The organism is Prolixibacteraceae bacterium (assembly GCA_019720755.1).
Taxonomy (GTDB): domain Bacteria; phylum Bacteroidota; class Bacteroidia; order Bacteroidales; family Prolixibacteraceae; genus Halosquirtibacter; species Halosquirtibacter laminarini.
On the sequence record CP081303.1, the window covers coordinates 288,358 to 519,043 of the forward strand.

A 230,686-nucleotide genomic window follows, 5' to 3' on the forward strand; every position below is an offset into this window, starting at 1 on the left:
AGAAGTAATATTGCATTTTAATAATCGAAGATATTTTAAAGCAAAGGACTACTGTCTTTTGCTTTTTTATTTAATTAAAATATGGGATTTGCAGATAAATATCTAAAGAAGACAAATAATGAGACTCAAACATTATTTTGTGTAGACGATCTCCCTGAGACTTCTTTAATAACCATCATTCCTGCTTTTGACGAACCTGAGATTCTAACGTGCTTGAAAAGCTTGGCTGAATGTATTGACCCTGGTAATGACGTTCTCGTGTTGGTGCTATTCAATGCTGGAGAGTATGCTACAGAAAAGTCAATAGAACAAAATAGAATCGGACATGATGAGGTTGTTTGTTTTTCCAAGTCTGATAACTGCCCAAAGTGGTTAACTATCAGGTCAGGGATCGTCGAGAATATTCGAAAAAAGAAAGCAGGTGTGGGGTATGCTCGGAAGACTTTAATGGATACTGCTGTGTGGCTCGCTAATAAATGGGAGCACCCGAACCTATTGATCTCCTCTCTAGATGCCGACTGTTTGGTCTCTTTGAACTATTTTATCGAACTAAATAGGTTTGCAAAAAGAGATAATAAGGCATTTTATACTCACTATTTTGAGCATAGCATCGATTCAGATGTTACCTTGGATGGTCAGATTGTAGATTATGAACTACATCTACGTTATTATTCTGAGGCATTGCGTTCTGTAGGTTTTCCATTCGCTTTTCATACTGTAGGTTCTGCGTTTTCTGTGAGAGCTTTTGCCTATGTGAAACAAGGAGGAATGAACGATAGAAAGGCTGGAGAGGATTTCTATTTTCTTCATAAACTTACTCCATTAGAGTCTTGTGGTAAAATCGATTCGATCGTTGTGTATCCTGGTGTTCGTCTCTCTGATAGAGTCCCTTTTGGAACTGGACCAATGTTAAAAAAAGGGGTAGACGGAGACGAGGACTTATCTCTAAGTTACCCTTACTGCTCTTTTGATATTATAAAAGAACTCTTTGATCAAATCGATATCTTTTATATAGAGCATTCCATGAAGACCGTAATTACATCGCCTGTTTTAATCGATTTTATGTGTTCAAGAGGTGATTTTGATAAACTTGCTGAATTAAAAAAGAATTGTAGCTCTTTAGTGGTCTTTCGTAAGCGCTTTTTTCATCTTTTTGATGCGTTTTGGATCTTGAAATGTTTAAACTTTCAACAATCTAATGGGAATATCAAATCGAGTACAATGAATGAGTTATCTAAGATGGGCTTAATCCCTTACAAATCTTCTACATTAGAAGCACTCCAAATACTGAGAGATAGAGAGAAACTACAAAATAAATAGTTACTTTTGCCCAAAATTTATAATTATGTTTGTTTTAAAAGTCGTACTAATCTCGATCGTTTTGGTTGCAATTTGTGTTGCTGGTTTGGCAACTCAGATTTTATTAAAGAAAAATGGACAATTCCCTCATACCCACGTTGGTGGTAACAGGGAGATGAAAAAACGAGGTTTGATTTGTGCAAAAAGCTATGATGCTTTAGAGCAGAAAAGGGCTTACAGTAAGGTTAATTTTAAGTCATTAAAGATTGCAAAGTAATTTTTAACGATTAAAAGTATAATAAGAGATGACTTTGTCTTATTTTAGTAGCATGAATACTAAATTATAATTTGATATGGCTACTCTTAAGATGTTTTTAATCGTACTATTCTTTATGGCTGTAGTTTTTGGCTTGCTCTCTGCAAAGTTCTTTCGCGAAAATGCCGTTCGTAAAAGTGCATGTTCGATGGGAGAGGGGAGCTGTGGAAATTGCTCGTCTAAATAAGAAATAAGAGCCTCTTGTGTATCAAGAGGCTCTTTTCATTATTATTTATATGTCTGGGATATATACGATAGATCCATCGTTCATTTGATATGCTGATCCCACGCGTTTTCCTTTATTCGCTTCGTCATTTCCTTGGGATGAACCTTTATACCGTTCTATATTTTCCCCTTTTCTTGTAATGATTTCCATATTGTCTTTCCCTGGATTCTTAACCATTGTAAAGTCTTCTTTTGAGAAAACTTCAGTCATATTATATCTCCCTACAAGAGCTACCATCAATGCCAAAGCGAATACCATCGCTACATCAAAAAGATTTGAAACTGTTGCCATGGGATCGAAATCATCATTTTCGTTAAATCGTTGTCTTCTTCTCATGGTTGTGACTGTTTGAGTAGTTCTATAACAAATTCAAGATAGCTGATGTCGGATGCATACCAACGTTTTTTTATTTGCATAATGATAAATCCTAATGCCCCAGTTAATAGTCCTATTACAGTGGTTGCAAATGCAATTTGCATGTTTAATGCCATAGACTCGATGTCTCCTGCAGCCAAACCAACAAGGGCTGGTCCCATGGGGATAAGAGTTCCCATGAGCCCTAGTATAGGACCTATTTTTGCAATAATCTGACTTTTTGATAGATCTTTCTGACATTCATTTTCAAAATCATCTAGTACTTTGTTATAGTATAGGGGCATGGGTTCGACCAATGTTAGTTTTTGAATATATATAGGCAACAAAAGTTTTGAGTTTTTGTCAATCGAAGATATTTCTTGTCGTATGTTGTCTTTATTAAAAAGAGAAATCTCTTTATGGTGAGATTTGTAAAACTTCATTTTATTGATATAGGTTCCATAGAATGCTCCAATCATAAATATTGATCGGATAAAGAAGATCAATAATAGTATGGTTACCGGTATAAGGAGTCCTGTTGAGATCCAATAGAGAAGGTTTGTTATTTCATTCATCATTGTATTTTTTTATTAGTTTTTTCATATTTATTTGATGCATATATTTTCCAATGATAATTCCCACTCCTGTTAATATCAATACAGACATAAATGGGGCGATTTCCAATGATTTATCTGCCTGTTTGATAGGGAGTGCATATAGTTGTATAGATAGGATGACACTTAAAATCCCTTGCAGAAGATGAAGTGTCATCTTGGTCTCTAGCATAATCTCATCTGTTCTAGATATCTTTTTAAGTATGATTCCAATAGCCCATATGCTTAGAGGAATTATCCCCATCAATATATACGCAAAGGTGTCAAAATCATATCCTGGAAATTGAAGATATGATAGTGTGACAAGGACAAATAGAGATGGGATTATCATCATATTTGGTATATACTTTACATTTCGATACCATGGTTTCCCCTTTGAGGTCATCTGGTATCTAAAGAACATCATGCCCCATACACAGAACAGAATAGTTTCTCCCATCTGAATAGAAAGTAATAGAGATGTGAGATTATTATTATTTAGCATTGCCTCCAAAGACAGATAGCTTTGTTGAATGCATTTCGAATATAATAACCATATTAGTATTGCAGGTATGCATAAATAGATACATTGATGTCTTCTATTTTTCAATGCACTTATCTGAATAGCATAGACAAGTAATGATATTGAGAATAGCAAAATAAATAGTAGTTGCATAGTTAAAAAGTTTAAGGATCATCTTTATGATTGTCTTCTTCTGAATGCCAATATTGAGAGAATAAGTAGAATAGTTGCAATTGCTATGACAATCCTTTTCAATGGTATGGAGTGAGAAACTTTTGACTTTTTATATTCACGTTGTTGGTGCTGTTTCTCTTTTTTAAGAACAATATTTTGTCTCCTATTTTCTTGTGATAACTTGCGTATTCTCTCTATGTTTTGACTGTATTGAGATGCATCCTTTTTTGAAAGGTTTTTTTGTATAAAAGTCTTCAATTTTGGATTATTACAAACAAACTCGCTGCAAGCAGCTTTATGTGATTTAACAAGCTCTGCATGTAGTTTTGTCATTGTCTCAATTTGCTTCACAGATGCATTCCACATTCCTTTTCTTACTGTCTCTAACATAACTGCAGTAATCTCTTGGAGTGCATAAGGATTCTCTTTTTCGAAGAACTGGTGTATTCCAAGGTGTTTTTTATCTTGAACATATACATCGTAAAGTTCGTCCCATAAGTGTTTGTCAATAACCGAGGGTTTCATCACATTCCATCCATATGTATTTCTGAATGTTTCAGCAAAGTTCTCTGCTGAAGAAGCTCCTCCTTTCATATAGGATTGGATATATTTTGGGTTGAGAAGTGTCGTTCTACTCTCCACCCATATCGCTTCTTTTAGATTTTGAATACGAGGATTTGAGGTGTTACGAAAGTCATTGAAATAAGCTTCAGGTTCTTTCCCCGTAACTTCTTTGACTGCTAGATTGATTCCTCCCATAAACTCATAAACGTGGTCTAGACTTAGTGCTCCCCATGTGTTACTTTGGCGAGGTTGGATCACCACATCTGTGTTCTGTAGCGCAGAACGAAATGCTTCTTTTTTAAATGCACCCCACTCTTCTTGGTTTCCATAACTTGCCCCCATATTATTGATATATGTGTTTGCGATCTGTTTTCTATCGTTCCATTGATCTCCTCTCTCTACCATATCCATAATACCTGTTGTATAGTTTCCGTTGACACCTCCAAAGATTCGTTGTTGGGCTATGGCTTTAGCTTCAACAGGAGAAAGACCTTGCTTTACGAGCTCATCTTCTGCTTTTTTGACTCCTTGACTTACAAAGTTGTTTTCTGAAGGAGGAAGAGAGGCAATCAAATGGATGGCTTTTTGAATCAAGAATAGTCTAGATGCTGCAAGATCTCTTAATTGTCCAGATGTTTGTATAACGACATCTATGTGTGGTCTTTGTAGTCTCTCTATTGGAATTATTTCGATTGAGGAAACTCTTCCAAATGGATCCCAAATAGGTTCAACCCCTAAAATGTAAAGGATCTGGGCAATGGTTGCACCTTCTGTTTCAATGAAACTAGACGACCAAAGGGTAAAACTGACCTTTTTAGGATATTGATTCTCATGACTATTCTGATACTTTATCAACATTTGTGAGGCAAGTTTTTTACCAATCTCCCATGCCTCTTTTGATGGAGCATATTCTGCGCTAATAGAGTACATATTCCTTCCTGTAGGGATCGTTTGGGGATTTGTAACAGGATCTCCTCCTGGAGAGGGAGGGGTATAGCCTCCATTGAGTGTGTTGAGGATTGCTTTCATTTCATACTCAGGGCTTTCTTTTAACTGTTTTCTTTTCTTGACAATGCTAAAAAGCGTTTTCTCTACTTCGTGTACTGCGTTGTAGAATTGTTGTTCTTTATTCGATCTTTTCTGTAACTCTTTTTTTGTAAATGATATGCGAGAGTCTAAGTTGTCTTTCAAAAAGGAGGTTATCTCCTTAGTAGAGGATTGTTTATTCTTATCTAATAGTTGAGAGAGCTCTTTTTTATGGGATCTACATATTAATAGATCATGATAAGCTGAGTCTAAAATTGTTAAAGAAGAAGATGAAATAACTTTTTGATCCCATTTTAACAAGTAAGAGAATGTGCCATTTTCAATTTTATGTAGAAGTGCTTCTGAATGTTTTATATGTTCTTTTTTAACCTCTTCTAATAAGCCATTATCTTTGGTGTATTTCAACACTAAAGTATACCATTGTTCTTGCTGCATCCATTGTAGCAGTTTACGAACAGAAGAGTTATTAGCAACTTCGACAGCTTTTTTCATTTCAGGGATAAACTTTGACATTTGTCGAATCATTGCACTCTTTTTGGGGTCAATCAATTTTAAGGCTCTTTCAAACTCTTTTTGTGACTCCATCTTTAGTATGAAATCTCTTTTTGCTGGTTCAGACATTATTTCTAATACAAACTTTCGAATCTTTAAGCTGTCTGAAAGTGAAGTGTCTTTTTTAGAGTTATTATCATGAACACTGTCCATAACAAGTCTACTCTTTTCCTCTGATCTCAGCTTCCATGCATTTGCTCTTTCAATATCGTCTGTATTAACCAGTGATTTGAAAACATCTAAAGGGGTGAAGTGATTAAGTACCTGCTTCATTGCTTTATTTGCTGTCGATACATATTGTTTATAATAATTACGTTTCGATCTAGTTGAGGTTTTACTTATTTTACGTTTTTCAATGTCTATATTCATCAATGCATTGGATAAAGCATCTTGGTACATCAAAAGAATCGTTTGATTAACTTCTTTATCAGTGTAAGGAACTCCCATGGTATAAAGTCCTTGGGTTATTTTTTCATGATCTATCTCTTCAAAATAGTTATCTATCCTCATCATCTCTTCTGATGAATATGGAGAAGTGATCAAACTATCCAACCCAAGTTCATTGTGAATACCTCGTGCGACCATTAGCTTCTTTACAGACAAAGCATAACTACTTTTAAGAGCTCCTGTGGCTTGGGTGTATTTGTGTAGTTTTTGCCTTATCTCTTCTTCTTCTTTGGCAGCTTTTGCCTCTGAAAAAGGTGGCGTTAAGTAGGTCTGAAGTACACCATAACTTCGTCTTTTTGCGATAACTCCTTCTCCAACATTACTAATTGTATAGATATAGATATGAGGGGTGGTTCCGATTAGTGGATCGGTCCAATCATAAGAAGAAAGGGCGATTTGCTTACCTGGCGTGAATTCTAGACTCCCATGTGTTCCAAAGTGACATATTGCATCTGCTTTAAACCCTTTTTGAATCCAAAGGTATGGGGCAATATACGCATGTGGAGGGGGTGTTTTTGCACCATGTATCAATTGAAACTGTTTTTTTCCTAATCCAGGAAGAGGCTGTGGTAGTAACACAACATTCCCAAATTGAACCCTTGAGATAGCCAAGTACTCTTTGCCATTTTTTAAAACGGACATATAGCTGCCTGGAGCTTTCCCATATTTATCTACCACTTCTTGGTATAGTGTTTGGGGAAAGGTTTGTCGACACCATTGCTCGTATGTTTTAGAAGATATTAGTTCAGGATCCCCGTTCTTTAAGTATTTTGAGAATGCTCCTTTTGCATAGGGTCCAAGGATGGGACCTTTGGTAAGAACTTCTTTTTCAAATTCTTTATAATCAGATGGAAGTTGTCCTAAGTTATATCCTTCTTTTTTTAAACGACATAGAAGATTAAATATAGAAGGAAGGACTTCCATATTGGATGCAACAAGTGCATTTTTTCCTGGCCCCTTAAAATAAACTATAGCTAGTTTCTTATCGCTTTTTTTTTTATTTCGAAGTTGAAGATAATTGTGGACGATTTGACCAAATTTCTTTAAACGTCCAGGAATTTCATCAAAAATCAAGTAACCATGATTGTCCTTAAATTGTGCAAATACCGCATATGGAACGATACCACCATCAAACTCGGGCATGGTTACAGATTGACTTAAAAGCCCTCCAAACATGCCTTGTTTGTCTTTTAACCATTTTTCGTATGTAGTAAATACTGTGATTGGGCATAACACTGGGACATTTTGTTTTTTAAGATAGGCCAAAATATCTGAGGAAGATCCTCCACCCATAGACAGTCTACCGTGGGGTAGATAGATAATTAGATCGGGATCTATCTGTTTCATATAATCTAATCGACCTGAGAATCCGGAAATTGGATATACATTTACATGATTACTAGAAAGCAGATCTACTATATCATCAATATGATCTCTGTTCGCATTGAAAGGACCAGGAACACTCGTGAAAAGTATAATCTTTTTTTGGCCTTTTTTATGGATGTGATTTTTAATACAGTACTTCTCAAAGTCAGAAACTTTCTCGAATGCAACCTTGGGATCTTTATGAAATAAAACATTAGAGGCTATCTTCTTAGGAGGGATAATTGAGTCTACAAAAAGCCATTTACAATCAATCTTTTTCCTTATATAATTGGTCATTTGTCGATAGTTCTTATTTCCTCCAAAAGATAGGTAGTCCGTAATTTTATCAAAAGGGTCTCCTTTAATGTTTGTGAGTTTTAGTGAGGGATTCGTAGAAGATTGTAAAAACACTTTACTCCCTTTTGTGGAAGCCATATTTATTTGATTCACATCTTCTTGAGAAAGACGTATTCCCATTCCAAAAATGAGTAACATGTCATATTGATCAAGGTTATTTAGAGATGCTTTATCTATGGAGGTTATCGTAACAAATGTATTATCATTTGATTTAGCGATCTTAGTATATAAGAAGTTGGGGTAATTAATCAAACCAATCTTTGTTCTGCTTACTTTTGTAATATAAAAGGTAAGTAGTGCCGAGACTAGGATAATGGAACCTGCTATTTTGAGTATTCTTTTTTTCATCTTGATTGAAATTTGTAGAGAGTGTATCACTTCTAGTTGCCTTTGCGGTTAGATTACTTCCTTCGTCTTTTTTTACGTTTTCTTGTTAAGATGTATTCTATTGTACCAGAGATTAGCATAAAGCAACTTAGTAGTCCTAAAAGAGGGACAATAAGAATATAAAAAGGTCCTATAATAGATCTAAATATTCGACCATTATGTATTTCAAAAAGAAAATTCCATAAGGGTAGTTTGACATCCGCCTTAACAATATCTGGCATTGGGAAGACCTTTGACAGAGTTTTACCATCAGTATCACAAAGTCCTTTATAGTGTCCAAATATGTAGTTCTTTCCATCGGGAAGTTTTACATAAGAAGTTACAAATGTGGAGGCAGGCCTTCCTGGTTTCTTTTGCTTAGGAACTTTTAATATAGGTTTTGTGCGATTGCTTATCGGGTTCCATTCCCATAAACCAGAAAAAGAGCCTACAAGCCAATTACCATTGTCTTTTTGTGTGAAAACGGTGGTTCCCATTCCAAAGATTGGGATAGGAATATCGAATTTTTCAAATGGACTTTTATGATCCTTGGGATTCCCATACCATACACCATCTTTACAATCCAATAGAAGCTTTTCATTTTTATTATCGAAGTATCCATTTCTAATTTGATCGTGCCAAGGATTCTCTTTCTTTAACAGATGAAACGTATTACCATGAAGATCTATATGAATAATAAGCATCATAAAGATTGGAGTCAAAAACATCCCAGTGATCGTGATGATAATAGAGAGAGGTAAAGAATACCAACCTATTTTTTTATGGTACTTTAAATAAAATGATCTCGCCTTTTTTTCACCATCTAATTTCTTCTTTTTCTTTCTATTTCGTTTCCATTTCTTTGGATAGTACCAAATGTAGAATGCTGAAATAGACAAAAAGAATAAAATAATACTAGCTATATCCCATACTATTCTTCCTGTCATTCCCCAAATACTTCCATCGTGAAGTTCAAAGAAAAGAGAGATTAAGGAGTAGTTTGCTTGTTGACTTTTTTTTAATAAAGTAATCTTCTTAAAATTAAGTGTATTGCTTTGATAATTAGATTGGTATATATGTGATTTGGTTAATGTGTATATGTGTTGTTTACTTTTAGTAATTCGAATTATCTCATTATCATGAGTAGGTAATTTTATGGAATTCCATTGGTTGTTGTCATATTTGAATAGACCTTGATTTGTCGCAGATATTAATATATCTTTTTCAGGAATATAGAGTATGTCATTACATCGTTTGCCCCAAGCAGATGTAGGATAGTCTCCAGCCATATAAGGCTGTAACTTCTTGTTTGACTTATTGTAGTGAAATACTCCTTGTCTCCCATATATAATCCATTTTAAAGAATCTGTTTGGATCGCTCCTTTTAAGCTTGAACGATTCCAATTATTGGGAATATATGTGTCGGGTATTAATTCTTTGGGAACCGAAATATTCTCAATATTTTGAGGGTGATTTAGTAAAATACCTGTGATACTCATGATTCCAAAAAATAGGATGAGAATGATTCCAAGGTATTTATGTGTGTACCTGCTTATCTTTAGAATTTTCTTCTTCATTAGAGTGTACTAGATTCCGTTAGAAATTGTTTAAAATATAATAGTGGTGTAGATAAACCAATGTAGATCTCTATGATAGTAGGTTCTATTGAGTCTTATCAAAGTAGAGAAGTGAGTTTTTAGTACTACTTGTTCGCTGCGGTATATGCCATAGAGATCATGATTGATTTATATGATTTATTATTTTGGTGTTGATTTATTATTTTGGTGTTGATTTATTATTTTGGTGTTGATTTATTATTTTGGTGTTGATTTCTTATATGCAGTCATCTCTTCTTCGTAACGACTCATTCGTGTGGGATCGATTTTCTGTCTCGGCGTAGAGGTCGTCACTGACATTACATTGAATGCAATAAAGATTTCAAATTCATCGGTGTCGGGATAAAAGTATCCTGTGGCACTCGCTCCGCCAAGGCCATCCTTTGTTGGGTCTAGAGTTGTCGTTGCATTATTACAATAGAGTCTCGTTCTTTTCTCTCCATTTTTTATCTCTGTTCCCATAATTTGCAGATTTGCTCTGAAGTCAATCGCAAATGGCATATTTCCATACTTGAATTGATGGAATTCTAATACTATTTTTTTAGGCTTACTTTTATCATATTTAAAATAAAACTTTAGAGGAAGTCCATCCCCATGAGTTCTTGGTTCGCCTCCAATGAATGCTGCCGTGGTAAATAGTTCCGTTTGGTTAAAAAACTTTTCATACTTGGCAGTTTGATCGACTGCGACAACATCCTCTTCTTTTTTGGAACAAGAACAAAAGAGAATTGATATAAGAAATAAAGAGTATAGTAGTTGTTTCATTTTATTTTTGATGTTAACTGAATTGTCAGGTAAAATCAAAATAGACCTTACCTGACAGCTCAAGCGAAAAAAATGTATACTAATTGTTATTGTATTCTGTTAAATACGATGTCTGCTTTAATGGTTTTCCAAAGAACATTGCCTGTTGAATGTATTTCAAAATAGAGTTTGTTGTTTTGTACATGCCCACTATAAGCTGCATCAAATCTAAATGTGAAAATACCCATATTCATCACTACCGCTTTTTTATAATTTCCGGCAAATACTTTTTCCCCATTTTGATTGGTAGTGTAATCAGCATCTTTTATATCAATAGAAACAGACCCAGGCATTCTTCCAACTTTGAAGCCATCAAGTTCTATATCCAACTTGTTATTGTCTTTCCAAGTAACTTTGAATGTCTTTTGAACGTTGTTGTATTTGTCACCATTCATTGTTGGCTCAAGTACTCCTGTGAAATGATTCATGTTAGGATCTATTGCATCGGTATGAAGTTTAAAAGATTTCTTGTTGTCTACGATTTCGACGCTAAGTACATCTTTATTGTTCTCAAGAAACTTTTTTCCTTCTTTCGTTTCACTAATTGTTTTGTCTATACTAATGGACCTTTTCTCTCCATTGGCATCTTTTTTGATCTTGGTTGGCAAAGTAAGTTTACAATTAGATAGGCCAGTTAATTTGAATACCATACTTGGCTGCCATTCAATAAGATTCTTCAAATTGAGACTTTTAAGTTTTGGTAGGTTCTCAAAGATTACTGCATTGAATGATAATTCATCAATCTTCTTCATAACAATCTCCTCTAAGTCTTCACAGCCTGAGATTGCCAATCCTGCAAAAGGTATCTCAATTCCCTTAATTCCTAGTTTATTAGACTTTGATAGGTCTATCTTTTTAATGCCCGGACACTGTCCCATGATCCAACTAAATAGATTTTCGATATTCGAAAAATCGATCTCAGCATCCGTGAAATCAACATTGTTTATCATTACAGCACTTACACTAGGGTTGAATTTCAGGTAGCTAATCTTAGCTTGGTTTGCAAGATTTATATTTATAGCTCCTGTAACTTTACGAATCACATATTGAATACCTTCAAGTGTTGTGATTTCTTCTGGGAATGGCATAAATAAATTACCAAGGTTAAATTCACCAGCCTCTTGTATTGTCAGCTCTTTCGATATATCAATCTGGTCAGAGTCTGTAAATAGACTTGCATATTGAGTTTTTAAGAAACTTCTTAATTGTATGTCTGGAATTGTTCTTAGTGTGGTATATTTAATCATTTTATCGACATTCATAATTTTCATGTCGATATCTTTGTGCTTAAGATAGAATTTTAGCACTTCATCATCATTATACTTGGCTGTTTCTGGAAGATACAGTTTGTTGATTTGGTTTGATTGAAGTAGGTTACTGAATGAGTATAGCTTATTGCCTTGCAACTCCACTTTTGTTACCGTGGTAGGAAGTTTATTAAAATCAAATTCGGTAAAAAGATTGTCAGATAGATTGATTTCTTCTAAAGATGGAAATATATCTAAGCCCTTGTAGCTGCTTAATTGTTTTCCTGATAAATTTAGAGTCTTTGTATTCTGGGCTTTGTCGTTCATCACCAGTTTATTGTTGGCATCGAATGAATAGCCCATCTCTTTTAAGATGGTTTGTAATTCACTGTTTTCAATTTTTTTCCCTATTGGGAGTGTGTCCTCATCTTTTTTACATGAGGTGAAACTCATTAGTATTGCAAGTGTTAAGACTAAGCTTATTTTAATTGTACTCATAGTGTTTAAATATTGAGACTTAATATGATAATTTATCGCATTTAAAACTGATAAGACCTCCTCTTTCCCCGATCTTCTTATACTGACTATACCAGCTAATAATCATGAGTTTATAGTATTCTTTTCCATCTGCAGAACGTACGATGTAAACATGATTAGACGTTATATAAGCAGGAGGTGGTCCCTTAAAACGTAGGGCATTACCCAGAAGAGCATTGGCTGTCGATTTCATCTGTTTGGGCCCTTCATTTGGATCGAACCACGGTTCATTATTTTGTTTGTAGAAATATGTATTCCACATTTGCTCACTCATTGTTATTTGATATTCTGTATCTTCTGTAAATTGTGCATCTGTGGGGATCTGATTGACTTTCATTATACTTTCATAGGGAATCTTCCCCATGTCGAATGCCCCAGCATTTCCATGACCACTTAAACCACTATTGGTTCGTATATTGTACCTATTGAATGCGATATCCCAATCCACTCGGTCTTTCTGTTCTCCCTCTATTAAAGTTGCTCCAATATCGACCAATGTGTCACTAGAACTAGTTGGATTTAGGTAAGTATCGCTTGCCAAATTATAGTAGAGCCAATCATTTCCATAGGCTGTCTTTCTTGGAAGTGTTTTCCCTTCGAATGGTAATGCATCATATTTGACACAGCATGGAAGTAATGTGATGCAAAAAAGAATTTGGATATATAAGTTTTTCATTATTTGTTACTTAATAAGTGGTCAATCTTGTCCATTTGTAATTCCAATTGTACAAAGCCTCGTCTTCCAGCAGTAGCTGGGACGTTGAACATGGTAACCCCAGACCCTAAAGTCTCAGGGGTATAGTTTAAGAAATTATCTACCCCAACAGTAAGATTGAGACATTTCCTGAATTTTTGTGTAATAGAGAAATTACAGAGACAATATGTTGGAATTTCGACATCAAAGAAGGCATCGTAGGTCTTGTTATTATGAACAATCCTATCTTGGATACTAAAGTCTTTCTGCCCTGTTATCGCTACACTCATATTGCTTGTGAGAGAGTAGTTTCTCTTATCATACTTGTATGAGAGGCGAATACTCCCTGTGTGAGGAGAAGAGGTGTTCAGTTGTACGCCATCTATCTTTTCAACATCGACATAGGAGTAGGAGACATTGAGTATACATGGATCGAATAATTTGATACGCCCCATAATTTCTGCCCCCTTAATATTTGATTGAGAGAGGTTTCTATATTCAAAATTGTATTGAAAGTCGTAAACTCTCCATACTCCCTCTATCTTATTTTTAAAATTATTTGCATATAGATTGGCTGATAGAAAAAGATCACGATTCTCAAACTGACCAGATAAAGAGAAGTAGTTGTTCTTTTCTGGATTTAGAAATTCATCCCCAATGATTTGAAACATTCCCAAATGGTCCCAGTTAAAGTAGAGCTCTTTAATTGAGGGAGATCGATATCCTGAAGCATAATTAAATCGAAAGGTAAATTGGTCTGTAGGATTAAATTTTAATGCCAATTTGGGTGCAATGTTTGTACCATAATTCTCATTATAGCTTGCTCTAAACCCTCCTGTTAAGGTAAATCTCTGTCCTATGTTTAGTTCGTCTTGAAGGAAATATTCGAGATCTTGCTTTTTTTGTGTTGAAAGTTGATTGTTTTTAAACCGATCACTTGTTAAGACATCCTCATAGTATTCAATCCCACCCATTATTAAGTTATTTTTGATAATGTCTGAAGTAAAAAATAACCTAGGCTGATATATTTGTGAATCATAAACAACTTCTCGAGTATCAACTCTTTCTTGTCTTTTATATCTTTTATATTTATCCGTATGTAAACTGATCGTAGTGTTTAATGCTTTCCCTAACTGAATATTTGATTTAAACCCCATTGTAAGATCTTCTGCCTGATCAAATTGAAGGTCTTGAACCATATCGTATGTATTCAATAAAAATCCGGAACCATACAGTTGTAGTGAGATGTTTTTTGTGGGTTCAAAGTATAGTTTTTGTGAAACATTCAGGTGTTCTGATCCTTCGATACCTAAAGGGGGACGTGGAAGCCAAGAGGTGATAATGGTATCCTTCAATAGTCCAATAGATGGATTCGCAGGAAAGTATTTCTTGTCTTTCTGAGATTGGAAGAGATAGTAAGCATCTGATGTGCTATACCACATATCTGTTTGCAATGTAAATTTACCAATTTTAGAGCCTAATGATAGCCATGTCTGCATATTGGGTTTATCTACATTTTTTTCATACATATATAAAAAATCAGATTTTGAAGGGTCTTCATAATTTACTTGATTCATCTGTCCATATCTAACACCGCCTTTTGCTTCAAATTTTTTATTGGTCTTTTTGGTTATTAAATTAATTACTGCCCCTGCTGCTCTTGATCCATATAACGTGGACGATGCTCCTTTTACAATCTCAATACGATCGATGGCGTGAAGGTTAAAACGCTGATAGTCGATATTTCCTGCCATCTCTCCTGTTAATCTTTCTCCATCAATAAGAAAAAGTACGTGTCTTGCATCAAGTCCTGATACATTGATATCAGTACCAAATCCAACTTTTTGAAAGTTTAATCCTGGTATTTCTTGCATCAAAGCATTTTGAATTCCAACATATCCTGATTCTGCAAGTTGATCTGAAGCGATCACTTGTGTGATAACAGGGGAGAGTTTTATAGGTCGAGGAGCCTTGCTTCCAGTGACCACTACCTGATTTAGTCCATAATTAATAGGCTTTACATATATCGTGGTATCTCTCTTATTTTTATAATGAATAAACCCTTCGGTTGTTTGATATCCCATTAGCGAAATCTTGTAATTAAAATCTTCGGTTAGAGGATTTTTTATTACTCCATCTGCATCTGAAATGCCTCCCGTTACTTTGCTCGTATTATTCTTCAAAATAAAGATGAATTGTGCACTGAAAACGGGCTCACCGGAGTCACTATCTCTAATAATGATGTGCTTTTGTGCCCATACTGGACATGAAAAGAAAAGTAAAACTAGTGTTATATATAGTACTGTATTTTTATAGTAATTGAGCCGATGCATTTGTGTAGTTTTGCATTGTTTATAATTGTTACCACAAAACTATGACTCTTTCTAGATGCAGTCAATCCTAATAAATTATGATTATGAGCAACTCTGTTTTATACAGATGTATTTATTTGTTTCTGTTGTCATTAATATGATATCTAGTGTGTTGAGTTGTTTTCGTGGTTTGTGTGTGCTGTCATACAATACCCAAATAGTGATTGTGCTATTATATGTAATCATTATTAATTATTATTATTCTATAAATGTTTACTCTAGAATTTGACATCTTCAGGTTCAATAATCTCATTCATGATTGCATATACAGTCAATCCTGAAATGGTTTTTATCCCAAGCTTATCTGTGATGTTTTTACGGTGAGAAATGACTGTGTTTGGACTGATGAATAGTTTGGATGATATCTCTTTGTTGGATCTTCCTATTGCTACCTCTTTTAGTATTTCTATTTCTCTTTCACTGAGTATCTCTTGGTTTTCCGGATGAGATAACTTGCTTTTCTTAGAAGGGATAAAAAACTTTTGAAATTTATTGATGATCTCTTCATGATTAATGTCTCCTGAGATAACATTACTGTTGTTGTAATTATGAATACAGCTTTCACTAATAACCATAATTTTACACAGTGGAAACCTCCTTTGTAAACAGCAGTAGGTGTTGATCTCTGGTTTTGGAAGCACCTGTTCACTAACGATAATGTGGTAGCATTGATTTATTTTTAACAATTCATCTAAATCTTCGATAGTATCTGTTTCGATAATGTGTGGGTCATTGCCGATTACAGACAAAATTGTTTTAATACCAAGTCTATATAGGTATTGTTTTGCTACTATTACGACCTCTATACTTAATTTATTTTGAACCATTGTTTTGTTGAATTACTTGTTCTAGAATCTGTACTTTTGGGATTAAGACTTTCTCTTCAATGTGACGGTGGTTCTCTAAGTCAATCTCAAGTCTTATAAGTTGTATTAGCAATTGTTGGCATGTTTCTTGGTCAGTATTTGAAGGAATATACTTTACTATTAGATTCTTTAAATCACTTACTTTTACCCCTAGGTTTTCATGCTTTTCACTATAAAAAATAGAGGAGTTAAGCAGGACTGGGTCTTTATATGTAAGGTTTTCTTTTTTCTCTATTAGATCGTAGATATAAGGAAAAAACATATGATCTTCTTGGTAAAGATGTTTGATCAGCTCTTCTTTATATTGAAAGAAAAACCTACTAATAAGTTGGATACTTTGCCAATTTGTTTGTGTTGCTACTCGTTGCATGCGAGAGATACAGCTTTCTAGCTTTGGAATCTCCTTGTGAAGGTAGTATTGGTGGGTCTTCATTAAGTATTCAATAATCAATTTTAAGTCGAATTCTAATAATTCTTTTTTAGGAAAATAGTTAGGAATACTAAATGAATTTATAACAATGAGAAAAAAGTGAAGATTAATACCATGTTGTTGGCAAACTTCTTTGATCGTTTTATTGCCAAAACCTAACGGTATGTCAAAGTGATTAATGACAGAAAGATGCAAGTGTGAGTTCATAATTACATCCGCTAACTGTGTGTCTTGTTGATATAAATTACTGCTACTCTTTGGAAAATGGTTAAGTTTCATTTTTAATTCTTTACAGTTAAAAATAATCTATTGTATTTTGATCGAGTTTTTTGCTTTAAATACTGTTTAGAAGCCCATTATTCTTAATGGGTGACTCCATGAGTTTATCTACAAAATACATCCTGCAAATTAATGTCAAGTATTGTTAAAATAAATCATTATTAATGGTGGTTTTAGGCTATCATTATCGCTATAAGTAATGACATGATTTTGTCCGTTTTCATATAAGACCAATAATATAAGTGAGCTTGTTTATCCTTCGTTGTGGATATGTTTTAAATGGTGTGAACCGATTTCATGAATCAATTTATTGGATGTGACTAGATTTAAGTGTCGCTACGAAGTTGCTTGTAACTAGACCTACTCCCCCTTTAGGAGATATAGTAAATGTAATTTGAAATATACTTCAAGACAACTTACACACTTTGGGGGATAGTGCCATTTGCAGTAATTGATGCTATTTGCTAGTGGATTGATCCGTACTTTGTCCATGGTTTGTTCATGGTTTGTTCATGGTTTGTTCATCGATTCTCCATCGATTCGGTGGAAAATCGGTGGACAAACTATGCATGAGATATGAGTAGACCATGATTAAAGGAGCCTACAAATAGGGGTTATATAGTTGTTTGGAGTACTATTTGACAGGTTTTAGGAACTATTCATCGAAGTGAGAAGGTTTTTATTTTTGAAGAGAGTCATTAATTTTAGTGACTATTTTTTTTGAAATTCAATACGACGATATGTTTCTATATACCCTCCATGGATTTATATGCAGCCACCTCTCATTTGTTTTATTTGCGTTCTTTCGTTTATGTAAAATACTGTATTGTGTTTAATTTAGATTCATTAGATGTAGCATATATAATTGCGGAACTGTTCTATTGTTAGGGGATTATATTAACAAAAAAATAGAATGATTTTATTATATTTGAGTAGATCAACTTATTCATTGGGTTGATCAACGAATGCTTAACATGACTTCTCAATAAAACCATTTTGTTATGAGAAACTTTTTAGTTCTGTACCTTATATTGGGGACCTTCATCATTTCATGTCGTCCTTTTAATCAATCTGACGAAACGCAATATGTTGCAACGATTGGTAAATATAAGTTAAAACAGTCTGACATTTCGAAGTTATTGCCGACAGGTTTAGATAGCTTAGACAGTGTACGTTTTGTTGATAATTTTAAACAACAATGGTTAAGGCAGAAATTATTGGTGATCAGAGCAGAAAAAACTCTTACATTAGATGAAATGGATATGAGGAAAAAGCTGGAAGAGTATCGTGAGAATTTGTTAATTTATCGTCTTGAAAAGAGGTATATAGAACAAAATCTTGATACATTGATTCCGAGTGATTTATCATTGAAATACTATGAGTCTCATAAGGCGAAATTTAAGTTGTCGAAGCCAATCGTAAAAGCTGTTATTGTTCAAGTTCCAAGTTATGCTGCAGATCCTGATGAGATAATGAGACTTTTAATGTCTAAGGATTCAAATGATTTTCTATCTTTAGAGTCTTATTGTTTTCGATATGCAACAAAATATGATGATTTTAATAATGACTGGGTCTCGTTTGATGTGATAGAACGCTTCTTTAAAGACGACTTCCTTCAGCCCAAAAAGTTCTTTCAAAGAAATCGTTATTATCAACAATTAGATTCAACTAATTTTAGATGTGTATATTTGAATCAATTTATGGATGTGGGAGATAATGCTCCATATGAATATTCCAAGAAAAATGTTTCTGCTCTGATTCTTAATGAGAGGAAACAGAAACTTCTTCGTAAGTTAGATAGCCTAACTTATGATAGTGCGGTTAAGAATGGTGAATTAAAACAAGAATAAAAATAAGAACAAGAATCGTATAATATGTATATAAAGAATTTACGTACTTTTTTACTCTCTTTTTGTCTGTGTTGTTCGTTTGTAGCAATGTCACAAGACAAGGTAGTTGACGAGATTGTGGCTGTAGTAGGAAATAATATTATTCTTAAGTCTGATATTGAACAACAGTATTTGCAGATGCAGGTTCAGGGCTATACCACAGATGGAGACATGAAATGTGAAATTTTAGAACAGTTTCTTGAGTCGAAATTGTTGATGGCTGAAGCTGCATTGGATACAACCATTGAGGTGACTGATGGACAAGTAAACGGGGAGATGGAACGCCGTTTACAGATGTATCGTGAACGTATTGGTTCTGATAAAGACATTGAGAAATTCTTTAAACAGAGCATGTCTGATATCAAAAGTAGTTTGGATGATAATATTCGTCAGCAAATTATTACCCAGCAAATGAGAAGTAAAATAACAGAAGGGGTAACTTCTACTCCTGCTGAAGTTCGTAGATATGTAAAAGATACTAAGTCTTCTAAGCTTCCTAAAGTTCCTGGACAACTTGAGTATGAGCAAATTCTTGTTACTCCTGTCGTGTCAGAAGAAGCGGTGTTGCAAGTAAAGAATAGGTTGCGTCAGATTAAGAAAAGAGTGGAGGATGGTTCTAGTTTTGCAACCATGGCAGTGCTCTATTCGCAAGGACCATCTGCAGCCAATGGTGGTGAGCTTGGTTTTATGGGGAAAGGCCAGCTGGATCCAGCCTATGCAGAAGCGGCATTTAATCTAGAAAAAGGAGTGGTTTCCAATGTAGTAAAGAGTGACTTTGGATATCACATTATCCAGATGATTGAGAAAAAAGGTGGAAAAGCCAATACTCGTCATATTCTAATGCGTCCTAAAGTAGGAGCAGAAGCGAAGACTACTGCAAAATCACGTATTGATTCGATTGTTGATCTAATTAATGCCAACAAGTTAACTTGGAAAGTGGCTGCATTTAAGTACTCAAATGACAAGGATTCTAAGAATAATAGCGGATTGGTTATTAATCAAGCCAATATGTCTTCTAAATTTAATATCTCAGAACTTCCTCCTCAAGATAGTAAGGTGTTGGCGAATATGAATGTAGGTGAAATATCTAAACCATATTGGGCGGAAGATCCTCGTAAAGGTGGTGGTTCTTATAAGATCATTCGATTGGTGACCAAAACAAAAGAACATATTGCAAATCCTCAAGAGGATTATCAAGTACTTTATGACCAATTCTTAGCACAGAAGAAAGAGGATGTATATAAAGTTTGGATCAAAGAACATATGGGTAAAACATATGTAAGAATTGACCAATCATATGCAAATTGTAATTTTAACAATACTTGGGCCAAGTAGTTTTGAAAAAAATAAAAGCTATCTGAAGTAAATAACATTTTGAGATTGTTACTTATTTTAGATAGCTTTTTTGTATTATATAAAGGATAAGGTTTTGATTATTAGTCTAATCATGAGACATCGTTTAAGACTTTTGTGTCTGTTCGTATCGTTGACTCTTTTTACGAATGTGGATGCGCAAAAGCGTCGTGTTTATATTGATCACAGTGATAGTTTGGTCAGTAATGTTGGAGTTGCTCATAATGCAGATCGATTGATTGGAAATGTTATAGTGCGACACCAAGGAGCTATCATGCATTGTGATAGTGCTTATTTCTATTCTAAAGAAAATAGAGTGGATGCTTTTGGACGTATCCATATTACCCAAGGAGATACTTTGAACCTAAAAGGAAACTCTTTAGCATATGATGGGAATACTTCATTGGCTATTATTCGTGGGGATGTAAAACTGAAAGATCCTAGTCTGGAGTTAACCACAGATTTGTTAGAGTATAACCTTGAAAATGGGGTTGCATTTTATACCACAGGAGGAACCATCGTGGATAGTCTGAATACTTTAAAAAGTAAGATCGGTAGATACTATTCAAATGATAAAATGTTGTTCTTTAAAGATAGTGTGGAGCTGGATAATAAGGATTTTTTGATGTTTTCTGATACGTTGAAATATAATACAGAGATAAAGACTGTTTATATTTCAGGGCCAACAACAATTAATAGTGATTCGGGATATCTTTATTCTGAGTCGGGGTGGTATTCGACAATTACCCAAAATGCAGAGTTGTATAAGAACTCGAAGATGGGGAATAAGAAACAGGAACTTCGTTGTGATACTTTGCTATATGATAAGCTGAAAGGAAGAGGTATTGCACATCACCATGTAGAGATTGAAGACTTCAAAAGTCGTCTAGTGATCAAAGGAGAGTATGGAAAATATCATGAGTTCAGTAAGAAAGGGATGGTTACGAAATCAGCACTTCTTCTACAATATGATAAAAAGGATACCCTTTATCTCCATGCTGATACTTTACGTACCCAATCGGTTGCCGATTCGATCCCTGATAAAAAGATATTTTTGGCATATAACAGAGTTCGATTTTATCGAAGAGATATGCAAGGTGTGTGTGATTCCCTTACTTATAGTGCACAAGATTCTGTAATGCGCATGTACTTTGATCCTATTGTTTGGGCTATGAAAAATCAAATGACTGCGGATTCGATCACTTATGCAAATAATAATAAAGGGGCTGGTCTTCTGAATCTTTATGGGAAGTCATTTATGGTTTCGCTAGATACTTTAGTGCTTTATAACCAAATTAGTGGTAAAAATATGATTGGTTATATTGTGAATAATAAATTAGATCGTTTAGATGTGAATGGAAATGGTCAAACTGTTTATTATGTGAAAGATAAAGAGGGGATGGTTGGTGTTAATAAAGCGATCTGTTCAGATATTCGTATAAAGTTGAAAAATAATAAAATCGATCGAATTTCATTTATTGAATCCCCAAAGATGGATTTCTTTCCCCCAGGAGATTTTGGTCGAGGAGATCTAAAACTACCCATGTTTAGATGGGAAGAAGCACTTAGGCCCAAGAATCCTCTAGATGTATTTAACTTTGATTCTTACAAGAAAGAGGAAGAGATTATAAGAAATATTGGGGAATCAGATGAGCAGAAAAATGTCTTTGAAAAGGTTCGAAAGTCTCTTCGAAATGTGAAATAGAGATACTTATTTTTTAAGATATTATAAAACCAAAACAAAAGGTCCAGTTCATTTGGACCTTTTGTTTTCTTCGAACTATTTTGATTTAAGGATATTCTCTTGTATAAATTTTAATGTCATTTTCTCTACACGAACCCAGCTGTGCGATTGAAGTCCATTGGCTATCACATGTGTGTCTGCATTAGGAAAAAGAATAAGCTCTTTCTTCTCTGATCCTAAAAGAGGAATCATCTCTTTAATAGCCTTTACGCTAACTGTGTTGTCCTCGTGTTTCTCATCTTTATAGTAGGCTCCTACAAATGTTGGGCAAGTCACTTTTGAAAATGTCTCTTTATTCATGGTTTGATCTAGTAGCTGTTGAAGATAGACCATGCCTTCTACTCTATATTTCTGATACCAATATTGCGCAATTTTACCTGTATCATGAAATGTTCTAAAATTTCCTCCCATTGCCATCTTTGCGATGTCTAGTCCCCAAGGTTTTGAGAGAAGTCTTGCTTCGGCTTGTTTAATCACAATATTAGGGGAGTATAATATTAAACCATCTACAAGTTCGGGGAAGTCCGCTGCTAGTTTTAAAGACAATGTTCCTCCAGTAGAAGTGCTCATGATAATCACTTTTTTTCCTAGTTGGTGGGCTATCATCAAAGCTTCTTTTGCTGAGTCATATAGCAGATTCGGTTTCATATCTAATAGAGGGTTATCCTCCACCAATCCATGGTCATGAAGACGTGCAAAGAATGCATTGGCTTTCATGTCGTTTGCAATATTCATGTTTATTGGAGCACCTTCGTACCATGATGCGGAGAATCCATGAAGATAAAGTAAAACGTAATCTGTGGCTTCTTTAGTGTTCGGATTATTCCAAATAATACGAGCTTCGTTGTCATCTTTTATATTTACTTTACTCTCTCTTTGTTGTATCCATTCTTCTAATTCTTTTCCACTTTTATCCACATTGGGTAGCTCAAGCGATAGGTCATATTGTTCCATTTTCGGTCCGACGAAGTACCCAACTATTAGAAAAATAATACAAACTATCAGTACCTTAATCTTTTTCATATATCTTATGTTTTACTTCAAAACTACTATTTATGGCTTTTGTTTTACTAAAATTAATCACTTTTTGATCATTATGCTCAAATGTTCTATTTTTAGATAAAAACAATCGTACTTGTAATATGTTGATATCTAATCATATAAAGTGAAGTGGTATGTGGTAATTTAATTCTCCTGATATAAAATTAACAATAATTAACTTTATCGCATTGTGATTACTCTTAAATTTGATTCAATTTGTCAGGATAACAAAGACTGCTATATCTATTTGTTCGTATTCATTGATACATTTAGCTTTAAGAAAGATCTTTGGGAAAAGAAAGAATAAAATGTTAGATTGTTTACTACCCCCATCTCGAATAATTGATAAGAATGAATCCCTATTCATTCGTTCTGCTATTCACATCTAATGTTGCTACCCCCCGTTAAGGATTTATAATAAATTGAAACCATCACTCTGAAAAAATATATTTTAATGAAAGATAATAGAATACATTACAAGAGATTCAACGAACGCGATCAGAGGTTTAATGAAAGATTTGATGATGCTTACTTTGAACGTCAACATGCCAAAGGGAAATTGACTGCCATCGAACGTATCGATATTTTGTTAGATGAAGACTCTTTTGTTGAGATTGATGCTTTTGCATTGCCTTTAGATTATAAAGGAGATAACCCTAAAGCATTGGGAGATGGCGTGATTTGTGGATATGGAAAGATAAATCAACGTGATGTCTTGGTATATGCACAAGATTTTAACTATCAAGGTGGTTCTCTTGGAACTATCCATGCCGAGAAGATACAAAAGGTGCAAGACCTTGGTCTTCGTATGGGACACCCTGTAATCGGTTTGATTGATTCTGGAGGTGCTCGTATCCAAGAAGGAATTGCTAGTTTGGCTGGTTATGCTGGGATTTTTATGAACAACGTAAAGTCTTCTGGTGTAATTCCTCAAATTTCTGTTATATTAGGTCCTGCAGCAGGTGGTGCGGTATATTCGCCAGCATTAACGGATTTCATCTTTATGACTCGTAAAACAGCTTATATGTTTGTGACGGGGCCAAATGTGGTGAAAGAGGTGCTTAATGAAGATACCACAAGTGAAAAATTAGGTGGTGCTGATGTACATAGTACAAAAAGTGGTGTTGCCGATTTTATATACGATGACGAAGAGCATACTTTATTAGGGGTTCGAAAACTGTTAAGTTATCTACCTTCTAATAATGTGGAACATCCTCCAGTGGCAAAAAATGCAAATATTTTGCCTGATGGAATGGAAAATATCTCGAAGATTATTCCTGATGATTCAAATAAACCTTATGATGTGATAGAGATTATTAATCGTCTGGTGGATAAAGGCTCTTTCTTCGAAACAGCGGAAGGATATGCGCAAAGTATCGTTACAGGTTTAGCTCGTTTGAATAACCAAGTGATTGGTATTGTTGCAAATCAACCAAAACACTTGGCTGGTACTCTAGATATTGATTCTTCAAGAAAAGCTGCAAGGTTTGTTCGTTTTTGTGATGCATTCCATATTCCAATTTTGGTCTTGGAAGATGTGCCTGGTTTCTTACCTGGTATTGAACAGGAGCATGCTGCAATTATTAAGCATGGAGCAAAACTTCTTTTCGCTTTTGCAGAAGCATCTGTTCCTAAAATTACTGTAATCCTACGTAAAGCCTATGGTGGTGCTTATATTGTGATGAATAGTAATAAGATGGGAGGAGACTTCAATTTTGCATGGCCGACAGCGGAAATTGCTGTGATGGGACCTGAAGGAGCGGTGAAAATATTAAATCGTAGAGAGATTGAGGCTTCAGACGATCCTGAAGCACTTCGTCGTTCATTGATTCTTAAGTATAAAGAAGAGGTTGCCAATCCATATATTGCAGATCAAAAAGGATATATTGATGAGGTAATTCTACCAGAATCTACTCGTGAAAAATTGATTAAGGCATTTTCTCTATTAGAAAATAAATTCGAAGAGAAGAGTTCTAAGAAGCACGGTAACATTCCACTTTAAAAAAGTACAAACTGTATGAAAAAAATATCATCTATACTTATCGCCAATAGAGGGGAGATTGCTATTCGTATAGCAAATACTGCTCATAAAATGGGAATAGAAGTTTATGGTCTAATGACACATTATGAGCCAAATGCTGTTTATTTAATGCATATGGATCATGTGGTGGATGTCACAGGTCATTCTCATGAAAATATATTCATGAACCCTGATAAAATAGCTGAGATTGCTAAAGAAAATGGTGTCTCTTCGGTGCATCCAGGTTATGGATTCTTGTCTGAGAGTAGAGAGTTAGCTGAAGCATGCGATAAAGAGGGTGTTATCCTTATTGGCCCTTCCGCTCAAGCGATTGAAGATATGGGGGACAAAGGGGTTGCTCGTAAGATGGCTAAAGCCGCTGGTGTACCAATTCTTGAGGGAAGTAAAGATATTGTTGAGAATATAGAAGATGCTAAAGTTTTAGCAGATAATATCGGATACCCTGTGATCATTAAAGCCGTTGCTGGTGGTGGTGGTAAAGGAATGCGTGTTGCCCGCAACTCAGAAGAACTAGAGATGATGTTTAAGATGGCCCGTCGTGAAGCAGAAGGTATCTTTAACAACTCAGATGTTTTTATTGAGAAATATGTGGAAGATCCTCATCATATCGAGTTCCAGATTCTTGCTGATATGCATGGAAATGTAGTACACCTTTTTGAAAGAGAGTGTAGTATTCAACGTAAGCACCAAAAGCTTGTCGAAGAGGCACCATCTCCTGCTCTAAATGATCAATTGAGAGCAAAGATGGGGGAAGCAGCTGTAAATATCACTAAATATGCAAACTATTATAGTGCTGGAACAGTTGAGTTCTTGGTGGATAGCGAGAAGAATTTCTATTTTCTTGAGATGAATACTAGAATCCAAGTGGAGCACCCTATTACTGAGGCGATCACTGGAGTGGATTTGATTGAGCAGATGATCCGTATCGCTGAAGGAGAAAATCTCTCTTTCAAGCAAGAGGATATCAAGATAAATGGTGCTTGTGTGGAATATCGTTTAAATGCTGAAGATGTACAATCTAATTTTGCTCCTGCTTTTGGAATTATTGAGCAATATGATTTTCCTACGCATCCAAATTTGAGATTGGATACAGGGTACAAAAATGGTATCGTAGTTCCTCCATATTTTGATTCTATGGTGGCTAAAGTGATTGTTTCTGCAGAAAGTCGTGATAAGGTTTTAGAGATATCAAAAGATATTTTTGAAGATATTAAGATAAAAGGAATCAAAACAACTTTACCATTCTTTAAGAAAGTATTAGATACTCCTTCTTTTGTTAAAGGAAGCTATACTACTTCGTTCTTACTTAAAGACGTTGATCAAGTATATCTTCAGAAACCCAATGAGGAGATGGTTGCTGCTTACGTCGCAATGCAACTGTATTTAAATAATAAGAGTGATATTGAAACAGGAGATTTAGAGCAAAAGTTTACTTCTCCATGGTTACAAAGTAAGTACTTAAAAAACTTTTAATCATGATTACACGTAAAAGAAGAACCAATAACTTCTATGTTGGCGGTGAAAACGAATATAAATTTGTTGAAGAGTTAGGAGAGTTGAAATCTTTGAATGGCGAGAAAATAAGTATTGGTACTGATTTCTCTAATGAAGAGATCGTTTTAACTCTTGATGGTACAGAGCATAAAGCACAAATTGTCTCTATTAAAAAGAACAAGTGTACTGTGCTCGTGAATGGTAATAGCTATAATTTTGTTATCGATACAGAGATCTCTAAAAGAAGAAAAGAGATTTTAGCTCGTGATGAGGATGAGAAAGAACAAGAGGTACTGGCCCCTATTCCAGGAAAAATTGTGGATGTTTTTGTAGCAAAAGGGCAAAATGTCGAAGCTGGACAGATTATTCTAACTCTTGAGGCTATGAAGATGCAAAATGAAATTCTTGCTCCAATTTCTGGTGTAGTTACAGAACTAAATATTAAACCAGAACAGGTGGTTGTTGCTGGTCATAAAATGGCGATAATTGAGGTCATGTAATTTTGAGTCTTCTTTATGAAGAGTTAAATTATAAAAATCACTTTTTATATTATAATGCAAAAAGAGAGTAGTGTTTTAATGCTACTCTCTTTTTTTGAATATATTAGAATACCCCACCATTTTTATATACTAATTCATAGTATCCATAATCGTATTGATCACTGGCTGTATTAAATCGAAGTGTCTTGACAAATGCAATTGCACTATCGATGGTTTTCTGGCTGGTGATTGTGGTTGAACCCTCTTCAACAGTAACTTTAGATACATGACCTGAAGGGTTTACTGTTAAAAGAAGATGAATTTTACCCGCTTCGCTTCCTAAATAGGTAGGCTTTTCAGCACCAGTGATAAAGACTCTATTCTTTACACTAAGTCCTCTATGTTTTGAGGATTTAGTCGTTGTCTTTTGACTATCAGACTTATTCGTTGTTGCGTTTGTTTTTGTCGGCTGATTGCTATTCTCAGTAATTTGTTGGAACATTTGGTTCATCTCAGCTTGTTGCTTTTGAATGATCTTTTCTTGTACCTTACGGATGCTATCTTGCTTTCTTTTCTCTATTTTTCGTTTGATATTCTCAACACGTTGCCTCTCGACTTCTTCTCTTTGTTTTTTCTCCTCTTCGGCTTTTTTGACGGAGTTAATATCAGTCGTTTTCGAGTTGTTTACTTTTGGGTTCTCCTTCTTTTCCCCTTCATTAGACTTGTTTTTATAGGATTTGCCTTGTTTTGGGACAGGAGTAGATTTGTGAATCTTCTCTATTTTCTTCTGTTTCTTCTGCGCCTGCGCCTGAGAAGCAGTTGCAATTTTGTCATTCTTTTGAGGAGGATTTTTATGTTTAGGTCTTGCCTGAGCCACTCTATCTACTCCACTATTATCGACCAAAACTACATATTCTTCTCCAGCACCTCCATCACTTCCCTCAAGAGGTATAAAGTATAACAGAAGTAGAATAATAATATGCCCTACTATAGAGAAAATTACACCATGAATTCTAGTATCATCGTTTTGATTAACCATGTTAGTTCATTTGTTAGGCCTATTTTTTATTTGTTGTGCCAAGTAATAGAGTATAGTTCAACTCTCTTGCTAAGCTCATAACTTTCACTACTTCCTCTACTGGAACTGATTTTTCTGCTTGTAACATGACTACTGGTCTTGGTTGTCCTTTCTTAATCTCTCCTTGTGGAAACGTTGTTTGTAATGCAGGAGAAAGGTCACTGAAGTTACAGCTAATTGCATCATCTGTTCCGTTGGAGTAACTATATTTTACATTACTGTTGATATATATCGTGAATATAGATTTATTACTTTTTCCTTGTGAACTCTCTGGAAGGGCTATTTTAAGGCTTGGTGGCCCTATCATAGTAGATGCTATCATGAAAAACACCAACAAAAGGAATACAATATCAGTCATTGATGACATACTAAAAGTAGCATCAACTTTGCTTCTTCTTTTTAACGACATGCTTGTTTATTTTTTTGTTGGTTCGTGTAATATATCCATAAATTCTGTTGAAGTATGCTCCATAATTGCAACAGTTTTGTCTACGCGCGCAACCAAAATATTATATGCAAAGTAAGCAAGGATACCAACTAGTAGACCTCCTGCAGTTGTAGACATCGCAGTATAGATACCTCCTGCAAGGTTTGATATATCTACATTTTTAGCACTTGACATTTCATAAAAGGCTTGAATCATTCCCATTACTGTTCCCAAAAATCCAATCATTGGAGCTCCACCAGAAACACTGGCAAGTACAGGAAGTCCTTTTTCTAGTTTCGAGATCTCAAGGTTTCCTACATTTTCGATAGCAGTCTGTACGTCACTCAAAGGACGTCCCATTCTACGTATTCCTTTTGCAATCATTCGCCCCATAGGAGTATTGGAAGTTTCACAAATAAGTAGTGCATCATTGAATTCTTGTGCTTTGATCTTTTGTTTGATCTCATTCATCATGTTATTGTCAAACTTTCTTGCCCTTGCAATAGCAAAATAACGTTCTCCGAAAATATATAGAGCAATGATTGATAAAATCACTAGTGGATACATCATTACTCCACCCTTTTCGAAAATGTCAGCAGGAGTAAGACTAGTGCTTACCTGCGTATTTAAATTTTTTGCTGTTTCTGTCGCTGCTTGTGCTGCAGTGTTAAGTAAAATAGATAGGGTATGCATGTCTTTGAATTATTTCAATTTTAAATTATGATACAAAGTTAACCAAAGGTCTTGCAAAATAATTATTTTATAATACAAATATATTTTGATTTCGAACTTTTATTAAAGATAATTTCTTTATTAGTAATTTATTCACCCGTAACGTTTGAATCCTGTTTTTTTCTCTTTTGTTTCTTTAACATTTTCTTTCTTTCTCTTTTTTCTTGACGCATTATGCGTTTTTCTCTATATCTTTTGAACAGTTCTTCAAAGCTATTAAAGTTCTCCTTAAAGCTTATACCTAGCCCCTGAGTGTATGGTGCGGTATCATATAATTCATCGTTAGATCTGTTGTACACTTTCAGTTGTAGTTTGCCGTTTGGAGTAAGCTTTACATAAACTTCAACTTCTCCAACAATTTCGTTCGCATTATTCGATTGCAAACTACCATTGTTTCCTATATTTCCATTAATAAGAACACGATTATTAAGTAACTGGGTACTCAATGCGACTTCAATTTGACGATTGCTGACATTATCCCCTGGACGATAATTGAATCCAATGTCAAAATCACTAGAAATTTGAGAAAGCCAACTAGAGAACTGGTTTGATAAAAGCTCGGAGGCTGTGGCACTAATAATATCAGCATTGTTCGTTTGTGTATCTCCACTTTTTAAGTAATCAGGAGTCGTAAATTTACCAATAAGAAGGATGGAGATCATCTGCCTAGTAATCTCTTCTTTCGTAGAAAGATACTGTGCTATTTCGTCTTTTGTTCTTTCGTCTGCTGTCGGTAGTTCTATTGCAAAATCAACTCTTGGATTAGACAATTCATTGGTTAATTTAATAATACAATCTACCTTAATACGTTTTGTATAATCACTAGATGAGCTATTACTTTCGCCAAGAAGTTCATAAAGTGATGCTTTAGTAGAATATACTGCTTCTAAATCTAGCCTTGCTTTGTATGGATCACCTTCCCAAGAGATCTCACTATTCTCTTTTACTTTAAAATGTTTACTGATAAATCCCTGGCGTGTAAAGTTGTAATTACCTTTTGCAATGGTGTAATTTCCAAACATTTTTAAGTTTTGTTCTTTGTCGTAGATTATTCTTAGATCACCACTACCTGAACCTTCTATTAAGTCTGAGGAAGAACGGTCAAATATAATTCGAAACTTTGCATCTGGTGTCATGGTTAAATCTAGGTTGAAAGTGAAGAATTCATCTATTTCACTTTGCTGTAGAGAGACATGTTCTTTGTAGAATTTAACAGGTTTCTTAAATCGAACAAAACTATTCTCTGCCGCATTGGACGGACCTTCCATCGGGATACTAATATTGGTTCCCATACCAGTTTTCACATTGGCATCTAATACTAGGTCATCGAAATTTCCTGTAAGTTTGACATTCCCCGAAGCATTTGCAGTTCCATAAAAATCTTCGTTGTCATCTATGGTTGTATTTAGAACAGAAAGGTAATCGGTATTGATATTTAGGTTAAACAAGAAGTTTGAAAAGAAATCATGTTTAATATAGCCATCAAACCTTCCTTCATTGTTATCCAAATCTTTAATGATAATATTTTGAAATAACATGGTGTCAGGCACAAATCGGATAGTATCGGTTAGTCTATAGGTTGTTTTGGTAAAGTCTATTCCTATCAGCCCTTTGTCAAGCATTACATCTCCTGTTAGATAAGGATGGGATATTTTTCCTTGAACTTTAACATCACCAGAGATGTCACCACCTATTTCGAAAGCAAAGCTCTTTAAGAATGGCATAAGACTGACAAACGGGACTTTATCTAGTATCGCATTGTAATCCATCTCATTGGTAGATGGGGTGAATGTTCCATGAGCATCAAGGATGTTTTTATCCTCTTTTCGTAATAAAAGTTGGGAGAATAGTTTTTTCTCTAGGCTATTCCAATCTGATTTTAACAGAATGTCTCCCAGTGGTTTATCACTAAATGAGAAGTCTTTAATCTTTAGATCTCCTAAGAATATTCTATTCTTATAAAAGTCTTTCATGGTAAGCACTCCATTGATAATACCACTTAGTCCCGTGTCCCACGCAAAGACCTTATCCATTTTTCCAATAGATACATTGTTAAATGAAACGTTTAGAGAATCTGATGGGTCATGAGAAACCTTTCCATTGATAGCTAAAACGTGTTTGTTGTTTTCTATACTGAAATTAGAAATCTCAATAGCAGTACTATCTAATTTTACTTTTGAATCTGATATTTTGAACTTATAGTCTGAGACATATATATAAGATGGACGAATCAAGAATTCGAATATAGGTACTTTTCTTTGTTCATTATCTCTACTAATAACCGTCTCGATGGGAATATTCCCGGAATATGTGATGGAGTCAGAGTTACTCCAGGAGAAAAGTGATGCTATCGTATCATTCTTAGCATAAGAGTGAAGTGCTAAATTATCTAGTGTGATATTATTACTCAATGTAATTTTGGAAGTTCTGAGTTTTGCATTTAAAATCCCTTGATTCTCATAAAGATTGATATTAAATTTTTTGACAAGATTCTTATTATAGTACAACTCAGGAATGCTAATATTTAATTTAGCAGAGTGAATTGAATCTGTCAAGTTTCCCCCTATTGTAATAGGAAACTTAACAGCAGTATTAGGAATAAAGTAATTAATTAGCCCTTTGTCGCTAGTAATCTTTCCTGTCACTTCGATATCATTGGGTGATGTAAGGGTTGATACTGTTGATAAACTTGGAAGGTTGGATGAAATGATGTTCTGTATGGAATGAAACAATGACTTGTATGTATAATGTCCTTCAATATTTACATTTAGAAAGTCACTATCAATATTAAATATACGGCAATCTTTGCTTTTGTTTGTTGTGAGCTTTACATCTTTTACAAAGCAACGTTTTGTGTCATTAGAGATACTAAAATTATTCAGATTGATGAGTCCTCTAAAGTTGTCAATATTATTTCCTGTGAAATTTGCTTTGAGTCCAAAGTTTAGCGTATCAATTCTGCTTGGTTCTCCAATCTTAAGATAAGCAGGAATGAAATTTTGTACACTTAGATCAAAATCATAACTTGGAATATCAGACAGGTAATCTGCTTTACCGTTAAAAACTAGATCTAAAAATGGGTCTCTAATCGTGACACCTCCTTTGAATCCTCCTGTATATGCATTTCCATTAAGATGGATTGAATGGATAATATAATTTTCAATTTGAATATCATCGATGGTACCGATAATATTCAAATTGTAATCACTTTTCTTTGTGTAGTAACCAGTAATATTGGACCTTAAAGTAAGTTTCGTCTCTTTTTCTGCATTTAGAAGACTTCCGATAAGAAAATCTTTGGTATTAAATTTACCGCTGACATTGATCCTTCCTTTATTGTCTGGGCGGATTGCGATATCAGTGTCAAGTTCACCAAGCATTCCTCTCATTGTTCCAAAACAGACAAAGTCTGAAGGGAATCCCGTAAATTCTCCTGAATATGTAATAATATTCTTATTGTGAATATCTGTTGGTAGGTCTAGAAACTTATTTTTTAACGAGATAGGAAGTTTGACCTTATTTAACTCTCTAAAATCGAAAGATGCTTTCTCTAATTTGGCAAAAATAAATGTGTTATGAAAGTTGGGTAGTCCAGAAAAACTAACATCTCCGTTTACTTTTGTATAATCTTTTAGTTTAAGCTCTAGATCTTTTAGTTTAAGGTTCGCAATAGGACCTTTTACATTACCTGAAAACTGAATCTTTTCGTCCATTCCTTTTATGCTAGGAACAAAGAAAGATATATCCTTTAGTGAGATTGAAGATTTGTTAATTTTAAATTTAAAAGGATGTTTATCCAAAGCCAAAATAGAAGTATCTTTTTTTGTTTTCATCATAAAATCACTTGCATCAATCTTAGAAAGAGCTGTTTCAAGAGAAAAGTGATTAAATGCAATATGTTCAGAAGTCAATTCAACATCAATATTAAATTTGCTTATTTTAATTGAATGATCTTCTTTCAGCTTTAGTTCATGGACCTTTAAATATAAACTGGAATCCTTTTTTTCTGTTTCGAGATCAACGGTTATATCTTTAAAATTAAGATGATTAATGTCGAAGGCCTCCTCTATAACTTTTGTGTTGTCATCATTATTCCTTATTTGTGCATTTTCAATACGTACATGATCTAATCTAAATTGCCATGGTGATTGAGTTGATGTCGTATCGCTGCTTTTTAATGAATCTAATAAAAACTGATAGTTGTAATTTGAAGCATCTTTATATCTACGCGAATTCACAAGAGTAGATTCAAGAAGTATTTTGTTTGAATAGAGTTGTTGTTTGGCAAAATCGATAGAATCAATTTTAACTACCAACGCTTTTGCATAGATCAGCGTATCCTGTTTTTGATCTTTGATTAGAAAATCTTTTAATACAAGAGAGCTTAGTGGTCTAATGTCCACTTTTGAAATAGAGATCTCTGTACCTAATTCTTGAGATAGGTCATCAGTGATCGATTGGACTATTAGAGTTTGAACACGACTACTTAATAATGCAATGTAACATCCACATAAAGTGATTATTAGCATCAAGAAGACTAGTAGTACTATTTTACCTATTTTTTTAATAACTTTGAGTTTTTAAAAAGAAAACAATTCATAACGGGGATACCATTAACAAAAATCGTAATTTTTTGCACACGTTCATAAAAAGATGCAAAAAAAATAGCATGAAATAAGGTTTTCTTTCGTTTGTTGTCGAATATAGAAGTCAGTATGGAAAAGGATATTATAATTTTAGGTATTGAATCGTCTTGTGACGATACATCTGCTGCGGTAGTAAAGAATGGCGTGATTCAAAGTAATGAAGTTGCTGGACAGAAATGTCATGAGTTATATGGAGGGGTTGTTCCAGAGTTAGCTTCTAGAGCACATCAACAAAATATTATCCCTGTGGTAGACCTTGCTTTAAAAAATGCAGGTATTACAGTGGACCAGCTCTCGGCAATAGCATTTACTAGAGGTCCAGGTCTATTAGGTTCATTATTAGTTGGAACTTCTTTTGCTAAAGGGCTCTCCTTGTCCGCAAATGTTCCATTGATTGACGTAAACCATCTTCAGGGACATGTTCTTGCACATTTTATTCAAGAAGAGGTGGGGGATAAGAAGATGCCCACTTTCCCTTTTCTATGCCTATTAGTTTCTGGTGGAAACTCTCAGATTATTAGAGTCGATGACTATTTATCGATGGAAGTCCTTGGACAAACCATTGATGATGCTGCAGGTGAGGCTTTTGACAAATGTGCCAAAGTTATGGGTTTACCTTATCCAGGTGGTCCTCTAGTTGATAAGTATGCAGCGTTGGGAAATCCAGAAGCTTTTAAATTTTCGAAACCAAGGGTAAAAGAGTATGATTATTCCTTCTCAGGACTAAAGACTAGTTTCTTATATTTCCTAAGAGATAGAGTGAAAGAGGATCCTGATTTTATTGAAAATAATCGAAATGATATCTGTGCCTCTCTTCAAAAAACAATTATTGATATTTTATTAGATAAGCTTAGAAAAGCAGCAAAAGACACTGGTATTAATGATGTTTCCATTGCTGGAGGTGTGTCGGCTAACAAGGGCCTTCGTGCTGCTTTAACCAATGATGCAGAGAGATATGGATGGAACCTTTTTATTCCACCTTTCTCCTTTACCACTGACAACGCTGCAATGATCGCGATCACTGGCTACTATAAGTTCTTAAATAAGGATTTTATCGGTCATGATGCCGCTCCTTATTCGAGAGTTACATTTGACAAGTAGTTACAAAAATATAAATTGATTTGGAAGGGAGTTTTGTAAGATGATGTTTACGAAACTCCTTTTTTATTTTTATAAGATATAAAATGAACATAAAAGTTGAAATAAAATCAATTTTCTCTAAATTTGTAATACTTTAAACAATATATCGTAGATGAACAGTGTAAAGAATAAAATAATAAGTTGTTTTCTATTGCTTGTCTCTCTGATGAGTACTTTAGGAGTCAACATGTTCTTTCATCACTGTTATGAACACGATCATTCTGATTTTGCACTAATTTCTCCATCCAATTGGCATAGCAGTACTGAATGCCTTCGCTTTTATGACTCTCAAGAACAATCATCTTGTCTTAGTGATAAATGCCAATGTGTAGCGCATAAAAGGATCATTCATATTCCTGGGGAAGACCTGTCCAATCATTGTATGGATAAACACTTGTATCTTAAACATAGTGTTATTGATATTACATACTCTCAAATAAGAATCAAAGCACCTGTTTTTGAAGTTTTTCAAAAGGTGGCTATTAAAGTTGAAATGATTAGAGATCTGCTATATAGTTTGGTCTCCAACTTCGAAGATAATGATTTTTTTATCCCTTCAAATGATATATTTAGGGATAATTCTGCGCCCTTGTTTGTAGTACTACAGAACATTAAATACGCCTGTATTAGTTGTTAAATAGTTGAAAGTTAATATTGTATAGAGATGAAATGAATCTCTCTGCATTGTTATGTTGTATTAATAATTATTTTATCAATTAAACTAGAAAATATATGTTTCGTTTGTTTTTGAGTGCATGGCTCTTATTGCTATGTTGTGTCTCTTTTGCAAAAGGTTATAAAGGCAAAGTATTTGAAGTTGCCGATAATGGAGAAAAACTTCCAGTACCAGGTGTTAATGTTGTGGTGAAAGGAACCCAAATTGGTACTGTAACTGGGGCTAATGGCCAATTTATATTAGATACTGATGTAAAGAATGTTATGCTAGTGTTTAGTTATGTTGGTTATCACAAAGTAGAGGTCACTCCTAATGATCCTAATAATATCACTGTTCAGATGGTGCAAGGAGAAACTCTTGATGGAGTAACTATTTCGAAAAGAAGAAAGTCAACAAGTTTTTCTCGTGTTAACCCTATCCAATCTCAGAAAGTATCTGGTGCTGAATTAACAAAATGTGCATGTTGTAATCTGTCAGAGAGTTTTGAGACAAATGCGTCTGTGGATGTCTCTTTTGCTGATGCTGTATCAGGTGCGAAAACGATTAAAATGTTGGGGCTATCAGGTAAGTATTCTCAGATGATGGTTGAGAATATCCCTGCACTTCGTGGTGCTCAAAATAGTTATGGACTGGAATATATACCGGGGACATGGATGCAGTCTATACAGATATCAAAAGGAACTGCCGCTGTTAAGAGTGGTGCTGAATCTATCACTGGTCAGATCAATGTCGAACTAAAAGAGCCAGATGGGGAAGAGAAAGGTTCCTTTTATATGTACGGTAATCAAGATGGGAAGATGGAATGGAATGCCAATTACGCAATGAAGCTTAGTGAACACTGGAGTACCGCTTTCTTTGCCCATTACGAAGATACCTATCGTGAGATGGACAATAACAAGGATGGCTTCTTAGATAGACCCGTGACCCGACAATCCAACTTCTATAATAAATGGAAGTATAAGTCTGATTTTATAAACTGGAAGGTTGGTTTGAGTTATATGGAAGAGACTAGAAATGGGGGACAAGTTAATTATGACCATTTGTTAGAACCCGATCAACAAGAAGTTTATGGTATTGGGCTTGAGTCACAAAAAATGAATGTATACTCAAAGTTAGGGTTTATATTCGACCGTAAAAATACCAGCTTGGGACTTGTTGCGAAGTATGATTATTATACAAGAGATTCTTTTTATGGACATCAATATTACGATATCGATCAGAGCAATATCTATGGCTCTGTCGTTTTTCAGTCATATCTATTTAATGAAAATCATAATTATACAGTAGGAGCTAACTATGTGAATGATCAGAATAAAAACCAAGTACAATTTTCAAATGATAATAGTTTACAGGATGTCGGGTTTGATGAGGAGGTAATTGGAGCTTACTTAGAATATACTTACGCACCAACAGATGATATTACATTCTTGGCTGGTGCTCGATATGATCATAGTAGTTTACATGGTAGTTATTGGACCCCAAGACTTCATTTGCGATGGGCCTTTAATTCCTCTTCAACCATTAGACTATCGGCAGGAAAAGGATATCGTACACCTCAAGCGATAGCAGAAAATAGTAGATATCTTGCTTCTGCTAAAGTATGGCATTTTGATCAAGCTGATCCTATTCAAGAAGAGGCTTGGAATTTTGGGGCAAGCTTAATCAATAATTGGCATCTTTGGGATAAACCTCTGACTTTATCTCTCGATTTTTATCGTACAGAGTTTAAGAATCAGATGGTCGTTGATTTAAATCAATCTCCTTATGATTTGTATCTATATTCGTTGGATGGTTCAAGCTTCTCCAATAGTTTCCAAATAGAGGCACGGTATGAACCTTTTGAACGTTTCGAATTAACTACAGCATTCCGTGTCAATGATGTAGAGATGACTTTTAAAGAGGTTGGTTTGAAAGAGGTTCCAATGATGGCTAAATACAAAGGTTTGGTATCTGCTTCATATAGCACAAATATGCGTAAATGGCAATTTGACCTTACTGCTCAGTTTAATGGTGCACAACAACTTCCTACTTCAGAAGGAAGAGATCCTGTGTATCAACAACCAAGTGAATCGCCTGCCTACACTGTTCTAATGGCTCAAGTAACAAAGAATTATAGAGCATGGAGTTTCTATGTTGGTGGAGAGAACTTAACAAATTATACACAAGATAACCCAATCATTGCTGCGAATGATCCATTCTCTTCTAAAGATTTTGATGCTGCTCAAGTGTGGGGACCTATCTATGGTCGAATGTTCTATTTTGGAATTAAGTATGCTTTTGATTATTAATCTAATATAACTTTTTGCACGATGAAAACACTAAAATTATTATTGCCTATCTTTTTACTTCTTATCAGTTTGTCTCCTTCTTTTGCTAAAAAAGATAAGAAAATTGCAGATGTAACTTATATCTGTTCTATTGATTGTGACCACTGTAAAAAAACAATTTTGAAGAATATACCTTATGAGAAGGGCGTCAAAAATGTGGAGGTGTCTATCCCTACTAAAGAGGTGAAAGTCACTTTTCGAACAGATAAAACGGACATCAAAAAATTAGAGCTTGCTATCGAGAAATTAGGATATGAAGCGGATGTTAAAAAACAAGAAAAAGAGACGAAAACGAAGGACTGTTGCAGTCATAAAAAATAACAAAGTTTACTAGTATCTATAAAAAAGTTTCTACAGATTTGTAGAAACTTTTTTTATAAAACACTAATAACAATGAACCTGAAGATCACACTATTAGCAGTATTGTACTTTCATGTCTTTGCAGTAATGGCTGCAAGAGTCGATACCATCCAAGTTCGCTCTAAAAAGATGAAAAAAGAGGTTCCTAACCTTGTAATACTACCCGAAAATTACACTTCCAAAAAAGAGTATCCTGTACTGTATCTACTGCATGGTGCGACCGATGATTATACTGGATGGATTACGAAATGTCCAGAACTAAAGAACTATGTTGATCGATATAAGATGATTATTGTTTGTCCTGATGGTGCTAGAACTAGTTGGTATTTCGATAGCCCTGTCGACAAGAAGATGCAGTATGAGTCTTATATTACAAAAGATTTGGTATCTTATATTGATAGTCATTATAGTACTATTGACAATGTAAAAGGACGTGCCATTACTGGACTAAGTATGGGTGGACATGGTGCTTTATATTTGGCTTTTCGTCATCAAGATATATGGGGAGCTGTAGGAAGTATGAGTGGAGGGGTCGACTTTACTCCATTCCCATTAAATTGGGACATCGCAAAACGTCTTGGTTCTTATGCTTCAAACCATGAGGTTTGGGCGAAAAATACGGTTCTTTCACAAGTATATCTTTTGACAAAGAGCTCATTAAAGATCACTTTCGATTGTGGTAAGGATGATTTCTTCTATCCGATGAATGTAAAGTTACACGAAAAACTAGATTATTATAATATTCCTCATGACTTCGCTGTAAGGCCAGGAAGACACAATTGGAAATATTGGTGTAACTCTATTAAATATCACCTTATCTTTATGAACAACTATTTTAATCAATAAAAAAAGAGAGAGCGATAACAAACTGTTATCGCTCTCTCTTTTCTTATATAGTGAAAAAATTAATCTTCTGCTATTACTAAGTCTTCAAGTGAAGTCATAATATCTTTATCAACTAAGATACGTCCACAATACTCACAAACAATAATTTTTTTACGAGATGCGATATCCAAATGTCTTTGAGGTGGGATTTTGTTAAAACAACCACCACATGCATCACGCTGAACTGTAACTACAGCCAACCCGTTACGTGCATTTGATCGGATACGTTTAAACGCAGTAAGTAGACGCTCTTCGATAGGTTCTTCTATCTTAGATGCTTTATTTGCAAGAAGATCTTCTTCAACAGCTGTTTCAGCAGAGATATCTTCTAGCTCTTTTTTCTTATTCTTAAGATCAATACCACGGTCATCAAATCTCACCTTAGCTTCTTTTATCTGCTGTGACTTGATTTTTGCTTCCGCACTAAACTCTTTGATTCTTTTCTCAGCTAACTCAATTTCCAATGTTTGAAACTCTATCTCTTTAGACAATGAGTCGAATTCACGGTTGTTGCGAACATTATTTTGTTGCTCCGTGTATTTTTTAATCAACTCTTGTGACTCTTTGATTGAGTTCTTCTTGTTTGTTACAGAAGTGTCAATGCTCTTAACCTCTTCCTTATATTTAGCGATACGAGTCTCAAGACCTGCTAATTCGTCTTCTAAATCTTGTACTTCAAGAGGAAGTTCTCCACGAAGTGTTTTGATTTTATCAATTTCAGAAACTACAGACTGAAGTTCGTAAAGTGCTTTAAGTTTTTCTTCAACCGTAATTTCCATTTCTCCGGATCTTGTATTTTGCAGATTCATCTCTAAATTATTTATATTGTCCGACCATATACTCCGCTACAAGTATTGTAATGATTGCAGAGAGTCAATGTCTTGATAAAAATTTTTCTAACTTAAATTTTTAATGAATGTTACTATGTTACTTTTCTCCAATAAAGTAATTTATTGCATTTGAAGATATACTTGACATTCGAACTGCAAAGTTAGGGAATTTTTTTGTAAGTATTTCATAAAAAACCTCTTTAGTAAACTGTTCGCTTTCAAAATGACCAATATCAGCAATTATAATCTTATTCTCGGCATTAAAAAAGTCATGATACTTTACATCTCCCGTAATAAAGATATCCGCATTGTGTCGTATCGCATCGTTTAAAAATCCGACACCTGAACCACCACAAACTGCTACTTTCTCAATTTTAGACTTACAAACATGAGAGTGTTTAATTACTGGAATATCAAATGTCTTATTTAGAAGTTGTAAAAATTCATTCGTGTCCATTGGTTCACTTAGTGTTCCTACCATTCCTAATCCAGAAGTTGTCTCTTTTCGTTGAGTTTCAACTAAATCGTATGCCACCTCTTCATAAGGGTGTGACTCCTTCAGAGTGTTAATAAAATGGGTTAACTCACTTTGTCTAACCAAACATTCAAATCGAATTTTTTCTACTGATTCAATTTTATTTTCTGTTCCTATATATGGATTTGCTCCTTTTAGAGGGCGAAATTGTCCTATCCCTTCCGTGGTAAAACTACAACAATCGTATTGACCAATATGACCAAATCCATTTTCTGTAAGAGCATTCGTAACCTCTTTGATATGGGTTCTAGGGATGAATGTTGTGAATTTTAATATCTTGCTGTAATTTGGTCGTAAAATCTCTTGGTTTTGAAGTCCAATCTTATCCGCAATCTTACTATTTACTCCACCAAAAACAGAATCCATATTGGTATGAGAGGCATATAATGCAATGTTGTTTTTAATTGCTTTCATTACACATCTTTCCACCATATTCTTTCCATTAATCTTTTTCAGTCCAGAAAAAATAATAGGGTGATGTGCAATAATAACATTGAACCCATTATCTATAGCTTCATCAATAATCTCTTCCGTCACGTCTAAAGTAAGTAATACGCCAGTTGCTTCCATTTCAGGATCTCCAACGATAAGGCCTGCATTGTCATATGACTCTTGAAGATTAAGAGGGGCTAATACCTCTAATACCTCAATTATGTGTTGTGTTTTGATCATGTACTTTCTCTTTTTTATCCATTTGATCCTTGAGTTGAATCAATTGTTTTCTGATGTCGAGGAGTTTTGTTATTATATGTGCGGTAGGATTTTCCGTCTCCTCTGTCTCTTTTAACTTGATTTGTGCCCCTTTTAATGTAAGTCCTTTTTCTTTGACCAAATGATAGATCAATTTAAAATTTTCTATATCTTTTGTGGTAAAGAGTCTATTGCCTTTCTTATTTTTATGAGGCTTAATTTGTTTAAAAGTGTTTGACCAATATCGAATTAGAGATACATTGACATCAAACATCAGTGCCACTTCACCAATCGTGTAGTATGTTTTGAGGTCTTTCATAAAGGTGAAAATCAATAATTATTCACTGAAATAGTATTCTAAAGATACAAATCAAAGTACAGTAAACTACAAGAATATTAGGAAATATTATTAGTCAAATGACTGTCCCATATTGGTAGAGTACTCAATCATCTTCTCATATTCCTCTGCTGTAAGGTCTTGGAAATAGTAGTTTTGAGGGTTTACAGCTCTCTTGTTTTTGTGTACCTCATAGTGAAGGTGAGGACCAGTAGATTTACCTGTGCTTCCTACATATCCGATTACATCTCCACGGTGTACACGTTGTCCCTTTTTTACATTGAACTTACTCATGTGTGCGTAAAGAGTCTCGTAGCCATATTCATGGTCGACAAGAATGTGAAGGCCATATCCTACCTTACTTCGAATGACTCTCTTCACCACTCCATTCCCTGTCGCAAATATCTCTGTTCCTATCGGAGCAGAGAAGTCCATTCCATAGTGAAATTTAGGAATCTTATAAATTGGATCCACTCGCATTCCCCATCCAGAAGCAGCTCTTTTAAGGTCTTTGTTTGAAATTGGTTGTATCGAAGGAATACATGTCAACATCTTTTCCTTGTTTAAAGCCATATCTAACACCTTATTATAGCTCTTAGATTGAATGTATAACTGCTTGAAAAGAGTGTTAATTTTAAGAGATGTCTCTTTCATCAAATCTTCGTCATTTATATTTGACAACTCAGCAAATTTATTGATGTCGTCAAAATTTGACTCTTTGAGTTTTGATGGTATTGGGTCTGCCTCGAAGATAACACGGTATATGTTATTGTCCCTATATTGAATGTCATTTAGGATCTCAGACATCTGTTTCATGTCTTTATTCATCAGAACAAACTTATTTTTAAGCTTGTCATTCCTTTGAATTAAATCACGTTCTTTTCCTGTTTCGAAAACTTTTGTGGTCACGAAAGAGATGATCAATGCAAAGAGAAAACTAGTACCTAAGAAGTAGAGTGTTTTTTTGAATTTCTCCTTAAAATTAACTTCTACTTTGTCGTAACTTAGTGTTTCCGGGTTAAACCTATAATTATCATTGGCCATGAACGAATGATTTTTATCGTATTCTATTGAGTAATTTTACTGAAATAATCTAAATTTGCAAGCATTGAAGAATATTCCTTATTGTTGACTAACGGACAAATGTAATAAAAAAATATTCTTCGTTGCGTTTCATTCCATGTAAATGGAATATTATTGAAGATAAAAATTAATTATAATAAAAAATACAGTATCGTGAATTCAAAAGAGATTAGGCAAACCTTTTTAGATTTTTTTGCTTCAAAAGGGCATGAAATCGTACCATCTGCTCCGATGGTTGTAAAAAATGATCCTACGTTGATGTTTACCAATGCGGGGATGAATCAGTTTAAAGACATCTTTCTTGGTAATTCCGCCGCCAAATCTTCAAGAGTCACCGACACCCAAAAATGTTTACGTGTTTCAGGAAAACATAATGATTTAGAAGAGGTCGGACACGATACTTATCACCACACGATGTTCGAAATGTTGGGTAATTGGTCTTTTGGCGATTACTTCAAAGAAGATGCGATTAATTGGGCATGGGAACTGTTGGTGGAAAAATTAGGTGTTTCTGAAGATCGTCTATATGTAACTGTGTTCGAAGGGGCAAAAGAGGATCAAGTACCTTTTGATCAAGGTGCGTATGATATCTGGAAAAAACACCTCCCTGTTTCTCGTATTATCAACGGAAATAAAAAAGATAATTTTTGGGAGATGGGTGAGACAGGTCCTTGTGGTCCTTGTTCAGAAGTTCATATTGATATCCGTTCTGATGAAGACCGACAAGCAGTGGATGGTTTAACTTTAGTGAACCAAGATCATCCTCAGGTAATTGAGATATGGAACCTTGTCTTTATGCAGTTTAATCGTAAAGCGGATGGATCTTTGGAACCGCTTCCTAAAACGCATGTCGATACAGGAATGGGATTCGAACGTCTTTGTATGGTACTACAAGGAAAACAATCTAATTATGATACCGATCTATTTACTCCTCTTATTGGTAAACTAGAGCAACTTTCTGGAAAGAAATATAATGAAGACCTGAAGGTGGATATTGCGATGAGAGTGATCAGTGATCATATTCGTACTGTTACTTTTGCTATTGCAGACGCCCAACTACCATCCAACAATAAAGCAGGTTATGTAATTCGTAGAATCTTACGTCGTGCTGTGCGTTATGGCTACACTTTTCTCGGTTTCCGTCGTGCATTTATGTTTGAATTGGTAGATGTGCTTACAGAAGTGATGGGAGAGGCATTCCCTGAAATTGTACTGCAGAAAGAGCTTATTGTTAAAGTTACAAAAGAGGAGGAAGATTCATTCCTTAGAACTCTTGATACTGGTATTCGTCTTTTAGAGCGTATCATGGTTGAATCGGAGAAGAGTGGAAATAAGAAGGTAGAAGGCACTGTTGCTTTTGAACTATATGACACTTATGGTTTCCCTCTAGATTTGACTGAGTTGATCGCTCGCGAGCACAATATGGAAGTAGATATTGAAGGTTTTAACCAAGCTATGGAGGTACAAAAGAGTCGTTCTCGTAATGCTGCTGCACAAGAGCTTTCTGATTGGACTTTTGTTCGTGACGAGATGGATTCTAAGTTTGTGGGTTATGATACTACTAGTACTACATTAAATATATTAAGATATCGACAAGTAAAACAGAAGAAGAAGTCATTCTTCCAAGTGGTATTTGATGTGACTCCTTTCTATGGAGAATCGGGAGGACAGGTTGGAGATATGGGGTATATCGAAGCAGCAGGAAATAAGTACTCTGTTGTGGATACTAAAAAAGAGAATAACTTGACTGTTCATATCCTTGAGACATTGCCTGAGAATGTAGATGCAGAGTTTCTAGGAGTTGTAGATGTGGATAAACGTTTGGATATTACAAACAATCATACTGCTACTCATATTCTAGATTATGCTCTTAGACAAGTGTTGGGATCGCATGTAGAACAAAAAGGTTCATTGGTTACAGCAGACAATCTTCGTTTTGACTTTTCTCACTTTCAGAAAGTGACAGAAGAGGAGTTAATCCAAGTGCAAGAGGTCGCAAACCAAATCATTCGTGCAAACTATAATCAAGAAGAGTTTCGTTCTATCCCAATGAGTGAGGCTGAAGAGATGGGTGCTATTGCTCTTTTTGGAGAGAAATATGGAGATCATGTTCGTGTAATTAAGTTTGGAGATAGTCTTGAACTTTGTGGAGGTACTCATGCAAAAGCAACAGGTCAAATTGGATCTTTTGTGATTGTTTCTGAATCTTCTATCTCTGCTGGGGTACGCCGTATTGAAGCTATCACTGCCAAAAAAGCGGAAGCGTATCATCAGGATCAGGCAAATTTAATGAAAGAGGTTAAGGCTATTCTGAACAATCCAAAAGATATTACTGCTGCTATTCAAAATTTATTGAAAGAGAATGCTGCATCTGCTAAAATTGTTGAGGCATTCCAAAAAGAGGTGGCACAGCAAGTGAAGAAAGATCTTGTAGCTTCCATGAAAGAGGTGAATGGAATGAATCTTGTCGAAGGAGTTGTCTCTGTAGATTCTGCCGGTGCATTAAAAGATATTGCTTTCCAATTAAAAGGTGAGATCGAGAATTTATGTTTTATTGTTGGTGCAAACCTAGGTGGAAAACCAAACTTAACTGTGATGATTTCTGAAAACCTTGTGAAGGAAAAAGGGTTACATGCAGGACAAATTATTCGTGAGGTAGCTAAAAAAATCCAAGGTGGAGGTGGTGGTCAACCATTCTTCGCAACAGCTGGAGGAAAGAATGTAGATGGACTTGCAGAAGCGGTTCAAGATGCAGTCGCTATTGTCTGTAAATAACTTATTTAACTTAAAAGAAGATGGATAAGAAAAGTGCATTTGAAATATTAGATTCACAAAGATATGGTATCCCTTATGAAGCAATTCAGTTTCTTTGTGAGATGGAACTAAATAACGAGATCGAATCTGTAATTATTGAGCGTATTAAGAAAGCTTATAATGAGGATGTGATACTTGGAAATAGTGATACTCAAACATATCATGCTGCTTTATGGTATGCTATTGTCGCGGAGAAACATCTTACGATGGAGCTTGTTGAGTGGATTGCAAAGCTATTTTCGACCGAAGCTATTCCTGATTGGGATATGTTGAATGAGCAGTTACTCTTTCTTGTGGGAGCTGCTTGTGAAAAGTATCCTGAAGCAGTTGATCTATTTTTAGATTCTATCGCAAAAGCAGTGAAACTTGATGATCCGAAGCCTCCTTACATGTACCTTTATGAGTCTGTCTTTTTTATCACCACAGAGAGCCAAAAAGAGAAAGTTAAGGAACTTTTGAAATGCAATATCGATCGTAAATCGCTATTTTCGGTTATGCTTGCAGAGAAGGGATATGATTGGGCGAAAGATCTTATTCAAGATCTTGCAAACAAACATGGAGAGAATCATAAGCAGGGGAGTGAAGCGTTTCATACAGCAGAAGAGTATCGTTATGCTCTTTCTCTGTTCGAAAAGAGTGGAAGACCTCAGTGTTTCTATCTGATGAGAACAGATTGGCAAACTCATTACAAAGGGCTTGAAGCAATGTTCGACGAACAAGAAGCCCCTACTTTAATGGACCTAGCTAATGTTGGTAGAAATGATCCTTGTCCTTGTGGTTCAGGGAAAAAATATAAAAAATGCTGCTTAAGAAATTAAGTATATTCAAATAACTATTGTAGAAGGTGTTCTCTGTTAGAGAACACCTTTCTTGTTTTTTATCCCTTGTATAATATGTTGTAGGGGAGAAGGTGGTTTTCATTGTTCTGTAGGTTGGAATGTTTTTATTTATTTGTCCGTACCTATTTATTTGTTTATTTTAGATGAAAAGTAGTGGTCTACAGAATGATTGAGATAGGGATGAACCGTATCTTCGTTACCCTTTGGTTACCCTTTAGTTACCCTTTAGTTACCCTTTGGTTACTCTAGGGGTAACCAAAGGGTAACGAAGATGTAGGGAATATGTAAATAATATACGGAACAAACTAGGTCTATTTACGACCGGATTACTCTATTGACACTGTGTTGTGATATGCTATAATAGATTGTATTATTTTTTGTAGGAGTGATTGGTCATTCTTTGTGTTTCGTCTATAAGTAAGCTTATGAAACACTCATACATATTGGTCTAAATTTAGGCAGTATAGCTGTTGTACTTTGCTAGAAACAAAAAAAGGCTATCTCACACCGAGTGAGATAGCCCTATAGAATTATGATATTGAAAGAAGAGATTAGAACGATTCCTCAATAAAATGTTGTAATGTCCTTGAGTCTTTAGACATATAATGTGAGAAATCCTCCGAAGTAAATTCCGCTTTTCCTTGCTTAATACGGTTGCACACAGCACTCATTTGTATAATAAGTTGTATAGAGAACTTCTCCTTTACTTTGTCTCTTATAAATTTGATTGCGGAAGGCTTAGTATAAGTAATTTTTTGTCCCATCTGCTTTGAGATCATCTCTGATACGTCGAAAAAGCTATAGGCTTTATCTCCAGTAATCTCCAACTCTTTGTTCTCGAACTTATTATTAGAAAGAGAGCTATGAGCAATCTCTATAACATCTCGGATATCTGTAAAATTCACTTTTCCGCTGCCCGCAGACATACTAAGGGTATGGTTTTTGATTATTTCATTCTGATTTAATCTCGTGATATTCTGCATAAAGAAACCTGAACGAATGATCGTGTATGGGATTCCCGATTCCATAATATATTTTTCCACGCTAAGATGAGGAATCATCTTGCTTTTCTCTACATTGGTTACAGAGAGAAATGTGATGTGTTTAATTCCTTTTTCCTTTGCAATTTTAATCAGAGGAAGGATATACTTTTTCGTGTTTTTTAGCGCAGGAGGTCTAACTAAGATCAGTTTTTGGATTCCATCAAGTGCTTTATCAAAAGTACTAGTATTAAAGAAATCGAATGGACGTGTTTGAAAACAACGAACCACTTCATCTTCTTGTACATTTTTAGGACGTCGTACTCCAGCGATGAAATTAGAATCATTAGAGGATATTTGGTTTACATACGAAAGGAAATGCCTTCCGAAAAACCCTGTGCTGGCTGTTATTAATATATTTTCTTTCACAAGATATTTCTTAGTTGTGACTACTCTTTAATATAGTGATTTTTCAATGAAACAAAATTGTTCAGAGAGATAAAATTATCAATTTTTGAAAATATCTTCAATTACTTGTTTATACTTTTTCGAAATATATCCTCTTTTTAACTTAAGTGTTGAAGAAAGCTCTCCTGTTTCAGGGCTCCACACATCCGAGACTATTTTTATACGTTTAAGGTTTTCATGTTCACTTAAACGTTTATTCAGCCTATTTACCTCTTTTTGAACAATCTTTTGTGCTTGAGGTAAGTCTATCTCTTTTTCGTTAGAGATATTTAATATTGAAGCAATCTCTTCCATATTGGGAATGATGATTGCACTAGCAAATTTTTCTCTGTCCCCAACAACCATCAGTTCATTAATCAAGAGACTTTCTTTCATTATATTCTCAATTGCTTGTGGTGCAATATATTTTCCACCAGACAATTTGAAGATCTCTTTTTTACGATCAGTTATTTTGAGGTATTTTCCTTGAATGAGAGTTCCAATATCTCCTGTATGAAACCAACCATCCTCATCGATAACCTCTCGTGTTAGCTCTGGTGCTTTATAGTATCCTTTCATTAATGAAGGTCCTTTACACAAGATCTCTCCATCTTTTCCAAACATAAATTCTACTCCAGGAAGAATCGGTCCATTGGTTCCTGCCATATATTCGTTGGTCACAGCATTACTTACAGCAATAACAGGAGAGGTTTCCGATAGGCCATATCCTTCTAGTGCAAGTATTTTAGCAGCCCCAAATACTCGTGTAATTCTTGGTTGTAGTGCAGCTCCCCCCGAGATAATAATCTGTATGTTACCCCCGAGAGCATCTCTCCATTTTTTGAAAACGAGTTTGTCAGCAATGGCTAAAGAGAGTCGATAATATATACTTTTCTTCTCGTGAAAATCAAATTTCATTCCTAATGAAACGGCCCAATTAAATATTGCTTTTTGAATGGATCCTAACTGATTTCCTTTTTTTATAATACCGTCAAAGATACGTTCAAGAACACGAGGTACTGTGTTGAACATGTGAGGTCTTACCTCTTTTATCATCGTGCTTATTTTTGCAATATTATCTACTAGGTATATTGCCATTCCTTTGTATTGAAAGTGGTACAGAACACTTCTTTCATAGATATGACATAGAGGAAGAAAAGAGATGACTTTTGTATTTTCTCCTAAAGAGTGGTTTTTGCTATGTTGAACGAAATTGGAAACTAAGTTCTTGTGGGATAGCATGACTCCTTTAGGTTTTCCTGTAGTTCCAGAGGTATATATGATGGTCGCTATATCATCAGGCAATACTTCGTTTTTCAGTCCTTGAACTACTCTTAATTGTTCTTCTGTAGGCGCTTCTTGGTCATTAAAAAAGTCCGTCCATAATGGAATATCTAGAATAGGTAAGAAACTATAAAGACTCTCTTTTACCATCTCAGGTATAATATTTTTTACCCTTCTGTATATTTGGGGGTCAGAAACAAAGAGCATTTTAATCTCAGCATGATCAAAGATATATTTGTACTCCTCTTCAGCTAATGTGGTGTAGACTGATACATTTATCGCCCCTAACATTCCTAATGCCATATCTAAGATACACCATTCAGGTCTATTTGTAGAAACGATACCTATTTTGTCTCCTTTTCTTATTCCTCTGTTATAAAGATGGAAAGCCAAAAGATGAGAGAGGTTGTAATAGTCTTTAGATGATCGACAATTCCATGTTCCATTGTCTTTAATGCATATTGCATTTTCCTTTGACTGATATATTGTGTTATATCTATCTACTAAGTCAAATACTCTTGTTACCTTACCCATTTTCTCCATAATATTTTTGTCTGTTGCAAATTGCTTTTATCCAAACATCTTTGCAATCACAATCTTGTATTTCTCTGCGATAATATCTCTTTTAAGTTTTAAAGTAGCAGAAAGTTCATTTGTTTCACTACTCCATTGATCTGCAGTAATAAAACTTTTTTTGATATGTTCGTGGGGACTCATTCTTTTATTGAAAGAAGAGATCTCCTTATTTATCATTTTAATCACATCAGGATGAAGAACAAGTGCTTCTTTTTCCTCAAATTGAATATGATTATTTTTTGCCCAATCTGCTAATTGATCTAAATTAGGGGATACTACTGCTGCAACAAATTTTTCTTGTTCTCCAACGATCATTAATTGTTCGATATATGGAGACTCTTTCAGTCTATTTTCAATTACTTGAGGTGCTATGTACTTTCCAGAAGAGAGCTTAAAGATAGACTTCTTTCGATCTGTAATTTTCAAGAACTTATTGTCCACAAGGACTCCAATATCACCTGTGTGAAACCATCCATCTTTGTCGACTACTTCATCTGTATATTGAGGATCTTTGTAGTATCCTAGCATTAGGTTTGGTCCTTTACAAAGGATCTCTCCATCCTCAGCAATCTTGCATGATACTCCATCTAGAACTGGCCCTACTGTACCAATCATTCGATTCTCTATCTCAAATTTGTTTACTGCAATTACAGGACCTGTTTCAGATAAACCATATCCCTCTTGAACACTGATCCCAACAGCTGAGAATATTCTTGCCAAACGAGGTTGTAATGCAGCCCCACCAGAGATGACAACTTTAATATTTCCTCCTAATGCAGCTGCCCATTTTGAGAATACTAATTTTCTTGCAATATTTAATTTCAGTTTATAGATCGGATTATTCAGTTTATCATACTCAAACTCTTCTCCAACCTTAATGGCCCAATCAAAAATCTTTGCTTTAGCTCCAGTAAGATTTTTTCTTTTAGACATCACTGCATCATACACTTTCTCCAGAAAGCGAGGAACAGTACTGAATATATCAGCATGTAGTTCTTGTAGATCGGTTGTTACAGTTCCAATATTTCGAGCATAACATATCTCCAACCCTTTATACTGCATGTGGTAATTAAGCATACGCTCATATACGTGATTTAAAGGAAGAAAAGAGATTGTTTTGTGATTATGATTTAGGGGTTGACATGTTGAACTTTCTATTGCATTGGTTACCATGGCTCTATGTGGTACCATTACTCCCTTTGAGGTTCCAGTGGTTCCTGAGGTATAGATAATGGTGAACATATCGTCCTCAGAAATACTCTCTTTGATCTCTTCTATACGATTCTTGAGGGAAGGATAAATTTCTTGACCTCTATCGATTAGTATTTGTAAATTATCAATTCCCTCTATTGGATCTATGGAATAGATGAATTCAATCTCTTGAGTCGTGTTTGGAATCGCTTCTTTTGCTCTATTGTAAAGAGGTTGATTTCCAAATATAACCATTCTACAGTCAGAATGAGATAATAAAAACTGGTACTCTTCAGAACTTAGGTTTGGATATAAGGGCACATGAACAGCACCTACTTGTGCTAAAGCCATGTCTAGAATGTTCCACTCAGGTCGGTTGTTGCATATAGTAACAACTTTATCCTGTTTGTTAATTCCGATCTTTAAAAGAGAAGCACTTAAATAGTTTACTTTGTTGATGTATTCTGTTGTAGTGTAACTATACCAATTTTTGCCATTTTTTCCTGTTAACATTGCTTTTTCAGGGAACTCATTTTTGAGCCTGTCAAGAATGTCAAATGTGCGTGTTACTTTTTGCATAATAAAAGAAAATAGAAGTTTACCATCTTAGCAGGGAGTAAGATGGTAATCTAGCATGTTATATGTTTCAAATTTTGAAACAAATATACAAAACTGTTTTCTTGAATAATTTAGATTCATTCTTTGTTTAGAAAATATATTCTAAACCTCCATCTAGCAAAAAGTGTAATAACGGTTAATACAAGGATTGAGATAAAACAATATATACTGGTGTTTCCTGCCTCCCCTGATCCATAAGAGTGTAATCCAGATAGATAATAGTTTACCCCAAGATAGGTCATGATGATAGCGTAGAAGCCAAATATGGATGCTGCATTAAAAGCGAAGTTTCCTCTAAATGCAGGGATGATACGCATATGCGTGATAAAGGAATATACTAGTATTGTAACTAGGGACCATGTCTCTTTGGGATCCCATCCCCAATATCTTCCCCATGCTTCATTAGCCCATATACCACCTAGAAAAGTTCCAATGGTAAGTAGATAGAGTCCAAGAATCATGCTCGCTTCATTAATGTCCGATAGCTGAGAGATAGTTTGTTCTATTCTAGTCCTATTTTTCTTGTTTGTAAATATCCATAAGATCATGTTTGTTAGTCCAATGAACATCGATATTCCTATAAATCCATATGAAGCAGTAATAATTGCGACATGAAATGTAAGCCAATGTGACTTTAAAACAGGGACAAGAAATGTGATTTCTGGGTTCATCCAACTTAGATGTGCAATAAAAAGTGTGATCCCTGAAAGAAATGCTGCTCCAGATAAGATAATAGGGTTTTTTCTGGCAAAGATGAAACCAGCAAACATCATTGACCAGGCAACATAAAGCATCGATTCATATCCATTACTCCATGGCATATGCCCCGAGACAATTCCACGAAGAACCATTCCTATTGTGTGCAATAGAAAAGGAATAACGAGTATAATGTCTAATGTGATATTAAACCTTTTGCTATACTCTTTATTTCGAAGAATAGAGATGAAACAAGTGAATAATGCAACAAACCCAATAATAAGATAAAGAATAAAAGTATATAGGAATATATTGGAATGGATATACACTCTTTCAAGTTTGTTTTTTCTTTCAGATGGCAAGTCTACTGCATTCTTCTTCTGATATTTATCGATTGCTTCTAAATAGTGAATGGCTTTTTCATAATGCTTTGAATGATATTCATCAAATATCAAATCCCATGATTTCTTGATAAAAAGCTCTTCAGGGGAACTATTGGATACATTTGCTATATCACTTGGTGATATCCAAGTGGATTGCTTCTCCTTCTTGTATGGGAAAGTTTTAAGAATAGATTGATTTTGAATTAGATTAAAGATATTGACCTTTTCGTCTACTTTCATCAAATCTTTGTCTTTTTGATGTCTTAAATTGGGAGCCTTTTGATATGCTTGATTGATCTCCTCAAGGAGTATGTATTTTCGTGTTGCAGGATTAAAGAAGTCTTGGTAGCTAGCATATTTTGAATCTACATGGATTAGTCCTGCAATATATGGTGTAATTTTAATGATCGGTTCTCCACTCCATTTTTGAGGGTTTGTTAGAATTCCCCACATAACCTCCTCTGCACTATTTCCCTTGTAGGATGTCTTCCACATTGACTTGCGTAAGAAGTCATTGGCAATGGTACTCATCGGTTTAACTCGTCCATCATGACTCTGTACCCACACTTTACCAAACTCCTTTATGACATCCTTTTGGGATGTCTTTGCTTGTGCTTGGTTTGGCGAAAGAAGCGATAATAATAGAAACAGGGTTGGGGTAACCGATCTTTTGATTAATTTTTGGAACCTAGTCTTAGGCGCAAAAAGAGCTCCTGTCATTCCTAATATCATGAGGAAGTATCCTAAATAGGTAACTATTGTACCCCAGTAATCATTATTTACGGTCAAAATTGTCCCTTTTTCATCCTGATCATAGGATGTCTGATAAAACCTGTATCTACCTTGGTGTAGTGTGTTATTCATACTTATTTCGACGCTTTTCTCTTTTTGTTGTTGAGTGTTTAACACATCCACTATACTTCGGTACGATGATGGACTATTGGAGTTATTATAACGTTCTAAGATAAATTTCTTTAGGTGTAGGTGAAAGGGTAAGGTAAGTTCTTGTTGTCCAAAGGATAGTGAGATTGTGTTTCCTGCAATATTTAAAGTTTTTTCTGTCAAAGGCAAACCTGTCTGATTAAATATAGTAACTTCTCTCTCTATATGCCCCTTTTCTATGGTGGCTGTCACTGATTCATACTCTCCTTTAGATGACGTTTTTGCTACTAACTTTGCGGACTGTAGCGACTTCATCAAAATGATTTGTACTCCATTTGTTTGGTAAGCATGACGAGTTTTAAAGTCCATAGTCTTCTTTGGTTCACTGACCTGAGAAGCGGCCATCCTTGACATGGTCATCTGTGTAATAGGTGATGAAGATGTAATGAGAAGTTTGTTATTCTTTGAAATAATCGAGATATCACTATCTTTTTGAGAAGAGAATCCAATAGATTGATTGCCGAAATATATCTTCTCTCCCTCCTGCAATATTACATTCTGTGAATGGAAATTTTGGATCACCATAATCTGAATGGTTGGTGTGCCATTCGGTGAGCTCTTTAGCTCTTTTATTACTTTTGGATTGTAGTTCGAAAATTTTACTTTATATCCATCCAAATGAAGGGTATAGCTCGTCCCAGCATAGGCTGAAAATAAGACTTCTTTCTTTTTATGATTGTCGGTGGTTTGAATGGAGATAATCTTATTTGATGACAAGTAACGATTGGTTGTTTCGCCTTCTCTCAAATGTAATAGGCCTTCGTGGCTAAAATATCGGGTGACTCCTCCTCCCAAAATGATGAGAATGAATGAAAGGTGAAACAGAAGTAATGGTAGTTTCTCTTTCCTAAATAATTTAAACTTAAAAATATTTATTGTGAGGTTAATGGTAAATAAAAGATAAACGATTTCTAGCCATGTGGAGTTGTAAATCCATATCTTAGCAGTTGAAGTATCATAAACTGTTTCTACAATGGTTGCCATTCCTAATGATATGGCAATAAGTATAAATAAGAAACCTGTAAATGTGGTCGATCCAAATATCTTTTTTACTTTATTCATTTTGCTACAATCCTTAAATAATATTCGGGTTTAAATATACGAAGCAATAAGAATAATGTAGTTATATAGTATTCTAAATAAAGTTCAAGAATAAAAAAATTAGCATGTAGGGGGCGGCTATGCTAATTTTAAAATATTAATGAGTACTACTCTGTTTATTAGAGTTAATTATATCTCACTAAAAAAAACATGTTTTAATACAACGTTCAACTGATTAGCTGACTAATGCATAGATCATGTTTGCTAGATAGGTAATAACAATCCCTATAAAATAAAAAAATTTACTCATGATTATTGATGCTTTAGATTTGACAACACAAATTAAATCAATTTATGTGTTACATGCATGTAATATATTGTTAATATGTGTTAACGTTGTGTTATGTTTGCTTATCTAATACTTTTAGGTGCAATATTTTAGAAGATTTGGTTTAACTATTTTATTCTATGATTCAAGTAAAATAATTGGATTATATTTGTTGTATACGATAAATATTAAATTACCTAGTTATATGAAATTTTTAAGACTATTTTTTGTGTCTATGATTATCTATTCGATGCCTGTGATGGCACAAAAAGACACTTTAACTCTAGATGAGTGTATTGTTGGTCGGTATACAAATTTGTATCCATCTTATCTGTCTAATATCCAATGGGTAAAAGGCTCTGATCGTCTTTATTCAGTAAAAGAGTCTGGAGCTCAAGTTGTGAAAGACTCTCGTTCTTTAAAAGTGAAGCAGAAGTTTACTTTAGATTTTTTTAAATCATTAGATAATGATTTGTCTAAGATAAAGCAAGTTCCTTCTATTCAATGGATAGATAATGATACATTTAAATTTAGTTATCATGGTACTTATTATTTTGTAAATGATAATAAGTTAGACTATACCATTAATCTACCAAAAGGAATGGATGATAATTTTCTTTCAAAAGATCATCAGAAAATTGCCTGTAGTTTAGGAAATAACGTATGGGTGTTGACAAAAGAAGGGAAAAAACAGGTTACTTCATTCGAAAAGAAAGGAATCGTTTGTGGTAAGACTGTGCATAGAAATGAATTTGGTATCGAGAAAGGTCTTTTTTGGGCACCTAACTCGATGAAGTTAGCTTTCTATAAGAAAGATGAATCGATGGTTGCTGATTATACTTTAGTAGATATGATGAGTGAACCTCAAAAAAGAGTCGACATTAAGTATCCAATGGCTGGACGCAAGAGTCATCACGTAACTGTTGGTGTATATGATATAACCTCAGGTAAAACCATTTACCTTAAAACGGGTGGTGACCCTGAGCATTACCTTACCAATATTACTTGGAGTCCAGATGCTAAATATATCTATATTGCGGAAGTGAATAGAGGACAAAACAAATTGAATTGGAATAGGTATGATGTGACCACTGGTGAGAAGTTAAATACGATTATTAGTGAATCAGATGATCGTTATATTGAGCCACTTCATCCATTGTACTTTATGCCAAAGAGTAGTAATAAGTTTATTCGTTGGACTCGTAAAGATGGGTACTTCCACCTTTATATGTATGATAAGAACGGAAAGCAGTTGACACAATTAACTTCTGGAGAATGGGAAGTTACTGCTTTTTATGGTGTTGATAGGAATGAGAAATATGCTTTTTTCCAAGCAACCAAGGAGAGTCCAATGGCTCGTAATATTTATCGAGTTAATATGAAATCATTGAAAGTGGATAAGCTTGATGATATTCCTATGGGGTGGCATAATGCACTGTTTAATACGAATTACTCTCAATTTATTGATGTTTATGAGCGTCACGATATTCCTAGAAAAGTTGAGATTCTTTCTGTTTCTACACGCAAGCGTACTAAAGTTCTTTTGAAAGCGGAAGATACTCTTGCTAAGAAAGAAATTGGTGAAGAGTCTGTCTTTACTATTAAGTCTGGAGATGGAAATACGGATCTTTATTGTCGTATGATCAAACCGTTGAACTTTGACCCTAATAAAAAGTATCCAGTTATTGTATATGTATATGGTGGTCCTCATGCGCAACTAGTTCAAGACCGTTGGCACTATTCTGCTAGATGGTGGCAGTTTTATATGGCTCAACAGGGGTATATCGCTTTTACATTGGATAATAGAGGTTCTTCTAATAGAGGAAAAGAGTTTGAGCAGGTTATTCATCGAAATTTAGGTATCCATGAAACGGAGGATCAAATGAAAGGTATTGAGTACCTAAAAAGTCTTTCTTACGTGGATGACTCTAGAATCGGAGTTCATGGATGGAGCTTTGGTGGTTTTATGACAATGAATCTAATGTTTAGACATCCTGAGGTATTCAAAGTTGGTGTTTCTGGTGGTGGTGTTGTCGATTGGTCTCTTTATGAAATAATGTATGGAGAACGTTATATGGATCGACCACAAGAAAACCCTGAAGGGTATAAAGAGTGTAATATGGTGAACCACCTAAAAGATCTTAAAGGGGACCTTCTTTTAATTCATGGTGCAATGGATTCAACTGTGGTAATGCAACATAGTTACAAGATGTTGAGAGAGTCGATCAAACAAAGCAGACAGATAGACTATTTTGTCTATCCAACTGCTCCTCATAATGTAAGAGGCTATGATCGTATCCATTTGATGAGAAAAGTTTCAGACTATTTCTTGAAAAATCTTTAGATTTAAGAAAATATCTGAAGTGCTTTTTATTTGAGTGGAAGCACTTCAGGTTTTCGTCCTCTAAAGTCTTTAAAGGTAGCTGTCTTAGTTGAGAGTGCTTTGTATATAAAGTTATTCATGTCGTTTGGAGCTACAGGGAAGTATCCCAGTCTAAGTTCAATTGTGTTGAATACCAGTGACTCATTACGCATTCTTACTCCTAAGCCCACTTCTGTATACATGTCGTATTTATATCTTGCTGCTGGACTTTCGTTTTCAATTGCTCCAAAATCACAAAATATGTAGGACGCAAATCTAAATCCTAATATAGCTCTTTTGTGATAATGAACAGTCTCTAATTGAATGGAGACCTTCTCTTTTCCATATACTTCTTGTGAGTTCATATCTCTTATGTTTTCACTATTGTTTAAGGAGACAAACTCATAAGGTAAACGATTAAATCCTTTTGTGTAATTAAAATTAATGAACTGTCTGAATCGATACCTGCTAATGGTATATAGCTTTGAAAAATAGTTAATATCCATCCCAATCTCAGCTTGTTCAATGCTTTCATTGTTCCAAAACCCACCCACGAATGCATCAAAATAGAGATATGATTTGTCTTTCATCTTGAAGCTCTGAGAGAAAAAGGTGTGTGCATAGAGCCTCTTGTCATTGTAAGGGTTGTCGTATCCCGCAACAAACTCAAAATATCGACCAATAGGAATATCTTCTGTTATCCCATATCCATATATTAGATTTGCACGATAACTTTTCCTTTTCGAAAATGCCAAACTTAAAAGAAGTTGTTGTTTTGTAGGATACAACATATTATAATTTAGATCATCACTTGGATTTTGAAACTGTTCTAAGGAAGAAAATCTTGCTCCAAGAATTAGTTGGTGACTTTTCATCAAAGTTGTCTTAAGATTAATAGATTTTGCAATCCAAGAATCTATATATTCATTCTGTTGATGAACCTGAAGCGTGTCTCCTTGTATAATTTTAATTTCGTTGCTTTTTAGGATTCTTTTATATCGAAATTCAGTTGCAATCTGCTCTTTGGAGGAAACAAAAGGTTTGTATAATTGAATATCATACATGTCCATTTCGTATGAATTGGCATAGTTAACCCCTAAATCGATAAAGCTGCTAAATAAATTACGAGCATTGTATTCTATGTCATATCCAGACTTTTGTTTCTTTTGGGTATTGTAGATATACTTGAGACTGAACTTATGTCCTAACCCAAAAAGATTTTGATTGTATACTTTTGCAGAACCTTCTACAGAAGATGAGATATTAACCATTGCACCATACGAGAAGTTGTCTTGGATATACAATATAACGTCAACGGTTTCAGGCTCATCTTTATTTTCTACACATAGAATATTTACTCTATTAATGTATGGTAGTTCCCTTAAATGTTCTTCACTATTGGCCATTAATATGGGATTTAACGGCTCCCCTTCCTTAAAGAAAATATTTCTTCTTACAGTGCTCTCTTTTGTATTGACATGTGCATCATTGATAAAATCAAGAACTTTGCTTGGTGTTCCATCCTTGTCTTTATTTATAGCGAAAATATCCTTGTATATAATCTGGATATTGCGTATTTGTCGATCCTTAAATTTTAGATAGTATTCAGCACTATTCACATTCAACTTTTTCTTCTTATCAAGAGTATCTTTATCTACAATAAAAAGGTTCGTTAAATGTCTAGTGATAAAATATTTGTCCGATTTAGATTTAACAGAGTCATAAAAACATATTGCTTTATGATCTCTGCGTGCCCAAATAGAATCTATTTTAGCTTGTTTAATGGAATCCTGCTTTATAATACCTTCACTTTTCTCTTTGAGTTTTGTTAATAGTTGCTTGGTTGCTTTTCCTTGCTTTTTATTCTTGTTATCAGGCATAGCAAATGCATTTGATAAGGCTAGGATAAAGCATATCAGTGCAATAATATGTATTTTACTAGATGCAATCGTTTTTTTGAAAAGTGTCATTCGTTATTTAGTCAATTTCATACTCTTTATGTTACGTGGAAGTAGGTTATGATGTTTCTTAAAAGCAGCAGAAAATTTCGAAAGATTCGAATATCCTAACTTATATCCAATCTCTGAAACTGTATTTGTGCCCATTCTTAACAATCTATAGGCCTCTTCCATTCGATAGTCAGAATAGAACGAATATGGCGGTTTTCCAAATACAACTTTAAACAATCTATTTAGTTTGCTGACACTCATCCCAGAATTTTCAGCCAAGAATTCGAGACTAGGAGGATTCGCAAGATCTTTTAGAAGCATCGTTTTTACAGTAAATATTTTTTGAATATCATACTGACTATATTTACCCATATCGCATTTCTGCCTCTCCAAAGATAATAATGTTTCATTTAATAGGAGAAGACTCTTTGCTTTTAATAGTATTAGTTGATCTTCAGCTTTTTCGATAGTATGTTTGTGTTCTTGATATATTGAGCCTAATGCCTCATCCATATCTAAAGACATCACCATCGGGTCTTTCGAATAGAAAAAACCATCAAGGTAAGATCCTTTTCTTAGATTACGTCTTAGTTGCAATGGTTCGTCTATTACGATCTCACTCCATCTTAGTTCTGTGTCTTGTGGAATCTTAAACTCTAAGAAACTGTGTTGGTTATAGAAAAGAATGAAACCAAGAGTGTTAATATGAACGTCATTGGGAGATATAACTTTACCATCTTTATTATTATCAGATAATATGATATGAATATTTCTCAGCTCTGATACATTTGATCTATAGATACAAGGATATTTAACAGTAGCTTTGTAAGAATACAGTGTAAAACCTTCTGTTATATTAAACCTTGTTGTCTCTATTTTTCCATAAGGAGATTCAGACTCAATCTTTCCATTTCTAAGATTTATAGGCTTTGTCTCCATTCTAGCCACTTCTTGGCTTATATCTAATTCATTGTAAAAAATTATCTTCCCCATATCTCTCGTGCTCTAATTCCTTCTTGAATTTTAATATAATTATGGTACTTATATACAATTACTATACGAATATAACATAAAAAAGGTGATAGATTTGTGTTATTAACATTTGTTAATTGCTAAAATGTAACTTAAAACCTATGAGAACATTAAACATCTATAGTATGTTATAATGTTAAATTAGGTTGTTATGATTAAATATGTCCTTTTTATACTGCTATTTTCTACTTTATATGGGTATGGGCAAAGAATGTCTTTATCAAGTGGTGTTACGATCCCAATCCATACAAGTGTAGGAGCTGATTGTGAGATAAATAGTTTGAATAATGGTCAATATCTGAAAGGTGGTACTTCATATTTTTTTAATGAAAGGTCTTCTTTTGTTTTTGATCTCCTTTTTCAAAAAAATAAATTAGAATGGACTACCAAAGGATATATTGGTTCGGAGATTAAGTCTACAAACTACGATGTTTTTGTTTTGATGTGTTCTTATAAGTATAAGTTAGTAGATAATCATAAATTTAATGTTTCTATTTCTTCTGGAGCGGGATTAGTTTTTAATTTTAATGACCGTGACATTGAGATAGGTGGCTCTTTAGACACTTTTAACTTTAAGCGTAAACCTTCATTTTCGATTGGGTCGAATGCATTTGTAGCATATTTCCCCAAACGCTATTTAGGTTTATTCGTTGAAGTCTTTGGGATTTACTCTTACAAAAAGGTCTATTTAGTAGATGATTATAAGTTTAATTTTACATATCTTTCTTTAGGAGTTGGTTTTGGTATTTTATTTGGAGGTTAGCAATAGTTTAGTAATTTCGTTTATTTAAAATCGGAGTGATATGATGAAAAAATTATATGTCAAATTATCTTTCTTGTTAGTGATTCTTATTCTTGGATGCTCACCACTTTCAAAGATGAAAAGTGACGTGAAAGGAATGAGTATCTCTGAGGTTGTTATAATGTATGGCAAACCAGATGCTAAATATCTTGATAAGCAGAATAACTGGGTTTATGTTTATAATAAATTTAAGCGTTTAAAGAGTCAACCAATTACAGGAGGTAATTTTCATGCCACTCAAATCAGTATCCCTTCCACTACAAGAATTGATCATTATAATATCCATTTTAATTCAGACCAGAAAGTCCAAAAGGTGACTGTTGAGTCGGAGTATAATTAGTGTTATGATTTTTTTTAATTGATTTTTTTTGTATGTTTGTACCTTCTAAGTGAGAGGTCTTATTCACTTATTATGCCCAAGTGCTGAAATTGGTAGACAGGCACGGTTGAGGGCCGTGTGTCCTACGGACGTGCGGGTTCAAGTCCCGCCTTGGGTACTGTAAGGTTTCTATTTAATTAATAGAAGCCTTTTTTTTCTTTCTCTATAATCTCATTAAGTCTCTTTCTTCACTTATATATTTTTCACGAGATACAATATCCCATATTTGTAGTTTTTCCTTATTCAAATGGGTGATTCACAATATGTTTATAAATATTTGGTTATAGAGAAAACCTTATATGGTTCTACTCTTAAATATTGAAGTAAATGAAGTCTGTTATGTTTAATTCTTCTTGCTGAGTATTATTTTCCTATCGAGAAACTCTGATACAATATATTTTATCTTATAAAAAAAAAACAGCCATGACTATTTAAGTCGATGGCTGTTTATTTTTGTTATAAAAATATTTTCTTTTAATCCTCTAGTCTCTCTTCCACATCGTTGGCAATTTTAGCAGCAAGTTTGCGGTTTCTTTCTCTCTTTTTAAGACTTTCAATTTTGTTGTAGTCATGATTCAACACTTTATAAAGGTTGTAACACATGATAATAATTACAACAGCAAAAGGGAGTGCCGTTAATAGTGTCGCCGTTTGTAGAGCAGTCAGACCTCCACCAACAAGAAGAACGATCGTTACAATACCTTCTGTGGAAGCCCAAAATACTTTCTGTCCTACAGGTGAGTCTAATTTTCCTCCTGAAGTAAGCATATCTACTACCATAGATCCGCTATCCGAAGAGGTAACAAAGAAACTACCAACCAAAAGAATGGTAAGAACTGATGCTATATTCGTAAATGGGAAATTTTCAAGTAAATGATAGATTGCAGTAGCAACATTCTCATTTACTGCTTCTGAAATACCATGATTTCCTAATAGTTCTTGATGTAGTGCACTACCTCCAAGTACGGTCATCCAAAGGAATGTTACAAGTGTAGGAACAAGAAGTACTCCTAATACGAATTCTCTAATTGTTCTACCTCTAGAGATTCTTGCAATAAAGATACCTACAAATGGAGACCATGAGATCCACCATGCCCAATATGTAATGGTCCATCCACTTTGCCAATGAGATGCCTCACTAATTCCTTTATAGCTCTCCGTAAATGTACTTAGAGTAAGAAGGTTCGATAGATAATATCCAATATTTTGTCCAAAAGATTTTAGGATAAAAAGCGTTGGCCCTACAAGCAAAACAAATATTAATAGTGCTGTTGCCAATCGAATGTTCCATTCGCTAAGTCGACGAATTCCTTTATCAAGTCCTAATACTAATGACATCGTCGCTAGGAAGGTGATAAATACAATTAATCCAATTTGCCAATTATTAGAAAATTCTACACCGAAAACATATGATAAACCAGCATTTGCTTGTTGAACACCTACTCCCAAAGAGGTTGCCAAACCAAACATGGTTGCAGTAACAGAGATGATATCAATAAGATCTCCCCATCGTCCATAGATTCTTTCGCCTAGTATTGGGTAAAAGATCGATCTGATGGTTAGAGGAAGTTTTTTATTAAAAGTGAAATATGCTAATGACAATCCAACGATAGCATATACAGCCCATGCATGTAGTCCCCAGTGAAGGAATGTGACTCCCATTGCTGTTTTTGCCGCCTCAATTTTATCGGCTCCATTATAAAATGGTGTTCCTCCAAAATGCATAATTGGTTCAGCTACACTATAGAAAAGTAGACCAATTCCCATCCCTGCACTGAATAGCATTGCAAACCAAGCCGAGGTACTAAAGTCTGTATTTGCATTTTGTCCACCAATCTTCAGTTTCCCGAACTTTCCTCCTCCAAGGATGATCGCAAAGATAAGGAAGAAATTGATTGCCGTGATAAAGAACCAACCAAAGTTGTTACTCATCCACTTTTGAGTGTCTGCAAACCATTCACTAATAGGCTTTCCAACAATAATTGTAGTTAATAGAAGAGATAGAATGATAATTAGTGATCCAACAAATACGTTTCCATTGGCTTTAATTCCAAAGAAACTCTTCTTATCAGATCTTACATATTTCTTTTTTGATTTCTTGTTTTTATTCCCTGGGAAATCTAAAATAATACTAAAGTCTTTTTTCTTATTTGTCTCTGTTTGTTTTTTATCCATAAAACGTTTTAATTAAAAATAGTATCCGATGTTGATATTAAACCAAGCATGCCAATCCGGATTAACATCACCTTGTGCCATACCATTTGAGCTATTATCTGGGCCATATTCCCCCCATGGTCCAAACCAATCTTGGTTTTTACCAATAGCATAATCAATATATGTATATATTGGTCCTGCGGCCAACATCATTCCTGTTACGTTCATCTGTGAATCATTGAAGCCTTCGAAGGATTTCTTCATATAGCTATAGTCATTATAGACTTGAATATAATCTAGATATTCTGCTTTTACTGGGATTGTATAAGCAACGGCTACTGAGTAAATTGACGCTTCGCTAGCAACATCATAGCTTGAGTTGTAAGCTCCCATGGTCAATTGATGGTCTTCTATATCTTCATAGTTATAGTACATTGCTTCTAGTCTAACATTCAACTGTTTGTTCGATAAGAAGTTTCCGTTAAAATGTGCCTCTGTTGCCCAACTGTTGGTGATATCTGTTGTTGTTGCATTTCGAATTTTTCCGAATTGCCCAGATGCACCTATGGATATATTACCCAATGGTTTTTCAATCTTCGCATTCCACTGACCAATCTCTTCATAGTTACCTACTGGATCGTAAGAGTATCTTTTGGTAGAGTTGCTGTTTCCCTCGGCATTTTTAAAGTATGCTAGGTCGAGAATAAAGTTTTGATTGTTATAAGTCCATTTTATTCCATTATCGTAATCATCTTCAAAACCAGCATAATATTGCATGTTGAAGAAATAACTGTGGGAGGTGTATGGGGTGATTCCGAATGGGACTTGGGTCGTACCTATCACTATTTGTTGTTCAGAATTGATTCTATATCCAACATATCCTTCTTTCAAGAAGCTTCCCCCAAAGTTGGATGGGTAAAAACGATATTCTGCTTTTAAAAAGAACTTGTTGTAGGTCGCATTTGCTTTGATGGCAAACATATCAAAGACGAAGTCTCCTTTTTTATCCTTGAAAGTCTGATCCCATGCTTTATAACGATAATTGAATCGTAAAGCCCCTCCTAAGGAGATGGAATCTTTAAGTGATGCTTTGGTATGGGTTGGAATTAAGGTGATTAGAAATATAAATAGTGATATTTTAAATACTTTGTTAAAAGTTGAAAACATAATATGATGATAGTTTTGGTTTTTGAACAAGCGAATTACTTGAGTGGCCACTTTCTAGCAATTAACAATATTGTGTTCTATACGACAAAACTACAAATGATGTATTGCAAATCAAAATATTATTTCGTATTTAGGCAAAAGTCATATAAATTGTATGTGTGTAACTAGTTGATTATTAATAGTGGTAGTAGCGGTTTTGTTTTTTTGAATAAATATCAAATAAAAATAGTTTCTATGCGATATTTTATCTTTTAGTCCATTTGTGATTCATATGGTTGGTTGCCTAATTATCGCAGTATTAATAGATTCTTCTATGTTATATCATGTTGTTACTACTATTTTTATCAAGATAACTGAACAATACATCTCTAATTATGGAAAATTGGTCTTTTAAAAATATAGTCATAACTACAGTCTTTTCTTATTTAGTTTCTATCGAATTTATTGTTCCCTCTTTTAACGGGGGTTCATTCTATTGGTTTAACAGCTTTGTTATTTAGTATATGTTTGGCTTGCCAAAGCTCGTTGATATTCATCTTTTCTTTTTCGTTAAATTTTATTGATTATAAGAATAACTAGATCTAAAAGGTTAGTTGTATGTATTTTATGTGAATATTTTTGATTGTAACTAGAGCATTCTAAGTGAGTCACAAAAATGTAAAATATTGTTGTGGGGTAATTTACAAGGATGGAAGATTGTCACTAGAATTTTAGAAAAAAAAAGTGCATCTTTTACGATGCACTTTGTGATTATTTTACATTGAAGTACCTAAGTTGTTATCTTCCGAATTCGAAGTCGGTTCGTTAATGATTTCACCTCCTGTTAAAAGAGCTGCACTACTGACATCTTCAATTTCGAGCATTTCAACCAAAGTGGTTAAGGCGTCATCTATCTTTGCAAGATCTGACTCGGACAGATTTTTCAGTTTCTTTGCCAATCGATGTTGCAAAAGATCTGGGGTCTTTTCTAATAGGTCATATCCAATAGAAGTTAATGTCAGCATAGTCACCCTTTTATCTCCCGTTTTTGGCAATTTAGCAAGCATGCCTCTTTTCTCTAATCTTGATATAATCCCCGTGACAGTACTTGAGTTAAGCTTAAGGTGATCTCTAATACTCTTTTGAGAGGCTTGATAATTAGGGCTATCTTTCAAAAACTCAAGACATAGTATTTGGGGAATACTTACGCCGTGATCTTTCTCGATCTTTTTTGATTCGAGGTTGATAGAACGTACAATTCTTCGAATTAAAATAATAACACTCTTGTAATTCATATGGTTATTCTAGATATGTTCTTTTATTCTTTTCTTCCAATGCAAAGATACCTTTTTGATCAAATAAAATTGATTTTTGTTTAAATGATTATGTGAAAAGTGGTTCTAATATATTGGATGATAGTTTGCTCTAATGTTTTAGTACACTTATATAATTATCGATTGAATTTATCGACAATTACCGCACATGCTGCATCACCAGTAATATTTACAGAGGTTCTAACCATATCAAAGACTCTATCCAATGCATAAAGTAGAGGAAGTCCTTCTAATGGAATATTGGCCGCTGCTAATACAGCAACCACTAGAAGTGTTGGTCCAGGAACACCTGCTTGTCCTATTGATCCAACTGTTGCAGTAAGAATAATCGCTACATATTGGGATGTATCTAATGTATGTCCGAACATTTGTGCAAAAAACACTGCAACCAGAGCATAGTAGAGGGCATTCCCTGTCATATTAATGGTTGCACCTAATGGGAGCACAAAACTAGATGTCTGTTTAGAGACTCCAAGTTCTTCTTCACAAACCTCCATATTAACTGGAAGCGTTGCCATAGACGATGCTGTAGAGAATGCTACAATCTGGGGCTTAGTCATTTTTGTAAAGAACTGTTTGATAGAGATCTTAGAGAATAGCTTTAGTGTCAATGGATATAAGATAAAAAGCAATAGGAGTACCCCAACTAGATTCACCATCACTAGTTTTAATACCATTTCCAACATATCAAATCCAAATGTACCCGTTGCGTTTGCCATCAATCCAAACACACCAATTGGAGCAGTATACATTACAATTTTGATCATCCATATTAATGCTTCTGTAATGTAATTTAGTCCGTTCACTACTGGGTCTTTTTTCTGAGATGGAAGTGTTGAAATTGCAATTCCCAAAAATAGACCAAAAAATATTATTTGAAGAATATTTCCACGAACCAAAGACTCGATAGGATTTTGAGGAATCATTCCTAATAGTACATCCCAAAAACCTGGTGTTTGTGCTGCAGCAGTATAGTCTTTCGCAGGGAACATTGATTTCACAAGATCTGTATCCAAACCAACCCCCGGTTTAAATACTTCACCAAGAATCAGTCCTAGTGTTACAGATACAGCGGTGGTAAGCAAAAAATAAAAAATGGTTGATAACCCAACTTTTCCCGCTTTTTTAGTTGCTCCTAAAGACGATGCACCCGAAATAATGGAAACTGTTACTAGTGGGACAACCAACATTTTTATTAATTGAATAAAAACAGTTCCTAATGGAGCAAATACACTTGCACTTTTGCCTATAGCTGCTCCCACACCAATACCCACAACCATTGCAAGAAGGATTTGGAATCCCAAATTGGTTATGATTTTCTTGACTTTTAAATTCATAGATAAAATTTTATACGTTCGGGTTATTTTCTTTTTATTCCCTTCAATTGTTTACTTGGTAGTAACATTAATCATTTTCTATTAATATTCAAATAACATTTATTTACTTTTTATTCCCTTCAATTGTTTACTTGGTAGTAACATTAATCATTTTCTATTAATATTCAAATAACATTTATTTACTTCTGTTATCTAACAGTTAATAGTCATATTTATGTATTCTTTTATTTGTGTTGCAACTATTTGTAATGTAGTGTTTTATGTTTATGGAAATATCTTTGTAATATTTCTTTATTTTTTCTGTAATACTAGTCCTCTATTCTTGTAATGAAAACAGAAAACAAGAGTAATGAAAAGAAAATTAATGATGATTGCATTCTTGGTGTTGATGCAGATATCTCAATCTATTGCAGATACTAAGAAAGGAATTGTAAAAGGAGTAGTGTATGAGATAGTAAACCAACAAAAGGTTGGTTTGGCTTTTGTAAATATTTATATAGAAGGAACATCGATAGGAGCAGTTTCTGATGTGAATGGTAATTTTAACTTACCTCTTGCTCCTGGAACCTATGATTTAGTGTTTAGCTCTATAGGTTATAAGGTGGTAAGACAACCGATAGACGTGGATAATAATGGCGTGGTTGTCATTGATAAGACCCTAGAAGTTAATGGGGATGAATTGGCAGAAGTAAAAGTTGTCGCAAGAGTCGATAGAGAATCAGAACAGATGTTACTAGTCGATCAGAAAAAATCTTCTGTTGCTCAGCAGAGTGTGGGTTCTAAAGAGTTGGCTAGAAAAGCCGTTTCTAATGTAATGGATGGGGTTTCTAAGGTTACTGGAGTATCCAAAGTATCTGCAGGAAATATTACCGTTAGAGGTCTTGGCGATCGATACAATGCGACCACCTTAAATGGTCTACCTATTGCATCCCCTAATCCTGATACCAAAATGGTTCCTTTGGATCTATTTCCAACTAGCATTGTGAAGAATATTGGAGTACAAAAGGTGTTTCAATCTAGTGAGTATGCTGATTTTTCTGGTGGAAACATTGATATTAATACGAAAGATTTCATTGCGAAGCCATTTCTTAATTTGTCATTATCAGTTGGTGGAAATACCAATGTAACTATGAGTAATATTTACTTAGGGGATACAGGTGGAGGTCGTTGGAGTGGTTTTGGCATGAAAAACAGAGAATTACCATCAGAAGTGAAAGCCAATAGTAGTAGGTATCCTACTTATAACTATGACCCATTCAACACTAGTTTTGATGTTGATTCCTATAAGGCAATGCCATCACTCTCATTGGGGATCTCGGGAGGAAAAACATGGGAATTTAGAAATGAGAAGAAACTAGGAGTTCTATTTTCTTTAAAATATGGAAACGATTTCTCTGCACAATCAGGAAGATCCGTAAATCTTGACAATTCGGGGAATCCATATAGTGATTTTAATTACGATCAATATATTTATCGAACGAATTTATCGGGTCTGGGGAGTATTAATTACGCGTTTAATAACAACAACAAGATTTTCTATAACGTGTTAATGATTCATCGTACTCAAGATCAGCTTAGACAGGATGTAGGATACGATTCTGAAAATAACGATGTCCTATCAAACACCTCTCTTTTTCGCGTACATCAGTTATTAAACCAACAACTGATGGGAAATCATCAGTTGAGCGATCAATTTTCTATTGATTGGAAGAGCAGTTACTCTATTGCTAAAAGTAGTGAGCCTGATAGAAAAAACAATGTATATCAAGTTCAAGAAGATGGTACATATACCCTTTTCTCATTAAACCAGCAAGAGACAATGCGCTACTTTGGGGATATGGATGAACATGATATTAGTGGTTCTGTTGAAATGAGCTATCAGCTAAAAAATGACGAAGACGAGAAGAGTGGGGAGTTGAAGTTTGGGGTTGATGCAGTGAATAAATCTAGAGATTTCACCTCTTACAAATACTATTATAACCTAAAAGAAGTAGATGAAGTGCCTGTTGATCCTTATCAATCCAGTTCCATTATCAATGATGAAGCTTTTGCAAATGGGGATATATACTTACAAAATGGAACATTGCCAAGAGATGCATACGATGCAGGTATGTTTGTAGGAGCAAGTTATTTGAACTTTATGTATCAACTTACGGAAGACTTTCTCTTTGATATTGGAGTACGCGCCGAGTCGAGTAGACAATATGTGAATTATTTTACCGACGCAGGAATTCCAGAGAAGAGTGAGATCAAAGGGGTTGATCTTTTCCCTTCATTAAATCTTAAATACTCTCCTAAAGAGAATATAAATTGGAGACTTGGGTTAAGTCGAACTGTTACAAGACCTGATTTTATCGAAATGGCTCCTTTTCAATATCGTGAATCTTATGGCGGAACTACAGTTCGTGGAAACGAAAATATCCAAAATGGTTACAACTACAATCTAGATATGAAATGGGAATATTTCCCAAATAGAGGAGAATTGATCTCATGGACCGTTTATGGAAAATACCTGAACACTCCGATTGAAAGAACACAGTTTTACTCTGCTGGGGTGGGAGAGACCTTTCAAAATGCAGACAAAGCGATTGCTGCTGGTGCCGAATTTGAGATTAAAAAGAAGGTAAGTGATTTTACAATAGGGGTGAATGCATCCTATATATATACCCAAGTATATCTACCAGAAGGTGGTACATACACTCAGGATAATAGGGCACTACAGGGAGCGTCTCCTTATCTTATTAATGCCGATTTATCTTACCCAATTCACTTTAACGAAAAAAATGTATTGCGTCTAAATGCAATCTACAGTGTACAAGGAAAGAGGATACACTCTGTCGGAGTTAATGGCGCAGGAGATATCTATCAGATGCCTGTCAATACTTTAGATTTTCTAGCTCAATTGAAATTAAGTAAACAATTCTCAATGGAGTTCATGGCAAAGAATATTTTAAATCCAAATATCGAATACCAACAAGATCTCCTAAATAGCGAGAATAAAAAAGTAGGGTACGAAACAACCAATAGTTACCCTTTAGGGATAAACTTCTCTTTAGGATTGAAATTTAAATTTTAGTTACATAATAGCATTTTACCATTAATCTAATTACAAAAGATGAAAACAGTTAAGAACTTATTAATCATTGCACTATCTGTGCTTATGTTTGGAGCTTGTACTTCAAATTCTGATTCTGTTGTTCCACAAGAAAAAGTGGGACTAATTGGAAATATTCTATATGGTGGAGATATTAATGAAGACATAATTTTAAAAGAAGGACAAACCTATACGCTTACCAAAGGGGTACACTTGAAGAGTGGACATACATTTACAATAGAGGCGGGAGTGACTTTGGTTGCAAATGCAGATGTCTTGTCTTATATCTTAATAGAAAAGGGTGCTTCTATTCATGCTGTTGGAACGAAATCAGCCCCTATTGTAATGACTAGTAGTCGTGAGATTCCTGGTGCATGGGGTGGACTGATGATCTGTGGAAATGCAACCATCAATGTAGATGGAGGTTCTGGAATATCTGAAGTTGGAAATGCTCCTTATGGAGGGAACAATGATAATGACAACTCTGGAGTTCTAAAATATATACGATTGGAGTATACAGGGTATGCTTTTGATGAAGAACATGAATCTAATGGTGTTGCTTTTTATGGGGTAGGTTCTGGAACACAGGTAGACTATATTCAAGTATATAAGGGCTCTGACGATGGGTTTGAGTTCTTTGGAGGTACTGTAAGTGCAAACTATCTTGTTTCTACTGCTAGTCAAGATGATTCGTTTGATTGGACCGAAGGGTGGAGAGGCCAATGTAATTATTGGGTTGCGGTTCAGAATGGTGATTCTAAAGGAACCGGTTTTGAGTCCGATAACCTTTCAGGAAATACAGATGCAACTCCAAGATCACAACCTGTAATTTCAAACATTACTTTGATTGGTAATGGTACTTCTCAAGCAATGAACCTAAGAAGAGGAACCGGCGCGATATTATCGAATCTATTGATGACCAACTTTACCTCAGGGGTAGGAGTAGAGCAGAGTTCTACAGGGAAGTTGATTGGAACAGAATTAACTATATCTAATTCGATACTAACCAATGCTATTACAGATGCAAACAAGCAGTATTTTACTTATGTAAAAACGACTGAAAGTACTGAGAGAACAGCAGTAGAAGGTTCTAATTTTGGTACAGGAGTCGGTGTTGGGGAGATCGCTCTAACCAACACTTATGTAGGAACAATTAATGGTGCAGGTGCAGTTGCCACAGACAACGACTGGACCGAGGGATGGACAAAATAAACAAAACATTCTCGATATTATTTCTCAACTTTTTGTGAGATGTTTTCGTTGGGCAACTTTCTAATTGAAGGTTGCCTTTTCTAATTATTTAAGATTTCCGATTCATTCAGTTAACCAATAGTTGATATATACTCAAGAACTTTATTTTATCTTTATTGTGATAATAAGAAAGTATATAAAAATATGAATAAGGAAAGAATACTTGTAGTAGATGATGAAGAGGATATTTGCGAAATCATCAAATTCAATCTCGAAAACGAAGGGTATGATGTAAGTGTTGCTTATTCTGCGGAAGAGGCGTTAAAACTAGATCTAAACTCATACAACCTATTGCTCTTAGATGTAATGATGGGGGAAATATCTGGATTTAAGCTAGCAAATACTTTGAAAAATAGCAGTCGTTTTAATAATATCCCTTTAATTTTTATTACTGCGAAAGGAGCTGAAAATGACACATTAACAGGTTTTAGCCTTGGTGCTGATGACTATATACAAAAACCTTTTTCGATCAAAGAGGTGATTGCTCGTGTTAAAGCAGTATTAACTAGGTCTCATGTCGCATTGGAAAGCAATGAAGAGGTGTGGACTTTTCAAGGGTTACAAATCGATGTCGATGGTAAGATCGTTATTGTGGACGGAAACAAAGTATCCCTCTCGAAGAAGGAGTTTGAAATCTTAGCTCTTTTAACCCACAAAGCTGGAAAAGTTTACTCTAGAGAAGACATTATCATGAGAGTTTGGAATGATGAAGACAATGTCTTGGACCGTACTGTTGATGTTAATGTTACTCGTCTACGAAAAAAGATAGGAACTTATGGCAAACGTATTGTTACACGTCAAGGTTATGGATATTGTTTTGATAATGAGTAATTTTACCAGAGTGTAATATGATCACTAAAATATTTTATAGAACTCTATAGATGAAACATAGCTATCGCAAACAACTTTTTTACAATTTCTTTATTCTTTTCTTCTTATTCGTATTAACAGTTATTGTTTTTCAATACCAAAGAGAAGTAAAGTCGAAGAGGGAGTCTCTTGAGAATACTCTAGATAATTATGCCTCTATTGTGGATAATGTGATCCAGAAAAGATGGGCAGGTTCGAATAAAAATATCGATCCCTTAAAGCAGTTTCTTGAGTTTGTACCCGATTCGGAATTAAGGGTCACTGTAATCGATAAAAAGGGGGATGTCTGTTTTGATAACCGTTACACCTCATTCTTTGAAATGGATAACCATAAAGATCGTCCCGAAGTAATTGCTTCGTTAAAGAATGGAAAAGGGTCCTCGATACGTTATTCGAATTCTCTAAATAAAGAGTTCTTTTACTATGCAAGGGCCTTTCCTGATTATATTGTTCGTGCTGCCCTTCCATATGACACTACGACCATCGATATCTTAAAAGTGGATAACCTCTTCTTTTACTCTATGTTATCGCTTTTCTTAATAGTTCTTTTTATTCTATATTTCATCACTGGACAGATGGGTGCTTCCATTTCTCGACTACGTAACTTTGCTGTAGTTGCTTCTTCTAATAAATCGATTGATGGTTTAGATCTTCATTTCCCGTCCAGTGAACTTGGGGATATTTCAAAGAAGATTGTACAGATGTATGGGGTCATTCAGCGTAACAATGAAAAGTTAGAGACTGAAAAAAAGAAGTTATACGACCACCTACATGTCCTCCAATCTGGATTGGCTGTTTTCTCCTTCGACAAGAAAGAGATTCTCTCTAACTCTCATTTTATGTTGTTTGCAGGAATGTTATCTACTAGATCTATAAGGAAAAGTGAGGATATCTTTAAGATTGATGAGGTTAAGCCTATTATTGATTTTATTGACGAAAAACAGAACAGAACTGAAATTTCAGATTTCTCTAGAGAGAAACTTCAGATAGCTAAATTTGGTAAGATATTTAATCTTCAGGCAATTGTATTTGAGGACAATAGTTTCGAGATTACCATTCAAGATGTCTCAGAACAAGAACAATCTCGTAAACTGAAGAGAGAGATTACTGGTAATTTAGCTCATGAGTTAAAAACTCCTGTGACTACAATTCAAGGTTATCTTGAAACGATTCTAGAGAATCGAGATATGGATTCTAGTCAAATGTTTTCCTTCTTAGATAGAGCCTTCAAGCAGACACAACGTCTTGGTGAGCTTATATCCGATATCTCTCTCTTGTCTAAGATAGAAGAGGCTGATCACCTATATCAAAAAGAGGCGCTTCTTCCATATCAAATTATTCATCGTGTAATGAATGATTTAGATTACAATATCAGAGAGAAAGATATCGAGGTGGAGATCTCTGTTAATCATGACTCTACCCTTATTGGAAATCAAGGCTTGGTGTATGCAATCTTCCGTAATTTAATTGAAAATGCGATCAAATATGGTGGCAAAAAGATCACTGTACAGCAGATTAAGGAAGATCAAGATATGTTGATGTATCGTCTCTATGATAATGGGAAAGGGGTAGAAGAGAGTCATCTTACTAGACTTTTTGAGCGTTTCTATAGAGTGGACGAAGGTCGTAATCGTAGAATTGGCGGTACTGGGCTTGGATTAGCTATTGTGAAAAATGCGGTGATAATGCATCATGGTAGTATTAATGTAAAGAATAGGAAAGAGGGAGGTTTAGAATTTATATTCTCCTTTAAAAGATCTTAGTACAAGGTAGATTCGAAGCTCTATGTTTACACTAAACTCTACTCAATAACCCAATTCCTTAATCTATTTTTTGGTATAACAGAAAGCGAGTGAGACAAGTTTTATCAAGCTGTTTTTTGAACATAAAAAAAGGTTGACTCTATCATCAGATATAGAATCAACCTTTTTTATTATATGATTTACAACCTTTCTTAGTCGTTCATAGACATTAAGAACTCATCGTTGTTCTTTGTTTTGGTCATACGATCTTTCGTAAACTGCATTGCCTCTACAGAGTTCATGTCTGTTAGATAGTTACGAAGAATCCATATTTTGTCCATTACTGCTTTTGGAAGAAGAAGGTCTTCACGGCGAGTACTTGATTGGGTAATATCCACAGCAGGGAATACACGACGATTGGCAAGTTTTCTATCCAATTGAAGCTCCATATTACCTGTTCCTTTAAACTCTTCGAAGATAACCTCGTCCATTTTCGACCCCGTATCTGTAAGCGCCGTAGCCAAGATAGTTAATGAACCACCATTCTCGATGTTACGAGCAGCTCCAAAGAATCGTTTTGGCTTATGTAGTGCATTCGCATCCACACCACCAGAAAGAACCTTTCCAGATGCTGGAGCTACGGTATTATAAGCACGAGCTAGACGAGTGATAGAATCAAGTAGAATCACTACGTCGTGACCACACTCTACCATTCTTTTGGCTTTTTCCAAAACCATATTTGCAACACGAACATGGCGATCTGCTGGTTCATCAAAAGTAGATGAAACGACTTCCGCTTTTACGTTTCGAGCCATATCTGTAACCTCTTCAGGACGCTCATCGATAAGAAGAACAATCATATAAACTTCAGGATGATTGTCTGCGATTGCATTTGCAATCTCCTTAAGAAGAACAGTCTTACCTGTCTTTGGTTGTGCTACGATAAGTCCTCTTTGTCCTTTACCAATAGGAGAGAAAAGGTCTACTACACGACATGCAATAGAGTTGTGTCCTTTGCCTGTTACACTAAATTTCTCATCAGGGAAGAGTGGAGTAAGGTGGTCAAATTGAACACGGTCACGGATATAATCAGGAGTACGTCCGTTGATCTCTTTTACTTTGATCAGTGGGAAATATTTCTCTCCCTCTTTAGGTGGACGAATGGTCCCTTTTACATTGTCACCAGTTCTAAGACCAAAAAGCTTAATTTGGCTTTGTGATACATAGATATCATCTGGCGAGTTTAGGTAGTTATAGTCCGAAGATCTAAGGAAACCATATCCATCTTGCATAATCTCAAGAACACCTGAGCTCTCTACAATTCCTTCAAACTCAAAACCTTTGTCGTTATTTTGTTTGGTATATTTGTTTTGACGCTTATTGTCTTTATTATTATCTCTATTTTGGTTGCGATCTTTATTATTCTGTTGTTGAGGTTTTTTCTCAACTTGTTTTTTCTCTTGATCTGCATCTGTTTTTGGCGTTGAAACTTTTTCTGTCTCAACCTTAGGAGCTTCTGTCTTAGGATTTTCATCTTTCGACTGAGGTCTCTCCTCATTTTTATTTAGATGCGTGTTTGCTTTAGGAGCTTGCTTATTCTGCTTGCTCTTGTTTTTATCGTTTCTCGGTTTTTCTACCGATTTATCTTGTTGTATTGTCTCTTGTTTTTCAGGAGTCACATCTGTCTCAACCTTAATATTTTTCTTCTTTTTAGGCTGAAGTTTCTCAGTACCTTCTTTTTTAGGTTCGATGTTCTCTTTTTTTACACCAACAGTCTTTTTAGGCTGAGGCTTAGGATTGTTCTTATTCTTGTTATCTTTTTGCTCTTTATTGCTTTCTACAGCAAGGACCGCTTGTTCGTCAAGAATCTTGTAGATTAAGTCTTGTTTTTTATACGAATCAACACGTTTAACACCTAATCCTTTTGCTATATCCTTAAGGTCTGGAAGTAGCTTTTTGCTTAATTCAATTATATCGTACATTGTATTGAAAATTACGAGATTTGTTTTGAGGGGTTTATTATATGAAAAATATAGAAGTACGTTGAGATGGAAGTGACATCTTCCTTTCAACATTCACAAAGTTAATATTTTCGAACTTAAAACCTAATATCATACTCTTTTTGTTTCTCTGTTGATTGTGTGAATGCCTTTTGTTAAAAACCTATTGAGAGTGGATTAATTTTAATATTTTTGTGGCTCAAAGATTTGATTAATAATTATCATATATTATAAAAAAAAGAAATAATGATTGTTTCACCTTCTATTTTATCTGCCGACTTCTTAAACTTGGGTAAAGATGTTGAGATGCTTAATAACAGCCAAGCTGAATGGATTCATTTCGATGTGATGGATGGAATGTTTGTTCCAAATATTTCATTTGGTATTCCTGTACTCCAGCATGTTAGTAAGATCGCAAAGAAAGTGTTAGATGTACATCTAATGATCGAAGATCCAGACCGTTATATAGATGCTTTCCAAAGTGCAGGAGCAGAAGTTTTAACGGTCCATTACGAAGCGTGTAAGCATCTTCATAGAACCATTCAACGTATTCATCAGAGTGGTATGAAAGCAGGTGTTTCTCTAAATCCACATACGCCTGTCAGTGTTCTTGAAGAGATTATTGAGGATGTCGATATCGTTCTTTTGATGTCTGTAAATCCAGGATTTGGGGGACAGAAATTTATCGAACGTACTTATGATAAGGTTGCTCAATTGAAGAAGATGATTGAGTCAAGAGGTTCTAAAGCATTGATCGAAATTGATGGAGGAGTGAACCTTGATACTGGAGCAAAACTAAAGGAGAGTGGTGCGGATGTAGTAGTTGCAGGAAGTTTTGTGTTTAACTCAGAAGATCCTACCTCTACTATTGCTGCTTTAAAGTCTCTTTAAATTATAAACTTCTATCCCTTATTGATTTCTCAATAAGGGTAGAAGTTATCATTGAGCTGTGTTTATTATAATTACAAGATATTCAGATTTTTTGCTCAATTTATTCGATGAGTTTCATCTCATCATGCTTATTTTAAAGAACTATTCAATTAGTGCATTTTTGCTGCGGATGCATCGATAGGCAGACCTCTTCGAGTTCTATTTTCTACCCAGTTTTCCATATCAGGAATATTCCACCCCTTCACCGAGTAATCTACTTTGTCGCCAGTCTTTCGAGCCGATTCTTGCATCTTATCTTTCATGGCAACGAGCTTCTCTTTATATTTTGGATCTTTTGATAGGTCATGTATCTCAAATGGATCGTTTTTTAAGTTGAAAAGCTGTACTTTCTCTTTCCCTTTTACATTGTAACGAATCATCTTCCATCCATCTTGGTTCACATATCCTCTTTGGTAACTCTTATAAGCGAAGTAAAGATCTTTGTATGGTCCTACTGCCTTGTTTGGATGCTTAATGTTTTCCATTAAACTATGGGTATCCACACTTTTGGGAGTTTTGATATTCGAGATATCACACACTGTTGGATAGATATCGCTTAACATACAAAGAACATCTGTTTTTACTCCTTTTTTGATCCCTGGTCCCGCAAATAATAAAGGGACTCTTATAGAGTGATCATATACGTTCTGTTTTCCCATCAAACCATGTTGTCCTACTGCTAAACCATTGTCACCTCCAAAGATGATGATGGTATTGTCTGCTTTACCACTTTTTTCAAGTGCTGCCATAATACGGCCAATCTGCTCATCTACCTCTGTTAGCATCGCGTAGTAAGCAACTATTTCGTTTTTAGTTACTTTTGGCGTTCGTGGAAATGGTGCAATTAACTCATCACGAATAATCACTTCTCCATTATCAAAAGGGTGTTCTGGCATGTAATTCGCTGGAAGTTTAATATCCTCTGGATTATACATATCTACATATTTCTTTGGAGCCATTCTAGGATCGTGAGGGGCAGTAAATGCAACGTACATAAAGAATGGATCTTTCTCTTTATAGTTTTCAAGAAAATTAATTGCAGCTCCTGCAAATATTTCACTTGAGAATTTCTTCTCTACATAAGAGTCTGCCTTTTTATATTTCCCTTTAGGATTGTAATCGTGTAGTGGTACTTTGAGGTGGTTTGACATTCCACCAAAGAATATCTTTGCTCCGTCTGTAAAGGACCTCGCATATCCGTCTTTAGAATTGTGCCATTTCCCTGTTCCAAAAGTACGGTAACCATTATTTTTTAAAGCCTCTGGCATGGTAATATCCTCTTTGGGGAAATTTTTACCACCGTCGGTCAGGTGAAAGAGGTATTTACCTGTCATCAACTGTGCCCTACTTGGTAAACAAACAGCCCCACTCATAGACCCCATGATATGAGCATTGGTGAATACTGTTCCGCTCTCCACTAATTTATCCATGTTAGGAGTAATCACCTGTTTCTCACCTAGTGCATGTATCGAGCTAAAACGTTGATCATCTGTAAGTATCAGAAGAATATTCGGCTTCTCGCTCTTTTTAGTCTCTTGCTTTGGTGTTGTGCAGCCTGCGGATAAATTTGCAAGACTAGCCACACAAAAGCCTAGCTTTAGTAATTTGTTATTTTTCATTATGGATATATTTAATACTCTAAATATTTTTTTGGATAGATGAAGCAACGAACATTTGAGTCAGTGAACCATAATGAGGTTCGCTCTGTTCGAAATGGTATTTTTACATCGCTTCATATCGGATACATTTCATTAAAGCTTGGTAGAACCTTTGGTTTTCTTTGCTTTGTCTTTTAATTCTACCATATTAGGATCAGGATAGCCACTCCCATCAAATACATCTTTAGCCCAAGTTTTGTGCAGTGCGATAAGTTCTTTCACCATCTTAGGATTACTATTTGCATAGTTCTTCTCTTCCGGTTTTTTATCCTTTAGGTTTGCCAACCAATACTCTGGCATATTAAATTCTAATTGTGGATGGTTACTAAACTTACCCGTGGTGTCGTGTCCTTTATATATTAATTTCCAATCTCCTTTTCTTACTGCCCACATATTCTGCCACATCCAATACAATACCTCATGATTTGATTTGGCTTTACTGCTTTTTAGGATCGGAAGAATGGAATTTCCATCTAGTTTCCTTTTAGGTAGAGGGGTTCCTGTCAATTCGCATATGGTTGGGAAGAAGTCTAAGTTAGAGATGGCTTGATCTCTGACCACTCCTTTTTTTAGCTTTTTAGGATAGCTAACGATACAAGGAACTCGTAGACCTCCTTCGAAGAAACTGCCTTTAGCACCTCTCCACTTTCCAGTAAAACCACCTCCACCATTGGCTCCATAGGAATCTCCCCAATTGTAATAGTCTTCTGTTGAGTGCCCATTGTCGCTCATGTAGATTACTATCGTATTCTTTTCGAGACCTAAATCTTTTAGTTTTGTGAGGATCTTTCCAATTCGATCATCCACTGTAGACACCATCGGTGCATACGATTTTCGAGGCCACTTCATATCCTTGTATTGGTCTATAAATGTAGAGTCTGGTTGCTCTGGATAATGAGGCAGATTCATTGCAACATAGAGAAAGAATGGATTCTCTCTATTCTTTTCCATAAACTTATTTGCCTCTTCAACCTGCATGTCCGGAAAGTATTTCCCTTCTCTAAATATCTCTGTGTCATTTTGATATAGATCGTGAAAAGTAGGTTTTTCCCATCCCGCATGTAAAAATGTATGGGTATAGTAGTCAATAAAACCACCCCTAAATCCAAAGAAGTAGTCAAATCCTTGTTGTAATGGTCCATATCCAGGTTTTGCTCCCAAATGCCATTTCCCTATTAAAGCAGTACTATAACCATTTCCTTTTAATTGCTCGGCGATGGTTACTTCCTCTAAAGCCAATTTTCTACCGTTTTCATCTTTTGGATGACAGCTGGTCCATGTGTTTACTCCACCTCTTTGTGGCTGTCTTCCTGTGAGTAGTGCTGCCCTGGAAGGACAACAAACGGTATGTGCATAGGCTTGTGTAAAACGCACTCCTTTAGATGCCAACTTATCTATATTGGGTGTCGAGATATCCTTTGTCCCATAACATCCAGCATCTAAAGTTGCTTGGTCGTCAGTGTAAAGAATTAAAACATTGGGTTTCCCTTTTGATTGACTCGATTCGGAGCTTACAGACGGTGCTACTGATGATGTAAGAATTGCACCCGTAAGCATGGTTTTCATTATGTTTTTCATTGTTTCGATCTATTAAAAGCACATATGAACTACATTCAAGTATCTTTAACCCTTTATGAAAAGATATAGGTCTCTTCTTTTATCTTTCCAGCGCTTATTTCCATTCTCGTTGGATGTTCTTATGGCTTGGCCTAATTTGTGTGAATGAGAAAACAAAGGTTTTGATTTTGCTCCTATTTTGTTAAGTGGTATTACCCATTTTTTGACACAAATAGCCTAATGTTACTAAGAGTCATGGAGAGGCTAAACACTCCATGTGTCTGTGGTAATAACGTTATTATTTGTGCTATTTGTGGTAATTTTATCTGCTTATATTTGATTTGAGATACAAGGAAAGGAACAGATGTCTACTTTTGTCTATAAGAATTCTGAATATCGTTTTGTTTCGTCATCAAATGCCGTTGAAATTAGCACTTCAATCTTCGATAATTCTAGTCAAATGTTTTCTGTTTGTTCCTTTCATCACCTCTTTATTTGTGCAATACAAGTTAAAGCTATAAGATCGTTTTTTTCTTAGGCTTTGTTGAAAGAAATTCTTTGAGTTGTGGGCACTCTATGAAGATTCGAGGATACGATGAAAGGTTGGAATATCTCTATTTAGTTGCGAGAAGTGATTCTATCGCTTTTTACTGGGAGTCTATCATCGTGTTTATCTGTTGTCGTAAAGAGTGAAATAAAGCTCTTTTATATGCTCTCGTTCCATCCTGAATGAAGCCTGCTTCACGATTACTTATTGTAAGAATTTTTATATGGATTGCCCCTAGGTTTAGATACCCTTCGGTTACCCTTCCTTTACCCTTTGGTTACTCTAGAGGTAACCAAAGGGTAAAGGAAGGGTATGGAAATACTATCCAATGTAGGAGTAAAAAATGAGGGAGTAGCGATTTGGATTAGAGGAGATTAATGGGGGTTGTTTTACCGTTTGATCAAGAACTTTTACTATTTATCATAATAACTTATGGACTTGTTTATCGTGTATGGACGGAAAGTGAATATGCATTTGATTCTGGAGGATAAAAAAGATGGGCTATCCGAAGAGAGCCCATCATGCTTTTACTTATTATATCTTTTGGAGTACTCTTTAGGAGTTTCCCCATAAAACTCTTTAAAGCATTTTGTGAAGTAGGACTTATTGGAAAACCCTACTTGGTATAAAACTTCCGTAATGCTCTGTTCTCCTTTCTGAAGGTTTGCCGCAGCCTGTTTTAGACGATAGTTTCTAATAAATTCATTGGGTGAAAGTCCTGTAATACTCTTCATCTTACGATATAGCTGCATTCTACTATAGGCTAATTCTCTTCCAAGTTTTTCTACAGAGAAGTCCTCTTCCATAATATTTTCTAGGATCATTTGTTCTGCTTGTTTTACGAATTTCAGATCCGATTCACTCATTCCAGAAGGCGATTTATCGATAAGTAGAAAATTATTTTTGAACTTCTCACGAAGAGAGTTGCGTAGTTCTAATAATTTTTCTACTCTTATTACTAGGTGTTTGATATTAAATGGTTTTGGGATATACGAATCTGCTCCCATATCAATTCCTTCTATACGATGCTCAATTTCAGTTTTTGCAGTCAAAAGAATGATTGGTATATGATTTGTAATATCATTGGTTTTTACCAATCGACATAGTTCTAGACCATTCATTTCGGGCATCATTACATCTGAAATAATAAGATCTGGAATCACTTTTGTGACCTTCTCTAGGGCAACTTTACCATTCTCTGCTTCGATAATTTCATATTTGTTTGAGAGAATTTGGGCAATAAACTCCCTGATCTCTCTGTGGTCATCTACTACGAGAATTAATGGTTTGTTGGAAGTTACATCTTCATGATATTCTGCCTGTACTTCTTTCGTTGACTCTTCGTAATTGACCTCTTCAGTAATTTCATGTATTACTATCGTTTTAGTCTCTTTAAATTGGATTGGTTTTTCTGCTTTGTTGAATGGAATTCTTACAATGAAAGTCACTTTGCCATCTTCTGACACTACCCCCAGTTTCCCTTTATATAGTTCGACCATTCCATGTGTTAAAGTTAGCCCTATTCCAGAACTAGAGAATATCTGTTCTTGCTCATTGTTTTCATCTCTACTATAAAAACGATTAAAAAGAAGCGGAAGCTGTTCTTGCTGAATTTCTGCTCCCGTGTTTGTTACCACAAATTCAATATACTCCTTTAAAGAATGATCGACATTCCAATAAATTCCTTCTGGGTCAGGTTTCTGTCCTTTATTTGTTGCGTTGGCATAAATAGTAACAGAACCTCCTTTGTCTGTGTGTTTTATGGCATTGGATATAATGTTATAAAGTATGGTCTCTAACTTCTCTTTATCGAAATTAATCTTTTGCTGTTCATTAATGCTCTTATACTCTAGTTTAATTCCCTTTTTTTGTGCAACCTTTTGAAATGAAAGGACGATATTTCTAGAGAATACTACGTAATCGTCGAAAGAAATATCCAGTTTTAAATGTCCCGTTTCAATTCTTCTGAAATCAATCAGCTGGTTAATTAGTCGTAAGAGTCTATCTGCATTCGACTGTATTAGGTGTAGATCTTCTTTGGTATGAGAAGACAATTGTTCTTTGCTATCTATAATGTCGCTAACAGGACCTGTGATCAGTGTAAGTGGCGTTTTAAACTCATGAGAAACATTGGTGAAGAATTCTAACTTCTCTTTGTTTAGTTCTTGTATTTTTTCTTTCTCTAAACGTTCAATACTAAGTTTGTTTTGATATTCATGTTTTATCAAAATTACTTTTTTAAAGATCATTAATCCAGCGATAAAAAGAATGCCATAGAGAATGTATGCCCACCAAGTTTGCCACCATGGTGGTAGAACATTGATGCGAAGCGTTGCCGTCTCATCAGACCATATACCATCAGAGTTTGATGCACTAACCTTGAAAACGTATTTTCCTGGGTTCATATTGGCAAAGGAGGCTTGGCGTATTGAGTTTTCTGGATAGATCCATTCTGTATTGAATCCTTCTAACTTATAGCGATAAATGTTTTTGTTTGGTGAAATATAATGTAGACCCACAAAGTGAAGTGAGAATGTATTTTGGTCGTGTGTTAATGTAACACTCTTTAATTTATCAATACTTGTATTGATTTTTGGGAGTTCTTTGTTTTTATGATTGCGATCTAAAGTCTCATTAAAGACTTTCATCCCCGTTATCAAAACTTTCGGTTTGAAATTATTTTTACGGATCTTCTTGGGGTTAAAGGCAGTTACTCCGTTAATTCCTCCAAAATATATTTTTCCACTTTGTCCTTTACAAAAAGAGTACTTTCGGAAGTTATTGTCTTGTAATCCGTCCTCTTTATCGTAGTTTGTAAATCGCATCGTCTCTAGATTGAGGTTCGAAATACCATAGTTGGTACTCATCCACAGTTGTCCTTTAGGCGACTCAACAATTCCGTATACCACATCATCTGGCAGTCCATCAGAAGTCGAAAAATGGGATATTTTAAGTTTACATCCTTTTCTCGGAGTGATAATGCGATTTATTCCTTCACCAAATAGCCCTAGCCAGATATTGGTGTCGCATCCTTCCATTACTGTAAATACTTGATTGTTTGCGATAGTATTTTCTCTGTTAAAATGGTGTGTATAGGATATGAACCTATATGGTAGCCTTGTTTTCCTATTGATTCGAACATGGAATACCCCTTGTTTGTATGTTCCAATCCATAGATTATTGAATTTGTCCTCACATATATCCACGATATTATTAATCGTATAGTGGTTTTGTGGACTCTGACCTGTATAGTGCGTTATGCCATTAGGTCCTATTTTGGGGTCATATCTTACCAATCCAATATTAGTAAGAGAGGATCCCAACCAAAAGATCCCTGACTTATCGATAATGATCTTTGATATTTGTGATAGGTTATGGTTTAAAGAGTCTTTGAGAACAATATGTTGGTAATTCTCTATCTTCCTTGTATTATTATTCCAGTTGAATTTAATTAATCCAGGCAGATTACTTCCACAATAAATCGAACCATCTTTGTCCTGTGTGATAGTGTAGACTCTAGATACCTCTTGGGGGAGATTTACGTTAAAAACGGAATAGTCCGCACCGTTAAACTCCACGACATTAAGCCCTCTATTGAATGTTCCAACCCATAGCTTCCCTGTTGTATCTTCGAATAGACCATCAATGACATTGCTTTTAAGACTTTTATTTGTAATAGATTGACGCCTTATATGGATGAAAGGAGCTTGCTCTGTATTGGAGCTATTAAGTCCTCCTCTTACTGTTCCAATCCATAATACTCCAAATCGATCTTCGAAAAGTTTTCTTATGTTGTTAGATCCTAATGCTGTATTGTTTCGAACAATCTGTTTGTGTTGTATCCAGCTATTATATCGTTTATTATACTCAAACAACCCCTCTTTTTCTGTAGCCACCCATATCGTTCCTGTATGATCTTCAATAATATCTTTAATATATATTCTAGTTTTACTGTCTTCTTTCTTTAACGATACTTTTGTTATAGTTGTGAAATCTTTAGATCTGAATAAGCCTTCTGCAGACCCTAAAAGATATCCTTTATCTTTTATTTCTTCAATTTTACTTACACGAAACCCTAAGTCTTCGTTAAGAATGGTAGGTTCGGGAATATATGGAACACTTTTTTGAAGTGCCTTAATATCCCATGAAATGATGGTTTTATTGATACTAATTAAAAGTTTATTTTTTGAATTAATTATCATATCATACACTCTCTGAGGACTTTTGATCATCGTGTTGAGAAGTGGTATTTCTGTAATTTCAAGACTGTCTTTTATATTTCCTTTTTCTGCTGAAAATAAGCCATCATTGGTGCCAATAATAAATTTATTATCATCAATTTCTGTAATACTCGTAATTGCAGAATATGGCCATCCTTCAATGTTGCGAAACTTCTTCTCCGTTTCATTATATATACTCAATCCTTTGCTTGAGACAATCCAAATCTCTCCTTGCCGATCTGCATAACTGTAGTGAATCGTGTTGTCTAAAAGAGAGTTTTTGTTTCGAAATTCATGTTGAAATTTTAAAAACTTATATCCATCATATCTAAATAAACCGTTTGGAGTGCCGATCCATAGATAGCCTTCCTTTGATTGGGTGATTGTGGATACTGAATTTCTGGTAAATCCTTTATTGGCACTGTATCTTGTAACTCTAAAGCCAAATGATGAAGTGGTAGCCATCATCAGGAAGAGGAGCGCAAGGATATAAAAACGGAATATAATTCTTGAGTTCATGGCATTTAGTATTATTTGTTTGTTGTGTTAGTGTGTTGCAATATAAGTTAAAAAAAACTTATATTTATATCAGTTCAACCGATTTAATTGTTCCTTTTGGTTAAAATTGTTAAATCTAAATGAGAATAATGTTTTTTTATTTTAACTGTCTTACCTTAGTTTGCTTATGATATCTGTCTCATTTTTAACATGAAGAATTGTTTAAAATAAAAGGTTTTTTTGCAAGATTATGAACATGGAATAATGGAAAAAAAGAAAGTAACACTACAAGATATTGCTGACGCTTTGAATATTACTAGATCAGCGGTTTCAAAAGCATTAAACAACCATCCTAAAATGAGTAAGAAGACAAAAGAGATGGTTGCAAATATGGCAAAAGAGTTAAATTATAAACCGAACCAATTGGCCGCAGCTTTACGTAAGGGGAAGAGTAAATTAATAGGTGTGATCGTTCCTGCAGCGAACATTACTTTCTTCTCTTCTGTAATACGAGGTATTGAAGAGACTGTCAATCGTGCTGGTTATAGTGTAATTCTTACGCAATCGAATGACTCCGTGGAGAAAGAGAAGGAAATTATTGATACCTTGATTGAGACCCGAGTAGATGGGGTGGTTGCAGCACTCGGTTTGAATACCAAAGACTTTACTCATTTTGCTAAATTGAAAGAGGAGAGTATTCCATTGGTGTTTTTTGACCGTATTATCAAAAACTTTGATGTGAGTACTGTACAGATCGATGACTACCAAGGTGCCTATGATGCAGTATCTCATTTGATCGAGTCTGGATGTAAACGAATTGCTCATATGGGAGGTCATCAACACCTAGTTTTGTATCGAAATCGTTTCGAAGGTTATCGTAATGCATTGATAGATCATGGTTTTAATTATGATTCAGATTTGGTGTTCTTTAGTGATCTTCATCATGAAGATGGAAGAATAGAAATGAATAAATTATTAAAAATGAAATCTATTCCTGATGGAATTTTCTGCTCTAGTGATTATGTCGCAGTTGGATCCTTGCAAATTGCAAGAGAAAATGATTTCCATGTACCTAATGATATCAAAATTGTTGGTTTTAGTAATGAGCCTTTCACGTCCTTCCTTGATCCTGATATCTCTTCAGTTGATCAATCTAGTATCGTAATGGGACACAAATCAGGTGAAATTATTTTAAAAAGTGTAAGTGGTAATGAATCAAGTGATTATGTCGAGAATGTGATTCTGAAACCAACATTGATGTTAAGAAAATCTTCAAAAAAATTTTAGTATAAACATTTTTTTACATAGTTTTAGTTCAACCGATTGAAATATGTGTTGAAGAGCATGTTATTGACAGACTCTTCTTCATATAGATTGGATCAAATTTTTGTTTTTTTTTAGTTATTAATTTCAATCGATTGAAATATTGTCATTGTAGATATTTGTATTTGAATTTATTGCCGGTAATATTTTTTTTATACATGTATTTCAATCGATTGAATTTGTAAAATAGATATGAAGAATAGATTAATTAAAATCAGTCCGAAGGACAATCTATTGGTTGCACTTGAAGATATAGCACCAGGGGAGAAGGTCTTTTTTGAAGGGAAGGAACTTGATGTGATTAATGGTGTTCAGGTCAAACATAAGGTTGCCGAGCATGATTTTAACCAAGGAGATATAGTTGTAATGTACGGACTACCCGTAGGAAAGACATTAAAGTCTATACAAAAAGGAGATGTGATTACGACAGAAAATATCATTCATCATACAGGAGGTTTCTCTCAAAGTACCGGTGAATATCAGTGGACAGCTCCTGATGTAAAAGCTTTCGAAGGTCGAACGTTTAACGGTTATAAACGTAAAGATGGAAAGGTTGGTACTACGAATAATTGGTTGGTAATACCATTGGTATTCTGTCAGAATAGGAATATACGTATTCTACAAGAGATGCTTGAAGACCAATTAGGATATAAACGATCGCAGTCTAAAAAGATTGATATCCAAAATATTACCAATGCAATTAAGGGTGGTGCATCTGTTGAGGATGTTTTGCAATTAGATGTGGTAAGTGTAAATAATGAGTCAAATCGTTCACCTTATTTTCCTAATGTCGATGGGTTGAGGTTCTTAACACATGATGGTGGTTGTGGTGGCACAAGAGAGGATGCAATCGTATTAAGCAAACTTTTAGCTGGGTATATTGCCAATGCAAATGTTGCTGGAGCAACAATATTAGGTTTGGGATGTCAAAATGCTGAGGTTAAGTATATCAATGGGTTTTTAGAAGAGTTTGGAGTTCTTGGCAAAAAGCCTGTATACGTTTTAGAGCAGCAGCAAAGTGTGTCGGAGCGAGATTTTATTGCTCAAGCAGTAAAGATGACTTTCGCTGGACTGATGGAAGCAAATAAGTTAGAAAGAACACCACAACCTTTAAGTGAATTAGTTATTGGTTTAGAATGTGGTGGATCTGATGGTTTTTCTGGAATCTCGTCTAACCCTCTTCTAGGTTATATTAGTGATATGATTGTTGCTCTAGGCGGTAGTGCTATTCTATCCGAATTTCCTGAACTGAATGGAGTGGAGCAAAATATTGTAGATCGTTGTGTGAATACGGAGTATGCAGATAAATTCTCTTCTCTAATCCGTACTTATGCACAAAGAGCTAAAGAAGCGGGTTCTGGTTTCGAAGCAAATCCATCTCCAGGTAATATTAAAGATGGTCTGATTACGGATGCGATGAAGTCTGCTGGTGCTGCATTAAAAGGAGGAACGTCTCCGATTTTGGATGTGTTAGACTATACTGAAGTGTTAACAAAGAAGGGTTTGTCTCTATTATGTACTCCTGGAAATGATGTGGAATCAACTACAGGTTTGGCTTCAACAGGAGCGAACATTATTCTTTTTAGTACTGGTTTAGGGACTCCTACAGGTAATCCTACAGTTCCAGTAGTAAAAGTTTCGAGTAATACAACACTTTCAAATCGAATGAGTGATATCATTGATTTCAATGCAGGAGAGATTGTGACTGGAGAAAAAAGCATCAGAGATAGGGCTTTTGATTTGATGGAATATATCATCCAAATCGCATCAGGAAAAGAACTAGTTAAAGCTGAAAAATTGAGACAATACGACTTTATTCCATGGAAACGTGGGGTATCACTTTAAGGATATTAAAAGAAACCATATAATGAAATTAAATAGAAAGAACATCGATCGTAATCTTCCTGAACTTCCAATTAGAGTTTTACAATTTGGAGAAGGGAATTTTTTGAGAGCTTTTGTTGATTGGATGATTGACAAAATGAATAAAACACTTGACTTCAACGCAGGTATTAAAGTCGTACAACCTATTGATAGAGGTATGGTGGACATGTTGAATGATCAAGATGGCCTTTATACACTTTATATGAGAGGGCTTCAGAATGGGGAGGCTAAGAGTGAACATCACTTGATTGATGCGATCCAAGGCGGTGTAAATCCTTATACTCAACATGAGGAGTATATGGCTCTAGCAAGAGAGGAGTCTTTGCGTTTTGTTGTTTCTAATACCACAGAAGCAGGGATTGCTTTCGATCCAAATGACAAATTAGAGGACACCCCACAAAATTCATATCCAGGTAAGTTGACTGCACTATTATATGATAGATTCTGTCACTTTGATGGTGATAGCGATAAAGGGTTAATCATTATTCCTTGTGAGTTGATTGATGAAAATGCGGTACGACTTAAAGAAATTGTATTGAAATATGCTGCGATTTGGAGTCTCGGAGAGGCCTTTGTGGCTTGGCTTGAATCATCGAATTACTTCTGTAGTACTTTGGTCGACCGTATTGTACCAGGTTATCCTAGAGATCGTATGTCGGAGATTACAGAGGAGTTAGGTTATGAAGATAATTTGGTGGTTGAGGGAGAGTTTTTCCACCTATGGGTTATTCAAGCTCCTGAAGCCGTTCAGAAAGAGTTTCCAGCACCTGATGCTGGATTGAATGTGATCTATACAGATGATATTCGTCCTTATAAGAAGAGAAAGGTGCGTATCTTAAACGGAGTGCATACAGTTCTTGTACCAGTTGCCTATCTTTACGGATTGGATGCCGTAAGACAATCGATGGAGGATGAAGTGTGTGGTCGCTTTATTCAAAAGACTATTGATGAGGAGATTATTCCTGCATTGGATATGGATAAAGAAGCTTTAACGGTCTATTCAAAAGATGTTTTAGAGAGATTTAGTAACCCATATATTCACCACTTGCTATTGTCTATCTCTTTGAACTCTTTCTCAAAATTTGAGACTCGTGTATTACCAACAATTCTATCCTTTATTGATGAGAAAGGGAAAGCACCTGAGAGATTAACCTTTGCTTTTGCAGCAATGCTTTATTTCTATCGAGGCAAACGAAATATGGAAGATATTCCATTGAATGATTCTCATGAGGTATTAGACTTTATGTCGAAGGAGTGGAGCTCTGTTGAGTCGTCATTAGAATTTTCTGGTTTGGTAAACAATGTGTTGTCTCAAGACTCTTTCTGGAATGAAGATCTTACGAAAGTTCCTGGTTTGAGTGATGCCGTTACTCATTCTCTTCAGTTGATTCATGATCAAGGAATGAAAACAGCAATTGAGAACATGTTATAAATAGTTCACGAGTACTCTTAGGGCAAGGAGGGTACTCTCTACTTTTTAAACTAATAATATATTAACTCATGAAAATATCAAAAATAGACTCACATCAACATTTTTGGAAATATAGTACTGTTAGTCATTCTTGGATCTCTGATGAGATGTCTACCTTGAAGAAAGATTATCTTCCAGAGGACTTAAAAGTATGTCTTAAGGGGATTGATTTTGATGGTTGCGTTGCTGTTCAAGCAGATCAATCGGAAGAGGAAACGGAATTTTTAATCGAATTGGCAAATGACAATCCTTTTATTAAAGGTGTGGTCGGTTGGATCGATTTTAGAGCCGATGATATAGAGAGCCGATTGAAATATTTTAAGCAGTTTCCTATTGTAAAAGGATTTCGTCATGTCGTACAAGATGAACTAGATGACGAGTTCTTATTGGGTGAGAAGTTTATGAGAGGTATCTCTCTTTTGGCGAAGTATGGCTTTACTTATGATATTCTGATTCTTGCCAAACATTTAAAAGTTGCAAATGAGTTTGTAACCCATTTCCCAACTTGTCCTTTTGTAATTGATCATATTGCAAAGCCTGATATTAAATCCCAAAATATTAAGGAGTGGCGTGATGATATTTTTGAGATTTCTAAACATGAGAATGTGCTTTGTAAGCTTTCAGGAATGGTGACTGAGGCAGATTGGAAAGACTGGACAGATGTACAGATCCTTCCATATGTTGACACGATATTGGAGGCATTTGGTTGGGAACGAGTAATGATTGGTTCTGATTGGCCTGTTTGTACTCTAGCAGGTAGCTACCAAAAAGTAATGAATGTGGTGATGAATCGTATTGAATCTCTTCCTGAAGAACAACAAGAAGCAATATTAGGCGGTAATGCCATGAATTTTTATAACCTAAATAATGATTAATAAGATGAAACCTACATATATACAAGGAGATTATTCAAAAAGTAAATTTTTCGACGATACTAGTAGACTTGTGTGTGGTCTATCTGGATTAGGTGGTGTTTGGGGACACGTTGCGGAAGCTGATGCCGTGGATACTATTCTTTACGCACTCGAAAATGGAGTACGTGTATTAGATACAGCTCCTTCGTATAATATGTCTCAAGCTTATTTGGGAAAAGCATTGAAAGAATGGAGTGGCGAAAAGCCCTTTATTAGCTCTAAAGTGGGACGATTGAAAGCTGAAAAAGCAGATGATTGTGTGGTAGACTACTCTTCAGAGACTATGAGAAAGAGTGTTTACGAGAGTCTTGAGTTGATTGGTGTGGACTCGTTAGACCTTCTGTTTCTTCATGAACCTCATCTTGTTCCTGTAGAGAATATGGATCAAATCATGACATGCTTAAACGACTTGAAGTCGGAGGGAGTTGTTAAACGTCTAGGTGTTGGAGGAAATCCAACTGAACACTTTTATCCAGTTTTGAAGAAGGCGAATTTTGATGTGGTATCTGGTTTCCTTAAAATGGATGCATGTAACCTGACAGCATTTGATCGTGATATACCAACATTGAAAGCGGAAGGAATGGCTTACTATGCTGCTTCAGCCCTTCATATGGGACTATTGGGACGACGTTTGGATATGTATAATCATGAGCGTCCAAACAATGAGTGGATTACTAATATGGATGTCGATATTGCATTAAAGATGAAAGAGATAGCAGATGCAAATGAGATGACTTTACCTCGATTGGCTTTACGCTATATGTTCTCTATTGAAGAGGCAGATCGTGTGGTCGTAGGCCCTCATACAATTGCACAGATGCGTGATCTGTTGATTGCATGGAAAGAGGGGTCACTCCCAGAAATGCTATTTAATCAGATTACGGAAACCATTGTGACGATGAGAACCCCATCGCTAGTATAAAAAAGAGACTAACTAATTAAATCCCAGTAATATGAATATTAAAGATCAAGTAGTCCCACGTTCCATGCTCATGCCATTTATTTTGATCACGAGCTGTTTCGCATTGTGGGGATTCGCAAATGATATAACAAATCCTATGGTTGAGGCTTTCTCTCGTATTTTTAGTATGGGAGCGAGTGGAGGAACTTGGGTACAGGTAGTTTTTTATGGTGGATATGGTGCGATGGCTTTTCCTGCGGCACTGTTTATTCGTAAATATACTTATAAGTCTGGTATTTTGGTTGGTCTAGGACTGTATGCTTTAGGATGTCTTTTGTTTATTCCTGCAAGTTCTATAGGACTTTACCCACCATTTCTAATCGCGTATTTTATTATGACTTGTGGCCTTTCCTTTTTGGAGACGAGTGCAAACCCTTATGTTTTATCTATGGGACCAGATTCGACAGCCACAAGACGATTGAACCTTGCTCAAGCTTTTAATCCTATTGGATCATTGACAGGAATGTTCGTTGCTACGACCATGATTCAAGCAAATCTTGACCCAAGAGGTGCTGCAGAAAGAGCTACTCTTTTGCCAGAGCAGTTTGAAGCAGTGAAGTCGCATGATTTGCATGTGTTGAGTAATCCATATATCTCTATAGGCTTGGTTATCATCGCGATGTTTGTCATTATTGCAATTGCAAAAATGCCTAACAAAGAGGAGAGCGATCACCGTCTTAATTTATGGGGGACCCTAAAGAAGCTGTTTAAGATACCGAAATATAGAGAAGGAGTAATTACCCAAATGTTTTATGTAGGTGCACAGATCATGTGTTGGACATTTATTGTACAATATGGTCAGAGAATCTTTGTGCGTGACGGTTTAACTCCTCAAGATCTTGAATCAGGATGGTTGCATATTGTTGATTCTCTTGGCTTCTTGTCTTCTGATGTTTCTAAGGTAATCTCTTCAGGTCAAGGGGTGAATGGTCTTTCTCTAGGAGCAGGTGCTCATATTGCACAGCTTTATAATATCCTTGCGATGTTCTTCTTTCTAGTAGCACGTTTCGTATGTACGTTTATGTTAAAGTATATCCAACCAGGAAGACTTCTTCAGTATTTAGCCATTGGTGGTATTATTTTGGCTTCAGGAACTATTTTCATTGACGGAATGAATGGATTGTATTGCTTGATTGGTGTTTCTGCATGTATGTCTTTGATGTTCCCAACAATATATGGTATTGCTTTAGAAGGAATGGGTGATGATGCAAAGTTTGGTGCAGCTGGACTTATTATGGCAATTGTAGGAGGGACTGTTCTTCCCAAAAGTCAAGCATGGATAATCGATTTGAAACAGATTGGTAGTATGCCAGCAGTAAATGTATCCTTTATCTTACCATTGATATGTTTTGTGATTATCACCATTTATGGATACAGAACAGTAAAACGTCAAGCCTTATAATAACTAATTTAACTATGAAAAATAAAAATGCATATAAGAGATATTGTAAAGCAATGTCTCTTAGAAATGATCCTGAATTAATAAAAGAATATAAAAGGGTACATGCTCCAGGAGCAGCATGGCCTGAAGTTACACAAGGAATGTTGGATGTGGGTATTCTTGCAATGGAGATTTACCTATTGGATGCCCAGCTATTCATGATTATGGATACGGTACCCGACTTCGATCATGATAAAGCAATGATCGAATTGGCAACGAAACCACGCCAATCTGAGTGGGAAGCATATGTAGCGGAATTTCAAAATAGTTCGGAGGAGGCTACCGCTGATGAAAAGTGGAGATTAATGGAAAGAATATATAAGTTAGGATTGTAAAACACATTAGATATGAAACAGTTAGTTTGTTTAGAACCAGGTAAGTTTAAAATGAAAGATGTTGTAAAACCTTCGAGAAAAGAGGGTTGTGCATTGATTAAAATACAGAGAATTGGTATTTGTGGAACAGATCTTCATGCTTTTGAAGGAACACAACCTTTTTTCTCATATCCTCGTGTCTTAGGTCATGAGTTGTCTGGTGAAATTGTAGAACTAGATAATGAAGACGATGGTTTTGTTGTGGGAGAAAAAGTCACTTTTATTCCTTATTACCCATGTCATGATTGTGTTGCTTGTCGTAATGGTAAGCCAAATTGTTGTACAAATATTCAAGGAGCTGGAGTCCATATTGACGGTGGAATGGTGGAGTATCTTAATGTGCCACAGTATGCATTGATTCATGGACAGGGTATGGGATACGACGAGCTTGCAATGGTGGAGCCTATGGCAATAGGCGCTCATGCTGTACGTGTTTCCGAAATTAAAGAAGATGAGTTTGTTATTGTAACAGGTGCTGGTCCTATTGGTTTAGGTGCAATGGCATTTGCTAAGATAAAAGGAGCTAAAGTGATTGCTTTAGATGTTCAAGATAGCCGATTGGCTTTTGCAAAAGAGAACTTTGGCGCTGATTATGTGGTGAATGTGTTGAATAATCCAGTAGAAACGGTTAAAGAGATTACTGATGGGGATATGGTTACTACCATTATAGATGCTACTGGTAATAAGAGAGCTATTGAGGGTAGCCTTGATTATTTGGCTCATGGTGGTAAGATCACTATGGTGGGACTTCAACTAGAGAAATTTAGTTTTGCTCATCCTGAATTCCATAAGAGAGAGACTACGTTACGTAGTAGTCGTAATGCTACGCGTGAAGATTTTGATCATGTGATTGATAGCATGAAATCAGGCAAAGTGAATGTGAAACCATTAATCACTCATAGATCTTCATTTTCGAATTTAGTAGATAACTTCTCGTCTTGGTTAAACCCAGAGACAGGAGTAGTGAAGGCTGTAGTAGACCTTGACTAATAAAGAATAGTTTTGATTTATTTCTGAGGGTGTTCCTGCATGAGGGCACCCTTTTTTTGCTCTTATTATGCCTCAGATTTCTCTAAGTTGTTACTCCTTTCTAGATGTCTTTTTGTACCATTATTAAGTCTATATTTTTTTTATACTTTCCTTGTATCCTCCTATAGACCTACTTTATACATGAGGAGTGAATATCTATTTCTACTATCTCATATAGGACTTCTCTTTGTTGAAAGTAAAGGTAGAGAGTCCAAATTAAGATTATGTAATTGCATTCATGGTCCTTTAAAAGGTGATAATCTACTTTTAGTAACTCTTTCTCGAAGTCGTAAAACGTGTTTGTAAGATTACAAACTTGTTCTACGTGGATCATTTGGTGTCTTCTTTTTCTTGTTTGTAATAGTCATTGTAAATTGGAGTAATGCTGTTTTTTTATATATGATTTGCTCTTTTATTCACAATGATATGTTCCTTTTTCTAGAATAGAGATAAGTTATTCTTCGTTGATAATGGATTTGATCATCTAACTTTGTCTAGGTGTAACATGGTGATTCCAACCAATACAATGAGACTGTTGTATTTGCTTAAATATCTTTGTTGTATTCACTACAAGAGATGAATTATTCGATTTTCATGTGTACAGTTTGTATTATATACATCCTTATCTCCTTTTTAAAATAGAAAAGATAGTCTTGAATATTGTTGTAATATCCAGTAATTCAGTATTTATTGGGTGCCATTATACATATTGTTATAAAAGCATTACTCTTTGTGATATTATGCTTATTCTTAAATCTTGGTATCTCTTATGTTTGTATTCATATCATTGCTATTTGATGAATGATTGTAGCATTAGAAATTGAGTATGGTTTTAATGGTTTGGTGTATTGGTGCCTTTATTTAATAGAGGCACCACCAATCCATATTATCATTGAAGTTTTATAATCAGATTAACTAAACGATGAATTAGGATGAAAAAACTATTTGTATTCTTAGCTTTTGTTTTGCTGTTTGGATGTTCTTCTAAAAGTACTACTTCTTTTTACATCTCTCCCAAAGGAGTAGACACGAATAATGGTAGTCTTGAAAGTCCTTTTAGAACTATTGAGAGAGCAAAGTTGGCCATTCAAAGGTTGGACAATAGAGAGCAAAATATTTTTGTTTATTTGAGGGGAGGGACTTACAAAATTGATAAGACAGTCCGTTTTGGCATCGAGGATGGTGCACCAAAAGGATTCCAATATACCTATATTGCTTACCCTGGAGAGTATCCTGTGATCTCTTCAGGAGTTTCTATTAATCATTGGAGATTACTTAGCAATTATCCAGAAGGATTTCCCAAAGAGGCTCAAGGGAAAGTTTGGATTGCAGACTATCCTAAAGGGGTAGATAATTTCTATCATATGTTTGATGGAGATCGCAGAGTGGATAGATCAAGGAAAGATGGGTTTTCTATTCGAGCAATGGAGCCTATCGGTTTTGATCAGAAAAATAGAAGGATTGATAAGGATAGACAGTATGTATCAGCAAGAAGTATGAATGTCTATTTCAATGAGGATCGCTATCAACTAAAACAGTTTCATTTCGAAGATACTGACCATATTTTAAAACCTTGGAATAATATGTCGGATATCGAATTGGGTTTTGCTCCTGTTCCGTGGACGATGAATTTGATCCCTCTTGAAAAGATAGATTTTAGAAATAATATTGGCTATCTGACTTTGGAGTCGAATTCTCCTCCAGGTGCGAAGAAATCACATACAAAACCTTGGATAGAAAATGCATTAGAGTATATTTCAGAAGGAACTTTTGTGAATAGAAAAGGATCAAAAAAGATCTATTATTGGCCAAAAGAAGATCGACCTGAGACTAGCTTGGTCGTTCCTACCCTAAAAGAGTACTTCTTATTGGAAGGAGAAATCGATTATGATGGTCCTACAGATACTCCTGTAAAAAACTTAGTGTTTGATGGAATTACCTTTGAGCATGGCGATCGTTTTTCATGGACTGATGGTCATAAAGGGCTAGGTATTCAGCATGATTGGGATAAATTTGATAATCCGAATGCCATGATGCGTTTAAGGGGTGCCGAGAATTGTATTGTACGTAATTGCCGTTTTACTAATAGTGGTAATTCTGCGTTACGACTAGATTTATATTGTCAGAAAAATGAAATTTGTAACAACCTTATTGATCACGTAGGACATATGGGGATACTATTGTGTGGTTATGGTCCTGGAACAAAGGATGTAAACAAAGAAAATAAGATTGTAAGTAATTTAATACACCATGTTGGGACTGTGTGGAAGCAGGGTGCGGGTATTTTCGTTTGGCAGAGTGGAAATAATATTATCTCGCATAACTTGATTCATCATGTACCACGTAAAGGTGTGGGTTTGTGTGGTGTTAGAATGCCTATTCTAGCAAAAAGAGAATGTAGGTTTGATGAAGGATCGAAAACAATTCGATGGAGTGAAATTGATGCGGACATGAAGAGACGTAATCTTCAATATGCTGAGAAGTTAAGTGATTTATGGCATCAATTCACCCCTTACCTTCACGCTCGTAATAATGTGGTTGAATTTAATGAAGTCTATCGAGCATTAGAGGCTTTAGGGGATGGTTCTGTTTTAAATGTTTCTGGCGCAGGAGAAGGGAATGTCGTTCAGAATAATTATGTGCACCATATTGCAAGTCACGCTTCTGGAGTGCTTCGTACAGATGATTGGCAGAGAGGGACTATATTCAAAAAGAATATTATTTATATGGCGAATGTGGCTGCGATTGTTCATAAAGGATTTAATCATGTGGTCAATAATATGATTTTAGATTGTAGTACCAAGGAATCAATTCGTTGGGCATCTTATCCTGATGAGGCAGCAGACTATGGATCTTTGGTCCAAAAAAATATCTTCTATGAGTCTGGGGATAGCATTGATTTCTATCGAGTATCTTATAGAGCTTCAGAAGGAATTACACTACCTGAAAATGCATCTACAGATAACAACTTTTTTTGGTGTGTTCAGAGTAAGAAACCTCTGTTGAATCATTTGAAGAAGTATAGAGCACAAGGGATTGAAACTCATAGTAATGTTATTGATCCTCTCTTTGTGGACTTTAAAAATGGGAACTTCAATCTAAAAGCGGACTCTCCTTTGTTGAAGAGTGGCTTCGAAAATATAGATATTAAAAGTATTAGTTTGCTGGCGGATTACCCAGAACATCTTAAAGCGTTCGACGTGGCTGAAAATGATAGAAAACCGATATTTCATAGACAGAAATCAAATGGTGGGCAACTATATGATTTTTGGTAGGATAGATATGTATTTTTTAATAAAGACATTAAAATTGATAAGATGATTTTTTTAAAGTTTATTAATAAAATGAAATGCCTTTGGTTGATTCTATCACTGTTCTTCTCTTCGGCTTCATATGCTAAGAATCTGTATGTTTCATCAAAAGGGAATGACAAGAATAGAGGTACATTAAGTTCTCCTCTCTTGTCTATTGATAAGGCAGTAAAAAATCTTCAAGATGGAGATACTTGTTTTGTCTCTGAAGGAGTCTATCGTACTCCTTTCTCTTTAATTGGTAGTAAGAAGAATATCGTAATCACTTCGATTCCTGGTCAGAGAGCCTTGTTTGATGGAACTATTCCCTTATCAGGGAGATGGGTTAAGGTGAAAGAAAATACATATCGAATGAAAGTAAAGAAGCCTGTGTCTCAGCTTTTTAGGAATGATAAGATGCTAATTCTTGCTCGTTGGCCTAATGCATCCTTCGAAGATGGATCTTTTTGGGATATGATGAGTACGTGGAGACATCAAGGCTCTCAAAGTTGTTTTGGAACGATGTATGATTCTAGACCTGACCAAGCTGACTATAAGGAGAGTGACGATGAAGGAGCCTCTACTGTTTCGGTGAAAGATGGGGTTAATATGGAGTCGTTGGCTGATACGAAGATCGATTTTACAGGTGCAATTGCTGTCATGAATATTGGTTCATGGTTGTCATGGGCACAACCAGTAGTGAAGCATAAAGCGGGAAGCTCTGTCTTTCAATACTCTAAAGATTTTAGTAGAGAGAATAAATCTCTTCCCAATGGACCTAAATCATTGCGAAGTAGTAAATTCTTTAAGAAGAAGATGAAGCAGGGACATTATTACCTGATTGGAAAGATGGCTCTAGATATTTCGAATGAGTGGTTTTATGATACAAAGGAGAGAGCAATTTATGTGGTAGTCCCTAACGGTAAACATCCTAATGACTATCAATATAAAGGAAAGGTCCATGATTATATGATTACTGGTTCTAAAACAGATAATGTTACGGTTTCTAATATAGATTTCTTTGGTGCTACTTTCCATTTTATGGATTCAAAGAATATCTCGATTGATGGATGTAACTTTAACTATCCTTCATATCATAAATTTGCTCTTGGTATCTTAGGTGAACCCAAAGTTAGTGCTTTTGATTATTCAAAGAAAGCGCTGAGATCGAATACATCTTTGATTACAAACAATATGGTTCGCAACAGTACTTTTGCATATGCAGATGGTCCAGGACTTAGTATTACTGGCCGAAAAGATTTGGTTGAGAACTGCTATTTCCATGATATTGATTGGAGCTGTTTGGGTTCTGGTGCATCTGGGTCTTTAGATTTTATAAAGGCAGACGATTTTACTTTTCGTTATAATACGGTACATACTGGAGGTAATTCAGAAGGGGTGCGTGTAGGGAATCGTAGTTTGATCGAGTATAATCATATATATAATTTAAGTCTCCTACAGCATGATGGATCTGCTATTAATGTCGGTGTTGCAGGAATTAATGGATCTATTATTCGTTACAATTGGGTTCACTCAATGAAGAAAGCTGGTATCCGATTCGATTCTAGTGGGTATCAGACCCCTCTCGTAAATTGGGGTGAGAATGGGACTGTCAATTATAATGTTGTGTGGAATACAGGAAGTGTGAAGTGTAAAGGAAACAAACACACGGTATTGAATAATACTGTCTTTGAAACACTTCCAGGATTGTTCGATATTGGAGTTCCTCGCGTTTTGATGATGGGATCTAATAATAGTCATTCGGTAGTTAAAAATAATATTGCACCACATATTGGAGGTCATTTTGCTCTGAGAACAAAATACCCTTGTCCTGGTGATACGGTTAATAATTGGCAGGGAGAAATTACCTCATTAGTTCGCGATGCTTATAATTACGACTTCAGGCCTACAGAGTCTTTGGTATCAACAATAAAAAAGAGTGGAGAGTCTATGGCTGGAGCCTATAGTCTAGATGATGATAAATATTGGATTCCTGGTTATGTAGGAGAAGTGCCCAATACTTCTGTTCCACGTAATCATGCAACCAATGTTCGCAAAGACCTTACGTTATTTTGGAATAAAGCAAAAGATGTAAATTCTTATATTGTTTATTTCGGTACAAATAAGAAGCAGCTAGGACGTAAGGATCATTTACTAACATCTACAACCCATTGTAATGCTACTCCTCGTGGTATTGATCCCTCGAAGAGGTATTATTGGAGGGTTGATGTGAAGAAGAACAATGGTACGATTGTAAAAGGAAATGCATGGACTTTTGGTTCTGTTAGACAGATAATTCATTCAGAATATAAGGTTTTAGCATCTCCTAAATTTAAATATAAAGAGTACTTGTCCTTACCTAAAGAGGTTGTGGCTTTGGATCTCGGAATGGAGAAAAATAAATCTCTTACTAAAGTGTATAATACCTATTGGTCTGAGTACGAAAATAATAAGTGGTTGGCGTCCACGGAGAAGATGCTATTAGATCTGAGCTTGCCAAAGAATAAATTAGCCCAACTGAAAAGGTTTAAAAAAGAGGTCTTTAAAGAGGCTTCAGAATATTTAGTGCAAAATTCAACAACAATCCTTAATAAAAGAGAATTGGAGAAACTTAGCCAGTCATTGCATCTTCATGACTGGTAGAATATAATGTGATAAATTTGACTATAGAATCTTTTTTAAAGATCAATTCTCTTGAAGTTGCGATGCAGATCTCTATTGATCTGCATCGTTTTTTTATGTCTTATCCAATAACCTCTGTCGCGAACAACCTCCACTGAATAGATTCAATCATGAATATTATTCATTCTTGTGTAGTTTATTTACGTACATTTACTATATTTGCATACTCTATTCGGGGTTGACTGGTTTTGACAGCGGGTAGAAGAGGTATGTAAGCATGTCGAGTTTTGTATATTTGACTCGTTAATCCTAAGTGTACAAACTTTTTAATTGGCGAAAATAACTTTGCTCTTGCAGCTTAATCGAATTATAGTAGATTCAAGCACCCTTTATGGGCGTTCGGTATAAGATACTGAAACAAGACACTTCTCTAGTGCCCACGTCACGAGGCGGCTAGGTTCAGAGGTGCTAAAATATCGAGACTAGTTGAAAGATTGTCTCGTCCTTTCAGCGAATTTAAGAGTCTAAGGTGTTTGTCGGTCGCCTTGATCCAGCAAATATTCGAAAATTAAGTCAGGGCTAAGCGTGTAGAAAGCATATTGCTTCCTTGTTTGGACGAGGGTTCGAATCCCTCCAACTCCACCCAGAAGAAAGTCAGTTAGTGTTAACTAGCTGACTTTCTTGTTTTTACATCTTTTCTTTTTCTTCAAAAAACGCTCTTTTTACGTCAAAAACAGCATGTTTTGATACCCATATGATACCCACTTTATTAGCAATAAGCTTTATCGATAAAATTATATCCTTCTGAACTCATTTTATTAGGGCTGTTTGTAAAGCTGAAAGATCTATTCATTGATATCTGCCCAACCTGAAAGTGCTAAATATTATCGACTATATATAGATCCTTCAGTTGTATAATGGGCTGCAAGTCCGCTCCGTTTTATTTTATGAATAATGGCATTGCTGAACTTGCGATATAGAGATTTTAATCTTTTGTCTTGATAATCCAATCAAGAAGGGTTGTAGTCAGACGAATTATATTAATGATAATGGATGTTCTAAGAAGAACTAAAAGATGTAATTTGCAAAATAGTTTTTACAAAAAAGGCTATTTTGTGGTTCTTCCATGAATTGCGTATATGAACAAAAAGACTGGTAAACATATTCTATAGTTATTTCTTATATAAAACGCTATAGACTATGAATACCAGTAGTATATATCATTGTTTAGGATTACAAGACCAGCAATTATTATCCACATCCTATGTTGGAGATACCATCCAACTTAAAGTTAAAACAAAAAAAGACAAACTACGTTGTAGTCGCTGTAAAAGAATGCATGTTATTTGTTGTGGAGTTGTTGAACGTAGTTTCAAGGGGCCAATGATAGGCAAAAAGAAGTGCGTTATTATCATAGATGTTCAACGCCTTTATTGCAAGAAATGCAAGATCGTACGTCAGGAACATTTAAGGTTTGCAAAAGAGCAGAAGTCCTATATTCGATCTTTAGAGAAGATGGTTTTACTTCTCTCTTCTCATATGACGATTCAATCAATCAGTCGACTTTTAGACCTTAACTGGAATATTGTAAAAGATATCATTAAGTCTCACTTAAAATCAAAATATCATTCTCCTGGGCTAAAGGGGGTGAAACATATTGCTATCGATGAATTCGCAGTGAGGAAGGGACATGTATACATGACTTGTGTATATGACTTAGATAAAGGAGTCGTTTTGCATGTAGGGAAAGGTAAAGGTTCCGAATCATTGGTTCCATTTTGGAAACGAATAAAGATCAATAAAGTCCAAATAGAATCTGTTGCTATTGATATGTCAGCTGCCTATATCCTTTCAGTAAAGACCAATGCACCTAAAGCTACTATGGTATTTGACCATTTCCATATAATAAAGAAACTAAATGAGACTATAAGTAAAATTAGAAGAGATCTTTACAACAAAGAGAAGGATAAGGTTATCAAGAAAAGTTTAAAAGGAAGTCGTTGGCTATTGTTAAAGAACCCAGAGAATCTCAACCTTCAGAAAGGGGAAGACTCAAGACTTGAAAAAGTATTAGAAACGAATACCACCTTGTTTTACGCATATTATTTGAAAGAAGAATTGAGAGAATTATGGAATCAAGATAATATTAGAGACGCTTCAAAATTACTTAAACAATGGATAGAAGAGGCAAATGAGACTGAAATCCCTCAGCTTAAGAAAATGGTAGAACTATTGACCAAACACAAAACAGGAATTCTAAATTGGTATAAGTGCAATATCTCCACGGGGCCTTTAGAAGGAATAAATAACAAGATTAAAACCTTAAAAAGACAAGCATATGGCTATCGTGACTTAGATTTTTTTATGTTAAAAATAAAAGCAATGCATCAAGATATATACGCAAAATGTGGATGAACCATATTTGTAAAAACTATTTTACAATATGGGACGGAAAGCTATTGTATTATTGCCAAAACATAAGCGAATTTTAATAGAGCTAGGAGAGAATATTATAATACCCTCGATTTACTGAACCAACTTTCATAAACAATTAATGTATTATGCCACTTTACTATAGAGCTCAAATGGTTTTTTTCTATTAATTCCTTGGTGTGCTCTGTAATGGTAATGTTCTAACCAATTCTGTATACCTTTGTATAAGGCTATTCCATCAGAAGGTGGATTGATATAAATGTAATCATATTTGATTGTTCTCCAAAACCGTTCGATATAGATGTTATCCAGAGCTCTACCTTTACTGTCCATACTTATGGCGATACAATACTCTTTTAATATATTTAAATAAGCTTCTGAAGTAAACTGACTACCTTGATCACTATTAAGTATTTCAGGCTTACCATGCTTCTCTACTGCATTCTTTACAACATCTATACTTGCAGATGCATCAAGAGAGTTTGATAAATTCCAACCTACAATATATCGACTAAAAACATCAATAATTGCTGTCATGTACATAAAACCTTTTAGAAGTGGAATATATGTAATATCTATTTGCCAGACCTGATTTCTCCTTGTGACATTCAATCCATTTAACAAATATGGATAGATATTCTTGTCTTCTCTTTTTTTCGTTAGATTCTTTCGTGGATAGATAGGTCTAATTCTTGCTTTTCGCATCAACCTTCTTACACGTTCATATGATGCAGATAACCCATTATCTTGTAACATCGACTGCATTCGAATAACTCCAAATGTTGGATATTCCATAATACACTTATCCATTAGATCCATTATCTCAATATTCTCATCAGATTCTCCTTTGGACTTATAATAGTAGCTCGATCTAGAAACATCTAAAATGTTACACTGTTGACGAATACTAAGAGGAGACTCTCTTTCAATGAGAAGATCTATATTTATAGATCCTCGAAGAGATTTAAGTTTTTTTTTAGAAACTCATTCTCCATTTCCAAGCGTCCAATCTTAGAGTACAGCTCGTCTTTATTGATAGAATCATCTTTCTCTCTATTCTTTTGAGTAAAAACAATACTACTGTTAGACAGGAACTCTTGTTTCCATTTGGATATTTGGTTCACATGTAGTTCATAGCGTAAAGCTAACTCTTGCAAGCTTTCTCGCTCTTTTAGTGCCTCTATTACTACCTTAGATTTAAATGAGGAACTAAATTTCCGACGACTTATTTTCAATGTTCCCATAACTCTTAATTTAAGAATTAAAATTCAATTAAGAAAGTGGTGCTAAAATGTAGGAGTATTATAGTTTACAGTAATCGATATTGTTTAATCCACTATTGTGTTGTGCTTCTATGAGATCAAACATCTGTGCTTTTTTACGCATCTATTTCTTCTTTTTGATTATGATTCAAAAGTAGAAGGCTTTAAAACAATGCACAAGATGTGAATAACCGAACGCTTACGTTGCACAGATGACGATACGTGCAGAGTCAATAAACGGAAAGGTCAAGTCTAAGGTTCAAAATATTGAGACATACTATGTTCCCTTTGATGAGTTACCAATAAAAAAAATAAGCACTTCATCTTGGTTATGCACAAAAGTCAACTCTAATGCAGGAGGGGTATATGATATCAAAAAAGTTTGGGATGGCAATCCGAATACATTTTGGAGTTCAAGTTGGAAGCCATTTTACCCGTTACCTTACGTTATTGAAATTGATATGCAAAAGAAATATGATATCCGTAAAGTTGTGTTGCAGCAGCGTCCAAAAATGAAAGATCTAACAAAACTAACAATCGATTTAAGTGAAGATGGAGAGAATTGGGTAAATCTAGGAGAATTTACAAAAGGAAATATCTTCAATCAAGAACTAGGCGGAAAAGATGAATTAGTTTATAAAAAGGGATTTTTCTTTGGGCAATTTCTTAGAATTACTATACCTGAAAGTGGCCGAGGTGGAGGAAAAACAAGTGTTTGTATTGCTGAAATTGAAGTGCATGCTTTACAGTGATAATTAATTAGTAAATTGGTATACCAGCCTACAATTGTATTTGTAGGCTGATTTTTTTTGTCGAATATTTACCATATTTGGTCCCAAAGTATTTTATTTCATGATTATAAGTAGAATGATTGAGTGATAATTTCTAATTATAGATCCTATTGTGAATTAACTTAAATAATTGGAATAATAACATTCTGGAGGAGAAATGGATATCTCGGAGTAAATTGATAGTTCCAAATTTTTAATATATGGCATAGTAATTGTTAAATAATATTTGAAATACTTAATTGTCTAATCCTAATAATGTTTGATTATGAATAAACTTGTGCTAATATTTTCCTTTCTTATTGTTGCGATTGGGTGTACCAAGAATGATGATAGTGTTGGTCCTGTAATTGATTCTAATAAGAATACTGGTTCATTGCAGTTTGATGAAGTGGATAAACAACTCATCAAAACAACTTTAGATCATGCTTATCATTATATAGATGGAGATAAAGAGATGTATATCTTGACAAATTATGATTATACAAGCATGAACGAACGTCTTACAAGCAACCATCTGTTACAAGTCGTTATTTCAGGAACACGAGAGGATGAATCTACCTCATATCATAAAGTGGAGATGATCTCAAAAGGGGATAAAAAGGAATTAACTGCTTCATATTATCCTGTTTTAGACCAGGGATTTTGGAGTGCGAAATATAGCTGCAATTCGACTGTATTTACAAGTACATCAAATGAGGTCAATGATGAAATTACGTATCAATCTTTTGGTTTTGAATTCGAATCGGCAACATGCGAAACTTACTTTCAAAAGAAAATGGTCGATATAACCATAGATTATAAAGGAAAAGTGATAGAGTTATCCCCAAACCAGTGTCCTAAAACAGATGTTCAAGAGGCTATGGTAGGGAACCCTCTTTTTAGTGTAAAGGGAGATGCCAAGATAAAAGATTTCGTACTTTGGGATTATTATTATTTAGGGTTATCACACCATGAAGGGCAAAATGGTACTTCTCAAATCGATCTTGTGAATTTCGATAACCAAGGACATGTAGTTGAAACTATTCCTTCATTAGGAAATGTTGGAAGAGGTCATTTTGGTATGGATATAGGTAAATTATGGATAGGTCTTTATAAAGGACCATCTTTTATCTGGAGAGAGTGGAATCAAACGAAGAAATCATTTGAAGATACTCCAGCATTTTGGTTCATCGGCTCAAAATTTGAGAAAATATCTGATGAAAAATTCTACACAATAGGATCTAATATAATCTCTCTTTATTCCGGTACTGATGTCGTTTCTCACTCCTTCGATAATTTCTCTGACAATGTTCTTTTTGTTTATAGAGATTTGGCGTGGAGTTTGATTGAAGAAGCTGGATATTATTATCTAGTTGGGTTTAATGATAAGTTAGAGTATAAACGTAGTGTTGTTCTAACAGGTATTGATAAGAGTGGAATGAGTGACTTTAAGATTGAGTCGATTCGTCCAGACAATAAGGGGGCTTTGATTGCTCTAGATAACCACAACAATTTCTATCCTATTTCTGTCGATAAATTTTAATAATCTCCCCTGAACTGTCAACAATGATTAAGCAAAACATTCGTTTCTTAATCTAAATGGAATTGATTTGTATTTATGGCTGTTTGTCAATTCTAAAATTAAGCCATTATTTGAGGTGATTATATAACTCACTCTTTCAACGCATCGTTGAATTGAGTGAGTTTTTTTAGTTATAAGTAAGTCCACATAATTACAGATAGTTTTTTTTCATGATTAAAATAGATGTTGTTTCTTTGAGACATGCGATATATAAAGTTAACACAGGATGCAGTTCTAAAACTAACTGCTCTATATGAACATTCAGACAACAAGGTGGAAAGAATGCGTTCACATTGCCTATTACTGTCCAATAGTCACTATTCTATGGTTGATATTTCAAGGATAATGGGAATATCTGTCATTACAGTATCACGTCTATTTGACAAGTGGTTAGAATATAATTTTGATGCACTTAGGATTAAACAAGGAAGAGGAGCAAAGTGTAAATTAGCTGGATTCGATGATATAATCAAAGATTTAGTAAAAACAAATAATCGTAATCTATCTTATATACTTCATCATTTGAAAGAACATTATAATCTTACCATTTCAAAAGAGACTTTAATACGTTTTTTAAAAAGATCGGGTATGTATGGAAACGAGTCCGGCGATCACTCAAGACAAAACGGAATGATATAGACTTCCAACTAAAGCAACATCAACTAACAGAATTACGTAAGTGTGAGGATTCAGGATACTTAGATTTATATTTCGTTGATGAAAGTCACTTTAGTCTAACTCCTTATGTTCCATATGCATGGCAGGACAAGAAGAGTCAAATATTACTTCCGTCATCAAGAAGTAAAGCTCTTAATGTTATAGGAGCAATGAATCGTAAAAATGAGATATTTTATGAAGTACATGAAACAACAATTAATAGTGATATTTTGATCTCATTTATAGATAAGTTATGTAATCAGATAACAAAGAAAACAATACTAGTCCTTGATAATGCGCCTATTCATAGATCCAAAAAATTTAAAGCAAAAATAGAAGAATGGAATGCTTTAGATCTTTATATCTATTTTATTCCTCCATATTCTCCAGAACTTAATATCATAGAAATACTTTGGAAACACATCAAATACTTTTGGCTTGAGTTTAAAGCATATGAAAGCTACAATTCTCTGAAAAAATGTCTATTGGAAACACTAGGAGCATTTGGTTTAGAACATACCATTAATTTTGCATGAGTACTTACATCATAATAGATTGATGAAATGGTGTTTATGTAACGGTACAAGTACTGTATGTTTAATGGGAATAATCTATCATGTGAAGTATTTCCAAAAATAGATCATATTCGAATCACTTAAGATTAAAAAGAGGGTAGAGGAATGAAATCCCCCTACCTTCTCAATGAGATTACTTTATGATTAATTTGTGTAGACTATAACGATTATTCTCTTTTATTCTTATGAAATATATCCCTTTAGGTAAGTTCAGAGGAATAATATTATCTTTTTTATCTAAGAAAATAGAGTATTTAGCATTACCTGTTACATCGATTATGTCTGCCTTGATTCGACTTTTAGGCGATTCCTTCAATACAATATGAATTTTTGAAGTGGCGGGGTTTGGATAGATATCTATTTTAATCTCCTTATTGTTTGGCAAATTATCTATGTTGTGAAACAATATATTTTCGGATCTTTTGACCTTGATTGTATAATCCTCCGCATTAAAATATCGAAGAGAACCAGAAGGAACAATACTGTTTCTATTCCATGCGTATATAATTCTCATAGCGAAATGGGATGCATCCAACCTTTGAGGAACCGTAATATTCTTAGTAAGCGTTTTCCTTTCTCCAGATACTTCTCCCATATCATAACGTTCAGATGCTTCAAAACTACCATTGTCATTCCAATCTATCCATGCTGTAGTCCAAAATTTATCCACATAAATATTGTTTACCGTGATCTCTAGTGGGTAAGTTCGTCCATTTTCAACCGCTGTTGACTGTATTCTATAGTTATTATAACCGGCACTTCTTTGTTGACTATTATTTATTAGATTAAATCGAACTTGTTCAATACCGACGATACCATTTCCACTCAAAGAGTTATAGCTTGTTGATTTACTAGTCTTTACACTTGTAGTAGGAACAGATGCATTTACTAGATATCGTATGTCTTTTCCTCTATTGTTAAAAGGATAAATTTTAAAATAATATCTTGTATCTTCTTCTAGTTCAGTGATCGTAATCTCTGTTTGATCTTTTAAAGTGAAAACAGTTTTTTCCACATCTTCATAACCGTCGATTGGATCAGCGATATCATTCAATGATGTTCCCCATTTTATGACATGACCATCTGGAATATTAGAAGAATTTGAGCTCCATGAAAGAGAGACTTCATTCTTGTGATGAGTCGTTTCAACAAATCGAGTTACATGATATTTAGGAGCCTTTTTTATCTGCTTTTTAGTGATAAGTGTTACAGTTGCTCCATAATTTATTCCTGAGCTATTTCGAGCAAAAGCTCTTGCATAATATTTTGTATTTGATTTTAACCCAGTAATCTCTACTCTTGCAGCCAATTTGTATGGCTTGGGGGCGTCGTATTTTAAATCAGCTATCGTTGGTTGTTCATTTTGTGATACGACAACCCCTTGCTCGATAATATTAGAGCCTCCTGTAGCCAAAATGCGCATCCCAACAATAGAGTGGTCTTCATAAACTTCTACTTGTTCAATTGTTTCAACGGTAGGAAGACTGGAACTTACCTTAATCAAATAATCTTCAGCTTGTCCATAACCTAGATCTTGACACGGCTCTTTGATTACATTTCTGTAATAATCTGACATGACCCTCATTCTGAGATTCTGATTTCCTAGGAACTTTTCGTCTACAACAAACTTCAAAATTGTATTCCCAACTACTCCTCCTTTATAGGCCATTTGTTCATTCGTTGAGAATGTCCCATCGTTATTTCTATCGACATAGATTGCAATGTTTTCGCTGTATTTTGTTCCAACGGTAACACGTACAGCGACCTCTTTTGTATCTATCTCAAATATACCTTTGGTTGTAAAATTTTTATATCCTTCATCGGTGTAACTACTTCCTGAACTGACATATTTGTCTCCTATTTGTACTTTATAAATACCAAATCCGTAATCTTTTGACAGGTATTTGGTATTGTTTTGACAATAAGATGATGGAGTCCCCTCTATAATTTGTACTGCTCCTTGCACTGTATGAGTGTCTTTACCATAAGGATTTGTTGCTTTAAGAGAAACAGTATAGGTTCCTCTAGAGAGATAACGTACGACAGGATTCTGAGAACTAGCTGTTGTATTTTCAAGAAATTCGATCTCTTCTGTACCAAAACTCCATAAGTAATTCGTGACTTCTCCTTCGCATTCAGAAGTGAAGTGTACAATCGCACTATTCCCAATAATTGGCATTGTTTCTACTATGCGTAAATTCGCTACAGGAGCTTTCTCTTGCAGGGTATATTTTTTTACTACTGGTCGACAATTTTCTTTGCTGATTGTAATTACAGCTTCTCTACCATCTTTTATCGCCTCAAAACGTAGTGTCGCATTTCCCTCTCTAGACCTTTGCTTGGTGATAAGTTTTCCATCAATGGTTAAAGTCACCAAAGCATTCTCGATATTTATATTCTGAACTTCTGTTGTGGTATATCCCAAAGCCACTTTGGATGGAAGCGTGGCTGTTATTTCAGTTGGTTTTTTTGTCCACATTCTCATCGCGGGGTCTCCAAAAAGGTGAAATAGTCGGTATGTATAAACCAGATAACTATTACTAGGAGCCCACGTTTGATTCATTCGCAAGAGTCCTAAATTCAATACATCCCCTAGTTTTGTCGTACTATGATTAAACCCTTGTGCAGGAGGATTTACCGCACTACTTCCTCTTCCAAAAGAGGGTAGTATACCTGGGGCTGGCCATATTGACTCAAACATCCCAATAGCCAAACCATCGTTAGGGCCAGACATCGAGTAATATGATGCTCCGAATACTGCAACAGCGCCACCATTTTTAATGCGTAAGAATTTTTCTGCAAAGCACTCATCTAAAGAGAATTCCCCTGTGTGACAGTTGATGGAGAAAACGACCGGCAGTTTGTTGCCGTTATGAAGACGTCTCATCTGACCTTTAACAAATTCAGGGTGTGCCCAACCTGTACCTCCAGCATAACCATGATCTCTATGTAGAACATAAAATTTACCCTGATTGATAGAACGAATAATATCTTCTGCATCTCCATCCCAATCGAACCCATTGGCTTTAAGTAGTTCATTTGGAATCGCTTCACCATTCGAAAAGAAACCATTGTTAAAGTGAGTAGGATTGACTCCTGAATCAGCATAATAAATTCGTTCTACATCATATCCTTGTTGTCTGACATAGCTTCTAATATCTTCACTCGTATGACAGAAGCGGCGATTCGCATATCCATTTCTTTCATTGTCTTGAAATTGTGCACAATTCAGACCATTTTCATAGAAGTTCTCATCTTGAACAGGATTCTTTTCATAATTGATGATTTTATCAATGACTGCGTTTGCTTGATCTGCACTTTTGACAGAAATACGTCCTCTTGCCATGTCTGGTGTAAAGTCGGTATCCCCATCCATACAAGCATAGTATAAATCACTAACAAAGTCTTCCCCTTGAAGGGCTTTAAAGTGCATAGATGGAACGAATTGCACATCCCCAACAATCACATAATAGTTTGGCTTTGGATTCCATTGGTGATAACGATCAGAGATTGCTTTTCGAACTTGAGCTGATGTCCATTGATCTTGAGAAATAATTTCTACAGTATATCCTAGATTGGCTTTCCATGCAGCTAGTTTCTGTGCAGCTTGGTTAAAAGAGCTATGGGTGATGATAATATAATCTTTTGAAGGATTTTCTGTATCATGGCTCTTCTTTTGAATCGATTTCTTTAGCTGCGATGCATTGAGTAAATTAGTTTGAAGTGATTCTAAAATACTTTTATCTAAAGAACTATATGTTGATTTTGAATTCTTTAGCAAACGGTAGGTGATTTTAGAGTATACTCTTAATATTTTCTTTTTTGGATTGTACTGTACAGGACAAACCCTTACAGAAGTAAGACGAATATCTCTCATCTGTTGATTCATTACTATCGAAACATTGGATGAAGGGTAGTAAGCATCTTTATTATAAACCTTTACATCTTTTTTAAACTGTGGTTCTGGAGCTCCCTCTGTATCTATTGGAGGATCTAGGGTCGGGTGTATCAAAATATTCTCGTACTCTATAAAGTTGGAAGAAATTAGTACTACTTTAGGGATGTCTGATTTCGATAAACCGAAGGGGTCATTTCTCATAGGCAATGCAGGAGCACCAACTTGTCCTAATTGTCCAAAACCTTTAATTTGAAGAAAATGATAAGGGTCTCCTTTGACATTTTTTTCAATCATTTCAGCACCTTTAAAGTAGTAGGTCACCTCAATACTTCCATCTGCTAGTGTTTTTACATCTCTTTTGGGAAGAATAGCCTTTGTGGATTGATCTGATGATTTCAGATGTTTTTTTACAAAAGGAAGGAATTTGTTTTGTGCAAACACCAAATTAAATGTCATTAGCATTACAATGACGAAACAGTAAATTTTTTTCATAATTAATTAATTAAAAATATTAAGGTTGGGTTATTGTTTAGTGACAATTAAATTACTCGATATTTTATCTAAAATTCAGGATATTTATCATGTTTTAATTAAAACATGTTAATTGTTGATGTTGTTTTGGTTTGTAAATCAATATGTTAATAGGTTATGGCTGTTGTGTGATCGCTCGAGATGGGAGGAGAGGAGAAAGTATGTTTCATGTCATTAAAACATAAATTTTAAATACAGTATGTCACAAGGCTTCCATTTAATAAGCTAAAACGATGATTTAATACGAATAACAATATGAGATTTTTAGTATGTTTCTCTATGTCTACACTTCTTTTTTTTTGTTCAAAAAAGAGGATTGAAGTGGATGTTTTGGATATGAATAGAAATTAATACCTATATAAAAGGGGATTCATAGGTACTTTGTCCATGGTTTGTCCATGGTTTGTCCATGGTTTGTCCATCGATTCTCCATCGATTTGGTGGACGAACTATGAATGAGACTCGAATGAAGGATGGACAAAATAGCTATCATTCCACTATGAATCATTCTTTTTTGCATCTCTTTTTGATAGTGTCGAGGGGAATCTTCAACTCTGGATATTGGAAGGAGATAGATATCACTTCATATGATTTGATCAATTAAGAGACTTTTATGGAATCAGTCTATATTTTAGGTGGACTGGCCGGAATATAGGTTCCTGAACCCTTCGACAAGCACAGTAACCACATGTGGAAATACAGGAGTCTGACTAAAAAAACGGTCACAGGCGTTGTAGCAATCATTTCAATGACATGCTTTACGTCAAAAAATGGTGTGAACCTATTTATTTTAAATAAGTTATATCAACCGTAGATACAAGACACTGCCTTGTTTAGTGGGGACAAAACCTTGTATTATACGAATGGTGTAATATCGTTATTTTGTATTGTTGTCAGTTTGATGAGAGTAGATTGTGATCACTCTTTTGATTTCGTTAGATTGTGCGATATTAGACAAGGCAGTGCTTTGTCTCTACGGTTGCAGAAACTTAATTTGTCGTCTACAAATATTGTCATAGTATGGTTAATAAAAGATTGCAAACAGACTAGACATGATTTTATCAATTTAACGTGTGTCCTTAAAATAATGCGTGGTCTCTTTTATGGGTTGAACGGCAATCATATTACTTGTGATTGGTTCTTATTAGGAATGAAGTATTTGAATGGATTGAATACAAGTAATAGCCGTAAGGATGAATAATGGATATAGTTATTTTATGAGGCTAGAGAGACTCCAAGTAATAGCCGTGAGAGTAAATATATGGATAGAGTTATTTTATGAAGCGAAAGAGTAGGTGACTTGTAGAATCCAAAGAGTAGGGGTTGTCGTTTGGGAAGCCAAGAGATTATTCGTTCCAAGACAAATAGTGTGATTCGCATAAAGGAGTAGAAGCAAAGGCTTTGTGTGAATAAAAAAAGAGGAACCAACAGTTCCTCTTTTTTGAATTATCGTGCTATTGTTTTTCGCTAAGCTCTAGCCATCGAAGCTCTTTTTCATCTAATGTATCAGTAACTTCGGCATGTTTTTGTGATAGTTCGATCATTTGATCAGAAGAGAGAGAAGGATCGTTTAGTTTTTCTTCAATCTCCTTTTTCTCGACTTCTAACTTTTCAATTTCTTTAGGTAGTTTGTCGAACTCTTTCTGTTCGTGGTATGACCTTTTAACTTTCTTTGGTTTCTCTACTGGGACTTCCTCTTTGACAATCGTTTTCTTTTCAATGGCTTTTTTCTCTTTTTCCTGCTCTTTTTCCCACTGTCTAAAATGAGTGTAATTGCCAGGGAAGTCTTTTATTTGCCCTTCTCCTTCGAACACAAATAGATGGTCTACGATTTTATCCATAAAGTATCTATCGTGAGAAACGACAATAACACACCCTTGGAATTCTGATAGGTATTGTTCTAGGACATTTAGTGTCATAATATCTAAGTCGTTGGTAGGCTCATCCAGAATAAGGAAGTTCGGATTTTGCATTAACACGGTACATAGGTAAAGTCGACGTTTCTCTCCACCACTTAGTTTGCGAACATAAGTATATTGTGTCTCTGGTGGAAAAAGGAAGTAAGTTAGGAATTGAGAGGCGGTCCATTTTCTTCCATTACCAAGGTCGATCACTTCGGCAATTTCTTTAATGATATCAATTACTCTATCTTCCTCTTTAAAATTCATTCCTGTTTGAGTGTAGTATCCAAACTTGATGGTTTGCCCTACCTCAATCTCTCCGCTGTCCGCAGGTATTTGACCTGTGAGCATGTTGAGTAAGGTTGATTTTCCAGTACCATTTTTACCTACAATACCAATTTTCTCAAATTTGGCGAACTTGTAACTAAAGTCTTTTAGGATGATAATATCATCAAAAGCCTTTTCAAGATGAGAGACCTCAATAATTTTGTTCCCAAGACGAGAACTTTCGAACTGTAGGTCTAGTTTGTCTTCTTTGATTGTTTGAGTGGCTTTCTTTTTTAATTCGTGGGCTGCATCTACGCGATATTTGGCTTTGTGTCCTCGTGCTTTAGGCATACGACGAAGCCAATCTAATTCTGTTTTATATAGGTTTTTTGCTTTTTCAATCTCCGCTGTTTTAATAGCGATTCGCTCATCTCTTTTTTGAAGGTAGTAGGAGTAGTTTCCTTTGTATCTATAGGTTGTGTTATCCTCTATTTCGATAATTTCATTACATACACGATCTAAAAAGTATCTGTCGTGAGTAACCATTAGAAGCGTGCAGTTTGTTTTTGTAAGATAGATCTCTAACCACTCGATCATTTTTAAGTCTAAGTGGTTGGTTGGCTCATCTAAGATCAACATGTCCGGTTCGTTGATCAGAATTTGAGCTAGTGCAACACGTTTTTGTTGCCCCCCTGATAGTTGGGATACTTTTTGATTGAAATTGTTAATTTTTAGTTCGCTAAGTATTTGTTTGAATCGCAATTCGAAATCCCAAGCGTTTTTTAGATTCATCTCTTCCATTAAGGCTTCCATTTCAGCCGTGTTGTTTGAAGAGATTGCCATCTCATAGTTTCTTATAAGAGCAGCGATAGGGTTGTCTGATGCGGTTGCCTGCTCGATGACCGTAAGGTTTTCGTTCAATTCAGGAACTTGGCTCAAGTATCCTACTTTAACATCTTTATTGATATTGATGACTCCATCGTCGAGATCAGTCTTTCTAGCGATGGCATTTAGAAGGGTTGATTTTCCTGCACCATTTTTTGCAATGATTGCAACTTTCTGACCTTTTGCAATATTAAAGCTAATGTTTTCAAAAAGGATCTGTTCTCCCCAACGTTTCGTGACGTTTTCAATTTCTATATATGGAATCATCGTATTCAAATGTTTATTTCTACAAAAATAGAAAAGCCATCGTGATTATGGATGGCTTTTTAAACTATTTTCAAACGAGAGTCATCTACTTCGTTTCAAAATGGAAACGAGTTATCTCTTCGAACTTCTCTTCTGGAGATAAGGTTACTGAAGGAAAATTCGGTTGGTTTGGAGAGTCTGGAAAATGTTGTGTCTCCATCGCAACTCCCATGTACTTCCCATACTTCTTATTATCATGTCCAGTAAATTCTGGAATGTAGTATCCTGTATAGATTTGTAATCCAGGTTGGGTTGTAAATACCGATACATGTCTTCCTGTTTCTGCATGAGAAAGAGTCCCAGCAAACAAAGGATCATTCTCTTTGTTTAGTACGAAGTTTATATCGTAACCATCGGCCAAACTATCAATCTCTAATCCTAATGATTTTGGTTGTTTAAAGTCGAAAGCGCTCTCTTCCACAGAAAGATAATCTCCTGTTGGGATAAGATTCTCATCTACTGGAGTTACTGCATCGGCATTGACTACCAAATCATGATCTTTGATGGTGCTGTTCGCCCCATTCAGGTTGAAATATGTGTGATTCGTAAGGTTGATCACTGTCTTTTTATCTGAAGATGCTTGATATTTAACAATCAGGTCGTTCGAATCTGTTAGTGTGTAGGTTACAGTAACCTTCATATTTCCTGGGTAGCCCTCTTCCATATCTTTTGCTAGATATGTTAGTTTTACTGCTACATTGTTTAATGATTCTTCTGTTGTCGCATCCCAAACTATTTTATCAAATCCAACTATTCCCCCATGTAATGCGTTGGGACCATTATTGATTGCTAGTTTATACTCTTGTTCATCAATCGAAAACGTTCCCTCTTTAATACGGTTTGCATAACGGCCACAAATAGCACCAAAATAAGGACATCCATCTATGTATTCTTTAGAGGTATACTCTTTTAGATCATTAAATCCAAGTACAATATGGTCTAAGTTACCTTCATTGTCAGGCGTCTGAACGTCTGTTATGATTGCTCCATAGTTCGTGATCTTAACAATCATCTTGCCATTTTCAAGAGTGTAAAGGGAAACTTCTTTTCCGTCATTTGTTTTGCCAAAGGCTTGGGTTGATATTTTCATATGATAACTTGTTTATGATTTAGCTCTTCACAAATATTATAAAAAAAAACATACTAGTTGCTACAAGTCTGTTTTTATTTATTTTTGTATGTTGAATTTATGAACATGAAGTATGGTACAGGAGATTATTCAAATAAACGAGTCAAAAGGGACTCCAAAATATAAACAGCTTATTGCCGCAATCATTGAATCGATTCAAGAACAACGACTTCAGAAAGGGGATAAGTTAGGGTCTATAAATGATTTTTGTCGAGCATTTGGATATTCGAGAGATACTGTAATGTTGGCTTTTAATGATTTGAAATCTAGGGGTATCTTGGTTTCTCAGCCAGGAAAGGGCGTGTATGTTTCGGATGACAATATACAAGTAGAGAGGCGAATATTTGTTCTTTTCGATGAGTTGAATTCTTTTAAAGAGGATCTATATAATTCATTTGTTACCTCTATGGGACCTGAGACGAAAGTAGATATTTTTTTCCATCACTTTAATAGAGATCTTTTTGAACAACTTATCAGTGGCTCTGCTGGAAATTATACCTCATATATTATTATGCCTGCGATGTTTGGGGATATTGAAGATGTTTTGGCTGTCTTGCCTGAAAATAAGGTTTATTTATTAGATCGTTATTATCCGAATCTTTCCAACTATTCCTCATTATATCAGGATTTTGAAAGTGATGTTTATGATAGTTTGGTGGAACATAAGGATGCTTTAGAAAAGTATTCAAAATTGGTTATGTTGTTCCCCGGAGGAAAAGAGCCGGAGGGTAGATTAAAGGGATTTAGAGATTTTTGTGACAAGTGTGGTTATGATCATGAGATTATTAGATCATTGGACTCTAGAGAGATAACCAAAGGGGAGGTCTATTTAATCCCTTCGGATCGCAATCTGGTAGCTATTGTAAAATCTGCAAATGATCATGAACTACAACTAGGAGAAGATTTGGGTGTGATCTCTTTTAATGATACTGTATTAAAAGAGGTGGTTGCAGGTGGAATTACAACCATCTCTACAGATTTTAAATTGATGGGAGAAAGGCTTGCTGAAGTGGTTAAAAATCAAGAGTTTATTCGAGAGAGGAACCCATCTGGAATGACACTTCGAGCCTCTCTTTAGTCTAATGTAATGCTTTATAACATGTTTGTGCTATTTGTAAATATGATAAAAGTGTGTAGTTTTACCGACCAGTACCAACCAGTTGGGTTGGGATGCATATTACTAACTGATTTCAATTGATAATACCATGAATATACAAGATTTAAAAAGTAAGTTTATCGAAAAGTATGGAGAAGGGGATGTAGATGTGTTTTTCTCTCCAGGTCGTGTGAACCTTATTGGGGAACATACCGATTACAATGGAGGATTTGTTTTTCCATGTGCTTTAACTTTTGGTACCTACTGTTTGGTAAGAAGAGTAGAGAGAACTTCTTTTCGTTTTGCCTCTTTGAATCTTCCTTTTGAGACTGAGTTGTCTATGGATGAGTTAACTGCTCCATTGGACGACAAATGGGTGAACTATCCTCTTGGAGTTTTAGCTCAGTTTGTAAAAAAGGGAATTGCTTTTGATGGTGGAGCAGACCTTATGTTTTATGGTAATGTTCCTAATGGTGCTGGCTTGTCTTCTTCTGCTGCATTAGAGGTGGTAACTGCGGTTGCTATTAATGATGCTTATAATACAGGTTTAGACAGAGTAGAGCTGGTTAAAATGAGCCAAAAAGCGGAGCATGAATTTGCTGGAGTGCATTGTGGTATCATGGATCAATTTGCTTCAGGTATGGGTGCAAAAGACCATGCTATCTTCCTAAATTGTGATACATTAGAGTTCGACCTAGTTCCTGTAAAATTGGAGGGTGCTAAGATTGTAATTAGTAATACCAACAGTCCACATAAATTGGATTCAGGTAAATATAATGAGCGTGTTGCAGAATGTGCTGCAGCAGTGAAGGCAATATCTAAAGTGAAACCAATTAAGAATCTTGGGGAGCTTGATATGACTTCATTTAATGAGGTAGCTGGTTCAATAGATGATGAAGTGGTTCGCCGTAGAGCGCATCATGTGGTTTCTGAGATTCAGCGTACTAGTGATGCTGTAGCAGAACTGAAACGTGGAAATATTGATGTGTTCGGTACTTTAATGAATGCTTCTCATGATTCATTGAGAGATGATTATGAGGTGACAGGAGTACAACTTGATACGATGGTTGAAGAGGCACGTAAGATTGACGGTGTTATCGGTTCTCGTATGACTGGAGGAGGATTCGGTGGTTGTACTGTTTCGATCGTTAAGGATGATGCAGTGGATACATTTATCTCTGAAGTAGGCAAAAACTATGAAGCTCGTACGGGTCTTAAACCAGAGTTTTATGTTGCTGAAATTGGAGAGGGTGGATGTAAATTAAGTTAATTATAAGAAAAATAGAATCAGAGTGAATTTTAATATAGAAGATCATCCACATCGTAGAATGAACCCTCTTACAGGGGAGTGGATATTGGTGTCGCCACATCGTTCAAAACGTCCATGGCAAGGACAAGTTGAGAAAGTAGTTGAAGAACAGCGTCCTGCCTATGATGAGAAGTGTTATTTGTGTCCCGGAAATGAGCGTATTGGAGGTGAGAAGAATCCGGAGTATAATGAGCCTTATTCTTTTGTCAATGATTTTAGTGCATTGCTAAAAGATACTCCGAATGGTGAGGTGTCCGAGGATGATCTTTTTGTCGCGGATAGCGTTAAGGGTATTTGTAAAGTGATCTGCTTTTCGCCTCGTCATGATTTGACCGTTCCAGTGATGGAAGTGGCTGAGATTAAGAAAGTGGTGGACCTTTGGCAAAAAGAGTACCGTGAGTTAGGTGCTAAAGAGGATATCAACTATGTTCAGATATTTGAAAATAAGGGAAGTATCATGGGATGTTCTAATCCACACCCTCATGGACAGATTTGGGCTTCAAGTATGATACCTAATGAACCTCAGAAAAAAAGTGATCGACAGCTGTCTTACTTGAAGAAGCATGGAAGAACTTTGCTTTCAGCTTACTTAGAAAAAGAGTTAGACAAGGGTGAGAGAATTTTGGCAGAGAATGATCACTTTGTTGCTTTGGTTCCTTATTGGGCTGTTTGGCCTTTTGAGACAATGATTGTAAGCAAGAGAGAAGTGGCTTCTTTAGATCAGTTTACTGAAGAGGAGAAGTTGGGGCTTGCAGATATGTATAAGAAACTGACTGTGATGTATGATAATCTTTTTGAGGTTAGTTTTGCATACTCAGCAGGGATACATCAAGCACCAACAGATGGAGAGGATCATCCAGAGTGGCATTTCCATATGATGTTCTATCCACCTTTGCTTCGATCTGCAACGGTTAAGAAATTTATGGTTGGTTATGAGATGTTAGGTATGCCTCAGCGTGATATTACCGCAGAGAGTGCAGCGAAACGTCTTAGAGAATTACCAACTGTTCACTATAAACAAAAATCCTAAAACATAACCAATTTAGGTAACTTATAAAACAATTTTGAAAGGGAAGTCTCTGATGAGTGCTTCCCTTTTTTTGTGCCATAGATTTTTTAGTACTTTTTTTATACATATGGAAAGAGAAGAAATATGTTTGTTTGTACCTTTATATAAATCAATTTGAAGATAGATGTAGCTTAAAACAAAATTTTGATGGTTACGTTTATAGTTTTATACAGTACATTTTATTTGAATATATGGAGTTTGATATAATAGGGGATGTTCATGGACATGCTACTCATTTAAAGGGGTTATTAATAAAATTGGGGTACAGTGAGAATGATTCTGTTTGGTTTCATCCCAATCGTAAAGCTATTTTTTGTGGTGATTTCATCGATAGAGGTCCTGAAATTGTTGAGACTTTCGAGATTGTGATGAATATGTGTAAGGCGGAAACTGCTTATGCAATCATTGGGAATCATGAATTTGCTTTAATGGTTTGGCACTCTTTTAAGGGGCAAGATTTGTTGAAGCCGGATTTTGTGGAGAAATCAGGACGGATGTGTAAATCAACCCGCTTGGCATTTAAAGAGGAGCAGAAACATCTAAAGGAGTATATGAAATGGTTAAGAACCGTTCCTATGTATTTAGAGTTAGATGGTTTTCGCATTGTTCATGCTGCATGGAGTGATGAAGCGATAAGTAAGTGGAATTTCTTTCATCAAGAGGAGAAGTTAAAGAAGTCTAAGATTCGTAGTCTGGTGCTAGATCATCAGGATACAATGAAAGCACTTTCGTTTCTGTTGAATGGTCCAAAGATGGTGTTGCCTTCTGACATGAAAATATACTGTAATCATGGATTGAATCGAAAAGAGTTTCGAATCAAATGGTGGATCAAAGAGCTTCCGAATAGCTTTAAAGAGTTGTGTTTTGAAGGGAAGTTTTCTCTGCCTGATTATACAATACCCAAAGAACTTCTTCCGGAAATTGAGACATACAATCCCTCAGCACCACTCGTGTTTTGTGGGCACTATTGTAGAGCAGAGGGAGCTCAAATATTGTCAAATAATGTGGTGTGTGTCGATTCGTGTATTAGTTACTCTAGTATATTGACTGCATATCAACAAGGAGAGGGGCAGGATGTTGGACAAGATCATCTGATTACATTCGGATAGAGTTAGTCAATCTTTCCTAATCCTTCTCTAATGACTTCAAAATTGCCATTTGTGCAATCAATGATGGTGGATGGGATGTTGCCTCCTGTTCCTCCATCTATCATGAGATCTATGTTATGTTCGTATCTCTCATATATTAACTCCGGATCCGTGGTGTATTCAATCACTTTATCTGGATCATAAACAGATGTGCTTAATATAGGAGCTCCTAATATTTCTACAAGATCTCGTATGATCTGATTGTCTGGAATACGAATACCAATGGTCTTCTTTTTGTTCTTTAGCATCTTGGGAACTTTATGGTTTGCTTCTAAGATGAAAGTGTATGGACCAGGAAGAAGATGTTTCATTAGTTTGAATACATCATTGGATATAGGCTTACAATATTGTGAAAGCTGTGTAAAGTCGTGACAAATAAATGAAAAAGATGCTTTTTCTGCTTTAATTCCTTTAATTTTGGCAACTCTATCAATCGCTTTCGATTCATTAATATTACAACCAATCCCATAGATCGTATCTGTTGGATAGATAATAACTCCTCCTGTCTCAAGTACTGCGAGTGCTTGGTCCATGTTTCTCTTTTGTGGAGAATCGGGGTGTATGGAAATATACATATTGAATCGTTTTGTTACTTGATTTGAATAAATGTAAAGTTACTATTTTTAAATTTATATTACATTGAAAACTACAAATGATCTTACACAGGGCTCCATAAGTAAAGCTCTTGTAAAGTTGGCAATGCCTATTATTGGGATGTCTTTTCTTCAGATGGCATATAATATGCTTGATATGGTCTGGCTAGGACATGTTGGTTCTGAAGCTGTTGCAGCAGTAGGAACGGCTACTTTTTTTACCTGGTTAGGTGTCTCAGTAATGCTTATTGCAAAAGTTGCAACAGAAGTGGGAGTCTCACAAAGATTTGGTTCCAAAGATATAAAAGGAGCTAGTTTATTTACAGGTAATGCGATTGTATGGATGGTAATCCTATCCATTGGCTATGGTTATTTTACTTACTTTGCTGCCCCTTGGCTTATCGGTTTTTTTAAATTAGATAGTGCTGAAATCGTTCATATGGCCGTTCGCTACCTTCAGATTATTGCTTTGGGTGCACCATTCTATTATATGAATCAACCTCTTTCTGGTATCTTTACGGGAGCTGGAAATAGTAAATTTCCATTTAAAGCAACTTCTATTGGGTTATTAGTAAATTTTGCGTTGGACCCACTTCTAATTTTTGGATATGGTCCAATTCCTGCAATGGGAGCAGAAGGAGCTGCTATTGCTACAGTTCTCTCTAAAATGATTGTGACGATAATATTCTTTTTTGCGTTGAAGAAAAATATTATCAATCTTCCGTTATGCAAAGAACACTTTAAAATGAAGTGGGAAATAACCAAAGAGATATTTAAGGTAGGTACTCCAGTTGGTTTGCATAGTGGTTTGTTTGCCTGTTTTGCGATGGTAATGGCTCGAATCATCTCTCAGTGGGGTGACCTTCCTATTGCTGTACAGAGTGTTGGAGCCCAAATTGAGTCTATCTCGTGGATGACTATTGAGGGGCTTGCTACTGCCTTGGCAGCGTTTACTGGACAGAATTATGGTGCCAAATTATGGGATCGTATCTATAAGGGTTTTCTTGTTGCAGTCGCAATCAGTGTTACTATAGGTGCAGTGGTTGGCGCGATATTTGTGTTTTTCGGAGGCGAAATTTTCGGAATATTCATTAACGAAGTCGAAGCGATAAAACTAGGAAGTATCTATTTCTCTATTCTTGGAATAAGCCAGATATTTATGTGTCTAGAAATTGGGACATCTGGTGCTTTTTATGGATTGGGTAAAACAACGCCTCCTTCGTTTGTCGGAATCACTTTTACAGGCTTAAGGATACCACTTGCATTATGGTTGACTTCGATCCCAGCGCTTGGGATGACTGGTGTTTGGTGGAGTATTTCTATATCTTCCATTGTTAAGGGGATTGTGCTTTTCTCTTGGTTTATGATTTTTATCTTATTGCACCCTGAAAGAGATAAGTCGAAGTTGCAAAAGAAAAGATGGGTTCGTATTCTTCCAACTCGTATCCGTCAACAAATAATGGAAAAAAGAATTGAGTAAAATGATATCAGAACATTTAGAGAGAAGTGTGACACAAACTGAAGATGGAAGTGTCACTCTCTTTATTCCAGAATTAGAGGAGCATTATCATTCGATACATGGTGCGTTACAAGAGTCTAAGCATGTCTTTATTGATGCGGGACTTCGTTGTATTACGAAGAGTGATATTCATGTGCTTGAAGCAGGTTTTGGTACTGGGTTAAATGTCCTTCTCGCTTTCTTCGAATCAAAGAGGCTCGGAATTAAAATGAATTTTATAACGATAGAGAAATATCCCCTGATAGAAGAGGAATTTTCTCTATTGAATTATGGTCCTCTCGTTGATGAAGAGGATGGAGAAGAAGTTCTACAACAGCTTCATCATGCTCCTTGGGGAGAGAGTGTGCCTATTTCGGACCATTTCACTTTGACAAAATATCATGTGGATATGCACGATATGAAGTGGAGCGATCTACCATCGATAGATTTGGTTTTTTATGATGCTTTTGCTCCTGATAAACAGCCCGATTTGTGGAGTGACGAGATGTTTGCTCATGTAGTACGTGCTATGGGATCTTCTGCTATCTTAACGACCTATTGCGCAAAAGGAGTTGTGCGAAGGTCATTACAGGCTGCAGGATTGTTGATGGAGCGTATTCCTGGCCCTCCAGGGAAAAGAGAGATGTTAAGAGGAGTGAAGCGTTAATGTAGCGTTAATATTTTTAATTTTTTATTCAACAGTCCCATTATTCTACGAAAAGCATTATCTTCGGGTTTTATATTTTAATAATCACAAATAGAAATGGCAGAAACTTTTACATCTCCGATTGAGAAATTAAGCTACGCGCTAGGTTTAAGTATGGCTTCAAACATCATTGGAGCTGGTATTAAAGAGGTAGATTCAGAGAAAGTATTAGAGGCATTGAATGATGCATTGAACGGTGCAGAGCTTAAGCTTGGTGCAGAAGAGGCAAATGCAACAATTCAATCTTTCCTTAACGAAAAGCATGCAGAGGCAGCATCAGAAAGTCTTGTTGAAGGAGAGTCTTTCTTAGCTGAAAATGCTACAAAAGAAGGAGTTATTGTAATGGATTGTGGAATCCAATATATCACACTTCAAGAGGGAAATGGAGCAAAACCTACTTTGGAACAGCAAGTTAAATGTCATTACCATGGTACATTATTGGACGGATCTGTATTTGATAGCTCTGTTGAACGTAATGACCCTGCTACTTTCCCATTAAATGCAGTGATCCAAGGATGGCAAATTGCGCTTCAAGAGATGCAAGTTGGAGAGAAGAGACGTCTTTTCATTCCTTCTAATTTGGCTTATGGAGAACAAGGTGCAGGTGGTGCTATTGGACCAAATCAAACTTTGATTTTCGAAGTGGAACTTCTTGATATTGTATCAGAGTAAATAATTCAATACTCATAATATCCGAAATTTATATAAACTTGATTAATATGAAACTTAAAAATCTTGCTTACGCACTAACTATCGGTGGTGCATTTGCTTTCGCGTCATGTCAAAGTGGTGCAAAAAATCAACCACTTAATAACCAAGCAGACTCAACATCTTATGCTATTGGTGCTGATATGGGTGAAGGTCTTGCAAAGAACTTAGAGAGTGCTCCAGGTGGAACTGAATTGAATGCAGATATCATTCTTTCAGCTATTCAGACTTCAATTAACAAAGGCGAAACTAAAATGACTGCTGAAGAGCGTCAACAAGTTATTCGTGCATTCTTTACTTCACAGCAAGAGAAAGCAGCAAAAGCAAATGTTGAAAAAGGAGAAAAATTCCTAGAAGAAAACAAGACTAAAGAGGGTGTTGTCACTACTGAGTCAGGTTTGCAATATAAGGTGATCAAAAAAGGGGATGGTGCTATCCCAACTAAAGATGACAAAGTAAAAGTTCACTATACTGGTCGTTTAATTCCTGATGCTAAAAATCCTGAAGGAAAAGTATTTGATAGCTCTATTGAACGTGGAAAACCTGCTGAATTTGGTGTTTCTTCTGTGATCCCAGGATGGACTGAAGCAATCCAATTGATGCCTGTTGGTTCTGAGTTTAAAGTATTTATTCCTGCTAGTCTTGCTTATGGTGAGAGAGGTGCAGGTCAAGATATTGGACCAAACTCAACTTTGGTTTTCGATATTCAATTGCTTGATATTGTTAAGTAATTAAATCTATTATCTCATTATTAATGAGGAGAGGAGATTCTAATTTTAGGATCTCCTTTTTTTTGAGTTTATAATTAGGGAATGATTCATAATTTCTTTAACTTCATAATTGTCTAATTAATTGTATCTTTGTATTAAACATTCAATTTTATTAAAAGCCATTATGAGTTTTACAGTAAAAGGTAAATTAGAAAAAGTACTTGACATGGTTACAGGTACAAGCGCTAGAGGTGAGTGGAAGAAAAGAGAGTTTGTAATTACAACTCAAGAAGAACAGTATCCTAAAACGATATGTTTTACTCTTTTCAATGATAAAGTATCTCTTATTGAAGGATTTCAGCCTGGATCTGATGTTGAAGTATCTTTTCAAGTAGAATCAAGAGAGTATCAAGGACGTTATTTTCATAATGTTAATGCTTGGAGAATTCAACCTGCTGTTGCTGCAGCACCAGGAGAAGCTCAAGGAACTGTTCCTCAGTTTGATCCTAATTCATTTGCTACACCAGCCTCTAATGACAACACTGCTGCAAATAACAGTGCTGCTTCAGAGGATGATGATCTTCCATTCTAAATATAGAATAATAATAGAGGGGACGTCCTACATAGTATATCCCCTTTCTATTGATACCATACGTCCCTCCTTTTCATAACTAATGTATCTGTGTATGTGATAAAAGGGGCAAGATGTGGAGAATAAAAAAGAGGATATTCGTTTAAGAATATCCTCTTTTTTATGGTAGAGCTCATTAAGAGATTGGTATTTGTCTTTTAAAGACTTGGTCTAGTGAGATGAAAGTCTCAGTTCTAGCAATACCATCAATTGCTTGTAGATCCGTATCAATAATCTTCTTTAAATGACGATTTGATTTGGCCTGTACTTTTATGAATATAGCCCAAGCTCCTGTTGTAAAGTGACACTCCACAACTTCAGGGATCTCTTTAAGTTGTTCAACGACCTTCTTATCGTAATTGGCTTTCTCTAAGAATATTCCTAGATATGCACAAGTATTAAATCCAAGCTTATTAGGATTTACAATGAATTCTGAGCCAGATACAATTCCGATATTTAATAATCTTTGAACACGTTGATGAATTGCCGCTCCGGAAACACCACATTCACGTGCTACCTCAAGAAATGGAATTCTTGCATTCTTCGTAATGAGCTGAAGAATCTTTTTATCAAGTTCATCAATATGAACGATTTCTTCTGTATACTCCATTTCTGAACTTTCAGTATATTTTTTCACAGTGCTTATAATTTGTTACAAAAACAATGAAAACTTCTTTAATTTGAAGCAAATATAGGTAAAAATACCCTATGTGTGCAACGATCTGATATGTTTAACACAATGTTTTCTTTAGATTGGCAAATCTATTAATAATATGTAAAAAGATATTCCTTTTTGATAATATAATTTAATTGATTTTTGTCACACGAACACTATTGTTTGGGTAAGTTCGTTGGATATTGATAAGATTTCAGTCCAAAATGAGAGAGTGCTGACAAAAGGGTTTCAATTATCTCTGATTGAATATTTTCGTAGGGTCCCCACTCTTTTATTGTACAGAATGCATATATCTCTAATGGCATACCATAAGGAGTTTGTTGCAATTGTCTTACAATTAAAGTCATCGATTCGTTGATCTTGGGATGATTCTTTAGGTAGTTCTTGGTATACTTACGATAGAGAGTGAGATTTGAAATGTTGTTATAAGAAGTTTCTCCCTCTTCAATGAATTTATTTTTGAGCAGGTCATTGTATCTCTCTTCATCAATCAATTTTACACTATTGACATCAATAAACATTGATTTCTTTATTCTTCTGCCTCCAGACTCTTCCATGCCTCGCCAATTCTTGACACTTTCAGAAATCATTGCATAAGTTGGTATAGTGGTGATTGTCTTATCCCAATTCTGAACTTTCACTGTATTGAGAGTAATGTCTTCCACTGTGCCATCAGCCATCCGTGAGGGCATCTCAATCCAATCACCAATTTTAAGCATATGGTTTGCTGCGAGCTGGATACTAGCTACGAACCCTAGGATTGTATCTTTAAATACTAATAGTAGGACTGCTGCCATAGCTCCCAAACCTGCAAGAATAGTAGATGGTGTTTTATCAAGTAAAATGGATATGACGATAATCCCAGCGACTACATACATAAATATCTTAACCATCTGTATGTATCCTTTAATAGGGCGTTCTTTTGCAAATGGATAGGTATTATAGATATCTAGTACTGTATCTAAGAATCTGTCAATAAGATAAACAATAATTAAAGTTAGATATATTTTTGTACCTTCGGTTAAGAGGTTGGTCACTACATGGAAATCCGCATCTGCGAAATCAGAAACGTTATAAAATAGCGCGGCAGGAAATAGGTGGGCAAATCCTCTAAAGAATTTGTTCTTAAACATAAAATCATCCCATCTTGATTTGGTTTTGCTTACAAGCTTTGGTAGCGTTGACCATATAACTTTTCTTGTTATAAAATAAAGAATCATTGCGACCAGGAATATTACGATAAGTGATATAACTAATCCTAGATATTGATTCCAACTTGGTTGTAAGCCTAGTTCAAAGAACCATTTTTTCAGTAATTGATACAGAGATGTGATCATAGTAATGCTTAATGTTAGAGCAAATTATTACAACAAAGATATCTATTTTTTTACATAAAAACGTTAAATATTATGCGGCTAAAGTCATTTTACTTGCTATGTGCATTCATTTTTTCTACGCTATCATCATTCTCTGTAGAAGGTTCTGATTTCAAAGATCTGTTTGAAAATAACACTGTACGTTTTGAGTTTGATTTATGCGGAAATGCTGATACTACATTTGCTGTTATTGGTAATTACTATCTAGAAGGTGTTTGGGCTGGATCTAAGACCCATTTAACGAATAAACTTCATTATGGTAACTATGAGCTACAACTTGTATCTAAAGCCAAAGGTGAGATTCTTTTTTCAAAGGGATTTAGTCCTCTATATCAAGAGTGGAAGAGCACTGCGGTGGCTAAGGTTGTAACAAAGTCATATCTATATAATTTTCGTTTCCCTAAACCCAAACAGGAATGTGTTATTAAACTTATTGAACGTCAATTTGATGGAACAATGCTTACCCTTTCAGAAAACAACTTTGATCCGAAGAGTTATTTTATCAATAGTGAAAAATCAGAGGACTATTCTACTGAGCTTATTTGGGGTAATGGTAAAAATATATCCCACAAAGTAGATGTTGTGATGTTAGCGGAAGGTTATACCGAATCTGAGAGAGAAAAGTTTATATCTGATTGTAAAAGGATGACGAAAGCTCTATTTAGTATGGCTCCTTACAACGAGTATAAGGATGCTTTTAATTTTGTTGCTCTTTTCCATCCCTCATTGGAAAGCGGCTGTGATATTCCAGGAAAGAAATTGTATAAGAATACAACTTATGGATCTTCATTTTATACTTTTGATATTCCACGTTATTTAACCGCAAGAGATATGAAAAAGATTTATAAAGATGCCGCTATTGTTCCTTATGATCAAATATATGTATTGGTGAATACTGACAACTACGGAGGAGGAGGTTTTTATAATTCTATCAATTTAACTTCTGTTGATCACAAGTTGTCCGAGGAGGTATTTATTCATGAGTTCGGACATGGTTTTGCTGGATTAGCGGATGAGTATTATACCTCTTCTACTGCTTTTGATGAGGCTTATTATAGTTTAGATGTGGAGCCGTGGGAACCAAATATCACCACCATGGTTGATTTTAGTGGTAAGTGGAAAGATCTTGTAAAGGGAGAAACTCCAATCCCAACCCCTCGCAGTAAAAAATATAAAAATACTATTGGAGCCTTTGAAGGTGGAGGTTACATGAGTAAAGGAGTCTATTCACCTAGACAAGATTGTCGTATGAAGACAAACACGAGCAAAGGATTCTGTGCAGTTTGTCAGAGATCCATTGCACGTGTAATTGAGCAATATCAATAGTTAGAACCTATTTTGTGTCTTTCTTATTGATTGTATATATTCCATTGGGTTATACTTAAAATCATTGGGGTCGAGGGCTTTGTTCTTCGACTCCTCTTTTGTTGGAATAATATCTTGTGAAATTCCTTCTAAAGTTTCTGGATTTAAGAGTTTATCATCTTTGTATCTTAGCTCACATTGGAGCTCTCCATTGGTTTTGTAATATCTCCACGGGCCTTGTTTCAGCCCTTGTTCAACACTTCCTTCAAATCGAACTTTACCATCACGATATAGCATTCTATGAATACCAAATTCGATCCCATTTTTATATTGAGATCTACTCAAAAGTGCTCCTTCTTTGTAATATTCAAACTTGTTCCCATTCAGATTATCATCTCTCCATATAGACATTGTCTTTAGGTTCCCGTTCTCATAAAAAGTCTTTGCTGTACCGTCAAGTTGATTATCTTTAAAATTAAGTACAGATATTACTTGTCCGGAAGTGGCGAAAGTTCTCCAAGTACCATTTTTTTTCTTTTTAATATACTCCCCTTGTGCAGCTTTTTTCCCATTAGGATAGATAAAGAAAGCCTGTGTTGTATCTCCTGTAATAGAGAAATCTAATATTGCTTTTGTTTTTCCATCTGGGTAGTATCTATACAATTTACCCACGGGATGTCCTTGTGTAAAATATCCTTTATATTTTATCGAACCATTTTCTCTTTTTGCAATCCATTCCCCTGTTTTTAACCCGTTCTTGTCGCACTGATTAATTCCTTGTTTTTGTGCTTTGGCTAATGGGCTTAATAAAATCAGAAGTAATAAGATTGCCGTCTCTCTTCTCCTCATTATTTATCTACTTTATAAGATCTGCCTAAATATAGTGATCCCTTTAGATTTTTAGATCTTGATTATAATAATTATGATATATTTCTCTTCTAAGGAGATCTATTCGTATCATGATACAGCATCCTATTAAATGAAAAGGGGACTTCATGTGATAATACTGTTAACCATTGTGATATTCATATTTATCTTCAGATCGTTACTGCCGTTATATTTGCTACAATCATAAAAGACTAAATTATGAAACTATCTTTTAGCTGGATATTGTTTATTGTTCTTTTAGGGAACAGTTTCACTTCCATGGCAAATAAAACACTTCAATTAGATGTATATCCCACGTCAAAGAAAGGAATGGTGTCAGGTAATAACATATTTTTCTCTATAGAGGAGGCTCGTAATTATATTCGAACCTTGTCTAAAGAGAAACGAAATAGGGACATAGAAGTGTTTGTTCATAATGGGACCTTCTTTTTATCTAATACCGTTGTCTTTGATCTAAGAGATAGTGGCATAGGAGGGAATAAAATAACTTATAGAGCAGCTCCTAATGAGCAACCAATATTTTCTTCTGGGATCGCCGTGGCTTCGTGGACTCCATTAAAAAAGAGGGTAAATGGGCTTAAATCAGAATGTCAAGGAAAGATCTGGGTTGCAAATTTCCCTGACAATGTAGATTCTGTAAGAGTTCTTTATGATGGAAGTAAAAGATTGCTACGCTCAAGAAGCCATGGGTTTAATCATAAAATGCAAAAAGCACCACGTTTTGCAAGTAGAAATATTGCAAAACAAAAAGACCGTTTTTTATTAAAAAAGATGCCTTTTCCTGAAGGTTTGATACAGAAGGGAGACCAGTGGAGTGATATAGAATTTGTTTTTTGTCCTGTCCCTTGGGCTCACAATATTATTGGGGTCGATTCAGTTGATTTTGATAATCATATTGCATGGCTAAAGTATGAAGCAAATTCAGCTCCATTTACTACTCCTAAGGACCACCATCCTGCATATGCAGAAAATGCTATTCGTTTTTTAGATAGTCCAGGGGAGTGGTATGCAGATCATAAAAATAGAAAAATATACTATTGGCCTAAGAATCATAAACCTTCCGGCGGAGAGGTTATTCCTACGTTAACGGAGTTGTTTAAAGTAGAAGGAAAGGTGAATTACAATAGCCTAAAGGATATCCCAGTAAAGAATATCTATTTTGATGGGTTAACTTTCAGCTATGGAAATAGATATGATTGGTGGAAAGGACACAAAGGTTGGGGTATACAGCATGACTGGGATAAGTTTGATTGTCCTAATGCACTGTTAAGGTTTAGGGCTGCAGAGAGTTGTGGGGTGACTAATTGTAGGTTTACGAACTCAGGAAACTCTGCAATTCGTTTAGATTTATATGCTCAAGATATCCAAATAACCAACAATCTAATTGATCATGTAGGGCATATGGGGATTCTTCTTGCTGGTTATGGCCCAGGAAAAAAAGATGTAAACAAGAATAATCATATTGAGAACAATATTATTGATCATTGTGGTGAAGTAATTTACCATGGTCATGCGATCTTTATGTGGCAGAGTGGTAATAACTATGTAGGTCATAACTTGATTCAGAACTGTCCTCGTAAAGCAATTGGAATTTGTGGGGTTCGTGCGCCTATTTTTATAGAGGGAGAATCAGTGGATTGGGACGAAGCATCCAAAACACTAAGATGGAGTGAAATAGATCAAAAATTGAGATCAAAGAAAGGAGTTACTCAGGAATCTATCCTTCCATACTTACATGCAAAAAACAATGTAGTTGAGTATAATGATATATACCGTACAAGAGTTAAGATCGGTGATGGTGCCTCTTTAAATGTCTCTGGTGCAGGAGAAGGAAATATTATGCGCAAGAATATGTTAGTGGAAGTCGTTGGTAATGGAATGAGAACCGATGATTGGCAACGTGGTACTTGTTTCGAAAGCAATATCATCGCAAGTGGAGGTGTGGTACATAAGGGGTGTAATCATCTAAAGAATAATATTTTTTTAAACTCTACGGTTCGTTTTACGTCATACCCTAGACAAGTAAAGAAATCTGGAGCTGAGGTGGTTCATAATATATTCTATTTTGATAATAGAGCAGTGGTTCCATATTCTTCGAGAAAGATCAAACAATTTACAACGCCATTTGATATTTGTGAGAACAAACAAAACTTATTTTGGTGTACAACAGACCAGAACATTGAGAAGGATTTCTTGAACAAGATGCAGATGCATAAAGATTTCGAAAAGGGATCGGTTGTTTCAGATCCTCTTTTTGTTAAAGCATTACCAAAATATCGAAGATTAAGAAAAGAGGACATCCAACTGAAAGCGTCTTCTCCAGCTTATAAGATTGGATTCGAGAAGATTGACAATATGTCCATTGGCTTAAAATCGAATTACCCAATGATACTTTCCTCTAAAGTGATGGCATCCGTGAATCGTAGACTTATTTCAACGGAGGCTAAAGTAACATACTCTTCTGTTGATAGAACTTCAAAGAGCTATGAGTCTCTTCTACTTTCTAGTGGTTCAGAAAAAAATGTTGAGTATGTATTTGAATCGAAGAAAGAGAAAAACCCATATCTTCAATTAGACCTAGGTGTTTTGAAGAGAATTGATGCAATGAAGATTATTAGTACGCATCGTAACGGATTAACAGCAAATCGAGAGATGACTGTATGGATTAGTAGTGATGGGGATAGATGGAGAGAGGTTTGGTGTAATGATATAGATGAAATAAAAGTTGGTAGATCATGGGATATCATATTAGATTCTCCATTAAAAGCGCAATATATAAGAGTCGGATTAAAGGGAAGTGGTAAACTGTGTATGAAGAACCTTCAATTATACCAAAACTTATGATGTTTCAGGGCATTTTCATAAAAATGTTAAATGACAAAAAGAGAAGCCATCTTTCTAATATCAGATAAGAACTTTTCTCTCTGAGCCTTAATGTTTTTAGGTTTATTTCGTTGTATTAAATTAACTACCGTTGTAATTAATATTGCCATTCCTTTTGCTTGATTTCTATTGGAGCATCGTATATTATCTTCAGAGAATAGAACATCTCTTATATAATTACTCATTTCTATCGTCCAGTGTCCCCTAATAGCTTTCGCATATTTATGTGGATGTATTTCATTACAATCTCGGTTACTAATATAATATGAGGTTTCTATCGACCTTTTATTCGAGTTTACTATTAGGCGATCTCTATCGACTTTAATTAAACTCTTGATTCCACAATGAACCCACTTTTCATCAAGTGTAACCTTTCTGATGTCATAAAAAGAGTAAGTTCTTGTTTCTTTTCTTCCATGTCCTTTATTATCAATTGAAAGGCTCATAAACTCAACACTTGACTGTTCATGATTCCGTAATTCTACATTCAAATTCTTTTGGTTATTCTTTACTTGTGCAATGTAGATTCCTTTGGCACTTTCACATTTCTCAAGAGTCTCAAACTGTGTATGAAGCGCATCAAATGTTAAGTTCGAAGATGCCAAAGATAGATCATTTAAGAGCTCTCTTACCGTCGTTATTTCACTTTCTTTAGCTCCTTCATAAAATGTTGCGGCTGTAGATATTTTATCCTTTTGACTTATGCCGTATACAATATTTAGACCTCGTTTTTGCCCTAGACTCTTAGCTATTGTTCCTCGTAGCTCTTTGCCATCTAAAGAAATCCAGTCATCATCATCTTTTGTGTTCTGCCATCCAAAATAGCTTGATTGAACCTCTTGATAATTAGTTGAAGCTAAAAAGGATATTATACGACGTAATTGACTATATGATATAGGTTTACATTTTGGCAGTCCAACGATCTTGCGTAATATAGAATGATAATTCTCTAGAAAACGAGAAATCTCAGACAGCAAGGTATTTCCAGTAATAATTGATAGAGTGATACCTACAAGGACAAACTCTAAATCATGCTTCTTCCCTCGTGTATCTCTAGGATCTACTAAATTTTCTTTCAAATATTCATAGTATTCCTTAACTTCGTTTTTTTAGTCATCTTAAAGGTTTTATATGTTTGTCGTTATTCAAATAAAACACTTTTTGATGACTTTTTTAGTTTTTATGGAAAAGCCCTGTATGATGTTTAAATAAAAATATATAAAGAGATTAAAAGCTATCCTCCAAGAGGGTAGCTTTTTTATTTATTGAAAAATAATAATAATATGTAATTGCATCGTAATTAATTGTCAATTAATGATATAGAGTATTTATTTGTTTCTATGATAGAGATAATTATATCATCATATTAAAAAAAAGTATTTTTTTTTATCATACCATTTAGATATTCATTCGTTACATAGAAAAAGAACCAAACGTGAAGAGAGAAGAATCGAAAATAGAAGACGTTATAATAGATCATATTCAAGGAGATCATTCTGATGAGACTAGTCAGAGAGTTATGGATTGGATTGATGAAACTCCTGAAAATATGGAAAAGTTAAAGCAGGTAAATTTGCTTTATAATTTATCTCATGACCTAGATAAACGGTATAATCATAATGAGTCATTAGAAAATATTTTAACACAAAATAGGCTTAATAAATATCTGAAGGGCATCTCTTTGTATAAGAGACTTTTGGCAGCATGCGTTATTCTTTTAATTGGTGTCACTTCTTTATTTGTTGTTTCTGCTTATCTGTCAGAATATACTTATGTACATATTGAAACGGAAGTAGGAAATAGAACTCACACTATCTTACCTGATGGAACATCCGTTTTTCTAAATTCTAGAAGTAGTATTATTTATAGTTGTGATGGCGGCATCCGTAGTGTTATTCTTGATGGTGAGGGGTATTTTGATGTAGCTTCCACCGGAGACCCTTTTGAAGTTATTTCGAAGAATCAAAAAGTCGTTGTTACAGGAACTCAATTTAATATTGAAGCCTATTCTGAAGATCCCTATATCACTACTACATTAATTGAGGGAAGTATTGAACTAAACATTGCAGATAAGATTCTTAAGATGACTCCAAACCAGCAGGTACGAGTAGACTCTAAAGGTCGATATGTTTTTAATAAAGGAGTGCAAACCACTGATTGTAAAGCATGGATTGAGGACAAAATGATTTTAAGAGACCAAAGTTTTGCCTCTATCTGTATGAAGTTAGAACGTCGATATCAAATCCGAATATCATTTAATGATAGCAAACTCGCTGGGTATAAGTTTACCGGTATTTTCAAAAAAGAGGGACTTCCTGAGATAATATCTATCCTATGCGATATAAGCAATGCAACCTATTATAAAGATAACGACGGCTATCATATTGAACCAAAAAAACTACAGTAAATGACCCAAAAACTAACTAATTAATTTAACTAAACTTTGATGTATGAATTTATTTATTTCTCGTGAACCACTCCTGCGTTTTCGGAGTGGAGCTATTACTATGGTATGTATAGTATTGGCTATCTTCACCTCTTCTTTTAGAATTGATGAGGAAAAACTTTCCTTTAACAACCCAACAATTAAGATCCAAGATGTCTTAAATCAGATTGAATCCAAGACATCTACTCGTTTTATCTTCAAGACGGAGGATCTTAATACGAACAGAAAACTTGGTACTAAATTTAAGAATGCTTCAGCGAAAGACATCTTAGATTACATTGCTGACTCTAATGATTTGGTTTATTCAACCTCTAAGAATGGTTTGGTCGTATTCAAAGCCCAAGATGATAAGAAACTTTTCAAGGGAGTCGTGTCTGATGTGGATGGACAGCCTTTACCAGGGGTAACGATCATTGAAATAGGTACCATGAATGGAGTAACAACCAACGAACAAGGTCAATTTGTTATTCAAGCAAGAAGCGCTGTTTTTAAATTCTCTTTTATTGGAATGTCTTCATTTGAACAATCCCTTAAAGTAGGATCCTTTAACAAGGTGATTATGAAAGAGGATGTAAAGAATATTGATGAGGTCGTTGTTACTGCTTTAGGTATTAAGAGAAAAGCGAAAGTGTTAAGTTATGAAGTTCAGGAACTTGATGGTGATAATGTGACGCAGGCTAAAGATGTAAACTTTGTGAAAGGAATTGCGGGAAAAGTTGCCGGGGTCACAGTAAATAGTAGTGCTGCTGGGCTTGGTGGTGCTGTGAAGATCGTAATGCGTGGAAATAAGTCTATTTCAAAGAATAACAATACCCTTTATGTGGTAGATGGGGTTCCTCTTTTTAATACAGCTGGAGATGCTGGTGGAATGTTTAACAGCAATATAACTAGTGAAGGGATTGCTGATTTCAATCCAGAAGATATCGAAAGCATGTCTGTTCTAACGGGTCCTTCCGCAGCAGCTCTTTATGGAAGTTATGCCGCAAATGGTGTGATCATCATCAACACAAAGCAGGGTAAAGAGGGTAAATTGCAGTTAACTTATTCCAATACAACTGAATTTTGCAAACCATTTGTGACTCCTCGATTTCAATCCACTTATGGATCTCAGGTAGGGTCTTATGAAAGCTGGGGAACTAAATTGGATCAAGAAAGTAACTTTGATAGAATGAAATTCTTTCAAACAGGGACAAATTTTATTAATGCGGTGAATCTATCTGTAGGTACTAAAAAGAATCAAACATTTGCATCTATTGCTTCAACAAACTCGAAAGGTATCGTGCCTAATAGTGAGTATAATAGATATAATGTAATGATCAGAAATACTTCGGTGTTTGCAAACGATAAGATGCATTTAGATCTATCTGCCAACTTTATTAAGATGGATAACCAAAATCTTCTAACACAAGGAATCTATAACAATCCTTTGGTCCCTCTTTATCTTTTCCCTGTAGGAGAGGACTTTGATAATGTTAGAATGTATGAGAGATATAATCCTAGTAGGGGTATTAAAACACAGTTTTGGCCTTATGGAACCCAAGGATCTTTGTCTATGCAAAATCCATATTGGATTGTAAATAAAAATATTAATACGCAAGAGAAATACCGCTATATGTTATCTGCTGGTTTAAAGTATGATATCACCCCTTGGATGAATATCAACGCAAGAACTAGAATGGATAATCAGCATACTACTTCGAGTAGGAAATTATATGCAAGTACTATAGAGCTTTTTGCAGGAGGACCAAACGGAGGTTATGGTATTTCTAATACTTTAGATCGACAGATTTATGCGGATGCATTGTTAAATATCAGTAAGAGTACAGAACTTTTCTCCTTAAATATAAATTTAGGAACTTCTATTATTGACAATTACAACGATTCTAATGGGATGCGGGGAACCCTGTTGACACTTCCGAATTTGTTTACAACCAAGAATCTAGATCTTAAAGACCAGAATACAAAAATTGAGCAATCAGGTTTTCATGACCAAGTACAGTCTGTCTTTGCGAACGTAGAGTTAGGGTTTATGAATTCATTCTACCTTACAGGATCTTATCGTAAGGATTGGGCCTCGATGTTAGCTTATACACAGAATAGTGCTTTTGATTATCCATCTGTAGGACTTTCTGCTATTTTATCGGAGTGTATTAAAATGCCTTCATTCATTGATTTCATGAAGATTAGAGGTTCTTATAGTGAAGTAGGAGCTCCACCTTCTCGTTTCTTAACACATATGCTTTATAATATTGATAAAGGACAAGTCTCAACACAGAAGACGGGTTCTTTAGGAGAGCTGAAACCTGAGAATACCAAGTCTAAAGAGATAGGTGTCGATCTTAAACTGTTCAATAATTGGATTGATTTGTCTGCGTCTTTTTATGAGTCGAATACATATAATCAGACTTTTAACCCAAGAGTATCACAATCATCGGGTAACGACAGTTACTATCTTCAAACAGGAAATATACAAAATAGAGGTATTGAGGCTTCCTTGGCTTTAAACAACAAGATTGGTAAATTAAAGTGGACCTCTTCCTTTGTTTACTCTTTAAATCGAAATGAAATTGTTGAGTTAGTTGATAATGCTATCAACCCAATAACAGGAGAATCTGTTTCTATCAATGAGATGGATATGGTTACTGTTGGTTCATTCTTAGTGAAATTGAAAAAAGGTGGCTCAATTGGAGATATCTATACAACGAATAAACTAAAAGAGGATAACCAAGGAAATATCTTTGTTGATCCAGGTTCTGGTAAAATAGATGTTGTTGGAGATATTCAAAAGGTTGGATCATCTAACCCTCTGTATAACTTAGGCTGGCGAAATAACTTTACTTACAAGAACTTTACACTAGACTTCTTGATTAACGCGAGAGTTGGTGGGGTAGTTGTATCTTCTACTCAAGCTTATATGGATCGCTTTGGTGTATCTGAGACATCTCAAATAGCTCGTGATAATGGAGGAATTGTTGTAAATGGTGCTATGGTTGATCCACAGTATTATAATAGCGTTGTGGGTACAGGACAAAGTGGAATGGCATCTCATTATGTATATAGCGCGACTAATGTTCGTCTTCAGGAGTTGACATTATCTTATTCACTACCGAATGCATGGACCAAATCAGTCGCTAAAAAGGTGACACTTGCTTTTGTAGGTAAGAACTTATTTATGTTCTACAATAAAGCTCCTTTTGATCCTGAACTAGCCCCTTCAAATACCACATACTATCAAGGTATCGATCTGTTTATGTTACCTAGTCAAAGAAGTCTTGGTTTCAATATTAAGTTTAACTTCTAAACAACGACAAAGATGAAAAATACTAATTATATTAAGCGTCTCTTTAAGTCACTTACTGCTTGTTCCATCTTCGCTTTATTGTTGGTTGGATGTACAAGTCAATTTGAGGAGTATAACACCGATCCTTACGGGGTTAGTGATGATCAATTAGCGTATGACAATTTCAAGATTGGATCTTTCTTTCCACAGCTAGAACAATATGTGATAGCCAATCCTGCCAATGTGGATGCCTATGTTTATCAGTTAAATCATAGTCTTTTTGGAGATGTCTACTCGGGATATATTTCAACTATAGGAACATGGGGTGGTGGAACAAATTCCACAACCTATAATTTTGATAACAATTGGATCGATACCCCATTCGGAACTTTCGTGGATATCATTGGGGCTTGGAGAGAGATCAAGAAAGCGGTTAATAATGAAAATTCAGAAGTCTATGCTCTTGCACAAGTTCTGAAAATATCTGCATTGATTCGATTGACAGATATGTATGGTCCTCTACCATATACGCAGCTTCAAGAAGGAGTTTTTGCTGTCCCTTACGATTCTCAAGAGGTGATCTATAAATCTTTCTTTGAAGAGCTAAATAGCGCCATTAGTGTAATGACTAAATTTGTTGTTGCCAACCCACAAGGTCGATTCTCTCCAAAATACGATCAAGTATATCAAGGGAATTATACGAGTTGGATTAAATATGCGAACTCTCTTAAGTTAAGATTGGCAATGCGTATTAATCGTGTTGAGCCTGACTTAGCAAAACAGTATGCTGAAGAGGCGGTGAATCAAGAGTTCGGTGTAATTATATCTAATGGCGATAATGCTGTATTGCCTGTAGAAAATAATCCACTAGAGAGAATAACGAATGGGTATAATGAAATTCGAATGAGTGCCAATATGGAGTCCATCCTAAATGGATATAGTGACCCTCGTGTGGCTAAATATTTCAAGGCTGGCAAAAGTGGTGATAAAGAAGGATACTATGGAGTTCGTACAAGTGTTAGAGTAACAAACTCTGCTATCTACGAAGACTTCTCTCGATTAAATTTTGAAAAGAGCTCTCCCTTAATTTGGCTTACTGCAGCAGAGGTTTCTTTCCTAAGAGCTGAAGGTGCTACTCTTGGTTGGAATATGGGTGGAGATGCTAAGACATTTTACAACGATGGGATTACCAAATCATTCCAACAATGGAATTGTTCAGGAGCAGATGCGTACATCCAAAATGAAACAGCTACTCCAATAAATTATAGTACAGAGGTTGTGGTTGGACACAATATAAGTACAGAAATCACTGCAACGGTGAAGTGGGATGAGTCTTTGTCTCAGACTCAAAAACTTGAGAAGATCATGACACAGAGGTGGATTGCAATGTATCCTAATGGACAAGAAGCATGGTCGGAATTCAGAAGAACAGGATATCCTAAATTGTTCCCTCCTAAAGATAATAGGAGTAATGGCAAAGTCAGTAGTGAAGATCAAATTAAACGTATTCCGTTCTCTCATAGAGAGTATAGTACGAATGCAGATAACATTGCTAAAGCAATTACTCTTTTAGGAGGACCAGATATTGGAAGTACTCCGCTATGGTGGGATGTGGATTAATTATTAAAAACTAACGTTTAAGATCGAATTATGAAATATAATGCATTTTATTATACACTATTTTCTATTGGAATGTTGTTTGCTCTTCTAAGTTGTGATGAGTATACCAAACCTGAAGCAATAGAAGTACAGAAGAAAGTAATTAAAGACGACATATATTACGAGAATTTAAGAGCGTACAAAAGATCTGACCATGCGATTGCATTTGGGTGGTTCGGGGGGTGGACCTGTTCTGGAGCTTCTGCTAAGAACCGTCTTTCTACCCTTCCAGATAGTGTCGATTTAGTATCTATATGGGGTAACTGGTTTAATCTTAATGAAGCGCAACAGGAGGACCTTAATAATGTTAGAAAAAATAAAGGAACCAAAGTGCTAATGTGTTGGATTTGTCAAAATGTAGGAGATCAAATCGGTGCCGAACATTTTGAAGCACTCCCAACTCATGAAGAGAAAATTAAAGCTTATGCCAAAGCAATTATTGATACAATTGATAAGTATGGCTATGATGGTTTCGATATCGATTATGAGCCTGGATATGGGGCAAAAGGTAACATTACTTCAGAAGAGAATATGGAAATTTTTATCAAAGAATTAGGTAAATATCTTGGGCCTCAGTCTGGAACCGACCGAATACTAGTATGTGATGGAGAGCCATATGCGCTTAAAGCGGAGTTAGGTAAATATCTAAATTATTGTATTTGTCAAGCATATGCCTCTTGGGGAAACAGTGATGCAAAGTTAAACAGATATTATGATAAGTGTACATATCTAGAAGAGTTTACTCCTAAAAAGATAATTGTAACCGAGAACTTTGAGAGTTATTGGCAGAATGGAGGTGTCGACTTTATAAAGGATGGTGTAAAGATGAACTCTCTTGAGGGAATGGCTAGATGGAATCCAGTGGATGGTCGTAAAGGGGGTGTAGGAACCTACCATATGGAATACGAGTATATTCACAATCCAGATTATAAATATTTGAGAGAAGCAATTCAAATTATGAACCCTGCAGTAAAGTAAAAAAGATGAGGAATATATATATAATTTTAACCACCTGTGTTTTCGGGTTGTTGTTCATAACAGGTTGTTCTGATGACCAATATACTGAAATCGAAAACGGGATCTATATTAGTCAATCGGAAAGTAACATGACAGAGAAGGTTGTTGTTGCCGACAAAGGTGCGGACTATCTACTATCGTTACGCTTGGGGAACTTGCATAATAGTGATGTAGTAGCCTCTTTGGAAGTGAATGATGATATTATTGATCAATATAATAAAGAGAATGGAACCAAACTAATAGCACTTCCAGAATCTTTCTTTACGTTAAGCGAGAAAGAAGTGGTTATTCAAAAAGGAGAGATAAACTCTTCTCCGATCAAAATCCACATAAATGCTTTAGATGAAACCCTTCCTGAGGGAAATAAGTATGCGATTCCTGTTGCTATTAAAGAGAGTAATGGCGTTTCTATGGTAAATGCATCACGCTCAAGAATCTTAATTATTCAACGTGTGATGATTACAAATGTGGCTCATTTCAATGCTTCTCCGACATCCTTTGAAATCCCAACACCACTAGACCTAACTGCATGGACTGTCGAGTTTAGAATTAAGATGGACTCTTTCCATAAAAATAATCAAGCAGTCTTTTGGTCTGGTCCTACTGAAATTTATTCTCGTTTTGGGGATGTAGTTATCGACAAAAATCAGTTGCAGGTAAAAGGGGTGAATGCACAAGTAAATACGCAAACACACTTTACTCCTAATCAGTGGTATCATATGGCGATGGTGTTCGATGGAGCTACTTTCAAAATCTATATCGATGGAGAGGTTGATTTGAATGTCGGTGCTGAAGTTGGTAAGGTTTATAATATGAAGAGCTTCGGTTTTGGAAATTTTAAAGGACAATTCAGTGAAATGCGTTTCTTCCAAACTGCGAGAACTCAATCAGAAATAAAAGATAATATGTATGCATTAGATCCACAAACTCCTGGATTAATAGGATATTATCGATTAAATGAGGGAAGTGGTGATGTGTTAAAGGATTCTTCTTCTAATGGATATAATATCGATATTCCTAGTGGAGTTACTTGGGTGAATAATGTAAAAGTTCCTGATATCCAATAGAGTGTAATGGTATAGTAATTTTTTTAATGATTAGTTATGATGAATTTTAAATATAGTGCTATTCTACTATTACTAGTTTTGTCTTTTGGTTTTTTTTCTTGCGAAAAAGATGAGACGCTAGGTCCAGAAATAAAAGTATATCTAAATAGTGAAATAGATCCAGTGAACAAGAGTATTGTAAACGTAATTGTTGCAGAAAAGACTTCAACAGATAAAGAGTTTATTGAAATATCTCCTCGTGTAACCATGGAAGCTCCTCAAGATATCAAGGTGTTTTTCGAGTTAAACCCATCTTTGGTTGAACAGTATAATAAAGATAATGAAACAGAATATAAAGCATTAAATGCTACTTCTGTAAGTTTTGGAGACCATAATTATACTACTATTCCTAAAGGGAAGTTTAAAAGTGAAATGCCATTATCGGTTAGTATTAAAGAGTTTCCTAATGAAGCAGGTACCTATATGCTTCCTATTCAAGTAAACCGTATTGAAGGTGTTGATGCTGCAAAATTAAGTAGCAACCTGAATACACATTATATCGTGGTGAAGGTGGTCGTAAACAATATCGCTAGCGATGGCAGTTCTTTGTCTACAACTTATGCAGATCGTAGTGGATGGTCGGTTCGTTCGAAAGTGAGTGGTTATGGAAATGTAGCAAACTTACTTGATGGTGTTGAAAGTAGTTATTTCTTAGCAAGACCTCTTAATTTCGATGTAGAGATGAGTAGTGAGATGTTGATGGATGGTATTGTGTTGACTCCAGGAGCATATGGAGGATCTAATTTTACCTACTGTCCAACTAAAACAAAAGTATACACAAGTTTAGATGGGGAAAATTGGACTTATCAATATTTTATCCAATATACTAAACCTTCTGCTTTTGATCAGCTTATTAAGATTAAGTTTGTCAAACCTGTGAATGCTAAATATATACGATTAGAATCTGAGGGGGGTAACTATAATTATGGTTGTCTATCTGAGATAAATGTGGTAGAACATAAATAATTTTTTACAAATGAGTCATAGTAGATTACTATGGCTCATTTGTGTTTTTATATAAAGATTTATATTTTAGAGTAAATGTATAGAACTTTAGGCGATGGACTCTAATGAAGACTTTATTATAAAATATTTTAATCAATATTATGATCGACTATGTCTATATTCAGAATCAATTGTTGGAGATATAGATGTAGCCAAAGATATTGTCCAAGAGCTTTTTATCTACCTTGTGGAGAAGGATAAAACGGATAGAGAGCTAAGTAGTTCATTCTTCTTTACTTCAGTGAAGCACCGTTGTATTAGCTATTTAAGGCACAAAAAATGTAAAGAACGGTATATTGAAATACAGATAGAGTCATCTAGTTCTATCTTTGATCTAGAACCTTTTCAGTATGATGAGCTCAAGAGAGAGTTTGATTTGTGTTTTGATTTGCTGCCTGAAAGAAGCAAAGAAGTATTTACTCTTGGTAAACTTGAACGAGTTCCACAAAAAGAGATTGAACAGTTGTTAGGAATAAAGGTTGCGACAATAAAAAGTCACATGAGTAAAGCATTATCCATTTTAAGAAATTGTTTTCATAAGAAAGGTATTTTTTAATCAAACGTCTTCAATATCTATTGAATGCCTTTTGTGTGACTCCCTCTATTTAATTATTTGTGTAGCATATTTTACTATGCTATTTTATTCTTGTATTCTATCTTTCTATCCCGTTTTTCATTTCATCATTCCCCATACCTAACATTGGTTTAATAGTTAGTTTGGTTACCTTTCCGTTACCCTTCCGATACCCTTTGGTTACTCTAGGGGTAATCAAAGGGTAACCAAAGGGTAATCCATGTAGCCTTTATGTCTATCGTATATTTCGTGTTGATTGGTTTGGTAGCGGTAGAAAATGGACAAACGAAATTAGACCTATGTCTTATAGGACAGCATCCTTCCATATATTTGGGGAATAAAAAGAGGCGATCTGATTAATAGATCGCCTCTTTGTTCTTTTTCTATCTTTTTATGATAGTCTTAATCTCTACTGTAATTTGGCGCTTCACGTGTAATCGTAACATCATGTGGATGACTTTCAGTCATACCAGCAGAAGTAATACGAGTGAATTTAGCGTTATGAAGTTCTCCAATATTGTTAGAACCACAGTAACCCATACCTGCTCTCAAACCACCTACCATTTGGTATAGTACTTCATCAAGACGGCCTTTATAAGCAACGCGTGAAACGATTCCTTCAGGAACAAGTTTCTTAATATCATCCTCTACATCTTGGAAGTAACGGTCTTTAGATCCATTCTCCATTGCATCGATAGATCCCATACCTCGGTATGATTTAAATTTACGTCCCTGGAAGATGATTGTTTCTCCTGGAGCTTCATCTACCCCAGCAAATAGAGAACCACACATTACTGTGTTTCCTCCAGCAGCCAATGCTTTTACGATATCTCCTGAGTAACGAAGACCACCATCAGCAATCACAGGCACACCACTATTCTTAATTGCTTTTGCTACATTATAAATAGCAGAAAGTTGAGGAACACCAACACCAGCAACAACACGAGTTGTACAGATTGAACCAGGACCAATTCCAACTTTCACTGCGTCTGCACCAGCAAATACAAGTTCTGAGGCTGCTTCAGCAGTCGCAATATTACCAACAATAAAGTCTACCTTTGGATATTCCGTTTTTGCTTTTTTAAGCACTTCAATAACTCCTTTAGAGTGACCGTGTGCCGTGTCGATTACAATAGCATCTACTTCCGCACCAACAAGAGCCTCTATACGTTGCATTGTATCTCCTGTAACACCAACCCCCGCAGCAACACGAAGACGACCTTTACTATCCTTACATGCAAAAGGTTTATCTTTTGCTTTGGTGATGTCTTTGTATGTAACCAATCCAAGAAGATGGTTTTCGGCATCAACAACAGGGAGTTTTTCAATCTTATATTTTTGAAGAATCTCTGCTGCTTTTTCTAAGTCAGTAGCAACATCCGTAGTCACAAGATTTTCCTTTGTCATTACTTCAGAAATCTTGCGTGCAAGATTTGACTCAAATCGAAGGTCACGGTTCGTAACGATTCCAATAAGTTTCTTATTTTCATCAGTTACTGGGATACCACCGATCTTATTTGCTTCCATAATACGTAAAGCATCACGTACCGCTTTGTTCGGACTGATCGTAATAGGATCATAGATCATTCCGTTTTCTGCTCTTTTTACAATCTTTACCTGTTTTGCTTGAGCCTCAATAGACATGTTTTTGTGAATCACTCCGATTCCACCTTCACGAGCCATTGCAATAGCCATACTAGCTTCAGTAACTGTATCCATTGCAGCTGAAACTATGGGTGCGTTTAGCTCAATGTTACGTGAAAACTTAGTTTTAAGGCTGACATTACGTGGAAGTACTTCGGAATATGAGGGTACAAGAAGTACATCGTCGAAGGTAAGTCCTTCGAATACAATCTTATCTGAAAAAAACGACATGGGTATTATATTTTTTGGATTAGAAACGTTTTTTTATTTAATCGGCAAAGATAACCTTTTTGTTCAATATAATAACGGTTTAAATGTGATATTCATATAAAAATGTGTATCTTATTGTTGGAGAAAGAGTTTAATATCAGTGTGTGTGTTTGTTTAGATGATTGAGAGATATTTTTTTTGATGTCATCTTTCTATACTTTAGTTTTGTTATAACAAAGCATCAAATAATCAGATAATTTATTAGTAAGTGAGCGAATATAGAGAAATATTAAAACAGTATTTTGGGTTTGATTCCTTTCGACCACTACAAGAGGATATTATCGATTCTGTTGTCAAAGGTCATGACACGTTGGGTGTGATGCCTACCGGTGGAGGTAAGTCAATCGTGTTTCAGGTAGCTGCATTGGTTCGTGGGGGCGTTTGTGTGGTGGTGACTCCTTTGATTTCATTGATGCAGGATCAAGTTCGAAATCTTCACCGCAGTGGTATAAAAGCTGTCGCTCTTGTTTCTGGGATGAGTAAGCATGAAGTTCATATTGCTCTGGATGCGGTAGAGTATGGAGATACTCCATTTCTTTATTTGTCGCCAGAACGACTTCAAAGTGATTTGGTACAACGACGTATAGGGAGGATACCTATAAACCTTATTGTTGTAGATGAAGCCCATTGTATCTCTCAGTGGGGGTTTGATTTTCGTCCGTCTTATAGAGATATCTCGACTTTTAGAGATGCTTTTCCACAAGTGCCCTTATTGGCTTTAACGGCAACTGCTACTCCATGGGTTGCAAGAGACATTCAGAAAGAGCTCCATTTTAGTACTGAAAATATTTTTAAGAAGAGTTTTGTTCGTCCGAATTTAAATTATCGAGTGCGTATTCTTGAGAATAAAGACCAATATCTATTAAATGTTCTGAAAAGAGCAAAAGGGGTGGGTTTGGTTTATGTTCGTACAAGAAGAAAAGCACGTATTTTATCAGAAATGTTACGCAATCAAGGTATTGGTGCCGATTTTTATCATGGTGGTTTATCTGCAGAAATGCGTACTGAAAAACAGCAGGCTTGGATAGATGGGAAAACTAGAATTATCGTTGGAACGAATGCTTTTGGAATGGGGATCGATAAACATAATGTTCGCTTTGTCGTCCATTATGATGTTCCTAGTTCGATGGAAGCATATTATCAGGAAGCTGGCCGTGCGGGTAGGGATGAGATGCGATCGGTGGTTGTTTTGCTCTACTCTAATGAAGATAAAAAGAGCCTGCATAATGAACTGAACTCTTCCTTTCCTGATGTGGATGAGGTTCGAAAGATTTATGACTCTTTGTGTAACCGTCTTCAAGTACCGATGAATACAGGAGAAGGACGTTCTTTTCCTATTGACATCTTTGACTTTTCGAAGAAATTTAATTTCTCAATGATTCATGTCTTCCATGCTTTGAGGCTTATGGAGAAGGAGGGATATATACAGTATATGGATGAGATGGAGAGTGTCTCCAAAGTAAATATCTCAATTCAGCGCGACGATCTTTATGTATTTCAAGTGGATAATCCATCATACGATAAGTTTATTAGAGTATTGTTGAGGATGTATGAAGGGGTGTTTGTGGACTATATCGAGATAGATGAACAAGAGCTTGCTGATGTCTTGAAGTGGGATAAGGAGAAAGTAGAGAAGGTTCTTGCTATTTTAGATAAAAGTGGTGTCATTAGATATAGTGCTGCACAAAAAACAGCTTATGTGACAATTCTAAGGAATAGGGTGTCTATGGATAGGTTTATGTTTAATAGTCAGAAATACAACGAGCGGAAGAATTTCGCATTGGAGCGTATGACCCGGATGATTGAATATTGTGAAGTGAAGTCTATTTGTAGGATGGTTTTTATATCGAATTATTTTGGTGAATATGATGTAGAGACCTGTGGTGTTTGTGATGTGTGTCAGGCAGAAAAGGCCAATCAAGGAGATGGTCTTGAGGCCCGAATTTGTAAGGCATTACAAACCCCAGTATCGTTGATTAAACTTCACTCTCTTTTTGTGGAAGAACGAACTTTTCCAATGGTCTTGGATAAGCTTTTACAGTCAGAAGTAATCGTTTATGATAGAAATGGCTTTCTGGTTCTAAATGATAAATAGTCAATAAAAATGGGAAACTTCAATCGGTTGATGTATTTTTGAAAAATCATGGATAAATTTAATTTTTATATTCATCATGGGTGAAGATAGTTTAGATCATATTGTATACCAGAAGAGTGTTGTTGAATTTGTTGCTGTGGCAAATGAGTATTGTCTCTTTGTGGAGCAAAAAGAACATGAAAAGCGTTCTGAATATTTAACCAACATCCAGAAATTTTGGAGTTTGTTGTATCTGAAAGCAACTTTGCTACCAGAAGTCGATGGAGGCGATGTGTATGCTGAAAAATTTCTAGAGGAACATGATTACTGGTTTCTGCAGAATAAGATATCTAATTTTTTAGGTCCACATGATCGCTATACTGGGTATTCTGATACGGATCACTACCTTTTGGACGAGGAGGCTCAGAATACATTGTCTGAAAATATAATGGATGTTTACCAAGATCTTAAAGATTTTGTAATGTCTTATCAGTTAGGAGTTGAGGAGGCGATGGAAGCAGCATTGTTCGAATGTAGAGAACATTTTCAGATACATTGGGGGAAACAGTTATTAAATGGCTTGAGAGTAATGCATATACTACTCTATGGAGAACAAGACATTGATCAAGAACAAGATTAGATTTAAATAGCCTATTCGGTGTATTTAATAAGATTTTTAAGCAAAAAGAAGATTCAATCTATATGATTTTTTTTGAAGGAAAAAAGAGTATTTCAAAAGAGGAGTTGGCTTCATTGCCTTTGGATGCTTACAATGGTGAGATTATTTTGGTAGATACCAAAGAGGGTTTAGAAGAGATCTGTTTAGGCTTACAACAATATTCCATATTAGGGTTTGATACAGAAACTAGACCTGCATTTAAAAAAGGAGTTGTTCATGAAGTTTCTCTATTGCAACTTTCGACTGATGATCAAGTTTTTTTGTTTCGATTAAATAAAATTGGACTGCCATCGTGTTTAAAAAGAGTGCTAGAGAATAAAAAGATTGTCAAAGTGGGAGCTGCTATTCGTGACGATATCAAAGGATTGAATAGAATTGGAGCTTTTAATCCTGGTGGTTTTGTGGAACTTCAAGATTTTGTAAAAGAGTATGAGATCGAAAATTTCGGTTTAAAGAAATTGGCAGGATTAGTTTTGGGTTTTCGAATTTCTAAGGGACAAAGACTTACCAACTGGGAGAATGATGTTTTAACTCCTTCTCAGCAAATTTATGCGGCAACAGACGCATGGGTTTCTTCTGAGGTATATAAAAAGCTAATATCCGTAAGATAGATATGGCAATTCATTAACTAATGATCCAACGATGTGTAGAGAGCTTTTATAATCACTAGGGTAACTATAGAGTGTTAGGATCTTTAATATTAAAGAGAAGAATTTGAAATTTACTGATATAAATTTTACAGATTACCTTCAAGAAGGTATTGAGGCAATGGGCTACAAAGATTGTACGCCAATACAAGAGAAATCGATTCCTGTAATCAAAGAAAGAAAAGATCTGATTGCATGTGCACAGACGGGGACAGGAAAAACAGCTGCTTTTTTATTGCCAATTTTAGATCGTATTTCACAGTGTCCAGAGGATTCTAAGATTAGAGCACTTATAATTGTTCCTACTAGAGAGTTAGCTTTACAGATCGACCAACAAGTGGAAGGAATGTCTTATTATTGTAATGTCTCTTCGGTTTCTGTTTATGGAGGAAGTGAGAGCGACATCTGGTCAAGACAAAAAAAGGCCCTTTCAAGTGGTGCAGATATTGTTGTGGCTACTCCAGGACGTCTTTTACAGCATCTAAGCTTTAACTATGTCGATTTATCAAATATTGATGTGGTGATCTTAGATGAGGCGGATAGAATGTTAGATATGGGATTCTATGAGGATATCGTAAAGATCATTAAAGAGACACCAAATGAACGACAGACGCTGTTGTTTTCTGCTACGATGCCTCCTAAAATTCGTAAATTAGCAAATACTATTCTAAAGGACCCAGAGGAGGTTAATATTGCTATTTCGAAACCTGCGGAGAAGATTCTTCAAGTTGCGTATATGGTATTCAACCAAAATAAGGTAAAACTTATTCAATCCCTTTTAGATGGAAAGGATTATCTTAATGGCGTTATTATCTTCTGTTCTCGAAAATCGGATGTAAATGAGTTAAATTTGGCTTTAAATAGACTTAATATTAATTCGGCTGCCATCCACTCCGATTTGGAACAAAAGGATCGAGAGTCTGCTTTATTGGAGTTTAGAAGTCATAAACTGCAGGTATTGGTTGCTACAGATATCTTGGCTCGTGGAATCGATATTAAAGGGTTAGATCTAGTGATAAACTATAATGTTCCAAGTGATGCAGCTGATTATGTGCATAGGGTGGGACGTACTGCAAGAGCTGAGGCTTCAGGTATTGCTATTACTCTAATATCAGATTCTGATCAGAATGAGTTTAAAGACATTGAAACTTTAATTGAGAGAGAGATATTAAAGCTTGATACTCCATTAGAGATTGGTTCTTCTCCAGTCTATTCTCCAAAAACAAGAAAACAATATAAGGGAAAACGACAATTTTTTAAGAAGAAAAAAAAGTAATAATTGATGAAACAGGGAGTTCGTTTATCACAAGTGCTAGGTTTTGTTGAGAATGTAATCTCAACAGCATTCAAGTCGCCTTTTTGGTTGTGTTGTGAACTCTCTGATGTCAAAGTGAATGGACAAGGACATTGTTTTGTTCAATTATTGGAAAAAGATTTAGAATCGGATAAGATTATAGCTAAATCTAATGGCATTATATGGTCTAGGTCTTATATCTCAATAAAAGAAAAATTTGAACAAACTACAGGTATGTCTATTGCTTCTGGAGTGCAAGTGCTTTTGAAAGTACATGTAGTTTTTAATGAAGTTTATGGGCTGACATTTCAGATACGAGACATTGATCCTAGCTATACTTTGGGTGAGATTGAAAGGAAGAGACGTGAGAATTTACTTCGTCTAGAGAAAGAGGGGTTGTTAGATTTAAATAAACATGTTCCAAAACCTTTGTGCTATCAGAATGTGGCAGTAATTTCTTCTGAATATGCGGCAGGATACCAGGATTTTGTTGATCAAGTGGTACATAATAGGTTAAAGTTCTACTGTAAGATGACTCTCTTCTCTGCGATTCTTCAAGGGGATGGTGCGGAAAGAAGCATCTTAGATGCGATTCAAAGAGTAAAGAGTGATCCTGGTACTTTTGATGCTGTAATTGTTATTAGAGGAGGTGGTTCTCAATCAGATTTGGCTGTTTTTGACTCCTATCATGTTGCAAAGAATTTGGCACTATTGCCTGTACCCGTTTTTACAGGTATTGGTCACACTAAAGATCAATCTGTGGTGGATCAGGTGGTCGCATTTCCTTTGAAGACACCTACTGCTGTTGCAGATTTTATCATCGAAAAGATGTCCTTAGTTTATGAGAAATTAAATTTACTGGCCTATCACTTTGCTAGTAAAGTGAACAAGCTTTTTGAAAAGGAGCATGAACTTCATAGCCGCATGAAAAACGATTTATTGCATGTTGTGATGAAAAATCGTTTAAAAAGTCGTGAATCACAAGAGGTGTTGTTTCGCAATTTTCAGGCTAAAACCAAGCAGGTAATTTATAAAAAAGAACAGAACTTAGATAAAATAAAGATGTATGTTCAGAGGGTTGTTTTGAATCGTTTTGAGCGCTCTAATCAGCAATTATTGAGCTTTTATCATCAAATGTTTATGGTTAGTAAAATAGTTTTGTCTCGTAAAAATAATTCAATAATGCCGTTGATTTCGACACTTTGTGTTCAGATAGATAATCGGAAAAGATCTAAGAATGTAGAATTGGATCATTTTAGTCGAGTTGTTTCTTCTTATGATCCAAATAATATATTAAAAAGAGGCTATTCAATTGTTAAAAAGAATGGCAAATTAGTACGTTCTATTGAAGATGTGCAAGTGGGGGATGAGATCGAAACTAGTCTTTCTAATTTCTCTATTTTTAGTAATGTAATTAAGTGTGAGGAGTAGCGTAATGATTGATAATAAGAGTTATAAGGAGTCTATTGAAGAGATTAAAGTGATCTTAGAAAATATTGAAAAAGATGTGTATGATGTGGATGTTTTAGTAGAGAAAGTTCAGTATGTGTCCTCTCTTATAAAGCACTGTAAATCTAAATTAAAACAGTCTGAAACAGAAATCGACAATATTTTATCTAAAATAGATATGGAGTAGCTTATTATTTTGATTTTAATAGATATGATATTTTTTTTATAGTGATAACTATTTTGATATATTGCTAGAACTATTCTATAACTTTGGTGTTCATTTCATATAAATGACTCCGAGTTTATTATTATATAGTTTTTGTAATTATTATTTATAATTTTAATATCATGTCTGTCTCAAAAATTGATTTTAAAATTGGTGATTTACATTTTCAGTGCGAAGGAGATAACGAATGGGTGAATACCCAGTTAGATAAAGTGTTGGATCGTGTTTCTGATCTACTACAAAATTCTAACACAGTGTCTTCTAATGATGTGGATGTAAAATCGAACCAATTAAATGTTTCGAACGCTTCTGGCGATAATTTTAATTTAAACGTCTCTTCGGATGAAGGAGATAAAACAACTACATTGATTGGAGGGAATCGGTCTAGAAAGCGGGGTAGGCCTTCAAAACAAGCTGCTATTGAAATAACTTCGACACACCCTTTAGTTGGTTATTTAGAACGTCATGATGCCCTTGATAATCAAGTACGACGATTTCTGGCTACTTCAACTTACTTGATGAGTAGTGGTGCACAAGTGCTGACTACGACTTTGGTTGCTGAACTAATAAAAGAAGCTGGTATACCGCGTCTTTCTAATGCAAGTGATTGTCTGAATAAGAATGAGAAAAAGGGTTTTTGTGAAAAGAGGGATAAAGAGTTTATTATCACTCATAAAGGGGTTAAATCTATTAAAGAGGGATAATGATAGCCTTTTTGCTATATTTTTTAATTATAGATATGTTTAGACTATAATCTGACTAAACATATAGTAAGCTTTTTTTAAGAATATATAAAAGAGGATGTTTCAGAGCACTGATTCATCCTCTTTTGTTATGAAGTATTTGATGTTTCGGTATTAAAATAAGATCTACTTGTAATTTTGTCTATTATTGTCTTTATCTCTTCTATTTTAGTATTTAGATTTAATAATCGGCGCTTATAATGTTTTTGTACGACCCTTTGTGTATGCATTTTCTTCAGATTAATGGTAAGTGCAAGAATGCCTGATTCAATTTCTTATTTCATTATTCCTTTTATCAAAAATCGTTTAAAGATTTATTTTGATTCAATTTGCTTCTACGTTAACGTGGTGTTGTCTCTTGTGTGTATTGTCTACGTCAAATGTAGGATGTATTCTAGCTTGAATTCGAAGTTTTATCTAGTCGATGCTTTCTCTGTACCGTTCTATTTCCTTATAAGTTTTCTTGCTCTGTACAGGCAACCGAAACAATTTTGTATAGGATATCCATGCAGCTTTTTCTTGAAATTAGAAGCGCTTTTTGAGGATGCACTTTGTTGTCAACTCCTGCTTCAATGAATAGTAGTAAGTGTTGGTGTTTTCGTGATAAAACAAGCAATAAGGACCACAGAATGTGTAAGCGTTATTGTTTATTTACTGCTTTTTGTGAAAGTTGTTTTTTGCAAAGAGAGTTCTATCTCCCTGCTCAATAAATTCTTAGTTCGATTATGGTCCTTAGAATGAATCAGCACAGATATTAATAATTAAATAGGGATATAGGTTCAAAATCTTTTTTGAATGTGGTCTGTATGTTAGATCGTCGGTAGGATTGTTGTGAATATAATCGTTGAGAACAAACTGATTTTGTGTATTTGAAGGCTTAACAATCTAATTCCATTTTTTTAGGATCGTGAATTCTCGTTTGAGATACAACATATTTCGTAATTATAGAGACATTACAAAAGAAGGGGCTTGACTCATTATGAGACAACCCCCTTTTGTTTTGCTATAATGTAATCTGTAAGTCCCTGAGATCTTTGATACTAATAGTTGGACTTTTTCTTATTCCAATTTTGTTTGCTACAAATGTTCCAGTTTTTAATGCATCGTTGTAAGAGGAAAAAGGCTTTCTACCTTTTATTGCTGGAATATATGGCTGATCGATATAGCATTTATGATCGATCATTATTTGGTAGCCATATCCTCCATCATTTTTATTAACTTCTACTGAGATATAATGCATATCCTTTTGACTGTGATTACTTTTTTTGATGGAGAAGATCGATGATATCGTGACAATAAAGAGTAATATTATAAGGATAGATTTTTGTTTTTTCATATCAATGAAATATTAGTTGTCATCTGAGTCTTGTTCAGCCCACGGCTGGTATTTCCAAATATCATCAAAATCATAACTACCATTAGATCCAAGCGCTATATATCCTTCTCCGTTAAGAGTAAAGGCTACAGCATTCTCTCTTGCAGAACCTTCAAACTTTTCTTTCTCTTCCCAATCGTCATTCTTTTCATCATAATACCAAATATCATTCTGAATACCATTGTTGAAACCAAGACCTACATAGGCAGTACCATCCATTACAAAAGAGATCGCATTTTTACGCATTACAGCGATGTTCTCTAGTTCGTTATCGTCCCAATCAAGGTCTCTTTTCTTAGTCCATGTATCATTTTCAGCATCATATGCATATACATCGTTGGCTGCAATACCATTACTAAAGCCTGTCAGTACATATCCCTGATTATTTAGTACAAATGCAGTAGCTCCTTGTCTCTTGCTACCACCCGAACCTCCGTTAGGATCAGAACCAAGACTTGAAACTTTAGACCACTGTTGTGTCTGGGTGTCGTATTTGTAAAAATCTTTTTGATCATTACCATCAAAACCAGTTCCTACATATCCCTTGTTATCGATAGTGAATGCTACCGCATTTCTTCTAGCAGTTCCCATGAAGTCATCAATTTTGGTCCATGTTCCTGAATTAACATCGTATTTGTAGAAGTCTTTAAGACGGTAGTCACCGTCCCAACCTGTACCTACATAGCCACTATTGTTTGATGCAAAAGAGACTGCACCAGTACGAGCTACTCCTGGGAAATCTTGAATTTGTGTCCAACTATTTTTTGAAGGATTGTACATCCAGAAATCTTTTAGATAGCCGTCTGCATATGTATCGTTATTTCTGTCGTCATCACCAAATCCTAATCCGACGTATGCTTTGTTGTCTACAGTGAAAGAAGTAGCACTCCCTCTAGCAAGCCCGTCGAAGTCAGACATTCTTACCCAGTTACCATATTCATCATCATCGTTGCTACTACAAGATGCAAATCCAATAATAATCATTAAACTAAGCATCCATTTAAGGTTTGCAATTTTCATTATTTTCATAATTACAAGGTGTATAATTTTGCTGCTAAGATATTTGTGTCAACATTCTCGTAATAGTGAAAATGACAGAAAGCGCTTAATTGTATATCAAAAGCGCTATTTTATCTACCAAGAGACATGGTGGTGATTTTATTTTTTTGTCGACATAAATATGCGGTTTGTTGATTGTTTATTGTTGTTCGTGTGTTGTGTGGTTGTAGTTATATAAAATGTTTTTTGTCTGTGCCTGAACACAATATTTTTGATGAAAACTGATTCATAAGAACCCTTGTTAAATTAATTATCTCAATGGGATTTTAGTAGAATCGTAAAGTTGGTTACTATGAGAATAAATAAAACGATATTGTTTTCTTTTCTACTGTCATTGTGTGCTCCTTTGTTTATGACATCATGTATGGATGATGGAATGGGGTATGAGTTGGGGGAAGATATGGTGGATGACGATTCGCGTATTGTGATGGTCGATACCGTGTCTATCAATGTTTCTACTTTTATGTTGGACTCTTTGATCACAACCAATACTGAACGAGTTGTCGTAGGAAATCTTAACGATCCTTATGTTGGAAAAACTCAGACTCAAACAAGACTACAGTTTCTTTGTAACTTTTATCCAACGATGGATAATACCGCAGTGTTTGATTCGATAAATTTGGAGATGCATTCAGATGGCTATTTTTATGGGGATACCTTAAATATGCAAGAGGTGAAGGTGTATCCTTTAAAAGAGTTCATTGACCCCGATGATTATAGTGATGATGCGAACACCTTTTATAATGTTAATTCTATCGATTATGATGTGAATAAGTTGTTAGGTGAGAAACTCTTCCGCCCCTCTTATAATAAAGACTCAGTTCTTCGAGTTCCTTTGAGTAAGGATTTGGGAAAGAGATTGTTTGATCTAGCTTTTGATAAAAATGATTCGTTGGTGAACGTTGATGAATTTAAGGATATATTACCTGGATTGGTACTAGTCCCTGGAGAGCAATCGCAACTAGTTACTGGTTTTGCCGCCCCTTTAGATTCTATCTCTTCAGGTAAAACCCCCCCTCAAATTGTGGTCTATTACCATGATAAAATTGACGATGAAACGAAAAGTTTTGTAATCAATTATACACTTCCTGATTATATGTATAATACATTTACTTCAGATTTTGAAGGAGGGGTTCTCGAAGGATTAAAACATGACAACGAAGTCACTCTTTCGTCAAAAGATATTGGTGATGTCTCTTATGTTCAAGGAGGTAATGGGTTGGTGACAAGATTGAATTTTCGTAATATGAAAGATCTTCAATATATCGGACCTGGAATGGTTGCATCAGCTGTCTTAATATTAAAGCCTTTACAAGGAAGTTATAATGACGATAATTTAAAACTTCCAAAGATGCTTGCTCCTTATATTGTAGACAAAAAGAATAAGATACTTACTCCTTTATTGGCTGATGATGGAGAAACTCCAATAATGGGGTATTTGTATGAGGACCCGATGTTCCAAGATAATACAGAATATCGAATTGATATAACCTCTTTTATTAAAAGCGAATTTCGTGAAGAGAAGGAGTGGGATCGAAGCTTGATATTGCAGCTTCCTTCTGTAGATGAAAATCGTGCCGTTGATCGTTTAATTTTAGATCATGGAAATAAGAACAATATTGAGTTAGAACTGTATTATATTGTATCAGAATTAGATTAATATTATATTGTATGTATAGATTGGTATTAAGATCCCTATTTTTAGTTTTTTGTGTTTTAGCTTCAAATCTTGTGTTTGGACAGAACAACACTTCTTCTCCTTATTCAATGTATGGTGTAGGTCAAACTGGTATAAATGTGAATGCTAAAAGTGCCGCTATGGGTGGTGTTTCTCTTGGTATTCGTAGCAATGAAAGAATTAATCCTACGGTCGCAGCATCTTATACTGCTTTGGATAGTATTCGTGTATATTATGACCTTGGATTGATGGGAACATTGACATTTGCATCAGACTATAAGGATAGTGAAACTACATTTGATGCCAATCTTACATCATTTAACCTCGCAACTAGAGTGCTCAATCGTTGGTATGTTGGTCTTGGATTATTCTCTAAATCTTCTGTAGGTTATAATATTACTACCTATAATACGGTTGAGGGAACCCTACAAGAATATCCGACTTATTGGTCAGGAACAGGAGGTTTATCACAATTTTATTTTAATAATGGTTTTAAAATTACAGATAATTTCTCTTTAGGTGTTAATATTTCTGCTTATGTTGGTCCGATGACATCCAAAAAACAGCAAGTACTTGAAACAAGTAATTCTGTGGAGGTGACTACCGATGAACTGTCAGAGAATTACTCTGGTTTAACTGGAAATATTTCAGCACAATATACTTTGCCTATTGGATCGAGTGACAAGGTCGTTTTTGGGGGTCGTTTTACTCCATCCTCCACTTTAAGTGGGGATACACACCAAGAGGTGATTCAGAGTTCTAGTAATTCAAGTATAATCGATACAATCAAATATGAAACGACGGATGCATCAGTAATTGATTTGCCAAGTATGTATGCTGTTGGTGCGAGCTACATGATGTCTGATAAAATGGTTGTTGCATTCGATTATCAACATGTAAATTGGGGTAATATTACTTCCAATAATGCTGATTATAACTATGTAAATCAAAATCTGTTTAATGTTGGTTTTGAATATGTCAACAATAAACAGAGTCTTAAGTATAAGGATCATATCGCCTATAGGCTAGGTTTTAAATATGATGATGGTTATTTGGATGTTCGTCATGAACGACTTACTGATAGAGCAATAACCTTAGGCTTAGGTCTACCAATTAGAAAATCTCTAAGTTATATTGATGTTGCTTTCCAATTTGGACAGAAAGGTTCTAATGCAAAAGGGATGATACAGGAGAATTATGGACAATGTATTATCACATTTAGCTTATCTGATCGTTGGTTCAAACGTAGAATAATAGATTAATCTTGTAATTCTTATGAATAGAGTCTTGTTTGATAAATTATTCAAACATAAAAAAGTAGGGTGGCATGTGCTTTTTTGGTGTTTGTATCTGTTGATGATCTATCTTTTTATATTGGGATTTAGCGATCGAGTTCAATTGCCATGGTTTAGTATGGTGCCTCTATTTCTACAGATCCCTCTTTTTTATACAAATTACTCCTGCTTATTGCCACGTTTTTTCAATAGGAAAAAGATCTGGATCTATCTGTTCGCAAACTTACTGCTTATATTGTTGGTATTGCTGATTTCAGTGACCTATCATCGATCTGTCTTTATCTCTTTTTCTACTTTTTTTGACAGTTTTAATTTAGATATAAAAGGAGGATTTATAAAAGAGACGCCTTTTATATTCTCTAATGTTTTATCGTGCTTGGCTATTCTGTTTTTTAGTTCGATGTTTTATCTCTATGAGGTTCGACTTATGGATGAGAAAAATGAGATGGAACTAAATAGCCAATTGAAGAGATCCCAATACCAATTATTAAAGACACAGATAAATCCACATTTTTTATTTAATGCACTCAATAATATCTATACTCTTTCTGTCGTAAAATCGGAGAAGACTTCACAAAGTATTCTAGATCTATCCTCTCTTTTAAGGTATGTTATTTATGATTGTGATTCAAATTATGTTAGTATTTCACAAGAAATTGGTTACATAGAACATTATATAAAGTTGATAAAACTTAAAGATGATTCATTAGACAATATTCGATTTATGCATGAGATTACGGATGATGTAGGAGTGGCACCAATGCTATTGATCCCGTTTGTTGAGAATAGCTTTAAGCATAGTAATTTTGAGGATTCTATTAGTGGATTTGTTGATATAGAGCTTTCTGCATCTTCCGAGAGGATACATTTTAGATGTATTAACTCTATTGGTAAGGTGATGAAAAAGACCGACGCAGTAGGAGGAATTGGGGTAAATAATGTACTTGAAAGATTAAACACTTTGTATGGAGAGAGGTGTCTAGTAAACATTGACCATCAAAAAGATGTTTATATTGTAGATATAAAAATTGTATTGATGTTGTATGGAGACCACTAGTTGTATAATAGTAGATGATGAACAGCTCTCAAGACTTCTTTTAGAGGGGTATTTGGAGAAGGTTCCGAGCTTAGAGTTAAAAGGAACTTTTAAGGATGCGCAGGAGGCATTGATATTTGTGCAAAAGGAGCAAGTAGATATTGTTTTCTTAGATATTCAAATGCCAACTTTAACAGGTATTGAGTTTATAAAATCATTGAATTATAGGCCTCAGATTATCTTTATTACTGCCTATCCGCAGTATGCTATTGAGGGCTATGAATTGAATATTATAGATTATCTTCTGAAACCTGTTTCTTTTGAGAGATTTCTAAAGGCTGTATTAAAAGCACAAGAACAGATCTCCTTATTAAGGAGTAGTAATGTTGAGGTAAGTGATGTGGTTTCTGCCGATTCTAATACCTCAAGTGATGATAAGTTTTTGATGATAAAAAGTGAACATCGTTTGTATCGACTCTTATTTGACGATATCCTTTTTATCGAGGGATCTAGAGAGTATTTAATTGTTCATACTACTGATGCTAATATCAGTACACTCATGTCATTTAAGAAGATCTTAGAGGTTCTACCTTCTCGCCTTTTTATTCGTGTACATAAGTCATTCGTAGTAAATAAAGATAAGGTCAAATCACTATATGGAAACCAATTAGAGATTGGGACAACTAAAATACCGATAGGTAAGATTTATCGTTCTGATGTTATAGATAATCTGTTTTAAAGAATAATGTTTTTAAAAAGGCCATTCTTAAATGATATAAAACGGCCTTTTTACTTCTTTGTTTGTCTATACTACTTTCTAGGAGGACGTACCTGGTATGGTGCACGAATTTTACCTTTTGCAATATTGGTTAATTTTCCCTTAAGGAATCTCTTACGCAATGTTGAACAGTGGTCAACAAAAAGTATTCCGTCTAAATGATCATATTCGTGTTGAATTACACGAGCTGCAAATCCTTCGTATGTCTCGTCGTAGAAGTTCCAGTCTGTATCGTAATATTGGATACGAATCTTCGTTGGTCTTGAAACATCTTCACGTATTCCAGGAACACTTAGACATCCCTCTTCCATAGACTCTTCTACCCCGGTCCTTTCGATTATTTGTGGATTAATCAATGCCTTTTTGAAGTCTTTAAGTTGTGGATCTTCATCTGCTAATATTGTTGCATCTGCAACAAAAAGACGAATATTCAAACCTACTTGGGGAGCTGCAAGGCCTACTCCTTCAGCATTGTACATTGTTTCAAACATGTTTTCGATAAGCTCATTTAGATTTGGATAGTCTTTATCGATCTCTGGTGTAACTTTTCTTAGTACAGGGTCCCCGTAAAGTGTAATAGGTAATATCATAATATTAAAACTGTTTTTTTGATTCCATATAGGATTGAAGAATAATTGTGGCACTTACCGCATCAATAGTTGCCTTATTTTGTCGTTGTTTCTTCTTCAGTCCTGCGTCGATCATTGCACGAAATGCAAGATTTGATGTAAAACGTTCATCGTGTTGTTCGATGGGCATCTCTGGAAACTTCTTTAAGAAGTTTTTAATGAAAGGGTTGATGTATTCAATAGATTGAGATGGTTGACCATTATTTTGAAGTGGGTAACCTATAACTACTTGCTCTACATCTTCTTGTTTAAAATACTCCTCAAGAAATTTCATAATTTCATGAGTCGGTACTGTTGTGAGTTTATTTGCAATAATTTGCATAGAGTCAGTAACAGCTATTCCAACTCTTTTTCGACCATAATCTATAGCTAATATTCTTCCCAATTTTTTTTTTACAAATATAGTTTAATTGTAAATTCAACGAAAGCAATTAATTAAGATTTTTTCATCTTAAATTTATTGATACATGTAGATTAAAATTCTATACTAGATGGTTAGATTATAGTAATTGTTGTCTTATGTTAATAATATGGTTTGTTGTATTCCTTGAAAATATAGTTTGACTCTATGCTATCGTATGATCGTTTGAGCCTCTGGCCTTTTTGATTTTGATGTGTTTTTTTGTTTTAAAACATGATTTCAGTCAATTTTGTTAATCAGAGGTAATTAATTGAACATATATATGATTAAAGTTGATATATATTTTGCATCATAACTATTTTTTTTATTCTTTCGTAAATGTTACTGCAAGAGAGCTGATGTAAGACTAGAATCGGTTTTAGTATTCTATTCCATGAGTTGTTGTAGTGTTCAAAAAAATGATCTTAGAATATCAAAATAGTCGAAACCACCATGAGGATTTTTGCATTTGTCTGTATAATTAGTTCAATTATCATGATCTCATCATGTAGTTTATTGCGTAGCAATAAAGGGTATACTCCCATTGAAGTTTTTGCTGGCGATACGTTACAATATATTAAAACTAATTTCGATGACCGAAAAGAGCAATATGTTGGCAAGAAATTTAAGTATTTCTTGAAAGATATTAATTTGCCTCTAAACTCCTATTTTGCGGAGTTCGTTTTTACTGGAGGTATGGGATGTGAGGGAATTTCTCTTTTCGTTAATGAGAATGTAGATGGTAATGGAGGTAGTAAGCCTATCATTGTACACGTCAAATGGGAGAAAGCTTTACCAAGTGAGATTCCAAGCCGTTTAGAAAGAGATAATGGTCAAACATGGACAAATGATGAGATAAATTACTACAAAGGCATTATTGTGAAAGATATTTGTACTACAGAATGGGGTACATGTACTGAATGTGCAAAGTAGTGTATATCTAAAAAAATATTTTTAAAAGGTGTTCTTCATGTCAAGAATGCCTTTTTATTTATTACTAAAGTAAGGACTATTAAAACCTATATTTAGTCTTATATATGGAGATCTTCTAATTACTCTTTCTACTTTTTAAGAGGCAGTTTATATCACCATTAATAAACTTCTTCTGTTTTACATATTGGTATTCAAATGAATTAAACTCTTACTTTAAATCGATTTGAATGAACGGTCTTTTTATAATTTCACACATCTAAGAATAAGCGAGCACTTTCTGATATAGCACGGAGAAGTATTCGTCTTCTATAACATAAGATTAGTCATTGACGTTATAAATATTTATATGCAAATGTTTTTAGGATTAGGGTAGTATCTGTTTATACCATTGCAGTAAATCTACGTCTAGAAATATTTTTCTAATATATTCACGAAAGCCACCTTATACTATAAGGCAGCTTTCGTGGGTATATGTTTTTTTATTGTATTCTTAGTTTGAATGAGATCTTTTCGTTCTTATTGGTAACCCTAAGAATAATGAAGGTTTTATTTTGATCATTGATATTAATAAATGCATTGCTTTGGTGTGATATGATCTTGTTTGTTTGTTTCTTTCCTAACAAATCAAATATCTCTACAGAATAAGTTTCAGTATTTTCTAATCCCTCTATACATATCAAATTGTTTGATACATATGCCTTAATTTGAGCACTAGAAATATCATTTATATCTGTACTCTGGGCATCAATAGAGTGTACTTTTGAGCGATGTTCCTCACTATCTTCGATAAACATATAGATATATCTCTTTTCATCACTATTGAGTGTTTCTGTGATGGAGTAAGAGGTGCCTTCTTGTACTTCAAAATGGCTCTTAAACTCATAATTAGAACCTAGAAGAATCTCTCTACTACTAATATTATCTATCTTATTTTTAGAAATGACATAATGAAGTGTTCCTGTCTCTGATACAGAAAAGTCTACATTTACCTTATTCGATGATTGACTAAATGATTCTGTATTGATAGCCTCCTTCATTTCGTACACGACTACTTTATCGATGTAAATTGCTTCATACTTTTTATCTGTCTTGATTTTAATACGAAATTTCAGAGTAGAGATATCAATATTATTTTTTTCGAATTCGAATAACTTTAGAGTTCCATTCTCCGAATATTCGGTAGTTTCTACACCATCAATATCATTATTAGAATCTGTATCTGTCCCTAATTTACCATAGCTAGGGTTCGTTGTTGCACCATCTTTTGAGTAAACAGATCCTACCATCTGTCCTATGGGTTTATAAATACCATCTATGTCTTGGTACTCTAAACGGACGAAGTCTAGAGATTCAAATTTATTTGCTGGATTTACTAAAGTTCCTAATAAAAAGGAGCAATGTATTGCTTGAATAGGAACGGTTTTAGTAACAGGAGCAAAATTTATTGATGTAGCTTCATTGGTTGTTGTTTGTATTATCTCTCCTGCTATAAAATAATCTTGATCTATGGTTGAAATATATTTGCTACTAGTATAATATTTATCGATTGATGAAAGCTTATATCTACCAAAATACTCGTTTTTGGATAGATCATAAGCACCATCTATTGTATAAGTAGATGCAGAAGCAGGAGTTTCAAAACTCTCACTAATTAGTACTTTGCTTTCACTCTTTCTAACAGAGAATTGGGTTCTCTTGCCATGAATGGCTGCAATATTTAGTACGGTAGTATATTGATTCTTCGATACAATATTCACATTTGGTGATTCACCTATTAGAGAGTATGAGCCATTTAATGTTAGTTGCGTATTACTAACTTGACTAGGTTCTGCAGTGAGAGGGAATGTCCCATCTATCTTTAAGTCAGGATCTGTTAAACTGATTTTAATAGAATTGTCTGATTTTCTCTCTGTGATTATTAGACACTGGTTGTTAACTGAAGAGATGAGGTTGTCGTCGATATCTGAAACGTCAAAAAAGCAATATCCTTTAATACTTCCTTCTTTGGCTTTAAATACGTGATATTTTTCTGTCTCTTTTTCTATTTGAAAAATCTTATTTGTTCCGTTAATCGTATTTGCAAGCTCTTGCATCTCAGCAATGGTCGTATTAGGAACAATCATGTATCTATAATATTCATTTGCTGGTGCAACCCCATGATTAATCACAGCAACCGCAAAATCACCTTCCGTATCATTCTTATGGTTATTGGATTTTGAAGTCTGATGTTGTTTTCTTATTTCAACCTTCTGTCCTCCATTTATCCAATAACCATTACCATTTGGATCGATTATCCAATGGGCATTATCATCGTTGAAATCTTGTGAATACGGGAAAGAGGTAATTTCTACTCCATCTACTATTATAGAGGCTGCAGATTTATTTATTTTATATTGAAAGAGGGTGGTTTCGGTCCTATATGTTGCGTTATCGTTTGATATATTTGTCCCATTGCAAATGATGTACTTATCGAATGCAAAAACAGATTTATTAGCGCGATGTGTTGGGGTCGAGTTGTAGAAGTCATCCTCTCTTAATAACATTCCAAAAAGTCCATATTTATTATCTAGATTGCCGTATCCAGTAAATTTCACTTGACCTCTTTGAGAGTGTGATCCAGATCCCATATGATCTCCGTCTTGTGGTGAATCTAGTAGATCCCATGGCAAGTGTATCGATGTGGCCCCTGGAGCTCTGTTCCAATCCCAACCATTCTCTTGGAATCCATTATTCTCGTTTGTCGCGTTTTCTCCAGTTAAAACTTGTACCGTACCATAACTTTGATATCTACCATAACGGTTATCTGTTTCATATATTTCTGACCCCCAAGTATAGTAGTTATACCCTTTGATTGAGACCAACCAATCTTTTTGTCTATAGATTCCGAATGCAGAATAATTGTAGGTATATGCCCCTGTATAAGCTTCTCCTTTAGTAATGCCTGCATTCGTGATGCGTGTTTTAATATCTGTAGTACCGGTCTCATAGCGTAGGTATTGAGATGCCACTTCTTCCCATATATTCGCGTCGGTTTTTGGATCAGGTGTAAGTGCGAGGTATCCCATGCAGCGAATAGTTCCACTAGATATTTTACCTCCATCTTCAAGTGGGTGTCTACCTGATATACCTAGTCCCCAATGTCTTTTTTGTGTGTATCTTATCATCGCTTTTAGACCTTCCCAAAGATGAACTCTTGAAGATTTAGCAAGTGTAAATACAGTGTTTTGTGTAAGTTTCAAGTAGTTGGAAAGACCATTAAAACCACCAACAGCATATGCAGGGTATAGTACTCCGTGATGATATACTGAACCATCCACTTTTATTCCACCAATAGTACCATTTGAGTATTTTAGAGACTCATCCATCCACCTCTTCATCTCCATTAGGTTTTGGTATTTATCTACCGTATTGGGTTTTATTGCGATACTAATAAGTCTAGGAGTTGTGACTGTATTCCAGCTATCCACTACCCCTTGAAATTCATCATTTATTGGTGTTTGTTTATACTCTTGTATTCCAGACCAATATGTTCCTGCTTTGGCATACTTTTCTAGCAATCCTTTGTCTTGAAGTTCATCTTTTAGTAATAGAATAGATTCGCAAAAGCCATCAAAGTTATAACCATAGTGATGGTTTGTTCCCATGCCACTATTATAATCGAATCCTTGGTCAATTGCCCAATCCATCATATTGATATATTTCTCTAAAAGAGATTCGCTATTATTTCTTTTAGCTCCTTTCGCGATATTGTAAAGATGCTTATTGATATCTTTCATCTTAGCATCATTATCATTTTTATCTAGATCTGCCTCATCATTTGAAACATATGGGTTTCCAATTATCTGACCATCTACTCTCTGTATATTTAGGGAGTTGTAGAAATCAATTGATTGCTGTATCGTTTTGTCTGAAATATATTTGGAAAGGCTATTGTATATATTTTGAGTAAATGTCTCTAGTTGATTTACATCCTCTGCTGAGAGAGACTCTTTCTTCGGTAAAGTAGAACTAGTACTGTTTTCCCAATAATATAATGCACCCCAGTGGTTATTATTCATATCTGGGTTTATATATGGCAGTTGTGCATCAGGTGTTACTCTATCATTAATTCGAGTACTTGGAAACATCATTCTATCAAAATACAATTTCCCATTTGCCACGTTCGTAGGGGCTTTGATCCTCATATAATCAAGAGATGTCGCAGACTTATCTCCTTTCATGTCTTGGTCAAATCGTATCCAACAAGCTCTCCATCCTTTAAAATTAATGTTGTAGTTAAACCAGAAAGAGACAGAGGTTCCTTTTCCAAACTCTACAATTATTTCGTCATCGACAGGAACTTCATTGTATATCCACATCATCAATCCTCCCTTGTATGCATTCAAGGCTGTATTGATATTCTGTGGATTTGATATTAATATTTGGTCTCCATTATTCCATGTCCACTCTACAGACTGATTCCCTAGTTTAAAGTGTCTATTACTTAACGCAAGACCTGTGCCAGTATTCGTAGTCCAGTTCGAAGGTATATTTGTCTCTAGTCCAATATAATTAGCTAGGGTTATGAGAGGCAAAAGTATAATGATTAGACATATAGTGATTGACTTCATTGATTGTTTTATTTATTGGTTATTTTTATCTTGTTCAAACGCCCTTTCCAACAGGTAACTTCGAAGTAAGTGTTCGAGTTATTATGTTGAATATGGTGGATCAGATCCTTGTTTTCAGTATTAATATTCCAATATCCCTTTAAGGCTATCTTTATGATCTTTTTTTGTGACTTTTTAGAGGTGATCATTTTTTTATCATGGATATGCAATGATGGATCGGTAATAACAACTTCCTTGCTAAGTGGGTCCTCTCTAATAATAACAAAACATGATTCTGAGACAGAGGATAGAAGGTCGTCTTTACTCGAGGTTCCATGAAAGAATGCATACATTCTTACGTTCTTTTGAGGAATAGAGATTGAAGTACAGTTGCTATCATTTCGCATTACTTCATAAGGCTTTTGCCCTTTTTCGATTTTACTTGAAAGCTCTTTAATATCCGCTTTTTTTGTTTGTGGAACAATAATATACTCATACTTCTGACCTTTGGGAGCATAACCATGATTGATGACCAGAGAACTAAACCTATTTGAAGTCTCTTTTTTTGTCTTGTTGTGTTTTGACTTTTGGATCTTATTTTCGAACTGTAGCTCTGTGTTTTGAGGGAAAATATATCCATTGCTAAGAGGATCCATCATCCATTGTGTCTCTGTTACTGTTCTACTGTTTAGATTTCCGTATTCATTAACTCCATCTTTTTTATCAGTATGAGTTTGGAAGATAGTAGTTTCTGTAGGGTAATCTTTATTATCGTTTTGTATGTTGTTGCCAAGACAGACTAATATTTCATCAAAATAGAATACGCTTTTCATTGCTCTAAATGATGGGGTGAAATTGGGATGATCTTTTTCTTGTATTATTGTTGCAAAGAGACCTACTTGATGATCTAAATTTGCGGATCCAGAGAACGATTCGTTGGATTTTTCCATTAAAACTCCCTTTCTAAAACTCTCGAGTTTATCTAATGGTAGATGAATAGTTGTTGTACCAGGGACTCTATTCCAATCCCAACCTTTCTGAACATATCCACTTCCTTGCAATCCATTCGACATAATCATTAAGCTCCCGTAGCTCTGATATCTCCCATACCTGTTATCTTTGACATATATCTCGGAGCACCATACATCTTGATTATATCCTTTAATGGTTGCTTGCCAATTTTTATGATTTACCGTAGCTAGAGCGTTATAGTTATAGGAGTAAAAACAGTTTTCCGGATAACTATAAGAGTCTATTTTTGCTTGGTCCAACTGTTTGTTAATATTAGAATCATTACCTCCTAGATCGATATACATCCCTGCTATTTCGTTCCATATTTGTTCTTTATTATCCATCGGATTTCCCAAAACAGATATCTCTCCGTATAGTTGAATTGTACCTTTGTTTATTTTTCCTCCTAAAGGATGTCGTCCACTAATACCCAAACTCCAATAACTTTTATTGGTTGAATGAAACAGATTTTTTAATACCAATCCGATATTCTTTCGAGAGTTTTTATTGATTTGGAACTCTGTGTCTTTCATCATTCGAACATACTCTTTAATACCATCCATTCCTCCGATAGTATATGCAGGATAATTTGCTCCGTGATGAAAAACTGTCCCGTCTTCTTTTATACCACCCATCGTTCCAGGGACGAGTTTTAAAGATTGGTCGACCCATCTTTGAATCATTTGATAGGCTACATATCTCTCTTTTTTATCACTGATAGTGCTTGCCGCTATAATCTTAGGCATGATGGTTGTGTTCCAACTATCTACCACACCTTGAAGAGTACCTATTTTTGGAAGGATTCTCATTTCCTGTAATCCTGTCCAATAGCACAACATCTTTTCCACCTCCTCTTTACTCCCTGTTTCAATTAGGTAATCATTCATCAAGAAGATAGATTTAGGATATAAGGTGAATTGATAGCCATAGTGATGATTCGTTCCGATGCCACTACCGTATGCTAACCCTTGTTCCATTAAGTGATCTAAAAGAAGTCTGAATTGTTTTGCACTAGAGATTTCTTTATTATAGTAATAGTCATTGGCATATATGTATAGTACCTTACCTGCATTGTTTAGAATGATTTCACTTGGAGATGATTCATCAAATGATACAAATGGAACCCCAGTAATAGAATTTTTTAGACGACGTATATTCCACTGTTTCATTTGCTCATCTGCCCATTTGATCTCTTTAAGAGATGGTTCTGGCCCTTTACAAATTGCTTTGGTTCTTTTGTATATTGTATTGAGGCTAGCGTCTTGCTGTTTGTCCAATTCTATTGGTTGGACAAGATCACAAGTGTAATGGCTTTCCCAATAGTATAGTGCAGCCCAATGGTTTTCATTCATCAATGGATTTATCCAAGGAAGTTGCATGTCAGGAGTACATCTATCATGTATTCTTCGTTTAGGGAATGCCATTCGGTCAAACCATAATGTACCTTTGTTTCTAGATTTAGGAGCATGTATCACCATTTTGTCGATACTTTTACATGATTTATCACCTTTCATATCTTCTTTGAAACGTATCCAACATGCTCTCCATCCTGTGAAATTAAGGTGATAGTAGAAGTGAAGTTTTTCCTTGTTGTCTTTTGAAAACTCGATTTTAATAGAATCATTTACTGTTTTATCGTTGTATATCCAAGTCATAAAGCCTCCCTTATATCTATTTAGAGCCTGAGTAATCAATGCAGGATTATTGTAGACTAATTTACCTTCATGTGAATTATATTCCCATTTCAATGATCGAAAACCTAGTTTATATCTAGATTTATCTAACCTTATTTTTCCACCATTTTCAGCGGACCAATATGAAAGATCTTTCTTCGTTTCAGTACCTAAATAATCGATATTCATACGATATGTAGCTGAAAATAAAGTGTTGTAGGCAAATATAAACAGAAGTAAAAGTAGTGCTTTTCTCATCCTAATAGATTTAGTGTTTCATGATTTTTTTGTAGTCAATCATAAATATATTGCCAAAAGTCTATTACTAAATAAAATGTGATGTCCCAATGTGATTGTGTGAGTGCAAAGTGTTGATAATAAGGATATAATCAATTTGTCTAATATTGTACATGTACAATATTAGCATTGTTTGTAACAGATGAAATCTTCTCTTCTTTTTTGATCAAGAATCGTCATTCGCTATTTTCTATGTTCAAGGATGGGTAATATTGTTCACAAATAAGATGTATATTCAGTAGTCTCTCCTTTGATCTTCTCTTTATTTTATGGGTTATTGGTGTGTAATGTTCAATATATAAGGATATTAATGTTCAAATAGCTTCCTATTTAGTACCATTTTTCTTTCGTATTCCTAAAGTGATAAGAGTTGCTATATCTTTGAATCTAGAGATGAGAAGATATAGAACTTCTCTTTCTATATAGAGTAATAAAAAGTGAATTTATTAACAAACAACTAAATTATAAAAATGATGATGAAGAATTTGTGCATTTGTGCAGTTGTACTTCTATCACTCGTAGGCTGTAGTACACCAAAAAAGAAATGTGATCTTATTTCTGATAATGTTGATTTTGCAACAAAACAGATTGGTCTAGAGTTCAAAAAGATGGATAGTTTGAATGTGATTCTTAACCCAAGAACTATTTTACCTAATGGTGAGACTCGTTATAATAAGCCTATGCTATGGACAAGTGGTTTTTTCCCTGGTTCTCTATGGTACCTATATGAACTGACTGGAGATAAGGTTTGGGAAAACCGTGCGATGAAAGTGAATAAAACAATCGAAGCGGTTCAGTATAACAAAGATCATCATGATGTTGGTTTTATGATCTACTGTAGTTTTGGAAATGGATATCGTCTAACTGACAATCCAGAATATAAGTCTATTATTATCAATGCTGCAAAGTCCTTAAGTACTCGTTTTCGTCCTAAAGTAGGTTGTATTCAATCTTGGGATGTGAATAGAGGATGGCAAGCTAAAAGAGGATGGCAATGTCCAGTTATTATTGATAATATGATGAACTTGGAACTAATGTTTGAAGCTTCAAAAATTAGTGGAGATAATACATTCCGTGATATTGCGATCAAGCATGCAAACACGACTCTTGATCATCATTTTAGACCAGATTATAGTTCATATCACGTAGTAGATTATGATAGCATTACTGGTCAAGTTAGAAGTCGAGTTACTGCGCAAGGTTTTGCTGATGAGTCAGCATGGGCAAGAGGTCAAGCATGGGCTCTATATGGTTATACTGTATGTTATAGAGAGACTAAAGATCCAAGATATTTAGATCAAGCGAATGCAGTAGCAAACTTCGTATTGTCACATCCTCGACTTCCTAAAGATTTGATTCCTTATTGGGATTTTGATTGTACGGATATTCCAAACACATATAGAGATGCTTCAGCAGCAGCTGTTATTGCATCAGGACTATATGAATTGTCAACATACAATAAAGGAGATGCTCAGGTGAAATTAAGAGCAGCAGCAGATAAAATGGTTGAGAGTCTTTCTTCTGATAAGTATCGTGCAAAACTAGGAGAGAACAACAACTTCTTGTTGATGCACTCTGTAGGTAGTATTCCTCATGGTGCTGAGATTGATGTACCTCTTAACTATGCAGATTACTATTTCCTTGAAGCTCTTGTTCGAAAGAGAGAACTTGAGAAGTAAGATAATTCTATGTTATAACATAAGATTAAATACAAAAGTGGGGTATCTGTTGTTAGATATCCCATTTTTGCTTTGTGTATGTCTTTTGTGTGTGTTGTATTTTAATTTAAATACAGCTAAATGATTCATATAAAATAATAGAGAATCAAGATCATAATCTACTGGATTTGAAGTGATGATTAAAATGAAAGAAATAGTGTATTGGAATTATTCATCATCTTCTATCAGTCCCTTTTTGAACAAGATTGGCGATTCTCTGATGATTTTAGTTAGTTTGTCATAAAAATAGTTAGATATATTGTATTTTAGGAGTTGTCTACAACTAATTTGGGACATCGAAAGATACAATGTAGTACCTTCGTTTATAAGAATTTAATTTAATTGCAACTGTTTAAATAGGAAAACGAATATGAGAAACGATCATCACACAATGAAAAGGCAAAACTTTTTGCTCGTTATCTGTATTCTATTGCTAAGTATCCCTGCTACTTATGCAAGAGAGATTACATATAATGAGTTGTTGTCATTTGAAACTAAGGTAGATGATTCATGGATCACTTCATCTGGCTCTAATTTGAGTATCTCCAAGTATCATTATAAACATGGAACTTCGAGTTTGCAATGGACATTTCTACCTGGGGCCTCTATTGATGTGTCTCATTTAAATATTCCATTGAAATCGAAAGGAAATTTAGAGTCAACATTTGTGTGTTGGGTTTATAACCCACATCCAAATAGAACTGGTAAGATGAGAATTGAGTTTTACAAGTCTGACAATAAATCTTGTTGGTTTGATATGGGAATGAACTTTAAGGGTTGGCGCGCCGTATGGGTAAACTATCATAGAGATATGAAGGGAACTCCTGTAGAAGGTATGGATAAAATGCGTATAGTAGCCCCTTCAAACCAAAAAGGAGTGGTCTATTTCGACCATATGGTTATTTCTGATATGATTGATCATCATTTAGCCACAGGGGATTACCAAGTTCCTTTTGTAAACTATCATGGCACTAAGTCGTGGCAAGTTCTTTTGAGATCTGCTTTGCAAAAACCAACAATTAATAAGCATTCTGTCACTAGCAAAGAGTTAAGCGATTTAAAAGTCATTGACCTTCGTTTTCGTAATATGGTGTATACCCCTTCGTTGGTTACCCCATCTTCATTGGCTCGTTTGAGAAAAGACTATGATTTTTATAACATACATCTGAATGAGGATAAGTCCCTCATTGGACGTCCTTTGTTATTTTCGGATTTCTCCTTAATGTATTCGGAACACTTAAAAGATACCCAATACTATTTCCGAAGTAATAAGATGGATCTCAAATCCTATGTCACTTTAATGTATCGCATATCTTGTGCATACACCAGTGCAGAATCTTTAGATAATGCAAAGAGTGTCCAAAAAGAGTTAGCAACGATGTTTTTGAATCTTCGAACTCATCTGATGGATCAAGGTTTCTGTGAAGGAAGTGGAATGGGGACATTACACAATTTTGGTGAGAGTGCAAAGAATCTTTATTTGTCCTATTTTTTGATGAAAGAGGTACTTCGCTCAAGTCATTCATTAAATCAAGCACAACGTGATCTTGCATGGTTTAGTGGCCTTGGAAATGTATTTCCAGAACCGATTAAAGGTGGCGTGGATATTGAAGCATTCAACACAACTATCATGGGTCGATTGTCTAGTATCCTTTTGATTGAAGATGCTGCTGTAAAAGTACAATATATAAAGAGCTTTGTCCGCTTTTTAAATAATGGTTTATCTTATTCGACAGGACTACTAGATGGAATTAAGCCTGATGGATCTGTATTTCATCATGCAAATAATAACCCTTATTATGCAGATTCAAGTTTTAAAAATGCATGTAGGTTAGTGTTCATCCTTTCTAAAACTGATTTTGCGATCAGTCCGAAGAGTCATGAGAATTTACGTCAATCTCTGTTAAAGATGCGACTGTATTGTAATAAATATGTTTGGCCTTTATCTCTGTCTGGAAGGCACCCTAAAGGGACTGGAAATCTTTCAACTGAGTATTATCGTTATCTTGCTATGGCTGGTGAACCAAATGGAGATAATGATATAGATCCCGAGATGGCTGGCGTGTTTTTACGTTTAGTCGACGATGCCGGATCGGATAGACAGGCACAATATATATTGAAGTATGGCGGAATTTCTGAGACCCCCCCTGTTGGAAACTGGGCCTTAAACTATTCGGCTTTAAGTATTCATAGAAGAGGTAATTGGTTGGTTACAGCACAAGGTCATTCACGTTATTTATGGTCTTCTGAACAGTGTGTAAATGCAAATATATATGGAAGATATTTGACTTATGGTTCCCTAAGTATTATTGCATCCAATAAGGGAAATACTCCAAGTAACTTTACTTCAGGTTTTAGGCAATGGGGATGGGATTGGTCTCGTATTCCTGGAACGACCTCTGTTCATCTTCCTATTGACAGTTTAGAAGCAGATATAAAGAGTGTAGATAAGTTTAGTCAATCAGAGGAGATGTTGCTGTCTGACGAGGCTTTCTGTGGCGGTGCTTCTTTAGATACAATGTATGGTGTATGGGCAATGAAACTTCATGGAAATGCGAAGTATGATGGATCTTTAAGAGCTCGTAAATCGGTCTTCTTTTTTGATGATAAGATTGTCTGTTTGGGTTCTGATATTGAGCAGAAAAACTCACAGTATCCTACAGAGACCACTTTATTTCAGACCTATTTAAAGAAGAAGGATGAGCCTATTGAGCTCAATAAAAAAGAGATTGATAAGTTCCCTTTTGAATGGCACAATGATGTGTCTGAGCGTAAAGATACTTACCTCAAAGATAATGTGGGGAATATGTACTATATCCCTTATAAATATCAAGTAGAAGTTGGAAGAAATCATCAGATCTCTAGAGATCAGTCGAGTAAATATCGTACAGAAAATGATTTTGCTACTGCAGTGATTAGTCATGGTGTGGCTCCGACTTCTTCATCTTACGAATATGTGGTTCTTGTGCAACCAGAAAAGTCGGATGTGAAGCATTTTATGAAGCGTATGCGTTATGATGATACCCATCCCTACTTTGTGCAGCAGAATGATAGAGAAGCACACATTGTTGAGGATCGACTTTCTAAAGTGAAAGGATATGCATTCTTCGTTCGTAATAGAGACATTGATGATGACCTTATTAAGGTAGTAGATATGCCTTGTTTGGTGATGACAAAGAGCTATAAAAAAGAGTTAAAACTAAGTGTATGTGACCCCGATCTTCATCTTTATAATGGTCCAAGTGATGTGGAGTTTGATGAAAAAGGCAACTATGTTGAAAGAAGTGTCTATTCTCGTGATTGGTTTGAAAATCAAAGTAATGAGTCTAAAATAAAGATCACACTTGAAGGCGATTGGACTTTAGAGGGAGGAGAAGGTTGTACCATGCATAGTCTAAATAATGGTAAAACACAGTTGATCTTTATTTGTAAGGATGGTCTTACAAATGAGGTGAAGTTGAAAAAGAATTAGTTAATATGAGAAAAAACATATCTCGAAGAAGCTTTGTAAAGAGTGCAACTGTTGCTACAGCAGGTGCTGGAATTATTTCTAGCAACTTGCTAAGCAGTTGTTCTAAGCATGAGGAGAAGGAGAGGCCAAATGTATTATTTATATTTCCGGATCAATATCGTAAACAGTCGTTAGGATTTTTGAATAATGACCCTGTACGTACTCCAAATATTGATAAGTTGGCAAAAAATGGTGTACACTTTACAGATGCAGTGAGTAATCACCCACTGTGTAGCCCATTTCGTGGTATGTTGTTCTCTGGTAAATACCCACTAAGTAACGGCGTTCAATCTAATTGTCATTCGGGACGAACAAAATATGGTAACTTTTTGAAACCAGATGAGAGATGTTTTTCCGATGTAATGAAAGATTCTGGTTATGCAACAGGTTATCTCGGAAAGTGGCACTTAGATGGACCAACTCCAACCAAACCAGGTGAGCCAAATATTTGGGACTCTTACTGTCCTCCTGGTCCTCATCGCCATGGCTTCGAGTTTTGGTATTCTTATGGTACTCACAATCGACATAATCATCCATACTACTGGATCAATGATGCTAAGGAGAATGAAAAAACGGACGTGAACCAATGGTCACCTGAACACGAAGCGGATGTATTGATTGACTATCTTGAAAATAAAGATGGGAACTTCCGTGACGACAATAAACCGTTTTTTATGTGTTGGGGGATTAACCCACCTCACACACCTTTTACTGAGGTGCCAAATCGTTATAAAGAACGATTTAAAGATTTAACTATTGATTCTGTACTTAATCGTCCGAATGTTCGTAAGACACAAGCTCCTTTCTATAAAGAGACTGGTTTTGGAGATCCTGGAGTGGAGAAAAAACTTAGTCAAGCTAAAGATTATTTTGCTTGTGTTGAGGGAGTCGATGATCAAATAGGTCGTGTGTTGGAAGTTCTTGAAAAACAAGGATTAAAGGATAATACGATCGTTATCTTCTGTTCTGACCATGGTGAGATGTTAGGTAGTCAAGGATTGATGCATAAAAATGTTTGGTTCAAAGAGGCATTCGAGATCCCTTTTATCGTTAGTTGGCCAGGAAAAATTACACCAGGAACAGATAACCTACTTTTGAGTGTTCCTGATATTATGCCAACATTCTTATCCTTTTTAGGGTTAAAAGATCAAATTCCGGCTGGTATAGAAGGGAAGGATTATTCTGCTGTTTTGAGAGGAGAGGAGTTCGATAGACCAAAATCCGCAATGTATTTCTTCGATAAACCTGAAGAAGAGAAAGAGAAACGTCGAGGGGTTAAAACCCATGAATATACTTATGTTGTTGCTTATGATAAACATAGTAAAAAGCATATCTTCTTGTATGATGATATTAATGATCCATATCAATTAACTAATATCGCAGGGCAAAAACCTGAGGTTGAGGCTTCCCTTCATGAAATGTTGGCGCAGCACCTACACAATACGAAGGATTATTTCATTAGTTACATTTAATCAATATTTCCAATATATTTATTTTGCAATAAATGAAGAGAAGAGATTTTATAAAGAAAGGGGCACTTACCGCATCTGCAGTTGGTGTCGCTTCTACAATACAAGGTGCTCCTATCCCTTTCAAGAATAGGAGTAAAACGAAGTCATCTCGTCCAAACATTCTTTTTGTAATGACAGATCAGCAATGTGCTGAAGCAATTAGAGCATTCGGAAATAAGGACTTACATACTCCTTCAATGGATAGAATTGCGAAATATGCAATGAACTTCAAGAAGGCTTATTGTCCTACGCCATTATGTGTACCATCAAGAAGTAGTATGTTTACAGGATTGTATCCACATGAAATTAATGTTCCGATTAATAACCTTAAGGCGGAATGGAATACTACAGAGTATCCTTATATGGGAAATATCCTGAAAACAGCAGGATATGATACTGGATATGTAGGTAAGTGGCATCTACCAGCTTCTCCTAAGGATAAACATATTCATGGTTTTGATTTTATTAAACATGCTAGAGCAAATGACTTAGACCCTGATGTGGCTGAAGCTTCTATTGAGTTTTTAAGTCAAGAAAGAGATAAACCTTTTCTTCTTGTTTCATCTTTTGTAAACCCACATGATATTTGTCAATGGGCTAGGGGAGAAGCGATGAGAAATGATGCAATTGGGGTGCCTCCTAAAGGGGATCAGTGTCCTGAATTACCAGATAACTTTGAGATTCCAGAGTTGGAACCTGATGTGATAAGATATGTTCATTCTTTATCTAAAAGAACTTATCCTACTGATGACTGGAGCGAAAGCAAATGGAGACAGTATCGTTGGGCTTACTATCGTTTGGTCGAAAAAGTTGATGCTCACTTAAAGCCGATTCTTGATGCATTAGAGGAGAAAGATCTGTTAGAGGACACGGTGATTATTTTCACAAGTGACCATGGTGACGGCAATGCGCATCATAAGTGGAACCAGAAGCAAATTCTTTATGATGAAGCAGCGAGAGTTCCTTTTATGATTAGCTGGAAAGGACATACTGAGATTACTGAGTATAATGATCTTCCTATTTCGACAGGAATTGATCTTATTCCAACGATGTGTGAGATTGCAGGTGTTAAAGCTCCTGTCTATATGAAAGGAAAACCATTATTTAAACTTTCTAATGGAGATAGAACTGCTTTTGATAGAGAGTATACGATTACAGAGACAGAGTTCTGCCTTTCTAAAGTTACTTATGGAGTAAAAGGTCGTATGGTTCGCTCTTCTCGTTATAAGTATATCGTATATGAGCAAGGACATTTAAAAGAGCAGTTCTTCGATATGGATAGCGATCCTGGTGAGATGACCAATCTTGCTTACGATAAGAATTATAAAGAGCTTAAGAATAAGCATATCGATGTATTGAAAGAATGGATCAAGGAGACTAGAGATAACTTCCAAATATAGTACGTCTCGTTCTTGCTGTTGTAATATCAAAAAAGTGTGATAATCTCTTCATGTTAGTGGAGGTTATTACACTTTTTTTTGAAGTCAATATTTCGGATTACTATCTATACCAAATACCAATTTGAATTGTATCTCATTTCAACATTTAATTAGGTTATAACTCGTTCATAATTTGGGATTAAGGTAGCTTTTATTCCTTGCCTGTGCAATGTATACAAAGCATCTCTATTCTAAAAAGAAGAAGTCTAAGGCTTCTTAAGAACTGTTATGATCCTCCTTTTATGGATTCTATTTCAAAAAAGATATGAGCCAAAACGACTTGGATTAAATCGAGTTTAAGAGTTAGATTCGTTAGTCTTTGGTTGCGTATTGGATAGGGTTACATTACTATGAGAGTAACTGAAGGGTAATTGAAGAGTAACTGAAGGGTATCCGAAAGCATTAACAAATTATATTTATAGAGAGCTTGTCTCAAAATAATGGTTCTTCCATGAATTGCGTATATGAACAAAAAGACTGGTAAACATATTCTATAGTTATTTCTTATATAAAACGCTATAGACTATGAATACCAGTAGTATATATCATTGTTTAGGATTACAAGACCAGCAATTATTATCCACATCCTATGTTGGAGATACCATCCAACTTAAAGTTAAAACAAAAAAAGACAAACTACGTTGTAGTCGCTGTAAAAGAATGCATGTTATTTGTTGTGGAGTTGTTGAACGTAGTTTCAAGGGGCCAATGATAGGCAAAAAGAAGTGCGTTATTATCATAGATGTTCAACGCCTTTATTGCAAGAAATGCAAGATCGTACGTCAGGAACATTTAAGGTTTGCAAAAGAGCAGAAGTCCTATATTCGATCTTTAGAGAAGATGGTTTTACTTCTCTCTTCTCATATGACGATTCAATCAATCAGTCGACTTTTAGATCTTAACTGGAATATTGTAAAAGATATCATTAAGTCTCACTTAAAATCAAAATATCATTCTCCTGGGCTAAAGGGGGTGAAACATATTGCTATCGATGAATTCGCAGTGAGGAAGGGACATGTATACATGACTTGTGTATATGACTTAGATAAAGGAGTCGTTTTGCATGTAGGGAAAGGTAAAGGTTCCGAATCATTGGTTCCATTTTGGAAACGAATAAAGATCAATAAAGTCCAAATAGAATCTGTTGCTATTGATATGTCAGCTGCCTATATCCTTTCAGTAAAGACCAATGCACCTAAAGCTACTATGGTATTTGACCATTTCCATATAATAAAGAAACTAAATGAGACTATAAGTAAAATTAGAAGAGATCTTTACAACAAAGAGAAGGATAAGGTTATCAAGAAAAGTTTAAAAGGAAGTCGTTGGCTATTGTTAAAGAACCCAGAGAATCTCAACCTTCAGAAAGGGGAAGACTCAAGACTTGAAAAAGTATTAGAAACGAATACCACCTTGTTTTACGCATATTATTTGAAAGAAGAATTGAGGGAATTATGGAATCAAGATAATATTAGAGACGCTTCAAAATTACTTAAACAATGGATAGAAGAGGCAAATGAGACTGAAATCCCTCAGCTTAAGAAAATGGTAGAACTATTGACCAAACACAAAACAGGAATTCTAAATTGGTATAAGTGCAATATCTCCACGGGGCCTTTAGAAGGAATAAATAACAAGATTAAAACCTTAAAAAGACAAGCATATGGCTATCGTGACTTAGATTTTTTTATGTTAAAAATAAAAGCAATGCATCAAGATATATACGCAAAATGTGGATGAACCAAAATAATTTGCCAGTGAAAATTATTTTAAAATATTATTGTGGTATGAAAAAAGAGATGTTCCTTTTAAATGATACATTAAGGATTGTTGGGATGAAAACAAAAATAAATGGTCTAGGAAAGAGATGTTTCATTTCGTTTGTAAAAGTAGAAGATATTTTAAAACTAAAAACATTCTTAACTAGACCACTCTAATCGTTATGATTCTATTGGAACACTAGTTTTATTATCCCCTTTACTCTACCACTCCGAATCTCTTCTTCTTTGTATTACTTAATCATTCTTTCTCTAGTGTATTTGTCATGATGTGTATCGTTAGTTATCCATACAGTTGCCCTCTGTAACATGGGATGACCATCAGTTGTACTATTGTGATTTGGATAGAAATTCGGAATTAACTACTAATTTTTACAACGAAGTTGAAGGATTCGATATAACAGCCTCAAAAGTGAATCTTGGACAGGATTTAATAATACGTGAACTTCAAGAAGAGGATACGGTTGTTGTCATTCTTGTTTCAAATCATAAGCTTCATTACAATACAGAAAAAGATCGAATGGAGGTTTGCAGTGATAGAACTGATTGAATCTATATGTATACCAATAACTCGTCCTCTGATCTATTTATCTCAAAAGAAGTTTGCTTGGATATGATTTCCATTAGATTTCGGTTTGAAGCTTTTGACAAGTGGATTCGAGGACGTTTTCCACATTTAGAGGAGATTATCTTGGATCACACCGAACAGATATTTTTTGAGACTCTTACTCTCGAAATAGAACAGCATTTACGTAACTAGTTTAGTAGTCAGAGTGAAAATGTAGGTTTAATAGGTTTCACTATTGGTCATTGTATTCTCTTGGTATCACAATCTTTCAAAGAGCTAGATAAAAAAGAGTCTCAACCGGCTGTAATTCGGATTAAAAAATATGATCAAGAAGTTATACTGTCTGTAAAGCAGTATCTTATGGGTCAAATTTCGGATGGTCCTTCAATGAAAGAACTAAGTAGTTATTTTGGTCTAAGCTCACAAATACTGCGTACAAATTTTAAAGCAGTTATAGGTTATCCCCTCATCAATTTGTTTTAAGAATGCGTTTTGAGATAGCAAAACGTAAATTATTAACTACAGACGACACGATTGAAAAAATAGCTTTAGATATTGGTTTCTCAGATAAAAGTCATTTTATTAAAGGGTTCAAAAAGTATTTTGGGGTGAGTCCAGGATGTATTCATGAATAGTAGTAGAAACAGTGGATCAAATTTATATCATGAATGTCCTTAACAATCGATTTGTTCGGTATTCATCCATTCATTTGATCAATTAAATGTGTGGATTTTTTGAGTGAGATTAAAAAACAAATGGTTTCGCATAGAGGTATACAACTCTTAAAGCAACAACACAACATAATTAGGAATTGTGCACAACACTAGCGAAACCATTCAAATAGTAGTAATTATATATAATATACTTAGTATATTATGATGTTAACACTACATCTATTATCCCCTTTACATTATAATCACCGTATAGGCTTGAGTTTACCCTACTATTAAAAGTGATTTTTTTTGATAAAAGAATATTTCTTGGAATCAGGAGTCGCTAAACTTATTCTTTAAGTACTTTTGTATATAATTAAGTGGCTTATTCGTGGATAGTTTTTTTGCAATGAGAAGGTGGTCGTGGGATTTAAAGTGATAGTATAAACAAATGGTTTCGCATAGAGGTGTACAACTCTTAAAGCAACAACACAACATAATTAGGAATTGTGCACAGCACTAGCGAAACCACTCAAATAGTAGTAATTATATATAATATACTTAGTATATTATGATGTTAACACTACATCTATTATCCCCTTTACATTATAACTACCGTATTGGTTTAAGTTTACCCTACCCTAAAAGCATTTTTTTTGATAAAAGATTGTTTTCTTTGAAATAGGAGCTACTTAACTACTTCTATTTGTAAAAAGTGGAGTGAATAATTTCGTTTATGGATCTATTTATTCAGAGAGATAGTGGAATGGAGATTTGAAGTGATAGTAAAAACAAATGGTTTCGCATAGAGGTGTACAACTCTTAAAGCAACAACACAACATAATTAGGAATTGTGCACAGCACTAGCGAAACCATTCAAATAGTAGTAATTATATATAATATACTTAGTATATTATGATGCTAACACTACATCTATTATCCCCTTTACATTATTACAACCGAATAGATTATCTTTTACCCTACCCATCATTTGATTTTTTTTTAAAAGATGATTTTTATTTGATTAAGGAGGTCCTATATTGATTGATAAGATAAACATGGTGAATTATACTGTGTTCTTTGTGGATTAATTTATTCAGAGAGACAGTGGAATGGAGATTTGAAGTGATAGTAAAAACAAATGGTTTCGCATAGAGGTGTACAATTCTTAAAGCAACAACACAACATAATTAGGAATTGTGCACAGCACTAGCGAAACCATTCAAATAGTAGTAATTATATATAATATACTTAGTATGTTATAATGTTAACACTACATCTATTATCCCCTTTACAATATAATCACCGTATAAGTTTGAGTTTACCCTACCTTACAAGAGAAAGATTTTTGATAAAAGATAATTTTTCTTTGTTGTAGTAACTCTTAAATCATTTTTTTTTGAGTCTTTACTCCTAATTTTGTTTGAATATTCATTATATTGTGTATTGCAACTAAATTAGGGCTCAAAAAGTTGATTGAGAGTGTTGTATGGTCGGTGTTTTTGTCTTGAAACCATAAAACTGTCTGTTTCTTTATCATCACAAACGGTTTTATGGTTAATGAAAGTATCTTAATTTAGACTTCTTTATTTGATGACTTTCTAATAATTAGATTGATCGGAAGAACAATTGTTTCTAGATTATTAGATGGATACTCTATATTGCGAATTAGTAGTTCGGTAGCTTTAAAGCCAACATCATATCCTCTCTGTTCAATGGTTGATAACGAAGGAGAGATGAGTTTTGCATAAGGCTCATTACTGAAGCCAATGATTGCAAGATCATTTGGAATAGAGATTCCCTTTTTCTCTGCATGTTCTATCAAACTTAAGCAAACAGTGTCGTTCGACGCGAAGATACCATCAGGCCTATTGGGAGTGTCAAGAAGTTTGATTGCAGCTTCTTTCCCTTCTTCTATTGTAAGGTAATTCTCTAACATACCTCCTTCATAGGGTTCCATATTGTGTTTTCTTAAAGCTTTAAGAAATCCTTGAGTACGATTGATATATAAATTAAGGTGTTGTGGTCCGGCAATATGTGCAATTTTTTTACACCCTTGAGATATTAAATGTTCTGCGGCAAGAAATCCACCTTTAAAGTCATCTACGATTACTTTGTTTGACTCAATTTCATCACAAATACGATCGAAGAATACGAGAGGGATTTCTCTCTTGATTATTTTACGGTAATGTTGGTAATCATTTTTAACGAGTGCAATAGATGCAATAATACCATCTACCCCAGCATGTAATAACGTTTCAATGCAACTTTTTTCTTGCTCTTCGTTTTCATTGCTTTGGGTTATAATAACGTTGTAGCCATGTGTTGTGGCATATTTTTCTACCCCATTAATGGCATCAGCAAAGAAGTGCCTGTTTATTTTAGGAATGATCAATCCTATGGTTTTTGTTCTCTTCATGCGTAGTGCTGTAGCTGCAGCATTGGGTTTGTAACCTAGTTCCTCAGCTAGCTCTAAAACTCTTTTTTTTGTTTTATCGCTTATTCTAGAGTTGTTGTTTAAAGCTCTTGATACCGTAGAGCTTGAGATCCCTAGTTTTTTTGCAATATCATGAATCGTAATATTTTGTTCCATATGATGATCTAAGACTGTATTTTATAATTATGGCACTAAATTAAAATAGTGTGAATTTGTGCAACTATTGTACAAATATAGTCTTAAAAGTTCTTTTTAATGCAACAAAGTTGTGCAAAAAGATTTTTTTGCACAACTTTACTCTTGTTATTTTTGTGTTAAGGCGTTGTTAAGTAGTAGTTTATGTTTTACTAGTGTGACTTGGTAGATTTTTTATGTTCTTTAATATGTGAAAAAATTGCGGTAACGATTGCACAAATGTAAATGATTCCTATATCTTTGTGCATATCATATTTGAAATACTATAACATACATTAATATATTAAGAAGATGGCTGAAAACTATAGAGAAGTTTTTGCAACACATCCAAGAGATGCAAAAAACTATGATACGCAAAGATTGAGAGATGAGTTCTTAGTTGAAACAGTTATGAATGAAGATCGTCTTTTCTGGAATTACTCACACTATGATCGTTTGATGGTTGGAGGTGTAGTTCCTGTAAACAAAGAGATTGTTCTAGAAGCTATCGAGCCTCTTAAAAGTGAAAATTTCCTAGATCGTCGTGAGCTTGGAGTAGTTAATGTTGGATCAAAAGGAGTTGTTCTAGTAGATGGTACAGCTTATGAGCTTGATTATAAAGAGGCAATCTATGTAGGAATGGGTTGTAAAGAGATCATCTTCAAAAGTTGTGATTCAGCAAATCCAGCACACTTTTATATGAATTCAGCCCCAGCGCATATTGCTTACCCTACGGTAAAAGTAAGTCGTGAAGATGCGATTGTGATTGAACTAGGAGAGGCCGAGTCGTCAAACCGTCGCACATTGAACAAGCTGATTGTAAATGATACGATTCAAACAAACCAACTTCAGATGGGAATGACAGAGCTTCACCCAGGAAGTGTTTGGAATACAATGCCAGCTCATACGCATAGTCGTCGTATGGAAGCTTATTTCTATTTTGAAGTACCACAAGGGCACTCTATTTGTCATTTGATGGGAGAGCCTCAAGAGACTCGTCACGTATGGATGCAAAATGAGCAAGCTATTTTCTCTCCAACTTGGTCAATTCACTCTGCAGCAGGAACTAGCAACTATACTTTCATTTGGGGTATGGGTGGAGAAAATCTTGCTTATGGAGATATGGATGTTATTGCAACACCAGACTTACGATAATTCAAAAAAGAAATCAATAAAATATAGAACCGATGATTTTAGATTTATTTAGCTTAAAAGGGAAGAATGCTCTTGTGACTGGAGCAACACATGGGCTTGGAATGGCTATTGCATCAGCATTAGGTGAAGCAGGAGCTCAAATTGTAGTAAATGATTTGAATCAAGAAAAGCTTGATACTGCTATTGCTGAGTATAAAGCAAAAGGTATTGACGCAAAAGGTTATCTTTTTGATGTTACCGATGAGGCTGCAGTGATTGCTGCTGTTGATCAAATCGAAGCAGAAGTTGGACCAATTGGTATTTTGGTTAACAATGCTGGTATTATCAAGCGTGTGCCAATGCAAGACATGGAGGTAAAAGATTACCGTCAAGTTATCGATATCGACCTAGTAGGTCCATTTATCATGGGTAAATATGTTGGTCGCAAGATGATTGATCGCCGTGAGGGAAAGATCATTAACATGTGTTCTATGATGAGTGAACTTGGACGTAATGATGTTTGTGCTTATGCATCTGCTAAAGGTGGATTGAAAATGTTGACTAGAAACATGGCTACTGAGTGGGCTAAGTTTAACATTCAAACAAACGGAATTGGTCCTGGTTACTTCGCTACAGCGCAGACAGCACCTATCCGTGTTGATGGTCACCCATTTAATGAATTTATTATCAATCGTACTCCAGCAGCTCGTTGGGGAAATCCTGAAGATCTAGGTGGAACAGCAGTTTTCTTGGCTTCAAAAGCGAGTGATTTTGTGAATGGTCATGTTGTTTATGTAGATGGTGGTATTTTGGCTACTATCGGTAAACCTTCGAATGAAGAGTAACATAAGATTACATAATATAGAGACTAAGGGGTTGACCTCTTAGTCTTTATTTGTTTTGTTTTAAAGTTAATTTTGTAAGTAAGATTGATTATGGTTAGGCTATATAAATATGCAGTTTGGATGTTTGTATTGGTTTTGTTTGGATGTTCTTCAAGTAAAACGAATATTAAATTGGAAAATAAGTTAGATGTAGATCGAGAAGATGCGCCTCTTGTCATGACACGTGCTGAGGTTGAGGGTATTATTGGAAAAGCCTCATCAAGTGAGATGATTCCTGTTGTTTATTTAAAAGAAGAAGCAATACCGTCTCAGGTGGATGATTTGGATAAAGATGGTGCATGGGATGAGCTTGCCTTTTTATATAGTTTTAAAGCCAAAGAGGTTGTTGACTTTTCTATCCGATATGTAGAACGTTCGCAGGTTCCAGCTTTTAAACAAAGAACGAATGTGCGCTTAGGTGTTGGGAATAAGAAAGATGGTTTCAAAGGGGTCGATCATGCTTTTTCTCCAAAAGGTTTTAAAGGAAAACCTCTTCGATATCAGTCTGAGAGTGTTGCTTGGGAGAATGATAAGATGGCATTTAGAAACTATTTTGATATTCGTAATGCAAAAGATCTTTTTGGGAAGTTAACAGATAAAATGATTCTTGATGAGGTTGGAGCAAAAGGGAACTATCATCACCTAAATGATTGGGGGATGGATGTTCTTCATGTTGGTGCTTCTTTAGGTTCTGGAGGATTGGCTCTTTGTCAGAATGATTCATTATATCGTTTGGGAAGTACAGATGTTTTTGAGTTTACACTAGTTTCAAAAGGACCTGTTCGCTCCATCTTTGATCTTGACTACAAAGGGTGGCATGTTGAAAATCGTGATCTTGAAGCGAAAGAGCGTGTGACTATCTGGGCTGGACATTATTGGTTTAAGAGCGATGTGGAAGTTGTGAATGCTGAAGAAGGAAGTTCACTTGCAGTTGGTATTGTTACTTCTTATTTGAAGAAGCCTACTAGGTTAGAGAATACGTCCTCTTTTGTGATTGGCTCTACTTTAGATAAACAGTCTGAAAATAAAGATTGCTTGGGTATGGGAGTGATGATTCCAAAGATTGATTTTATCACATCTGGAAATGCACCTACAGCAAAAGTTTATCCTTTAGGTTCGCCAGAATTTGCCAAAAATAGGTATAGAAAAGCAGTTACTGAAACTTTCTATTTAACCCAGAAGCTATCTGCTAAACCTTCTACTCACTATTTCTTTGCTGTTTGGGAGGAAGAAAATGCAAAATGGGCTAACCATGATGAGTTTGAAGCCATGATGAAGTCTGAGGCATCACGCATCTCTAATCCAATTGTAATTACAAAGAAACAATAACACATATAGAAATAGTTACGATTTATGACTACTACTAAACCACAAGGTACATATAGGTATCGAATATTGGCGATGCTTTTCTTAGCAACGACAATTAACTATATGGACCGTAGTATCATGGGGGTTTTAGGACCTACCTTGATGGATAAATTTCATTGGACAAACAGTGATTTTGCAAATATTAATATTGCATTTAAGTTAGCATATGCTATCGGTATGTTGACGATGGGAGGATTGATTGATAAATTTGGTACTCGTATTGGATATGCAATATCAATTACAATCTGGTGTTGTTTTGGAATGCTTCATGCTTTTATTCAACCTGCGTTTGCTTTAATCGGATTTATGGGGGCCCGTTTTGGGTTAGGTATTGGAGAAGCAGGTAACTTCCCTGCTGCTGTGAAAACTGTAGCCGAATGGTTTCCTAAAAAGGATCGTGCATTTGCAACAGGTATTTTTAATGCAGGATCAAATGTTGGTGCAGTATTGGCACCTGCAGTTGTTCCATTGGTTGCAGGTGCGACTGGTGACAATTGGCAATATGCTTTCTTGATTACAGGTTTCTTTAGTATTGTTTGGGTTGTTGTATGGCTTAAAATGTATAAAAAGCCAGAAGATCATCCTAGAGTTACAAAAGAGGAGTTGGCTTATATCAATCATGATTGTCAGGTAAAAGAGACAGATGCTCCTGTTGAGAGTCTTCCATGGTCGAGAGTATTGCCATTAAGACAGACTTGGGCTTTTGCTATTGGAAAAATTACCGATGCTGTCTGGTTCTTCTTTATGTTCTGGAGTGCAATATTCTTTAAAGAGGTCTTTGGCTTGCATGATATGCATGAATTGGGTGGTGCTTTGGTTGTTATTTACTTGGTTGCAGACTTTGGAAGTATTGGTGGTGGATATTTGTCTAAAATGTTTATCAACAGGGGCTTTAATTTAAATGCTGCACGTAAATTATCACTTTTGATCTGTGCATTATGTATTTTACCAGTTGCTTTTGCTCCATTAACAGATAATGTATGGATTGCAGTGTGTTTGATTGCACTTGCATCAGGAGGGCATCAAGCTTGGTCTGCAAACTTGTTTACCTTGGTTTCGGATGTGATGCCTAAGAAAGCCATCGCATCGGTTGTAGGAATTGGTGGTATGGTTGGAGCGATATCTGGTATGTTGGTTGATTTTGCCTTAGGTCAAGGACTTGATGGTGCAGGAAAATCATTCTTCTTTATCATGTTTGCTGTTGCAGCTTCTCTTTATTTGGTAATTCTTTTGATAATCCATTTACTTCTACCAAAATTGAACCCTTTGGATGAAAATTTAAAAGTTGTGAAATAATATAGATTTAAATAAATTAAGAAAAAGGCTATCTAATTATAGGTAGCCTTTTTTATTTATTTATTTAGTAAATTGTTGATTATATTTAGACATGAAAAAAAGTTAAATAATGTCTACTGTAAGGTTAACTAAATGTGATATATAATGAAAACCTTATCTTCGTGAACAAATACTAATATTAAATCAAGAATGTTGAGAACTCTACGAATCCGACTTTTTTATTTATTTGTGTTTATGTGTGTTACGATCATGACACTCTTTTCACAGAATCATATTTTTGACCATTTGAGTGTTACAGATGGGCTTACTCAGTCATCTGTCATCTCAATGGAGCAAGATAGCATAGGGTATGTGTGGATTGGAACACGTAGTGGTTTGAATCGATATAACGGGACTGATATCGAACAGTATCATCATCTGAGAGGGGATTCAACGAGTATCTTGGGAGAGAACGTTAAACAGATCGTCGCAACATCCAAATCTAGTGATGTGTATATTCTTGTTAAGCAAGGAATCTCGATTTATAGATATAAAGAAGAGTCTTTTACAAACTACTCTTTGTCGCATTGTGAAACGATGTATGTCGATGGTACTACGATCTATGTGGGAGATCACAAAGGTTTGGGGGTTCTTGATACTCAAACAGGAGAAGTAAATCGAGTTGCAATACCTGGGTATTCAGACTTTATACTTAGTAATATTCATGTGGATACTACGGGTCGCCTATGGTTGGCTACCTCACAGTATGGGCTTCTTTGCTATAATCCTACTCGTAAAACGGTCAAAGTTGTTTTAGATCGTATTGTTACTTCTATTGTTGAGTTTAATGGTGGTTATCTCGTTGGTACTACAAATGATGGAGTATACCTGCTAACTGAATCAGGAATTTTAAAGCATTTTCATCAAGGATCTAAAAAATATCCGTTGTCAAATAATACTGTGAGATCAATTTGTAAAGATCCTTTAGGGAATGTTTGGATCGGTACATTCATGGGTTTGAATGTTTGGAATCCATCGAATAACAAAGTGGATTTTTATTACCAGTCTGATTTTGATCCTAATGGTTTATCACATAATTCAATATATTCGATTTTTGCTGATAACCAAGGTAGTATTTGGATTGGATCTTATTTTGGCGGAGTTAATATATATAATCCACGTCTCACCGTATTTAAGTATTTTAAGCCAAATCAAGTTGGAGATCGTTCGATAAACTATCGTGTTGTTGGAGATATCATTCAGGGTACATGGCCTAATCTGTGGATTGCAACAGAGGGGGGTGGGTTGAACCTATATAATAGAAAGACCCATAGGTTTAAATACTTTACTCATAACAACTTAAAAAGTTCGATTTCTCATAATAATATCAAGGCACTTTTCTTTGATAGTAAAAACAAACTCTGGGTTGGGGCACACAATGGCGGTGTGAATGTATTAGATCCAAAGAGTGGTAAATTTAGAATTTATGATAAGGAAAATAGTGGTATTGTTGATAACTCTGTAACAGCTATTACAGAATGGAATGATCATATATTAATTGGTAATGCTATAGGATTGTTTCTTCAGAAAGATGATAAAGCTTTTGTCCCGTTTATGGATCATGGCACGCCTGGGTCTCCAGCAATTATGGGTACTATCCTTCATATTATTGTGGATTCAAAGCATCGGCTATGGGTTGCAACTGAATCGAATGGGTTGTTTATGTATGATGATGATAATGGAAAAGTGACCCATTATGTGGTAGATGAGTCGAATCCTTATGGTCTACCTAACAACCATATTACATTTTTGTTTGAAGACAACTCTGATAGAATTTGGGTTGCTACATCAGGAGGTGGTTTGTGTCGATATCTAGAAGAACAGTCTGGTTTTGATATTTTTAACAAAGAGAAAGATGGAATATCAAGTGATTTTATTTTTGCAATAGCACAATCTAAATATGGCTTTTTGTGGATTGCTAATGGAAGTGGAATTAGTCTTTTTGATGTTAAAAAGAGAAATTTTAAGAATTTTGTTCATAGTAAAGGGTTTCCTTTAGGAGAAATAAATGAAAAGAGTTTGTGCGTTACCAATTCAGGAGAAGTTTATGTCGGTGGTATTCATGGTTTGGTATCATTTAAAGAAAAAGATCTGATACGTACTCGTTCAAAACGTAAAGTAGTGATTACTGATGCTTTAATACGTAGTGTGGATGAATCCGAAGGACTTAGAGGGGTTCAGGAATCTCTACTATTACATAAGGATTTAAGTATTCCTTTTATGAATTCAGGAGTTACTTTCTCGTTCTCTTCTTTCGATTTTGTTAAATCATTTCGTCCGGATTTTGAATACATGCTTGAGGGATATGATGATCATTGGATACGAGCTTCTCATTTTAATAAGGTTTCATACAATAGACTCTCTTCGGGTAATTATGTCTTTAAAGTACGAGTTGTAGGTGATACTGATGTAAATTATAGTGACTCTGTTCAAGTTGTCGTTGCTGCTCCTTTTTATGCAACTTGGTGGGCTTATTCACTATATTTTGTATTCATTGTTTTGATCTTCTACTTGATTCACCGTGCTTCTGTCAGAAAATCGATACTAGAACTCTCTCTTGAGCAACAAAAGATGGATGCAGATAGACTTGTGAAAGAAAATGCGAACAAATTACAATTCTTTACGAATATATCTCATGAATTTAGAACGCCATTGACAATCATTTCAGGTTTGTTAGAAAAAGTGTTAACTACTAACAGGCTAGTAGATAATGACAAAAAATCGTTAGATTCTGCTTTTAGGAATTGTCAAAGAATGACCTATCTTGTTGATGAGATATTAGATTTTAGAAAACAAGAGTTAGGAATTTTGTCCATTGACTTAATCAAAATAGATTTTGTCTCTTTTTCACGCCAAGTCTTTGAAACCTATGAGCAATATGCAATTATTAATGATGTACGTTATGAATTTGTTTCAAATCAAGACAAGTTGGATTGTTGTATCGATCCTAAGCAGTTTAGAAAGATAATTCACAATCTTATATCTAATGCATTTAAGTATAGAAATGATAACTCTATTATTCGTGTTATTGTATTCGAAGAGAATGACTCTATTATCTTGAAAGTGATTGATAATGGTGTTGGTATTGAAGCTGAATATCTTGATAAAGTTTTTGATCGTTATTTCCATACGGAAGGGAAAGAGTCTGGTACTGGCATCGGTCTTTCCCTTGTTAAAGGTCTCGTAGAGGCACATGATGGAAAGATAACTGTTGACAGCGTTGTTGGTGAGGGGTCCTGTTTTCAAGTAGTCGTCCCAATAAACTCAACTTGTTGTGATGGTAATGAGGTTATTTCCGAAATGGTTTGGAAAGAGGATGGGGTGGATCATTACTTAGTTCCTGAAGTTGAAACTCCTAGTGTTTGTGAAGATATTGCTGATACAGAGAAAGCGACAGTTTTAGTTGTCGATGATAACAGGGAGTTGCGTGATCTTTTGTATGAGACTCTTTCGTCGCATTTCAATGTTTTTACTCAAAGCAATGGCAAGAGTGCATATGAATGGGTTGTTGAAAATAGGCCAGATATTATCATTAGTGACGTGATGATGCCTGAAATGAATGGTTTCGAATTCACACAGCTTGTAAAACAAGATGAGAGCTTATGCCATATTCCTATCGTGCTTTTGACTGCAAAGGATTCTCGAGAACATTTTAATGAAGGAATACAAGCTGGTGCTGATGACTATATAGTGAAGCCTTTTGAGATTAATATGCTTTCAAAGAAGATAAATAATATTCTATTGACTCGTACTGCACTGCAGAGACAATATAGCTCTGATCCAGATTTTGATACCAAAATATTGGCTAAAAATGATGTTGACAAAGAGCTTTTACAAAAAGCAAGAGATGTCGTTGAAGAGAATATTAATAATCATGAGTTTAGTGTTAATGACTTTGCTCGTGAGATGTGTCTTGGAAGAACTAGTCTTTATGATAAGATTAAAGGTGTTACAGGTCAGACTCCTAATGATTTTATTATGTCTACAAGACTGAAGACTGCAGCCCAGATATTGAGAACAAATAGATCAATGAACGTTTCGGAGGTTGCCTATACGGTTGGTTTCTCTACCCCTAGATATTTCAGTAAGTGTTTTAGTAAGCATTTCGGTGTGCCACCAAAGAAGTATGCCAAGCAATTTGTTGTCAACGATTCTACAGAAGATGGTATCTAATGATAACCGTCTGTTTTTAAGTTGAATTAGTAATATATTTAAGCATAATTTAATCCATTCTATTTCTAGTTAGTTTCATTTTCCTTATATCAGTGTTCTAATTATTCATTTGATACTCACATATTTTCCGTTTTTTTCGTGTTGTGTTTGCATATCATTGAAAATAAGTTGATTGAAACGTGTTATAATTGTACGTGGACTTTTGTGTGTTTCTTTCAAACAAAGGTCTGAGTATATTTGGTTCTTGATAGGATAATGTAACCATGCGTTCGTTATATCCTGTTTTGTTTTTGTTTTTGTGTGAATTATAAAAAAGTAAAGCTAACTAAAATCGGTAATTTATGTTTTCGTTTAAACTGGTAACGATTATGCGTAAATACTTCGCAATTTGTCTGTTGTTAGTAAGTATTTTGTCTTCGTGTACTCCTGAAGAATACACTTATGTTGATCGGTATGGTGAGAAGCCATCCGATATTTCTTATGTGGAAATCCCAGATTTTCTAGAGGGTGGGTCTTTTACCTCTTCAGAAGCTTATATTACTCTTGCTTCTAATGTTTTTCCAGAGTTTTTTATGGAGAATGTTTCGAAAGATGGAGTAAATTTAGATGATGTGTCTGTTTTTAAAATAGATACTCTTTCGGGTGTTGTGACTTTGAATGAAGCCAATAACCTTGTCGCAGGTAGTTATAATGTTGGAGTAAAAGTTCGAACTTTTAATAATGCAGCTGCACTATTAGAAGATGGAACTTATGAATTAACAAAAGTGTTACATGATAGCGTAACCTTTATTGATGCACTGTCATTTGTTGTTCTTCCAAAATTACCTGAATCCATTACTTATACTCCTAATCTTATTGGAGCTAAACCAGGTAAAGCTTTTTCTTCAGCGATTCCTGTTGTTGTAGGTTCTAAGCCAACTCTACATGAGCTTTTTGGTGAAAATGCTGATCTATTCCAAATCGATGCTAATACTGGAGTTATAAGCCTTCCTGCAGATCATACTGTTGCTGAAAAAACTTATCTGTTAAGTGTGAAAGTAACTAATGAGGCTGGTGTTGTTGAGTTTCCTAATGTTTTAACTGTCGTAGTTGCTCCAGCAACAGAAGTAGTAGTTCAGTCGTTGAATTTACCTGCTTATGGTGGTATCAAGCTTAAAGTTGAAGATGATAACATTCCAGAGATGAGTGTTCTTTCTGTTGATCCACTCGCTCCAGTTCAAGATATTTCTAAGAAGAAATGGTCGAAAGCTTGGGGGTTATGGTATTATGATTTTGGAGATGGTAAAGAGTATAGTATTGAGTTTATCCCTGCAAAGTCAGAACAAGAGGATTATATTTGGTTTGATGATAAAGTGAGTCTTGTCGATGCTGTAAAAGCAAATGTTGAACTAGTCGCTGCGCATGCTTATGGTAGTTTTAACTACTGTAATTTTGATCTGATTGTAAGTGAAGATTTTACAGGAGATGCATCATCTGCTACTTGGAAGCATTATCCTGTAGATATGTCAGCTCATGCGTTAGAAAAACGAATACCTCAAAAATATGAGTTTGATATTTCAGAATTTGATGGTAAAGAGGTGACTATTGGATTGTACTGCAAACACTTTTTGACAGGTAGTACAACTTTAAGTGCTTTGTCAAAGAATTTGCTAGTTAAAGATATTGTTATCAAAGCAACTAAATAAGCATTAAATTATGGCTAAGAATATATTTATATATACTGCAATATTTTTTCTTTCATTGAATGTCGTGTTTGCAAAAAAAAATACGGTTGTTTTTGATGGAAAAATTGCTTCTGAAAAATTAGTAAGAGGTACGTCAGAGTTAAGTCAATTTACTACTTATAGTTTAATGGCTGATGGTCAGCAAGAATCAAACAAGAAATGGCTAAAAGTTTGGGGAGTTTGGAATGCAAATGATGCTTCAAATCAAAGAGCTAGATGTTTGAATTTTGTTTGTAATAGAGTTCAAAATGATGATTGGTTGGTTACCAATTCTATTGATTTAACAAATGTTACTAAACCATTTCTTTTACTTGATTATTATTCACGTTATGGAAGTGACAAGGCAAACAAATTTGAGATTCTGATATCTATTGATTTTGCAGGAGATGTGTCAGCAGCAACTTGGACTTCTCTACCTTTTACGGTATTTAATAAACTAAGTCATGCTGAGCCACAAAAGATATCAATAAAGAAGTATCAAGGTAAAAAAGTCCATATTGCTTTTCATGTCTCTGCAACAGAGAATAAAAATGAGCTAAAGAATATGACTCGTAACTACTTTGTTACTAAAGTTCAAGTTGTTGGTAAAAAATAATCTCAGTAGAATAAAATTATTAGTTATCTGATTTATTATGAAAATATTTAAGTTATCATATATTGGTCTGCTCCTTTGTATGCTATGCTCTTTTGTTGGTTTTGCACAAAAAGGGTTGGTAAAGGGAGTTGTTAAAGATGATCAAGGTTTGCCCCTTCCTGGGGTAACCGTTGTTCTTGAAGGGACAACTACAGGTACCATTACAAATTACGATGGTATGTACTCTCTTAAAACAAAAAAGAATGGAAAACTAGTTTTTTCATTTATCGGTTATAAATCGGTTACGGAGCCTATTAAAGGGAGATCTAAAATAGACGTTGAATTAGAGAATGATATACAGCAGATCGGTGAAGTGGTTGCTGTAGGTTATGGTACAAAAAGTATTAAGGATGTTACAAGTAGTATCGCTACAGTAAAAGCGGAGGAACTAGCTAAAGCTCCTGTAGCAAACTTCGACCAAGCTCTAGCCGGTCGTATGTCAGGTGTACAAGTGTCTGCTTCGGATGGTACTCCAGGTAAAGGAATGCAGATTGTTATTCGTGGAGGTAACTCTGTAACTGGAGATAATACCCCTCTTTATGTTGTAGATGGTATTGCAATGGAATCTTTTGATCCTGGTTCTCTTTCTACGAATGACATCGAGAGTATGAGTATCTTGAAAGATGCTGCTGCATCAGCAATCTACGGTTCACGTGCTGCTAATGGAGTATTCCTTATCACAACAAAAGGGGGAAAAGTAGGACCTACTCGTATTAGTGTTAATGTTAATGGTGGTGTTCAATGGATTCCTCGTAGGATGGATGTTTTAGATCCTTATCACTTTGTTACTCTTCAAGAAGAGGTGGCATATGAATTGGGTGGAACTTACATCGATAACTTTAAAGAGCATTGGGTTTCACCAGAGCTTTATAAAGATTCAAAAGGGACAAATTGGCAAGATGAGATTTTCAGAACTTCTTTTATAAAGAATGCAAATGTAAGCCTTTCTGGAGGTAATAAAAGTACCCGTCACTATGCTTCTGTGAACTTTGTAGATCAAGAAGGTACGATGATAAATACGGGATATCAAAAGATTAATTCACAGTTACGCTTGAACCATACTTTTAGTAACAAAGCGAAATTTGGATTAAACTTTAACTATAACCATACAGATCAAAAGGGCGAGACTATTTCTGGAAATAATAGAAATAGTATCATTATGGATGCTTTGACATTCCGTCCTGTTAACCCTGTTATTGATGATGGTCTTGAAGAAGGAATAGATCTTGACGATAGAAATAATTTACGTTTTAATCCTGTTAAGAACTTGACGAATACAGATAGAAGTTACCAAATTGATGCATTACGTATTAATGGTGATTTCTCATTTGATCTAGCAAAAGGGTTGGTTTTTAAGACTACTGCAGGTTTTAATGTGGATACTCGTAAACTAAGTAAGTCTTATGGTTATGATACTTACCAAGGACGTCGTGGTGTGAACGGGATCAATAGTTATATTGAGTCTAGAAGAAAGTATGTGTTGACTAATACCAATACATTGAATTATAATAAAAGAGTCGGTAACTCTAAGTGGAATTTATTGCTAGGAGAGGAAGCATCTTCAATTGTTTCTGATTATGTAAGAGCTGCTGGTGCAAATATGCCAATCGATGACCTTGGTGCTGATAATCTTGGAATGGGAACTACTTTCCCTGCTCCAAAATCAAGTAAAACAGGAAATACCATGTTGTCATATTTCTCTAGAGTAAATTATAGCTATAAAGAGAAGTGGTTATTATCTGCAACATTCCGTGCTGATGGTTCTTCAAGGTTTACTGGAGATAACAAGTGGGGATACTTCCCTTCAGCATCTGTTGGGTACCGTATGATCCAAGAGCCATTTATGCAGTCTCAAGATTTTATCTCTAACTTAAAGCTACGTGCTACTTGGGGACAAAATGGTAATAATAAAATTGGCGACTTCTCTGCATATAATTTAATGAATGCAACGACTTCATCAGGGTATATGTTTGAAGATCTATATCATAAAGGACTTGTTTATACCAATCTACAGAGTGAGGATATTCGTTGGGAAACAACGACTCAGTTGAACTTTGCTATTGATTTAGGTTTTGCTGATGAACGTATCAAGACTACGTTAGAATGGTATCGTAAAAATACTACGGACTTACTTCTTAATGCAGATATGGCTCCAAGTACAGGTTTTGATAAAACATATAAAAATGTTGGTGAGATTCAAAATCAAGGTATGGAATTAGCGATTAACACGATTAATGTTAAGACTAGAAACTTCGAATGGAGAACCGATTTTAATATTTCTTATAATAGAAATAAATGTATCTCTTTGAATGATGGTCAAACTGAGTTGTTGACTAATCCTGATTGGAGTTTTAAATACTCGGAATACCAGTATATCACAAGAGTAGGGGAGTCTGTAGGTCAGTTCTATGGATTGAAATCTGATGGGGTTTATACAGTTAATGATTTCAATATGGTTGATGGAGCATATGTTCTTAAGGATGGAATTCCAAATAATGGTGCAAAAGTTGCTCCTGGTTCAACGAAATTAGTTGATGTCAATAAGGATGGAACTATCAATAATAAAGATAGGGTGGTTATCGGAAATGCTCAGCCTGATTATTTTGGTGGTATCTCAAATAATTTCAGATATAAGAATTTTGATTTCTCTTTCTTCTTCCAGTGGTCTGTCGGAAACGAGATCTTAAATGCAAACCGAGTAGTACTTGAGATTCCTGAAACAAAGACGAATTATAATTATCTCTCTTCTGTTGCAGGTCGTTATTCTTATACAAACCCTGATGCAAATACGGACATTAATATTATTCGTAATGGTAATGTCTATGGAAAACCAACCAATGGTAACTTTGTCTCAGATCGTTTTATCGAAGATGGATCGTTTTTAAGACTTAAGACTGTTCAAGTAGGATATCAGTTTAGCAAGAAGATGGCGAAGAAAATGCATCTATCAAAGGCTCGTCTTTATGCTTCAGGACAAAACTTGTACACGTGGACTAATTACTCGGGTTTTGACCCAGAAGTTTCTGTAGGTAAAAATGGTGCTTTAACTCCAGGGTTGGATTATTCCGCTTACCCAACAAGTGCTACATTTACTGTTGGACTAGAGATTGGATTTTAATCATTACTAATTTGTAATTATTGTAATCATGCAAAGATTATCAAAATATATCGTTGTAGTAGCTATTTTTATTGCTACTACAATGCTTCAGTCGTGTACCGACTTCTTGAATAAGGATCCTTATTCAGATATTAAATTAGAGAACTTTTATAAAGACGAAAAACAGGCAGAATTGGCCTTGACTGGGATTTATAGTAGTATCGGAAGTGATTATACATATGGATACTATTTGTCTTGTCGTTTCACAAGTGGAACTGATGATATGATCTTTTCTCGAAACTACAGTACTTGGAACGTTTCTCTTTTTACTGCAAATGATGCGACTAATGAATTAGAGCAGTCTTATAGAGCTCTATTCCAGGGTATCAATCTTGCAAATATTTTTATCGAGAAAGTTTCGGTATCTAATATTGATGAAACAAAAAAACAAAGATTTCTAGCAGAAGCACGTTTCTTAAGAGCTTTTTATTATTTTGATCTTGTACGTTGGTTTGGGGATGTCCCTTTAAGATTGGAGTCGGTTACAAGTAGTGCGACTTCTGAAACAACTAAACCTAAGTCTGATGTATTGGATGTTTATCAAAAAGCGATTATTCCTGATCTTGTATATGCTTCTGAGCATGCTCTGTCTAAAGGAGATTCAGACTATCAAATTGGTCGTGTGACTAAGGCTGCTGCAAATGGTATTCTTCAGCGTGTTTATCTTGCAATTGCAGGTGTGAAGAATGATGAGAAGCGTGGCGCATACGAGGAGTTTACTAAAGAAAAGTGTTACCAAAATGTAATCAAGTATGGTAAGCTTATCGTGGATAGCAGACAGTATAACCTTATTGATGAATATAAGCAGATCTTTTTGAATGAGATTCAAAGTATTGCTAGTGATGAAGAGGTGATCTTCGAAGCACAGTTTAAAAACCTTAGACAAGGTGGTATCGAAGAACATGGACGTATCGGTAATATGAATGGTGTTCAGGTATTTATGTCGGGACTTACAGATCCTTATGCATATGCTTACAACTATGCTGCTCTTTCGTTACTTTATGATTACGATAAATCTACAGGTGATAGAAATGAAGATAAGAGATATATCTGGAACGTTGCTCCGTTTAAGGTTGCATTGAATAACAAACTAGATACGATCTATGCTATGAATCCTGATACCAATCAACCTGAACTTGATGCTGATGGGGATAAAGTGATTGAGAAGGTTATTTATACTACAGACCGTGTTGCTGGATTTACTTATGTAGGAAACTTTACTACTCGTAACCCTGGAAAATTCCGTCGTGTGAGTTTTACTGAACTTGAGGATGGTGTTTTAAGAATGGAGAGAAAAAAGGTTGAAATGCCTAGTGGACAGCAGAAGACACTTTACTTGTGCTATAAGCAGATGCCAGCCGAAACATATAAAACGGGGGATGATGGAACTGGTCATATGTATCTTTTAAATGATGATGGGTCAAAAACACGTCTTTCTAAACATCAATATTTAGTAACTGAAGGTTTTGTTTGGAAACAGATTCCTAATGGATCACTTCAAATGAAGACTTTAGAATCAGGTGCTATTGATAAGAATTTCACAAGTATCAATTTCCCATTATTACGTTATGCTGACGTATTATTGATGATGGCTGAAGCAAACATTCAATTGGGACAGTTATCTGATGCAATACCTTTTGTTAATAAAGTGCGTGAGCGTGCTGGAGTCCCTGATTTAGATGCTTATGTTACAGGTGACCAGACTTTATTCTTTAAAGAACTTGTTGATGAAAGAAACCGTGAACTTTGTTTTGAAGGAATACGTCGTCATGACTTGGTTCGTTGGGGAATCTATGGCGATAAACTTAAAGAACTTAATGATCTGATGATTGCAGAACCAATTAATAAGAATTCAAAATGGATGCTTCGTCATGGTGAGAATTATAAGAAGGAACTAGAGATCTTACCAACTCCGTTAAGTGAGATGAATATTAATTTAGGAATGAAAGAAGAGTAATCTTTCATCGAATCTAATCTAAAGGGTAGAAGCTTATGTTTCTACCCTTTTTATTTATAGATTTTGTTCTATAATTATTTGGTATTTTAGATTGATCTGTTTTTCTTACATTATTCTCTGTTTCCTCATTATTAATAATTGTATATATAATTCCTTTTCTTTTTCTTTGTGTATCGGAGAGACTTCATAATAAATAGGATTGTTGTTTGAGTTTTGTTAGTTCTTTCCTTTTTTTATAAATGTAGATATATGCTAATTTGGGGATAGACATGTACTAATTTTTTAGAGCTTATATATGATCTTCTGTTGTTTTGTACAGACAAATGTATATTGATATTACAATCTATATCCCTAATTTACTATCTTGCTAATCAATAAAATTTTCATCTGCTTTGAAATTTAGGAAACTAAGATATTTTATCGTACTGGCCTTCTTCATTATTAGCCATGAGTTGTGTGCTTCTGATTATAGATTTGAATCTTTTCAGCCGAGTATGGGTGTTAGTTCAAACTTGTGTACCGCAAGTATTGTGGATAAACTCGGTTTTCATTGGTTAGGAACGAATAGTGGTTTGTATAGATACGGTGTAGATGTACAGAAGATATCTTTACCAAAATCACAAAATAACCTTGTTAATGATATTAAGATTGTTGCTTTAGATATAGATGATGAAGGCTTTATTTGGGTTGGTGCAAAATCGGCTGTGTTTAGAGTTAATTCTATATCATTTCAAGTAGAAAAGATCAATTTCCCAGAAACTTCTGTACCCAATCTAACTTCTTCGATAAATGATGTCCTTGTTGGTCCTAATGATTCCGTTTATGTAGCAACACGTAATGGTTTACTGAAGTGTAACAGAGAGAAGGATAAATTATATTTTGATTCTAGATTTCCTCATATTGAAAAAAAAAGAGATAGTGTTTCTAAGTCAAAAAGAGTTATTACCGACCTTATGTTTGATTCCTTGGAGAGATTGTGGGTTTCGACAGATGGAGGCGGTGTTCGTGTCTATAATAAAAGTGGTGCACCATTCTTGACTTTTGATACGCAACAACTTGGTTCAAATAGTATATTCTCGATGTATGAGGATTTTGATCAACATGTTTGGTTGGCTAAATCTAGAGGTGCTGTTTGTCTTGACAAATCGTTTACTCCTTTAAAGAATATAGAGAAATTATTTTCTGATTTCCGAATAAACTGTTTCTACTCTGACAGAGTGAACGATGTCTTGATTGGTACTGACAAAGGAGTATTTAAATATGAGAGTCATAATGGACATTTTTCAGTGATTGAGAATGCTGGTGATAAAGAGTTGTCAATTAACAATAATGGTGTTATTTATATTGGAGGTTGGGCTAGTAATCAATTTATAATTGGATCTAGGTTAGGTGTTTTTGGAATGATTAAAACCAATTTTAATTTTGATACCTATAGTTTTAATACCCCTACACCAATGTCGTTATCCGGGAATCTACTAAGAGCAGTGGTCCAAGATCCTAGAAATAGAAAATATCAATGGATCGCAACTTATAATGATGGCGTCGATCTATTAAACTCTAGAACGAGCATAATTACTCCAATTCCTTTCGATAAAAAGATATCATCTTCTATTACTTCTTTGCATTGTACAATGGTAGACTTCCATAAGAATATCTTTTTTGGCTCGAATAATGGAATATTGCGTTTAAATAAAAAGGAGAGAGTCTTATATCGTTCCAAATTTTATGGCTTGCCTATCTCGAATGAATCTATCTATGCAATGTTACATTCAACTTCGGGTGATTATTGGGTTGTAGGCATGTCCTCTGGACTAATTCGTTATAATCCACAAACTCATCTTTTTAATAGTTATTGTAAGTCCGATGAAAAAGGGTATATTCCTACAAGAAATATTAAAACACTTTTCCAATCTTCTAATGGTTCTATTTGGGTTGGAACACATATAAAAGGGATCTATAAATATGATTCGAACCAAGATCTTTTTACTTGTTATTCGACAAAGAATGGATCTACTAATTTAGTTTCTGATAAGATTTTTTGTTTTTATGAGGACTCTAGAGGCGTTTTATGGGTTGGGACAGGTAAAGGGTTGGCATATTATGATCCCGTAAATGACAGTTTTAAACCTTTCGAATCTGATCGTTTTGCAATAAATATGTTGGTGTTAAGCATCCAAGAAGATAGTAGTGGACGTATGTGGTTGGGTACAAATGATGGTATCAAATGTCTTGATCAGGAAAAAGAGACATGCTCAGAATTCTTTGTCCAGGATGGCTTACAGTCAAATGTTTTTGAATATAACGTATCAACAAAGAATAAGAACTATATTTTCATGGGAGGTAACAATGGGCTAAACCGTTTTGATCCTTCAAAATTTAAGACATCAAAACGTGATGCTAAAGTTGTAATCACTAGAGTTCAATGTTTAGATAAAGAGGGAAATAAGACTGAGTTTGCGAATCATCATTTATATAAAATGACTGGTGGTTATCAAAATGTACAGTTGTCCCCTGAAATTGAAAAAATTTCATTGACACTCTCTGTGACAAATGAGTTTGATCAAACAAAATCCCATTTTGCATATAAGTTTGAAGGAGATTCTTTATGGACGTGGAATAAAGATGCAACAGATAAAATAACTTTAGAGATTCCTAGCGAAAGGAAGTTCTCAATCTACTTTAAAGCTTCTAATAGCCATGGGATTGTAAGTAAGAAAAAGATAGTGATACACTTCTTTAAGGCTCGTTCTTACATGATGCTATTTTTAGTTCCTCTAATACTAATTTTAGTAGTTACTATTGTAAAGTATTTTCTTTCTAGAAAGAGTGAGCGTAAAATTGAAGTGAATACTTCTGTTTCAAACATCTTTTCTCCTCTACAAAATACTCATGTTCCATCTGAAGTTGCCGAGAAAGCAATAGAGAGTGAAATAGAGTTAGAGGGAAAGCAGATAAAAGAGGCCCTTGAGAAAAATATGTGGTACTTAGATAGAAATTTAAATAAGCATCTTTTTGCTCATCACCTGCAAATATCAATGTCTCATCTTTCTCTCGTTCTTAGAGAAGGATTAAAGATGAGCTTCAATGACCTTATTAATAGTTATCGTGTAGACGAGGTGAAAAAGCGTTTAAAAGATCCATCATTCAAAGACTACACTTTATTAGGTATTGCAGAAGATTGTGGGTTTAATTCCAAAACTTCTTTTTATAGAATCTTTAAGAAATTTACTGGGATCACTCCTTCTGAATTTATACAAGATCCAAATATAGATGAAGAGTAAAATTAAAGAGTCTTTAGAACAACTCTTTAACTTTATCTTTTCTATCATATTGTATTCCTATCGAGAACATCTGCTTTTGATGCATATCATAATAATGATAAACTAATGGAGTCTTAGATTCTCTAAAATACTTCATATTAGCATTCTGTTTAAGAAAACGAATTGCATTTTGTTGAATCCGATGTTTCCTTTTTCCTTTAAAAATGTGATCACTTTTAAGGAATGGAAATGTAAGATAATAGTGTAAGGTGTCCCATGAAATATTTGCACTATCAAGTCTGAGTCCTTCATCAATGGTTGTTGGAGACCTCTTGTTAATGTCCTCCGTTATCTTTTCTAATTGAAATTTAGTCTCTACTTGTGTTGTTTTAAAAATAGATACTTTAAACATTAATAAGACAATCGCTCCTGCAACTATAATCCAAAATTGGGTTTTGAATTTTTTGTTATCCATCATTATAAAATTTAGAGAGGTTTTGTTTGTTACAAAACCTCTCCCAATATATTAAATATGATTCTTTATCCAAGTAAACTTTCCTTGATATTTATCTACATGGTCTACTAGAATATTAGACAACTCTTTTTTCACCTTTCTGTACTTTCTATTTTCGTATACATTGTTTAGCTGACCTGGGTCTTTTTTCATATCGAATAGCATATGATCTTTTCCAGTGTTACTAATACACATTGAATATTCGTCGTTATATATTCCAATAAATGCTGATTTGATATTTCGACCATGTCGACAAACGATTGCATAATTATTGTCCATTTTTGATACTTCAGATTCTAATAATGGAGAAATACTTCTTCCATCCATTGATTTTTGTGCTACAACTCCCATTAGTGATGCCAAAGTTGCTTTAAAATCTACTGTCGTAACATGGTGGTTAATGACTGTGTTAGGCTTAATCTTTTTTGGGAAACGAATAAGAAAAGGGATACGATAAGCATTTTGGTAGAAATTATTTTTACCTAATAAACCACCATGCTCACCCATATATTCTCCATGATCTGTTGTAAATACAATAATGGTATTATCATATATACCTTTGTCTTTTAGTGTTTTGATTACTTTACCTACATTGTCATCAATACATTTCACCATTCCATAGTATTGAGACTTTGCATCCTTAAAGTTTTCTAAAGTATGTTTAGGATTGTGCCAATAATACTGTTTAATCCATACTGGGGTGTCTTGTTGATCAAAGCTATTAGGTAGAGTCATCTCTTCTGAATCTACAAGATTACTATATGGATCACGAACTTTGAATGGAGTATGTGGGTCTGGGATAGACAATACAGCCAAGAAAGGATTATCTGTTTGGTCATTAATGTACTCAATAGCTTTATCTGCAATAAAATCCGTAGTGTAAGACGTTTTATCACCAATCTTATTAGATACTCTTGGTTTATTTTCGTGAATTGTTTTCCAGTGGCCTCGATTCCACATATGAGTACATTCAGTGAATCCCATAGATCTACTCTCTTTAAGGAAACCCGGCTTTGCATCACCATCAAGATGCCATTTTCCAAAATAGGCAGTATTATACCCATTATTTCTTGCCATTTCTCCAAATGTTTCTACGTCTCTGTTTAGTGGAACATCATTGTGAACTGCACCATTTTGATCTATATATTGTCCCGAAAAAAAACACCCTCTTGAGGGAGTACATACTCCAACATTGCAATAGAAATTATTAAGTATAGCTCCTTCTTCTCCGATAGAATCAATAAATGTGTTTTTATAATGCTCCCTCCATAACTTCCTAAAGTCCATCTACTCTGCTGATCTGTATGGATGATTACGACATTGGGAAGATCGTTATACTTCTTCTTAGTAGTCGCTTTTAACTTTGTTGATAATATTCCCATTGATGCAATACTACCTAATTTAATAAAGTTTCTTCTTTTTATTCGTTTTTGTTTTATGATTAATCTTCGTGAAAGATGCGAATAAATTAACTAAAAATAACCGCATTCATTCGTTAATTTATACACTATAATTTAGATTTAATGTTGCTTAATGTTAATGCTATCGGGTTTGTTTGTTATATGTTCGAAAACACATTCTTATCATTTGTTTATATCATTCTCCTAGTGTATGTTTGTCATACAAGTTGATGTGTAAAACAAACATGTATTAATATTTGAAGCTAAACTTAATATACACTAATAAAAATGAGAAACACACTCTTATCAATTTTGATGCTTTTGTTATTCGTCTCAACTGAATGTATAGCGGAAGAATTTGAATGGAAAATTAAAGGAAATTTACCAGAATCAGTAGATCATGGTGTGGGTAGAGCAGGAACCTTTAGTGGCTTTATCAATGATAACTTGATTGTAGTGGGGGGGGCTAATTTTCCTGATCAACTTCCATGGAATGGTGGAGTAAAGGTGTATCATAATGACATCTTTATAGGTGATGTATCTGATCAAACTATAAAATGGAAAAGTTCTAATATTCATTATTCAAAGAATATTGCGTATGGAACTAGCATTCAAATTAAAGAAGGCCTCTTGTTAATCGGGGGTGAAAATCGAGAAGGAATATGTTCTGATGTAACTTTGTTAAAATTTGATGGCAAGGATGTTAATACCGAGTCTTTTCCATCTTTACCTACTCCTCTCTCTAATTTAAGTTCGACTAAAATAGGGAGTATTGTTTATGTTGCAGGAGGAGTAGATGCTTCAAAATCTACTACGAATGCTTTGTATGCTTTAGATATCTCCAATAAATATTCAAAATGGATTAAGTTGAATAATTTTCCTGGAAAGTCTAGAGCTTATAGTGTATTGGTAGCACAAAATGATGGAGAGAAACAGTGTTTGTATCTTTTAGGTGGAAGAAGTTTTAAGAAAGGAAATGATCCTGAAGTGTTGAACTCTGGGGTAAAGTATGATCCGATATTGAAAAAATGGAGTGAGATTCGTGGCGAATTTCCTATAATGGCTGGTAATGCATTTGCTTCTGGACAATCTTTTATTGTTATTCCTACTGGTACGGATGGTGTGCTTTTTAATAAAGAAGTTCAAGTGAAGACTAATTTAAAAAGATCAAATAGTAAGGTCAGTCATGAACTTTTAGACTATTATACAAACCATCCAGGTTTTCCTAATAAAGTGTATGTATATAACACGATAACCAATAAGTTAGTTGTAGATAGTAAATTGCCAAAGAGTGGTGTAGCAACTGCTTCACTCACTCAAAATAATGGGCATGTATATATCGTTAGTGGTGAAGTGAAACCTGGTGTTCGTACTCCAAATGTTATTGAGGGTTCATTTATAGAAAAGGAGAGTTCTCTTGGTTGGTTGAATATTTTAGTACTTATTATATATTTTGGTCTTCTGGTTTGGATCGGTTACTATTTCTCAAAACGTCAAAAGAATACAGAAGACTATTTTAAAGGAGGAGGAAGAGTCCCGTGGTGGGCAGCAGGTCTAAGTATATTTGGAACAGCCTTGAGTGCAATAACTTTTATGGCGATTCCTGCAAAATCATATGCAACAGATTGGTCTTATATTTGGTTGAATCTGGGTGTTGTTGTTGTAGCTCCAATTATCGTATATCTATTTATCCCATATTTTAGAAAGCAGAATATTACCACTGCCTATGAGTATTTAGAATTACGTTTTAATTATTTCTTAAGAGCTGCAGGAAGTGCCTCTTTTATTATTTATCAAATTGGTCGTATGGGAGTGGTACTTTTCCTTCCAGCCATTGCATTGAATGTTGTAACAGGAATTGATATTTATGTCTGTATTTGTATGATGGGCGTTTTAAGTCTTCTGTATACATTAATGGGGGGAATTGAGGCCGTTATATGGACTGATGCGATGCAAGTTGTCGTACTGCTTGGTGGAGCAATCCTTACTCTTTTCTTGATCTCTAATCAAGTTGATGGGGGTTTTACTGGAATAATGAATGTTGCCATTGAGGATCACAAGATACAAGCTTTCAATACAGCCTTCGACTGGAGGCAACCTACTTTATGGGTTGTGTTAATAGGGGGTGTTTTTAATCAGTTTTCCACTTATGCATCTGACCAAACAATGGTTCAGAGGTATCTTACTACTTCTGATACAAAAAGTGCACAAAAGAGTGTGTGGACTAATGCTCTTTTGACTATTCCAGCAACATTGATATTTTTCTTTGTAGGTACAGCTCTTTATGCTTTTTATAAGCAACATCCTGCTGATATGAACTATTCGCTTGTAAATGGTGATAGTATATTTCCTTGGTATATTACTAATGAGTTACCGAATGGAGTCGTTGGAATTTTAATTAGTGGAATTTTTGCTGCCGCGATGTCAAGTGTGTCGAGTAGTATAAATTCTGCTGCCACGTCATATTGTGTTGATTTTCATTTTAGAATGTTTAAGTCTTCGGATCAGTCCATGCAAGTAGCAAGACGAGCTACATTAGTCATCGGGCTTTTAGGTACTGCTTTTGCCTTAATAATGGCTAGTATGGAGATTAAGTCTCTATGGGATTCTTTTAATAAAGTATTGGGACTTGTAATAGGAGGTTTAGGAGGTTTATTTCTTTTAGGGATTTTATTTCCTAAAGTTAATGGTAAATCTGCTTCGATTGCATTTATCCTTACAATTATAGTGCAAATATTGATATCTAATTTTACCCAACTACACTTATTGTTATATACTGCTACTGGAGTTATTTCATGCTGTGTGTTAGGTCTGTTTATTCATATGATATTGCCATCTGATTCACAGGATGGGAACAAATAATATAATATAAAAATGAGTCAGAATAAAAAAATTACAGGTTTTGTAGCCGCACCATTTACTCCAATGTTTGAGGATGGATCATTAAACCTAGATGCTATTTCAAAATATGCTGACAAACTTAAAGGCGACGGTCTAGCAGGTGTTTTCATCAATGGAACAACTGGTGAGGGCATGTTAATGTCACTTACAGAGCGTAAGTTAGTTGCAGAGAAGTGGCTAGAACACCAAGAGGATACTTTTCATGTAATTGTTCATGTTGGTTCAACAAGTTCTGTGCAATCAGCAGAACTAGCTGCTCATGCACAAGAGAATGGTGCATATGCAGTAGGATGCATGGGACCATGTTTTTTACCTCCATCTAATACCGAAGATCTAGTTCGTTTTTGTGAAAAGGTAGCCCAAGCTTGTGATAATACTCCTTTTTATTATTACCACATGCCTGCAACTTCGAATGTGAATGTATCTATGGTTGAGTTTTTGACTCTAGCTCAAAAGAGAATTTCTAATCTTGCTGGTATTAAATTCACTCATAACAACTTAATGGAGTTGCGTCAATGTATCCAGTTTAATGATGGTGAATTTGATATTCTTCATGGGTATGATGAAATTCTTTTATCAGGCTTAGCCATGGGGGCTAAAGGAGGTGTTGGTAGTACTTATAACTATATCCCATCTGTTTACCTTGGTCTAAAAGAGGCATTTGAGAATGGAGACATTAAAAAGGCTCAAGAACTTCAGGATATTTCAATCAAAGTAGTAGAAGTTCTGATTAAGTATGGAGGTGGTGTAATTGCAGGAAAAGCAATTATGAACCTTATTGGAATAGAATGTGGACCTTGTAGAGCACAACTTCCATTTTATGGGAAGAGTGAGCTAGAAGCTATCGATTCTGACCTTAAGAAGATCGGCTTTTACGATCTATAGTAATGAATTTAAAATTAGGAGGAGCAACTCTTTCACCTTCTGCTCCTCCAATTTTTAATTGATAATTGTATAACCAACTAAACAATTTGCAAATATGCGAAAAACAATTATTAATCGATGGGGAATTTCTGCTAAAATTACCTCGATTCTTTATCTAATGATGTTCATGCTATGCACTATTAATAGTTTATCTGCACAAGATTATCTGATTAGTGGTGTTGTTAAAGACAGTTCTGGACTTCCCCTACCTGGAGCTACTGTGGTTCAAGTAGGAACTACTAATGGAACTGTGACCAATGTGGATGGTCTCTTTACATTAAAAGTTTCTCAAAACTCTAAAATTACTGTATCATTTATCGGGTTGGAGTCTCAAACTTTAGAGGTTTCCAATAGAAAGAAGTTTGATATTAAACTTAAAGACACTGCAATTGGTCTAAATGAAGTCGTTGCGGTTGGTTATGGTAAGCAATCTCGTTCTACAATTACTTCTGCTGTAACAAAGGTGGATGATAAAGAGCTTGCAACTACTCCTTCTGGAGATGCCCTGTTGTCTGTTCAAGGTAAAGTGCCAGGGGTGGATATTCGTGTTACCACTGGTCAACCTGGATCTACTCCAAAGGTCCTTATTCGTGGAGGAACTTCTCCTGGTGGAGGAACCCCTCTATATGTAATTGATGGAGTTATTCGTGACAATATGAATGACTTAAACCCTGAAGATATTGAGTCGATGCAAGTTCTTAAGGATGGTGCTTCTGCTTCTATTTATGGAGCAAGAGGAGCTGCAGGGGTTATTGTGATTAATACGAAAAAAGGTAAAAACTCTAACGGTTTTGGTAATATCAATGTTAAGTATGGTACTACTGTAAATAAGCAAGCAAGAAAATATCCATTTTCTAATGCACATGATTATTTATGGGCATCACGTGTTGCTGCAAACCAAGAGTTAGATACAAACTCAAAGGCTCGTTTAGAAGACCCTTCTTATGGTTATGGTACTGGGAATGCAAACTATTCTGGTAAACAAGGTGCGGGTTATGGAAATTCAGTTAGTACTACAGAGTTCTACGATGACCTAGTAGCAGTAAATGGCCAGGACTACGTCAATAATTTGATCAACAGCCAAGGATATGAGACCATGATTGATCCTGTTACAGGACGTAAACTCATTTTCAAAGATGCGAATTATCAAGATCAAATGTTTAGAACCGGCGTTATTAATGATATGAATGTCTCTTTTGACGGAGGTAATGATAAAGGAAATTTCTATGCAAGCTTTGGAGCTTTGGATAATAAGGGTATTGTTGTTGGTTCGAGCTACGACAGATATTCAGCAAAATTTAATGGTGCTTATAATATCAAAGAAAATTTAAAAGTAACTGCCGGGGTTGATTTCCAAAAATCATCGGCTCTTGGACCAAACAATAGTGCAACAGATCGTTCTGCAAGAATGCCTCAAACTATCCGTTTATATACAGATGATGGTTTGCCATCTATTGGTGAAGGTGGAGGATCTCCTCGTAATATTTTACATTCTAACTATTACCAAACGCAAAGCCAATCTAAGTATAGAACTACGTTGAATACTAGTTTTGATTGGGAAATTCTACCTGGCTTAAATTTTAAACCTAGAGCTTCGTATTATAAATATGAATATATCTATGATTTCTTTGAGAAATACAATCCTTACGTCACAAATCGTCCAATGAATGCCACCCATAACTCTTATGAGCAATGGACTCTTGACAATGTGTTGACTTATACTAAAAGCTTTGAAAAACATAATTTTGATATCTTGTTAGGACAAAGTATGAGAAGTGAACACACTTTTAATATGAATGGTTCTGGTGCAAATGCAGCAACAGATTACGTTCCAACATTAAATGCTTCTGCGACAGATGATGAACGAATAAGTTCTACTGTTGGGGATGTTAGAACCTTATCTTACTTTGGACGATTTAACTATAACTTTGATGAGCGCTATCTTGTTTCTGCGAGTCTTCGTCGCGATGGCTCGTCTCGTTTCTCAGAAAAAAATAAGTATGCCTTTTTCCCATCTCTTTCTGGAGGTTGGAACATTCACAAAGAGGATTTCTTCCAAGGAACAAAAACTGCTGAAGTAATTACAAACCTAAAGTTAAGAGCATCATACGGTACTGCCGGTAATGATAATGTAAGTCTTTCTGATACTTATGGAAGTTTTGGTACAGGATCGAATTATCAAAATAACACGGGTGTACTACAGTCTACGATTGGTAATCAAAATCTTGTATGGGAGTCAACATCAACATTAGATATTGGTTTTGATATGGGCATTTTAAATAATAAGCACACGCTATATTTTGACTACTACGATAAGCGTACAAAAGATAGACTTTATGGATTTAATCTCCCTGCACAAACAGGATTTAATTCAATCAAGGACAATATTGGTATCTTCCAAAATAAAGGATTCGAGATTGGAATTAACTCTACTCTTATCAATACTCGTGATTTCAAATGGGATCTATCTTTTTCTTTCAGTTTAAACCGTGGTTATGTTCTGAAGTTGCCAGAGAATGGGAAAGACAAGAACCGAATTGGTGGACGTGAGGTTTGGGATGAAGCATCTAAAAAATATATCACTGTTGGAGGAACTGCTGAAGGAGAACGTATTGGTCAGAGATGGATGTGGCAAGCGGATGGTGTTTATATGACAGATGAAGAAGCTGCCAATGCTCCATATGATACTCAAGTTTCAGGAAGCAAACTAGGTCAAGCAAAACATGCTGGCGATACTAAGTGGATTGATAGAGATCGTAATGATACAATTGATACACGTGATTTGGCTTTTGAAGGATATGCAAACCCAGATAAGATGGGATCTATTATCAATACATTTAACTATAAAGGTTTTTCTCTTAGAACTGTTATGCGTTATGGTTTAGGTCACATTGTTGCGAATGGTTGGAGAGCAAGAATGAATGGTAATGCTAGAAATAGAATGGGTACAACCAAAGATGTTGCCAATGGAAATATCTTTTGGGCTGATGGTTTAGAGCCATACGAAGGATACGACAACTCTCAAGCAATCTATCCTCGATATAATTCAGGATCAGATTATGATAATGGTTACCGTAACCATATGCGCGGATCTCCAATTGGTAACGGAAACTACGATAACGATATGTATGTCTCAAGTGGTAATTATTTAGCCTTTAGTGAGATATCTCTATCTTATGATTTCAACAAGAATAGCAAATTTATGCAAACATTGAGAATCAAAGGATTGAATCTTGCAGCTGGTGTTTATAACCTTGGTTATATCACAGCATTTGATGGTTTAACTCCAGAGCATTATGATGGTAAGGAAGTTGGTACATATCCAAATCCTTTACAATTTAACTTTTCGGCACGTTTCACTTTTTAAGCAGAGATTGGTATGAATTTTAATAAATATATAGTTGCTGCATTGATTGCCTGTGGCACCCTGACAAGTTGTTCTGATTTCTTAAATGTAGATCAGGTTTCAACGATTGACCCATCCTCTTTCTGGTCATCACCAGATGACGTGATTGCATATTATTATGGATGTAATGACAAGTTTAGAGATATTAATAACTCTACATATTTAGAGGAAGACCGTGGAGATTCCTTTATACCTGGAGATATTGGGCCTGCTTCTAATGCATGGAGTCAGTACCTTGACAAGGAGAACACCGCTGATATGACTAGTTATTATAACGCTATTTTCCATTTCAATCAGCTTTATAATGAAGGATCGAAAGTTAACTTTGGTTCTAGAGATGCACTCAAGAAGCAAATTCTTGGATCAGCATTATCGATGAGGGCTCATACATACTTTAAGTTGATCAAGACTTGGGGAGATGTCCCTCTTGTTACAGATGTTTATACTGGATCAAACACTCCAATCATTGGTAAAACTCCGGTCAACGAAGTGATGACACAGATACTAAGTGATGTGGATGCTGCCATAGGAATGTATACAGAAGATGCTATCGGAAATAAAAATTTCTGGTCTAAAGCCGCTTCTTATGCACTAAAAGCCGATGTGCTAATGTATAAAGCAAAAGTACTTGGTGGTGGTAGTACCGATCTAATGGAAGCGATTAAATGTATCGACTGGATTGAAGCGCATGCCAATGTCTCTTTAGAAGAGAACTATGCGGATATATTTTCCTCAAGCAATAAAGTCAATTCTGAAATTGTCTTATCAACCTATTTCGATCGTTACGAACAAGCTTACCAATACGGTCGATTTACTAAGCCTGGTTATGGAAACTTAGCGAATACACATAATTATGCTGATATGGCTTCTACACAAGGTGGTCGTGCTCGTGCTGTTTATGCACCATCTTTAGAACTCGAGAAAACTTATGATGTGAATATGAATGATACACGTCGTAGTGTTTCTATTCTATACCCTCTTGTGGTGCAGTCTACTCAAAAAGTGAACAAAACGGATTATGATAATGGAACTTACACTCTTGATACACCCGAGAATGGATTGGATATGTTTGGAGATGAGAGAGATGTTGTAAGATACGAAGGGGACGACAATAGTATTGTGGTAATTTGTACTCATTGGGATAGTTTGACTCCTATTTCAAATAAATTTAGAGGTACCTATTATGATGATCTTCAAGATAGAGTATTTGATGATGATGTGATTCTTTATCGTTGGGGAGGACTCCTTCTTCTCCGTGCCGAGGCTAAAGCTGCAACGAATGATATCGCTGGTGCTGTTGTCGACCTTGATCAAGTACGTCAAAGAGCTAGTACTGGAGCATATTCTGGTGCGATGGACAAGGACTCAGTAGAAAAAGAGATTCTTGCAGAGCGCTTCCGAGAACTGTTTTTAGAGCTTAAAAGATGGCCTGATTTAGTTCGTGCAAATGCTTGGGGTACGATAAATATCTATGATGTGATTCCTAATCTAAAAGGCAAAACAACGCCAATTTTATGGCCTTTCTCTGATGATGATCTAAGAGATAATGATAAATTAGTGCAGAATGATGGTTATTCAGGAATTAGTAATTCTTAATAATTATATAAACTGAATGTGATATAAGTTAAGGCATGATGATTTAATTTCATGTCTTAATCTTTTTTTTTATAAGTATCTTAACTTAAACACGCTATTAAAAATGAGTAAAATTAATAAGCTATTCGTTTCATTAGGACTTGTCGGAACCATGTTGACTAGCTGTTCTGTAAGTTCTCCTGTTGGGAGTAACAAACTTGTTCAATCTTCGCATATCCTACCTGTCTTAAAACATGAGCAGGACAATCAAATTATGGGTATCTGTTATGATAACCCTAATAATAATGCGATACTATCCAATGTCGTTTTATCTATCGGAGATACGGATATTGCAGATCTTGATAAGGTGAGTGTCTATTTTACAGGAAAGACTCGAAATTTTGGGAATGAAGTTTTATTTGGAAAACCGATTACTAAGGTTAATCAAAATCTCATTTTTGATGGCAAACAAGTACTTAAAAAAGGGAAAAACTATATTTGGGTTAGTTATCATCTCTCTGATAATGCATCTCCTCAAGGAGAAGTGGAAGCTTCTATTAAACAGATTACTGTGGATGGAGTTCAGTTAACCCCTTCCAATACCGATTTTGTTGCCAAACAACGTCTCGGTGTTTCTGTTCGTGATAAAGGGGTTGATGGTGTCAACACTTATCGTATTCCTGGTTTAACAACGACAAAGAAAGGTTCTCTTTTAGCGATCTATGATATCCGTAGAGATAATGGTCGTGACCTTCAAGGAAATATTGATATAGGGGTTAGTAGAAGTACCGACAAAGGAAAAACATGGGAACCAATGCGTGTTGCGCTAGATATGCATAAATGGGGAGGACTTCCTGAAAAATTTAATGGGGTGAGTGATGCCAATATTCTCGTAGACCAAAACACTGGTGATATTTATGTTGCTGGTTTATGGATGTATGGTGTTATTAACTCAAATGGAAAATGGATTCAAGGACTGAATGAAGAGAGCAAGGATTGGAATCACCAATGGAGAAATAAAGGTTCACAGCCTGGATTTGGTGTAGAACAGACTTCTCAGTTCATTATTGCCAAAAGTACCGATGATGGTAAAACATGGGGTGAACCAATCAATATTACCAAAATGTGTAAGAAGAAAGAGTGGTGGTTATATGCTCCTGCACCAGGTGCTGGTATTACATTGAAGGATGGTACAATCGTTTTCCCAACTCAAGGTCGCGATAAAAATGGTCTACCTTTTTCTAATATTACTTACAGTAAAGATGGGGGTAAAACTTGGGTTACTTCTGCTCCTGCAGCTCATAACACAACCGAGTGTATGGCTGTTGAATTAGGAGATGGTTCTATTATGCTTAATATGCGTGATAATAGAAACAGACACAACAAAGGAGACAATAATGGTCGTAACATTGCAATAACAAAAGACTTAGGTAAAACATGGGTAGAATCACCAACCTCTCATTCTGCTTTGATCGAACCAGTATGTATGGCATCTATTATTCGTCATGACTATACTCAAAATGGCAAAAAGAAACATGTTCTTCTTTTCTCAAATCCAAACAATAAGTATCGTAGAAGTAACCAAACAATTAAGGTTAGTTTCGATGATGGTAAAACATGGCCAAAAGAGTATTGGATGGAACTAGATTATGGTAGTGGTGCTGGTTACTCATGTTTGACATCTATCGATGAGGAGAATATTGGAATTCTTTATGAAGGAAGTGTGTCGTGGATGACTTTTCAATCTATCTCTTTTCATGAGCTTATTACTCCTGCGGATAAAAGATAATAGTTTATTTCTTCAAGTGTGATATTTTAATATCACACTTGATTTTTTTATAATTTAAAATGTTTATGAAAAAAATATTGAAAGCTTACTCCTTGTTTTATCCTTACTCATCCCTTTAAAGAATACTATCGCAAAGCAAAAAAATCAGCCTAATATTCTTTTTATTGCTGTGGATGATATGAATGACTGGGTTGGATTTCTTTCAGGTCATCCAAATTCAAAGACTCCAAATCTTGACAAGCTGGCCAAGGATAGTGTTCCTTTTGCGAATACTCATTGTCCTTCTCCTATGTGTGGTCTTAGTAGAGCATCGTCTATCCGCATCATTCTGGAATTTATAAAAATTCACAATGGATAAGGCCTCGCTATTCGCATATAAAAGCAATTCCTATCTATTTTAAACAGAATGGTTATTAGGTGTATGGTGCAGGTAAGATTTTTTATCTTACTGTTTGATTTACCCCCCCCTCTTATCAATGGGATGAATACACGAAGATGGAGTTTGATGAACCATAGGATCGCGTGAGTCTTTTGAACTATCCGTTGTCGTTCCAAAATCCGATTGGCACCCATTGAATCAAATGGGATTCATCATGAATTAAATGATCCAAACGAATGGCACAATAAGATAGAGGATAAAAGTTTCATAAAGGAGATCGGATACTTACGTACTTTTCTTCCTAGCTTGCTATAGTATAGATCCTATTCTAAGCAAATCATACTATCGTTTTGATCCCATAAGTTACACTTGGAAAAATCGTGATAAATAGACCTCTGTAGTTTCTCAATTATAGAGGTATTTATGATCTCTTTGTATTGCACTATTTGGTATTATTTAGAATATTTAAATAGAGTTATATTAAGACATTATATAGGTGACTATTTCATTTTCGGTTCATGAAATAGTTGATTTTTGAGTACTTTTACCGCGTCCTATTTAATTATACAACTCAATTTTTTTATGACTAGAGATAAAATTAAGGCAATACAAAAGACCTCATTAGTGGATATGGTCGAGAAAAACTTGCTAGCATATTTTCGTAAAGCAAATCTAAAACCTGGAGATAGTCTTCCTGGAGAGATTGAACTGACAAATCTATTAGGGGTTGGTAGAAGTGTTGTTCGTGAGGCTTTAAGTAGGTTTCGAATGGTTGGTTTGATTGAAACGAAGCCAGGAAAAGGGATGATTCTTCAAGAACCACCACTATTCAATAGTTTTGAGCGAGTAATGAATCCTCGTTTATTAAGCAAAGAGACTTTAATAGATCTTTTAGGCTTTCGCTTGATACTAGAGATGGGAGCAACGGAGCTTATCTTTAAAAAGATTACTGCTGAAGATATACAAGATCTTGAGGATATTCAATCTCAAGAGATCAAATATAAGAACAATCGATTTGATCCAGAGAGTGATGCCAAGTTTCATATGAGAATACTAAAGATATGTGGAAATCGTTCTGTTACTGATTTTCAACGAATTGTTCTTCCGTTGTTGGAGTATGTTAAACTGAATTATGATGAAATATTTGAAGGCAGAGAGGCTTTAGTCTACAATGAATCACAAGCTGTGACCCATGAGCACATTATAGATGCACTTCGTAAACGTGATGTGGAACTGTACAAAGACCTTCTTCGAAAACATTTAGATCTTTATTTTCAATTGATTGATTAAGGATATATTGCTTACAATAAAGCCCATTATCCTTATCCCTTGTGGAGATTGGTAATGGGCTTTACTTTTATCTTACATTGTTTGGAAGTGTATTGTTACTCCCAACTTAGTGGCTTTTACAACTAGAGTGATCACAGGTAATATCTACCACTTGAAGTGTTTCATTTAGATAGTTATTAACACATTCAATATTGTCGCCACTACAGCCTTTAATCACTTTAATGCCAGCATTGGATAGTTTCTGGACAGCTCCATTTCCCATATTACTCGCAAGCATAAGTGTGACCCCTTTATCTTTAAGTTGCTGTGCTATATTCGATTTGCATCCGCATCCTTCTGGTGCTTCGACTTTCTCTTTGCCTACAATCTTTTTGTTTTCATCAATTTGGTATACCATAAAGGATGCACAATGACCAAAATGGGAATCTATTGTTCCCTGTGCTGTTGTTGGAATTACAATTTTCATATTCTTTATTATTTACTTTTGTTATATATTAACACTAGATTACCCTTCTCTTTGAGTCCTCGATTGAATATTCAGAATGAAAAAAAATGGTTCGGTTTTTGTAATTTATCAATTCATATAAGAAACAATTATCCTGACGCAGTATGGTAATGATGTTTTATTTCCATGTTCTTGTAAGGAGTTGAGGCCTATTTTTTTGTGATTTTGTCTATTCTTAAATGATCAATTTAACCTCTTATATTGTTATTTATATATAGTGTACAAAAATATATAAAATTAGATTATGAAGATAAAGATTTTTGCAGTTATTGTCTTGATGTTCTCTCTATTGGTTCCTTCATCAGCACAAACTAGAAAAGAAAAAAAAGATAAGGAGTATAAGGAGCTTTTGAATCAGCTTACAACTGGTAAGTTTAAACTTGATGCAACACGAGTTATCTTTAACAAAGGAACCCGTAATGTTCAAGGAGAAGGATATTTCCTGAAAATGAAAGGAGATAGTATAGAGGCCTATTTGCCTTTCTTTGGGAGGGCTTATCAAGTAGACTATAATGGAGGTGGTGCTATCGAGATGGATTCCCCAATATCAAAATTGGATATTAAAAATATTGATAAAAAAAGAAGGGTAAAAGTTTCACTGAAAGTGAAGAACAGTGTAGACACTTATGATATCCACCTCACTCTTTTCCATGAGGGAGGAACGATTATTATCAATTCCAACAAACGCTCGTCAATTACTTATGACGCTGATTTGACATTTGAAATGAAAGATAATAGCAAAAAATAGTCGGAACAAAATCGTTCTATTATGAATTAAGTAATAACCATATAATGACAATATTATCTCAAGATTAAGAACCATATTGACACTCTTTATAAGTGATATCAAAAATGAGATTTAGGGTGGATTCATTCGTAGATTGGTTACCCTTTCTTTACCCTTTCTTTACCCTTCAGTTACTCCCAGAGTAACCAAAGGGTAACCAATCCATTAGTAATGTGTATCTATGATAGGTGTGAATTTTAATTATTTATAAGGCTGTGACATGCCAATCTATCCACAAATTTTATTACTGGAATATAATTTATATTGGAATAATATTTGAATCTTACTTTGTAAGTAGTTTGTGCCGTATCTATTTTTCGTGTGATTTTAGTACTGCATATCCCAATAGTCCATTTTGAATTTTTATTTCCAAAGTATTAGATTGGTAGATTCTATCTGATTTTACGAGTAACTCTTTTTCTACTCCTTGATATTCTATCGTGACAAGTTTTAGACTATGCTCATCAATGGTGTCAACTTTTTTGTGTACTATGGTTACCCTTTTAGTCTGAATAGTCTTCTCTCTAAAGAAGTAATTAATCCCTGTGAATAGCGACATGATAAGTGCCCCAATGCCGATGTATAACATACCTAAATGAATCCATTTCTCCTTTTTAGTGTTTACATGTTTGTGAACTTTATCCCTGATGAGCATCAGTATAAACATTGAAGGAAGGAGAAAAAGAAGAACCCTTAGTATGAGAGGAATAAAAGTAATGTGTGCTAGTATAATTTCAAGGGTTAGTAATATTATTCCGATTATAAGGCTAACGGTATATATCGGTTTCTTTAGGAACATTTGATCCAAATGTAACCTTTCATGATGAGGTATCTCAATGTGATGATGTTCTTCATGAAGAATCTTTTTGTTCTCATTTTTTGCCATAATCTTTTTGTCTTCTTCTATCTATACTATATATCAAATACAATTTTGATGCTATTTTTGTTTCTAATTGTTATCTAAAATAGCACAAAATATGACGGATAAAGATAAGAATCAATTTTCCCATAAACGTAATTATAATTCAAGAATCGTTTATGAAAATAGATGGATTTCAGTGCGTGAAGATCGTTTCACGACAGAAGATGGACTAGATATGTTATTTGGAATTACCAAAGTGGTTGATGGAATTGCTGTTTTGGCTGTGGATCACGACAATGTTTATCTGGTTGATGAGTTCAAGTATGCTGTACAACGACGAAGTATAGAGGTCGTGTGTGGAGCGATTGATAAAGAAGATTTATTGCCAGTAGAGGCTGCAAAACGTGAGTTAAAAGAGGAGCTCGGTTTCAAAGCAGATCGGATTATTTCGATGGGAGTTATTGACCCGTTTACTTCTGTAATTGATTCTAAAGTACATCTATTTATCGCAATCGGATTAGAAGCAGGTACCCCCTGTTTCGATGCAGGGGAAGATATTGTTCCTGTATGTTATTCGATGAAGAAGGCCTTTGATATGGTGGATAATGGGACTATCACTCATGCTCCTACTATCCTTCTTTTACAAAAATATGAACGACTTAAAAAAGAGCTTAATTGTTTGTGATATAGCCAAAACGATTGTTTTATAGTGGATTGTGTAATATGATTTTTGTCATATGTAAACTCTTTATTGTGGGATAATTCACAATAATATATAAATTTGCAACCCAATAGTAATAAAAGACAGTTCGTAACCATCCTGTCTATAAAAAAAACTAGGAATTATGATTACACCTTCCTTGTAGGGCATAAGCATTTCGTCTTGTGGTGACCCCTGTTTTCATTTTCCAAGTTTTTGATTCACTTTTTTGGTTTAAAGTAAATGAAAGCAAAAATGGAAAGAAAAAAAGCCATTGTTTTATTATCCGGCGGATTAGATTCTGCTGTTGCAATGTGGTTGGCAAAATCACAAGGTTATGAAGTGTATGCTCTGTCTTTCTCTTATGGACAGAGACACTCCATTGAATTAGAAAAGGCGAAGACGCTTGTTGAATCAGCTAAGATCTCAGGTCATCGTATTGTGGATATCAATATGGGGCAATGGGGAGGTTCTTCGTTAACGGATATGTCTATGAATGTTGAGGAAGGCGACATTCATAAGAAAGAAATTCCACAAACTTATGTTCCTGCACGTAATCTCGTTTTCCTTAGTGTTGCAGCATCTATGGGAGAAGCCATTGAAGCTTATGATATCTTTATTGGAGTGAGTGAAGTGGATTATTCTGGGTATGTTGATTGTCGCCAATCTTTTATTGATTCGATGGAATCAACAATTAATATGGGGACGGTAGCAGCTGTAGAAGAGGGTAAAAAGTTTAAAATTCATGCCCCTTTTGTTTACAAAACGAAAGTAGATGAAATTATTATGGGAATGGATTTAGGAGTTGATTTTGCAAATACATGGTCGTGTTACAAAGGAGAAGGGACCCCTTGTGGAGTATGTGATTCTTGTAAACTTAGAGCAGAAGCTTTTAGAAAAGCAGGCTATTCTGATCCTGCAATTTAGATAATGATACTTAAACTGTTTTAGATGTTAGAAGCGAAAGTCCTTGGGAAGAAGGTCGCACACCCTGATAAATACGATCCTTCTGTTTTGGTTGCTATTCCTCGTGAATTGAATCGATCGATTTATGATATTGACTCTAACTCCCTTCCTTTTATTGGGTTTGATGCATGGCATGCTTACGAAGTAAGTTTTCTTACAGATAAGGGAATGCCAGTAGTCGGAGTGATGAAATTTGTTGTTTCGTCTGATAGTGCCTGTTTGGTGGAGAGTAAATCCTTAAAGTTATACCTTAACTCTTTCAATATGTCAAGTTTTGGTTCTACAGTAAAGGATGCGATAGATCATGTGGAATTGTTGATTACAAAAGACTTGTCTGAGTTGCTGCAAACTTCTGTTTCTGTGGCTATACGTACGAAAAATATTTATCATGCTTCTCCCTTCTCCGACTATGATAAGTTGGAGTCGTTCATTGAAATTGATGATCTTAAGATCCATGATTATTCTGAAAATGTCTCTTTACTGGAGGTCGTTCCAAATGTCCTCCATGAGGAGATTCGTTGGTGTTCAGATTTGTTGAGGAGCAATTGTAAAGTTACTTTTCAGCCTGATTGGGGATCCATATATATACACATTGAAGGAGATCATATTGTAACACCAGAGTCATTACTTGCTTATATTGTGTCGATGAGAAATGAGACACATTTCCATGAGGAGATTTGTGAACTTGTTTTTGTTCGTCTTCAGCGACTTCTTAATCCGAAAAAACTTATGGTAGGATGTGTTTATACTCGTAGAGGTGGTATCGATATATGTCCGTTTCGTTCTAATGGCTTGGGTGACTTGCCTTCTGTTTACTCTAACTCTAAACGTCTTGTTCAAAAGACCATGAGACAATAATTAAATCATATGGATGAGTTGTGGATCGATATTTCTCGGTTACAACTCACCTTATGTTGTAAGTTCATTTACTTTAGAGAGCATGTTTGTATATTATTCCTTTTTGTTGCTCCTTTTCTTTTTCATCTTCTAACTGTTATTGTTTGTTGTGACAACTCTCTTTTGATCTATTTGTATAAACTTTTATCCCTTCTATTAAGATCACTACACTTAATTAAACTTCTTTATATATCAAAGAGTTATTTGATACCTCTATCCTTGTTTTATGTACTGAAGTGTGAATCCTATCTTGTATGTAATTCATCTATTTGGCTTTTAAAACAAGAAAATTTATGAGGCTATTGCTGTCCTATGAACATTGTTTTTGTATCCTAATATACGTTATTTATATACCAATGAATTTTATGTGTTTAATCAATAGTTTTTTTTGCTCTATGGTATGAAGCCAATATTAATCGAGCTATCTTTTGATTGTTGACAATAAATGGGTTTCCAAAAATATTTTTAGATTTGTGTATTATTGCACAAAAGGGGTAATTTTGTGCAATGACATTTGAATCAATCAATTTTAAATAATGGATGAACCAACAAGAGATAAAATAATTGAAAGTTCTCGCCTTTTGTTTGCTAGTGATGGAGTAGCCAATGTTACTATTTCTCGTATTGCAAAACACGCTGGGGTTGGTAGACGGACGATCTATATGTATTTCGCATCGAAGGATTCTCTTTATGATGAGGTGGTAGCTTATGAGGTTGATCTTATCTATACTAAGATTAAGGAAGCTTACGAAGAGACTATTCATTGTAGTACAGATAAAGTGATTAGAGAATATTACTATAGTCGATTTTATGCTTTTAAGGATCTTATACAGCGAAATGCTTCAATACGTTCAGATTTTTTGAATGATCCCCTCCGAATTAAATCCATTCGTAAGAATTTTGACTTTGATGAGAAATGTTTGTTAGAACAACTTGTAAAAAGAGAGATTAAGACTAGTTCTTCTACTTCGGAATCGATAATTAAATCATTGACAACATTAATCCATATAATTGCTGTTGGTCTTGAAGTCCCTCATATAAATCTGAACTTTGATAGTAGCTGTGATGCTGTACTGGATGAGTGTGTCGAAATGATAACAGAATATATTTATAAAAAAAGTAAATCTTAAATTGTTATGTATATAAATCACTTTTCTCATTATTTGCCTTCTAAGGTTGTCTCGAATTCATATTTTGAGAATGTTAATGGTCTAGAGGATCAATGGATTTATGAAAGAACAGGAATTAGATCGCGTTTCAAGGCTACTGATGATGAAAATACGAATACGATGGCAATAGAGGCAGTTCGTAATGGATTGGATCAATCAGGTTTTAGTGCAGGAGAGGTGGATCTAATTATTGGAGCTTCATACTCTCCTTATGATACTGTATTCACTATTGGACATGCGGTGCAACGCGAGATTGGAGCAAATGCTGCTAAAGTTGTTTTTGTTTCGTCTGCTTGTTCTTCTTTGATTAATGCTCTGGAAATAGCTGAGGGGTATATTGCTATGGGGAAAGCAAAAAATATTATAGTAGTAGCCTCAGAGCATAATTGGGCATACAGTAATGAATCATGTTCAAAGAGTGGACATCTTTGGGGAGATGGTGCTGCTGCTCTTTTTATTAGTTCAGAGCCTAAGGGGAAGAAGCCAGGTAGAGTCTTAAATGTTTTTACACAAGGATTAGGACATGTTGGTAAAGCGAATGATTCTGTGTTTTTGCGTCCTGTTTCCGGTGGATTAAGCATGCCTAATGGTAGAGATGTGTTTATCAATGCGGTTACCCAAATGAGACGAGCGATTGATGTTGTTTTAGAAAATACCAAGTTGACTGTTGATGAGTTAGATTATGTAGTTGCACATCAAGCAAATGGGCGAATTATTTCGAATCTTCAAAAACAGATGAAGTTAGCGGATGATCAGGTGCTAACACATATAAAGTCACATGGTAATACTGGGTGTGCGAGTACTGGAATCTGTTTTTCTCAGAATATTGATAGAATTAAAGAGGATGATTTAGTAGTCTTTACTGTTTTTGGTGGAGGGTACTCCGTTGGAGCACTATTATTACGTTATTAGATATAATAGTTAAAATTATATTAGAATATCCAAATGATTGTCATGTGTATCATATTTGGAATGATTCTTATGAGTTATTCTAGTATATTTGTAATCAGGCATATAGTTTAATATATGATATATGTTATGAGTTGGGTGTTTCAAAAATAAAGTTTATTTGTAATCTCTAGATTGCAAAAAAACTTTATTTTTTCTAGATTTGCCTTGTAACATGAAAAGTTAGAGGTGGATTTATTTTACACGACACATAAGAACTTGATAGACTCCTTGCATGGAGTGATTGATCGTCAATTAAACTATGAGATAGATTGGAGTCACCCTTTGATTGGAATTAAAGGATCTCGTGGTGTAGGCAAAACGATGTTTCTTTTGGATTATGCTCGACGTATGGAGACCAAATATGGTGATTCTTGTCTCTATGTAAATCTTAATAGTTTTTACTTTACCAAGAGACGTATCTACTCTTTTGCAGATGAGTTCTTTAAGAGAGGTGGCAAGATTCTACTTTTAGACCAAATACATAAGTATCCAAATTGGTCTAATGAGTTAAGAATGATCTATGATAATATTCCAGGATTAAAAATCGTTTTCAGTGGTTCTCCTGTTTTGAGGATTATTGAGGGGAATGACGAGCTAAAGGATATTGCTCATATGTACCATTTACATCCATTGTCATTTCGTGAATATTTAAATGTTAGAACAGGAAATGAGTTTGAATGTCTGCCGTTAAATGATATTTTAAATAGACATCAAGAAATTGTTCCTTCAGTTCTTAATAAGGTAAGGCCTTTAGCATACTTTACGGACTATTTGAAACATGGTTGTTACCCTTTCTTTCATGATGATTCAGCACTGTATACAGAGACTTTATTGAAACATGTGAATTTGGCTCTTGAAATCGATGTGACTTATACAAATCAAATAGAACTTCAATATTTGCCACGTTTAAGAAAATTGATGCAAATTATTGCTGACCAAGTCCCTTTTTGCCCCAATGTGAGTAAGATGAGTGGGGAAATTGATACTTCTAGAGCTACGGTAATGAATTATCTTCGTTATCTGAAAAATGCTAAATTATTACATTTAATATATAATGGGGAGGAGGGCCCGTCTAAAAAACCTGCACAGGTCTATTTGCATAATACAAATTTGATGTATGCAATCTCTCCTGAAAAAACATCGAACAGTAGTTTAAGGAAGACTTTCTTCTTAAATCAAACTGCTGTAAGATGTAAAGTGAAATCGGGTAGGGGGGTTGACTTTTTACTCGATAACGAGAAGAAATTTATGGTCGGAGGAAAATATACCAAACCTGTTGAGGGTGGCTATGCAGCTGCCGATATGATTGAGATTGGTTCAGATAATATTATTCCTCTTTGGCTGTTCGGCTTTCTTTATTAACTACAAGCAGCCGATTCTTGATATATAGTGTTTAGAAAAATAATTATTGACTTGTTGAAATACGAACCTTTGTTCAAAATTTAAAAAACAATGGCTAAAGAAAAAAAGTTTATCACATGTGATGGTAACTATGCAGCAGCTCACATTAGCTACATTTTTAGTGAGGTTGCATGTATCTATCCAATTACTCCTTCTTCTCCTATGGCGGAGAACGTTGATGAGTGGGCAGCAGTAGGACAGAAGAATATGTTTGGACAGCCTGTACGTTTGGCTGAACTTCAAAGTGAAGCTGGTGCCGCAGGTGCCGTTCACGGATCTCTTCAGTCAGGAGCATTTACTTCTACTTATACAGCATCACAAGGTTTATTGTTGATGATTCCTAATATGTATAAGATCGCGGGAGAGTTGTTACCAACAGTTTTCCATGTTAGTGCTCGTGCTTTGGCTACACATGCTCTTTCAATTTTTGGAGATCACAGTGATGTATACTCTGCACGTCAAACAGGTTTCGCAATGTTGTTCGCTGGATCCGTTCAAGAGACTATGGACCTTTCAGGTGTTTCACATTTGGCTACGTTGAAATCACGCGTTCCATTCATGAATATCTTTGATGGTTTCCGTACTTCACACGAGATTCAAAAGATTGAGATGTTAGAGAAAGAAGATTTGATGCCTCTAGTAGACATGGACGCTGTGAAAGAGTTCCGTGAAAGAGCATTGAATCCTGAGCATCCTGTTACACGTGGTACTGCTCAAAACCCAGATATTTTCTTCCAAGCAAAAGAGGCTTCTAACTCTTTCTATGATGTTGTTCCAGATATCGTAGAGGATTATATGCAAGAAATTACTAAGTTGACTGGTCGTGAGTATCACCCATTCACTTTTTATGGTGCTGAAGATGCAGAGAATATCATTATTGCAATGGGTTCTGTAACTGAGACTATTAAAGAAGTTATTGATGCGCAGGTTGCTGAAGGTAAAAAGGTCGGTTTGATCTCTTGTCACCTTTATCGTCCTTTCTCAGAGAAATATTTCTTCAACGTTCTTCCTAAAACAGTGAAGCGTATTTCTGTTCTTGATAGAACAAAAGAGCCGGGTGCACAAGGAGAACCATTGTATCTAGATGTACGTTCTTTATTTTATGATAAAGCAGAGAAGCCTTTAATTGTTGGTGGTCGTTTTGGTCTTGGATCGAAAGATACTACTCCAGCACAAATTATCTCTGTTTTCAATAACCTAGAGATGACAGAGCCTAAGAATGATTTCACTATCGGTATTATCGATGATGTAACATTTAAGTCTCTACCTCTTCTTCCTGAAGTGAAAGTTACATCAGACAAAACATTTGAAGCTAAATTTTATGGTTTAGGTTCTGATGGTACTGTTGGTGCAAACAAGAACTCTATTAAAATTATTGGTGGATCTACTGATAAGTATTGTCAAGCATATTTTGCTTATGATTCAAAAAAATCAGGTGGTTTTACAGCTTCACACCTTCGTTTCGGTGATGATCCAATCCGTTCAACATATTTAGTAACTACTCCTGACTTCGTTGCTTGTCATGTTCAAGCATACGTGAATCAATACGATGTATTGAAAGGTCTTAAGAAGGGTGGTTCATTCTTATTAAATACTATTTGGGATGAGAACGAAGTACTTCGTCGTCTTCCAGATAATATGAAGAAATATCTTGCTGAGAACGAGATTGATTTCTATATCATCAATGGTACAAAACTAGGTAAAGAACTTGGTCTTGGTAACCGTACTAATACTATAATGCAGTCTGCTTTCTTTAAGATCACTGGCGTAATTCCTTACGAATTAGCTGTGGAGCAAATGAAAAAAGCGATTGTTAAATCGTATGGTAAGAAAGGGGAGAATATTGTAAATATGAACTACGCTGCAGTGGATGCAGGTGGTGCTAACTTCCACAAAGTAGAAGTTCCTACTGAATGGAATACAATTTCTTTATCTTCAGAAAAAGATGAAACTTCTCGTCCTGATTTTATTGAAAACGTGGTGGACGTTATCAATGCTCAAGAGGGAGATTCACTTCCAGTGTCTACTTTCAAAGGGGTTGAAGATGGTACTTTCCCTAACGGAACAACAGAGTATGAGAAGCGTGGTGTAGGTATCGATGTTCCTGAGTGGATCGTGGATAACTGTATTCAGTGTAACCAATGTGCTTATGTTTGTCCTCACGCTGCAATTCGCCCATTCCTTGTGGATGAGAACGAAAAATCAAATGCTCCTGAAGGAACTGATTTGAAGAAGGCTGTCGGTAAGCAATTTGCTGGATTAGAGTTCCGTATGCAAGTTTCTCCTCTTGATTGTACAGGATGTGGTAACTGTGTTGATGTATGTCCTTCTAAAGAGAAATCTTTGGTTATGAAACCATTGGAAACTCAAGACGCAGAGATCGCTCGTTGGGATTACTTCTCTTCAGAGGTAACTTACAAAGACGATTTAGTTGACAAGTCTAAAACAGTGAAAAACTCACAGTTTGCTCAACCATTATTCGAATTCTCGGGTGCTTGTGCTGGTTGTGGTGAGACTCCATATATTAAACTTATTACTCAGCTGTTTGGTGAGCGTATGATGATTGCAAATGCTACTGGATGTTCTTCTATCTATGGTGGTTCTGCTCCTGCTACTCCTTATACAACTGAAAACAAGTCTGGTCACGGTCCTGCTTGGGCTAACTCTCTTTTCGAGGATAACGCTGAATTTGGTTTCGGTATGTCTGAGGGTATCAATGCACATCGTAATCGTCTTGCTGACGTGATGGCTACTGCTATCGAAGCTGGTGCTGCTGAATCAGATGCTTTTAAAGCTTGGCTTGAAGCAAAAGATAATGCGGATGCATCTGAAAAAGCTTCTGCTGTTGTTCTTGATGCTATTAAAGGAAACAGTGCTGAATACGCGAAAGAGATCTTATCTCTATCTCAATACCTAGTGAAGAAATCTGTATGGGTATTTGGTGGTGACGGATGGGCTTACGATATTGGATACGGTGGTGTTGATCATGTTTTAGCTTCAGGTGAGGATGTAAATATCCTTGTGATGGATACAGAGATCTATTCTAATACTGGTGGACAGGCTTCTAAGTCAACTCCAATTGGAGCTGTAGCTAAGTTTGCTGCTTCTGGTAAAAAGATTCGTAAAAAAGATCTTGGTGCTATCGCAATGAGTTATGGTTATATCTATGTTGCTCAAGTGGCAATGGGAGCAAATCAAGCTCAATTCTTAAAAGCGGTAAGAGAAGCTGAAGCTTATCCAGGACCTTCTTTGGTTATTGCTTACTCTCCTTGTATTTCTCATGGACTTCGTGCTACAATGGGTAAATCTCAAGAAGAAGAGGCGAAAGCTGTTGAGTGTGGTTATTGGTCAATTTATCGCTATGATCCTCGTCTAGAAGATGCTGGAAAGAATCCATTCCAATTAGATTCTAAAACTCCAGAATGGGGAAAATTCCAAGATTTCTTAATGGGTGAGGTACGTTATACTTCGTTACTTAAGGCATTCCCTGATGAAGCAAAAGAACTTTTTGTTGCAGCTGAAGATAATGCGAAATGGCGTCGTAACTACTATCAAAGATTATCAGAAATCTCTTTTGCTGCTGAGTAATTGTAGTTTTCAATGATATAATATAAAAGGATGTCCTATTATGGGCATCCTTTTTTGTTTTTTTTTATCATCTGATTGTTTGATACCTATTGTAGTAAGTAAGTCCACATAATTACAGATAGTTTTTTTTCATGATTAAAATAGATGTTGTTTCTTTGAGACATGCGATATATAAAGTTAACACAGGATGCAGTTCTAAAACTAACTGCTCTATATGAACATTCAGACAACAAGGTGGAAAGAATGCGTTCACATTGCCTATTACTGTCCAATAGTCACTATTCTATGGTTGATATTTCAAGGATAATGGGAATATCTGTCATTACAGTATCACGTCTATTTGACAAGTGGTTAGAATATAATTTTGATGCACTTAGGATTAAACAAGGAAGAGGAGCAAAGTGTAAATTAGCTGGATTCGATGATATAATCAAAGATTTAGTAAAAACAAATAATCGTAATCTATCTTATATACTTCATCATT

The 230,686-nt window shown here is 35.1% G+C and carries 160 protein-coding genes, 1 tRNA gene and 1 other RNA gene (2 of these 162 running past the window's edge); 106 read left to right on the forward strand and 56 right to left on the reverse strand.

Features of this window, described 5'->3' with window-relative positions; all coding sequences use genetic code 11:
- The 4 genes from K4L44_01230 to K4L44_01245 all read left to right on the forward strand — a co-directional run.
- On the forward strand, nucleotides 1-8 hold the final stretch of the coding sequence (locus K4L44_01230) for an OmpH family outer membrane protein (protein QZE14522.1). It extends 562 nt beyond the left edge of the window; the window shows 8 of its 570 coding nt (coding positions 563-570); the start codon falls outside the window, past its left edge; it ends in the stop codon at nucleotides 6-8.
- Nucleotides 9-81: 73 nt separating this feature from the next.
- A complete protein-coding gene (locus K4L44_01235; GenBank protein ID QZE14523.1) occupies nucleotides 82-1,320 on the forward strand; it encodes a hypothetical protein in 1,239 nt (412 codons plus the stop codon).
- Between the two features lie 25 nt (nucleotides 1,321-1,345).
- Entirely contained in the window at nucleotides 1,346-1,576 is a 231-nt protein-coding gene (locus tag K4L44_01240) for a hypothetical protein (GenBank protein ID QZE14524.1), read from the forward strand.
- A 76-nt stretch (nucleotides 1,577-1,652) separates the two neighbouring features.
- Nucleotides 1,653-1,802: a hypothetical protein gene (locus tag K4L44_01245; GenBank protein QZE14525.1), complete on the forward strand. Its 150-nt coding sequence runs from the start codon at nucleotides 1,653-1,655 to the stop codon at nucleotides 1,800-1,802.
- A 45-nt stretch (nucleotides 1,803-1,847) separates the two neighbouring features.
- On the opposite strand, the gene K4L44_01250 is transcribed toward K4L44_01245, so the two are convergent.
- From K4L44_01250 to K4L44_01300, 11 genes are all read right to left on the reverse strand, one after another.
- Complete coding sequence (locus K4L44_01250) at nucleotides 1,848-2,177, reverse strand: DUF2149 domain-containing protein (protein QZE14526.1); 330 nt, start codon at nucleotides 2,175-2,177, stop codon at nucleotides 1,848-1,850.
- Complete coding sequence (locus K4L44_01255) at nucleotides 2,174-2,773, reverse strand: MotA/TolQ/ExbB proton channel family protein (GenBank protein ID QZE14527.1); 600 nt, start codon at nucleotides 2,771-2,773, stop codon at nucleotides 2,174-2,176. The genes K4L44_01250 and K4L44_01255 overlap by 4 nt, the downstream gene beginning before the upstream one ends.
- On the reverse strand, nucleotides 2,763-3,464 hold the full coding sequence (locus K4L44_01260; GenBank protein QZE14528.1) for a hypothetical protein: 702 nt from the start codon (nucleotides 3,462-3,464) through the stop codon (nucleotides 2,763-2,765). The genes K4L44_01255 and K4L44_01260 overlap by 11 nt, the downstream gene beginning before the upstream one ends.
- 24 nt (nucleotides 3,465-3,488) lie before the next feature.
- Nucleotides 3,489-8,165, reverse strand: coding sequence for a cobaltochelatase subunit CobN (locus K4L44_01265; protein ID QZE14529.1), 4,677 nt, complete (start codon nucleotides 8,163-8,165; stop codon nucleotides 3,489-3,491).
- Between the two features lie 53 nt (nucleotides 8,166-8,218).
- Nucleotides 8,219-9,760, reverse strand: a complete 1,542-nt coding sequence (locus tag K4L44_01270) for a PepSY domain-containing protein (GenBank protein QZE14530.1) — start codon at nucleotides 9,758-9,760, stop codon at nucleotides 8,219-8,221.
- 237 nt (nucleotides 9,761-9,997) lie between these two features.
- Nucleotides 9,998-10,564 carry a DUF4903 family protein gene (locus K4L44_01275; GenBank protein ID QZE14531.1) on the reverse strand — a complete coding sequence of 189 codons (567 nt, stop codon included), beginning with the start codon at nucleotides 10,562-10,564 and terminating at the stop codon, nucleotides 9,998-10,000.
- A gap of 86 nt (nucleotides 10,565-10,650) precedes the next feature.
- The gene (locus tag K4L44_01280; GenBank protein ID QZE14532.1) at nucleotides 10,651-12,348 is read right to left on the reverse strand and encodes a hypothetical protein; all 1,698 of its coding nucleotides are present in this window, start codon (nucleotides 12,346-12,348) and stop codon (nucleotides 10,651-10,653) included.
- A gap of 19 nt (nucleotides 12,349-12,367) precedes the next feature.
- On the reverse strand, nucleotides 12,368-13,063 hold the full coding sequence (locus K4L44_01285; GenBank protein ID QZE14533.1) for an HmuY family protein: 696 nt from the start codon (nucleotides 13,061-13,063) through the stop codon (nucleotides 12,368-12,370).
- Nucleotides 13,063-15,264, reverse strand: coding sequence for a TonB-dependent receptor (locus K4L44_01290; protein ID QZE14534.1), 2,202 nt, complete (start codon nucleotides 15,262-15,264; stop codon nucleotides 13,063-13,065). Before K4L44_01290 ends, K4L44_01285 begins: the two co-directional genes overlap by 1 nt.
- Nucleotides 15,265-15,671: 407 nt before the next feature.
- Entirely contained in the window at nucleotides 15,672-16,028 is a 357-nt protein-coding gene (locus K4L44_01295; GenBank protein QZE15930.1) for a LuxR C-terminal-related transcriptional regulator, read from the reverse strand.
- Nucleotides 16,029-16,266: 238 nt separating this feature from the next.
- The gene (locus tag K4L44_01300) at nucleotides 16,267-17,028 is read right to left on the reverse strand and encodes a hemerythrin domain-containing protein (GenBank protein QZE14535.1); all 762 of its coding nucleotides are present in this window, start codon (nucleotides 17,026-17,028) and stop codon (nucleotides 16,267-16,269) included.
- 1,001 nt (nucleotides 17,029-18,029) lie between these two features.
- Between K4L44_01300 and K4L44_01305 the strand changes: the two genes are divergently transcribed.
- The 3 genes from K4L44_01305 (at nucleotide 18,030) to K4L44_01315 (ending at nucleotide 21,975) form a co-directional block, all read left to right on the forward strand.
- The gene (locus K4L44_01305) at nucleotides 18,030-18,878 is read left to right on the forward strand and encodes a hypothetical protein (protein ID QZE14536.1); all 849 of its coding nucleotides are present in this window, start codon (nucleotides 18,030-18,032) and stop codon (nucleotides 18,876-18,878) included.
- A gap of 87 nt (nucleotides 18,879-18,965) precedes the next feature.
- Nucleotides 18,966-20,252 carry a peptidylprolyl isomerase gene (locus K4L44_01310; protein ID QZE14537.1) on the forward strand — a complete coding sequence of 429 codons (1,287 nt, stop codon included), beginning with the start codon at nucleotides 18,966-18,968 and terminating at the stop codon, nucleotides 20,250-20,252.
- Between the two features lie 112 nt (nucleotides 20,253-20,364).
- Nucleotides 20,365-21,975, forward strand: a complete 1,611-nt coding sequence (locus K4L44_01315) for an organic solvent tolerance protein OstA (protein ID QZE14538.1) — start codon at nucleotides 20,365-20,367, stop codon at nucleotides 21,973-21,975.
- 75 nt (nucleotides 21,976-22,050) lie between these two features.
- Here the strand turns inward: K4L44_01315 and K4L44_01320 are convergent, their stop codons facing one another.
- Nucleotides 22,051-23,037, reverse strand: a complete 987-nt coding sequence (locus K4L44_01320; GenBank protein ID QZE14539.1) for an alpha/beta hydrolase — start codon at nucleotides 23,035-23,037, stop codon at nucleotides 22,051-22,053.
- A gap of 472 nt (nucleotides 23,038-23,509) precedes the next feature.
- On the opposite strand from K4L44_01320, the gene K4L44_01325 reads away from it, so the two are divergent.
- The 3 genes from K4L44_01325 to K4L44_01335 are packed head-to-tail and all read left to right on the forward strand — an operon-like array spanning nucleotide 23,510 to nucleotide 27,090.
- On the forward strand, nucleotides 23,510-25,057 hold the full coding sequence (locus K4L44_01325; GenBank protein ID QZE14540.1) for an acyl-CoA carboxylase subunit beta: 1,548 nt from the start codon (nucleotides 23,510-23,512) through the stop codon (nucleotides 25,055-25,057).
- 15 nt (nucleotides 25,058-25,072) lie between these two features.
- Nucleotides 25,073-26,569, forward strand: coding sequence for an ATP-grasp domain-containing protein (locus K4L44_01330; protein QZE14541.1), 1,497 nt, complete (start codon nucleotides 25,073-25,075; stop codon nucleotides 26,567-26,569).
- Nucleotides 26,570-26,571: 2 nt separating this feature from the next.
- Nucleotides 26,572-27,090, forward strand: a complete 519-nt coding sequence (locus tag K4L44_01335) for a biotin/lipoyl-binding protein (protein QZE14542.1) — start codon at nucleotides 26,572-26,574, stop codon at nucleotides 27,088-27,090.
- A gap of 103 nt (nucleotides 27,091-27,193) precedes the next feature.
- Here the strand turns inward: K4L44_01335 and K4L44_01340 are convergent, their stop codons facing one another.
- From K4L44_01340 to K4L44_01355, 4 genes are all read right to left on the reverse strand, one after another.
- Entirely contained in the window at nucleotides 27,194-28,108 is a 915-nt protein-coding gene (locus tag K4L44_01340) for a hypothetical protein (GenBank protein QZE14543.1), read from the reverse strand.
- Between the two features lie 19 nt (nucleotides 28,109-28,127).
- Nucleotides 28,128-28,556, reverse strand: a complete 429-nt coding sequence (locus K4L44_01345) for a biopolymer transporter ExbD (GenBank protein ID QZE14544.1) — start codon at nucleotides 28,554-28,556, stop codon at nucleotides 28,128-28,130.
- A 6-nt stretch (nucleotides 28,557-28,562) separates the two neighbouring features.
- On the reverse strand, nucleotides 28,563-29,267 hold the full coding sequence (locus tag K4L44_01350; GenBank protein ID QZE14545.1) for a MotA/TolQ/ExbB proton channel family protein: 705 nt from the start codon (nucleotides 29,265-29,267) through the stop codon (nucleotides 28,563-28,565).
- A gap of 128 nt (nucleotides 29,268-29,395) precedes the next feature.
- Nucleotides 29,396-33,835, reverse strand: a complete 4,440-nt coding sequence (locus tag K4L44_01355; protein ID QZE14546.1) for a translocation/assembly module TamB domain-containing protein — start codon at nucleotides 33,833-33,835, stop codon at nucleotides 29,396-29,398.
- A gap of 186 nt (nucleotides 33,836-34,021) precedes the next feature.
- Between K4L44_01355 and tsaD the strand changes: the two genes are divergently transcribed.
- The 5 genes from tsaD to K4L44_01380 all read left to right on the forward strand — a co-directional run bounded on the left by tsaD (nucleotide 34,022) and on the right by K4L44_01380 (nucleotide 39,301).
- Nucleotides 34,022-35,053, forward strand: a complete 1,032-nt coding sequence (gene tsaD / locus K4L44_01360; GenBank protein QZE14547.1) for a tRNA (adenosine(37)-N6)-threonylcarbamoyltransferase complex transferase subunit TsaD — start codon at nucleotides 34,022-34,024, stop codon at nucleotides 35,051-35,053.
- Nucleotides 35,054-35,204: 151 nt separating this feature from the next.
- A complete protein-coding gene (locus tag K4L44_01365) occupies nucleotides 35,205-35,729 on the forward strand; it encodes a hypothetical protein (protein ID QZE14548.1) in 525 nt (174 codons plus the stop codon).
- 95 nt (nucleotides 35,730-35,824) lie between these two features.
- Nucleotides 35,825-38,056, forward strand: coding sequence for a TonB-dependent receptor (locus K4L44_01370; GenBank protein ID QZE14549.1), 2,232 nt, complete (start codon nucleotides 35,825-35,827; stop codon nucleotides 38,054-38,056).
- A 21-nt stretch (nucleotides 38,057-38,077) separates the two neighbouring features.
- A complete protein-coding gene (locus K4L44_01375; protein ID QZE14550.1) occupies nucleotides 38,078-38,416 on the forward strand; it encodes a heavy-metal-associated domain-containing protein in 339 nt (112 codons plus the stop codon).
- A 72-nt stretch (nucleotides 38,417-38,488) separates the two neighbouring features.
- Nucleotides 38,489-39,301 carry an esterase family protein gene (locus tag K4L44_01380; GenBank protein QZE14551.1) on the forward strand — a complete coding sequence of 271 codons (813 nt, stop codon included), beginning with the start codon at nucleotides 38,489-38,491 and terminating at the stop codon, nucleotides 39,299-39,301.
- Nucleotides 39,302-39,360: 59 nt separating this feature from the next.
- On the opposite strand, the gene K4L44_01385 is transcribed toward K4L44_01380, so the two are convergent.
- From K4L44_01385 to K4L44_01400, 4 genes are all read right to left on the reverse strand, one after another.
- Nucleotides 39,361-40,149, reverse strand: coding sequence for a hypothetical protein (locus K4L44_01385; GenBank protein QZE14552.1), 789 nt, complete (start codon nucleotides 40,147-40,149; stop codon nucleotides 39,361-39,363).
- A gap of 118 nt (nucleotides 40,150-40,267) precedes the next feature.
- Nucleotides 40,268-41,377: a Nif3-like dinuclear metal center hexameric protein gene (locus K4L44_01390; protein ID QZE14553.1), complete on the reverse strand. Its 1,110-nt coding sequence runs from the start codon at nucleotides 41,375-41,377 to the stop codon at nucleotides 40,268-40,270.
- Nucleotides 41,352-41,714 carry a MerR family transcriptional regulator gene (locus K4L44_01395; protein ID QZE14554.1) on the reverse strand — a complete coding sequence of 121 codons (363 nt, stop codon included), beginning with the start codon at nucleotides 41,712-41,714 and terminating at the stop codon, nucleotides 41,352-41,354. The genes K4L44_01390 and K4L44_01395 overlap by 26 nt, the downstream gene beginning before the upstream one ends.
- A gap of 90 nt (nucleotides 41,715-41,804) precedes the next feature.
- Complete coding sequence (locus K4L44_01400; GenBank protein ID QZE14555.1) at nucleotides 41,805-42,776, reverse strand: M23 family metallopeptidase; 972 nt, start codon at nucleotides 42,774-42,776, stop codon at nucleotides 41,805-41,807.
- Between the two features lie 192 nt (nucleotides 42,777-42,968).
- Between K4L44_01400 and alaS the strand changes: the two genes are divergently transcribed.
- Both alaS and K4L44_01410 read left to right on the forward strand, forming a co-directional pair.
- Nucleotides 42,969-45,590 (forward strand): alanine--tRNA ligase, encoded by a 2,622-nt coding sequence (gene alaS, locus K4L44_01405; GenBank protein QZE14556.1) that lies wholly within the window; start codon nucleotides 42,969-42,971, stop codon nucleotides 45,588-45,590.
- 20 nt (nucleotides 45,591-45,610) lie between these two features.
- Nucleotides 45,611-46,447, forward strand: coding sequence for an SEC-C domain-containing protein (locus K4L44_01410; GenBank protein QZE14557.1), 837 nt, complete (start codon nucleotides 45,611-45,613; stop codon nucleotides 46,445-46,447).
- A 572-nt stretch (nucleotides 46,448-47,019) separates the two neighbouring features.
- On the opposite strand, the gene K4L44_01415 is transcribed toward K4L44_01410, so the two are convergent.
- The 4 genes from K4L44_01415 to ccsA form a co-directional block, all read right to left on the reverse strand.
- Nucleotides 47,020-47,877 (reverse strand): NmrA family NAD(P)-binding protein, encoded by an 858-nt coding sequence (locus tag K4L44_01415; protein QZE14558.1) that lies wholly within the window; start codon nucleotides 47,875-47,877, stop codon nucleotides 47,020-47,022.
- Nucleotides 47,878-47,955: 78 nt separating this feature from the next.
- A complete protein-coding gene (locus tag K4L44_01420) occupies nucleotides 47,956-49,713 on the reverse strand; it encodes a long-chain fatty acid--CoA ligase (protein QZE14559.1) in 1,758 nt (585 codons plus the stop codon).
- Nucleotides 49,714-49,749: 36 nt separating this feature from the next.
- Nucleotides 49,750-51,525, reverse strand: a complete 1,776-nt coding sequence (locus K4L44_01425) for a long-chain fatty acid--CoA ligase (GenBank protein QZE14560.1) — start codon at nucleotides 51,523-51,525, stop codon at nucleotides 49,750-49,752.
- Nucleotides 51,526-51,641: 116 nt separating this feature from the next.
- The gene (ccsA, locus tag K4L44_01430; protein QZE14561.1) at nucleotides 51,642-54,647 is read right to left on the reverse strand and encodes a cytochrome c biogenesis protein CcsA; all 3,006 of its coding nucleotides are present in this window, start codon (nucleotides 54,645-54,647) and stop codon (nucleotides 51,642-51,644) included.
- A gap of 512 nt (nucleotides 54,648-55,159) precedes the next feature.
- Here ccsA and K4L44_01435 point away from each other — a divergent pair.
- Nucleotides 55,160-57,298, forward strand: coding sequence for a S9 family peptidase (locus K4L44_01435; GenBank protein ID QZE14562.1), 2,139 nt, complete (start codon nucleotides 55,160-55,162; stop codon nucleotides 57,296-57,298).
- A gap of 26 nt (nucleotides 57,299-57,324) precedes the next feature.
- Here the strand turns inward: K4L44_01435 and K4L44_01440 are convergent, their stop codons facing one another.
- Nucleotides 57,325-59,286, reverse strand: a complete 1,962-nt coding sequence (locus K4L44_01440; protein QZE14563.1) for a hypothetical protein — start codon at nucleotides 59,284-59,286, stop codon at nucleotides 57,325-57,327.
- 3 nt (nucleotides 59,287-59,289) lie between these two features.
- On the reverse strand, nucleotides 59,290-60,258 hold the full coding sequence (locus K4L44_01445) for an AraC family transcriptional regulator (protein ID QZE14564.1): 969 nt from the start codon (nucleotides 60,256-60,258) through the stop codon (nucleotides 59,290-59,292).
- Between the two features lie 190 nt (nucleotides 60,259-60,448).
- Between K4L44_01445 and K4L44_01450 the strand changes: the two genes are divergently transcribed.
- The 3 genes from K4L44_01450 to K4L44_01460 all read left to right on the forward strand — a co-directional run bounded on the left by K4L44_01450 (nucleotide 60,449) and on the right by K4L44_01460 (nucleotide 61,596).
- Nucleotides 60,449-61,060, forward strand: coding sequence for a hypothetical protein (locus K4L44_01450; protein QZE14565.1), 612 nt, complete (start codon nucleotides 60,449-60,451; stop codon nucleotides 61,058-61,060).
- Between the two features lie 40 nt (nucleotides 61,061-61,100).
- Entirely contained in the window at nucleotides 61,101-61,439 is a 339-nt protein-coding gene (locus K4L44_01455; protein QZE14566.1) for a hypothetical protein, read from the forward strand.
- Between the two features lie 74 nt (nucleotides 61,440-61,513).
- Nucleotides 61,514-61,596 (forward strand) — tRNA-Leu (locus K4L44_01460).
- A gap of 356 nt (nucleotides 61,597-61,952) precedes the next feature.
- On the opposite strand, the gene K4L44_01465 is transcribed toward K4L44_01460, so the two are convergent.
- From K4L44_01465 to K4L44_01480, 4 genes are all read right to left on the reverse strand, one after another.
- Nucleotides 61,953-63,653 carry a BCCT family transporter gene (locus tag K4L44_01465; protein QZE14567.1) on the reverse strand — a complete coding sequence of 567 codons (1,701 nt, stop codon included), beginning with the start codon at nucleotides 63,651-63,653 and terminating at the stop codon, nucleotides 61,953-61,955.
- A gap of 12 nt (nucleotides 63,654-63,665) precedes the next feature.
- The gene (locus K4L44_01470; protein QZE14568.1) at nucleotides 63,666-64,799 is read right to left on the reverse strand and encodes a hypothetical protein; all 1,134 of its coding nucleotides are present in this window, start codon (nucleotides 64,797-64,799) and stop codon (nucleotides 63,666-63,668) included.
- Between the two features lie 755 nt (nucleotides 64,800-65,554).
- Nucleotides 65,555-66,073, reverse strand: a complete 519-nt coding sequence (locus K4L44_01475; protein ID QZE14569.1) for a MarR family transcriptional regulator — start codon at nucleotides 66,071-66,073, stop codon at nucleotides 65,555-65,557.
- A 155-nt stretch (nucleotides 66,074-66,228) separates the two neighbouring features.
- Complete coding sequence (locus K4L44_01480) at nucleotides 66,229-67,449, reverse strand: dicarboxylate/amino acid:cation symporter (protein QZE14570.1); 1,221 nt, start codon at nucleotides 67,447-67,449, stop codon at nucleotides 66,229-66,231.
- Between the two features lie 349 nt (nucleotides 67,450-67,798).
- Between K4L44_01480 and K4L44_01485 the strand changes: the two genes are divergently transcribed.
- From K4L44_01485 to K4L44_01500, 4 genes are all read left to right on the forward strand, one after another.
- Nucleotides 67,799-70,525 carry a TonB-dependent receptor gene (locus K4L44_01485; protein ID QZE14571.1) on the forward strand — a complete coding sequence of 909 codons (2,727 nt, stop codon included), beginning with the start codon at nucleotides 67,799-67,801 and terminating at the stop codon, nucleotides 70,523-70,525.
- Nucleotides 70,526-70,564: 39 nt separating this feature from the next.
- Nucleotides 70,565-71,755 carry a hypothetical protein gene (locus tag K4L44_01490; GenBank protein ID QZE14572.1) on the forward strand — a complete coding sequence of 397 codons (1,191 nt, stop codon included), beginning with the start codon at nucleotides 70,565-70,567 and terminating at the stop codon, nucleotides 71,753-71,755.
- A 183-nt stretch (nucleotides 71,756-71,938) separates the two neighbouring features.
- Complete coding sequence (locus K4L44_01495; GenBank protein QZE14573.1) at nucleotides 71,939-72,625, forward strand: response regulator transcription factor; 687 nt, start codon at nucleotides 71,939-71,941, stop codon at nucleotides 72,623-72,625.
- 50 nt (nucleotides 72,626-72,675) lie between these two features.
- Entirely contained in the window at nucleotides 72,676-74,427 is a 1,752-nt protein-coding gene (locus K4L44_01500) for a hypothetical protein (protein ID QZE14574.1), read from the forward strand.
- A gap of 191 nt (nucleotides 74,428-74,618) precedes the next feature.
- On the opposite strand, the gene rho is transcribed toward K4L44_01500, so the two are convergent.
- Nucleotides 74,619-76,388, reverse strand: coding sequence for a transcription termination factor Rho (gene rho / locus K4L44_01505; protein QZE14575.1), 1,770 nt, complete (start codon nucleotides 76,386-76,388; stop codon nucleotides 74,619-74,621).
- A 264-nt stretch (nucleotides 76,389-76,652) separates the two neighbouring features.
- On the opposite strand from rho, the gene rpe reads away from it, so the two are divergent.
- Entirely contained in the window at nucleotides 76,653-77,297 is a 645-nt protein-coding gene (rpe, locus tag K4L44_01510; GenBank protein ID QZE14576.1) for a ribulose-phosphate 3-epimerase, read from the forward strand.
- Nucleotides 77,298-77,446: 149 nt separating this feature from the next.
- Here the strand turns inward: rpe and K4L44_01515 are convergent, their stop codons facing one another.
- The 3 genes from K4L44_01515 to K4L44_01525 form a co-directional block, all read right to left on the reverse strand.
- Nucleotides 77,447-78,955, reverse strand: a complete 1,509-nt coding sequence (locus K4L44_01515) for a sulfatase-like hydrolase/transferase (GenBank protein QZE14577.1) — start codon at nucleotides 78,953-78,955, stop codon at nucleotides 77,447-77,449.
- Nucleotides 78,956-79,087: 132 nt separating this feature from the next.
- Nucleotides 79,088-80,572, reverse strand: coding sequence for a sulfatase-like hydrolase/transferase (locus K4L44_01520; protein ID QZE14578.1), 1,485 nt, complete (start codon nucleotides 80,570-80,572; stop codon nucleotides 79,088-79,090).
- Between the two features lie 1,053 nt (nucleotides 80,573-81,625).
- Nucleotides 81,626-85,837 carry a response regulator gene (locus K4L44_01525; GenBank protein ID QZE14579.1) on the reverse strand — a complete coding sequence of 1,404 codons (4,212 nt, stop codon included), beginning with the start codon at nucleotides 85,835-85,837 and terminating at the stop codon, nucleotides 81,626-81,628.
- Between the two features lie 243 nt (nucleotides 85,838-86,080).
- Between K4L44_01525 and K4L44_01530 the strand changes: the two genes are divergently transcribed.
- The 12 genes from K4L44_01530 to K4L44_01585 all read left to right on the forward strand — a co-directional run bounded on the left by K4L44_01530 (nucleotide 86,081) and on the right by K4L44_01585 (nucleotide 103,540).
- Nucleotides 86,081-87,103: a LacI family transcriptional regulator gene (locus tag K4L44_01530; GenBank protein ID QZE14580.1), complete on the forward strand. Its 1,023-nt coding sequence runs from the start codon at nucleotides 86,081-86,083 to the stop codon at nucleotides 87,101-87,103.
- 228 nt (nucleotides 87,104-87,331) lie between these two features.
- Nucleotides 87,332-88,984 (forward strand): altronate dehydratase family protein, encoded by a 1,653-nt coding sequence (locus tag K4L44_01535; GenBank protein QZE14581.1) that lies wholly within the window; start codon nucleotides 87,332-87,334, stop codon nucleotides 88,982-88,984.
- 22 nt (nucleotides 88,985-89,006) lie between these two features.
- Nucleotides 89,007-90,455, forward strand: coding sequence for a tagaturonate reductase (locus K4L44_01540; GenBank protein ID QZE14582.1), 1,449 nt, complete (start codon nucleotides 89,007-89,009; stop codon nucleotides 90,453-90,455).
- Nucleotides 90,456-90,523: 68 nt separating this feature from the next.
- A complete protein-coding gene (locus tag K4L44_01545) occupies nucleotides 90,524-91,369 on the forward strand; it encodes an amidohydrolase family protein (protein QZE14583.1) in 846 nt (281 codons plus the stop codon).
- 4 nt (nucleotides 91,370-91,373) lie between these two features.
- Nucleotides 91,374-92,330 (forward strand): aldo/keto reductase, encoded by a 957-nt coding sequence (locus tag K4L44_01550; GenBank protein ID QZE14584.1) that lies wholly within the window; start codon nucleotides 91,374-91,376, stop codon nucleotides 92,328-92,330.
- Nucleotides 92,331-92,361: 31 nt separating this feature from the next.
- Nucleotides 92,362-93,771 (forward strand): L-fucose:H+ symporter permease, encoded by a 1,410-nt coding sequence (gene fucP / locus K4L44_01555; GenBank protein ID QZE14585.1) that lies wholly within the window; start codon nucleotides 92,362-92,364, stop codon nucleotides 93,769-93,771.
- A gap of 14 nt (nucleotides 93,772-93,785) precedes the next feature.
- On the forward strand, nucleotides 93,786-94,145 hold the full coding sequence (locus K4L44_01560) for an L-rhamnose mutarotase (GenBank protein QZE14586.1): 360 nt from the start codon (nucleotides 93,786-93,788) through the stop codon (nucleotides 94,143-94,145).
- Nucleotides 94,146-94,157: 12 nt separating this feature from the next.
- Nucleotides 94,158-95,174, forward strand: a complete 1,017-nt coding sequence (locus K4L44_01565; protein QZE14587.1) for a zinc-binding alcohol dehydrogenase family protein — start codon at nucleotides 94,158-94,160, stop codon at nucleotides 95,172-95,174.
- 971 nt (nucleotides 95,175-96,145) lie between these two features.
- Entirely contained in the window at nucleotides 96,146-98,488 is a 2,343-nt protein-coding gene (locus tag K4L44_01570) for a right-handed parallel beta-helix repeat-containing protein (protein ID QZE14588.1), read from the forward strand.
- Between the two features lie 42 nt (nucleotides 98,489-98,530).
- A complete protein-coding gene (locus K4L44_01575; protein QZE14589.1) occupies nucleotides 98,531-101,146 on the forward strand; it encodes a right-handed parallel beta-helix repeat-containing protein in 2,616 nt (871 codons plus the stop codon).
- A gap of 213 nt (nucleotides 101,147-101,359) precedes the next feature.
- Nucleotides 101,360-101,770, forward strand: a transfer-messenger RNA (tmRNA) gene (gene ssrA / locus K4L44_01580).
- A gap of 555 nt (nucleotides 101,771-102,325) precedes the next feature.
- Nucleotides 102,326-103,540: an ISL3 family transposase gene (locus K4L44_01585; protein QZE14590.1), complete on the forward strand. Its 1,215-nt coding sequence runs from the start codon at nucleotides 102,326-102,328 to the stop codon at nucleotides 103,538-103,540.
- 144 nt (nucleotides 103,541-103,684) lie between these two features.
- On the opposite strand, the gene K4L44_01590 is transcribed toward K4L44_01585, so the two are convergent.
- Entirely contained in the window at nucleotides 103,685-104,506 is an 822-nt protein-coding gene (locus tag K4L44_01590; GenBank protein QZE15931.1) for an IS3 family transposase, read from the reverse strand.
- On the reverse strand, nucleotides 104,503-104,802 hold the full coding sequence (locus tag K4L44_01595; GenBank protein ID QZE14591.1) for a transposase: 300 nt from the start codon (nucleotides 104,800-104,802) through the stop codon (nucleotides 104,503-104,505). Before K4L44_01595 ends, K4L44_01590 begins: the two co-directional genes overlap by 4 nt.
- A gap of 230 nt (nucleotides 104,803-105,032) precedes the next feature.
- Here K4L44_01595 and K4L44_01600 point away from each other — a divergent pair, with 230 nt between their 5' ends.
- From K4L44_01600 to K4L44_01615, 4 genes are all read left to right on the forward strand, one after another.
- Nucleotides 105,033-105,572: a discoidin domain-containing protein gene (locus K4L44_01600; protein QZE14592.1), complete on the forward strand. Its 540-nt coding sequence runs from the start codon at nucleotides 105,033-105,035 to the stop codon at nucleotides 105,570-105,572.
- A 304-nt stretch (nucleotides 105,573-105,876) separates the two neighbouring features.
- Nucleotides 105,877-107,133, forward strand: coding sequence for a hypothetical protein (locus K4L44_01605; GenBank protein QZE14593.1), 1,257 nt, complete (start codon nucleotides 105,877-105,879; stop codon nucleotides 107,131-107,133).
- Nucleotides 107,134-107,373: 240 nt separating this feature from the next.
- Nucleotides 107,374-107,811 carry a hypothetical protein gene (locus K4L44_01610; GenBank protein QZE14594.1) on the forward strand — a complete coding sequence of 146 codons (438 nt, stop codon included), beginning with the start codon at nucleotides 107,374-107,376 and terminating at the stop codon, nucleotides 107,809-107,811.
- Nucleotides 107,754-108,365 carry an IS630 family transposase gene (locus tag K4L44_01615; protein ID QZE15932.1) on the forward strand — a complete coding sequence of 204 codons (612 nt, stop codon included), beginning with the start codon at nucleotides 107,754-107,756 and terminating at the stop codon, nucleotides 108,363-108,365. The genes K4L44_01610 and K4L44_01615 overlap by 58 nt, the downstream gene beginning before the upstream one ends.
- Before the next feature lie 172 nt (nucleotides 108,366-108,537).
- Here K4L44_01615 and K4L44_01620 read toward each other — a convergent pair whose 3' ends face one another.
- From K4L44_01620 to K4L44_01630, 3 genes are all read right to left on the reverse strand, one after another.
- The gene (locus K4L44_01620; GenBank protein ID QZE14595.1) at nucleotides 108,538-112,794 is read right to left on the reverse strand and encodes a T9SS type A sorting domain-containing protein; all 4,257 of its coding nucleotides are present in this window, start codon (nucleotides 112,792-112,794) and stop codon (nucleotides 108,538-108,540) included.
- A 1,493-nt stretch (nucleotides 112,795-114,287) separates the two neighbouring features.
- On the reverse strand, nucleotides 114,288-116,153 hold the full coding sequence (locus K4L44_01625; protein QZE14596.1) for an ABC-F family ATP-binding cassette domain-containing protein: 1,866 nt from the start codon (nucleotides 116,151-116,153) through the stop codon (nucleotides 114,288-114,290).
- Nucleotides 116,154-116,238: 85 nt separating this feature from the next.
- Nucleotides 116,239-117,282, reverse strand: coding sequence for a galactose mutarotase (locus K4L44_01630; protein ID QZE14597.1), 1,044 nt, complete (start codon nucleotides 117,280-117,282; stop codon nucleotides 116,239-116,241).
- A gap of 112 nt (nucleotides 117,283-117,394) precedes the next feature.
- On the opposite strand from K4L44_01630, the gene K4L44_01635 reads away from it, so the two are divergent.
- The 4 genes from K4L44_01635 to K4L44_01650 all read left to right on the forward strand — a co-directional run bounded on the left by K4L44_01635 (nucleotide 117,395) and on the right by K4L44_01650 (nucleotide 121,904).
- Nucleotides 117,395-118,399: a GntR family transcriptional regulator gene (locus K4L44_01635; GenBank protein ID QZE14598.1), complete on the forward strand. Its 1,005-nt coding sequence runs from the start codon at nucleotides 117,395-117,397 to the stop codon at nucleotides 118,397-118,399.
- A gap of 127 nt (nucleotides 118,400-118,526) precedes the next feature.
- A complete protein-coding gene (locus tag K4L44_01640) occupies nucleotides 118,527-119,687 on the forward strand; it encodes a galactokinase (GenBank protein ID QZE14599.1) in 1,161 nt (386 codons plus the stop codon).
- A gap of 58 nt (nucleotides 119,688-119,745) precedes the next feature.
- Nucleotides 119,746-120,756, forward strand: a complete 1,011-nt coding sequence (locus K4L44_01645) for a UDP-glucose--hexose-1-phosphate uridylyltransferase (protein QZE15933.1) — start codon at nucleotides 119,746-119,748, stop codon at nucleotides 120,754-120,756.
- A 230-nt stretch (nucleotides 120,757-120,986) separates the two neighbouring features.
- Nucleotides 120,987-121,904: a metallophosphoesterase gene (locus K4L44_01650; GenBank protein QZE14600.1), complete on the forward strand. Its 918-nt coding sequence runs from the start codon at nucleotides 120,987-120,989 to the stop codon at nucleotides 121,902-121,904.
- A gap of 2 nt (nucleotides 121,905-121,906) precedes the next feature.
- Here the strand turns inward: K4L44_01650 and K4L44_01655 are convergent, their stop codons facing one another.
- Nucleotides 121,907-122,518, reverse strand: coding sequence for a threonylcarbamoyl-AMP synthase (locus tag K4L44_01655; protein ID QZE14601.1), 612 nt, complete (start codon nucleotides 122,516-122,518; stop codon nucleotides 121,907-121,909).
- A 64-nt stretch (nucleotides 122,519-122,582) separates the two neighbouring features.
- On the opposite strand from K4L44_01655, the gene K4L44_01660 reads away from it, so the two are divergent.
- From K4L44_01660 to K4L44_01680, 5 genes are all read left to right on the forward strand, one after another.
- Entirely contained in the window at nucleotides 122,583-124,016 is a 1,434-nt protein-coding gene (locus K4L44_01660) for an MATE family efflux transporter (GenBank protein QZE14602.1), read from the forward strand.
- 1 nt (nucleotide 124,017) lies between these two features.
- Entirely contained in the window at nucleotides 124,018-124,701 is a 684-nt protein-coding gene (mnmD, locus tag K4L44_01665; GenBank protein QZE14603.1) for a tRNA (5-methylaminomethyl-2-thiouridine)(34)-methyltransferase MnmD, read from the forward strand.
- A gap of 96 nt (nucleotides 124,702-124,797) precedes the next feature.
- On the forward strand, nucleotides 124,798-125,412 hold the full coding sequence (locus K4L44_01670) for an FKBP-type peptidyl-prolyl cis-trans isomerase (protein QZE14604.1): 615 nt from the start codon (nucleotides 124,798-124,800) through the stop codon (nucleotides 125,410-125,412).
- A gap of 47 nt (nucleotides 125,413-125,459) precedes the next feature.
- A complete protein-coding gene (locus K4L44_01675; GenBank protein ID QZE14605.1) occupies nucleotides 125,460-126,179 on the forward strand; it encodes an FKBP-type peptidyl-prolyl cis-trans isomerase in 720 nt (239 codons plus the stop codon).
- A gap of 163 nt (nucleotides 126,180-126,342) precedes the next feature.
- Nucleotides 126,343-126,750 (forward strand): DUF3127 domain-containing protein, encoded by a 408-nt coding sequence (locus K4L44_01680; protein ID QZE14606.1) that lies wholly within the window; start codon nucleotides 126,343-126,345, stop codon nucleotides 126,748-126,750.
- 175 nt (nucleotides 126,751-126,925) lie between these two features.
- Here K4L44_01680 and K4L44_01685 read toward each other — a convergent pair whose 3' ends face one another.
- Nucleotides 126,926-127,399: an Lrp/AsnC ligand binding domain-containing protein gene (locus K4L44_01685; protein QZE15934.1), complete on the reverse strand. Its 474-nt coding sequence runs from the start codon at nucleotides 127,397-127,399 to the stop codon at nucleotides 126,926-126,928.
- 221 nt (nucleotides 127,400-127,620) lie between these two features.
- Complete coding sequence (locus tag K4L44_01690) at nucleotides 127,621-128,598, reverse strand: mechanosensitive ion channel family protein (GenBank protein QZE14607.1); 978 nt, start codon at nucleotides 128,596-128,598, stop codon at nucleotides 127,621-127,623.
- A 276-nt stretch (nucleotides 128,599-128,874) separates the two neighbouring features.
- Between K4L44_01690 and K4L44_01695 the strand changes: the two genes are divergently transcribed.
- The gene (locus K4L44_01695) at nucleotides 128,875-130,167 is read left to right on the forward strand and encodes an IgA Peptidase M64 (GenBank protein ID QZE14608.1); all 1,293 of its coding nucleotides are present in this window, start codon (nucleotides 128,875-128,877) and stop codon (nucleotides 130,165-130,167) included.
- Here the strand turns inward: K4L44_01695 and K4L44_01700 are convergent, their stop codons facing one another.
- Nucleotides 130,168-130,995: a toxin-antitoxin system YwqK family antitoxin gene (locus tag K4L44_01700; GenBank protein QZE14609.1), complete on the reverse strand. Its 828-nt coding sequence runs from the start codon at nucleotides 130,993-130,995 to the stop codon at nucleotides 130,168-130,170. It lies immediately after the preceding gene.
- Between the two features lie 237 nt (nucleotides 130,996-131,232).
- On the opposite strand from K4L44_01700, the gene K4L44_01705 reads away from it, so the two are divergent.
- On the forward strand, nucleotides 131,233-133,878 hold the full coding sequence (locus K4L44_01705; protein ID QZE14610.1) for a right-handed parallel beta-helix repeat-containing protein: 2,646 nt from the start codon (nucleotides 131,233-131,235) through the stop codon (nucleotides 133,876-133,878).
- Between the two features lie 26 nt (nucleotides 133,879-133,904).
- Here the strand turns inward: K4L44_01705 and K4L44_01710 are convergent, their stop codons facing one another.
- On the reverse strand, nucleotides 133,905-134,996 hold the full coding sequence (locus K4L44_01710) for an ISAs1 family transposase (protein QZE14611.1): 1,092 nt from the start codon (nucleotides 134,994-134,996) through the stop codon (nucleotides 133,905-133,907).
- 356 nt (nucleotides 134,997-135,352) lie between these two features.
- Between K4L44_01710 and K4L44_01715 the strand changes: the two genes are divergently transcribed.
- The 7 genes from K4L44_01715 to K4L44_01745 all read left to right on the forward strand — a co-directional run bounded on the left by K4L44_01715 (nucleotide 135,353) and on the right by K4L44_01745 (nucleotide 144,986).
- Nucleotides 135,353-136,324 (forward strand): DUF4974 domain-containing protein, encoded by a 972-nt coding sequence (locus K4L44_01715; protein QZE14612.1) that lies wholly within the window; start codon nucleotides 135,353-135,355, stop codon nucleotides 136,322-136,324.
- 43 nt (nucleotides 136,325-136,367) lie between these two features.
- Nucleotides 136,368-139,664, forward strand: coding sequence for a SusC/RagA family TonB-linked outer membrane protein (locus K4L44_01720; protein QZE14613.1), 3,297 nt, complete (start codon nucleotides 136,368-136,370; stop codon nucleotides 139,662-139,664).
- Between the two features lie 12 nt (nucleotides 139,665-139,676).
- The gene (locus K4L44_01725; protein ID QZE14614.1) at nucleotides 139,677-141,263 is read left to right on the forward strand and encodes a SusD/RagB family nutrient-binding outer membrane lipoprotein; all 1,587 of its coding nucleotides are present in this window, start codon (nucleotides 139,677-139,679) and stop codon (nucleotides 141,261-141,263) included.
- 30 nt (nucleotides 141,264-141,293) lie between these two features.
- Entirely contained in the window at nucleotides 141,294-142,280 is a 987-nt protein-coding gene (locus K4L44_01730) for a hypothetical protein (GenBank protein ID QZE14615.1), read from the forward strand.
- A gap of 5 nt (nucleotides 142,281-142,285) precedes the next feature.
- Complete coding sequence (locus K4L44_01735; GenBank protein ID QZE14616.1) at nucleotides 142,286-143,386, forward strand: DUF1735 and LamG domain-containing protein; 1,101 nt, start codon at nucleotides 142,286-142,288, stop codon at nucleotides 143,384-143,386.
- A gap of 36 nt (nucleotides 143,387-143,422) precedes the next feature.
- On the forward strand, nucleotides 143,423-144,391 hold the full coding sequence (locus K4L44_01740; protein QZE14617.1) for a DUF1735 domain-containing protein: 969 nt from the start codon (nucleotides 143,423-143,425) through the stop codon (nucleotides 144,389-144,391).
- 94 nt (nucleotides 144,392-144,485) lie between these two features.
- Nucleotides 144,486-144,986: a sigma-70 family RNA polymerase sigma factor gene (locus tag K4L44_01745; protein QZE14618.1), complete on the forward strand. Its 501-nt coding sequence runs from the start codon at nucleotides 144,486-144,488 to the stop codon at nucleotides 144,984-144,986.
- A 420-nt stretch (nucleotides 144,987-145,406) separates the two neighbouring features.
- Here K4L44_01745 and guaB read toward each other — a convergent pair whose 3' ends face one another.
- Nucleotides 145,407-146,879, reverse strand: coding sequence for an IMP dehydrogenase (gene guaB / locus K4L44_01750; protein QZE14619.1), 1,473 nt, complete (start codon nucleotides 146,877-146,879; stop codon nucleotides 145,407-145,409).
- 247 nt (nucleotides 146,880-147,126) lie between these two features.
- Here guaB and K4L44_01755 point away from each other — a divergent pair, with 247 nt between their 5' ends.
- From K4L44_01755 to K4L44_01785, 7 genes are all read left to right on the forward strand, one after another.
- A complete protein-coding gene (locus K4L44_01755; GenBank protein ID QZE14620.1) occupies nucleotides 147,127-149,013 on the forward strand; it encodes a RecQ family ATP-dependent DNA helicase in 1,887 nt (628 codons plus the stop codon).
- A 76-nt stretch (nucleotides 149,014-149,089) separates the two neighbouring features.
- Nucleotides 149,090-149,632, forward strand: coding sequence for a DUF5063 domain-containing protein (locus K4L44_01760; GenBank protein ID QZE14621.1), 543 nt, complete (start codon nucleotides 149,090-149,092; stop codon nucleotides 149,630-149,632).
- Between the two features lie 62 nt (nucleotides 149,633-149,694).
- Nucleotides 149,695-150,282 carry a 3'-5' exonuclease domain-containing protein 2 gene (locus K4L44_01765; protein QZE14622.1) on the forward strand — a complete coding sequence of 196 codons (588 nt, stop codon included), beginning with the start codon at nucleotides 149,695-149,697 and terminating at the stop codon, nucleotides 150,280-150,282.
- Nucleotides 150,283-150,385: 103 nt separating this feature from the next.
- A complete protein-coding gene (locus tag K4L44_01770) occupies nucleotides 150,386-151,594 on the forward strand; it encodes a DEAD/DEAH box helicase (protein ID QZE14623.1) in 1,209 nt (402 codons plus the stop codon).
- 6 nt (nucleotides 151,595-151,600) lie between these two features.
- Entirely contained in the window at nucleotides 151,601-153,043 is a 1,443-nt protein-coding gene (gene xseA / locus K4L44_01775) for an exodeoxyribonuclease VII large subunit (GenBank protein ID QZE14624.1), read from the forward strand.
- Between the two features lie 4 nt (nucleotides 153,044-153,047).
- Nucleotides 153,048-153,248 carry an exodeoxyribonuclease VII small subunit gene (locus K4L44_01780; GenBank protein ID QZE14625.1) on the forward strand — a complete coding sequence of 67 codons (201 nt, stop codon included), beginning with the start codon at nucleotides 153,048-153,050 and terminating at the stop codon, nucleotides 153,246-153,248.
- A gap of 161 nt (nucleotides 153,249-153,409) precedes the next feature.
- The gene (locus K4L44_01785; GenBank protein QZE14626.1) at nucleotides 153,410-153,991 is read left to right on the forward strand and encodes a hypothetical protein; all 582 of its coding nucleotides are present in this window, start codon (nucleotides 153,410-153,412) and stop codon (nucleotides 153,989-153,991) included.
- A gap of 1,042 nt (nucleotides 153,992-155,033) precedes the next feature.
- Here the strand turns inward: K4L44_01785 and K4L44_01790 are convergent.
- Together K4L44_01790 and K4L44_01795 are read right to left on the reverse strand one after the other, a co-directional pair.
- Nucleotides 155,034-155,366: a DUF4907 domain-containing protein gene (locus K4L44_01790; GenBank protein QZE14627.1), complete on the reverse strand. Its 333-nt coding sequence runs from the start codon at nucleotides 155,364-155,366 to the stop codon at nucleotides 155,034-155,036.
- 12 nt (nucleotides 155,367-155,378) lie between these two features.
- Nucleotides 155,379-156,434, reverse strand: coding sequence for a galactose oxidase (locus K4L44_01795; protein QZE14628.1), 1,056 nt, complete (start codon nucleotides 156,432-156,434; stop codon nucleotides 155,379-155,381).
- A gap of 322 nt (nucleotides 156,435-156,756) precedes the next feature.
- Here K4L44_01795 and K4L44_01800 point away from each other — a divergent pair, with 322 nt between their 5' ends.
- The 4 genes from K4L44_01800 to K4L44_01815 are packed head-to-tail and all read left to right on the forward strand — an operon-like array spanning nucleotide 156,757 to nucleotide 161,212.
- Nucleotides 156,757-158,124, forward strand: coding sequence for a DUF4270 domain-containing protein (locus K4L44_01800; protein ID QZE14629.1), 1,368 nt, complete (start codon nucleotides 156,757-156,759; stop codon nucleotides 158,122-158,124).
- A gap of 11 nt (nucleotides 158,125-158,135) precedes the next feature.
- Complete coding sequence (locus K4L44_01805) at nucleotides 158,136-159,404, forward strand: hypothetical protein (GenBank protein QZE14630.1); 1,269 nt, start codon at nucleotides 158,136-158,138, stop codon at nucleotides 159,402-159,404.
- Between the two features lie 13 nt (nucleotides 159,405-159,417).
- Complete coding sequence (locus K4L44_01810; protein ID QZE14631.1) at nucleotides 159,418-160,494, forward strand: sensor histidine kinase; 1,077 nt, start codon at nucleotides 159,418-159,420, stop codon at nucleotides 160,492-160,494.
- Complete coding sequence (locus K4L44_01815) at nucleotides 160,481-161,212, forward strand: LytTR family DNA-binding domain-containing protein (protein QZE14632.1); 732 nt, start codon at nucleotides 160,481-160,483, stop codon at nucleotides 161,210-161,212. Before K4L44_01810 ends, K4L44_01815 begins: the two co-directional genes overlap by 14 nt.
- Nucleotides 161,213-161,283: 71 nt before the next feature.
- Here the strand turns inward: K4L44_01815 and def are convergent, their stop codons facing one another.
- On the reverse strand, nucleotides 161,284-161,841 hold the full coding sequence (gene def / locus K4L44_01820) for a peptide deformylase (GenBank protein ID QZE14633.1): 558 nt from the start codon (nucleotides 161,839-161,841) through the stop codon (nucleotides 161,284-161,286).
- A gap of 4 nt (nucleotides 161,842-161,845) precedes the next feature.
- Nucleotides 161,846-162,265, reverse strand: coding sequence for a Holliday junction resolvase RuvX (gene ruvX, locus K4L44_01825; GenBank protein ID QZE14634.1), 420 nt, complete (start codon nucleotides 162,263-162,265; stop codon nucleotides 161,846-161,848).
- A 468-nt stretch (nucleotides 162,266-162,733) separates the two neighbouring features.
- Here ruvX and K4L44_01830 point away from each other — a divergent pair, with 468 nt between their 5' ends.
- A complete protein-coding gene (locus K4L44_01830; GenBank protein ID QZE14635.1) occupies nucleotides 162,734-163,213 on the forward strand; it encodes a hypothetical protein in 480 nt (159 codons plus the stop codon).
- A 479-nt stretch (nucleotides 163,214-163,692) separates the two neighbouring features.
- Here the strand turns inward: K4L44_01830 and K4L44_01835 are convergent, their stop codons facing one another.
- Both K4L44_01835 and K4L44_01840 read right to left on the reverse strand, forming a co-directional pair.
- Complete coding sequence (locus K4L44_01835) at nucleotides 163,693-167,823, reverse strand: hypothetical protein (protein QZE14636.1); 4,131 nt, start codon at nucleotides 167,821-167,823, stop codon at nucleotides 163,693-163,695.
- 8 nt (nucleotides 167,824-167,831) lie between these two features.
- Complete coding sequence (locus K4L44_01840) at nucleotides 167,832-170,744, reverse strand: hypothetical protein (protein QZE14637.1); 2,913 nt, start codon at nucleotides 170,742-170,744, stop codon at nucleotides 167,832-167,834.
- Between the two features lie 509 nt (nucleotides 170,745-171,253).
- Between K4L44_01840 and K4L44_01845 the strand changes: the two genes are divergently transcribed.
- From K4L44_01845 to K4L44_01880, 8 genes are all read left to right on the forward strand, one after another.
- A complete protein-coding gene (locus K4L44_01845; GenBank protein QZE14638.1) occupies nucleotides 171,254-172,462 on the forward strand; it encodes a glycoside hydrolase family 88 protein in 1,209 nt (402 codons plus the stop codon).
- Nucleotides 172,463-172,871: 409 nt separating this feature from the next.
- A complete protein-coding gene (locus K4L44_01850) occupies nucleotides 172,872-175,973 on the forward strand; it encodes a hypothetical protein (protein ID QZE14639.1) in 3,102 nt (1,033 codons plus the stop codon).
- A 5-nt stretch (nucleotides 175,974-175,978) separates the two neighbouring features.
- Nucleotides 175,979-177,484 carry a sulfatase gene (locus K4L44_01855; protein ID QZE14640.1) on the forward strand — a complete coding sequence of 502 codons (1,506 nt, stop codon included), beginning with the start codon at nucleotides 175,979-175,981 and terminating at the stop codon, nucleotides 177,482-177,484.
- Between the two features lie 32 nt (nucleotides 177,485-177,516).
- Complete coding sequence (locus K4L44_01860) at nucleotides 177,517-178,923, forward strand: sulfatase-like hydrolase/transferase (GenBank protein ID QZE14641.1); 1,407 nt, start codon at nucleotides 177,517-177,519, stop codon at nucleotides 178,921-178,923.
- Nucleotides 178,924-179,487: 564 nt separating this feature from the next.
- Nucleotides 179,488-180,702, forward strand: a complete 1,215-nt coding sequence (locus K4L44_01865) for an ISL3 family transposase (protein ID QZE14642.1) — start codon at nucleotides 179,488-179,490, stop codon at nucleotides 180,700-180,702.
- Nucleotides 180,699-180,899 (forward strand): hypothetical protein, encoded by a 201-nt coding sequence (locus K4L44_01870; GenBank protein ID QZE14643.1) that lies wholly within the window; start codon nucleotides 180,699-180,701, stop codon nucleotides 180,897-180,899. Before K4L44_01865 ends, K4L44_01870 begins: the two co-directional genes overlap by 4 nt.
- 181 nt (nucleotides 180,900-181,080) lie before the next feature.
- A complete protein-coding gene (locus K4L44_01875) occupies nucleotides 181,081-181,290 on the forward strand; it encodes a hypothetical protein (GenBank protein QZE14644.1) in 210 nt (69 codons plus the stop codon).
- A 503-nt stretch (nucleotides 181,291-181,793) separates the two neighbouring features.
- Entirely contained in the window at nucleotides 181,794-181,943 is a 150-nt protein-coding gene (locus tag K4L44_01880) for a helix-turn-helix domain-containing protein (protein QZE14645.1), read from the forward strand.
- A gap of 1,594 nt (nucleotides 181,944-183,537) precedes the next feature.
- Here K4L44_01880 and K4L44_01885 read toward each other — a convergent pair.
- Nucleotides 183,538-184,554: a LacI family transcriptional regulator gene (locus K4L44_01885; protein QZE14646.1), complete on the reverse strand. Its 1,017-nt coding sequence runs from the start codon at nucleotides 184,552-184,554 to the stop codon at nucleotides 183,538-183,540.
- Nucleotides 184,555-184,884: 330 nt separating this feature from the next.
- On the opposite strand from K4L44_01885, the gene kduI reads away from it, so the two are divergent.
- From kduI to K4L44_01935, 10 genes are all read left to right on the forward strand, one after another.
- Nucleotides 184,885-185,727, forward strand: a complete 843-nt coding sequence (kduI, locus tag K4L44_01890) for a 5-dehydro-4-deoxy-D-glucuronate isomerase (protein QZE14647.1) — start codon at nucleotides 184,885-184,887, stop codon at nucleotides 185,725-185,727.
- Between the two features lie 32 nt (nucleotides 185,728-185,759).
- The gene (locus tag K4L44_01895; protein QZE14648.1) at nucleotides 185,760-186,551 is read left to right on the forward strand and encodes a gluconate 5-dehydrogenase; all 792 of its coding nucleotides are present in this window, start codon (nucleotides 185,760-185,762) and stop codon (nucleotides 186,549-186,551) included.
- A 90-nt stretch (nucleotides 186,552-186,641) separates the two neighbouring features.
- Complete coding sequence (locus K4L44_01900; protein ID QZE14649.1) at nucleotides 186,642-187,919, forward strand: DUF4861 domain-containing protein; 1,278 nt, start codon at nucleotides 186,642-186,644, stop codon at nucleotides 187,917-187,919.
- Between the two features lie 24 nt (nucleotides 187,920-187,943).
- A complete protein-coding gene (locus tag K4L44_01905; GenBank protein ID QZE14650.1) occupies nucleotides 187,944-189,254 on the forward strand; it encodes an MFS transporter in 1,311 nt (436 codons plus the stop codon).
- Nucleotides 189,255-189,503: 249 nt separating this feature from the next.
- Nucleotides 189,504-193,466, forward strand: coding sequence for a response regulator (locus K4L44_01910; GenBank protein QZE14651.1), 3,963 nt, complete (start codon nucleotides 189,504-189,506; stop codon nucleotides 193,464-193,466).
- Nucleotides 193,467-193,807: 341 nt separating this feature from the next.
- Entirely contained in the window at nucleotides 193,808-195,151 is a 1,344-nt protein-coding gene (locus K4L44_01915) for a hypothetical protein (protein ID QZE14652.1), read from the forward strand.
- Between the two features lie 10 nt (nucleotides 195,152-195,161).
- Complete coding sequence (locus tag K4L44_01920; protein ID QZE14653.1) at nucleotides 195,162-195,785, forward strand: choice-of-anchor J domain-containing protein; 624 nt, start codon at nucleotides 195,162-195,164, stop codon at nucleotides 195,783-195,785.
- 37 nt (nucleotides 195,786-195,822) lie between these two features.
- Nucleotides 195,823-198,942, forward strand: a complete 3,120-nt coding sequence (locus K4L44_01925; GenBank protein ID QZE14654.1) for a TonB-dependent receptor — start codon at nucleotides 195,823-195,825, stop codon at nucleotides 198,940-198,942.
- Between the two features lie 28 nt (nucleotides 198,943-198,970).
- The gene (locus K4L44_01930; protein ID QZE14655.1) at nucleotides 198,971-200,938 is read left to right on the forward strand and encodes a RagB/SusD family nutrient uptake outer membrane protein; all 1,968 of its coding nucleotides are present in this window, start codon (nucleotides 198,971-198,973) and stop codon (nucleotides 200,936-200,938) included.
- A 392-nt stretch (nucleotides 200,939-201,330) separates the two neighbouring features.
- Complete coding sequence (locus tag K4L44_01935; protein QZE14656.1) at nucleotides 201,331-204,219, forward strand: helix-turn-helix domain-containing protein; 2,889 nt, start codon at nucleotides 201,331-201,333, stop codon at nucleotides 204,217-204,219.
- 13 nt (nucleotides 204,220-204,232) lie between these two features.
- Here K4L44_01935 and K4L44_01940 read toward each other — a convergent pair whose 3' ends face one another.
- On the reverse strand, nucleotides 204,233-204,676 hold the full coding sequence (locus tag K4L44_01940; GenBank protein QZE14657.1) for a hypothetical protein: 444 nt from the start codon (nucleotides 204,674-204,676) through the stop codon (nucleotides 204,233-204,235).
- Nucleotides 204,677-204,724: 48 nt separating this feature from the next.
- Nucleotides 204,725-205,999, reverse strand: a complete 1,275-nt coding sequence (locus K4L44_01945; GenBank protein ID QZE14658.1) for a sulfatase-like hydrolase/transferase — start codon at nucleotides 205,997-205,999, stop codon at nucleotides 204,725-204,727.
- 401 nt (nucleotides 206,000-206,400) lie between these two features.
- Between K4L44_01945 and K4L44_01950 the strand changes: the two genes are divergently transcribed.
- The 7 genes from K4L44_01950 to K4L44_01980 all read left to right on the forward strand — a co-directional run bounded on the left by K4L44_01950 (nucleotide 206,401) and on the right by K4L44_01980 (nucleotide 218,376).
- Nucleotides 206,401-208,974, forward strand: coding sequence for a sodium/solute symporter (locus K4L44_01950; GenBank protein QZE14659.1), 2,574 nt, complete (start codon nucleotides 206,401-206,403; stop codon nucleotides 208,972-208,974).
- A 12-nt stretch (nucleotides 208,975-208,986) separates the two neighbouring features.
- Complete coding sequence (locus tag K4L44_01955) at nucleotides 208,987-209,898, forward strand: dihydrodipicolinate synthase family protein (protein QZE14660.1); 912 nt, start codon at nucleotides 208,987-208,989, stop codon at nucleotides 209,896-209,898.
- 94 nt (nucleotides 209,899-209,992) lie between these two features.
- A complete protein-coding gene (locus K4L44_01960) occupies nucleotides 209,993-213,304 on the forward strand; it encodes a SusC/RagA family TonB-linked outer membrane protein (GenBank protein ID QZE14661.1) in 3,312 nt (1,103 codons plus the stop codon).
- Between the two features lie 12 nt (nucleotides 213,305-213,316).
- Complete coding sequence (locus K4L44_01965; GenBank protein QZE14662.1) at nucleotides 213,317-214,939, forward strand: RagB/SusD family nutrient uptake outer membrane protein; 1,623 nt, start codon at nucleotides 213,317-213,319, stop codon at nucleotides 214,937-214,939.
- Between the two features lie 103 nt (nucleotides 214,940-215,042).
- Entirely contained in the window at nucleotides 215,043-216,707 is a 1,665-nt protein-coding gene (locus K4L44_01970; GenBank protein ID QZE14663.1) for an exo-alpha-sialidase, read from the forward strand.
- Between the two features lie 178 nt (nucleotides 216,708-216,885).
- Entirely contained in the window at nucleotides 216,886-217,065 is a 180-nt protein-coding gene (locus tag K4L44_01975; protein QZE14664.1) for a hypothetical protein, read from the forward strand.
- A gap of 603 nt (nucleotides 217,066-217,668) precedes the next feature.
- Nucleotides 217,669-218,376, forward strand: coding sequence for an FCD domain-containing protein (locus K4L44_01980; protein QZE14665.1), 708 nt, complete (start codon nucleotides 217,669-217,671; stop codon nucleotides 218,374-218,376).
- 106 nt (nucleotides 218,377-218,482) lie between these two features.
- Here the strand turns inward: K4L44_01980 and K4L44_01985 are convergent, their stop codons facing one another.
- Nucleotides 218,483-218,842 (reverse strand): NifB/NifX family molybdenum-iron cluster-binding protein, encoded by a 360-nt coding sequence (locus K4L44_01985; protein QZE14666.1) that lies wholly within the window; start codon nucleotides 218,840-218,842, stop codon nucleotides 218,483-218,485.
- A gap of 283 nt (nucleotides 218,843-219,125) precedes the next feature.
- Here K4L44_01985 and K4L44_01990 point away from each other — a divergent pair, with 283 nt between their 5' ends.
- Nucleotides 219,126-219,629 (forward strand): DUF4251 domain-containing protein, encoded by a 504-nt coding sequence (locus K4L44_01990; GenBank protein QZE14667.1) that lies wholly within the window; start codon nucleotides 219,126-219,128, stop codon nucleotides 219,627-219,629.
- Nucleotides 219,630-219,978: 349 nt separating this feature from the next.
- Here the strand turns inward: K4L44_01990 and K4L44_01995 are convergent, their stop codons facing one another.
- The gene (locus tag K4L44_01995) at nucleotides 219,979-220,554 is read right to left on the reverse strand and encodes a hypothetical protein (GenBank protein ID QZE14668.1); all 576 of its coding nucleotides are present in this window, start codon (nucleotides 220,552-220,554) and stop codon (nucleotides 219,979-219,981) included.
- Nucleotides 220,555-220,645: 91 nt separating this feature from the next.
- On the opposite strand from K4L44_01995, the gene K4L44_02000 reads away from it, so the two are divergent.
- From K4L44_02000 to K4L44_02035, 8 genes are all read left to right on the forward strand, one after another.
- Nucleotides 220,646-221,215 (forward strand): NUDIX hydrolase, encoded by a 570-nt coding sequence (locus K4L44_02000; GenBank protein ID QZE14669.1) that lies wholly within the window; start codon nucleotides 220,646-220,648, stop codon nucleotides 221,213-221,215.
- 270 nt (nucleotides 221,216-221,485) lie between these two features.
- On the forward strand, nucleotides 221,486-222,157 hold the full coding sequence (gene queC / locus K4L44_02005; GenBank protein ID QZE14670.1) for a 7-cyano-7-deazaguanine synthase QueC: 672 nt from the start codon (nucleotides 221,486-221,488) through the stop codon (nucleotides 222,155-222,157).
- A 24-nt stretch (nucleotides 222,158-222,181) separates the two neighbouring features.
- Nucleotides 222,182-223,054, forward strand: coding sequence for an NADPH-dependent 7-cyano-7-deazaguanine reductase QueF (locus K4L44_02010; protein QZE14671.1), 873 nt, complete (start codon nucleotides 222,182-222,184; stop codon nucleotides 223,052-223,054).
- Between the two features lie 575 nt (nucleotides 223,055-223,629).
- On the forward strand, nucleotides 223,630-224,223 hold the full coding sequence (locus tag K4L44_02015; GenBank protein QZE14672.1) for a TetR/AcrR family transcriptional regulator: 594 nt from the start codon (nucleotides 223,630-223,632) through the stop codon (nucleotides 224,221-224,223).
- 6 nt (nucleotides 224,224-224,229) lie between these two features.
- Nucleotides 224,230-225,174, forward strand: coding sequence for a ketoacyl-ACP synthase III (locus K4L44_02020; protein ID QZE14673.1), 945 nt, complete (start codon nucleotides 224,230-224,232; stop codon nucleotides 225,172-225,174).
- A gap of 225 nt (nucleotides 225,175-225,399) precedes the next feature.
- Entirely contained in the window at nucleotides 225,400-226,575 is a 1,176-nt protein-coding gene (locus tag K4L44_02025; GenBank protein QZE14674.1) for an AAA family ATPase, read from the forward strand.
- Between the two features lie 90 nt (nucleotides 226,576-226,665).
- The gene (gene nifJ / locus K4L44_02030; GenBank protein QZE14675.1) at nucleotides 226,666-230,202 is read left to right on the forward strand and encodes a pyruvate:ferredoxin (flavodoxin) oxidoreductase; all 3,537 of its coding nucleotides are present in this window, start codon (nucleotides 226,666-226,668) and stop codon (nucleotides 230,200-230,202) included.
- Between the two features lie 162 nt (nucleotides 230,203-230,364).
- Nucleotides 230,365-230,686, forward strand: partial view of a hypothetical protein gene (locus K4L44_02035; protein QZE14676.1) — the 5' portion only. Its footprint extends 116 nt past the window's final position; only the first 322 of its 438 coding nucleotides appear in the window; its start codon is at nucleotides 230,365-230,367; its stop codon lies beyond the right edge, outside the window.

Excerpts from the sequence above, each read along its gene's own strand:
- K4L44_01400 (QZE14555.1), bottom strand. The coding sequence starts at position 42,776 with ATGGCCAATGATAATTATAGGTTTAACCCGGAAACACTAAGTTACGAC.
- K4L44_01375 (QZE14550.1), top strand. The coding sequence starts at position 38,078 with ATGAAAACACTAAAATTATTATTGCCTATCTTTTTACTTCTTATCAGT.
- ccsA (QZE14561.1), bottom strand. The coding sequence starts at position 54,647 with ATGAATAAAGTAAAAAAGATATTTGGATCGACCACATTTACAGGTTTC.
- K4L44_01380 (QZE14551.1), top strand. The coding sequence starts at position 38,489 with ATGAACCTGAAGATCACACTATTAGCAGTATTGTACTTTCATGTCTTT.
- K4L44_01985 (QZE14666.1), bottom strand. The coding sequence starts at position 218,842 with ATGAAAATTGTAATTCCAACAACAGCACAGGGAACAATAGATTCCCAT.
- K4L44_01425 (QZE14560.1), bottom strand. The coding sequence starts at position 51,525 with ATGCAAAAAGTAACACGCACATTTGACATTCTTGACAGGCTCAAAAAT.
- queC (QZE14670.1), top strand. The coding sequence starts at position 221,486 with ATGGAAAGAAAAAAAGCCATTGTTTTATTATCCGGCGGATTAGATTCT.
- K4L44_01695 (QZE14608.1), top strand. The coding sequence starts at position 128,875 with ATGCGGCTAAAGTCATTTTACTTGCTATGTGCATTCATTTTTTCTACG.
- K4L44_01325 (QZE14540.1), top strand. The coding sequence starts at position 23,510 with ATGAAAGATAATAGAATACATTACAAGAGATTCAACGAACGCGATCAG.
- nifJ (QZE14675.1), top strand. The coding sequence starts at position 226,666 with ATGGCTAAAGAAAAAAAGTTTATCACATGTGATGGTAACTATGCAGCA.
- K4L44_01925 (QZE14654.1), top strand. The coding sequence starts at position 195,823 with ATGAAAATATTTAAGTTATCATATATTGGTCTGCTCCTTTGTATGCTA.
- K4L44_01300 (QZE14535.1), bottom strand. The coding sequence starts at position 17,028 with ATGAAACTTAACCATTTTCCAAAGAGTAGCAGTAATTTATATCAACAA.
- K4L44_01915 (QZE14652.1), top strand. The coding sequence starts at position 193,808 with ATGTTTTCGTTTAAACTGGTAACGATTATGCGTAAATACTTCGCAATT.
- K4L44_01690 (QZE14607.1), bottom strand. The coding sequence starts at position 128,598 with ATGTTTAAGAACAAATTCTTTAGAGGATTTGCCCACCTATTTCCTGCC.
- K4L44_01435 (QZE14562.1), top strand. The coding sequence starts at position 55,160 with ATGAAATTTTTAAGACTATTTTTTGTGTCTATGATTATCTATTCGATG.
- K4L44_01835 (QZE14636.1), bottom strand. The coding sequence starts at position 167,823 with ATGAAGTCAATCACTATATGTCTAATCATTATACTTTTGCCTCTCATA.
- K4L44_01950 (QZE14659.1), top strand. The coding sequence starts at position 206,401 with ATGAGAAACACACTCTTATCAATTTTGATGCTTTTGTTATTCGTCTCA.
- K4L44_01700 (QZE14609.1), bottom strand. The coding sequence starts at position 130,995 with ATGAGGAGAAGAGAGACGGCAATCTTATTACTTCTGATTTTATTAAGC.
- K4L44_01565 (QZE14587.1), top strand. The coding sequence starts at position 94,158 with ATGAAACAGTTAGTTTGTTTAGAACCAGGTAAGTTTAAAATGAAAGAT.
- K4L44_01980 (QZE14665.1), top strand. The coding sequence starts at position 217,669 with ATGACTAGAGATAAAATTAAGGCAATACAAAAGACCTCATTAGTGGAT.
- K4L44_01630 (QZE14597.1), bottom strand. The coding sequence starts at position 117,282 with ATGAAAATATCAACCCAAGCCTTTGGCAAAACAAATGACGGAAAAGAA.
- K4L44_01910 (QZE14651.1), top strand. The coding sequence starts at position 189,504 with ATGACACTCTTTTCACAGAATCATATTTTTGACCATTTGAGTGTTACA.
- K4L44_01795 (QZE14628.1), bottom strand. The coding sequence starts at position 156,434 with ATGAAAATAATGAAAATTGCAAACCTTAAATGGATGCTTAGTTTAATG.
- K4L44_01920 (QZE14653.1), top strand. The coding sequence starts at position 195,162 with ATGGCTAAGAATATATTTATATATACTGCAATATTTTTTCTTTCATTG.
- mnmD (QZE14603.1), top strand. The coding sequence starts at position 124,018 with ATGATATCAGAACATTTAGAGAGAAGTGTGACACAAACTGAAGATGGA.
- K4L44_01840 (QZE14637.1), bottom strand. The coding sequence starts at position 170,744 with ATGAGAAAAGCACTACTTTTACTTCTGTTTATATTTGCCTACAACACT.
- K4L44_01440 (QZE14563.1), bottom strand. The coding sequence starts at position 59,286 with ATGACACTTTTCAAAAAAACGATTGCATCTAGTAAAATACATATTATT.
- K4L44_01365 (QZE14548.1), top strand. The coding sequence starts at position 35,205 with ATGAACAGTGTAAAGAATAAAATAATAAGTTGTTTTCTATTGCTTGTC.
- K4L44_01870 (QZE14643.1), top strand. The coding sequence starts at position 180,699 with ATGAACCAAAATAATTTGCCAGTGAAAATTATTTTAAAATATTATTGT.
- K4L44_01685 (QZE15934.1), bottom strand. The coding sequence starts at position 127,399 with ATGGAGTATACAGAAGAAATCGTTCATATTGATGAACTTGATAAAAAG.
- K4L44_01445 (QZE14564.1), bottom strand. The coding sequence starts at position 60,258 with ATGGGGAAGATAATTTTTTACAATGAATTAGATATAAGCCAAGAAGTG.
- K4L44_02000 (QZE14669.1), top strand. The coding sequence starts at position 220,646 with ATGACGGATAAAGATAAGAATCAATTTTCCCATAAACGTAATTATAAT.
- K4L44_01655 (QZE14601.1), bottom strand. The coding sequence starts at position 122,518 with ATGTATATTTCCATACACCCCGATTCTCCACAAAAGAGAAACATGGAC.
- K4L44_01900 (QZE14649.1), top strand. The coding sequence starts at position 186,642 with ATGGTTAGGCTATATAAATATGCAGTTTGGATGTTTGTATTGGTTTTG.
- K4L44_01765 (QZE14622.1), top strand. The coding sequence starts at position 149,695 with ATGATTTTTTTTGAAGGAAAAAAGAGTATTTCAAAAGAGGAGTTGGCT.
- K4L44_01845 (QZE14638.1), top strand. The coding sequence starts at position 171,254 with ATGATGATGAAGAATTTGTGCATTTGTGCAGTTGTACTTCTATCACTC.
- K4L44_01535 (QZE14581.1), top strand. The coding sequence starts at position 87,332 with ATGAAGAATAGATTAATTAAAATCAGTCCGAAGGACAATCTATTGGTT.
- rpe (QZE14576.1), top strand. The coding sequence starts at position 76,653 with ATGATTGTTTCACCTTCTATTTTATCTGCCGACTTCTTAAACTTGGGT.
- K4L44_01880 (QZE14645.1), top strand. The coding sequence starts at position 181,794 with ATGCGTTTTGAGATAGCAAAACGTAAATTATTAACTACAGACGACACG.
- K4L44_01235 (QZE14523.1), top strand. The coding sequence starts at position 82 with ATGGGATTTGCAGATAAATATCTAAAGAAGACAAATAATGAGACTCAA.
- K4L44_01705 (QZE14610.1), top strand. The coding sequence starts at position 131,233 with ATGAAACTATCTTTTAGCTGGATATTGTTTATTGTTCTTTTAGGGAAC.
- K4L44_01305 (QZE14536.1), top strand. The coding sequence starts at position 18,030 with ATGAGAAACTTTTTAGTTCTGTACCTTATATTGGGGACCTTCATCATT.
- K4L44_01640 (QZE14599.1), top strand. The coding sequence starts at position 118,527 with ATGAATATACAAGATTTAAAAAGTAAGTTTATCGAAAAGTATGGAGAA.
- K4L44_01310 (QZE14537.1), top strand. The coding sequence starts at position 18,966 with ATGTCACAAGACAAGGTAGTTGACGAGATTGTGGCTGTAGTAGGAAAT.
- K4L44_01745 (QZE14618.1), top strand. The coding sequence starts at position 144,486 with ATGGACTCTAATGAAGACTTTATTATAAAATATTTTAATCAATATTAT.
- K4L44_01520 (QZE14578.1), bottom strand. The coding sequence starts at position 80,572 with ATGAAAAACATAATGAAAACCATGCTTACGGGTGCAATTCTTACATCA.
- K4L44_01340 (QZE14543.1), bottom strand. The coding sequence starts at position 28,108 with ATGGTTAATCAAAACGATGATACTAGAATTCATGGTGTAATTTTCTCT.
- K4L44_01315 (QZE14538.1), top strand. The coding sequence starts at position 20,365 with ATGAGACATCGTTTAAGACTTTTGTGTCTGTTCGTATCGTTGACTCTT.
- K4L44_01895 (QZE14648.1), top strand. The coding sequence starts at position 185,760 with ATGATTTTAGATTTATTTAGCTTAAAAGGGAAGAATGCTCTTGTGACT.
- tsaD (QZE14547.1), top strand. The coding sequence starts at position 34,022 with ATGGAAAAGGATATTATAATTTTAGGTATTGAATCGTCTTGTGACGAT.
- K4L44_01485 (QZE14571.1), top strand. The coding sequence starts at position 67,799 with ATGAAAAGAAAATTAATGATGATTGCATTCTTGGTGTTGATGCAGATA.
- K4L44_01265 (QZE14529.1), bottom strand. The coding sequence starts at position 8,165 with ATGAAAAAAAGAATACTCAAAATAGCAGGTTCCATTATCCTAGTCTCG.
- K4L44_01885 (QZE14646.1), bottom strand. The coding sequence starts at position 184,554 with ATGGAACAAAATATTACGATTCATGATATTGCAAAAAAACTAGGGATC.
- K4L44_01320 (QZE14539.1), bottom strand. The coding sequence starts at position 23,037 with ATGAAAAAGATTAAGGTACTGATAGTTTGTATTATTTTTCTAATAGTT.
- K4L44_01600 (QZE14592.1), top strand. The coding sequence starts at position 105,033 with ATGACGATACGTGCAGAGTCAATAAACGGAAAGGTCAAGTCTAAGGTT.
- K4L44_01560 (QZE14586.1), top strand. The coding sequence starts at position 93,786 with ATGAAAAATAAAAATGCATATAAGAGATATTGTAAAGCAATGTCTCTT.
- K4L44_01595 (QZE14591.1), bottom strand. The coding sequence starts at position 104,802 with ATGGGAACATTGAAAATAAGTCGTCGGAAATTTAGTTCCTCATTTAAA.
- K4L44_01810 (QZE14631.1), top strand. The coding sequence starts at position 159,418 with ATGAATAGAGTCTTGTTTGATAAATTATTCAAACATAAAAAAGTAGGG.
- K4L44_01945 (QZE14658.1), bottom strand. The coding sequence starts at position 205,999 with ATGGACTTTAGGAAGTTATGGAGGGAGCATTATAAAAACACATTTATT.
- K4L44_01720 (QZE14613.1), top strand. The coding sequence starts at position 136,368 with ATGAATTTATTTATTTCTCGTGAACCACTCCTGCGTTTTCGGAGTGGA.
- K4L44_01420 (QZE14559.1), bottom strand. The coding sequence starts at position 49,713 with ATGGGTAAGGTAACAAGAGTATTTGACTTAGTAGATAGATATAACACA.
- K4L44_01260 (QZE14528.1), bottom strand. The coding sequence starts at position 3,464 with ATGCAACTACTATTTATTTTGCTATTCTCAATATCATTACTTGTCTAT.
- K4L44_01255 (QZE14527.1), bottom strand. The coding sequence starts at position 2,773 with ATGATGAATGAAATAACAAACCTTCTCTATTGGATCTCAACAGGACTC.
- K4L44_01635 (QZE14598.1), top strand. The coding sequence starts at position 117,395 with ATGGTACAGGAGATTATTCAAATAAACGAGTCAAAAGGGACTCCAAAA.
- K4L44_01780 (QZE14625.1), top strand. The coding sequence starts at position 153,048 with ATGATTGATAATAAGAGTTATAAGGAGTCTATTGAAGAGATTAAAGTG.
- K4L44_01970 (QZE14663.1), top strand. The coding sequence starts at position 215,043 with ATGAGTAAAATTAATAAGCTATTCGTTTCATTAGGACTTGTCGGAACC.
- K4L44_01740 (QZE14617.1), top strand. The coding sequence starts at position 143,423 with ATGATGAATTTTAAATATAGTGCTATTCTACTATTACTAGTTTTGTCT.
- K4L44_01490 (QZE14572.1), top strand. The coding sequence starts at position 70,565 with ATGAAAACAGTTAAGAACTTATTAATCATTGCACTATCTGTGCTTATG.
- K4L44_01515 (QZE14577.1), bottom strand. The coding sequence starts at position 78,955 with ATGAAAAATAACAAATTACTAAAGCTAGGCTTTTGTGTGGCTAGTCTT.
- K4L44_01850 (QZE14639.1), top strand. The coding sequence starts at position 172,872 with ATGAGAAACGATCATCACACAATGAAAAGGCAAAACTTTTTGCTCGTT.
- K4L44_01730 (QZE14615.1), top strand. The coding sequence starts at position 141,294 with ATGAAATATAATGCATTTTATTATACACTATTTTCTATTGGAATGTTG.
- K4L44_01410 (QZE14557.1), top strand. The coding sequence starts at position 45,611 with ATGGATAAGAAAAGTGCATTTGAAATATTAGATTCACAAAGATATGGT.
- K4L44_01975 (QZE14664.1), top strand. The coding sequence starts at position 216,886 with ATGAATGACTGGGTTGGATTTCTTTCAGGTCATCCAAATTCAAAGACT.
- K4L44_01585 (QZE14590.1), top strand. The coding sequence starts at position 102,326 with ATGAATACCAGTAGTATATATCATTGTTTAGGATTACAAGACCAGCAA.
- K4L44_01570 (QZE14588.1), top strand. The coding sequence starts at position 96,146 with ATGAAAAAACTATTTGTATTCTTAGCTTTTGTTTTGCTGTTTGGATGT.
- K4L44_01735 (QZE14616.1), top strand. The coding sequence starts at position 142,286 with ATGAGGAATATATATATAATTTTAACCACCTGTGTTTTCGGGTTGTTG.
- K4L44_01285 (QZE14533.1), bottom strand. The coding sequence starts at position 13,063 with ATGAAAAACTTATATATCCAAATTCTTTTTTGCATCACATTACTTCCA.
- K4L44_01350 (QZE14545.1), bottom strand. The coding sequence starts at position 29,267 with ATGCATACCCTATCTATTTTACTTAACACTGCAGCACAAGCAGCGACA.
- K4L44_01250 (QZE14526.1), bottom strand. The coding sequence starts at position 2,177 with ATGAGAAGAAGACAACGATTTAACGAAAATGATGATTTCGATCCCATG.
- K4L44_01785 (QZE14626.1), top strand. The coding sequence starts at position 153,410 with ATGTCTGTCTCAAAAATTGATTTTAAAATTGGTGATTTACATTTTCAG.
- K4L44_01385 (QZE14552.1), bottom strand. The coding sequence starts at position 40,149 with ATGAATCTGCAAAATACAAGATCCGGAGAAATGGAAATTACGGTTGAA.
- K4L44_02010 (QZE14671.1), top strand. The coding sequence starts at position 222,182 with ATGTTAGAAGCGAAAGTCCTTGGGAAGAAGGTCGCACACCCTGATAAA.
- K4L44_01280 (QZE14532.1), bottom strand. The coding sequence starts at position 12,348 with ATGAGTACAATTAAAATAAGCTTAGTCTTAACACTTGCAATACTAATG.
- K4L44_01275 (QZE14531.1), bottom strand. The coding sequence starts at position 10,564 with ATGAAACAACTACTATACTCTTTATTTCTTATATCAATTCTCTTTTGT.
- K4L44_01545 (QZE14583.1), top strand. The coding sequence starts at position 90,524 with ATGAAAATATCAAAAATAGACTCACATCAACATTTTTGGAAATATAGT.
- K4L44_01625 (QZE14596.1), bottom strand. The coding sequence starts at position 116,153 with ATGATTCCATATATAGAAATTGAAAACGTCACGAAACGTTGGGGAGAA.
- K4L44_01960 (QZE14661.1), top strand. The coding sequence starts at position 209,993 with ATGCGAAAAACAATTATTAATCGATGGGGAATTTCTGCTAAAATTACC.
- K4L44_01905 (QZE14650.1), top strand. The coding sequence starts at position 187,944 with ATGACTACTACTAAACCACAAGGTACATATAGGTATCGAATATTGGCG.
- K4L44_01335 (QZE14542.1), top strand. The coding sequence starts at position 26,572 with ATGATTACACGTAAAAGAAGAACCAATAACTTCTATGTTGGCGGTGAA.
- K4L44_01930 (QZE14655.1), top strand. The coding sequence starts at position 198,971 with ATGCAAAGATTATCAAAATATATCGTTGTAGTAGCTATTTTTATTGCT.
- K4L44_01955 (QZE14660.1), top strand. The coding sequence starts at position 208,987 with ATGAGTCAGAATAAAAAAATTACAGGTTTTGTAGCCGCACCATTTACT.
- fucP (QZE14585.1), top strand. The coding sequence starts at position 92,362 with ATGAATATTAAAGATCAAGTAGTCCCACGTTCCATGCTCATGCCATTT.
- K4L44_01790 (QZE14627.1), bottom strand. The coding sequence starts at position 155,366 with ATGAAAAAACAAAAATCTATCCTTATAATATTACTCTTTATTGTCACG.
- K4L44_01295 (QZE15930.1), bottom strand. The coding sequence starts at position 16,028 with ATGGTTATTAGTGAAAGCTGTATTCATAATTACAACAACAGTAATGTT.
- K4L44_01995 (QZE14668.1), bottom strand. The coding sequence starts at position 220,554 with ATGGCAAAAAATGAGAACAAAAAGATTCTTCATGAAGAACATCATCAC.
- K4L44_01370 (QZE14549.1), top strand. The coding sequence starts at position 35,825 with ATGTTTCGTTTGTTTTTGAGTGCATGGCTCTTATTGCTATGTTGTGTC.
- K4L44_01650 (QZE14600.1), top strand. The coding sequence starts at position 120,987 with ATGGAGTTTGATATAATAGGGGATGTTCATGGACATGCTACTCATTTA.
- K4L44_01245 (QZE14525.1), top strand. The coding sequence starts at position 1,653 with ATGGCTACTCTTAAGATGTTTTTAATCGTACTATTCTTTATGGCTGTA.
- K4L44_01355 (QZE14546.1), bottom strand. The coding sequence starts at position 33,835 with ATGCTAATAATCACTTTATGTGGATGTTACATTGCATTATTAAGTAGT.
- K4L44_01525 (QZE14579.1), bottom strand. The coding sequence starts at position 85,837 with ATGAACTCAAGAATTATATTCCGTTTTTATATCCTTGCGCTCCTCTTC.
- K4L44_01270 (QZE14530.1), bottom strand. The coding sequence starts at position 9,760 with ATGAAGAAGAAAATTCTAAAGATAAGCAGGTACACACATAAATACCTT.
- K4L44_01670 (QZE14604.1), top strand. The coding sequence starts at position 124,798 with ATGGCAGAAACTTTTACATCTCCGATTGAGAAATTAAGCTACGCGCTA.
- xseA (QZE14624.1), top strand. The coding sequence starts at position 151,601 with ATGAAACAGGGAGTTCGTTTATCACAAGTGCTAGGTTTTGTTGAGAAT.
- K4L44_01500 (QZE14574.1), top strand. The coding sequence starts at position 72,676 with ATGAAACATAGCTATCGCAAACAACTTTTTTACAATTTCTTTATTCTT.
- K4L44_01620 (QZE14595.1), bottom strand. The coding sequence starts at position 112,794 with ATGAAAAAAATTTACTGTTTCGTCATTGTAATGCTAATGACATTTAAT.
- K4L44_01675 (QZE14605.1), top strand. The coding sequence starts at position 125,460 with ATGAAACTTAAAAATCTTGCTTACGCACTAACTATCGGTGGTGCATTT.
- K4L44_01550 (QZE14584.1), top strand. The coding sequence starts at position 91,374 with ATGAAACCTACATATATACAAGGAGATTATTCAAAAAGTAAATTTTTC.
- K4L44_01760 (QZE14621.1), top strand. The coding sequence starts at position 149,090 with ATGGGTGAAGATAGTTTAGATCATATTGTATACCAGAAGAGTGTTGTT.
- K4L44_01345 (QZE14544.1), bottom strand. The coding sequence starts at position 28,556 with ATGTCGTTAAAAAGAAGAAGCAAAGTTGATGCTACTTTTAGTATGTCA.
- K4L44_01605 (QZE14593.1), top strand. The coding sequence starts at position 105,877 with ATGAATAAACTTGTGCTAATATTTTCCTTTCTTATTGTTGCGATTGGG.
- K4L44_01865 (QZE14642.1), top strand. The coding sequence starts at position 179,488 with ATGAATACCAGTAGTATATATCATTGTTTAGGATTACAAGACCAGCAA.
- K4L44_01965 (QZE14662.1), top strand. The coding sequence starts at position 213,317 with ATGAATTTTAATAAATATATAGTTGCTGCATTGATTGCCTGTGGCACC.
- K4L44_01815 (QZE14632.1), top strand. The coding sequence starts at position 160,481 with ATGGAGACCACTAGTTGTATAATAGTAGATGATGAACAGCTCTCAAGA.
- K4L44_01990 (QZE14667.1), top strand. The coding sequence starts at position 219,126 with ATGAAGATAAAGATTTTTGCAGTTATTGTCTTGATGTTCTCTCTATTG.
- K4L44_01450 (QZE14565.1), top strand. The coding sequence starts at position 60,449 with ATGATTAAATATGTCCTTTTTATACTGCTATTTTCTACTTTATATGGG.
- K4L44_02015 (QZE14672.1), top strand. The coding sequence starts at position 223,630 with ATGGATGAACCAACAAGAGATAAAATAATTGAAAGTTCTCGCCTTTTG.
- K4L44_01645 (QZE15933.1), top strand. The coding sequence starts at position 119,746 with ATGAACCCTCTTACAGGGGAGTGGATATTGGTGTCGCCACATCGTTCA.
- K4L44_01800 (QZE14629.1), top strand. The coding sequence starts at position 156,757 with ATGAGAATAAATAAAACGATATTGTTTTCTTTTCTACTGTCATTGTGT.
- K4L44_01480 (QZE14570.1), bottom strand. The coding sequence starts at position 67,449 with ATGAATTTAAAAGTCAAGAAAATCATAACCAATTTGGGATTCCAAATC.
- def (QZE14633.1), bottom strand. The coding sequence starts at position 161,841 with ATGATATTACCTATTACACTTTACGGGGACCCTGTACTAAGAAAAGTT.
- K4L44_01855 (QZE14640.1), top strand. The coding sequence starts at position 175,979 with ATGAGAAAAAACATATCTCGAAGAAGCTTTGTAAAGAGTGCAACTGTT.
- rho (QZE14575.1), bottom strand. The coding sequence starts at position 76,388 with ATGTACGATATAATTGAATTAAGCAAAAAGCTACTTCCAGACCTTAAG.
- kduI (QZE14647.1), top strand. The coding sequence starts at position 184,885 with ATGGCTGAAAACTATAGAGAAGTTTTTGCAACACATCCAAGAGATGCA.
- K4L44_01495 (QZE14573.1), top strand. The coding sequence starts at position 71,939 with ATGAATAAGGAAAGAATACTTGTAGTAGATGATGAAGAGGATATTTGC.
- K4L44_01610 (QZE14594.1), top strand. The coding sequence starts at position 107,374 with ATGCGATATATAAAGTTAACACAGGATGCAGTTCTAAAACTAACTGCT.
- guaB (QZE14619.1), bottom strand. The coding sequence starts at position 146,879 with ATGTCGTTTTTTTCAGATAAGATTGTATTCGAAGGACTTACCTTCGAC.
- K4L44_01395 (QZE14554.1), bottom strand. The coding sequence starts at position 41,714 with ATGAAAGACCTCAAAACATACTACACGATTGGTGAAGTGGCACTGATG.
- K4L44_01680 (QZE14606.1), top strand. The coding sequence starts at position 126,343 with ATGAGTTTTACAGTAAAAGGTAAATTAGAAAAAGTACTTGACATGGTT.
- K4L44_01240 (QZE14524.1), top strand. The coding sequence starts at position 1,346 with ATGTTTGTTTTAAAAGTCGTACTAATCTCGATCGTTTTGGTTGCAATT.
- K4L44_01470 (QZE14568.1), bottom strand. The coding sequence starts at position 64,799 with ATGTTTTCAACTTTTAACAAAGTATTTAAAATATCACTATTTATATTT.
- K4L44_01475 (QZE14569.1), bottom strand. The coding sequence starts at position 66,073 with ATGAATTACAAGAGTGTTATTATTTTAATTCGAAGAATTGTACGTTCT.
- K4L44_01940 (QZE14657.1), bottom strand. The coding sequence starts at position 204,676 with ATGATGGATAACAAAAAATTCAAAACCCAATTTTGGATTATAGTTGCA.
- K4L44_01530 (QZE14580.1), top strand. The coding sequence starts at position 86,081 with ATGGAAAAAAAGAAAGTAACACTACAAGATATTGCTGACGCTTTGAAT.
- K4L44_01805 (QZE14630.1), top strand. The coding sequence starts at position 158,136 with ATGTATAGATTGGTATTAAGATCCCTATTTTTAGTTTTTTGTGTTTTA.
- K4L44_01860 (QZE14641.1), top strand. The coding sequence starts at position 177,517 with ATGAAGAGAAGAGATTTTATAAAGAAAGGGGCACTTACCGCATCTGCA.
- K4L44_01540 (QZE14582.1), top strand. The coding sequence starts at position 89,007 with ATGAAATTAAATAGAAAGAACATCGATCGTAATCTTCCTGAACTTCCA.
- K4L44_01330 (QZE14541.1), top strand. The coding sequence starts at position 25,073 with ATGAAAAAAATATCATCTATACTTATCGCCAATAGAGGGGAGATTGCT.
- K4L44_01455 (QZE14566.1), top strand. The coding sequence starts at position 61,101 with ATGATGAAAAAATTATATGTCAAATTATCTTTCTTGTTAGTGATTCTT.
- K4L44_02020 (QZE14673.1), top strand. The coding sequence starts at position 224,230 with ATGTATATAAATCACTTTTCTCATTATTTGCCTTCTAAGGTTGTCTCG.
- K4L44_01465 (QZE14567.1), bottom strand. The coding sequence starts at position 63,653 with ATGGATAAAAAACAAACAGAGACAAATAAGAAAAAAGACTTTAGTATT.
- K4L44_01725 (QZE14614.1), top strand. The coding sequence starts at position 139,677 with ATGAAAAATACTAATTATATTAAGCGTCTCTTTAAGTCACTTACTGCT.
- K4L44_01830 (QZE14635.1), top strand. The coding sequence starts at position 162,734 with ATGAGGATTTTTGCATTTGTCTGTATAATTAGTTCAATTATCATGATC.
- K4L44_01390 (QZE14553.1), bottom strand. The coding sequence starts at position 41,377 with ATGATCAAAACACAACACATAATTGAGGTATTAGAGGTATTAGCCCCT.
- K4L44_01575 (QZE14589.1), top strand. The coding sequence starts at position 98,531 with ATGATTTTTTTAAAGTTTATTAATAAAATGAAATGCCTTTGGTTGATT.